Genomic DNA, 230,686 nt, shown 5'->3' with positions numbered 1-230,686 from the left:
CGCAGGGCGGCTTCGGGATGAACTGCGGCATCCAGGACGCGCACAACCTGGGCTGGAAACTCGCCGCCGCGTTGCACGACGCTGCCGGCGCGCGGCTGCTCGACAGCTACCCGGACGAACGCCGGCCGGTCGCCGAATGGACCGTCGACGAGAGCCTGAACAACGCCCTGATCACGGTGGAGATGATGGAAGGGCGGCTGGCCATGCAGGAGGCCGGGCAGCGGCAGGCCGACCGGCGCCGCGCCGAAGGCATGGTCCTGGGTTACCGGTACGACTCGTCCGCCGTCATCCCGGACGGCACCGACCCGCCGGCGCCGGACGACCCGTACCGGACCTATGTGCCGACGGCACGACCGGGACACCGGGCACCCCACGTGTGGCTGTCCACGGCCGGCACCCGGGTGTCCACCCTCGACCTGATCGGTCCGGAGTTCACCCTGATGACCCCGGCCGGCAGCGGCTGGGCACAGTGCGCCAAGGAGGCGAGCGGCCGGGCGGCTGTCGGGATCAGCGCGGTGGAGGTCTCCTCGGACGACTCGACGACGTTGTCGGGCCCCGACTGGGCCGATCGGTACGGACTCTCCCCCCGGGGCGCGGTCCTGATCCGGCCGGACGGGCACGTCGCCTGGCGGTGCGTCGACGCCACGCCGTCGAGCGACGCCGTGGTCGACGCGCTCGACCGGATCCTGGACCGGACATCCACCAGTCGGTGACGGGGCACCGGGCGTGCCGACCCGCCGGTCGGTGACGGACGGCGCAGGGCGCGGTCACCTGCCGGTCAACTGGCGTGCTCACGCACCAGCAGGTCGCCGGGCTGCCCGTACGCCCGGGACCGCAGCCCACGGGCGGCCGGCATCAACGTCGGCGCGTCGCGCAGGATCTGGTCGTGCAGGCGTTTGAGTTCCGGTCCGGGCTCGAGGCCGACCTGCTCGACCAGGTGACGGCGCGCCTCCTGATAGGTCCGCAGCGACTCCGCCCGCCGCCCGGCCCGGTACTGCGCGAGCATCAACTGGGCCCGTGAGCGCTCCCGCAGTGGATGCTCCGCCACCAGCGGGATGAGGTCCATGATGACCCGGTCGTGGTGACCGAGTTCGAGTTCCAGATCGACGTGGGCATGGGCGGCCTCGAGGCGGGCCTCCTCCAGCGCCGCCGCCTCGGCCTGCAGCCCGCACATCCCCTCGAACGGTGTCCCCCGCCACAGGGCCAGCGCGCGGACCAGCAACCCGGCGGCCAGTTCACGGTCCGGGCAGTCGCGGGCCCGGCCGGTCAGCTCGGTGAACCGGTGCAGATCGATCCGCTCGGGTGCCACCCGCAACAGGTACCCCGGGCTCATCGTCACGATCGCCTGTTCGTCGGCGGCGGCGGCACCGATCCGTTCACCCAACGCGGCACGGAGCCGGGACACGCAGATGGCGATCTGCGACCGGGCGCTGCGCGGCGGCGTACCGGCCCAGACCGCCGCGATCAGTCTGCTGACGCTCACGACCCGATTGGCGTCGAGGGCGAGCCGGGCCAGCACCGCCCGTTCCCGCAGGCCACCGATGCGGACCGACTCGTCGCCCTTGCAGACCACCAGCGGCCCCAGGATCCGAAGCTCCAGCGAATCGCTCATGACCGCTGCCGGGCGAGGTAGTTCTCCAACTCGTCCGCGGCGCGCCGGGTGCCGCCGGCGGCGCGGACGTGCTGGCGCATCCGGCGGGTGCCGTCCTGGATCGCCGGGTCCGCGGTCACCTGCCCGATCAGCTCCAGCAGCCGGGGCGCGGTCAGCTCCTGCTGGTCGAGTGGGCGCCCCAGGTCCAGTTCGTCCAGGCGTCGTGCGGTCACCGCGTCGATGGCCGAGGTCGGTACGACGACCATGGGGGTGCCGGTGAGCAGCGCCTCCATGACCGTACCCATGCCGCCGTGGGTGACCACCGCAGACGCGTGCTCGAGCACCGTGACGTGCGGCACCCAGCGGTGCACCTCGACGTTGGACGGCAGCGGGCCCAGCGATTCGGGGTCGATCGCGTCCGCGACCGTCAGCACGGCGTGCCACGGTGCCTGCGTGAAAGCCGAGATACAGGTGCGGAAGAAGTCCGGGTGCCCGTTGAAGACCGCGCCGAGGGAAACCAGGACCACCGGTAGCTCACTGGTCGGCGGCTTCCAGTCGCCGAGGAAGGCCCGCTGCCCGACGCACGGGCCCACGAACACGAACCGGTCGTCGAAGGAGTCCCCCGCGTACTGGAACTGTCGGGGAATGGTGACGAGGTTGAAATCCTGTACGCCCCACCACAGTTCCTGCGGCGCCACCGCCACCTGGTGGGCGGCGCACAACGCACCGATGCGGCCCATGAACTCGGCCAGCCACGGCGGGGGCGTCGGCGGTCCACCGGCGGGCGGTGCACCCTCACCGCCATAGATGGCGGTCAAGTAGGAAAAGGACTCGTTCGAGGCGAACATCGGAATCAGCTGGACGGCGGGCAGTTGCCACTTGCGGGCCAGGATTCGCCCGGCGTAGAGAATCGACGTGTCGTACAGGATCAGGCTCGGCGGATCGACCGCGAGTTCGGCGTCGGCGGTCCGCAGCATCGCGGTGCTCTCGTCGAGCAACAGGTTCAGCAGATACCGGGGATCGTGTGCCACACCGGTGAAGTCGGCCTGTTTGTAGCGCGAGTCGTACTGCACGACGGTCGCCCCCGCCGCCTCGGCGATCGAGGCCGTCCGGGCACCCGTGAGATAGGTGACCCGATGTCCCCGGTCCACCAGCTCGGTCACCACCGCCAGGTTGGGAATGACGTGGCCGTGATCCGGATGGCTCATGACAAGAACGTGTTCAGACATCTGCTGGCGTCCTCAAGCTGTCGACTGCGCGCTCATGCAGCCGGGCCCGACCGGTGCGACTCGGCTGACCGGGCCCGGTCGGTGCAGGTTAGACAGCCCACCAGCCCCTGCGCACCCCCTTACCCACCCCTATCGATTAGGGGTTCTGGCTGCACGGTGCCCTGCGGTACGGTGCCCGAGGGATCGGTTGATCAGGGCGCTGGTCCGGTGTGGTCATACGTTCTCGCGGGTTGATCCGGCTGGTCACGCGCCATCGACCGGGTGCCCACCCCTACGGACCTACGGAGAATCCACGATGGCCACCCTGGTCTGGGACTACCTGCTGGAGTACGAGAGCGAGAAGCACGACATTCTCGACGCCGTCGAGTCGGTGTTCCGGTCCGGCCGGCTGGTACTCGGGGACAGTGTCCGCTCCTTCGAACAGGAATTCGCCGCGTACCACGGACTCGGCCACTGCGTCGGGGTGGACAACGGGACCAACGCGCTCAAGCTCGCGCTACAGGCCCTGGACGTCGGACCGGGCGACGAGGTCGTCACCGTGTCGAACACCGCCGCGCCGACGGTCGTGGCGATCGACGCGGTCGGCGCCACCCCGGTCTTCGTCGACGTCCGGCCGGACACGTACCTGATGGATGTCGACCAGGTCGCGGCCGCGGTCACCACCCGGACCCGGTGCCTGCTCCCGGTCCACCTGTACGGGCAGTGCGTCGACATGGCACCCCTGCGCCGGATCGCCGCGGCACACGACCTGGTGATCCTCGAGGACTGTGCCCAGTCGCACGGTGCCCGCCACCACGGTCAGGTCGCCGGTGCGATGGGCGACGCGGCCGCGTACTCCTTCTACCCGACCAAGGTCCTCGGGGCGTACGGCGACGGTGGCGCCGTCATCACCGACGTCGAGGCCGTGGCAGACCGGCTGCGTCGATTGCGCTACTACGGCATGGCGCAGACGTACTACGTCGTCGAGACGCCCGGACACAACAGCCGGCTCGACGAGGTCCAGGCCGAGATCCTGCGCCGCAAGCTCGGCCGGCTCGACGACTACATCGACCGACGGCGCGCCGTGGCCCAGCGCTACGCCGACGGGCTCGGTGACACCGACCTGGTGCTGCCCACGCTGGCCGACGGCAACGACCACGTCTACTACCTGTACGTGGTCCGGCATCCCCGCCGCGACGACATCATCGAGCGGCTGGCGGCCTTCGACATCCGGCTCAACGTCAGCTACCCGTGGCCGGTGCACACGATGACCGGCTTCGCCCACTTCGGCTACCGCGCCGGTCAGTTGCCGGTCACCGAGCGGCTGGCCGGCGAGATCTTCTCCCTGCCGATGTACCCGTCGCTGCCGACCGGCCTGCAGGACAAGATCATCGAGTCGGTCCGGGACGTGCTGGCGCACCTGTGAGCAGGCTCCGCAGGCAGGCGACCAGGCTGCGGGCCTGGACGTTGAGATAAAAGCTGTGCGCCAGCAGCTCGGTCAACTGCGCCAGGGTCAGCCACCGGTAGTCGTCCCGGTCGCCGGCGGGCACCGCATCGGTCTCCACGATGAGGTAACGGTTGCGGGCGTGGTAGAAACGGCCGCCCTCCTCGGACAGGACGGCGTCGAAGCGCACCTGCTCCGGTCCGGCCGCCAGCACGTCGGCCAGAAACGGTGGCCACTGGTCGGCCGGCAGGTGCCCGTAGTTGCCCGGCAGGCACTGCACGGTCGGCGCGAGTTCGATCACGTCGGCGAAACCCGGTTCCGGGCGGGCGCAGACCAGCATGTGCAGGACACCGTCGATCGGCCGGACGAGGAACGCGATGATGCCGTCGCTGCGGGGCTGGATCATCGGCTGCGTCCACTGACCCACCTCGCGGCCGGCGGCCCGCACCTGGACACCCATCACGTCGAAGTACCGGCCGGACTCGTGCGATATCCGCCCGTCGCGGTGCAGCCAGCCCTCGGCCGCGACGAGTGGGCCAAGTCGGGCCCGGATCTCGGTCCGGGTCCGCATCCCGGTGACCCAGCTCAGGATCTCGGTGAGGGACCACGCCGCGCCGCTTCGCGGATCGCAGGAGTGCGCCAGGGCGGCGCCGAAGTCGTCGTCGAACGGCAGGATCGTGCCCCAGCCGGGTCCGCCGAGCGGCAGGCAGGCCAGGACCGTCCGGGCGTCCATTCCGACCAGATCCGGCACCCGGAGCAACCGGTGGATCTGTCCCATCGTCAACCAGCAGAAACCGTCGAGTACGGGCACGTCGGCGGCGACCTCGACGACCATGTTGCGGTTGCGCTTCTGGTAGAACCACGCGCCCTGCTCGGACTGCCGGACGTCGGTGAGCACCCGGTGCCCGACCGGGTTGAGGAAATAGTCGAGGTACGGCACCGGCCGCCCCTGGTGCACCCGCGTGTAGTTGCTCCGGGTCGCCTGCACGGTCGGGGCGAGTTGGACGCCGTTCTGGTTGCCTGGCTCCCGTTTGGCCTGCATCAGACAGTGCAGTACGCCGTCGATCCGCTTCACCAGGATGCCGAGAATGCCGATCTCAGGCTGGTGGATGATCGGTTGCGTCCAGTTCGTCACCGGGCCGGCGGGGTAATCCACCGCGAGGGACTCGACGGTGAAGAACTTTCCGGTGCGGTGGCGCAGATTGCCGGTGACCGGATCCTGCGTCCAGTCACGCAGGTCCGCCAACGCGACCTGTTCGACGGACATGCTCGTCCTCTCGCGCATACCGGCGAGCCACCGGTCGAAGTCCGCGTCCCCGGCGAAGCGTCCACTCGTGGCCAGCATCGACTCGACGAGGCTGGCTTCGGGCGCCGTACCGGCCCCGGCGCGCAGGGCACCACGCGTTGTCGCCGACACTCCGCTCACCGGGCCCGCGCGGGCTGCTCGACCGCCTGGCAGGCCGCGTACTCGGGCAACAGGCCGGCGGCCCGCGCCTGCGCCAGGGTACGGGCCTGCCGGTCACGCGGGGACAGCAGCGGCGTCAGGCCCGCAGGCAGGTCGAGCGCGATCGCCGGATCCAGGATCGACACCGCCAACTCGTTGGCCGGGTCGTACTCCCGGGACAACAGGTAGGTCATGACCGTGTCGGATTCCACCGCGACGAAGGCATGGCCGACCCCGGGCGGCAGATAGACGGCGCGATGGTGCAGGGGATCCAGCAGTACGCCGTCCCACCGCCCGTAGGTCGGCGAGCCGACCCGCAGATCGACCACGAAATCGTACGCACGACCGGCCGGACAGTGCACGTACTTGGCGGCACCGGGCGGCGTACGGGTGTAGTGGATCCCCCGGGCCACGCCCTGCACGGAACGGCTGTGGCTGACCTGGGCGACGGCGAACAGCGAATGCCCGAGCGCTGCCCGGAAATCCGACTCCTGAAAATGCGAGACGAACACGCCACGCTCGTCCGGGTGAATTTGTGGTGTGAATACGTAGGCACCCGCGACGGCCAAGGGCTGCGCTTTCATGGTTCGCATTCCATCGGTCGCCACCGCCCGTCTGCATTCGACACTTGTCCGTTGCCGCCGATCACACCGCGGCGGGTCGCGCCGTCGCACCGTGCCGACGATGAAGCCACCGGGTGATCGCCGAGTCAGGATGCGACACGGCAACGGAACAGGTCAATGCGATAGGGGGAGCTACCGGCGAGGTTAGGGGTCGGCCCCCTGCGGACAGACACCGGCTCAGCCGGCCGCCGGCGCAGGTGCCAGCGCGTCCAGGGTGCGCCGCAACGCCACGGGCAGCGGCGTACGTGCCCGCCAGCCGGTTACCGCCCGGAACGCCGACGGATCGACCACCAGGCTGTGCAGGTCCATCGCCGAGGCGTTCGCCGGTGGCGGCACCGACTCGACCGTCACCGGCGGCCCACCGGTGTGTTCGGCGGCCAGGGCCGCGATCATCGTGAAGAGTTCGCGCAGCGTGGTGCCCTGCCCGCTGCCGATCGGCCAGTGCCGGCCGGCCAGCGCCGTCGGATGGTGCAGGGCCCCGACGAATGCGTCCGCGACGTCGTCGACGAACAGCAGGTCACGCTGTGCCGTACCGTCGGCCCACACGGTGAGCGGTTGTCCGGCCAACGCCCGCCGCAGCATCGTGCTGACCACTCCCCTGTCGATCACCCCCGGTGCCCGTCCCGGCCCGAAGACGGTCGGCAGGCGCAGGGTCGTTCCACACACGACACCGTCGGCGGTGGCCGCCTCGACCGCCCACTGCGCCACCTGCTTCTGCCGGTCGTACCCGGTGGCGGGCCGGTCCGGCTCGGTACCGTCGACGCGGGTCGGCCCGGGGCCGACCTGCGAGGTCGACCCCGGGAACACCAGCACCGGCGGCGGCCCGACCCGGCGGGGCGGCCGCTCCGCCAGCGCGGCGAGCGCACTGCGTACCACCCCGACGTTGACCGCCCGCGCGGTCGCCTCGTCGTCGGTCAGCCGCCAGGTGCCCCGTCCGGCGTACAGCACCAGTGGGAGCACCGCGTCGGCGTCGGCGACGCATTCGCGGACCTGCCGAGGGTCGGTCAGGTCGCGCACCAGTCGTTGCGCCGGGGCCGGACCGGGCGGGGGCGCCGGCAGGTGCCGGGACACCAGTCGCAACCGGACGTCCCGCCAGCTCAGCCGCGCCGACACCGCCGCGCCGACGAACCCGCTGGCGCCCAGGATCACCACCAGCGGTGGACGCCCGTGGTCACCCCGACCGTGCGGGGCTGGCGCACCGTCAGACAACGTGAACCTCGGGGACGTAGAGCAGCCATCGTCCACCCGCCGCCCGGAAGGCGGTCTCCTTCGCCATGATCTCGTCGGCGTGGTTCCAGGCGAACAGCACCGCGTACGGCGGGTACGCGGCGGTGAACGCTTCCGGCCCCCGTACCGGGATGTGTGAGCCCGGCGTCAGCCGGCCCTGCTTGGCGGGGGTGGTGTCGCAGATGAACTCGATCCGGTCCGGACCGATCCCGCAGAAGTTCAGCACGGTGGCGCTCTTGGCCGTGGCGCCGTAGCCGACCACCCGTTCACCCCGGGCGTGACGCTCGTCGAGGAACGCGGTCAGTCCTCGGCGGATCCGCTCGACCCGGTCGCCGAACCGCCGCAGCGTCTCCGGCTCGGCGATGCCGGCCCGGCGTTCCTGAGCCAGCAGGTCGGCGACCGCCCGTGTCGGCGTCCGGGCGCCGGGCCGCGCCAGGGTGTAGCGGACCTCGCCGCCGTGGACCGGCAGCCGCTGCACGTCCACCAGTTCCAGCCCGTGTCGCGTCGCCATCGCCTGCACCGATCCGCCGGTGAAGAGGAAAAAGTGCTCGTCGTAGATCTGGTCGAACGAGGTTCGCTCGACGATGTCCGCGAAGTAGGGATCCTCGAACACGAAGACCCCGTCCGGGGCGAGCAGCTCCCGCACTCCCTTGAGGATGGAGTCGATGTACGGGATGTGGCACAGGGTGTTGGCCGCGTAGATGACGGTGGCCGGCCCGTCGCTGACGGCGATGTCGGCGGCCACGGAGGCCTCGAAGAAGTCGGTCCGCACCCGTACCCCACGCTGCGCCGCCATGGCGGCCACGCCGCTGGACGGTTCCACCCCGAGATGGCGGACCCCGGCGTCGGCGACGGTGCCGAGCATCGTCCCGTCGTTGCAGCCGATCTCGACGATGAAGGCGTCCGGCCGGTGGAGTTCCTCGGCGAGGAACCGGCGCGCGAGCGCCTCGAAGTGCGCCCGCATGACCGCCGACCCTCGGGAGATGTACGGGTAGTCCGCGTGGAACATCCGCTCCCTCGGCACCTCCTCCATGAGCTGCACCATCGTGCAGGTACGGCAGATTCCCACGGCCAGGCGGTAGAAGAACTCCGGGTCAGTCTGCTCCGGCACCAGGAAGGCGTCGGACAGCGGCTGTCGTCCGAAGTCGAAGAACTCCTCCACCGGCCCGGCACAGACCCGGCAGGTCGACGTCGCAGGCATGTACGGCACTCCTAGTTGTCGATGATGTGCGGGCGGTCGACCATCGCGGTGCCACCGGCGGGAGCGAGCAGGACGCGCAGGTCGGCCTTGCGTTTCACCTTGAGCTTGCGGTAGATCCGGGTCAGATGCTGCTCGACGGTGCTGACCGTGATGAACAGGCGGCAGGCGATCTCCCGGTTCGGGTACCCGAACCGGGCCAGTTCCGCGACCCGGCGTTCGGAGTCGGTCAGCACCGACAACACCGGTACGTCCGAGGTGTCGGCCCGGCGGCCGCCGATCGCTTGACGGGCCCCGGCCCCGGGTACCGGTCCGGTCGGCGGGTCGCTCGCCAGGTCGGTCGGCGGGTCGCTCGGCGGGTCGCTCGCCGGGTCGGTCGGCGGGTCGGTGGAGCCGGCGAGGGTGGCGACCGCAGCGGCCAGCGCCCGGGCCTCGTCGTCGTTGCCGAGCTGCTCGTGCACCCGGTGCAGGTCGGTCAACGCGGCGATCATCCCCAGCCGGTCACCGGCGGTCCGCAGGCAGTCGTTCGACTCCCGCAGCAGCGCGGGCCGCTGCTCGGGTGCGGCGGCGGCCGCGAGCACCCGCAGCGCGAGCCCACGCACCCGAAGGTCACCGTCGCGGCTGGCGAGCTGTTGCTTGAGCAGGTCCCGGGCGATGTCGCAGCGGCCCAGGCGGAACTGCGCCTCGGCCAGGTCGATCCGCCACAGCCCCAGGACCGGACCGTCGACGCCCCACCGGCGCATCAGCCGACCGCAGCTGTGGAAGTCGTGGGCGGCGGCCAGGACCGCGCCGGTGGCCAGTTTCAGTCGTCCGCGCGCGTGGCGGTAGCGCAGGCCCCAGATGGTGTCGTCCGCCGCGTCCGGGATCGGCTGCGCCAGCACCTGAGCCGCGGCCTCGTGCGCGCCGAGGGCGGTGTGCGCCGCGACCAGGGTGGCCAACGGGTACGCGATCAGCACGCCCCACCGCGACGCGGACAGCCGACGCAGGGCCAGTTCGACCAGGGCGACGGCGACCGCCGGCTCGCCCCGCAGCAGGGCGATCTCGGCCCGGACCGCACGCAGCAGGGCCTCCCAGGTGGCCGCACCCCGCCGCTCGGCCTGAGCGATCAGCAGGTCGCAGCGGTGCACCGCCTGGTCACTGTGACCGCCGTGGGCCAGGGCCAGTAGCGCGGTCGCCACGACCTCGACGGCGACCTCGCCGAGGCGGTAGCTCTGCAGCACCTGATGGGCTGCGGCGACCGCGCCGGACCCGCCACCCTGCCACAGGGTCGCCAGGGATCTGGCGAGGTCGAGCCACGGATCATGGGGCTCCTCTGCGGCCCGTGCCGGCCAGCCCCACCGGGAACCGTGGAACCACTGGTACGCGATCCGCAGCTCGGCCTCGGTCTTGGTCTCCAGCAACCGGTGTGTCTGCGTCGTCGGGTGCAGAATCTGCTGCACCCGGTCCTGGGCACCCTGCCAGAGCGCCAGCCGCGCCATCGCCAGCAGGTCACGATCACGCAGTTCGCCCCGTGGCACCGCGGCCCACAGGGGGTCGAGGTGGGCCGCGGTCGCCGACGGGTTCACCTGCTCCAACGCACGGGCCAGGACGCTGGCCACCCCGAGCCGGGCGTCGGCGTCGTCCGCGCAGGCCAACGCCAGTTCCAGGCACCGTACGGCGTGCGCCGGGTCCTCGGTGGCAAGCGCGTGTTCGGCCGCTTCCCGCAGCACCCGTACCGCCCATGCCTCGTGCGTCGCGTCTGCGGACAGCAGATGGCGGGCGACGTCGACGGCGGAAGCGCCGCGTTCGAACAGCGTCTCGGCGACCCGGCGGTGCAGTTCGGCGCGCTGGTGCACCGTCATGTCGTGCAGGATCGCCTCGGTGGCCGCCGGATGGCGGAACCGGCCGTCCGCCACCAGACCGGCAACGGTCATTGTCCGTAGCAGCCCGGCCGCGGTGATCGTCCCGAGGCCGAGCAGCCGGCCGAGCAACGACGGCGGGCAGTGGTCGTCGAGGACGGCGAGCACGCGTGCGGCGCCGAGGAGTTGGAGTTCCCACCGGTGCACGCTCTCGACGACCGCCTGCTGGTAGCGGGGACCGACCACGGTCGGTTCCCGGCTCACGTGAGGCTGGTCCGCCGGATGGCCGGCGGCGGCCCGGCCCGTCAGGTCCCGGTCCCGGTGGTCGTCGAGCAGAGCGCTGACGAGCAGCGGGTTGCCGGCGGTGAGCCGGTGGCACGGCGCGGCGGCCCGTTCGGCGACGTCGGGGTCGAACGCCTTGGCGAACAGGCTCTCCACGCTTCGGACCGACATCGGCGCGAGACCGATCCGCTGACGACCCGGGCGGCTGATTTCCGACGCCAGCAGCGGGGTCGCGGACTGCGCGGGACTACGGGCAGTGAGCACCAGAATGCCGTGCGCATTTCTGAGTCGACGGTCGAGCGAGACGAGCACGCGCATCGACCACTGATCCGTGAATTCCGCATCGTCGACGCAGACGACCACCGGCCGATCCGCGCCGGACCCGCCACCGCCCGAATGCAGGAGCACCTTCGCGAGATCCCTGGACAGTCGCGCGCATTGGCACGAGTCGCCCGTTTCGTGATCCTGCAATTCCCATTGGCATTTCTCGCATGTGCCGATCAACCGTGTCAGCCGGTCAGCGGCCCCACCCAACCGCCCGCTCTGCACCAGTTGCTCCACGACACCCAGCGGAAGCGCGCGCTCGGGCATGGCACCTGACGCCCGCAGGATCCGCGCCCCCTCGACCGTGGCGCGCTGGGAGAACTCCTGCAGCAGGGCACTTTTCCCGCTCGCGAGTCCCCCGACCACGAGGATCGTGCCACCCTGCCCGGCTGAGGCACGGACCAGCCCGTCCCGCAGAACGCCCAGCGCCTCGTGATACTCAATGAACGCCATGCCATCCCCACGTGACCAGTACGAAGCTGATGCCGCCGGACCCGAAACCCACCGTCGATCTGGCCAAATCAGCGGAACGCGTCGATGACACCCGATCCAACCGTGTCTACAAGTGACATCAGGCGATCGAATTGGCCTGTTCCGATGTTAGCGCAGCAGGATCTTCAGTCAAGGACTGAGCGTCATGCATTTATATCGATACGATGAGTATCGATCGCCGCATCATCGGCGGACGAGACGTCCGTGGGCCCGGAATGTCGACATAACTGGCACCACAAACTGGAACCGAACCGACAATTGGCGGCCGCTGTCGCGTCCGGGACAGCATCGACGAACAGTGGACGAACGCTCAGGTCTGGGTCGGGAAGCCGAGGTTCACGCCGCCGTGGCGGGGGTCGAGCCAGCGGCTGGTCACCACCTTGCCCCGGGTGAAGAAGTGCACCCCGTCGCGGCCGTGGGCGTGGCTGTCGCCGAACAGCGACGCCTTCCAGCCGCCGAACGAGTAGTAGGCCATCGGCACCGGGATCGGCACGTTGATGCCGACCATCCCGACCTCCACCTCGTGTTGGAAGCGCCGGGCGGCACCGCCGTCGTTGGTGAAGATCGCCGTACCGTTGCCGTAGGGGTTGGCGTTGACCAGCTCCAACGCCGCGTCGTACGAGTCGACCCGCAGCACCGACAGCACCGGGCCGAAGATCTCGTCGGTGTAGACCGACATCTGCGGGGTCACCTGGTCCAGCAGGGTCGGGCCGAGCCAGAAACCGGCGGCGTCGCCGTCGACCGGCACGCCCCGGCCGTCGACCACGATCTTCGCGCCGTCGGCGGCACCGGCGGCCACGTAACCGGCGACCCGGTCGCGGTGCGCGGCGGTGATCAGCGGACCCATGTCGCAGCCGGGCCGGCGGCCGTCACCCGTACGGATCCTGCCGAGCCGTTCGACGATCCGGGCCACCAGGTCGTCGCCGACCGGCTCCACCGCCACCAGGGCGGAGATCGCCATGCACCGCTCCCCCGCCGAGCCGAAGCCGGCGTTGACCGCCGCGTCGGCGGCCAGGTCGAGGTCGGCGTCGGGCAGCACCACCATGTGGTTCTTCGCCCCGCCGAGGGCCTGGACGCGTTTGCCGGCGGCGGTGCCCCGGGTGTAGACGTGCCGGGCCACCGGGGTCGAGCCGACGAACGACACCGCCCGTACGCCCGGGTGGTCCAGCAGCGCGTCGACGGCTTCGCGGTCGCCGTGCACCACGTTGCAGACCCCGGGTGGCAGGCCGGCCTCGGTGAACCACTGCGCGAGCAGCACCGCCGCCGACGGGTCCTTCTCGGACGGTTTGACCACGACAGCGTTGCCGCAGGCCACGGCGATCGGCACGAACCACAGTGGCACCATCGCCGGGAAGTTGAACGGCGAGATGACCGCTACCACGCCGAGCGGCTGGCGCAGGCTGTACGAGTCGACCTCGGTCGAGACGTTCTCGCTAAAGTTGCCGGTGAGCAGCGTCGGGATGCCGCAGGCGTACTCGACGACCTCCAGGCCGCGTTGCACCTCGCCGGCGGCGTCGGCGAGGACCTTGCCGTGTTCGGCGGTGATCGCGGCGGCGAGTTCGTCGCGCCGGGCGTTGATGATCTCCCGGAAGGCGAACAACACGTTGGCGCGCCGCGACAGCGACACGTCGCGCCAGTCGCGGGCGGCCCGCGCCGCGACCTGCACGACCGCGTCGACCTGCGCGGCCGAGGCGAACCCGACGGTCGCGGCGACCTGCCCGGTCGCCGGGTCGAACACCTCACCGTGGCGACCGTCGCCGCCGGCTTCGATCATCGTGGTACGGGAGCCGTCGACAAAATGCGGGATCCGGTTCACGCCGTCGCCCCTTCCACAATGGCCGGCACGGCAGCGGCCGAGACCGACGCGATCGCGTCGACCAGGATCGCCAGCCCTTCGCGGGCCTCGTCCTCGGTGAGCGTCAACGGTGGCCCCATCCGTAGCACGTTGCCGTACAGGCCGCCCTTGCCGACCAGCAGCCCGCCGGCCCGGCAGGCCTCGAACACGGCGGTGGTCGCGGCCGGGTCCGGCTCGCTGGTGCCGGGGCGGACGAACTCCACGGCCAGCATCAGGCCCTTGCCCCGCACCTCGCCGACGATCGGATGGGCGGCGGCCGCCCCGGTCAGCCCGGTACGCAGCAGCTCGCCGGTGCGCGCGGCGTTGGCCTGTAGGTCGTGGTCGCGCAGGTAGTCGAGGACGGCGACGCCGGCGGCGGTGCTGACCGGGTTGCCGCCGAACGTGGAGAACGAGATCGCCGGTACGGCGTCCATGACGTCGGCGCGGCCGACGACGCCGGCCAGGGCGAAGCCGTTGCCGATGCCCTTGGCGAAGGTCAGCAGGTCCGGCACGACGCCGTGCGCCTGGTAGCCCCAGAAGTGTTCGCCGGTACGCCCCCAGCCGGTCTGCACCTCGTCGGAGATCAGCAGGATGCCGGACTCGTCGAGGACCTTCTTCCATTCGCCGAGCAGCCCGTCGGGGCCGTGTACGAAGCCGCCGACGCCCTGAATCGGTTCGGCGATCAGGCAGGCGACGTCGCCGGCGGTCTGGGTGGCGAGGACTTCGCGCAGGTCTTCGACGGCGGCGTCGAGCTGGGCGTCGGGGCCGAGCCGGGCCAGTAGGCCACGCAGCCGGTCACCGGAGTGCAGCCAGGCGACCTGCAGCGGGTTGAGCCCGCTGGCCGACCAGCTGCGGTGCCCGGTGATGCCCATCGTCGCGTACGAGCGGCCGTGGTAGCTGTTGCGCACGGCGAGGATCTGATGCGACCGGCGGTAGTTGGTGGCGGCCAGCAGCGCCGCCTCGTTGGCTTCGGTGCCGGAGTTGGTGAAGAAGACCCGGGCGTCGGCGATGCCGGACAGCGCGGCGATCCGTTCGGCCAGCTCGACCTGGTGGCGGATCAGGTACAGGGTGGAGGTGTGCACGATGCCGGTGGCGAGCTGGCGCTGCACCGCGTCGCGGATCTCCGGGATGTCGTAGCCGATCATGTTGGTCAGCACGCCGCCGAAGAAGTCCAGGTAGCTGCGGCCGTCGGCGCCGGTGACCCGGCGGCCGGAGCCGGCGACGATCTCCAGGGGTTCGGCGTAGTAGATCGGCATCCAGCTGGGCATGACGGCCCGGTGCCGGGCCAGCAGGTCGTCGGCGGTCATCTGGCGGCGCCACCCTTCCCCGGGTATGTCGGTGGGTGCACCCTCTCACCGTGGGTCGGCGTCGGCAACCGCCATCGTGTAGCGACTGGACCGGCCCGACCTGACACTTCGTCGCCCGGCGTCAGTCGCCCGAGCCGCTCGCCCCCGCGTCTGAGCCCACCTCCGCGGCCCCGTCCGACTCCATCTCCACGTCGTCACCGTCGGAGCGTTGCCGCGACGAGCGCAGCCACAGCCGTACGCCGGTCAGCGCGCTCACCACCGCGACCACGGTGATGGCGATACCCACCACCTCGGGGATGTCACTGAACGGGTAGATCCACTGCATCACCAGCCCGAAGAAGGCGACGGCGAACAGTAGACAGGCGATCATCCGGTCGCGAAGCATGCCGCTGTGTATAGCACCGGAGCCGGACGATCCTGACACGGCACCTCCCGGAACTGCGGTATCGCCCAGGTGGCGGGACCACGGCCGGGGCGGGGGGCCGGGACGGGACGGGGCGGGGGGCGTCCGCGCGGTCGGCGGCCTCCCGACGCCGGGAGGCACATATTCCGAACCGTGGATATTCCTGTGGGGAATAATCATTCCCCACAGGTATATCGACAGGAACGACATCTGTCCGCAGCGGAGTCACCCACAGTCAGGGCCGCAGAGCCGGAAAGTCAGGCGACCCGCGACCCGGGAGCGGTGTCGCGGACGGCGGCGGCGAAGACCTCGGAGCGGTGTTCAAAGTTGCGGAAATGCCCGTAGCTGGGGGCGGCCGGGGACAGCAGCACCACCCCACCGTCCGGGGTGAGCTCGCGGGCCAACCGTACGGCCGCCGTGACGTCGGCGGCCTGCGCGGTGCGCACGCCGGGCAGCCCGGCCAGGGTGTCGAGGATCCGGGGCCCGCTGTCCGGTACGCCGATCACCGTCAACTCCGACTCGGCGAGGTGCTCACGCAGCGGCGTGTAGTCGAGCCCCCGGTCGGTGCCGCCGACGATGACGGTCAACGGGCGGCCGGTGTACGCGTCGATCGCGTGCATCGCCGAATAGGGGCTGGTCGAGATGCTGTCGTCGACGAAGGTCAGCCCCGACGGGTCGGCGATCTCGGCGAGCCGGTGCGGCAGGCCGGCGAAACCGGCGACCGCGTCGGCGATCACGTCGCGCTGCGCGACGCAGTCGACGCCGAGTGCTTCGAGCACCGTCAACGCCACGCAGAGGTTGCCTTCGTTGTGCCGGCCGGCCAGCGGCAGCGCCGCCCGCGCGAACAGCGGCTCGCCACCCCGGTGCAGGTACGGCCGGCCGGCCGGGCCGGAGGTCACGTGGTAGCCGTCGGGCAGTCCGGCGGCGGTCGCCTCGACACCGAGCAGCCGCCGGGCGAGCCGGGGATCCGTACCGTTGTAAATGATCGTTTCCGGACCGTGCGCGATGATGTTGAGCTTGTCGGCGTAGTAGCGTTCCTCGCTGCCGTGCGAGTCCAGGTGCTCCGGGAACAGCGAGGTCAGCACGGCGATCCGGGGCGAATCGGTCAGGTCGCTGCACTGGTACGACGACAGTTCCAGCACGTACAGGTCGGCCTCGGGCATCGCCAGCAGCGGTACGCCGATGTTGCCGCCGAACGCGTTGGGCCGCCCCAGCGCGGTCAGCAGGTGGCTGATCAGGCTGGACGTGGTGGACTTGCCCTTGCTGCCGGTGACACCGACGGTCCGGGCGGCGTGGTCGGCCATCCACAGCGCGGTGCCGCCGGTGATCGGCACCCCGCGTTCGCGCAGCCGCACCACCCAGGGGTGGGTCTGCGGCACGCCCGGTGAGCGGACCACGACGTCGGCGGCGGCCAACCGGGCGAAGCCGTCCTCGCCGGTGTACAGCGGCGCGGTGCCGGTGTCCCAGTCCGCCGGGGCGGCGGTCGCGCTGTCGTCGACGGCGACCAGCCCGGCCGGGGACTGGGCGGCGATCGCGGTCACCGCGGCCCGTCCCTCGCGGCCGGTGCCCCACACCGCGACGGATCGGCCACGCAGGTCAGCCAGGCGCACCGGTCATCTCCTCCACTGCGAAGCATGTCATCAGGCGCCGGATCGGGGGCGCGTACCGGGACTAGTATGTCTGGTCGGTGATCAGTGGAGGAGGTACGGGTGACCCGTGACGAGCTAGGACGTTTCACCGCGTTCACCTTCCCCACGCTGGAGTTCGACCCGGTGACCGGGGTGGCCGAGCTGGGTTACGCGCTCACCGGTGACGACGGCGCGGCGTCGACCTTCGTCGAGCGGATCACCTTCCCGATGCCCGACGGCACCCCGCCGCCGACCGGGTCGGGGTCGACGTTCCGCCGGGTGTTGGAGCTGCTGCACCTGGTCGCCGGGGTCAGCTACTACAAGGCGGCGGCCCCGCCCCGGCTGGTGGCGCCGGCGCCGCTGGGGGCCGAGGCGGTCGCGCTGGTCACCGCCGTCTACACCTCGGGCCTGGCCGAGTACGCGTACCGCAACGAGCTGCCGCACGTGCTCGACCTCGCCCCCGTCGTGCCGGACGGGGTGCCGACCCCGCCGACACCGGTGGACACCGCCGACCGGCGGCCGTTGTCGGCGGTCGGCGGCGGCAAGGACTCGATCGTCACCCTGGAGGCGCTGCGCCGGGCCGGCTTCGAGCCGGTGCCGTTCTCGGTCAACCCGAACCCGGTGATCGTGGCGGTCAACGCGGCCTCCGGGTTGCCGGCGCTGGCCGCCCGCCGGACGTTGGACCCGCGGCTGTTCGACCTCAACGCGTCCGGGGCGTACAACGGGCACATCCCGGTGACCGCGATCAACTCGCTGATCGCGGTCGGTACGGCGGTGCTGCACGGCCTCGGCCCGGTGGTGATGTCCAACGAACGGTCCGCGTCCGACCCGAACCTGATCTGGAACGGTCACGAGATCAACCACCAGTGGTCCAAGGGCGTCGAGGCCGAAGGGCTGCTGCGGGCCGCGCTGCAGGGCCACGCCGGGCTGACCGAGCCGTACTTCTCGCTGCTGCGGACCCTGTCCGAGCTGCACATCGCCAAGCTGTTCGCGGCGTCGACCGGCTACGACCCGGTGGTGACCAGCTGCAACGCGGCGTTCAAGCTGCGCGACCGCAGCGAACGCTGGTGCGGGGCGTGCCCGAAGTGCCGGTTCGTGTTCCTGGCGTTCGCGCCGTTCATGGAACGCGACCGGCTGGTCGGCATCTTCGGTGTCGACCTGCTGGCCGACCCGGCCCAGCTGGCCGGCTTCCGGGAGCTGATCGGCGTCGACGGGCACAAGCCGTTCGAGTGCGTCGGTGAGGTCGAGGAGTCCCTGGTCGCGCTACGGATGCTCGCCTCCTCGCCGCAGTGGCGCGACGCCCCGCTGGTCGGTGAGCTGATGGCGGCGGTGCCGCAGCAGGCGTGGCCGGCGGTCGACGCCTCCGACGTACTGCTGCCGGGCGGTCCGCACCACGTGCCGGCGGCGTACGCGAAGGTCCTCACCGCGCTGCTCTGACCCACCGCGCTGCTCTGACCCACCGCGCTGCGCTGACCCCGCCGGTCAGTCGGTCACGGACGCCCGCTGGGTGCCCGCTCGTCGATCAGGTGCGGCTGCCAGCAGCCGGTGCCGCAGCTTCCGGTGTGCACGGCCAGGATCCGCAGCTCGGGCAGGGCGGCGGCGAGCCGGTCGGCGGCCCGGCGCAGCTGGTCGTGGTGTTCGGCGTCGTCGACCGGGTTGCCGGCGCAGTCGGCGTGCCCGGCCAGCACCAGGGTGCCGCTGCCGTGCGCGGTACGGGAGACGCCGACCGCGTCCAGCAGCCTGGTCAGCTCCGCCGGGTCGGCGGTGGCCAGCACCCGGTCGGCGCCCGGCGCAGTGATCAGGTCGAGATGGTCCACGTCGAGCCGGTCGCGGATCCACTGCCCGAGCGGGCCGTGGATCCGCCCGTCGATGCAGGTCACCACGGTGGCGAACCGGTCCGGCACGGTCAGTACACCTCCTGCGGCAGGCGTGGTGTCCGGTCGCTGCCGTCCGGCGTACCGGCGGCCGCGTCGACGGCGTCGGCCACCTCCGGATGCAGCTGCCCGGCCTCCCGCATCGCCGGCCACAGGCCGGAGCGGGTCAGCAGGTCCCGGACCGGGCCGCGCACGGTGGCCAGGTGCAGTGCCACGCCCCGGCCGGCGAGCCGGTCACGGGCCTGCGCCAGGGTGTGTGCCCCGTCGGTGTCGGCGTCGCTGATCGCGCTGGCGTCGAGCACCACGGCGTGCAGCGACGGGCGGTCCTCGGCAAGTGCCGACAACTGGTCGGCGAGGTACTCGGCGTTGGCGAAGTACAACGGGCCGTCGATACGCAGCACCGCCACCTGCGGGTCGGTGACCAGCCCCTGGTAGCGGGCGACGTTGCGGAACGTCCCGGTGCCGGGGACCCGGCCGAGTTCGGCGGTGTGCGGCCGGGCCGACCGGTGCAGGAACACCACGAGGCTGAACCCGACGCCGACGGCCAGCCCTGCCTCGACCCCGGCGACCAGGGTGACCAGGAACGTCAGGGCGAGGGTGACCCCGTCGGCCCGCCGGGTCCGCCAGGCCGTCCGTGCGCCCCGGTGGTCGACCAGACCGAGTACGGCGACCACGACGATCGCCCCGAGCACCGCCTTGGGCAGGTGGTGGAAGGCCGGGGTGAGCAGCAGCGCGGTGGCCGCCACGACGGCGGCGGTGACCACCGACGCGACCGGGGTACGGGCCCCGGCGGAGAAGTTGACGGCGCTGCGGGAGAATCCGCCGGCCACCGGGAAGGCGTGGAATGCGCCGGCTGCGACGTTCGCCGCGCCCACGGCGACGAGTTCGGCGTTCGGGTCGACGTGCTGGCGGGACCGGGCGGCCAGCGACTTGGCCACCGCGATGCCTTCCATGTAGGCGACCAGGGCGATCGCGACCGCCGCCGGCAGCAGGGCCCGTACGTCGGCCAGGGCGATCGACGGCAGGTCCGGCACCGGCAGCCCGCTCGGCACGTCGGCGAGGATCGGCACGCCACGGTCACCGAGGGCCAGGACGGCGCTGACCGCGGTGACGGCGGCGACGACCAGCAGCGCGCCGGGCAGCTTCGGTACGTACCGGCGCAGCAGGACCAGCCCGGCGATGCTGACCCCGGCGACCGCCACGGTCAGCAGGTGCACCGTCGGCGCGGCCTGCCAGAGGCTGGTCAGGATGCCGGGCAGGTTCTCGGCGCGCTCGGCCCGCAGCCCGAGCAGGTCCTTGACCTGGCTGGCGGCGATGACGAGCGCGGCGGCCGAGGTGAAACCGGACAGCACCGAGTGGGACATGAAGTTGACCAACGCGCCGAGGCGCAGCACCCCCATCAGCACCTGGATGGCACCGACCAGCAGCGCGAGCAGGCCGGCGAGGGCAGCGAACCGGCCGGGGTCGCCGTTGGCCAGGGGCGCCAGGGCGGTGGCGGTCATCAACGCGGTGATCGCGACCGGGCCGACGGCGAGCGAGCCGGAGGTGCCGAGCAGGGCGTAGACCAGGACCGGCACGGTGGCGGCGTAGAGGCCGGTGACCGGTGGCATGCCGGCGAGGGCGGCGTACGCCATGCTCTGCGGCACCAGCATGACGGCGACGGTCAGGCCGGCGATCAGGTCGTGGCGCAGCACCTGCCGGTCGTAGCCGCGCCGCCAGCCGAGGATCGGCAGGGCCCGCGCCGGCCCGGTGCGGGCCTGGCGCGGGTACGCCGCGCCGGTCATCTCGCCGCGCCGGCCCGGCTCAGCCGGGTCAGCGACGCGTCGACGTCACAGCCGGCGCCCCGGTTGTACGGCAGCCGGGCCAGCAGCATGCCCATCGCGCAGGTGTTGGTCAGCGCGGCGACGGTCAGCCCGGCACCGATGGCACCGGCGACGTAGCGGGCCGGCGGATACCAGATGCTGGCCAGCACCGCGACCAGCACGATGGCGCCGGCGACCAGCCGCACCTGACGTTCCAGGCTCCAGCGTTGCCGGCCCCGGTTGACCGGTCCACCGGCGGAGATCCAGGCACCCATCCCGCCGGTCAGCACGGTCGCGGAGTCCAGGCCGGCACCGGCGAGCTTGCCGCAGGCCTGGTGGGCCCGGTTGCCGGACTGGCAGATCAGCAGGATCCGGCCGCCGGCGTCGGCGACGATCCGGTTCAGGTGGGCGTCGACCTGGTCGAGCGGCAGGTTGATCGCCCCGTCGATGTGGGCGGTCTCGAACTCGGCCGGGGTCCGCACGTCGACGACGAGGGTGTCCGGGTTGTCGGCGAGCAGGGCCCGGGCGGCGGGGACGTCGATGGTCGGATTGGTGGGGGGCATGGTGTCTCCAGAAAGGGGTCGGCCAGGATCAGGTGCGGTGCGGGTCTGGTGTGCGGGGTCGGTCTTTTGCGGTCGGTTTCGCGGGTCGCGCGTCAGGCGTCGACGAGGTCGGCGACGCCGGCGCCGTCGAGGACCGCCACGCGGTAGCCGGCGCGGACCAGCAGGCTGGCGGCGATGGCGGCCCGCCGGCCGGTGCCGCAGGCGACCAGGACCGGCCGCTGCGGGTCGAGGGCGGCGGGGATGCCGTCGGTGACCAGGTCGGCGAGGAAGCGTTCGACCGCACCGGACCAGCTGGCCTGCGCACGTTCGTTCGGCATCCGTACGTCGAGCAGTTGGGCGTCGGACACGGTCAGCCGCTGTCGGAAGGTGTCGATGTCGAGCAGCTCGTACCCGGGGCCGAGGTCGGCGTCGGCGGCCGGCCGGTGGACGGCCCGCACGGTGTCGAGCCCGATGCGGGCCAGCTGGACGACGGCCTCGGTGACGTCCTGGTCCGGTGCGGCGATCAGGACCAGCGGGGTGCCGTACGGCAGCAGCCAGCCGGCCCAGCTGCCGAAGTCGTCGGCGAGGGTGATCCCGACCGAGCCGGGGACCAGGCCGGCGGCCTGGGCCGTACGGGGCCGGATGTCCAGCAGCTGGGTGCCGTCGCCGGTCGGCAGCGCGGTGGCGGCGATCTCGGGCACGGTGACCGGCGGCATCGGCTCGCCGCCACGGATGTTGGCCGGCCCCATGTACTGGTAGAACGCCGGGATCGGCATCGGTGCGGCGAGCAGCCGGTCGGCGAAGGCCTCCGGGTCGCCGATGCCGAGCAGCGGGTTGGTGTCGACCTCGTCACCGATGGTGGAGGTGAACCGACCGGCGCCGGTGGTGGTGCAGAACGAGCCTTCGCCGTGGGTCGGCAGCAGTTCGACGGCCCGGGGCAGGCCGGCCAGTCGGTGCAGGGATCCGTGCTGCAGCCGGGCCAGGGTGCGGGCCCGGTCGGCGCCGAGCAGGTCGGGTCGCCCGGCGGCGGCGACGAGCAGGCTGCCGCCGGAGAAGACCGCGACCGGTTCGTCGTCGATCAGGACCACGTAGCTGGTGTGTTCCGGGGTGTGCCCGGGGGTGTGTACGGGGCGCAGGGTGAGGTTGTCGGCCTTGATGTCCTCGAGGTGGAAGGCGGGGGTGTGCCGGTAGATCGGTGCGGCCCCGGCCGGCAGGACCAGCTCGGCGCCGGTGCGCCGGGCCACCTGGGGGCCACCGGAGACATAGTCGTTGTGCAGGTGCGTTTCCAGGACGAACCGGAGGTCGACGTCGCGTTCGGCCGCGGCGTCGAGGAACCGGTCGATGTCACGTTGCGGGTCGACCAGCACCCCTTTGCCCTCGTGGATCAGGAGGTAGGACTGGTCGCCGAGGCCTGGGGTACGGAAAGAAACGAGTTCCACTTGGCGCTCCTCACGCTCTCGACATATACCCCTGGGGGTATCGCTTCTCCAGTATGTTCGGATGACCGGGCCACCGCAAGGCATACCCCCGGGTGTATCTTGGAAACCTGAGTGGGAGGAGCAGCCGATGCAGGTCGAGGAGCAGACGACCGTCGAGGTCGTCAAGCGGCTACGGCGGGCCGAGGGTCAGATCCGGGGCATCATCGCGATGCTGGAGTCCGGTCGCGACTGCGCCGAGGTGGTCACCCAGCTCGCCGCCGTCTCCCGGGCGCTCGACCGGGCGGGGTTCAAGGTCATCGCGAGCGGGCTCGAACAGTGCATGGACCCCGACGCCGACGCGACCGACCGCAAGGCCAACCTCGAACAGATGGAGAAGCTGTTCCTCTCCCTGGCCTGACGGCTCTCTGCCGCCTGGCCGGACGGCTGCGTGCGGCAGGTGTCGAGGTGGGGCGGCACCGGGTGGCTCCGCCGGTCCAGGTTCGGGCCGGCGGAGCCACCCGGTGCGCGGGATCAGGATCCGCCCCGGTCCGGTCGGGTGGCCAGATACCAGTCGGTCAGCTTGACCGTGTCGTCGGCCAACCGGTCGTCCAGGTCGGACTCGGTCCGTGGCGCACCGAGCACCACGTCGTCCCCGGGGCGCCAGTTGGCCGGGCAGGACACACCGTCCCGGTCCGAGGTCTGCAGCGCGTCGATCAGCCGCAGGATCTCCGGGATCATCCGACCCGCGTTCATCGGGTAGTAGAGCACTGCCCGGACCACCTGCTCGGGGTCGATGACGAAGACCGCCCGGACCGCCGCCGTACCGGAGGTGTTCGGGTGCAGCATCCCGTACGCGTGGGACACCGCCATGTCCAGGTCGGCGATGATCGGAAACGGGATCCGCACGCCCAGTTTCTCGTGGATCGACCGGGTCCAGGCGAGGTGGCTGAAGACCGAGTCCACCGAGTTGCCGAGCAGCGCCACGTTCCGGGCGGCGAACTCGTCGGCCAGTTCGGCGAAGCCGACGAACTCGGTGGTGCAGACCGGGGTGAAGTCGGCCGGATGGCTGAACAGCACCAGCCAGCGGCCGGTGTAGTCGGCCAGCCGGACCGGACCGTGGGTGCTCTCCGCCGCGAAGTCCGGCGCCTGGTCGCCGATCAACGGCAGCCGCCGGGTCGGCTCCGGTACGGCGGTGGTCGTGTCCGTGGTCATGATGATCCTTTCAGCGAGTCGGGTGTGGATCGGGTGCTCAGGCGGCGCCGACCGGCTGACGCGACGCCTGCCACGCCTGGTAGCCGCCGAGCAGATCGGAGACGTCCGGGTGACCGGCGGCCCGCAGCACACTGGCCGCCACCGAGGAGCGGTAACCGCCGGCGCAGTGCACCACCACCGGCCGGTCGGTCGGCACCTCGTCGATGCGCCGGGCCAGCTCGGCCAGCGGGATGTGCAGCGCGCCGTCGACGACCCCGGCGGAGCGCTCCCCGGCGTTGCGCACGTCGAGCACCACCGGCGGACGCGCGCCGGCGCGCGCGGCCGCCAGCTGCGCCACGGTCAGCCGGCTCGCCCGGGTCAACTGGTCGATCATCTGCAGGAACGCCTGCTCAGGCTCGCGTAGGTAGCCGGCGACGGTGTCGAAGCCGATCCGGGCCAGCCGGGTGACGATCTCCTCCTCCCGGTCCTGCGGGGCGACCACCAGGATCTGCGTACCGGGGGTGAGCACACTGCCGGCGGTCTCGGCGAACCGGCCGTCGGCGGGGACGTTGAGCGCACCCCGCAGGTGGCCGGCGGCGTACTCCTGCGGGTCGCGGGCGTCGACCACGACGGCGCCGGCGGCCTGGCCGGCGGCGAACTCCGCCGGACTCAGCGGCGTGGGCGCGGCGGTGACGTCGAACAGGGCGTGGTCCTGGCGGTTCAGTACGGCGTCGTAGCCGAAGTACGCTGGCGCGGCGGGCTGCCCGGCGGTGACGATCGCCAGGAACCGCGCGGCGTCCATCGGGGCGCACGCGTAGTTGGTGGCCCGCTGCTCGCCGATGGTCGACGAGCGCTCGGTGGACAGGTTCTTGCCGCAGGCCGACCCCGCGCCGTGGGCCGGGAAGACCCGCACCGGGTCCGGCAGGGCCATCAGCTTGTGCTGAACGCTGTCGTAGAGCATCCGGCCCAGCTCCTCGGCGGTGACGCCGAAGGAGGCGAGCAGGTCCGGGCGACCGACGTCGCCGATGAACAGCGCGTCGCCGGTGAGCACCCCGTACGCGACCGGGTCGGTGGCGTGTTCGTAGACCAGGATGCTGATCGACTCCGGAGTGTGTCCCGGGGTCTCCATGATCTCCAGGGTCACGTCGCCCAGGCTGATCCGTTCGCCGTCGGCCAGCTTGCGGATCGGGTAGTCGGCCTCGGCTCGCTGGCCGTACCCGATCCACGCGCCGGTGCGCGCGGCGAGCTCCAGGTGGCCGGCGATGAAGTCGGCGTGGAAGTGGGTGTTGACGACGCCCTCGATGGTGAACCCGTGCGCCTGCGCGTCGGCCAGGTACTCGCTGACGTCGCGGCGGGGGTCGACCACCACAGCGCGTTTCGTCGACTCGTCGGCGATGAGGTAGGACGCCTGGGACAGGCAGTCCAGGTAGTACTGGGCGAAGAACATCGAGACCTCCTGATCGCGGAAGCGGAGCGGGCTACGCTCCCCACCATATACCCCCGGGGGTATATGTCGACCAGTCGTGGGTCCCGGACGGGTAGGACCTTCGGCCCGGATCAGGCCGACCGGCGGACCAGGGTCAGACCAGCGGGCGCGCCTGGACCGCCTCCCACGCCAGCAACGCCACGTGCAGCGACAGGCACACCTGCACCGACTCCAGGTCGGCGTCGAGAATCCGCCCCAGCCGGGTCAACCGTTCATAGAAGGCCGGCCGGGACAGGTGCACCGCCGCAGCCGCCGCCGACTTGTTGCGGCCATGCTCCAGGTACGCGCGCAACGTCGCCAGCAGCTGCTCCCGAGGATGCCGCGCCTCGTACGCCAGCAGCGCACCCAGCTCCCGCTCGACGAACACCTGCAATCGGGGTTCCTCCCGCAACAGGTGCAGCAGCCCGGCAAGGCCGACGTCCGGCAGCCGCAGCACCTGGTCGGCCCGCCGGTCCCGCCGCCCCGCCTCGGCCACCTGCCGGGCCTCCACCAACGTACGGCGGGCCTCCCGGATGCCGTCGACCCCGCTGCCGGCCGCCACCACCACCGGCGCCGGCTCCGAACGGCGCAACCGGCGCAACGCCCCCAGGAAGTCGTCCAGCGCGGTGTCGGCGAGCGCTGCCGTGCGTACCGCCAGCAGCACGCCGACGGCGTGGTCGTCCAACGGGCTGGTCAGCCCGGCCAGCCCGGCCTCGCGCACCGCGAGGCCGACCGACTCGGCGAGGTCACGCAGCCGGGCCTGGACCGCCTCGGCGGCGGCGACCGACGCCGGTCTGGCGACGAGCCCCGACCCCGACCCGGCGCCCGCGACCGACCCGGCGGCCGGGTCGGGGTCACGGAACCGGACGACCAGCCCGACCAGGTGACGGCGGTCCAGGTCGACGCCGAGCGCCCGGGCCCGTACGGCCACCTCGTCGGCCGGCTGCGAGCCGTCCAGCAGGGCGGTCAGCAACGTACGGTGGATCTGCCGCTCCAGACCGTCGGCGTCGCGGCGGATCAGCCGCCCCAACGCCAACGTCGACGCCGCCCGCTCCAGCAGGATGGACAGCCGCGTCGGCGGCCCACCAGCCCCGGCGGGCCAGCTTGCCCCGTCCGGCCCGCCAGCTGCGTCCGGGCCCGTGCCGGGACAGCGCAGCAGCAGCCGACCCCAGTCCTGACCCCGCGCGCCGACCATGGTCACCAGCCAGCCGGTGTCGGCGTGGTACGCCGTCCGCCCCGCCGGCTGGATCCGCCGCGAATGCTGCTCCCAGCCGTCGAGCAGCAACCGGGCGTTCTCCCCCGCGCTGTGGTACGCCAGCACCCGCCGGGCCAGGTTCTCCAGCACCACCGGGGCACCGGCCAGCTCCGCCGCCTGCCGGACCACCTCGGCGGCCTCCGCGCCCTCGACCGACAGTTCGGTGAACCGCTGGTGGATCTCCTCGGTGGCCCGCAGCTGCGCCAACTGGGCATCCACGATCAGCGCGTGCACCGCCTCGGTGATCAGCACGAACGGCGTCGCCCGGCGCAGCTCGACCAGTGGCAGCCCGTGCCGTGCGGCAGCGGCGACCATCACCTTGGGCACCCCACCGTGGTAGCGGCGCCCCAGCTCGACCACCAGTCCGGCGACGCCGACCTCGGCCAGCTCGGCGACGAAGGCGCGCAGCCCCGCGTCGTCGGCCGGCAACCCGATACCGGTGGTGAGCACCAGCTCACCACCGCGCAACAGGCTGGCGATGTCCGGCACCTCGGTCACGTGCACCCAACGGACCAGCCGGTTCAGGCGTTCCTCGGCCGCCACCACCCGGGGGCCGCCGTGCCGGACCGGTTCCAGAGCCAGCACCTCGCCGACGGTAGGGAACACCCGCACGACGGTACCTGGGGCACCGGGCACAATCTCCGGTGTGCCAGTTGCGGAGATCACCGACGCCGACGACGACCGGATAGCCGACTACCGGGCGCTGACCGACGTCGAGCTGCGGACCCGGTGGGAGCCGCCGAGCGGACTGTTCATCGCCGAAGGCGAACTGGTCCTCGGGCGGGCCCTGCGGGCCGGATACCGACCACGGTCGGTGCTGGTCGACGCCAAGCGCCTCGACCAGCTGGCCGAACTGCCGGAGGAGACGCCGGTCTACGCGGCGACCCCGGCGGTGCTGGAGTCGATCACCGGTTTCCACGTGCACCGGGGGGTGCTGGCCTCGTTCCACCGCCGTCCGCTGCCCACGCTCGACGAGATGCTCGCCGCTGCCCGCCGGCTGGTGGTCTGTGAAGGCATCAACACGCACACCAACCTCGGCGCGTTGTTCCGCAGCGCGGCGGCGCTCGGGATGGACGCGGTGGTGCTCTCCCCGACCTGCGCGGATCCGCTGTACCGGCGGTCGGTTCGGGTCAGCATGGGTGAGGTCTTCGCGGTGCCGTACGCCCGGGCGACAGCCTGGCCGGCGGCTCTGGCCACCATCCGTACCGCCGGGTTCCACCTGCTCGCGATGACGCCGGCACCTGACGCGGTGGCGGTGCAGCGGCTCGACGCCGCCGCGCGGGCCCGCCCGGCCCTGCTGCTCGGCGCGGAAGGGCCGGGGCTGAGTACGGCGGCGATCCAGGCCGCCGACGTACGGGTGGCCGTGCCGATGCGGCGCGGAGTCGACTCGCTCAACGTGGCCACGGCGGCGGCAGTGGCGTTCTGGGAGCTGTGCCGCGACGACCCGCCCTGACCGACCCGCCCTGACCGACTCCTCTGACCGGTCCCCGGGCGGTCAGTCCCGGGCCGGCGCGCTCGGGGCCGCCTGCACGCTCGGCACCATCCGCCCGGCCGACCAGGCCAGACCGATGCCGGCGGTCAACGCGAAGACCGCTCCGACGGTCTGCAGCGGGCCGGAGAACAGCCCGATGAAGCCGAGCAGCGGCGACGCCACGATCAGCAGCCAGCCGTCGAGCCGGTTGAACAGCTCCGACCGCAGTACGGCGGCGCCGGCCAGGAACCAGCCCAGGCTGTAGAGCGCGGCGCCGACCAGGGCCAGCGACCGGGCCGAGGTGCCGTAGACCACGGTGCCGTCGGGCAGTCCGGCGAACGGGACCATCAGCGCCGCGCCGGCCAGCCCGGTCAGCAGCGCGGCCACCGCCGTGCCACGGCTGCGGGCCGCGGCGTGGATGCCGGCGATCGCGACGAGCGCGACCAGGCCGAGCCAGCTCGCCACCACCCAGGCGATCAGGTACGCGGGTCGCCCGTCGACCAGGTCCGGGGCCGGGTTGCCGCCACGTAGGCCGCTGAGGCTGCTCACCGCGAAGGCGACGGCGTACAGCGGCAACGCCCAGATGGCCACCCGGGTGAACCGGCGTACCGACCAGGCCCAGGCGGCGTTGGTGGCCGGCCCGGCGGGCGCGTGCTCCGGTGCGGCGGCCGCGACCACGGCGATCCCGGCGTCGCTGCGGGAGACGACCCGCATCGGTCCCGACCGGTTGGCCGCGGCGGCACTGGTCCGTGGTCGGGTGTTCCTGACGGCGCGCGTCATGGTGTCGTCGTCCTCCCGCGCTGCCGGGGCCCGTGCGGGCCTCGGCATGATCGGCACTGACGGCCTGATCGTGTCAGCCACGCCGGTCATGTATGTGGGAGTTGTTCGGATTTCCACCGGTCGGCGCGCACCAGTTCAGCCGCGTTCGGCCTCCGGCCGGGCGCGGCTGGCGTCGAACTGGTCGAGCAGTTCGGATGCGGGCACCGGCTCCGGCGCGGGCAGCCCGGCCGGTCGGGCGGTACCCCCGCTGCTGACCTGCTCGGCGGCGCGGACCTCGTCGTTGACCCGCTGCGCCTCGGCGGCCGCCGCCTCGGCCGCCTCGGCGGCCTCCCGCTCCACGGCGGAGGAGTCGACCTGCTGCGACGGCGCGTCGCCGACCATCTGACTGAGCCCGCCGAGCGCACCACCGAGGCCTTCGAGCGCCTTGGTCAGCTCGGCCGGCACGATCCACACCTTGTTGGCCTGGCCGTTGGCGATCTGCGGCAACGCCTGCAGGTACTGGTAGGCGAGCACCTTCTGACTCGGGTTCGCCTGGTGGATGGCGTCGAAGACGGTACGGATCGCCTTGGCCTGCCCCTCGGCCTGCAGGATCCGGGCCTGCCGGTCACCGTCGGCGCGCAGCACCGAGGCCTGCTTCTCGCCCTCCGCGGAGAGGATCTGCGACTGCTTGTGTCCCTCGGCGGTGAGAATCGCGGCGCGGCGGTCCCGCTCGGCGCGCATCTGCTTCTCCATCGAGTCGCGGATGCTCGGCGGCGGCTCGATCGCCTTGATCTCCACCCGGGTGACCTTGATGCCCCACCGGCCGGTGGTCTCGTCGAGGACCCCGGACAGATGCCGGTTGATCTCCTCCCGGCTCGTCAGGGCCCGCTCCAGGTCGAGCGAACCGATCACGTTGCGCAACGTGGTGACGGTGAGCTGCTCGATGGCCTGCAGGAAGTTGGCGATCTCGTAGGTGGCGGCGCGCGGCTCGACCACCTTGAAGTACAGGACAGTGTCGATCGACACCACCAGGTTGTCGGAGGTGATCACCGGCTGCGGCGGGAAGCTGACCACCTGCTCGCGCATGTCGACCTTGGCGCGGACCGTGTCGACGAACGGGACCAGCAGGTTCAGACCGGGTGTCATGGTGCGTTGGTAACGCCCGAGGCGTTCGACCACGTCCATCCGCTGTTGTGGCACGATCCGGACGGCCCGGATCAGCGTGACAACTGTGATCAGGGCGATTGCCCCGACCAGTACCGCGATCGCTATGTCCATCGTCGCTCACCCTCTTCGGTGGAGGTGGTTCCGCTACCGCAGGTCACCGCCAGTGACGTCGTCGCCGGTGGCGTCACCGCCGACGACGTCGCCGCTGATGACGTCGTCGCTGATGACGTCGTCGCGCCAGACCAGGGCGGTGACGCCCTTGACCTCGATGACCCGTACCCGTTGTCCGGGAGTGAAGACCCCGATCCCGTCGTAGGACCGGGCGCTCCACAGCTCTCCGTCGATCTTGACCTGGCCGCCGTCGGCGTCGACGCGCTCCAGCACCAGCGCGGTGGCGCCCTCGATCGCCGCGACCCCGAACGGTTCCTCGCCGCTGGTCAGCGCCGCCGTGCGGTGCCGCTGGATGACCGGCCGGACGGCGAGCACGGTCAACGCGGAGACCGCGGCGAAGACCAGGGCCTGTACGGCGACCGGTGCCCCCAGGGCCGCCGCGACCGCCGCCGCGAACGCGCCGGCGGCGAACATGACGAGGAACAGCGTCGCGGTGAACAACTCCGCGATCGCGAGCACGACGCCCAATACGATCCACAGGACGGGTTCCACATACCGATCGTGACATGTATGCGCACCAGCGGCGACCACAGAACCGACATATCGGGCATATTTCGAGCAGGGTCACCCGGGGGCGACGCACCGCTGTCAGGTCACCACGTACAGGAGTGTTGTGAGCGTGTCCGCGTCCCTCTCCCCCGGCACCATCAGCATGATCGACACCGCAGTCGCCGAGCTCCAGTCGTACGGCCGAGCGCCCTCCGTCGCCCTCGGCGTGCTCCGGGACCGGCAACTGGCGCATGTCTCGTCCGCCGGTGAGCACCCCTCACCCCACCCCGACCTGCAGTACCGGATCGGCTCGATCACCAAGACCTTCACCGCCACCCTGGTGCTGCGGCTGCGCGACGCCGGCCGGCTCGACCTCGACGACCGGCTCCGCGACCACCTGCCCGACGCCCCGTTCGAGCGGATCACCCTGCGCCAACTTCTCGGCCACGCCGCCGGCCTGCAACGCGAACCGGACAGCGACGGCTGGTGGGAACGCACCACCGGCACGGATGTCGCCACCCTGCTGGCCGGGCTCGGACCGGACAAGGTGGCCTTTCCGCCGCACCGCACGTACCACTACTCGAACCTGGCGTACGGGCTGCTCGGCGCCGCCCTGCACCGGATCACCGGTACGCCGTGGAGCGAACTGGTCGCCACCGACCTTCTCGGCCCGCTCGGCATGACCCGCACCACCTACCATCCCACCGCCCCGTACGCCGCCGGCTACGTGGTGCACCCGTGGCACGGCACGCTGCGCGAGGAGCCCCGTACCGACACCGGGGCGATGGCCCCCGCCGGCCAACTCTGGTCCACCGTCGCCGACCTGAGCCGGTGGGCGGCGTTCCTCGCCGACCCGGACCCGGCGGTGCTCGACCCCGCCACGATGGCGGAGATGTGCCTGCCGGTCGCGATCAACGACCCGCAGCGGTGGACCGGCGGCCACGGGCTCGGCCCCGAGCTGTACCGGGTCGGGGAGCGGGTCTTCGCCGGCCACGGCGGTTCGATGCCCGGCTACGTGGCGCTGCTCGCTGTGGACCGCGACACCGGCACCGGTGTAATCGCCTTCGCCAACTCGTACGGTTTCGCCCAGGGCACCATCCGTGAGCTGGGGCTGCGGGTGCTGGCCGGGGTGCTCGACCGGGAACCGCCCGCGCCGCGTCCGTGGCGGCCGGGCACCCTGCCGCCGCCGGACATCGACGCGATCTGCGGCCGGTGGTGGTGGATGGGGCGGGAGATGCAGGTCTCCTGGGACGCTGACGCCGCCGAACTCGTCCTCGCCCTGCTCGGGCCGGTGCAGCCGGTGACGTCACGGTTCGCCGCGGCGGGCGTGGACCGCTGGCAGGGCCGCAGCGGTGCCCAGCAGGGCGAGATCCTCACCGTACGGCGTGGACCGACCGGCACCCCGACGGCGCTGGACCTGGCCACCTTCATTCTCACCCGCGACCCGGACGACCTCGGCTGACCGGCCCACGGCGCACTACCGCGACGGGCGGACGGCTCACTGCGGCGGTACGGTCACGAAGTCGATCAGCCGCTCCATCGCGTTGATCAACGGTGTCTCCACGTCCTGGTAGCTGCGCACCGCGCCGAGGATCCGCCGCCACATCTGCGCCGGCTCGGCCACCCCGACCGCCGCGCAGACACCTTCCTTCCACGGCTGGCCGGGCGGGATCTGCGGCCACTGCCGCAACCCGACCCGGTCTGGTCTGACCGCCTGCCAGACGTCCACGTACGGATGCCCGGTCACCAGCACGTACGGCGAGGTGACCGCCGCGACCAGGCGGCTCTCCTTTGAACCGGGCACCAGATGGTCGACCAGGACCCCGAGGCGCCGCTGCGGCCCCGGCGCGAACGCCGCAACCTCGGTGGCGAGGGCGTCGATGCCGTCGAGCGGCTCGACCACCACACCTTCGATCCGCAGGTCGTCGCCCCAGATCCGCTCCACCAGGGCCGCGTCGTGCACCCCTTCGACCCAGATCCGGCTGGCCTTCGCGACCTGGGCCGGCCGGGGACCGACCGCGATCGACCCGGAGGCGGTGCGCTGGCGCTGCCGGGGCGTGGCGGCGGGCCGGTCCGGCCGGCGCAACGTCACCGGCTGGCCGTCGAGCAGGAACGCCGCCGCCTCGAGCGGAAAGTGCCGCCGCCGGCCGTGCCGGTCCTCCAGGGTCACCGCACCGGACTCGAAACCCACCACCGCTCCGCAGAAGCCGGAGTCGACGTCCTCGACCACCAGGTCCAACTCCGCGTCGAGGACGGGAACGGTGCGCCGCCGGCGCCAGTTGCCCGCCAGGACGTCGTCTCCGTACCGCCGGTCGCCACCCATCGCGGCAGGCTAACCCCGCCGGACCGGGCCGGGCACGACGACGCGCCGCAAAGGTCTGCCGCCAGGCACGACGACGCCACACGGGGTGCGGCACCAGCGGAGTCGAGACAACCGGGGCGACGGCACGTACCCTAGCCTGCATGTCCCCCGCAGTAGGCGCGGCCACCCTCGGGGCGCGCCGGTCCAGCCGATTCGTGGCCTGGGTCCGCGCGTGGCGCGCCGGGCTGGTGCCGTACGACGAGATCGCCGACGAGATAGCCGGCGACGAGGAGCATCTGGTCGCCGACGCGCCCGGAGCCTGGACCGACCTGCCGTTGCGTGACGCGCTGCCCTGTTTCGCGAAGCTGGCACCGGACGAGATCCGGTTGGTCCTGCCGGCCCCTGGCGACCCGCGCGGGCTGCCCGGCCCCGGCGCGTTCACCGGCGCGGCGCTGCTGGCCGGTGAAGCCGTGGTGGCCCGGGGCCTGGGTGTCATCCCAGAGGTCCGCAGCCACACCTCCGGGTCGGGGGTGACCTTCGAGACGGTGCTCTGGCGGGTCTACCCGCTGCCCGACGAGTTGCCCGGCGGCGGGCGCACGGAGCCGGGACCGGCCGAGGCGGAGGCCGACCTGTCCGCCACCCTCGCCGAGGCGACCACCGCGTTGACCCGGCTGGACATCGCCCACTGGCGACCCGAGCTGGCCGGCGCGTTGGCCGCGCTGCGCAGGCCCGACGGTGGCATGGACCTGCCACCTGGATTCGACCCTCGGGCCCGCCGATTGTTCGCCCGCGCCAGTGTGCTGGACGGGGTGCTGGCGTTGGCCGAGCACGCGGCTCCCGGCGGCGCGGTCAACGGCTACGAGGCGCAGCAGCGGGATGCCGCGCTGCGACCCCTCACCGCCGCCTGCCGGCGGGCGCTGGTCGCCGCCTGCAACGCCCCGCTACGCCCCTGACCCCCGCGACGCCCCTGACCCCCGCGACGATCTTGCAGTTATCGAGACGATTTGTCCACTTTGTCCGACGATAAGCGCAAGATCGTCGCGATCAGGTGAGGGCGGGTGGTGCTCAGACCTCGTCGATCAGGTCGGCCACCGACGGGACGATCCGCGACGGACGGTACGGGTACCGGTCGATGTCGGCCCGGTTGCTGATACCGGTGAGCACCAGGATCGTCTGCAGACCGGCCTCCAGCCCGCAGAGTACGTCGGTGTCCATCCGGTCACCGATCATCGCGGTGCTCTCCGAGTGCGCGTCGATCGTGTTCAACGCCGACCGCATCATCATCGGGTTCGGCTTGCCGACGAAGTACGGCTCCACCCCGGTCGCCTTCGAGATCATCGCCGCAACCGAACCGGCCGCGGGCAGGGCACCCTCGGTCGACGGCCCGGTCGGATCCGGGTTGGTGCAGATGAACCGGGCCCCGTCGTTGATCAGCCGGACCGCCTTCGTGATCGCCTCGAAGCTGTAGGTCCGGGTCTCCCCGAGTACGACGTAGTCCGGGGCGTAGTCACTCAGGATGTAACCGACCGCGTGCATCGCCGTGGTCAGACCGGCTTCGCCGATCACGTACGCGGTGCCGCCCGGCCGCTGGTCGGCCAGGAACTGCGCGGTCGCCAACGCCGCCGTCCAGATCGCCTGCTCGGGCACGTCGAAACCCATCCGGGTGAGCCGGGCCTGCAGGTCACGCGGGGTGTAGATGGAGTTGTTCGTCAACACCAGGAACGGCTTGCCGGAGGCACGTAGCCGGTTGATGAACTCCGGTGCGCCGGGGACCGGCTGGCCTTCGTGCACCAGCACGCCGTCCATGTCGGTCAGCCAGCTCTCGACGGGTTTGCGGTCGGTCACGACGGTCTCCGGGGGGTGGTCGCGGGAGTGCAGCAGTTCACCGGGCAGGTGTCCCAGACCGGCAGCGTACCCAGCCGCTGCCGGGTCACCGTACCGTCCGGGCTCAGCCGTTCGCGCACCAGATCACGCACCATGGACACGAACGCCGGATGGGTCTCGGGCGTGCCGGCCCGCACGTACGTCAACCCGAGCTCCTTGGCGGTCGCCGCCGCCTCGGTGTCCAGGTCCCAGACCACTTCGAGATGGTCGGAGACGAACCCGACCGGGCTGACCACCACGGCGGTGACACCCTGCCCGGCCAGGTCACGCAGGTGGTCGTTGACGTCCGGCTCCAGCCACGGCACCTGCGGTGGCCCGGATCGGCTCTGCCAGACCAGGTCGTACGGCAGGTCGGGGGCCGCCTCGGCGGCGACCAGCCGGGCGGTCTCGGCCAGCTGGGCCTGGTAGCGCCCACCGTCCGGCCCTGCCGCCGCGGCCATCGAGGTCGGAATCGAGTGGGCGGTGAACACCAGCCGGGCGCGCTCGCGTACCGCCGGGTCGAGGGTGGCCAGCGCGGCCCGGACCGCTTCGGCGTGCGGCAGGACGAACCCGGGGTGGTCGTGGAACTGACGCAGCTTGTCGATCACCGGGGCGTCCGGGCCGACCGCCGCCCGGGCCGCCGCGATGTCCTCCCAGTACTGCCGACACGACGAGTAGCCGCCGTAGGCGCTGGTGGCGAAGGCGAGCGCGTGTCGCACCCCGTCGTCGCGCATCCGGGCCACCGTGTCGGCCAGCATCGGATGCCAGTTCCGGTTGCCCCAGTAGACCGGTAGGTCGATCCCGTGCGCGGCGAAGTCGGCCCGGATCCCGGCGAGCAGGTCCCGGCACTGCTGGTTGATCGGCGACACCCCGCCGAAGTGCTGGTAGTGCTCGGCGACTTCGGCGAGCCGCTCCGGCGGTACGTTGCGCCCCCGGGTGACGTTGTGCAGAAACGGCAACACGTCGTCGGGCCCTTCCGGGCCGCCGAACGACAGCAGGACCAACGCGTCGTACGCCATGACGCCATTGTTCCTGGTCCGAGGCGCGCCGTCGGCGGCGCACCCCGGATCGCTCCGCCGGTCAGCCTCGCCGGTCACGCCCCGACGGCGTGGAAACCTCCGTCGACGTGCACGATCTCGCCGGTGGTCGCCGGGAACCAGTCCGACAGCAGCGCCAGGCAGGCCCGCGCGGCCGGCTCCTGGTCGGTCAACTCCCAGCCCAACGGCGCCCGCTCGGTCCAGGCGTGTTCGAAGGCCTCGAAGCCAGGGATCGACTTGGCCGCCATCGTGCGCAGCGGCCCGGCGGAGACCAGGTTGCTGCGGATGCCCTTCGGCCCCAGGTGCAGCGCCAGGTAGCGGGAGGCGGACTCCAGGCCGGCCTTGGCCACGCCCATCCAGTCGTACACCGGCCAGGCCAGAGTGGCGTCGAAGGTGAGCCCGACGACCGCGCCACCCGGGCGCATCAGCGGCAGCGCCGCCATCGCCAACGACTTGTACGAGTAGGTGGAGACGTGCAGCGCGGTCGCCACGTCCTCCCAGGGCGCGTCGAGGAATCCACCGCCGAGGCAGCTCTGCGGGGCGAACCCGATCGAGTGCACCACCCCGTCGAGACCGTCGACGTGCTCGCGGACCCGGTCGGGCAGGGCGGCGAGATGGTCGGCGCTGGTCACGTCCAGTTCGATCACCGGGGCCTCGGCGGGCAGCCGCTTGGCGATCCGTTCGACCAGGGACATCCGGCCGAACCCGGTCAGCACGACGGTGGCGCCGTTCTCCTGGGCCAGTTTGGCCACCGAGAAGGCGATCGACTGGTCGGTGATGACACCGGTGACGAGCAGCCGCTTACCGGCCAGCAGTGCGGACACAGGGTTCTCCGTTCGATGGTCGATGCTCGATGGAGCCGGAAGGTGAAGCCGATGGAGCCGGAATGCGATGGGCGGAGCCGGCGAGGTTCGGGCTCAGCCCGACGGCGGCGTCAGTGGCCCATGCCGAGGCCACCGTCGACCGGGATGACCGCCCCGGAGATGTAACTGGCACCGTCGCCGGCGAGCCACGTCACCGCCGCGGCCACCTCGTCGGCGGTGGCGAACCGGCCCGCCGGGATCGCCTTGCGGTACTCGGCCTTGCGGTCCTCCGGCAACGCGGCGGTCATGTCGGTCTCCACGTAGCCTGGGGCGACCACGTTGGCGGTGATGTTGCGGGCACCCAGCTCTCGGGTGATCGACCGAGCCATGCCGACCAGTCCGGCCTTGCTGGCCGCGTAGTTGACCTGCCCGGGTGAGCCGAGCAGGCCGACCACCGACGAGATGAAGATCAGCCGGCCCCACCGGGCCCGCAGCATCTTCGTCGAGGCCCGCTTGGCGCACCGGTACGCACCGGTCAGATTGGTGTCCAGCACCGAGGTGAACTGCTCCTCGGACATCCGCAGCAGCAGCGTGTCGTCGGTGACGCCGGCGTTGGCGACCAGCACCTCGACCGGGCCGAGTTCGGCTTCGACCGCACTGAACGCCTGGTCGACGGAGTCGGCGTCGGTGACGTCGCAGCGGACGCCGAACAGGCCGGACTGCTCGTCGAAGCTCGACCGGTAGGTGACCGCGACCCGGTCGCCCTGCTTCGCGAACGCCTGCGCGATGGCCAGGCCGATTCCCCGGTTACCGCCGGTGACCAGTACGGTGCGCGCCACGTTCCCCCCTTGTCATGGATGATCCGGCTTGGAGACTAGGTGCTACCGCCGGGTAAGCAGTAACCCGGGGGTACTAGCCCCACGGTGTCATGACACCTGGTCGGTCCGGTCGTAGCCTCGCGGTGGTGACAGCGGTGAACGGCAGTGCGATCGGGCAGGTCCGGCAGACGTGGCGTCAGCTGATCTCCGGGCCGGACTATCCGCCGGCGCCCGCCACCACCCCACCCGGCCGGTGGCGGGTCGTCGGCCGGCGGCTCGCGTTCGCGCTGTTCCTCCTGCTCGGCGCCATCGCGGCGCTCGACCTGTACGAGGCCGACCACCTGCCCAAACCGCTCGGGCCGATCCTCGGCTTCGTCAGCGTCGCACCGGCAGCGCTCGCCTATCTCCGGCCGTTGCGGGCCTGGCAGATCGCGTTCCTGCTGCTGTTCCCCGGGATGGTCTGGTATCCGTTCGGATTCCCGTGGAGTCCGTTCCAGTTCCTGGCTCTGCTGTGCGTGCTGGCGGTGCTGGGCCTGCGAGCCGAGCTGCGGGTCTCGGCGACGGCCGGGGCGGTGACCGCACTGCCCGTACTCGTGTTCACCGGCTCGGACGGCAGTTATCTGCTGGTCGGACTCATCGCGCTGGTCATCGCGGTCGCCGACCAGGTACGCCGGCGGCGGGTCAGTCAGCACGCGCTGGCCAGCCAGACCGTCGTCACCCAGCAGGAGCGGCAGCGGCGGGCGGTGCTGGAGGAACGGGCCCGGATCGCCCGGGAGATGCACGACGTCGTCGCCCACCACATGTCGATGATCGCCGTGCAGGCGGAGACCGCGCCGTACCGGCTGGCCGGGCTGACCGCGCCGACCCACGACGAGTTCACCGCGATCGCCGGTGCCGCCCGCGCCGCGCTCGCCGACATGCGCCGGCTGCTCGGGGTGCTGCGCAGCGAGACGGAACGGGCCCAGCGCAGCCCACAACCTGGGCTGGCCGACGTCGCCGAGATGGTCGACTCCGCCCGCCGGGCCGGGCTCGACGTCGAGTTGGCGGCGGACCCGCACCTGGCCACGCTCGCCGTGGCCGAACCGGTCGGGTTGGCGGCCTACCGGATCGTGCAGGAGGCGTTGACCAACGCCGGCCGGCACGCACCCGGGGCGAAGGTCCGGGTCGAGCTGCGGACCACGGTCGCGCGTCTGGTGGTACGGGTCAGCAACGGGCCCGCTCAGCTGGCCGCCGGCCAGGAAGGCTCTACCGGGGGGCACGGGCTGATCGGGATGCGGGAACGGGCCGAGCTGCTGGGCGGTAGATTCTCCGCCGGTCCGGACGGCCGGTCCAGCTTCGTGGTCACCGCCTGGTTGCCGTACCGCCCGACCGACACCGCAGCCGGCGACACCACCGTCGACGGCGCCACCGGTGCTGACGCCGATGGCGGAGCCGACCCGGACCGGCCCACCGGGTAGCGTGCTGGCGACGAGCGAAGGACGACATGATCAAAGTGTTGATCGCCGACGACCAGGCGATGGTCCGGCAGGGTTTCGGTGCTCTGCTCGGTGCCCAACCGGACCTGGTGGTGGTCGGTGACGCCGCCAACGGCGCCGACGCGGTCAGCGCGGCCCGCCGCCTCGACCCCGACGTGGTCCTGATGGATGTCCGGATGCCGGTGCTGGACGGGATCGCTGCCACCCGCCAACTGCTCGACGGGCGGTCCCGCGAGGAACCGCCCCGGGTGCTGATCCTCACCACGTTCGACCTCGACGACTACGTCTACGAAGCACTGCGGGCCGGGGCCAGCGGCTTCCTGCTCAAGGACGCGCCGGCGGCCGACCTGGTCAACGCCGTACGGGTGGTGGCCGCCGGCGACGGGCTGTTGTCACCGTCGGTCACCCGCCGGCTGATCGCCGAGTTCGCCACGCGCCCCGGACAGCACCGTCCCCGCCCGGTGTCGCTGACCTCGCTGACCGACCGGGAGACCGAGGTGCTGCGGTTGATCGCCCGGGGCCGGTCCAACGGTGAGATCGCCGCCGACCTGGTCGTGGCCGAGCAGACGGTCAAGACCCACGTTGGACGGATCCTCAGCAAACTCGGTGTCCGGGACCGGGCACAGGCGGTCGTCGTCGCCTACGAGTCGGGTCTGGTCACCGCCGGCGAATAGCCCTCGGGTACGACGCCGAAGCTGGCTCCGTGGCACGACGCGGGTGACCACACCCCGACCGCAGGCTCGTCGGTATGCGTATCCGTCTGATCGCCCTCGCAACGATGTGCGGTGCCGCACTGGCCACCGCCCCGGCCGGGCAGACCGACCTGTGGCCGGACACCACCGGACGGCAGTTCCTCGAGTTCGACATCACCGGTGACGGCACCGCCGTCGAGGCCGTCGGCGACCTGTCGACCGCCCGGCGGATCGCGGTGCTGATCCCCGGAACGGACAACACCCTGGCCACGTTCGACCGGGGCCTCGGCGGCGTCACCCACCGTGCGCCGACGGTGCAGGCCCGGGTGCTGTACGGGGCGGCGCAGCAGCGCGAGACGCGTACCGCCGTCGTCGCCTGGCTCGGTTACGACCCGCCGGAGGGGTTCGGACCGGCGGCGCTGCGCTCCGACCGCGCCGAGGCCGGCGCGGCCGCGCTGGTCGGGTTCGTCGCCGAGTTGTGCCGGCGGCAACCGGAAGCAACCGTCGTGGTGGTCGGACACAGCTACGGCGCGATCGTGGCCGGGTTGGCCGCGCCACGGCTCGACGGCTGCGTCACCGACCTCGTCGCGCTCGGAGCTCCCGGGATGGGCCGGGAGCACGTCGCCGATCTCGGCACCCGCGCCGAGGTCTGGCACGCCACCGCCGTCGACGACTGGATCCGGCGGGTGCCGTCGGTACGGTGGGCCGGATTCGGGCACGGGACGCCTCCGGCGGGCCCGACGTTCGGGGCCCGGTCGTTGCCGACCGACGGCGTCGACGGCCACGACGGCTACCTGCGGCCCGGCAGCGGCACCCTGGACGCCCTCGCCGATCTGCTCGCCGACGACCCGACCCGGTCCGGCACGCGGCTCACGGCGGTGGCCCGATGAGCACGGCGCAGACGATGAAGCTGACGGTACCGCCGGAAGCCACCGCGCCGACGACGGTGCCAGCGGACCCGGCGCGGCCACTGCGGGAGCCGGTCGTCGATCTGGTCCGAGCGCTCGCCATCATCGGGATCGTCGCCGGCCACTGGTGGGTGACCGCCCTGGTGCTCACCGGCGACGGACTGCTGCACGTCGACAGTCCGTTGATCGACATGACCTGGCTGCATCCGCTGTCCTGGCTGCCGCAGACCCTGGGGCTGCTGTTCTTCGCCGCCGGATTCGCCGCCGCCCGCAGCAGCGGACCGCGCCCCGGCGGGGCGGACCGACCCGGCGGGCCCGAAGGGTCGAGCGGGCGCGGCTGGTCGAGCGGCGGATGGCTGCGTACGCTGCGCGGCCCGTTGCTGGGGTTCGCCGCCGGCCTGACACTCGCGCTGGTCGTCGGCTACCTCGCCGGTGCACCCACCGGCAGCCTGGTGACCGTCGCGAAGCTGGCGGTCAGTCCGTTGTGGTTCCTCGTCGTGCTGCTGTTCCTGCGGGCGCTGTGCGGCCCGCTGCTGCGCGGCATACGGCGCAGCCCGGAGCGGGCCTTCGTGACGGTCACGCCAGCCCTGACGGCGGCGGTCACCATCGTCGTCGCCGCCGACGCCGGTCACCTGCCGCCGATGCTGGCCGTCGTCGCCGCCTGGGTCCTGCCGTACCTCGCTGGCGGGCTGATGGCCGGGTACGGTCCGCCGCCGGCCCGGTACGCCGTCGGCCTGCTCGTCGGCGGGGTGGCGGTGCTACTCGCGCTGACCCTGGTCGGCGGGTACCCGACCAGTGCGGTGGGCCTGCCGGGGCAGGTCCGGTCGAACCTTGACCCGCCGTCGCTGGCGACCCTGGCCCTGGTCTGCGCGCAACTCGGGGCGGCGGCGCTGGCCCTGAGGTGCCTGCGGGGCCGGATCGACACCACCGCCCGGTGGTGGACGCCGGTCGCGGCGGTGAACCGGCACGCGATGGGCATCTACCTGTGGCACCAACCGGTGCTGCTGGCGACGACGTTCATCGCACTGTGGATCGCCGGCGGCACCGCCGTCGCCGGTCTGCACACCCCGCCGGACGATCCCGGCTGGCTCGCCGACCGGGCCGTCCACCTGCCGATTCTCGCGGTCGCACTGATCGTGCTGCTGCGGATTGTGCCACGACGCCGGCCTGGGTGTACGCTCTTGCCCGGTTCAACGCCCGGACGACCTGTGGAGGTGATCGCTGTGCGAGATAGCGATCCTCCGAGTCGCCGCCGGGTCACCGGTCGAGCGCGCTGACAGCAGCGCGGCTCCCGGTGCACCCGTGTGGTCCACCAGTGTCGCCCGTCAGCCCGCCTGCCGGTCGCCCCTGTCCGGGGGTGACCGCCCCGTCGCCGGAGCCCGCCCCCGATGAACCGTTACGTCGCCCCGTTGGGATTCACCCTGGCCGCCGTCTGGATCGCCGTCATCTTCGTGCTGGCCAGCAGCGCCAGGTAGGGCGGTAAGGTCCGGCCGGCCGGTGGTGGACCCACCGGCCGGCCGGAACCGACCGGTGAGTCACCGGCAGGCCACCCGAGCCGTCCCGGCCCGTCCGGGCCAGGCGCAATTCACGGCAGCCGCGAAGTCCACACCAGACTCAGCGCCGCCGAGCCCAGCGCCAGCAGCAACGCCAGGGCCGCGTACCACTGGGTGATCTCCCGGGGCACGGTCCGCTGCCCGATCGACGAGCCCATGTCCTCGTACACCTGGCTGAGTTCGGTGGCGGTCGCCGCCTCGTAGAAGTAGCCGCTGGTCGCCTCGGCGAGCTCCGCCAGGGCGAACCGGTCCACCGGCACCCGCTGCACCTGACCGCCGATGCGCACCTGGCCGTCGTCGGTCCCGAACGCGATCGTCGACACCGGCACGTTGGCGGCGGCCGCCGAGGCCGCCGCCTCCTCGACGGAGCGGCCCGAGGTGCGGTAGCCGTCCGAGAGCAGCACGATCCGTGCCGGCGGCGGCCCCTGGGCTCCGTCGGTCGGCACCATCCGGATCGCCTCCAGCGAGGTGAACACCGCCTCGCCGGTGGCCGTCGCCTCGGCCAGCACCAGCCCGTCGATCGCCTGGGTCACCGCCGGCCGGTCCTTGGTCGGAGCGACCAGGACGTTCGCCGACTTCGCGAACGCGACCAACCCGATGTTGTAGCCCTCCGGCAGTTCCGCGACGAACTCCTTGGCCGCCTGCTGCGCCGCCTCGATCCGGCTGGGCGCGACGTCGTCGGCCTCCATCGACAGGGAGACGTCGATGGCGAGGATGACGGTGGCCCGCTCCAGCGACTCCTCGGCGTCGATCGACGGCCGGGCCAGGGCCGAGGCCAGCACCAGCAGGCTGAGCAGGAAGGCACCGGCGGCCAGGTATCGACGCCAGCCGAGGCCCTTGGGGGCGAGGGTACGCAGCAGGTCCACGTTGGTGAACCGCATCGCGTAGGCCTTGCGGCGGAACTGCCGCCAGACGTACAGGCCGGTGACGGCGAGGACCGGCAGGAGGGCGAGCAGCCACCACGGCTGCAGGAAACGGATCATCGAGCTTCGCTTTCCGGGCGCGGGGCGGGGGCCGGGCGGGCGATGCCACGGGTACGGGCGTGCCGCTGCCCGGCGACGAACCGGACGATGTCCAGCAGCCAGTCCGAATCGGTACGCAGCCGCAGGTGCGCGGCACCGGCGCCGCGCAACGTCTGGGCGATCTCGGCCCGCTGCGCGGCGGCGGCCTCGGCGTACCGTCGACGCAGCCGGGGGTCGGCGGTCTGCACCTCGTGCAGCACACCGGTCTCCGGGTCGGTCAACTCCACCACACCGACGTCGGGCAACGCCAACTCGACCGGGTCGAGCACTTCGACGGCGAGCACGTCGTGGCGGACGGCGAGTTTGCGGACCGCCCGGCCCCACTGCTGCGGCGGAGCCATGAAATCGGAGATGACCACCGCGACGCCACGGCGACGCGGTGGCCGGTTGAGCATGTCGATCAGGGCGCCGAGGTCGCTGCGGCCGGGCCGCGACGGTGTGCCCGCGATCGCCCGCAGCAGCCCGTGCGCCTCCTTACGGCCGGTACGCGCGGGCAGCCGACGCGTCGACCCGCCCTGCGCCGGGGCACCGGTGCCGAGCACCGCACCGACCCGGTTGCCGCCCCGGGCGCTCAGGTGCACCATCGCGGCCGCCGCAGCGACCACCAGGTCCCGCTTGAGGCAACGGGCGGTGCCGAAGTCGAGGCTGGCCGACAGGTCGACCGCGATCCAGGCTTCCAACTCCCGGTCGGCGACGGTACGGCGGACGTGCGCCACGGTGGTCCGCGCGGTGACCGGCCAGTCCATCCGCCGTACGTCGTCGCCGGGGCGGTACTCGGTGGACTCGCCGGCTTCGCTGCCCGGCCCGGGCAGCAGACCCACGTAGTCGCCCTGCAACAGCCCGTCCAGCCGCCGGGTGACGGTCAGGTAGAGCCGGGAGAGCACCGCCTCGGACCGGTCGGCGGGTGCGGTCACGGCAGCTGCCCGGGCCACGGGCCGACGCCCTGCGGCGCGGCCGGACCATTCGGCGGCAGCGGCATGCCCGGCTGCCCGGCGACGCCCGGCTGCCCGGGCCCGGGCGGGACGGCCGCGTTCTGCCGGGGGGCGACGGTCGGCAACGGTACCGTGGACATGACCCGTCCGACGATGTGGTCGGCCGGCACGTCGTCGGCGAGCGCGTCGTAGCTGAGCACCAGCCGGTGCCGCAGGATGTCGGGCGCGATGTCCTGCACGTCCTGCGGCAGCGCGTAGTCGCGGCCCCGCAGCATGGCCAGCGCGCGGGTGGCCCGGACGATGCCGAGCGAGGCACGAGGACTTGCGCCGTACTGGATGAGCTGGGCGACGTCGGGCATGCCGTGCTCGGCCGGCGACCGGGTGGCTAGCACCAGCCGTACCGTGTAGTCGACCAGGGCGTTGTGCACGAAGACCTTGTCGGCCTTGCGCTGCAGGTCGATCAGATCGGTCGGAGAGAACACCACACTCGGCCGCGGTGACTCGACGCCCATCCGGTAGACGATCTCACGTTCCTCGGCATCGGTCGGGTAGCCCACGACGATCTTCATCAGGAACCGGTCCCGCTGTGCCTCCGGCAGTGGATAGACGCCTTCCTGTTCGATCGGGTTCTGGGTGGCCATCACCAGGAACGGATCCGGCACCGGGTGGGTCTGTCCGCCCAGGGAGACCTGCCGCTCACTCATGACCTCGAGCAACGCCGACTGCACCTTGGCCGGTGCCCGGTTGATCTCGTCAGCCAACAGGAAGTTGACGAAGACCGGCCCGAGTTCGATGTCGAACTTCTCGCTCGACTGCCGGTAGATGCGGGTGCCGACCAGGTCGGCCGGCACCAGGTCCGGGGTGAACTGCACGCGGGCGAAGGAGCCGCCGACGACGGTCGCGAGGGTCTCCACGGCGAGGGTCTTCGCCACACCGGGAACCCCTTCGAGCAGGCAGTGTCCGCGCGCCAGCAGCGCGACGAACATCCGCTCGACCATCCGGTCCTGCCCGACGATCACTCGTTTGACCTCGAACATCGCCCGTTCGAGCAGGGTCGCGTCGGCCGCCGGGCTCGCGCCGGGCTGTGCCCCGGCACCGGTCGGGGTCGATGATTCGGGCGTGGTCGGCTGGGCCACCGGTCCTCCACAGCGTGGTTCTGGCGTCGTCGGTCGAAAGGGTCGTGCCGCCCTAAGCGTCGCACGCCGGCTCGAACCTATGGGCAGGGGCCGAGAAAGCACCGTCAGGTGGGTAGACACAACTGGGATCGGCGTGTGTACGATTCAGCCGTCGCCGGGCGGCTTCCCCCGTGGCCGCCCGGCGCTTACGCCAATCAGGCTTTCTACACTCGGCGGGTGACCGCAGTTTCCGATTCCGGCGACAGTCCTTCTGGTCCTGCCGGCAACGCGCCCGCCGACCCACTGATCTGCTCGGCCAAAGGCTGTCGCGCGGCGGCGACGTGGGCGCTGCGGTGGAACAATCCCCGGCTGCACACCCCGGACCGGCGCAAGACCTGGCTGGCCTGCGCGCAGCATCAGGACCGCCTCGGCGACTTCCTGCGGGCGCGCGGATTCCTCCGCGAGGTGGCACCGCTTGGCTGATCGCCTACGCTCGTAAGGGTGAGTGAACCCTCCGCTGCTCCGGCAGCCCCGATCAGCCCGCTGGAGCCCTGGCCCGACACGGTGCAGTGGCAGCCGGTCTCCCGCGACCTGATCTGGGTCGAGTTGATCCGGCTGGCGATCGGGATGAGTTTCCTGCTGATCGGTCTCGGGGTCGGTTGGGCGTTGACCGGGTTCTGGTTCATCGGTGTCGGGTTCGCCGCAGCGGTGCTGTTGACGGTGCTGCGGGTGGTGACGACCGTACGGGCGGTGCACGCCTGGGGGTACGCCGAACGCGACGACGACCTGCTGGTGCGCCACGGGCTGCTGGTGCGACGGTTGTCGATCGTGCCGTACGCCCGGATGCAGTTCGTCGACGTCTCCGCCGGCCCGCTGGAACGGGTCTTCGACCTGGCCACGGTGCAGTTGCACACGGCCGCGGCGGCCAGCGACGCCCGGGTGCCGGGGCTGCGCCCGGCGGAGGCGTCCCGGCTACGCGACCGGCTGACCGCACTCGGCGAGGTCCGGGCGGAGGGGCTGTGACCCAGCCGCCGTACCCGCCGCCGGGCCCACCGCCGGCCGGCCAGGTGCCGTTCCCTCCGTCGACCGGCCAGGTGCCGTTCCCTCCGTCGACCGGGCCGGTGCCGTATCCCCTGCCGGGGCAGGTCTTTCCACCGCCGGTGCCGCCGGAGGAGCCACGCCAGCGGCTGCACCCGCTGAGCCCGGTACTCAAGGGCAGCCGTGCCCTGGCGGTGATCATCGCCGGACTCTCCTGGCAGACGCTCGGCCGGGTCGGCTTCGGCCGCTTCGCGCTGCTGGTCGTCCTCTGCCTGCTCGGTTACCTGGCGATAGCGGTGGTCAGCTGGTACAACACCGGTTACCACGTGGTCGGCAGGGAGCTGCGCATCCACGAGGGGCTGCTGTGGCGGCGGACCCGGGCCATCCCGTTGGAGCGGCTGCAGGCCGTCGAGGTGGTCCGGCCGCTGCTCGCCCAGTTGACCGGCCTGGCCGAGCTGCGTCTGGAGGTCGTCGGCGGCGGTCAGACCGAGGCACCGCTGGCGTACCTCACCGTCGCGGACGCCGCCGCGCTGCGGGCCCGGCTGCTCGCGCTCGCCGGTCGCGGCGCCACCGCCGGGTCCGTGCCGGACACGGCCGCCGACGACGGTACGCCGGCCAGCCTGCCCGACCCGTCGGCTCCCCCACCCGGCCGGCTGCTGCACACCGTCACCAACCGGGACCTGCTGATCAGTCAGCTGCTCACCCCGCAGACGATGTTCCTGCCGTTCGGGGTCGCCTTCGTCGTCACCCAGTTCGCGATGGACGTCACCTGGTCGTTCATCGCGGTCGCCAGCACCCTGACCGCCACCGCCGGCATACTGCTGCAGCCGATCCGACGGGTGCTCAACGACTGGAACTTCCGGCTGGCCCGCGACGAGGTCGGGCTGCGGGTCCGCCACGGGTTGACCGAGACCCGGTCGCAGACGGTGCCGTTGCACCGGCTGCAGGCGATCGGGGTGACCTGGCCGCTGTTGTGGCGTAGGAAGAAGTGGCTGCGGATGCGGTTGCACGTCGCCGGGTACGCCGCACCGGACACCCAGGGCGCCAGCAACCAGTCCGACCAGTTGCTGCCGGTCGGTGATCTGGCCACCGCGAACCGCATCCTCGTCGACGTGCTGCCCGGCATCGCGCTCGACACGTTGCCGATGACGCCGCCGCCCCGGCGGGCCCGCTGGCTCAACCCGTTGGCGCAGCCGAAGCTCGGTGCCGGGCTCGCGGACGACGTGTTCAGTGTCCGCAGTGGGCTGTTGACCCGGCAGATGCTGGTCGTGCCGTACGCGCGGATGCAGAGCGTCCGGGTGCTCCGGGGTCCGGTGCAGCGGCTGCTCGGGTTGGCCACGGTCTACGCCGACACCGCCGGCGGGCCGAGCGCCTATGCGAAGGACCGTGACGTGGCCGAGGCCTGGTGGCTGGCAGCGCAGCTCACCGAGCGTGCCCGTGCCGCCCGTACGGCCCTCGCCGAGGGCACCGAGCCGACGTCGTAGTCGCCCGGTCGAACTGCCGGCCGTCAGCGCCGCGTACGCAGCAGATGCGGCATCATCGGATGAGCTGGGTGCCGAACGCGAAGGGTGTGCCGCCGTGGAGAAGAACCCCGGTGTTTCCACGGCGAAGGACGCCGCAGACCACGAACTGATTCTGGCTTTCGGTCGGTTACAGGGGGCGGCCAACCGGCTGGAGTACATCCTCGGGCGGGCACTCGAGCAGGAGTGCGGCATCAGTCACCTGATGTTCGAGGTGCTGCTGATCCTGGGCAGGGCGGGCGACCCCGGGTTGGCCATGGGGGCGATCAGCCGCGAGCAGGTGCTCACCACGGGTGGCGCGACCCGGCTGATCGACCGAATGGAGACCGCCGGTCTGGTGAGACGCAGCGACGCTCCCGGCGACCGGCGCGGCCGGCTGGTGCAGCTGACACCCCTGGGCGAGCAGACGCTCGTGCATGCCTCCCAGGTACACCTCGACAACATCAAGCGGTACTTCCTCGATCCGCTGCCCGCCGCCCATCGGGAGCGATTCATGGCGGACCTGCGGATTCTCAGTCACGCCGCCCGGGACGTCCTGCCCCGACTACGCTGAGTGCTCGGTGACCCAGCTCACCATTCCCTGACTGCACGGCGGAATACCTGACGAGTCAGAGTCTGTTGCGTCAGGGTAAGCTCGCGAATGGCGGGCACCTGACACGAGAGGCCCGCATGAAGCTCGTCTACGTCTTCGACGCCTACTGCGGCTGGTCCCACGGGTTCTCTGGCACCCTCGCCGAGATCGTGGCCAGACATCCGGACCTGCCGGTGGACGTGGTGTCCGGCGGCCTGTTCACCGGCGTCCGCCGGCAACCCATCCGCACCCTTGGATACACGAAGGGCGCCAAGGTCGCCACCGGCGAGATGACCTGGGGCTGAGCCTTGAACGACTTCACGACCGACATCAACGTCCGCGTCGCGCACCACTTCGTCGTCCGCGGCGGCCAGATCGTTCGCTTCGAACAGTTCGTCGACACCGCGAAGGTCCGCGACGCCATGGCGACCTGAGGACCGGCCAGACACCTCGCCCTCAGCTCGGCGCGCCGAGCAGAACAGGCAGCACCGTACCGATCGGTTCGCGCAACACCGCGTCGGCGATCGGGTCGTACGGGGTGGCCGCCGCGTTGACGATCACCACGCGGGCACCGGCGGTGGCGGCGACCTCCACCAGACTGGCGGCCGGCTGCACGGTCAGCGACGTCCCGACGGCGATCAGCAGATCGCAACTCTGGGCGGCGCGCACCGCCCGGCGCAGAGTCGGCTCGTGCAGCGACTGCCCGAACGAGATGGTCGCGGCCTTGAGGATGCCGCCGCACCGACGGCAGTCCGGATCGTCCTCGCCGGCCGCGACCCGGACCAACGCCTCGTCCATGCCGGTACGATCGTCGCAGTTCAGGCACTCGACCTCGGACATCGTGCCGTGGATCTCGATGACCTTGTCCGGACTGTTGCCGGCGCGTTGGTGCAGGCCGTCGATGTTCTGGGTGACGATCGCCGCCAGCCGGCCGGACCGTTCCAGCTCCACCAGGCTCGCGTGGGCGGCGTTCGGCTGCGCCGACCAGGCCGGATGGTCACGGCGGCCGAGCCAGGCCCGCCGCCGGATCGCCGGGTCGGCGACGTACGCGTCGAGGGTGAACAGTTTGGCGGCCTGCGGGTCCCGGGTCCAGACGCCGTTGGGGCCCCGGAAGTCGGGAATGCCGGAGTCGGTGGAGATGCCGGCCCCGGTCAGGACCAGGATGTCCCGGGCGGCGGCCAGCCATCCCGCCACCTCGTCGACAGGTGCCACGCTCGATCGGTCGGACATGTCCCCGACGTTAACCGCCGTTTGCCGCGTCGACCGCTGAGATCCCGCCGGGCGAGCCGCGTCGACCGCGAGTGCCGCTCACCGGGTCACCCGTTGCCGTCGTCCGGCTCGCCGGCCGGCATCAACCCGGACAGATGAAGCACCGCGCGGATGCGCCGGGCAGAGCTCGCGTCCCACCGGTCCAGGATGGCCAGCGCCCGCAGGAATGGTCGGCACGGCGCCGGGACGCCCCCGCACCGGTGGCACTCCCCGGTGGTGCGGTTCGGGATGTGGGTCCGGGCGGTGGAGTTGGCGTCGTGGACTGCTCTGGCCAGCTCCGGGGACCAGGTAGGGTCACCGCCTCTCGCCGAGTCGTCCAGTGCGCCAGCGGGAGCCGGCGGGGCGCCGCGCCCCCCGGCGAGCTGGAAGCGGTCGTCCTGGTCCGGGTCCGTCTCCCCCGGGTTGCGCTTCGGCAGCGGCGGCCGGCCCGGTGTCGGGTCGACTTTCCGTGGTGTGCCGATCGAGGTGTACCGGGCCAGCCTGGGCGTCCCGCCGATCCCATCGTTTCTGACCATCATTGCCCCTCGGTTCGTTTCCGAATGCGGTGTATCTTCTGCTGAGCTCCACCCTGGACCGCTAACCGTGCTCAATGGAAGGGGGCATTAGGCAGATGAGCGATACGCGATGTCCAGGCCAGCAAAAGATCAACAAATTCGAGTGATCTGGGGGACGTGAAGGTCTATGGCTGGAAGCGATTATCTGATATCGGAGCTACGCCGGCTGCGCGAGTCGTTCGGGCTGACTCAGGAAGCCTGGGCCGACCGGATCCACTTCTCGGCGAAGCACGTAGGTGCCATCGAGCGCGGCGAACGGCCAGCACTGCCGGACTACCTGAAGGCCGTCGACAAGGTGTTCGGCACCGCCCTGGTCAGGTTCTACCGGGAGTTCGTCCGAGGCGACTGGACACCCGTGTGGTACCGCCCGTTCGTCGAGTACGAAGGTCGGGCAACTCTGCTGCGGGTCTACCATCCGACGCTGATCCCCGGACTGCTGCAAATCGAGGCGTACGCACGCGCTCTCCTACCGGCGATGAACGTCCCAGCCGAGGATGTCGAGCAGACGCTCGCGGCACGGTTGGACCGGCAGGAGATCATCACCCGGACCACCAGCCCGTGCCGGCTGGTCGTGATACTCGACGAAATGGCGATCCGGCGCACTGTTGGCGGGCCGGAAGTGATGCGCGAGCAACTCAAAGCGCTGGCGGAGGTGGGCGACCGGCCGAACGTGCAGATCCACGTAGTGCCGCTGGCCACCCCGGCGTATGTCGGGATGTACGGCCCGATCGTCCTGGCCTCGGTTGACGGTCGCACAGTCGGATTCCTCGAAGGCCACCAGGAGGGCCGGGTAGTGGAGTCGCCCGACCGCACCGCGAGCCTGGAGAGCGACTGGGAGTCGATCCGGCAGTACGCTCTACCCTGCGCGCAGTCGCTCGAACTGATCACGAAGGCGGGAGAGACATGGACCTGACCAAGCCTCGTTGGCGCAAGAGCACCAAGTCCGACACCGGCGCCTGCGTCGAGGTGGCCGACAACGTCGCCGGGCGCGTCTTAGTGCGGGACACCAAGGACCGCGACGGCGCGATGCTGACCTTCGGACCGACCGCGTGGCAGTCCTTCGTATCGACGGCCGCCACCCTGAAGCCCTGAGCCATCGGACAGCGCGACATCAGCCGTAGCTCGGATCACCCAGCCCCGGTTCTGCTCTCGCGGTTGGAGCCGAGGCTGGGTCGTTTCTGCTGGGCTACGGTTCTATTGGGCTGCGGTGCTCGCGCTCGCCGGCAGGCGGTACGTCGTTCGCAGCGGCGACAGTAGGGCCGGCAGGAAGGCCGCAGTCATACCGGCCGCGCCGATCCACAGCACGACGGATGGCCCGAACAGGCCGCCGAGAGTGCCGCCGAGCAGCGCCGCGACCGGCATGCTGCCCCACTGGACGAAGCGGACCGTGGCGCTCATCCGGCCCAGCAGCCGGTCCGGGGTGACCCGCTGCTGCAGGCCCGCCTGCGCGATCAGTCGGACCACCCCGCCGAAGGACAGCAGGGCCAACCCGGCCACGGCGAGCCAGCGGGGCGCGCCGGCTGCGGTGGCCGGCAGCAGCGCGGCGGCCGGTGCGGTACACAGGGGCGCCAGCCAGATCGCCGGGCCCGGACCGATCCTGGCGATCAGCCGGCGGGCCAGCAGCGCGCCGGTGAACCCGCCGGAGGCCATCACCGACAGCACCAGGCCGATGCCGGGCGTGCTCAGCTCCAGCTGCCGGGCCAGGAAGACCAGCAGCATTGTCTGGTAGACGACCAGGGACAGGCTGAAGAAGCCGTCGGTGATCAGCATCGGCCGCAGCAGCCGGTGGCCGAGGACGAACCGCAGCCCTTCGGAAACCTCCCTCATCAGATGTCGCCGGTCCGCAGCGGGGTTCGCCGTCTCGACGGCGCGAATCCGCTGTACGCCGAGCGCGGACAGCAGCATCCCGACTGCGCTGACGATCAGCGTCAGCGGTGCGCCGAGCCAGCCGACCAGCGGGCCGGCCAGGCCGGGGCCACTGATGCTGACCGCGGAACGCACCGCAGCGATCTTGCTGTTCGCTTCGACCAGGTTGTCCCGGCCAACGAGGGCCGGGATGTAGCTGGTGTAGCCGACCTCGAACAGTACGGTCAGCAGTCCGTGGCCGAGGGCGATCGCGTACAGCAGCCAGATCGTCAGCGTGTCGGCCCACCAGGCCAGCGGTACCGTCAGCAGCAGCGCGGCCCGCAGCAGATCGGTGTTGACCAGCACTGGACGCTTGCGCCACCGGTCGACCCAGGCGCCCGCTGGCAGCCCGATCAGCAGCGACCCGGCCGTGGTCATCGCGGTCAGCACCCCGACCGCGAACTCGTCGGCGTCCAGCCAGAGGATCGCCACCAGCGGCAGCGCGAGGTAGACGAACCGGTCGGCGAGTTGACCGGCGACGGTCGCGCCGAAGAACCGCCGGAAATCCGGCTCGTGAAAGAGACCGAGTCGGACCATCATCGAATCCGGCCCTCGCTGTCCACGAGGACCGAGGATACGCAGGAGGCATCTGATCATGGCTACGCGGCCGTCGTATGTGGTCACCGGAGGTGCCCGGGGAATCGGCCGGGCGATCGCCGAACGCCTCGCCCGCGAGAGTCAGGTCGTCGTCGTTGATGTCACCGGTCCGCTCGGCTGGCAGCACGAACGCGTCACGCTGATCACCGGCGACGCTCGTGACGCCGAGACGACACAGCGGGCGGCGGCCACCGCCGAGTCCGCCGGTCCGCTGCTCGGCTGGGTCAACAACGCCGCGGTCTTCGGCGACGCGGGGATGGGCGACGCGTCGGCGGCCCAGATCCTGGACCTGATCTCCACAAACCTGGCGCTGACGGTCGCCGGCTGCCACACGGCGGTCAACCACTTCCTGGCACACGGGCGTGGCGGGGCAATCGTAAACGTCTCGTCCCACCAGGCACAGCGCCCGGTTCGTGGCGCGCTGCCCTACGCGACGGCGAAGGCTGCCGTCGAGGGCCTCACCCGGGCGCTGGCGGTCGACCACGGGCCGGCCGGCATCCGTACGAACGCTGTCGCGCTCGGCTCCATCGCCACCGACCGGTTCGAGGGCTACCGTGCCCGGCATCCGGAAGTGGACGCCGAGATGGCCACGCTGCATCCGCTCGGCCGGGTGGGCACCCCAGGTGAGGTAGCGGATGCTGTCGCCTTCCTGTTGTCTCCCGCCGCCGGATTCGTCAACGGCGTCGTCCTCGCTGTCGACGGCGGACGAGCAGTCAACGGACCCGACCCCGAGGCCACCGGGGTCGGGGGTCGGTCACGACCCGGCGGCAGCGATCAGCGCGGTGGTTCGTTCGGCGTGACGCCGGGGGTGGAAATGTTTATCGATGACGACTCCGGCTACCTCGCCTGGGTCGACCGGCACCCGGACGGCTTCGTGCTCAACACCTACCGCAATCCGGCCGCCAGCTATCTGATGCTGCACCGCAGCACCTGCCGGACGATCAGCGGCACGCCGGCCGGCGGCAGCCACTGGACCTTGGACTACAGCAAGATCTGTGGCCGCCGCCGTGAACTCGAACAATTGGTGTTGGAGCGGCTGGGCGCGGTGGTCCACCCGTGCAGGTTGTGCCTACCCGGCTGACGGCTGTGACCTGCTTGCGCCCGGCGCGGTCCTCAGCTTCGGTGTCAGCGGGAGGTCACGGAGACCAGGCAGTGCTGACCTGCCAGGTCGAGTCCGCCGCCCAGCTGGTCGGCGAGTTCCAGCCTGCGCCGCCGGCGCCGTCGCTGAGCCAGATCTCCGCCGCGTAGTGCCGCAGGAACGAACCCGGATAGTTGAACGACTCCAGCGACACCCCGGCACCGGTCAGGCCGCGCCGGGCACACCAGGTGGCGTCGGCGCGCAGCAGCGCGGTGCCGTCGTCAGGCGAGTTGCGGACCCGGGAGTTGGCGTGCCGCAGGTACTGGCCGGGGAAGTTCGCCGACTCGAACGAGTAGCAGCCGGCGTCGGCCAGTCCGGGCCGGATCACGTACGTCGCGTCGGCCTTGAGCAGTTGCGGGCTGTCGGCGGTGACCACGTCGGTGTAGGCGAGGCTGTCGCGGTGCCGCAGGTAGCGGTCGGTGAAGCCGGGCGTGGTGACCTGCAGCGACTGGCGGGTGTCCAACGGTAGTGCGACCGTCGCCCGCGACGGCAGGCTCCGGGAGGTGGCGATCAGTGCCAGGTTGGCCGCCCGCACCCGGGCCTCGTCCATCTTGACCACCTGCCGGTCGTACGTGAGGAAGCCGTTCAGCTCGCCCTCGACGTCGGTGATCTCGGTGTAGACGGCGGCGCTCAGCCCTCGGCCGACCATCAGGTTGGTGGTGCCCTGGATCAGGCCCAGGTAGCGGTCGGTCAACGCGGCCGGGGTCGGCTGCCACTCGTACGCCTGGAAGTTGCCGTTGGGGCTGTATTCGTGGCCCGGCACCCGCAGCCCGGGACCGCCGAACTCGCCGAGCACCGAGATCCGCCCACCGGTCGGCACCGGCGCGCCGGGTCCGACGTAGACGTGCCAGTCGTCCATGTCGCCGTTGCCGGGGTTGCCCAACGACTGGCAGCAGTTGTACCCGCTGTGGGTGTTCACCAGCCGGGTCGGGTCGAGGTCCTTGACGGCCTGGCCGACCCGGATGGTGTCGGCGAGGGCCCGCTCCCCCCAGCCTTCGTTGTAGACGACGTAGGCGACCACCGACGGCGAGTTGCGGTGTTCGGCGACGATCTGGTGCGCCTCGGCCTCGAACTGGGCCTGCTGGGCGTCGGTCGGGTCGATCTCCTGGGCGGTCATCGACGGAATGTCCTGCCAGACCAGCAGGCCGAGCCGGTCGGCGTGGTAGAACCAGCGCTGCGGTTCGACCTTGATGTGCTTGCGCACCATGTTGAACCCGAGGTCCTTGTGTTTGCGCAGGTCGAAGGCGAGTGCCTCGTCGGTCGGCGCGGTGTAGACGCCGTCGGGCCAGTAGCCCTGGTCGAGGGTGCCGAGTTGGAAGACGAACTCGCCGTTGAGGGTCGGTCGCGGCACCCCGTCGATGATCCGTACGCCGATCTCCCGCATGCCGAAGTAGTGGGTGGTCCGGTCGACGATCCGGCCGCGCCGGTCGCGCAGGGTGACCCGCAGGTCGTACAGGTACGGGTCGTCCGGGGACCAGCGGCGGGCGTCCGGCACCGGTACGGCGAACTCAGTGAAGCCGCCGGTGGCGGTGCCGACGACCGTGCCGCCGGCGAGGGCTTCGGCGCGGACGGTGTGACCGGCCGCGTTGCCCCGGGTGGCCACCCGTACCCGGATGGTGTCGCTGGCCAGGTCCGGGCGCAGCTCGACGTCGCTGATCGAGGTGGTCGGGGTGGGTTCCAGCCAGACGGTCTGCCAGATGCCGGAGGCCGGGGTGTAGAAGATCCCGCCCGGTGTACGGGTCTGCTTGCCGATCGGTGGCAGGCTGCCGTGCTGGCGGCTGTCGGTCGGATCCCAGACCTTCACGATGAGTTCGTTCGGGCCGCGACGCAATTGCGGGGTGATGTCGAAGCTGAAGGCGTCGTAGCCGCCGGTGTGGCCGCCGACCCGTCTGCCGTTGACCCAGACGGTGGTCTGCCAGTCGACGGCGCCGAAGTGCAGCTGCACCCGCCGACCGGTCCAGTCGGCCGGGACGGTGAAGGTGCGCCGGTAGGTCAGGTGGTGCCGGTCGTCGTCGGCGGCCCGGCCGATGCCGGACAGCGCCGACTCGACCGGGAACGGCACGTTGACCCGTTCGGGCAGGTCGACGCCAAACTGTGGAGGGTCGTCGGTGGTGGACTGCCGCAGCTGCCATTCACCGTTGAGGTTGCGCCAGTCGGGGCGGGTCATCTGCGGCCTGGGGTACTCGGGCAGCGGGGTGCCGTTGAGTGCCTGGGCGGTCCACGGGGTGGTCAGTGGCGCGGGGCGGGCGGGCACCGCGCCGGCGGCCTCGGGTGTGACGAGCAGGCCGGCGGTGGTGGCCGCCGCCGCGACGAGGGCGGTCCAACGGTTACGGGGCGATCTCATGTCGTCTCCATCGGGTGGACGGGCCGGGGACGGGATCGAGCCGAGAGTCGCATCGAGCTACATCGAATCTCTATAACGTTATAGACATCCGGTCCCGATCCCGTCAATCCCCGCTCGTCGATATATGTCAGGATCACTGGATGGGCGTCAGTCTGCGGAGCATCGCCGAACATGCCGGCGTCTCGTTGGCCACCGTCTCCAACGTGGTCAACGGCTACCGACCCGTCGCGGAGGCCACCCGACGTCGGGTGCAGCGGGCCATCGACGAGCTCGGCTACACCCCGAACCTCAGCGCCCGGCACCTGCGGCGCGGCCGCACCGGGCTGATCGCGCTGGCCATTCCCGAGCTGACCAACCCGTACTTCGCCGAACTGGCCGAGATCGCGATCCGGGAGGCCGCCGCGCTCGGCTACACGCTGGTCGCGGAGAGCACCGATGCCGTTCGCGACACGGAGTTGGCGCTGCTCGGCGGTTCTCGCCGCAACGTGGTCGACGGGTTGATCCTCAGCCCGGTCCGCATCGGCCGCGCCGAGGTGCTCGCCAGGCGCAGCGCCCTTCCGCTGGTCCTCATCGGGGAAGGCGTCACCGACGTGCGGCACGACCACATCGCCATCGACAACGTCGCGGCCAGCCGGGAGGCGGTGGCCCACCTGATCGCGCTCGGCCGGCACCGGATCGCCTTCATCGGTGCCCACGGCCACGACGACCGGCAGTCGGCGCAGCTGCGGCTGGACGGCTACCGCCAGGCGCTCGCCGCCGCCGGGCTGGCCGCCCGACCGGAACTGATCGCGGTCACCGACCGGTTCGGCCGGGCCGACGGTCACGCCGCGATGCGGGCACTGCTCGCCCACGCCGAGCCACCGGACGCGGTCTTCGCCTACAACGACCTGATCGCGATCGGCGCGATGCGGGCCGCCCTGGACGCCGGTCGGCGCATCCCGCACGACATCGCGGTGGTCGGCATCGACGACATCGAGGAAGGTCGGTACACCAGTCCCAGCCTGACCAGCATCGCGCCGGACAAGGCGGCGATCGCCCGACTGGCGGTACGCCGGCTGGTCGACCGGATCGAGCAGCGGCCGGTGCGCCCACCGTACGACGTACAGCCGCCGTTCACGATGGTGGTCCGACAGAGCACCGCCGGCGACGACGCGACCGGCCCGACCGTCGACCTGCATGCTCCGGCGCCGGTGGAGGACCTAGGCTGAGGAGTCATGGAACAGACGCCGGAGACCAGGTTCACGTTGGGCGCGACCGCCCGGGTGGAGCTGACCGTGACCGATTCCGACACCGCCCAGGCGGTCGGCTCCGGCGACGTACCGGTCCTCGGCACCCCCCGGCTGCTCGCGCTGGCCGAGGCGGCGACGGTCGCCGCCACCGCCGCCGCGCTGCCGACCGGGATGACGACCGTCGGCACCCGCGTCGAGCTGGACCACCGCGCCCCGACACCGGTCGGCCGGGCGGTAGCCGCGATGGCCCGCCTCGCCGAGGTCGACGGCCGACGGCTCGTCTTCGACGTGGTGGTCACCGAGGGCGGCACGACCGTCGCCCAGGGCCGCATCGAGCGGATGCTGGTGGACCGGCACCGCTTCGTCGAGCGGGCGTTCGACCGGACGCCGGCGCCCCGGTCCGGAGACGACCCGACCGGGGGCCGTGCGCTGTGACCGGCGGCGGTGACCTCGTCGAGGTCGGCGACCGGGTGTACGTGCTCCGCCGGGAACGCCTCGACGTCAACTCGACGCTGATCGTCGGTGGCACCGCCGCCGTGATCGTCGACACCGGCAGTACGCCGGCCGAGGCGGCCGCGCTGGTCACGGCGGCCCGCCGGGTCACCGCCCTGCCGTGGTCGGTGGTGAACACCCACCACCACTTCGACCACTGCTTCGGCAACCAGGTGGTCGCCGGTGACCCGCCCGCCCCGGTGTGGGCCCACCAGGAGGCGGCCCGGTTGCTGCACCGCCCCGTCGAGGTGGTCCGCGACGAGGCGTACCGGGAAATGGCCGACGACGACCCGCAGTTCGCCGCGCGGCTGCGCGACGTCGTGGTCCGTCCCCCGGACCGTACGGTGACCCGCAGCGTGACGCTGGACCTGGGTGACCGGGCGGTCGAGCTGTGGCATCCGGGGCGCGGTCACACCATCGGTGACCTGGTGGTGCTGGTCCCCGATGCGGACCTGCTGGTCGCCGGCGACCTGGTCGAGCAGGGGGCACCGCCGTCGTTCGACGACGGCTACCCGTTGGAGTGGCCGGACACCCTCGCGGCGGTGTCGCGTCGACTCGGGCCGTCGAGCGTGGTGGTGCCCGGGCACGGGGCGTGCGTCGACACGGGGTTCGTCCGGGCCCAGCACGCCGAACTCGTGGCGCTGGAGTGGCTGATCCGCGACGGCCACGCCGACGGCGCCCCGGTCGACCGGGTGGCCACCCAGGCACCGTTCGGCGTGGCGACCGCGACCGTCGCCGTCACCCGGGGCTACGCGGAGCTGGCAAACCGCGTCTGAGCCGGTGACTCCCCGCGATCTTGCACTTATCGTTGGACAAACCGGACAAATGTTCTCGATAACCGCAAGATCGCGGAGAAGGGGGGTCAGCCGAACCGGGCGGTGACGGCGGCCCGGGTCGGCATGGCAACCGCGCCGCCACGGGACTCGCAGACCAGGCCGGCGACCCGCAGGGCGAAGCCGACCCGGTCGGCCCAGCCGGCGGTGTCGGCCGGCAGCCCGGCGTCGAGCAGGTCGGCGATCAGGGCACCCATCACCGAGTCACCGGCTCCGGTGGCGTCGACAGCGGCGACCGTCGGCGCGTCGATGGTCGCCACGTCACCGCCGGCGCTGACCAACGCGCCCGCCGCGCCCCTGGTCACCACCACTGTCGCGGCGCCAAGCTCGTGCAGCAGGGCGGCGGCGGCCACCGGATCCGCCCCGTCGTAGAGCGCCTCGGCATCGGCGGCGCTGAGCTTGACCAGGTCGGCGGTTGCCGCGAAGTCGGCCACGACCTGCCGGTACGCCGCCAGCGACGCGGCGTCGGGCAGCAACCGGGGCCGGACGTTCGGGTCGAAGACCCGCAGCCCGCCGGTGCCGGCCCAGGCCTGCCTGGCGGCGGTCAGGGTCGGCTCGGTCAGCAGCGCGATGGAGCCGCAGTAGAGCACGGTCGCGTCGGCGATCAGGTGCGCGTCGAGATGGGCCGGGTCGAGCAGACCGTACGACGGCGGGTCGCCGTAGAAGCGGAAGTCCGGTTCGGCGCCGGTGAAGGTGGCCACCGCCAGGGTGGTCGGCGCGGCGACGGTGTCCAGGGCACGGTCGCCGACCCCGGCGGTACGCAGGAATCGGCGGATCCGCTCGGCGAGCGCGTCGTCGCCGAGCGCCCCGGCGAACTCGACGGTCCCGCCGAGCCGGGCGACGCCGACCGCCACGTTCAGCGGCGCGCCACCGATGACCTGACGGTAGACGGGCTCGCCGTCGCACTCGCCGTCGAGCAGGTCGATCAGTGCCTCGCCGAGCACCACCGCGTACCGCATGAGTCTCCTCCAGTCGCCGACTGCCGTGAGGGATTGTCCCAGCTCACCGGCGGTGTCCTGCAGCGTGGGCGGACATCGAGGGGCAACTATTGCGCTTCTCGTCGATGTGTGATGGGATATCGATTACCCGAAGCGGCGTGGGGGCTGACGCGCCGCTATTCGGACTCGCCGGGAGCTACGCGAGCGCGCACACGTCCATCGGACGGCATGGGAGTCCTGCCGTGCTCCGGCACGGCCGACCCTGATGCCGCGCACCTCATGTTCGGGCGTTTGGCATACGTCGAACCCCATCACCGTGTCCGCAGGCGTGCACCTTCACCTCGCGGACTGGTTTTACAAAGGAGTTCTCGGTGAAAGCTCTTCGCAGAGTGGCGGTAGTCGCCGCCGCATCCGCGCTCGCCGCCGGTCTACTGACCGTGGTGACCCCCAACGCGGCATCCGCGCACGGTGCCGCCATGACGCCGGGCAGCCGGACCTACCTGTGCTGGGTGGACGGCCTCGACCAGACCGGTCAGATCCGCCCCACCAACCAGGCCTGTTCCGCCGCGGTCAACCAGAGTGGCGCGAACTCGCTGTACAACTGGTTCAGCGTGCTGCGCTCGGACGCGGCCGGCCGCAAGGCCGGGTTCATCCCGGACGGGCAGCTGTGCAGCGGTGGCAACTCCGGCTTCTCGGGGTACAACCTGGCCCGCAACGACTGGCCGCTGACCCACCTGACCGCCGGCGCCACCATGGAGTTCAAGTACAGCAACTGGGCGCACCACCCGGGCACGTTCTACTTCTACATCACCAAGGACAGCTGGAGCCCGAACCGGGCGCTGGCCTGGAGTGACCTGGAGGAGACCCCGTTCCTGACCGTCACCAACCCGCCGCAGCGCGGCGCGGTCGGCACCAACGACGGCCACTACTACTTCAGCGGCCGGCTGCCGAGCAACAAGAGCGGCCAGCACATCATCTACTCGCACTGGGTGCGCTCGGACAGCCAGGAGAACTTCTACGGCTGCTCGGACGTGGTCTTCGACGGTGGCAACGGCCAGGTGACCGGCATCCGGGGCAACCCGGCCACGCCGGGCCCGAACCCCACCACCCCCGGCCCGAACCCCACCACTCCCGGCCCGAACCCGACCACCCCCGGCCCGAACCCGACCACCCCGGCTCCGTCCGGCGGCTGCTCGGCGACCTACCGGACCGTGAGCTCGTGGGGCGGCGGCTTCCAGGGTGAGGTGACCGTCCGCAACACCGGCACCTCCAGCATCGGTGGCTGGAGCGCCAGCTGGAACCTCGGCAGCGGGGTCGCCATCAACAGCGTCTGGAGCGGCACCCACTCCGTCAGCGGGTCGAACATCACCGTCCGCAACGCGGCATGGAACGGCACGCTCGCCCCGAACGCCTCCACCACGTTCGGCTTCACCGCCAGCGGCACGTCCGGCACCCCGGCAGTGACCTGTTCGGCGTCCTGATCCGACACCGCAAGAACCGGGGCCCGGCTGCCCTCCAGCAGCCGGGCCCCGGCGTGTCACCAGCGGCCGTGGTCGGCGCCGCTGTCGGTCAGGCGACCATCGAGCCGACCACCGGCTTGGTCAGCAGGGCGGACTGGTTGCGCTGGATGCCCGGGTCCAGCGACCGCTCCACGAAGATCGCATGCCAGATGCAGAAGATCAGTACGGTCCAGACCTTGCGGGAATGGTCCGCCTCCTCCCGCTTGTGCTCGTCGAGCAGCCGCATCGCGTAGGACAGGTCGAGCAGGTCGCCGGCTCCGGAGGTGGCGAAGATGTGCCGGACCCACTCGTACATCTCGCCGCGCAGCCAGACCCGGGTCGGGGTCGGGAAGCCGAGCTTGCGGCGGTTGACGATGGCCGGGGGCACCACGGTTGCCAACGCCTGACGCATCGCGTACTTGGTGGCGTCCGAGCGCGGTGGCAGCCGCAGCTCCACCGGGATCTTCGCCGCGACGTCGAAGACCTCCTTGTCCAGGAACGGCACCCGCACCTCCAGCGAGTGCGCCATCGAGATCCGGTCCGCCTTGACCAGGATGTCGCCACGCAGCCAGGTGTACAGGTCGACGTACTGCATCTTGGTGACGTCGTCGAGCTCGGCGCATTCGGCGTAGATCGGCGCGGTCACGTCGGTGTAGCGCACCGACGGGTCGTAGCGGCGCAGCAGGTGCTGCTTCTCCTCCTCGGTGAACATCCGGGCGTTGCCGTAGTAGCGCTCCTCGATCGGCGTGGTGCCACGTTCCAGGAAGCTCTTGCCCTTGACCCCCTGCGGGATCACCTTGGAGACCGCCCGCAGGCCCTTCTGCATCGGATCCGGCAGGCCGTGCACCGCGCCCAGCGACAACGGCTCCCGGTAGATGGTGTAGCCACCGAAGAACTCGTCCGCGCCCTCCCCGGACAGCACCACCGTGACGTGCTCAGCGGCCTTCTTCGCGACGAAGTACAGCGGCACCAGCGCCGGGTCGGCCACCGGGTCGTCCAGGTGCCAGACGATGCGCGGCAACGCCTCGATCATGTCCTGCGGCCCGATCTTCGTCGGCATGATGGTCACGCCGAGGTGCTGCGCCGAATCCTGGGCCACATCGATCTCCGAGTAGCCCGGCACGTCGTAGCCGACGGTGAAGGTCAGGATGTTCGGGTTGAACTCCCGCGACAACGCCACCACCGCGGTCGAGTCGATGCCGCTGGACAGGAACGCCCCGACCGGTACGTCGGCCCGCATGTGCATCCGGACGCTCTCCCGCAGGGTTTCGCGGATCTCGTCGTAGAGCCGCTGCGGGTCCGGCGCCGGCGCCGGGCGGAAGATCGGCTGGTACCAGCGGCGGATCTGCACCCCACCGGCCGGGCCCGGCAACGCCCCCGACGGGTCCAGCGCCGGCGCCGACCAGGTCAGGCACTCCCCCGAGCCGATCCGGCTGATCCCCTGATGCAGGGTGCGCGGCTCCGGCACGTACTGCAGGGTCAGGTAGTGCGACAGGTTCGCGGTGTCGACGCCGGCGTCGCCAGCGTTGGCGGCGGGTGAGAACGGCAGCAGCGCCTTCTTCTCCGAAGCCAGGTAGATGCCGTCCGGGGTCTGCAGGTAGTGCAGCGGCTTGATGCCGAAGTAGTCCCGGGCGCCGAAGGCACGACGCTGCTGACGGTCCCAGATGACGAAGGCGAACATGCCGCGCAGCTTGTGCAGCACCTTCTCGCCCCAGTAGTGGTAGCCGGCGACGATCACCTCACCGTCGCCGGCAGTGGCGAACTGGGCGCCGAACTCGCGGATCAGCTGCTCGCGCAGCTCGATGTAGTTGTAGATCTCACCGTTGAAGGTCAGCAGGTAGCGGCCGTCGGCGTAGGCCAGCGGCTCCTGGCTGGACGCGACGTCGATGATGGCCAGCCGCTTGTGTGCGAAGACCGCGTCCGCCCACTGGCCGGTCGGGTCGCCGATCACTTCGACCCCGGTCTCGTCCGGGCCACGGTGGTGCAGGCATTCCAACGCGTGGGCGATCGCGTCGCGGTGCGCGCCGGCGTCACCGCGGGCGCTGAAAAAGGCCAGGAGTCCGCACATGGCAGACATCTTTCCACGCGACGCTCACGCGGTACCGTCGAGTACGCCCAACCGTGGGAGGAGTCAGATGACACAGGACCAGACCGCCGACCCGACGGCGACCCCGGCCGAGGACCCGGCGGCGACCCCGGCCGCCGACGCGGTGATGGGCCCGGTCGAGGGTACGCCGACCGAGATGGCCGCCGAGGTGATCGCCGAACAGCCCCGTACCGAATCGCACGACCCGGACTTTCCCGAGAAGCTGCTGCAGTTCATGCGGACCGGCTGGCGCGACGACGCGTTGTCGCTGACGCCCCGCGCCGAGATCACCCACCATGCCCGTCGCCGCGCGGCGCTGTCGGCGGCGTTCACCGGTGAGACCGTGGTCGTGCCGACCGGGGTGGAGAAGGTCCGGGCCAACGACACCGACTACCCGTTCCGCCCGGGCAGCGACTTCGTGTACCTGACCGGCGACCACGATCCGGACAGTGTGCTGGTGCTGCACCCGACCGGGGGCGGTCACGACGCGGTGCTCTACACCCGGCAGCGTTCGTCGCGGGAGACCGACGAGTTCTTCCGCAGCCGCGACGGTGAACTGTGGGTGGGTCGGCGCCGCACCCTGGCGGAGAAGTCGACCGAACTGGGGCTGACGACGGCTCCGCTGAGTGAGCTGCCGGCGGCGCTGGCCGGCTGCGCCCCGGGCCGTACCCGGGTGCTGCGCGGCTTCGACGCGCGGGTGGACGCGGCGGTGCTGCCGTACGACAGCAGTGACGACGCCGGGGCCCGCGACCGCGAGCTGGCGACGGTGATCTCGGAGTTGAAGCTGGTCAAGGACGAATGGGAGATCGCCCAACTGCAGGCGGCGATCGACGCCACCGTACGCGGCTTCGAGGACGTGGCCAGGGGGCTGCCGGCCGACCGGCCGGTCGCCGAACGGCTGCTGGAGGGAATCTTCGCGCTGCGGGCCCGGCACGACGGCAACGACGTCGGGTACGGCTCGATCGTCGGCGCCGGCGCGCACGCGACGATCCTGCACTGGGTCCGCAACGACGGCGTCACCCGGCCGGGTGAACTGCTGCTGATGGACATGGGCGTCGAGGGCGAGCACCTCTACACCGCCGACGTGACCCGGACGGTGCCGGTGTCGGGGCGGTTCACCGCGCTGCAGCGGCAGGTCTACGACATCGTGTACGCCTCCCAGCAGGCCGGGATGGACTTCATCAAGCCGGGGGTGAAGTTCAGCGACGTGCACCAGACCTGCATGCGGGTGCTCGCCGAGGGTCTGGCGGAGCTGGGCGTGCTGCCGGTGAGCGTGGACGAGGCGATGGACAAGGAGTCGACCGTCTACCGTCGGTGGACGCTGCACGGCTTCGGGCACATGTTGGGGATCGACGTACACGACTGTTCCCGGGCCCGCAAGGAGCGCTACCGTGACGGCGAGCTCGGCGAGGGGTACGTGTTGACCGTCGAGCCGGGCCTGTACTTCCAGCCGGAGGACGATCTGGTGCCCGAGGAGCTGCGCGGCATGGGGATCCGGATCGAGGACGACGTGTTGGTCACCGCCGCCGGTGCGGTGAACCTGTCCGCCGGGCTGCCGCGGCAGGCCGACGAGGTGGAAGCCTGGTTGCTGGCCCAGCGCGACGCCGGCCCCCGCCTCCCCTGACCTCCCGCCCCGCCCCGACCCCGCCCAGCCGCCCATGATCGCCGCGATCTTGCAGTTATCGTTGGACGAATCCGACAAATCTTCGCGATAAGCGCAAGGTCGTCGCGATCATGGGCGGGGCGGGGTCAGCGGGGCGGGGGCGGGGTCAGTCAGCGCGGCTCGACGAAGACCGCGACGGTTCGCGGCGGCACGGTCAAGGTGCCGGTCGAGGAGTCGAAGGCGGCCTGACGGCTCACCGGGTCGGCCGAGTCCCGCAGCACCGGGTGCAGCTCGATGTTGGTCCGACGCAGCTCGGGCAATCGCTGCCGGGCGGTCTGCGGCGTCGCGTTGAAGACCACCGTCACCGACCGCCACCGCTGGTCCAGCCCGGCAGAGCGCAACCGCATCAGGATCACCCCGGGTGTCTCGGCAGGGCCGGCCAGCGGGAAACTGACCCGCTGCTGCACTTCACGCGCGGTTTCCAGGGCGAACACCGGCGACGAGGCACGGATCCGCAGCAGTTCGGCGTACCGGGCAGCGGTCATCTCGATCGCGGCACAGTCCGGAACCAGTGCCGGGTCGGCCAGCAGCGGGCCGGCGTACGGCCACTTGTCGGCGTTGTCGGCCGCTGGCGGCAGCCCGATGCCGAAGCCGTTGCCGTCGGCGCAGTCCCAACGGATCTGGTTGAACCAGTCCCCCGAGTTGTACGAGTTGCGGTCCAGCGACTTGGACCGCAACCGTTCACTGCCGGCGGTGACGAACCCGGCGCCCTGGGCGAGAACGGCCGTGGCAAGGGCGAGCACCTGGGCGCGGGAGCGGTCGGCGGCCGGGGTGCCGGCTGGCAGCTTGAACGCCAGCGCGTCGTAGAGGATCTCGTTGTCGTGGGCGTCGACGTAGGTCACCGCCTCCCCCGGCGCTGCCGTGTACCCGGCCGGCGCGCCGTTGTAGTCGACGTCCGCGCCGGTCACCTGGTCCCCCGACGCGCCGGTGAACCGGTAACCCGCCAGGTTGCCGGTCAGGCCGACCTTGATGACGTCCTGCTGCTGGCGCAGCCGGGCCTCCTGCTCGGCGCGGCTGCCGTTGACCGGATCCCCGTTCGGGTCGGTGAACAGTCCGCTGGCGAAGCCCTGCACCCGGGGGTTGGCGTCGAACGGCCCGCCGCCACGGACCGCGTCGCGCAGCCGGTCGGTGAAGGTGCCGATCCCGGTGCCGGCCATGTTGAGCTGGGTGGCCTGAACGAACCGGGCGTCGCCAGCGACCTCGCCGAAGTCCCAGCCTTCGCCGTAGAGCAGGATGTTGCGACCGTCGACGCCGTCGCGGGCCAGTGTCAGCTTGTCCAGCGCCGCCCGTACCGCCAGGATGTTGGCCTTGGGGTGGTGGCCCATCAGATCGAACCGAAAGCCATCCACTTTGTACGCCTTGGCCCAGGTGACCACCGAGTCGACGACCAGCCGGTCCATCATGGCGTGTTCCGGCGCGGTGTTGGCGCAACAGGTGGAGGTGGCGACGCTGCCGTCGTCGAGCAGCCGGTGGTAGTAGCCGGGCACGATCTGGTCGAGCACCGAGTGCCGGTCCACCCCGGCCGCCGACGTGTGGTTGTAGACCACGTCCAGCACCACCCGCAGCCCGGCGGCGTTGAGCCCGGCGACCATCTGCCGGAACTCGACGCTACGGGCGGCACCGTCCGGGTCGGTGGCGTAGCCGCCTTCGGGCACGGTGTAGTGCAGCGGGTCGTAACCCCAGTTGTAGCCGTCGCGGTCGGCGACCGCGGCGACGCACTCCTGCTGGCGGGGCGAGTCGGGTGGCAGGGCGGCCAGGTCGCAGTCCGGCACGGCCTGGTCGGCCCGACGTTCGGGGATGGTGGCGAAGTCGAACGTCGGCAGCAGGTGCAGGTGGGTGACGCCGGCGTCGGCCAGCGACGTCAGGTGCCGCATCCCGGCGGTACGCGGATCGGTGAACGCCAGGTACGTGCCGCGCCGCTCGGCGGGAACACTGTCGTCGGCGATGGAGAAGTCGCGGACCGACACCTCCTGGATCTGGGTACGGGTGGCCGGCACCGCCGCCGGTTTGCGCAGCCGCGCCCAGCCGGCCGGTGCCAGCGCCGGGTCGGCCAGGTCGACGATCAGCCCGTGGGTGGAGTCGGCGGCCAGCGCCACCGCGTACGGGTCGGTGACCGAGGCGGTGACCATCCGTCCGGCGGCCGGCTGCCAGGCGTCGACCTGGTAGCGGTAGTAGCGGCCGTACCAGGACAGTTCGCCGCGTACCGACCAGACCCCGGTGCGGTCGTCGCGGCGCATCGCCACGGTCCGGGGCGCGGCGGTCGGGGTGTCGTACAGCTGCAGCGCGACGGTACGGGCAGTCGGTGCCCACACCGACAGGGTCGGCCGCCGGCCAGCGAAGGTGACCCCGAGTGGGGTCTTCGTGGCGGCGGCGTACCGGTCGTCGAGCACGCCGGGCAGTTGTACGCCGGTGACCGCCAACAGGTTGCCCTCGTGGTCGCGTTCGGTGACCGCGACCTGGCCGCGCAGCGCGGTGGCGACCGCGCCATGGTGCCGCGCGTCGATGCCGAAGCTGCGGTACGCCCACAGGTGCGGGAACCTGGCCCGCTGCGCCTCGGTGAGCCCGTTGGGTCGCACGGTCAGCGGGATCGACCGGTGGTCGCCGGTGAGCTCGTCGCCGTCGACGGCCAGCCCGCCGTCCGGGGCCCAGACCAGGTCGTAGCGTTTGCCGTCGGTCGGCCCGGTGGCCCAGGCGATGGTGGACCGGTCGATCCAGTGCGCCCGCTGTGTCGTCAGGTCCAGGTCACGTCCGGTGGTGGCGACCGGTGGCAGTAGCCGCTGGGGGTCGCCGGCGAGCAGCCAGACTTCCCGACCGGCGGCGGCGAAGTCGAGCCGCTGGTCGGTGGGGAGGTCCTTGTCGTCGCCCCGGTGGATGATGTAGCTGAGCCCGGTCGCGTCGTCGGCCAGCGGCACCCGGAAGGTGACGCCGAAGTCGTCCCGCGACGCCGGCGGCAGCGGATCGGCCCACTCGGTGGGGGTGGCCGCGCCGTCCCAGACGTGCAGCCCCCAGCCGGTGTAGTCGCCGTCGGCGCGGCGGTAGTGCAGCACCGCGACGCCGTCGTCGACCGGCGGGTCGGCGTCGCCGGTGGCGTCGCGGCGGGTCGGGTAGAGCGCGGGGTCGCCCTGTTTGACCCACACCTCGCCGGTGGCGCCCACGTCGACGGTCCGGTCGACGTCGACGTCCTTCGTGCCGTCGGCGTCGACGACCAGGAAACCGACCGACTTCGCGCCGGGGGCGAGTTTCACCCAGGCGAACCGGCCGTAGCTGTCCTGCCCGACGAACGGGTGGCCGGCCGGCCAGGTGGTCTGCCAGTCCGGGTCGACGTCGCCCCAGGTGTACAGGCCCCAGTCGGCGTAGTCGCCATCGGTGCGCTGGTAGTGCACGACCAGCCAGTCCCGGGCGTCGGCCTGCGGCGGGGTGCCGACCAGCGCGGTGGTCCTGGCGGTGGCGGTCCGGTGTCTGTTGTCGCGCACCACCGCCTTGTACTCGATCCGAGTGCCGGCTGCCAACCCGGCGAGGTCGTGGTGCACCTGGTACGGGGCGTTACGCGCCCGGCCGAGCAGGGTCCACGGGCCGGTGCCGACCCGGGCGGCGACGGTGACCTCGGCGAGCGGGTCGCCGGTCACCTCGGCGGTGACGGCGGCCCGGGTGGCGACGGCGGTGCCGTCGGCGGGCGCGCTGATCGAGATCGTCGGGGCGCCGCCCGGCGCCGGGATCGGGGCGCCGGCCCGGTGCACGATCGCGGACAGCGCCGGTACGGTGACCGTGATCCGCCCGTCGGCGTCGCTGCGTACCGGCCGGTGTCGACCGTGGACGCTGGTGAAGGTGGTGCCGGGTGACCAGGTGTCGACGGTGACCTGCTGAGCGGTGGTGGCGTTGTTGACGGCGACGACGTACTCGACGCGGTCGGCCGGGTCGATGCGGGAGAAGGCGAACACGCCGGGGCCGTCGGCGGCGTACCGGGTGACCTGGATGCCGTCGCGCAGCGCCGGGTGGGCGGCGCGGAGCTTGCCGAGTGCGGCGACGCCCCGGTACAGCGGGTGGCGGCGGTCGAACTGGTCGTCGGCGTGGGTACGGTCGGTGCCGAGCAGGTCGTCGTCGAGGTAGTCGGCGACCTGGGAGGCGAACATGGTCTGCCGGGAGTCCTTGTCGCCGCCGGCGCCGGTGAAGCCCTGCTCGTCGCCGGAGTAGATCACCGGTTGCCCCCGGGTGAGGAACATCAGCTCGTGGGCGAGCAGGTCGCGACGCAGGTGGCTGGCCGGGTCGGTGCCGCCGTCGGCGATGAAGGTGCCGATGCGCCCCATGTCGTGGTTGCCGAGGAAGGTGGGCAGCCGGCCGGCGTCGGTGTCGCGGGCGGCGTACAGCGGGTCGTCGGCGTACAGGTCGGCCAGGGCGGTCGCGGAGCCGCCGTCGGCGACGTACGCACGGGCCGCCTCCTGGAAACCGAAGTCGAGGGTCGCCGGCAGGCCACCCCGACGGACGTAGGTCGAGGTGACGTCGGCGTCGGCGGAGTAGACCTCGCCGAACATGAAGAAGTCGGGTTTGCCGGCGCGGGCGGCGGCGTCGTCGATGCCCCGGCTGAACTGCGGCCAGAAGTCGAGGTTGACGTGCTTGACGGTGTCGAGTCGGTAGCCGTCGACCCCGGTGTCGCGAATCCAGTCGGCGAAGATCTTCGTCATGCCCCGGACGACCTCGGGGCGTTCGGTCCACAGGTCGTCGAGGCCGAAGAAGTCGCCGTACTCGCTGTTCTCGCCGGCGAAGGTGCTGTCACCCCGGTTGTGGTACATCGTCGGGTCGTTGAGCCAGGCGGGGACCTTGACCCGCGCGTCGGCGGGGTCGACCACCGGGGTGTACGGGAACGAGCCGGCATCGACGGTGGGGAACGTGCGGCCGCCGTCGGCGTAGTGGCGGTCCTCGAACGGGCGCCCCTGTGCGTCGCGGTACGGCTCGGTGGCCTTGTCGACGTAGGTGTAGCTGTCCTCGGCGTAGGAGATGACGTCGGCGGTGTGGTTGACGATGACGTCCAGGTAGATCTTGATGCCGCGGCCATGGGCGAGTTCGACCAGGCGCTTGAGGTCGGCGGTGCTGCCGAAGTGCGGGTCGACCCGGGTGAAGTCGGTGATCCAGTAGCCGTGGTAGCCGGCCGAGACGTCGTCGCCGCTGCCCTGCACCGGCCGGTTGGCGAAGACCGGGGCCAGCCAGATCGCGGTGGTGCCCAGGCCCTGGATGTAGTCCAGGTTGTCGATCACGCCCTGCAGGTCACCGCCCTGGTAGAAGCCCTTGTCGGTGGGGTCGTGACCGGTGACGAGCCGGTCGCCGCGCAGGCCGCCGCGGTCGTTGCGCCGGTCGCCGTTGGCGAACCGGTCGGGCAGCAGGAAGTAGAACTGTTCGGCACGGTCCCGGTCGCCGGTGGCTGTGGCGAGGGCCGCCGACGACGGTTCGGTGCTCCATTGTGGCGCGTCGACCGCCGGCGGGGCGGCCTGGCCGGCGGTGGCGGTGGCGGTGGCGGTGGCCGGCGACGGTACGCCGAGCAGGGTTCCAGCGAGGGCGGCGGCGAGGGCGTACGGCGTCAGGCGGGACGCGCGTGGACGACAGGGTGCGGCTTCCATCGACAGCCTTCCGTTGGCGATGAGCGCACGCTAGCCCTTGCTGCAAGATTCTGCAATATCTTGCAAAGCGATGGCAGAGCATCACACCGGTGCGGTGGGTGGAGTGCGGCAGGCCGTTGGTGGGGTCAGCGCAGTCGGCAGGCCGCGCCGTTGACGGCGCACCGCTGCGGCTCTGATCCGTGGCCGCGACGCTCGAAGTGGAACCGCAGCGGCACCGAGGAGTTCCCGGCGACCGGAACACCGCTGGTGAAGATGTAGTCACGGCCGGACTGGCGCAGCGTCGCCTGCGGCGCGCCCTCTACCCAGGCGGCGTAGAGCCGGCCGACGTTGCCCGGGAACCGCAGCGTGACCGTCCAGTCACGATCCCGCCGCGAGGTGTTCACCACCAGCACCTCGGCGATGAAGGCGTCGCCGAACTGCTGCAGCACCCGGTACTGGCCGATCACCTCGGGATTGGCCGGCGGCGCCGGCGGGGTGGTCCGCGCCGGCGCGGTCGTGACGCCGGGTGGCAGCACGGTGGCCATCGCCGGACCGGTGGGCGACGGCATCATGTCCGGTGTGGGCGGCACAGGAGGCGTCGGAGAGGGGGGCGCGGGGGCGAGGATCGCCTCGCCGGACGGCGGCGGCGCGACGGCGACCAACTGGCCACCGGTGTTCACGGCGGGCGGCGAGACGGGCACCCTGGGTTCAGGTTCGGGAGCCGGCCGGTCGTCCACCGGCGGCGGAGCCTCCCCGATCGCCCGCGTCTGCATCGGTACACATCCGGCAGCCACCAGGAAAATGACCATCATGACGGCCAGTCCACTCAGGACAACTACCCACGGTGCCATTGCGATCACGTTCGACGGCGTCCACGCGACTCGAGAGGCGTGCCTGCCGTCCACGTTGACCCCCTTAGCGCGACAGCGTCCCGCGGAAGAGTAGCGATCCTGACCCGGCACGCAAAAGGGCTAGTTACTCATTAGTTAGTCGAGTGGGGTAACAGTACAGATACACACCCCATCGCGACCGACCCGCAACAGGTAGTGGAATCGCCGCCCCGGCACCGACCTACCCTCGGCGTCGAGGTACTCCCACTCGGCCTCGACGGCGATCAGGGCGGCGCTGACCTGCCGAACGTCACGGAAGCGGGCATGCGCGGCAACGATCCGGCGCACCTGGTAGTCGGCGGCCGCGCCGATGAACGACAACGCCACCGCGGCCGGGGACGAGAAGGAGAAGCTGTAGGTGTCGGCGACCACCATCGCCGGCGACGCGAAGCAGGCGGCCAACTCGGGAATGTCGCCAGCGGTCACGGCCGCCCCGTACCGGTCGAAGAAGTCGGTCAGCGCGTCCAGATCGGTCGAGGTGTCCACCCGGCCTCATCTGCCCAGAAACCTCGCGCGGCAAACCCCACCGGCGGCCGGTCGGGCACCGGGGTTGCGCCGCTAGCAAGACGGACGTACGGTTTTAATGCGATCCGCAGTCGGGGTAAGTGTTACCTCACCCGAACGATGCGGTAATCCGTACGAAAGACTGCCAGGACGACCAGGGACCAGCGGTAAGGAGTCCGACGTGGCGAGCCTCGACACCTTCGGTGCGAAGAGCCAGCTGCGCGTCGCCGACGCGAGCTACGAGATTTTCAAGATCAACACCGTGGCGGGTCACGAACACCTGCCGTACAGCCTGAAGATCCTGTTGGAGAACCTGCTCCGCACCGAGGACGGGGCCAACGTCACCGCCGAGCAGATCCGGGCACTCGGGTCCTGGGACCCGGATGCCGAACCGAGCGTGGAGATCCAGTTCACCCCGGCCCGGGTCCTGATGCAGGACTTCACCGGCGTCCCCTGCGTGGTCGACCTCGCCACCATGCGGGAGGCCGTCCGCGACCTCGGCGGCGACCCGACCAAGGTCAACCCGCTCGCCCCGGCCGAGCTGGTCATCGACCACTCGGTCATCGCCGACCTGTTCGGCCGCGAGGACGCGTTCGCCCGCAACGTCGAGCTGGAGTACGGCCGCAACAAGGAGCGTTACCAGTTCCTGCGCTGGGGCCAGACCGCGTTCAACGAGTTCAAGGTCGTACCGCCCGGTACCGGCATCGTGCACCAGGTCAACATCGAGTACCTGGCCCGTACGATCATGGAGCGCAACGGGCAGGCCTACCCGGACACCGTCGTCGGCACCGACTCGCACACCACGATGGTCAACGGCCTCGGGGTGCTCGGCTGGGGCGTCGGCGGCATCGAGGCGGAGGCCGCCATGCTCGGCCAGCCGGTCAGCATGCTGATCCCCCGGGTCGTCGGTTTCAAGCTCTCCGGCGAGGCACCCGCCGGCACCACCGCCACCGACCTGGTGCTCACCATCACCGAGATGCTGCGCCAGCACGGCGTGGTCGGCAAGTTCGTCGAGTTCTACGGCCCCGGTGTGAGCGCCGTCCCGCTGGCCAACCGGGCCACCATCGGCAACATGTCCCCCGAGTACGGCTCCACCGTCGCGATCTTCCCGATCGACGCCGAGACCATCAGCTACCTGCGACTCACCGGGCGTGACGACGCCCAGGTCGCCCTGGTCGAGGCGTACGCCAAGGAGCAGGGCCTGTGGCACGACCCGGCCGCCGAGCCGCACTACTCGGAGCGTCTCGAGCTCGACCTGTCGACGATCGAGCCGTCCCTGGCCGGGCCGAAGCGCCCGCAGGACCGGGTGCCGCTGGGCAGCGCCAAGACGATGTTCCGGTCCGCGCTGACCGACTACGTCTCCACCGACCCGACGCCGGCCGTGGCCGGACCCGCCGACGAGGCCAGCGTCGAGTCGTTCCCGGCCAGTGACCCGCCGGCCGCCGACGGTGCCGACGACCCGGCCGACAAGCCGCACGAGCTGATCAGCGCCTCGCTGGGTGCCGGCGGACGGGCCAGCAGGCCCGTCACGGTCACCGGTGCCGACGGCACCTCGTTCGAGCTCGACCACGGCGCGGTCGTGATCGCCGCGATCACCTCCTGCACCAACACCTCCAACCCGCAGGTGATGCTCGGCGCCGCGCTGCTGGCCCGCAACGCCGTCGACCGCGGCCTGACCCGCAAGCCGTGGGTGAAGACCACCCTGGCGCCGGGCTCCAAGGTCGTCATGGACTACTACGAGCGGGCCGGGCTCACCCCGTACCTGGAGAAGCTCGGCTTCCACCTGGTCGGCTACGGCTGCACCACCTGCATCGGCAACTCCGGCCCGCTGCCCGAGGAGATCTCCGCCGCCGTCAACGAGCACGACCTGACGGTGGTGTCGGTGCTCTCCGGCAACCGCAACTTCGAGGGCCGGATCAACCCGGACGTCAAGATGAACTACCTGGCCTCGCCGCCGCTGGTCGTGGCGTACGCCCTGGCCGGCACGATGGACATCGACCTGGCCAACGAGCCGCTGGGCACCGGGTCCGACGGCCAGCCGGTGTTCCTGCGCGACATCTGGCCCAGCAACGCCGAGATCGAGCAGGTCCGCGCCGGCGCGATCGGCGCGGCCGGCTTCGGTGCCGCGTACGCCGACGTGTTCGCCGGTGACGAACGGTGGCAGTCGCTGCCCACCCCGACCGGGGACACCTTCACCTGGGCCGACGAGTCCACCTACGTCCGTAAGCCCCCGTACTTCGAGGGCATGGCGCCGACGCCGCAGCCGGTGACCGACATCGCCGGCGCGCGGGTGCTGGCCAGGCTCGGCGACTCGGTGACCACCGACCACATCTCGCCGGCCGGGGCGATCAAGCCCGACTCCCCCGCCGGCCGGTACCTCACCGAGCACGGGGTGCCCCGGCACGAGTTCAACTCCTACGGGTCGCGGCGCGGCAACCACGAGGTGATGATCCGTGGCACCTTCGCCAACATCCGGTTGCGCAACCAGTTGGTGCCGGGCGTGGAGGGCGGGTTCACCGTGAACCATCTGACCGGTGAGCAGACCAGCATCTACGACGCCTCGGTGGCGTACGCGCAGGCCGGCATACCGCTGGTGGTGCTGGCCGGCAAGGAGTACGGATCCGGTTCGTCGCGGGACTGGGCGGCCAAGGGCACCATGCTGCTCGGCGTGCGGGCGGTCATCGCCGAGTCCTACGAGCGGATCCACCGCTCCAACCTGATCGGCATGGGGGTGCTGCCGCTGCAGTACCCGGCCGGGCAGGACGCGGCGTCGCTCGGGCTCACCGGGACCGAGACGATCGACATCGTCGGCGTCGACGCCCTCAACGACGGCACCACGCCGCGTACCGTCACGGTGCGGACCGACACCGGGGTCGAGTTCGACGCCGTGGTCCGCATCGACACCCCGGGCGAGGCCGACTACTACCGGCACGGCGGCATCCTGCAGTACGTGCTGCGCAAGATGCTCGCCAGCTGAGCCGACGACGCGGTGACGGTGGGCGGTGACCGGGGTTCCGGTCACCGCCCACCGTCGTGATGTGCCAAGCTCGGGGCATGGACGACAGGACGCTGCTGGACCGGATCCGCCAACTGGTCGACGAAGAGCACGAGCTGCGCACCCGGTACAGCGCCGGGCAGCTGTCCGCCGACGAGGAGCACGCCCGGTTGGGCGCGCTGGAGGAGGCGCTCGACCAGTGCTGGGACCTGTTGCGGCGGCGTCGGGCCGCCCGCGAGTCCGGGGGTGACCCCGACGCGGTCCAGCCCCGCCCGACCGGCGAGGTGGAGAGCTACCTGCAGTGACCGCAGCGGCCGGCCGACCTTCTCAGCCGGCGAGTACGGCGGCGACGGCCGGGATGACGCCGGACGCCTGACGGGTCGGGGCGTACCTGTCGTCGAGCCAGCTGCGGCCCCGGTGCAGCCAGACGCTGGGCAGCCCGGTGGCTGCGGCACCGCCGATGTCAGCCTCGGGGCTGTCGCCGACCATCCAGGCTCCACGCAGCCGCATCCGGACGCTCTGCGCGGCCAGCGCGAAGATCCTCGGGTTCGGCTTGCTGACCCCGGCCGCCTCGGAGATCACCCAGTCCGCCACGTAACGGTCGAGCCCGGTACGGCGGATCTTCGCCTCCTGCTGGCGGACCGCACCGTTGGTGACCACCACCGGGACCCACCCGGCGTCCTTGGCGATGCGCAGCGAGCAGGCGACCAAGGGATCGAGGCGGCTGTGCGCCACCACCCCGTCGTGCAGTTCCTCCACCAGGTCGACCACCGACATCCGCAGCTGGTAACGGTCGCGGATGGCGTCGGCGAGGTCCCAGCGGTCGGTCAACCCGTCGGCGTCGACGGAGATCAGCCAGTCGATGTCGTCGTACGGGGCGCTGACCGAGTTCAGGAACTCCTGACCCCACACGCGGAACGCCCCTGCCCGGTCGAGCAGGGTGTTGTCCAGATCCAGGAGCAGGAGTGGCACGGGCGCACCTTACGCGACAGCGTGTATCGCGGAACAGTCCTGCTGTGTTAAACCGCAGACTTAACAAGCCGTACGTACGGATTGCACCAGGTCGGCCCACCTGACACGATCACATCATGCCCCGGGTGAGCCAGGTCCAACTCGACGCCCGCCGCCAGGAGATCCTCGCAGCGGCGCGGGTCTGCTTCGCCCGACACGGGTACGAAGGCGCGACCGTGCGGCGGCTGGAGGAAGCGACCGGCCTGTCCCGGGGAGCCATCTTCCACCACTTCCGGGACAAGGACTCGCTGTTCCTCGCCGTCGCCGAGGACGACGCCGCCGCCATGGTCGAGACGGTGGCCCGCAACGGCCTCGTCCAGGTCATGCGGGATCTGCTGCACCGCTCCACCGCGCCGGACACCGCCGGCTGGCTGGGCAGCCAGCTGGAGGTGTCCCGACGGTTGCGTACCGACCCCGACTTCGCCCGCCGGTGGACGGCCCGGTCGGCGGCGATCGCCGAGGCCACCCGGGACCGGCTGCGGCGGCAACGCGACGCCGGAGTGCTGCGCGACGACGTACCGATCGACGTGCTGGCCCGGTTCCTGGAGCTGGCCTACGACGGGCTGGTGCTGCAACTGGCGATGGGCCGACCCGCCGGCGACCTGGGTGCCGTGCTGGACCTGGTCGAAGAGGCGGTCCGCCGGCCCCGGCGCTGAGGCGCTCCGGTGACTGGCGCGGCTGCCCCACACTGAATTCACGCGGCCCGACAAGACCCCGGAGGTGCCGCGTGGACACGGACCGCTCGCAAACCTCGGAGGCGTGATGACGTCCGGCGACACCTGGGGCATCCCCGGCCCCACCTTCCTGGCCCTGTTCGGATTCGCGGCAGCGATTCTGCTGGTGGTCAACGTGGCCTACCGGCTGCTCGCGCTGGCCGGCCGGGAGCAGACCCGGCCGGACGAGCTCACCGGCACCGAGGTCGCCTACCTCGCCGGCGGCGTCGCGCGGGCCGTCCAGGCCGCGCTCGGTGCCCTGCGGACCGCCGGAGCGATCGACGTCGCTGCCGGCGGTCGGCTGAGCGCCCCCGGGCCGCTCCCGGCCGGCGCCGACGATCTCACCGCGACCGTCCACCGCTGCGCCCGCGAGCAGCGCCGGGTCCGCGACCTGCCGGACAACATCTGGGTACGGCAGAGCCTGGACCGGCTGCACGACCGGCTGACCGATCGGGATCTGCTGGTCCCACCGGCCCGCCGCACCACCGCCCGTTGGTTGGGTGCCGCAATGCTGGCGCTGACGGGCGTCGGCGTGCTGCGGCTGATCGCCGGAATGTCGACCGGCCGCCCGATCGGCTACCTGATGCTGCTGTTGGCCCTCACCGTCCCGATCGGACTCTTCCTGACCGTCAAGGTCCCCACGGTCACCGCCGCCGGCCGGCGGGCCCTGGCGGAGTTGGCCCGCCGGCACCGGCACCTCGCGCCCAGCAACCGGCCTTCGTACGCCACCTACGGCGCGGCCGATGCCGCGATGGGGGTCGCACTGTTCGGGGCGGTAGCGCTGTGGGCGATGGATCCGGACTTCGCCCAGACCGCCGAGATCGAGCGCAACGCCACCAACTCCGGTGGGGGCGACGGCGGCGGCAGTGGCGACGGTGGTGGGGGCGACGGTGGCGGCTGCGGCGGGTGCGGCGGATGACCGGTCCGTACGGCGTCGGCATCGGCTGGCATACCGAGATCGCTGGCGTCGTGGCGGCGCTGCCCGGGCTGCGGTTCACCGAGGTGATCGCCGAGTCGGTCGACCCGGACCGGCCGCTCGACCCGCAGCTGGCCGCGCTGCGCGCACGTGGCGTGGCGGTCGTCGCGCACGGTGTACGGCTCTCCCTCGGTGGCGCCGAGCCGGTCGAGGCGGCCCGGGTCACCCGGCTGGCCCGGGTCGCGCAGCTGCTGGACGCCCCGCTGGTCAGCGAGCACATCGCGTTCGTCCGGGCCGGCGGCGTCGAGGCCGGTCATCTGCTGCCGTTGCCACGGACCCGGGCCGCCCTCGACGCGGTGGTGGCGAACGTGGCCCGCGCCCGCGCGGACCTGCCGGTGCCGCTGGCCCTCGAACCGATCGCCGCGCTCTTCGACTGGCCCGACGACGAGTTCGACGAGCCGGACTTCGTCACCGAGATCCTCGAGCGCTGTGACGCGCTGCTGCTGCTCGACGTCGCCAACGTGTACGCCAACGCCCGCAACCGGGGGCAGGATCCGGTCGCCGTACTGGAGCGGATGCCGCTGGAGCGGATCGCCTACCTGCACGTGGCCGGCGGTGCCGTCGACCACGACGGGATCTACCACGACACGCACACCGACGCGGTCCCCGCCGAGGTGCTGGGGCTGCTCGCCGACCTGTCCGCCCGCCGCCGCCCCCCGGCGGTGCTGCTGGAACGCGACGGCCACTATCCACCAGCGGCCCAGCTGCATGCCGAGCTGGACGCTATCGCGGTGGCGGCCGGGCTGGAGCCGGTCACGTGAGCCACTCGCTGCCCCCGACCGTCGGCGCCGGCGAGCTGGCCGCTGCCCAGCGGGCACTGGTCGCCGCACTCGTGACGGGCGCGGCCGACCCGGCCGGCTTCGACCGGCACCGGCTCGCGGCGGCCCGCCGGGCATTGCTGCACAAGCGGGCCGGGGAGCTGGCCCGGCACTGGCCGGGCCTGGTCCGTGCGCTCGCCGACCGGTGGCCCGCCGTATTCGTCAGCTGGGCGCGGGCCAGGACGCCGGTCGGCGGCTGGCGCGACGGCTGGGACCTGGCCCGCGAGCTGGCCGAGACCGGACAGCTTCCGGCGACCGCCCGGGCGGAACTCGCCGTCGCCGAGGTCCGCTGGCGCTACGACGGCCGGTCCGGGCCCCGACTGCGGCGGTGGCCGGCGCTGCGCCGCACGCCGGACGGCGTCGTGGTTCAGGTCGCCCGTCGGGTACGGCTGCTGCGTCGGCGACGCGCCGCACGGTAGGGCCGCCGACGGCGATGCCGACGGTGTGTAGCAGGATCGCCGTCATGGATCTGGGCCTCACCGAACGGGTGTACGTGTTGACCGGCGCGTCCCGAGGGCTCGGGTTCGCCACCGCCGCCTGTCTGGTCGCCGACGGTGCCCGGGTGGTCCTCGGGGCACGTGACCCCGACCGGCTGGCGGCTGCGGTGCGGCGGCTCGGCGGCCCGGAGCACGCCGTCGCGGTCCCGTCGGACCTGGCGGCACCCGAGGACGCCCAGCGGCTGGTGGATGCCGCGACCGACCGCTTCGGGCGGCTGGACGGTGCTCTGGTCTCGGTCGGCGGGCCGACGGCCGGCGACGCCGGTACCGTCGACGACCAGCAGTGGCGGGACGCCTTCGAGACCGTCTTCCTCGGCACCGTACGGATGGTGCGGACCGTCGCCGACGCGCTGCCGGCCGGCGGCGCGGTGGCGCTGGTGCTGTCGACCTCGGTCCGGATGCCGGTGCCGGGGCTGGGCGTCTCCAACGGGCTGCGCCCCGGGCTCGCCGCCGTCGGCAAGGAACTCGCCGACCGGTACGCCCGACGCGGCGTACGGGTGGTCAGTCTGCTGCCCGGCCGGATCATGACCGACCGCAACGCGGAGCTCTTCGCCGCCGCCCCGGATCCGCAGCAGGCCCGCGCCGACGCGCAGGCCGCGATCCCCCTCGGCCGGCTCGGCGACCCGGCGGAGTTCGGCCGGGTCGCCGCGTTCGTGCTGTCCCCGGCGGCCAGCTACCTGACCGGGCTGACCATCCCGGTCGACGGTGGCGCGCTGCCGTACCCGTGATCGCGCGGATCGCGGCCGGCGGTGCCGGACGGCTGCTGCCCGACGTCGTCGGCCCGGATCTCGACGTGCTGTTCAGCGGCATCAACCCCAGCCTGTACTCGGCAGCGGTCGGGCACCACTTCGCCCGGCCCGGTAACCGGTTCTGGCCGGCGCTGCACCGGTCCGGGTTCACCGGCCGGCAACTGCACCCGACCGAGGACCGGCTCCTGCCCGCCCTCGGCCTCGGGCTGACCAACGTGGTGCCCCGGGCCACCGCCCGCGCCGACGAGCTGCGCCCCGACGAGTTCGTCGCCGGCGCGCAGCGGCTGGCCCGGCTGGTCGAGCAGCTGCGGCCCCGGTGGATCGCGGTGGTCGGGGTGACCGCGTACCGCGCCGGGTTCGGCCGCACCCGGGCGGTGATCGGCCGGCAGGCCGAGACGGTGGCCGGCGCCCAGCTGTGGGTGCTGCCGAATCCGAGCGGACTCAACGCCCACTATCAACTGGACGACCTGGCGGCCGCGTTCGGCGAGCTGCGGCGCGCGGTCACCGGCGGGTGAGCCACGACCGGCGGCTCACCCGTGGTGTCGCTGCAGGCGTTCCCGGACCAGCTGACCGAACAACCCACCGGGCTGACCACAGTCGAGGCACTGCAGCGCCTCGTCGAGCCGGCGTCCACCGCACTGGTCGCAGCGGCCCCGGTCGCGGGGGTCGTGATAGGCGCGCAGGGCGGCGACCAGTGCCTCGGCGGCGGAGCCGGTCAACCGGACGGGGTCGGCTGCGCCGACCCGCACCTCGACCGGCACCTCGGGCGGAACCCCGTCCGACGGGCCAGGGTCGCAGCGCGCGATCCGGTCGGCGAAGTCACGCAGGGCCGCCGCGAGTGCCTCGGGTTGCATCCCGACAGCCTAGTCAGCCGCCCGGTTCGGCATCGATCGGGAAGCGCCGCGCCCCGGCGAGCGAGACCGGATCCGGGCCGGTGTCGTCGGTGTACGGCGTCGGTGAATCGGCGACGGCGAACTGGGTGCGGTAGAGCTCGGCGTAGAGCCCGCCGGCACCGATCAGCTCGGTGTGCCGGCCCCGCTCCACGATCCGGCCCTCGTCGAGCACCAGGATCTGGTCCGCGTCGCGGACCGTGGAGAGCCGGTGGGCGATCACCAACGCCGTCCGGCCGGTCAACGCCACGGACAGCGCCCGCTGCACGGCCGCCTCGGATTCGGAGTCCAGGTGGGCGGTGGCCTCGTCGAGGATGACGATCGACGGTGCCTTGAGCAGCAGCCTGGCGATCGCGATGCGCTGCTTCTCGCCGCCGGAGAAGCGGTACCCGCGCTCGCCGACGACGGTGTCCAGTCCGTCCGGCAGGGCACGGACCAGCTCGTCGACCTGGGCGCCACGCAACGCCGCCCAGAGTTCGTCGTCGGTGGCCTCCGGTCGGGCGTACCGCAGGTTCTCGGCGATCGTCTCGTGGAACAGGTGGGAGTCCTGGGTGACCACGCCGATGGTGTCCCGCAGCGAGGCGAGGGTCGCGTCCCGTACGTCCACCCCGCCGACCAGGACCTGGCCGTCGGTGACGTCGTAGACCCGGGGCACCAGCATCGCGGTGGTGCTCTTGCCTGCGCCGGAGGGCCCGACCAGCGCGACGAGCTGGCCCGGCTCGGCGGTGAACGACAGCCCGCGCAGCACCGGTTCGGCGTTGGTACGGTCCAGCGTCGCGACGTCCTCCAGCGAGGCGAGCGACACCTCGGCCGCGCTCGGGTAACGGAACCGGACGTCGCGAAACTCCAACCGGCCGGCGCCGGGCGGCACCGCGACGGCGTCGGGGCGTTCGCTGATCGACGGGGCGAGGTCGAGCACCTCGAACACCCGGTCGAAGGAGACCAGCGCGCTCATCACGTCGACCCGGACGTTGGACAGGGCGGTGAGCGGGCCGTACAGCCGGGTCAGCAGCAGGGCGAGGGTCACGACGGTGCCGGCGCTGACCGCCCCGGTGACGGCCAGCCATCCGCCGAGGCCGTAGGTGAGGGCCTGGGCCAGGGAGGCGACGAGGAGCATCGCCACGAAGAAGGTCCGAGAGTACATCGCGGACTGGATACCGATCTGGCGGACCCGGTCGGCCCGCTCTGCGAACCGTCTGGCTTCCACGTCGGGCTGGCCGAAGAGCTTGACCAGCAGCGCCCCGGCGACCCCGAACCGCTCGGTCATCGTGGCGTTCATCTTGGCGTCGAGGTCGTACGACTCGCGGGTGATCTCGGCCAACCGGCGGCCGACCCGGCGGGCCGGCACGATGAAGATCGGCAGCAGCACCAGCGACAGGGCGGTGATCTGCCAGGAGAGGGTGAACATCACGGCGGCGGTGAGCACCAACTGGATGACGTTGCTGACCACACCGGACAGGGTGGAGGTGAAGGCCCGCTGGGCACCGATCACGTCGTTGTTCAGCCGGCTGACCAGGGCGCCGGTCTGGGTGCGGGTGAAGAACTGCACCGGCATCCGCTGGACGTGGTCGTAGACCCGGGTACGCAGGTCGAGGATGATGCCCTCCCCGATACGGGCGGCGTACCAGCGTTGGGCGAGGGAGAGCAGGGCGTCGGCGACGGCGAGCCCGGCGATGAACAACGCCAGGCGCACCACGGTCGTGCCGGCATCGGCCCCGCCGGCGGTGATCGCGTTGACCACGCTGCCGGCCAGGACCGGGGTGGCGACCCCGATGCCGGCGGCCAGCACCACGGTGACCAGGAAGACGACGATGTCCCGGCGGTACGGGCCGGCGAAGGCGACGATGCGTCGGGTGGTGCCCCGGCTGACCCGGTGGGCACGCACCTGGTCACCGTCGCGCATCGCGCGCAGCATGCTCCAACTGACCCCCATGCCGCCCGGACCGCCCATCCCACCGCCACCACCAGCCATCGAAACCGGCCACCCCCACCTTCCGTGTCGCCCCTGTCGCGGACGTGTCCCCGGTCGGGTCGAACCGACTCAAGGACACCAGTGTCCCCGATGCCTCCGACAACGATCGCAGGTAACTACCGTATTCCCCTATTGGACCTTACCGGTCGGACCGGCCACCGCTGGGAGTCGTTGAGTCATTCGCCAGTGCCGGCCAGGTCCTGGAGCCGGCGGACCTGGGCGTCGCGCTCGGCGCGTAGCTGGTCCGCCGGGCTACGGTCGGTCGCCCCGGCGAGCAGTGCCTTGATCTCGACCACGGCGTCACGTGGACCGGCGAGTACGGCGGCCGCCAGGTCCGCCACCGCTGCGGACAGTTCGGCGCCGGGCACCACCAGGTTTGCCAGCCCGAGCCGCCGCGCCTCGGCGGCGTCGACCCACCGGCCGGTCACACAGATCTCCACCGCACGGGCGTAGCCGACCGTTTCGACGAGCCGACGGGTCCCGCCCAGGTCGGGCACCAGCCCGAGGGTCACCTCGGCCATCCGCAGTCGGGCCTCCTCGGTGACGATCCGCAGGTCGCAGGCGAGCGCGAGCTGAAATCCCGCGCCGACCGCCGGGCCGTGCACCGCGGCCACGCTGATCAGGTCGGGTCGCCCCAGCCAGGTGAAGGCCTCCTGGAAGCCGGCGATCTGCTCGGCCGCCCGGTCTGCGGGAAGGTCGACCAGCGCGGTTCGGAGCTGCTCGATCGCTCGCCGGTCGAGGCCGGCGGAGAAGGCCCGGCCCGCGCCACGGACCACCACCACCCGTGTGTCGCCGCGCAACTCCCGGCCGATGTCACGCAGCGCACGCCACATGTGGGGCGTCTGGGCGTTGAGCACGTCGGGCCGGTCCAACGTCACCGTCGCAACCGGCCCGTCGTAGTCGAGGCGTACGCCGTCGGTCACGGTCAACGGGGGCTCTGACCGTCGTGACGGAGGACGCGACACGCAGGTGCGGTCATCCCTTCTTGCGACGCCGAGCGCCGCCACGCTGACGCAGTTGCACGCCGGATTCGGTGAGCACCCGGTGGACGAAGCCGTAGGAACGGCCGGTGGAGGCCGCCAGGGCGCGGATGCTCTCCCCGGAGGTGTAGCGCTTGACGAGATCCTTGGCCAGGGTCTGACGCTCGGCTCCGACGATCCGGCGACCCTTCTCGGTGGTGGCGGCTGTGCCGGTGGCTGCCATGTTGATTCCTCACGTCCCAGACTGTGTGGTTCGATGCGGTCCCACCTATTAGACCGCCTCCAACGATCATGCGCCAGATATCAACTGTTCGCCAACCGACACGCACGACCGTGTCAGTTACCCGATACGGCACCCTGAGAGAATCCCCGCCGGCGGCCCCGGTTGTTCCGGTGGCAGCCGCCACACCAGCCGTGTTCATACAATTCGCGCTATCTGATAATGACGTTCACCGATACAACAGGAGGGCGACGAGAGCCGCCCGTTCATGCAAGTTCCACGAGTTCGAGCAGGTCGTCGCTCCAGGTGTCCTCGTCGCCGTCGGGCAACAGAATCGCCCGGTCAGGCTTGAGCGCCGACACCGCACCCGGGTCGTGGGTGACGAGCACGATGGCACCGGGATACCGGGCGATGGCGTCCAGAACCTGTTCACGGCTGACCGGATCCAGGTTGTTCGTCGGTTCGTCGAGCAGCAATACGTTCGCACCGGAACAGACCAGCGTCGCCAGGGCGAGCCGGGTCTTCTCCCCACCCGAGAGCACTCCAGCCGGCTTGTTCACGTCCTCACCGCTGAACAGGAACGCGCCGAGAATCTTTCGCAGGTCGGTATCGGACTGCTCCACGGCCGCACTGCGCATGTGGTCGAGCACCGACCGGTCGACGTCCAGGGTCTCGTGTTCCTGCGCGTAGTAGCCCAGCCGCAGCCCGTGCCCGGGGTGCACCGCACCGGAATCCGGCTCCAGCAGGCCCCCGAGAATCCGCAGCAGAGTCGTCTTGCCCGCGCCGTTGAGCCCGAGGATCGCCACCCGCGACCCCCGGTCGACCGCCACGTCGACCCCGGAGAAGATCTCCAACGAGCCGTACGACTTCGACAGCCCCGCGGCCGTCAGCGGCGTCTTGCCGCACGGCGCCGGGCTCGGGAAGCGGACCTTGGCCACCTTGTCCGCGACCCGTTCGTCCTCGAGGCCGGCCAGCAGCTTCTCGGCGCGCCGGGCCATGTTCTGCGCGGCCACCGTCTTCGTCGCCTTGGCCCGCATCTTGTCCGCCTGGGCGATCAGCGCCCCGGCCTTCTTCTCCGCGTTGGCGCGCTCCCGGCGGCGGCGCCGTTCGTCGGTCTCCCGCTGCTGCTGGTACGCCGTCCAGCCGACGTTGTACAGATCGACCACCGAGCGGGTGGCGTCGAGGAACCACACCTTGTTGACGACGGCGTCCAGCAGATCCACGTCGTGGCTGATCACCACCAGCCCGCCCTTGTGCCCGCCGAGGAAGCCCCGCAGCCAGCTGATCGAGTCGGCGTCGAGATGGTTGGTCGGCTCGTCGAGCAGCAGAATGCCCCCGCCGTTCTCCGCCGCGTCCCGGAACAGGATCCGGGCCAGCTCGATCCGCCGCCGCTGACCGCCGGAGAGAGTGCCGATCGTCTGCCCGAGGACCCGGTCGGGCAGCCCGAGGTTCGCGCAGATCCGGGCCGCCTCGGCTTCGGCCGCGTACCCGCCGAGCGACGCGAACTGATCCTCGAGGGTGCCGTACCGGCGGACCAGCCGCTCGTCGGTGCCCCCCTCGGCCAGCCGGGCCTCCAGCTCGGCCATCTGCGACATCAGGGTGTCCAACCCCCGGGCCGACAGGACCCGGTCGCGGGCGGTCACGTTCAGGTCGCCGGTACGCGGATCCTGCGGCAGGTAGCCGACGGCGCTGCGCCGCTCGATCTGCCCCGCGTACGGCAGTCCCTCGCCCGCCAGGACCTTGAGCGTGGTGGTCTTGCCCGCGCCGTTGCGGCCGACCAGACCGATCCGGTCGCCGGGCTGCACCCGCAGCGTGGTGTCGGAGAGCAGGATTCGCGACCCCGCGCGGAGTTCCAGGCCGGTTGCGGTGATCATCGGTGACTCGCTCCTGATGTCGAGGGCTGACTCGCGGACATGACAAAGCGCCGACAGGTCGTCGACCGTCGGCGCGGGGCGGTTCAGCCTTCGCAGAGCAGCACGGGCCCATACTACCGGTGCGCCGGCCACGGCTCCCAGCCGATTACCGTCGGCACGCGGTGGCCTGCCCGCCGACCCGGCCGACTCCGACGCGACGCGGTGTCCCGGCCCGGTCCGACCGGTGTCCCGGCCCGGTCACCACGGGCCGGAACAGACCCGCCAGGTGCCCCGCTCGGCCACCACGGTGAACTCCACCACCCGCGCGGTGCCGGACGGCCCGGTCAGCCGGACCCCGCCACCGCCGAGGTCGGGTCCGGGCCCGGTCGTGCCGCACCCACCCAGTGGTCGGCGATCTGCAGTCCCCGGGTCCACCGGGTGAAGTCGGTCCGGGCGAGCCGCGCCCGGACCGGCGCGCAGAGCAGGTCGTAGGCCGCCGCCGGAGCGGCCTGGTCGAGGCGGCTGACGAAGGTCGCGGCGGCGGTCCGCGCGGCCACCTCCGGCGGTTGCCGGTTGCCGAGGAACAGTCCGGCGACCCCTGCGGTCACCGCGGCCCAGAGCACCAGCACCACGCCGACCGTGACACCCTGCCGGGTGAACGGGTGGGACAGGCGGGGCAGCCGGGGGATCATTCCCGGCAGGTTAGCGAAGCGACGCTCGCGACGCCGCCGGGCGAGACCACCGAAACCTGGCCGAACGCCGCACAACTCCGCCGACGGGTTGATGCGACGTGCTGGCCAGGGATGTTAGGCACATCAGGCGCGCGTAACGATCACCTGACTCCCTGGAGACGACACTCATGCTGCCCGGTGGGATGATGCCCATAACCCAGCTCATCGCGATGGTTCGCAGTACCTCACCGCGACAGGCCGTCGGGTTGCTGGCGGCGATGCCCGCCGACCGGATCCCGGTCGCGGTCGCGGAACTGACGACGTCCGACCTGATCCGGCTCCTCCCCGCCGCCAGCGACGACCTGCGGGCCAAGTTGATGAGGCTGCTGAGCACCGAGCAGCTGGGCGACTACGCGCGCAGCCTGCCGACCGCAGAAGCGGTGGCGGTGCTGAGCCGGCTCCCCGCCGAACAGGTCCGCGCGGTCGCCGACCGGTTGCCGCAGCCGACAATGGCCGCACTGCTCACCGCGCTCTCCACCGACCAGCAGAACGAACTGCTGTCGGTCATGCGTCCGCAGCAGGCTCAGGCTGCCTGGGCGGGTACCTACCAGCGGGAGGTCGCCGAGGCGCTGGCCCGGGCGAACGCCGAGGTGAGCATCCCCGCCGACGCTCTTCCCGGCATCGTGCTGGTGCAGTTGTTCGGCTGGCAGATCACGGTGGCGGCGCGCCGCGACGACGACGGGCGGATCGCCGTACGGGACGCCGAGGACGCCGCGTACCGGCTACGCGCCAACGCGGCGCTGGCAGTCACCGACTACCAGCCCGCGTCGGACGTGCTGGACTACTGCGACGAGGCCCGCAAACAGGGGCGGCCGATCAGTGCGGTCGGCTGGGTGGACAACCGGCACGACGGCTACCTCAAGCGGGCCCTGGTCAGTCTGGTCCACTAACGGGACGCCGGTGCCGGGGTCCAGATCATCCCGAGCCGGTCGACCTCGGTGCCGGCGCGGCCGTGGAAGCCGCCGATCTGCCAGCCGGCCGGGGCGACGTAGGTGACCGTGTCGCTGGTCGGCGTACCGGCGGCCAGCACCCGGCCCAGGTTGGTGACGAACCGCGCGGAGAAGACCCGGGTCCGGCCGTCGCGCTGGCCCCGGGTCAGGGTCGCCTGGGTGAGGTACTCCCCCGGGGCCAGGTCCAGGCTGGTCAGGTTCCCGCCGGCACCACCGTGGGTAAGGGTCGGCCCGTCGGACAGGGTCAGCGACACCTGGTCCAGCCTGGCTCCACCGCGTACGGCGATCCGGCCGACCTGGCCGCCGGGGCGGACCTGGTCCACGTCGGTGAACGGGGTGCCGTGCGGGCCGCCCCAGTCGTCGCTCATCCGCAGGTCGGCGGCGAGACTCCAGCGCAGGGTGGCGGCGATCGGGTAGTGGTCCGACAGCGGCCGGCCGGCGGGGTCGAGGAACGCGGCGTTGTCGTTGGCGTAGCTCACCAGGTCCAGATCGATGAGCCGGTTGCCCCGGTAGAGGATCTTGTCGACCACCTCGCAAGCGGAGGTGACCTGCGCCGGGTCGCAGACCAGGGCCGGGCTGCCGGCGGCCGGCGGTACACCGCCACGCTCGGCCTGGACCCAGGCGTCGGTGAGCCCGGCGGCGCTGGCGAGGTCGCGGATGTTGTCCCCGGCCCGGGTCCACCGGGTGTTGGTGTCACCGGCGACGACCACCGCGATGCCCGCTGAGTTGGCCAGGATGTACTCGGTCAGCTGGGTGATGTTGGCCCGGCGGGCGGCCAGGTCGGCGTCGGTGCTGCCGGCGTTGGGGTGGGCGTTGTAGAAGTCGATTCCGACGCCCTCGGCCAGTCGGATCCGGGTGCGGGTGAAGCCCTTCGGGGTGAGGCAGTCCGTGCCGTTGCAGGTGTTCCAGCGCACCCGGGTCAGGTCGGAGTACGGATGGTGCGACAGTGTGTTGAGGCCGTCCCCGAAGGGCACGCCGCCGCTCGTGGGCGTCCGGTGTGGATGGTTGTTGGCCGCGTACAGGTCGGCGTGGTAGTTGAAGTCCTCCTGGACGTGGACCACGTCGTAGGCGTCGATGCGCTGCCCGATCGGTCGGGTGTTGACGGCGGGGTTGCCGCTGGAGAGCCAGGCCGGCAGGCCGGCGACGTTGTAGGTCAGCACCGAGACGGTGCCCGTGACGGCCGGGTCGGCGGTCACGGCGACCGACGCCGGGTCGGCGGGGGTCGCCGTCGGGCCGGTGGCGGTGGCCGACGCGGCGGCGGGCATCGGTCCGGCGGCGAGTCCGCCGGTGATCGCGAGTGTCGCGACGAGGCCGCCGATGGTCCGGCGACGCCCCAGCGGTCGAGGTCTGCGCATCGGTTGTCCCTTCTGTTCAGTCTGGCAGGAAATGCCCGACAATAATCGAGCCAGCTAAATCTTCCGCACCGGCACGGCGCCTGGCTACCATCCAGTAACTGAATTTTTTTCACTTCTGGCCATCGGGGGTCAACCCCCGCCCACCGATGGAGGCGTACATGCCCCTGCGCACCGCAATCACCAGACCCGTGGTCGCCGTCCTGACCGCCGCCGCGCTCGGCGGTGGGACCCTCGCCGTACCGGCCACGGCCGCCGCGCCACCTGACACCCCAGCTCCGGTGACCACCCTCGACCAGTCCCCCGCCACCGCGTCCACCACCGTGGACCACTGCCTTGACGAGTGCGCCGACATCCTGCCGCCCGGGCAGAACGGCAACGCCACCCTCGTCGACATCCTCGGCCACCAGGCCTTCGGCACCTACCCGCCGCACGCCCGCGACCAGCTCGACCGCTACGCCAGACTGGTCTACGGCTACGCCGGCCTGGCCGACGAACAGATCGACACCTTCTTCACCGACGCGTCCTTCGGCGTACCCGTCGGACAGGTCGCCCGCAGCTACCAGCCCCGAGCCGACGTGACCGTCGTACGGGACAGGGCCACCGGCGTACCGCACGTCACCGGGACCACCCGGGCCGGCACCATGTACGGTGCCGGCTACGCCGGAGCCGAGGACCGGCTGTTCACCATGGACCTGCTGCGCCACGTCGGACGCGGCACTCTCACCTCGTTCGCCGGCGGCGCCCCGGGTAACCGGGAGCTGGAGCAGAGCCTGTGGCGCACCGCGCCGTACACCCAGGCCGACCTCGACGCGCAGGTCACCGCGCTGCGTCAGCGCGGCGACCGGGGCGAGCTGCTCTACCAGGACGTCACCGCCTACGTGGCCGGCGTCAACGCCTACATCCGCGACTGCATGGCCGCCCGCAACTGCCCCGGCGAGTACGTCCTCACCGGGCACCTCGACGCGATCACCAACGCCGGCGGGCCGAAGCCGTTCCAGCTGACCGACCTGATCGCCATCGCCGGGGTCATCGGCGGACTCTTCGGCGGCGGAGGCGGCACCGAGATGCAGTCCGCGCTGGTCCGGGTGGCCGCCCAGGCCCGCTACGGACCGGTCGTCGGTGACCAGGTATGGCAGGGGTTCCGCGCCGCCAACGACCCGGAGACGGTGCTGACCCTGCACGACGGGCAGAGCTTCCCGTACGGCGCCAGCCCGGCCGACGCCACCAGTGTGGTGCTGCCCGACGCCGGCACCGCGCGGGTCGAGCCGGTGGTCACCGACCCCACCGGCTCGGCCGTCCCGACGGCGGCAGCGGCCGACGACGGGCCAACCGCCGGTGCCGCCGCCCTCGCCGGGCTCACCATCGGCGCGGCCCCGCGTGGCATGTCCAACGCGGTCGTGATCGGCGCCGAGCACTCCGCCACCGGACACCCGATCGCGGTCTTCGGCCCGCAGACCGGCTACTTCGCCCCGCAACTGCTGATGGTCCAGGAGCTGCAGGGACCGGGGATCAGCGCCCGGGGTGTCGCGTTCGCCGGGCTCAACCTCTACGTCCTGCTCGGTCGGGGAGCCGACTACGCGTGGAGCGCCACCTCGTCCATCCACGACATCACCGACACGTACGCCGTACCGCTGTGCAACCCCGACGGTGCCGCCCCGACGCTGGCCAGCAACCACTACCGGTACCGGGGGCAGTGCCTGGCGATGGAGGAGCTGTCGCACGTCAACCGCTGGTCGCCCACGGTGGCCGACCCCACCCCGGCCGGGTCGTACCGGCTGGTCACCTGGCGGACCCGGCTCGGCCTGGTCGGCTGGCGGGCGCTGGTCGACGGCCAGCCGCACGCCTTCACCCAGCTGCGGTCCACCTACCGGCACGAGGCCGACTCGGCGATCGGGTTCCAGATGTTCAACGACCCGGCCGTGATGGGCACCGCGGCCGACTTCATCGACACCGCCGACAACGTCGAGTTCGCCTTCAACTGGTTCTACGTCAACTCGACCGAGTCCGCGACGTTCACCTCCGGACGCAACCCGGTCCGCGCCCCCGGTGCCGACCCGAACCTGCCGATGCGGGCCGATCCGGCGTACGAATGGCTCGACTACGACCCGGCCACCAACACCGCCCGGTACGCCCCGGCGTCGTCGAAGCCGCAGTCGATCGACCAGGACTACTACATCAGCTGGAACAACAAGCAGGCCAAGGACTTCGGTGCCGCCGACGGCAACTTCAGCTTCGGTGCCGTGCACCGGGGCGACCTGCTCGACGTACCGGTCCGGGCCGCCGTGGCGGCCGGACGCACGCTCGACCGCGCCGACGTGGTCGCCCTGGTGCAGCGGGCCGGACTGACCGACCTGCGCGGCGCCGAGGTGCTCGGCACCATCCTGCGGGTGCTCGACAGCCAGCCGGTCACCGATTCGGCGCTGGCCGACGCCATCGCGGCGCTACGGGCCTGGCACGCCGACGGCGCGCTGCGGGTGGAGACCACCGCCGGCAGCAAGGTCTACCGGCACGCCGAGGCGATCCGGGTGCTCGACGCATGGTGGCCGCTGCTGGTCCGGGCACAGTTCCGGCCCGGACTCGGCGACGGGCTCTACCGGTCGCTGATCGACGCTCTGATGATCAACGAGTCGCCGTCCGGGCAGCAACGCGGCGACGTCTCCCAACTGCCCACGTCGGCCAACTCGGCGCAGACCCACAAGGGCTCGTCGTTCCAGTACGGCTGGTGGGGCTACGTCGACAAGGACCTGCGCGCCGTCCTCGGCGAACCGGTCGCGGCCGGCCTGGGCGACACCTTCTGCGGCGGCGGGTCACCGGCGGCGTGCCGGCAGGTGCTGCTGGACAGCCTGCGGGCGGCGCTGGCCGAACCGGCGACGACCACCTATCCGGGGGACGCGTACTGCGCGGCCGGCGACCAGTGGTGCGCCGACGCGATCGTGCACTCCCCACTGGGTGGCATCAACCAGGCGCTGATCGCCTGGCAGAACCGCCCCACCTACCAGCAGGTGGTGTCCTTCCCGGCCGGCCGGGGCGACGACGTGACCAACCTGGCCGCCGGCCGGCCGGTCAGCGCCAGCAGCAGCCAGCTGGGCAACCCGGTCGGCCGGGCGGTCGACGGCCACCGGGGCACCCGGTGGGCCAGCGACTGGTCCGACGACCAGTGGCTCCGCGTCGACCTGGGCGGTGCCCGCCCGGTCGGCCGGGCGGTGCTGCACTGGGAGGCGGCCTACGGCCGGGCGTACCGGATCGAGGTCTCCGACGACGGCACCGCCTGGCGGACCGTCTGGTCCACCACCGTCGGTGACGGCGGCACCGACGTCGCCGCCTTCCCGGTGACCACGGCCCGGTACCTGCGGCTGGTCGGCGTCACCCGGGGCAGCCAGTACGGCTACTCGCTCTACGAACTCGAGGTGTACGGCAGGTAGCAGACGCGACGGCGGGGTGGGCGGTCCGGCCAGGACCGCCCACCCCGCCGTCGCGTGTCGTCGGGTCAGACGTTGAACCCGAGGGCCCGCAGCTGGTCCCGGCCCTCGTCGGTGATCTTGTCCGGCCCCCACGGCGGCAGCCAGACCCAGTTGATCCGGATGTCGGAGACCAGGCCACCGCCCGGTCCGGTGGTCAACGCCTGGCGGGCCTGATCCTCGATGACGTCGGTCAGCGGGCACGCCGCGCTGGTCAACGTCATGTCGATGGTCGCGACGTTGTCGTCGTCGACGTGCAGGCCGTACACCAGGCCGAGGTCGACGACGTTGATGCCGAGCTCCGGGTCGACGACGTCCTTCATCGCCTCCTCGATGTCGGCCAGTGCCGGCCGACCGGCCGGGGTGGCCCCGGCCGCCGTACCGGCACCGTTGGACGTACCGGCGGCAGCATCGGTCGACTCCGCCACCGGCGTCGCCTCGGTCATGGTCTCTTCGGCACTCATAGCGTCACCTCCGGGCTCGCGCCCACACCGGCGCGTGCCGCGGCGTCCTTGAACGCCATCCACGGCAGCAGCGCACACTTCACCCGGGCCGGGTAGCGCGCCACTCCGGCGAACGCCACCCCGTCACCCAGCACATCCTCGTCCGGCTCGACCTGGCCACGGCCGGACACCAGTTCGACGAAGGCGCCGTGCACCGCGAACGCCTCGTCGGCCGACCGTCCGTCGACCAACTCGTACAGCACGCTGGCCGACGCCTGGCTGATCGAGCAGCCCTGGCCGTCGTGGGACACCCCGAGCCGGTCGTCGTCGCCCAGACTCACCCGTACGGTGATCTCGTCGCCGCAGGTCGGGTTGACGTGGTGCGCCTCCGCCGCGTAGGGCTCCCGCAGGCCACGCCCCTGTGGACGCTTGTAGTGGTCCAGGATGATCTCCTGGTACAGCTGGTCGAGCTCCATCAGTCGAAGACCTTCCGCGCCTGTTCCAGTCCGCGCACCAGCGCGTCCACCTCGCCGGTCGTGGTGTAGAGGTAGAACGACGCCCGGGTGGTCGCCGGGACGCCGTAGCGGACGCAGACCGGACGGGCGCAGTGGTGGCCGACCCGGACCTGCACGCCCTGGGCGTCGAGGATCTGCCCCACGTCGTGCGGGTGGATCCCGTCCAGCGCGAACGACACCGTACCGCCGCGCCCGGCAGGTGTCGGCGGGCCGACGATCCGCAGACCCGGCACGGTGGCCAGGGCATCCAGGGCGTACGCGGTGACCTGCTCCTCGTGCGCGGCGACCGCAGGCATGCCCAGTGCGGTGAGGTAGTCGACAGCGGCGCCGAGGCCGACCGCCTGGGCGATCGGCGGCGTCCCGGCCTCGAACCGGGCCGGCGCCGGGGCGAACGTGGAACCACTCATCGACACCGTCTCGATCATCGAGCCGCCGCCGAGTACCGGTGGCATCACGTCGAGCAGCGCCGCCCGGCCCCACAGCACCCCGATCCCGGTCGGACCGCACATCTTGTGCCCGGTGAAGGCGATGAAGTCGGCGTCCAGCGCCGCCACGTCCACCGGCCGGTGCGGCACCGACTGGGAGCAGTCCAGCAGCAGCAGGGCGCCGACCTCGCGGACCCGGCGGGTGATGGCGGTCAGGTCGTTGACCGTGCCGAGGATGTTCGACATGTGTACCAGGGAGACCAGTTTGGTCCGCTCGGTGATCAGCCCGGTCAGGTCCGACTCGTCGAGTCGGCCGTCGGAGGTGAGCCCGAACCAGCGCAGCGTGGCGCCGGTACGTTCGCACAGCAGCTGCCAGGGGACGATGTTCGAGTGGTGCTCCATCTCGGAGATCACCACCTCGTCACCGGGGCCGAGCCGCAACCGGGGGTCGGCGCCGGCACCAGCGCCGGTCGAGGCGTTGGCGAAGGCGTACGCGACGAGGTTGATCGCCTCGGTGGAGTTCTTGGTGAAGACCACCTCGTCCGGGCTGGCCGCGCCGATGAACGCGGCCAGCTTGGCCCGGGCACCCTCGTACGCCTCGGTCGACTCGGTGCCCAGGGTGTGCACCGACCGGGCGACGTTGGCGTTGTGCTGCTGGTAGTAGTCGGACAGCGCGTCGAGCACCTGGCGGGGTTTCTGGGAGGTGTTGGCGCTGTCCAGATACACCAGCGGGTGGCCGTTGACCTGCCGGCCGAGGATCGGGAAGTCCGCCCGGACCGCATCGACGTCCAACATGGATGGACCGTCGGGGGCCGGCGTGTCCCGGGGGATGGCTATGGTGCTCATCGGCTCGACGCCGCCCTTCTGCACGGATCGTGAGGTGGTCCCGGCGCCCGGTCAGGCCGCAGCCGTGCCGGCACCCGCGACGTACCGCTCGTAGCCTTCGGCTTCCAGCTTCTCCGCCAGCTCCGGGCCGCCCTCCTCGACGATCCGACCGCCGACGAAGACGTGCACGAAGTCCGGCTTGATGTAACGCAGGATCCGGGTGTAGTGGGTGATCAGCAGCAGACCGGTCTGGCCCGCGTCCCGTACCCGGTTGACCCCCTCGCTGACCACCCGCAGCGCGTCGATGTCGAGCCCGGAGTCGGTCTCGTCGAGGATGGCCATCTTCGGCTTGAGCAGCTCCAGCTGCACGATCTCGTGCCGCTTCTTCTCACCGCCGGAGAAGCCCTCGTTGACGTTGCGCTGGGCGAACGCCGGGTCCATCTGCAGCCGCTCCATGGCACCGCGCAGCTCACCGGCCCAGGTGCGCAGCTTCGGCGCCGTGCCGTCGACCGCGGTCTTGGCGGTACGCAGGAAGTTCGCCACCGACACCCCGGGCACCTCGACCGGGTACTGCATGGCGAGGAACAGCCCGACGCGGGCCCGCTCGTCGACCGACATGGCGAGCACGTCTTCGCCGTCGAGCAGCACCTCACCGCCGGTGATCTCGTACTTGGGGTGGCCGGCGATCGAGTACGCCAGCGTCGACTTGCCGGAGCCGTTCGGGCCCATGATGGCGTGCGTCTCCCCCGACCGGATGGTCAACGTCACCCCGGCCAGGATCGGCTTGAGCTCGCCTTCCGGCAGCTTGACCGACACCTGCAGGTCGCGGATCTCCAGAACGCTCATGGTACGGCTACTCCATTGCTCGGCGTCAGACTGACGTAGATGTCGCCGTCGCGGATCTCGACGGGAAAGACGGGGACGGGTTCAGTGGCGGGCAGGCCGGTGGGCTGCCCGGTCCGCAGGTCGAACCGGGAGCCGTGCAGCCAGCACTCCAGGGTGCAGCCGTCGACCTCGCCCTCGGAGAGGGCGACCGCGGCGTGCGAACACTGGTCGTGCACCGCGTGGAAGGCACCCTCGTCGGTGTGCACGACGGCGACCGGTACGCCGTCGATGTCGGCGCTGACCGCCGATCCGGACGGGATCTCGGCGGTGGCGCAGACCCGGATCAGGTCGGACATGGTCAGCGGATCTCCTCGGCGACCACCCCGGGCTGGCCCGGTACGGTCGGTGCCACACCGGCACCGGTCACGGTCGGGGCGCCGGTGGTCTCGGCACCGGCTTCGACGGCCGATTCGGCGCGCACGAGTCGCTGCTCGATGGCGTCGCCGAGCCGGTCACGCAGCTCGGCGACCGGGATCTTGTTGACCAGCTCGGTGAAGAAGCCCCGGACCACCAGTTTGCGGGCCTCGGCCTCCGGGATGCCCCGGGCCATCAGGTAGAACAGCTGCTCGTCGTCGAACCGGCCGGTGGCGCTGGCGTGCCCGGCCCCGGCCACCTCACCGGTCTCGATCTCCAGGTTGGGCACCGAGTCGGCGCGCGCGCCGTCGGTCAGCAGCAGGTTCCGGTTGATCTCGTACGTGTCGGTGCCGGTCGCCTCGGCCCGGATCAACACGTCGCCGACCCAGACGGTGTGTGCGCTGGCGCCCTGCAGCGCCCCCCGGTAGCCGACGTTGCTACGGCAGTCGGGCACCGTGTGGTCCACCAGCTGCCGGTGCTCCAGGTGCTGACCGGCGTCGGCGAAGTAGAGGCCGAACAGTTCGGCGTCGCCACCCCGGCCGGTGTACTCGACGCTGGTGAACTGCCGGACCAGGTCCCCGCCGAGGGTCACCTGGACGTGGACGACCCGGGCGTCGCGGCCGAGCCGGAACTTCACGTGCTGCGCCTGCACCGCGTCGGACGCCCAGTCCGCGACGGTGACCAGGGTCAGCGCGGCACCGTCTCCGACGATCACCTCGACGTTGTCTGCCAGCGTGGTCGCGCCGACCTGCTCGAGGACCAGGGTCGCCTCGGCGAACCGGCCGACGTCGACCAGGGTGTGGCCGTACGCGATCGCGTCCGTGCCGTCGCCGCTGACCGTGATCACCGCGGCCTGTGTCGGGGTGGCCTCGGGGGCCACCTCGACCAGCAGCGCGTCGGCGGCCAGCCCGTAGGCGAGCGCGCTGATCCGGTCGATCGGGGTCAGCACGCTGCCGATCCGGGGATCGGACCGGTCGACGCGGCGCGCCGTCACCCCGGCGGGCAGGTCGGCGTACCGGTGGGTGAGCGACCCGGTGGCCGCCGGGGTCCCGGTGGCGAGCCCGCGCAACCGCTTGAGCGGGGTGAACCGCCACTCCTCCTCCAGGCCGGTGATGGCCGGGAAGTCGGCGACGTCGTGTGAGCGCAGCGCCTGGGACTTGGTCTTCGGCGGCGCGGAGGCCTGAATAGTCATCTCTTCCTGTTCTCGGCGGTTTCTCGACGGCCGGTGCACACCGGCGACGGGTACGGGCAGGGTCGGGCCAGGTCAGCCGACCGCACCCTCCATCTGCAGCTCGATGAGGCGGTTGAGCTCCAGGGCGTACTCCATGGGGAGTTCCTTGGCGATCGGCTCGATGAAGCCACGCACGATCATGGCCATCGCCTCGTCCTCGCTCAGGCCCCGGCTCATCAGGTAGAACAGCTGGTCCTCGCTGACCTTGGAGACGGTCGCCTCGTGCCCCATGGCCACGTCGTCCTCACGGATGTCGACGTACGGGTAGGTGTCCGACCGGGAGATCGCGTCGACCAGCAGGGCGTCGCACTTGACCGTGGACCGGCTGTGCTGCGAACCCTCCAGGACCTGGACCAGGCCACGGTAGGAGGTGCGTCCGCCGCCCCGGGCGATGGACTTGGAGACGATCGTCGAGGAGGTGTGCGGGGCCGCGTGCACCATCTTCGCGCCGGCGTCCTGGTGCTGCCCCTCGCCGGCCATCGCCACCGAGAGCACCTCGCCCTTGGCGTGGGCACCGGTCATGTAGACCGCCGGGTACTTCATGGTGACCTTGGAACCGATGTTGCCGTCGATCCACTCCATGGTGGCGCCTTCGTGGCAGACGGCCCGCTTGGTGACCAGGTTGTAGACGTTGTTGGACCAGTTCTGGATGGTCGTGTAACGGCAGCGGGCGTTCTTCTTCACGATGATCTCGACCACTGCGGAGTGCAGCGAGTCGGAGGAGTAGATCGGCGCGGTGCAGCCCTCGACGTAGTGCACGTAGGCACCCTCGTCGACGATGATCAGCGTCCGCTCGAACTGGCCCATGTTCTCGGTGTTGATCCGGAAGTAGGCCTGCAGCGGGATCTCGACGTGCACGCCCTTCGGCACGTAGATGAACGATCCGCCGGACCAGACCGAGGTGTTCAGCGCGGCGAACTTGTTGTCACCGACCGGGATGACGGTGCCGAAGTACTCCTTGAAGAGGTCCTCGTGCTCCTTGAGGGCGGTGTCGGTGTCGAGGAAGACGACCCCCTGCTCCTCCAGGTCCTCCCGGATCTTGTGGTAGACCACCTCGGACTCGTACTGGGCGGCGACGCCGGCGATCAGCCGCTGCTTCTCGGCCTCCGGGATGCCCAGCTTGTCGTAGGTGTTCTTGATCTCCTCCGGCAGTTCCTCCCAGCTGGTGGCCTGCTTCTCGGTGGAGCGCACGAAGTACTTGATGTTGTCGAAGTCGATGCCGGTCAGGTCGGCGCCCCAGGCCGGCATCGGCTTGCGGCCGAACAGCCGCAGGCCCTTGAGCCGCAGGTCGAGCATCCACTGCGGCTCGCTCTTCTTGGCGGAGATGTCGCGCACGACCGCCTCGTTGAGCCCGCGCGTGGCGGCGGCACCGGCCACGTCGCGGTCGGCCCAGCCGTACTCGTACCGGCCGAGGGCCGCGAGGTGCTCCTCCTGGGAGATGGGCGCGACGGTCTGCTCGGTCATCTATCTGTCCTCACAGTGCTGGTGACGTGGTTGGTCGGTGGATCGGTCGGGTGCGTGCCACGGGTCGCGGCGACACCGGTCGAGGTGGCCTCCGCCCGGCGTGGGTCCGGAATGTGCGTGGTGCACACTCCGTCACCGTGGGCGATGGTGGCCAGGCGCTGCACGTGGGTGCCGATGAGGCGCGAGATCACCGCGGTCTCGGCCTCGCACAGCTGGGGGAACTCGGCAGCCACGTGCGCCACGGGGCAGTGGTGCTGACACAACTGCCCCCCGGACGCGATCGTGGACGCGTTGGCAGCGTAGCCCTCCGCGCTGAGCGCCTCGGCGAGTGCCTCGGCGCGGGCCAGCGGATCGTCACCCGCCTGGTCGATGGCCGCCCGGCAGCGGGCCTCCAGCCCGGCCACCTGGGCGGCGGCGAACTCCTCCACGGCGGCGTCGCCGCCGTGGCCGGCGATCCAGCGCAGTGCGGCGGCGGCCATGCTGTCGTAGCGGTAGCGCCCGTGGCGCGAGCGCGCGGTGTCAGTGAGCCGGAAGACCTTCGCCGGGCGGCCCCGACGTCGGTCGCTGCGGGCCGGAGCGTCGCGGGCCACCACGTCGCCGTCGGCGAGCATGGCGTCCAGGTGCCGGCGGATCGCCGCCGGGCTCAGGCCCAGCTCCGCACCGAGCTGCGCGGCGGTGGCCGCACCTCGCTCCAGCAGCAGGGTGACCAGCCGGTCACGGGTACGCCCGTCCGGGCCGGCGACGACCGCACCGGTCGTCGACCCGCCCACCGGCAGACCCACCCTGTTTTTCACTACGCCAACGTTACGTATTTCCGGGGGCACCCGCAAACAGGCTGCCGGTGATCCACCACACCGCCACCGGAAGTGACCGGACGGCGGATGCCGGCGACCATGCCCGCCCCGGGCGTGTCCCGCTGGCGGCGACGGGCCGCGCGGGTGCCGACCCGGCCGGTCACCGGGCGCGCACCGCACCGCTGTGGCGTCGGCCACATGCGTACGATTGCGTACCGTGACCGACTCCCGCCGGCAGTTCGCCTCACCCGTCCTGGTACGCAGGCTCAGCCTCGCCTCGTTGATCGCCAACGTGGCGATCGTGGTGACCGGCGGTGGGGTGCGGCTCACCGGCTCCGGGCTCGGCTGCCCGACCTGGCCCCGCTGCACCGAGGACTCGTACGTCACCACCCCCGAGATGGGCATCCTCGGCGTCATCGAGTTCGGCAACCGGGTGCTCGGCATCCTGGTCGGCCTGATCGCGCTCGCCACCCTGGTCGCGGTGCTGGTGGGCCGGCCCCGACGGCCGGACCTGCGCGGGCCGGCGCTCGGCGTGCTGGGACTGGTGATCCTGCAGGGCGTGATCGGCGGGATCAGTGTCCGGGTGCAGCTCAACCCGTGGGTCGTCGCACTGCACTTCATGCTGTCGATGGTGGCGCTGGCGGTGGCGTACACCCTCTGGCGACGGGCCCGCGACGGTGGCCGCACCGACGCCGACACCGTGCCCCGGCCACTACGTCACCTCGCCTTCGCGATCGTCACGGTGAGCTTCGCGGTCCTGGTGCTCGGCACCGTGGTGACCGGCAGCGGTCCACACGCCGGCGACGCCGACGCCGGGCGCACCGGGCTGGACCCGCAGGCCATGTCGCAGCTGCACGCCAACTCGGTGGCGCTGCTGGTCGGGCTCTCGATCGCCTGGTGGTTCGCCCTGCGCGCGATCGGCGCCGGCCGCCCGGCGGTACGCGCGGCGGTGGTCCTGATCGTCGTCGAGCTGGCCCAGGGGCTGATCGGTGTGGTGCAGTACCTCACCAACCTGCCGGTGGCGCTGGTCAGCGCCCACATGCTCGGGGCCTGCCTGGTCTGGCTGGCCACCCTGGCGGCGCTCTGGTCGACCCGTGGGCGGGCCGCGCAGGCCGGTGGGGCCGCGGAGACGACGCCGGGAGCTGCCGCAGCCGCCGACCACGACGCCCGCCCGCTGGCCGCAGCGAGGCCGTGACCGACCACCAGGCCGCCATAGGGCCGTGACCGGCCACCACGACGCCGGGCCTGGATCGGTCTGAAGACGGCTGAATACCGCTGACCTCTCCTCATAGCGGAAAGTACCGGTAAGGCTACGCAGGTGCCGGAGCATCGCCGCCGGCACGACGATCCGGGTGCGGCAGCCGAGGTTCCCCCGTGCCGTGGCTGCCGCGCCCCTGGTTCGCGCGAGGGTGGCCGGACCGCGGGACGATCCGCACCCGCCGGTCCGCCCGCTCTGCTCGCGCGGCGAGCCACGGAGCAACCTCCGCCTTCCGCGCGCCCTCCCCGACGCCGATCCTCCCTCGGAGTTCCCGCGTGTCCCAATTACGTTCCCGTCAACCGGGCACCGTCGCCGCCACGCTGGCCCGGTCCCGGCTCGGAGTACCCCAGGTGCTCTTCTTCGTTCTCGCCGCCGCCGCGCCGCTGACCGTGGTCGCCGGCGGCGCCAGCACCGGCTTCGCGGTCACCGGCACCACGGCGGTGCCCATGGCGTACCTGCTCATCGCGGTGGTCATGGCCATCTTCGCGGTGGGCTACGTGGCGATGAGCCGCCACGTGGTCAACGCCGGCGCGATGTACAGCTACGTCGCGCACGGACTCGGCCGCGTCCCCGGCATCGCGGCCGCGTTCGTCGCGCTGGTCGCTTACAACGCGATGCAGATCGGTCTGTACGGAGCGTTCGGCGTGGTCGCCGCCGAGGTGGCCGCCGTCGCCACCGGTGCCGCCGTGCCGTGGTGGGCCGGTGCCCTCGCCGGTTGGCTGCTGGTCGCCGTACTGGGTCTGGCCCGGGTCGACCTCAACGGGCGGCTGCTGGCCGGCCTGCTGCTGGCCGAGCTCGCGGTCATCGTCGGGTACGGCCTGGTGATGGTCGCTCACCCCGCTGACGGCGTGGTCGACACCCAGACACTCGCCCCCGGGCAACTGCTCACGCCCGGAGTGGCGGCGATGCTGGTCGGCGGGATCGCCGGCTTCGTCGGCATCGAGGCGAGCACCGTCTTCGCCGAGGAGACCCGTGACCCACGCCGGACGGTGGCCCGGGCGACGTACCTGGCGGTGGCGATCACCGGTGCCTGCTACGCCGGCTCGGCGTGGGCCATGTCGGTCGCCGCCGGCGCGGACGCGGTCGTCGACCAGGCTCGCCAGCACGGCACCGAGCTGATGTTCGTCCTGGTGGGCCCGCATGTCGGACAGGCTGTCGTCGACGCCGGCCGGTTGCTCTTCCTGACCAGTCTGTTCGCCGCGCTGCTCGCGTTCCACAACACCGTCGCCCGGTACCTGTTCGCGCTCGGCCGCGAGCGGGTGCTGCCGGCCGCCCTCGGTCGGACGAACCGCCGTACCGGTGCCCCCAAACTGGGCTCGCTCACCCAGAGCGGGCTGGCCCTGGTGGTGATCGTCGCCTACCCGCTCGCCGGACTGGATCCGATCACCCACCTGTTCTTCTGGTTGACCGTCACCGGCGGGTTGGGGGTGCTGATCCTGATGACCGCCACCTCGGTGGCGGTGATCGGCTACTTCCTCGGGCACCCGCGCGGCGAGTCGGCCTGGCGACGCTGGTGGGCCCCGGGCACGGCCACCGTGGTCCTGGGGTTGATCCTGATCGGTACGGTGACGAGCTTCGGGGACCTGCTCGGCCTCCCGGACACGTCGCCGCTGCGGTGGTGGTTCCCCGCCGGGTACGCCCTGGCGGCGCTGGCCGGCACCGGGTGGGCGATGTGGCTGCGGGCCCACCGGCCGCAGGCGTTCCAGGCGATCGGCTGGGGTGCCGACAGCGCCACCACGGCCGTCCCGGTGTCGCTGCCGCCGGCCCGGTTGCCGACGAGCGTCTAGCGCCGCCGACACGGCGGGACACGAGCGCGGTCCACCCGCCCGACACGGCGGGACACGAGCGCGGCCCGGGCCGATGGCCCGGGCCGCGCTCTTCTCGTCATTCTCCGGTCGCGTTCGGCGGGTGCTCGCCAGTCACGCTCCCGGTCGTCGGTCGTTGTGCAGGACGGTACGTACGGCCATCAGCCCTCGGCGGCGGTCAGCGGGCGAGGCTGCGCTTGGCCATCGACCGCCACAGGTCGTTGCTCGGGCGCATCTGGTCCATCAGCTCCCGCTCCCACTCGTTCTCCACCTCGACCCCCGCCTTGAGGCAGGCGGCGCGGGCCACGTCGGTGCCGTCGGCGAAGTGGTCACCCCACTCGCCGTCCCCACCTACCAGCACGATCCGTGCGCCACGCTTGCCGACGTACTCGATGACCGCCTTCGCACCGCCGTGGCCGGCGGCGAAGGAGCGGATGCCGGCGACCAGGCCGGAGGGCGCGTCCGTAGGGACGGACTCGGTCGCCAGCGTCGTATCGGAACCATCTGCCATAGCGGAAGCGTAAGCAGAGCGAACCGGTTTCGCCGATCGGATGTCGGCTTTTTGTGACTCCAATTACCCGCATGTTTAGAAACTCGCACCGACAGTTGATGGTGATTTATTCCATCAAACAGGACAAACGGCGAGCAGCAAAGAGGACGAAAAGCGACAAAGGCTCTGGAGGACGCCGCCGGGCCGATCTTGGGCGAGGGCTCGGTCAGACCAGCGCGTCCAACGCCACCGCGACGAACAGGACGGTCAGGTACGTGGTCGACCAGTGGAACAGCCGCATCGGCCGCAGCGGCTCGCCACGTACCGAGCGCCGCTGCAGCCGGTGTGCCTCCAGCAGGAAGATCGCGCCGACCACGGCCGCTGGCACCGCGTAGAGCAGCGACATGCCCAGCGGCCAGATCACCAACGACGAGGCCACCGTCAACCAGGTGAACAGGATGATCTCGGTGTTGACCCGCCGGGCCGAGGCGACCACCGGCAGCATCGGGATACCGGCCCGGGCGTAGTCCGCCTTGTACTTGATGGCCAACGCGTAGAAATGCGGCAGTTGCCAGAAGAAGACCACGGCGAACAGGCCCCACGCCACCGGGGACAGCCCGCCGGTCACGGCGGCCCAGCCGATCAGCACCGGTGCCGCCCCGCAGGCACCACCCCAGAAGGTGTTCTGCGGCGTGCTGCGCTTGAGCCACATGGTGTAGACCAGGTCGTAGTAGACGATCGCGGCCAACGTCAGACCGGCCGCGAGCCAGTTGGTGAAGACCGCCATCAGCGTCACCGACACCACGGCGAGGGCCAGCCCGAACGCCAGCGCGTGCCGAGGGGTGACCACGTGCGTCGGCAACGGCCGACGCTTGGTCCGCCGCATCAACTGGTCGATGTCACGGTCGATGAAGCAGTTCAGCGCGTTCGCCGCGCCGGCGGCCAACGAACCGCCGATCAGCACCACCGCGACGAGCCACAGCGGCGGCATGCCACCGGCGGCGATCATCATCGTCGGCACGGTCGTGACCAGCAGCAGCTCGACGATCCGCGGCTTGGTCAACGAGACGTACGCCCGGAGGACCGCCAACAGGTCCCGGCCACCGGTGACGGGCACCGCGGCGGCTGAAGCGTCCACCCCGGTCGCCGCGTCCACCCCGGCTACCGGCTGGACCCCGCGCACCCGGTCCAGTTCGGCGCTGGTGGTGGACGTGCCCCGCGCCCGGTCGTAGGCGGGGCGCTCGGTGACCATGCTCACGGGCTGCACCTTCCGGCGTCGGCGCGGGTGACCTTCCAACTGGCGCCCGACCTACCGGCCGACGCACGTCCGACAGCCTACGCGCAGGTATTTTCCCTGCCCGGCCGACCCATGACCGGTGCCCGTCGTCACATCGGGCAGCCGTTCTACCGGGCACGACACGTATCCCCCGGCAGTCGACCGACGGCCGCGCCGACGGCCGACGACCCTCGGTGACCATCCGGTTGTCGAGATCGGCGGGCGCACGTTCAACCCTGCTCGATAGGGTCGTGACGAGGGTTCCGCCTACCTGCTGGACGAGGAGCACACCCACCGTGGCTGCAACACCGAACGATGCCCCCCTGAACTGGTCCGACCTCGACCGCCGCGCGGTCGACACCGCCCGGCTGCTGGCCGCCGACGCCGTGGAGAAATCCGGCAACGGCCACCCCGGCACCGCGATGAGCCTCGCCCCTGCGGCGTACCTGCTGTTCAACCGGGTGATGCGGCACGACCCGAGCGACCCGGACTGGGCCGGCCGGGACCGGTTCGTGCTCTCCGCCGGGCACTCCAGCCTGACCCTGTACATCCAGCTCTACTTCTCCGGGTACGGGCTGAGCCTGGACGACCTCAAGGCGTTGCGGCAGTGGGGCTCGCTGACCCCGGGGCACCCGGAGCACGGTCACACCCGAGGCGTCGAGACCACCACCGGGCCACTCGGCCAGGGCCTGGCCAACGGCGTCGGGATGGCGATGGCGGCCCGCCGCGAGCGCGGCCTGCTCGACCCGGACGCCGCTGCCGGCGAGTCGGTCTTCGACCACAACATCTGGGTGATCGCCTCCGACGGTGACATCGAGGAAGGCATCACCCACGAGGCCAGCGCGCTGGCCGGGCACCAGAAGCTCGGCAACCTGACCGTCATCTACGACGACAACCAGATCTCCATCGAGGACGACACCCGCATCGCGCTCAGCGAAGACGTCGCCGCCCGGTACGCCGCGTACGGCTGGCACGTGCAGACCGTCGACTGGCGGGCCGGTACCGCCGGTGACGGCGAGTACCACGAGGACGTCGAGGCGCTGTACGCCGCGCTGACCGCCGCCCGCGCCGAGACCGACCGGCCGTCGTTCATCGCGCTGCGGACCATCATCGGCTGGCCGGCGCCGAAAAAGCGCAACACCGGCAAGATCCACGGCTCCGCGCTCGGCGCCGACGAGGTCGCCGCCACCAAGGAGCTCCTCGGCTTCGACCCGGCCCAGCACTTCGCCGTCGACGACAAGGTGCTCACCCACATCCGCGAGGTCCTCGACCGTGGCCGGCAGGCACACGCGAAGTGGACCGAGGCGTACAACGCCTGGGCGCAGGCCAACCCCGAGCGCAAGACGCTGCACGACCGGCTCGCCACCCGTACCCTGCCCGGCGGCTGGACCGACGCGCTGCCGGACTGGCCGGCGGACCCCAAGGGGGTCGCCACCCGGGCCGCCTCCGGCAAGGTGCTCAGCGCCCTCGCCGCCGAACTGCCCGAGCTGTGGGGCGGCTCGGCCGACCTGGCGGAGAGCAACAACACCACGATGAAAGGCGAGCCGTCGTTCGTCCCGGCCGAGTACGCCACCAAGGAGTTCCCCGGCCACGAGTACGGCCGCACCCTGCACTTCGGCATCCGCGAGCACGCCATGGGCGCGATCCTCAACGGCATCGCGCTGCACGGCGGCACCCGCCCGTACGGCGGCACGTTCCTGGTGTTCAGCGACTACATGCGCCCGGCCGTACGGCTGGCCGCGCTGATGAAGCTGCCGGTGATCTACGTCTGGACGCACGACTCGATCGGTCTCGGCGAGGACGGCCCCACCCACCAGCCGATCGAGCACCTCTCGGCGCTGCGCGCCATCCCCGGCCTGGACGTGGTCCGTCCGGCCGACGCCAACGAGACCGCCTGGGCGTGGCGGGTCGCCCTCGAACACACCGACCGGCCGACCGCACTGGCATTGACCCGCCAGGCGGTGCCGGTGATCGACCGGGACGTCTACGCCTCCGCCGAAGGGGTCCGCAAGGGCGGCTACGTACTGGCCGAGGCCGGCAACGCCCAGCCGCAGGTGATCCTGATGGGCTCCGGCTCGGAGGTGCAGCTGCTGCTCGCCGCCCGGGAGCGGCTCGAAGCCGAGGGGACCGCCACCCGGGTCGTCTCGATGCCCTGCCAGGAGTGGTTCGCCGAGCAGGACGAGGCGTACCGCGAATCGGTGCTGCCGCGCGGGGTCAAGGCCCGGGTCAGCGTCGAGGCCGGCATCGGCATGTCCTGGCGCGGCCTGGTCGGCGACTGTGGCGAATCGGTCAGCATTGAACACTACGGGGCCAGCGCTCCGTACCAGGTGCTGTTCGAGCAGTTCGGCTTCACCGCCGACGCCGTGGTCGCGGCGGCGCACGCGTCGCTGACCCGGGTCGGCGCCATCACCGGCACCACCACCGGAAACTGAGGAGGCTCCAGATGACGGACCGATTGGGCGAGCTCACCGCCGCAGGCGTGGCGGTCTGGCTCGACGACCTGTCCCGGCAACGGCTCAGCACCGGCAACCTGGACCAGCTGCGCCGCGAGAAGCACGTCGCCGGCGTGACCACCAACCCGACCATCTTCGCCGCCGCGCTGGCCAACGCCGACGAGTACAACTGGCAGCTGCGTGACCTGGCCGCCCGGGGCGTCAGCGTCGACGAGGCGGTCCGGATGCTCACCACCTACGACGTGCGCTGGGGCTGCGACGTGATGCGCCCGGCGTACGAGACCAGCGGCGGCGTCGACGGCCGGGTGTCGATCGAGGTCGACCCCCGGCTGGCGTACCGCACCGCCGAGACCGTCGCCGAGGCCAAGGCGCTGTGGTGGCTGGTCGACCGGCCGAACCTGTTCATCAAGATCCCGGCGACCGAGGCCGGGCTGCCGGCGATCACCGCCACCCTGGCCGAGGGGATCAGCGTCAACGTCACGCTGATCTTCTCGCTGGACCGCTACGTCGCGGTGATGGAGGCGTTCCTCGACGGGCTGGAGCAGGCCAAGGCCAACGGCCACGACCTGACCACCATCGGCTCGGTCGCGTCGTTCTTCATCTCCCGGGTGGACTCCGAGGTCGACAAGCGGCTCGACAAGATCGGCAGCGAGCAGGCCAAGGCACTCAAGGGCAAGGCCGCCATCGCCAACGCCCAGCTGGCCTACGAGCGGTACGCCGAGATCTTCTCCTCGCCGCGCTGGCAGGCCCTGGCCGACGCCGGGGCCCACCCGCAGCGCCCGCTGTGGGCCTCCACCTCGACGAAGAACCCCGCCTACCGCGACGTCATCTACGTCGAGGAGCTGATCGCCCCCGGCACGGTCAACACGATGCCGGAGTCGGTGGTGCACGCCTACGCCGACCACGGCGAGACCCGCGGTGACACGGTCACCGGCTCGTACCCGGCGGCCCGGCAGGTCCTCGACGACCTGACCACCGTCGGCGTCGACCTCGACGACGTGGTCAAGGTCCTGGAGTCCGAGGGCGTGCAGAAGTTCGAGGCGAGCTGGCAGGAGCTGCTCGACGGGGTGCGTTCGTCGCTGGACGCGGCGGCCGCCGGTGCCGGGGAGCCCAACGCGGCGGCGAAGGACAACGCGGCCGCCGCCAAGCGGGCCGGAGGCAACGCATGAGCGACTTCTTCGACGGCGGGGTGGAGGCCGCCGCCGGGCTGAGCGTGTACGGCGCCGAGGCGGTCGACGCCTCGGCCGCCTCGTCCACCCGGGGCGCGCTGGTCGCCGACGGCGTACCCGCCTCGCTGGTCGGCAAGGACTCCAGCCTGTGGGGTCCCGACGCCGAAGCCGAAGCGAAGATCCGGCTCGGCTGGCTGGACACCTTCACCCGCAGCCGCGACCTGCTGCCGCAGCTCGCCGAGCTGCGGGCCGAGCTGGGCGACCTGGACCACGTGGTCCTCGCCGGGATGGGTGGTTCATCGCTGGCCCCCGAGGTGATCTCCTGCACCATGGGCAAGCCGGTGACGGTGCTGGACACCACCGACCCGCACCAGGTGCGGGCGGCGCTCGGCGACCGGCTGGACCGTACGGTCGTGGTGGTCGCCAGCAAGTCCGGCGGCACGGTGGAGACCGACAGCCACCGCCGGGCGTACTGGCAGGCGTTCCTCGACGCCGGGCTGAGCGAGGCCGAGGCCGGCCGACGGTTCGTGATCGTCACCGACCCCGGCTCGCCGCTGGCCAGCATCGCCGAGGAGATGGGCGCGTTCGTGGTGCTCGCCGACCCGGAGGTCGGCGGACGCTACTCGGCGCTGACCGCGTTCGGTCTGGTGCCGTCGGCGCTGGCCGGCGTCGACGTGGTCGAACTGCTCGACCAGGCGCAGGAGCTGTCCGCTGCGCTCGGCGGCGACCGCGACAACCCGGGGCTGGCGCTCGGCGCCGCCCTGGGCGCGGCGGCCACCACCGGCCGGGACAAGATCGCGCTGATCTCCGACGGCACCGGCATCGAAGGGCTCGGCGACTGGATCGAGCAGCTGGTCGCCGAGTCGACCGGCAAGGACGGCATCGGCATCCTGCCGGTGGTCGTCGAGGCCCCGGACTCCCCCGGTGCTGCCGGCCCGGACGTGCTGACCGTCACCTACGGCGGGTCGGGCCAGCCCGGCGGAGTGCCCGGCGGCGGGGTCCGGCCCGACCTGGCGGTCAACGGCCCGCTCGGCGCGCAGTTCCTGGTCTGGGAGTACGCCACCGCGATCGCCGGCCGGGTGCTCGGCATCGACCCGTTCAACCAGCCGAACGTGACCGAGTCGAAGGAGAACACCAACCGGATCCTGTCGGCCGGTCCACCGACCGAGGCGCCGTCGTTCGTCGAGGGCGCGATCGAGGTGTACGGGTCCGACGGTGTACCGGGCGAGCTGGCCGGTGCGCTGCGCTGGTTGCTCGACGGCATCGGCACCGACGGCTACCTCGCGGTGATGGCGTACCTGGACCGGTTCGGCGACGCCGACACCGCCGGGGTACGCCCGCTGCTGGCCGCTGCCAGCGGCCGACCGGTCACCTTCGGCTGGGGGCCCCGGTTCCTGCACTCCACCGGGCAGTACCACAAGGGCGGGCCGCAGGTCGGCGCGTTCCTGCAGATCACCGGCGCGGTCACCGACGACCTGCCGGTGCCGGGTCGGCCGTACAGCTTCGGTGAGCTGCAGGCGGCGCAGGCCGCCGGCGACCGTCAGGCCCTGGCCGGCCGGGACCGGCCGCTGCTGCGGCTGCACCTGACCGATCGGGCCGCCGGCGTCGCCCAACTCCTGGACACGATTCGAAACCTGCCCGGCTGACAATTGGTCCGGAGAACGGACTGAGGAGGCGACGTGAACCCCCTGCGCGACCCGCAGGACCGGCGGCTGCCGCGCATCCCGGAGCCCTGCGCTCTGGTGATCTTCGGCGTCACCGGTGATCTGGCCCGCAAGAAACTGCTCCCCGGCATCTACGACCTGGCCAACCGAGGGCTGCTGCCACCCGGTTTCGTGGTGCTCGGGTTCGCCCGGCGGGACTGGACCGACGGCGACTTCGAGTCGTTGGCCCACGACTCGGCCAAGGAGTACGCACGTACCCCCTGGCGCGAGGAGGTCTGGTCCCGACTGGCCGGCAACATCAAGTTCGTTGGCGGCTCGTTCGACGACGACGCCGCGTTCGACAAGCTGTCGGACTGCCTGGACGGGTTGCGCCACTCGCACGGCATCCACGGCAACGCGGCGTTCTACTTCTCCATCCCGCCGTCGGCGTTTCCGCAGGTGCTCAAGCAGTTGGCGCGTACCGGCATGGCCGACAACGAGCGGTGCGGCGGCTGGCGCCGGGTGGTGGTGGAGAAGCCGTTCGGCTACGACCTGCCGTCGGCGAAGGCGCTCAACGACCTGGTCGACGACGTCTTCACCCGCGACGACGTGTTCCGCATCGACCACTACCTGGGCAAGGAGACCGTCCAGAACATCATGGCGCTGCGGTTCGCGAACAACCTGTTCGAGCCGCTGTGGAACTCCAAGTACGTCGACTCGGTGCAGATCACCATGGCCGAGGACGTCGGCATCGGCAGCCGCGCCGGGTTCTACGACGCCACCGGTGCGGCCCGTGACGTGGTGCAGAACCACCTGCTGCAACTGCTCGCCCTGGTCACCATGGAGGAGCCGACCAGCTTCGACGCCGCCGAGATCCGGGCCGAGAAGCTGAAGGTGCTGCGGGCGATCAGCCTGCCCGACGACGTCGCGGCCGGCACCGTCCGGGGGCAGTACCTGCGCGGCTGGGTGGCCGGTCAGCGGGCGGGCGGCTACCTGGAGGAGCCGAACGTGCCGGCCGACTCGACCACCGAGACGTACGTGGCGATGCGGCTGGGCATCCAGAACCGCCGGTGGGCCGGGGTGCCGTTCTACCTGCGTGCCGGAAAGCGGTTGCCCCGACGGGTGACCGAGGTGGCGGTGATGTTCAAGACGGCACCGCACCTGCCGTTCAACCGCACCGACGTGGAGATGCTCAGCAGCAACCAGCTGGTCATCCGGGTGCAGCCGGACGAAGGCGTGGTGCTCAAGTTCGGCGCCAAGGTGCCGGGCACCACAATGGAGGTCCGCGACATCGCCATGGACTTCCAGTACGGCGAGGCGTTCACCGAGGCCAGCCCGGAGGCGTACGAGCGGTTGGTACTCGACGTGCTGATCGGTGACCGCACGCTCTTCCCGGACGCCGCCGAGGTGGAGCAGAGCTGGCGGGTCATCGACCCCCTCGAAGAAGCCTGGCAGGGCACCCGGCCGGAGCAGTACCGGGCCGGCGAGTGGGGCCCCCGGGCCGCCGACGAGATGCTGGCCCGCGAGGGCCGGTCCTGGAGGAGAGCATGATCAGCCTGTGGGACACCACCGGCAACGAGGTGGTCAAGGCCCTGGCCGCCGAACGGCGCAGCGCCGGCGGCGTGGCCAGCGGGATGGCCCTGACACTGATCGTCGTGGTCGACGAGAAGCGGGTACGTGAGGCGGAGGCGGCGGCCACCATCGCCGCCGCCGCCCACCCGTGCCGGCTGCTCGTGGTGGTCCGCGCCGACATCGACCGCAAACGCAGCCGGCTCGACGCCGAAGTGGTCGTCGGTGGCCGGCTCGGCCCCTGCGAGGCAGTCGTCATGCGGACCTCCGGCCGGCTGGCGCTGCACGCCGAGTCGGTGGTGATGCCCCTGCTGGTGCCGGACGTACCGGTGGTCACCTGGTGGCACGGCGAGCCGCCGGAGCAGATCGCCAACGACTACCTCGGGGTGGTCGCCGACCGGCGGATCACCGACTCGGCGCAGGCCCCGAACCCGGTGCAGGCGCTGCTGCAGCGGGCGGTCGACTACGCACCGGGCGACACCGACCTGGCCTGGACCCGGATCACCCCGTGGCGCACCCTGGTCGCCGGGGCGTTCGACACCACCGAGGCGCAGATCACCGGCGCCACGGTGACCGCGCCCCGGGCCGACCCGACCGCCGCGCTGATGATCAGCTGGCTGGCGGCCCGGCTCGGCATCACCCCCCGGTGGGAGGAGACCACGGCGCATCCCCGGATGCGTTCGGTGGAGCTGCGCTGCGCCAACGGCGACGGGCTGAGCATCGTCCGCGAGGACAGTTCGGCGCTGTTCACCCGCACCGGTCAGCCGGAGCGGCACATGCCGCTGGTACGCCGGCCGTTGGGTGAGGAACTCGCCGAGGAGCTGCGGCGACTCGACGCCGACCAGGTCTACTCGGAGGCGCTGGGCACCCTCGCCGGGTTGGCGGATCTGCCGGCCCGGCCCGCCAAGCGGGTGCACATCTGGAAGGACCCGGCGAAGGCCACGGAGTCGGCCGCCGGCGCACCGCCGGCGGATGTCGCGGCCGAACCGGCACGGAGCGGCTCGTGAGTAGCTCCCGACTCGTGGTCCACCCGGACGCCACCGTGCTGGCCAGCGCGGTGGCGTCCCGGCTCGTCGTCGCACTGATCGACGCCCAGGCCGACCGGGGCGAGGCGTCGGTGGTGCTCACCGGCGGGCGGGTCGCGGCGGCCGTGCTGCGCGCCGTCGGCGAACTGCCGGCCCGGCACGCGGTCGACTGGTCCCGGGTGGACCTGTGGTGGGGCGACGAACGGTTCCTGCCGGCCGGCGACCCGGACCGCAACGAGACCCAGGCCCGCGCGGCGCTGCTCGACGTACTGCCGCTGGACCCGCAGCGGGTGCACGCGATGCCGGCGTCGGACGGCCCCGACGGTGACGACCCGGAGGCCGCCGCCGCCCGGTACGCCGCCGTCCTCGACCGGGTCGCCGCCGGCCCGGGTACGGCCCCGCTGCCCCGTTTCGACGTGCTGATGCTCGGCGTCGGTGAGGACGGGCACGTCGCCTCGGTCTTCCCAGACCATCCGGTCACCGGCGAAACCCGCCCGGTGGCGGCGGTCCGCAACAGCCCGAAGCCGCCGCCGACCCGGATCACGTTGACCCTGCCGACGATCAACACCGCCGACGAGGTGTGGCTGGTCGCGGCCGGCGCGGACAAGGCGACGGCGGTCGCCAAGGCGTACGGCGGCGCCGACGCCGTCGCGGTCCCGGCGTCCGGGGTACGCGGCGTGCGGCGCACCTGGTGGCTGCTCGACCAGGCGGCCGCCGCCGAGGTCGCCACGGCAGCGGACCAGGACGGCTGACAGCTCGCGGACGGGTTCCGCAGCGCGGAGCGACGGATTCCGCCGGCGCAGAGCACCGCTTCGACAGGCGTACAGACCCGGGTGTTTCCCGGTCTGTACGCCTGTTGCCTGTCTGGGCTTCACCTGATGGACGTACCCGGCGGCGAACATCGCCCGAGGATCACCCGGGCCAGGTTCCGTACGACAGGACAGCCCTGCGCCATCGCCCGTAGCTGCTCAACCGCACCCATGGCAGGTCGACGCATGCTCAACACGCCCACCGTCAGCGTGGTCATCCCGACCCACGGTCGTCCGGATCTCGTCACCCGCGCCGTCCGCAGTGCGCTGGCACAAACCGTCGAGGACCTCGAAGTGATCGTGGTGGTCGACGGGCCCGACGAGGCGACCGGGGTCGCCCTCGACTCGATCGCCGACCCCCGGATCCGGGTGGTCGGCCTACCCGAACGGGGTGGCGCGCCGGCGGCCCGCAACGCCGGGGTACGGCACGCGTACGCGCCCTGGGTGGCGTTGCTCGACGACGACGACGAGTGGCTGCCCGGCAAGCTCGCCGCCCAACTCGACGTCGCCCGTACGGCGTCCGCGCCGCTGCCGGTCGTCGCGAGCCGGCTGATCAACCGGACCCCCAGGGCCGAGTTCGTCATCCCCCGCCGGCTCCCCGGACCGGACGAGCCGCTCAGTGAGTACTTCACCGTCCGACGGGGGCTGTTCCACGGTGACGGGTTCATCCAGACGTCGACGATCATGGCCCCGACCGAGTTGTTCCGCCGGGTGCCGTTCGATCCGTCGGTGCCCCGGATGCAGGAACTCGACTGGTCGCTGCGGGCGCTGAGCCACGACGACGTCGCACTCGTCTTCGCCGACGAGCCGCTGGTCATCTGGCACCAGGACGAGAACCGGCCGCGGATCAGCCTGCGTTCGCCGTGGCAGGCGCAGTTCGAGTGGCTGCAGCGCAGTCGCCCGCTGATGACCCCCCGCGCGTACGCCGCCCTCACGATGAGCGTGATCAGCTCGATGGCGGCACCGACCCGCAGCGGCAAGGTCTTCACGACGCTGCTGCGCGAGGCGCGGCGGCATGGCCGGCCGGGCCTGCTGGACTACCTCACGTTCGCGCAGATCTGGCTGATCCCGCCGGACCTGCGCCGTACCGTGCGGGACATGGTGCTCAAGCGGGGTCACCGGCCGCCGACCGCGCAACCGGGCGCCGGGCAACCAGCCGCCGCGCAGCCGACCGCCGGGCAACCAGCCGCCGGGCAACCAGCGCAACCAGCCGCCGCGCAGCCGGCGCGCCCGGCCGATCGGTCGGTCGCTTCCTAGCCGATCCTGGTGCCGCTGCGGGCGGGTACGCGCAGCGTCGCCCGTACCCGCCGCCCTGCCATCCACGCCACCACCACGGTGGCCCTGGCCAGCGACCGCACGCCCGCCACCTCGACCGTCGTCGGCACCAGGGCGGGTGCCCGGCCCCGACCGGTGAGCCGGGGCATGCCGCCCGCCAGGTCGGCCGCGTCGAACCGGGTCAGGTCGACGACGCCGACCGCCTCGGCGGTGACGTCGCGGTGCCCGTACACCGATGTCACCACGTCGAACAGCGGCTCGTCGGCGCAGCGCACCCACCGGGCCCGGCCGAGCGCGGCGGTCCGCCACAGCGCGACGCCGGCCTCCGCAACAGCGTCGGCGGTGCCGTCGGGATCGACCCGGACCACCCCGACCTGGTAGCGGTCGGCCACGTCGATCAGGCGCCGCAGCGCGTCCGGCGCCAGGCCGTACGCGGCCGGCAGGTCCAGCCGGTACGGGGTAGGAAAGACACTGGTGGGCGGCTCGGTGGCCAGTCGGACCCGTGGTTCGCCCCGGTAGGTCGCGGCGATCAGCCGCAGGTCTCGCGACGGGTCGGTGAGGACCCTCATGCGCGCGTCGTCGAGCCGGTCCCACGGGCCGACGAGAGTGATCCGGATGTCGTGTTCGGTGCCGCGCAGCACCGAGTCGACCGCCGCCCGTACCCGTTCCAGCGGTTCGTCACCGACGGCCATGACCACCTCGGCGAGCGGCACGGACCAGGACGTCCCGCCCACCTTGCGCCAGGTGCGGGGGTACGGGACCCGGTCGGCGAAGAACGGGCGGTTCCAGCGGGCGACGTCCTGGCGGGCCCGCATGACATGGGTACGCCCGAGATGCCAGCTGCGCGCGGCCGGCTCCGGCACGAACACCGCGCCTGCCTGGGCGAGGCGGTAGCCGAACTCGGTGTCCTCGCCGAGGCGCAGGTCGGCGTCGAAGCCGCCGGCCTGCTCGTACAGGTCGCGGCGCAGCGCGGCGGTCGCCCCGACATGGATCTTGAAGACGTGGTGGTCGGCGATGCGGAGCTGGTCGGTCTGGTTGATGTACCGCTCGACGTAGCTGTGCGGCTCGCTGGCCCGGTCACCGAACAGTTCCGCCGCCGCGCCCCGGTCGAGTGTCGCGGCGACCGTCTCGGCCGACGGCCACCGCCCGTCGCCGTCCGGCTCGACGAAGCGCTTGTAGCCGAGGGTCACCGCGTACGGCAGCACGTGCTGCCAGCGGACCTGGGCCGCGACGTGCTCGGGGTAGACGATCATGTCGGCGTCCAGCCAGTGCAGGATCTCACCGGAGCTGTGCGCGACCCCGCAGCGCAGCGCGGCGGCCCGCCCCCAGCCGGCCATGCCGTCGGCACCGACCCGGACGATCCTCGTCCGCGCCGGCCGGACCGGGGGCAGGGTCAGCGGCGGGTCCGAGCCGTCGTCGGCCACGACGACCTCGAGCAGCTCGGTCGGGTACGTCTGCCGACTCAACGACGCCAGCGTCAGATCGAGGGTCGGCTGGCAGTTGAAGGCCGGAATGACGACGCTCACCGTCAGGGTGGGTCGCCAATCCACCAGATCGGGCGCGGCGACCGACGACCAGTCGTTTCGGACGACACGTGGGACGGTGGGTGATCCGTCTGCCTCACTCACGGGCCGAAACTAGCAGGGTTCGGTGAACTCTCCCCGGCCGAATGGCGGCGTCGACACCCATAGGTCGCCACATCGCCGTACATCTATTGACAAACAGTGTTAACAGTAAGACTCTTCTCGGAGAGCGCTCTCTCACGTCCGACCTCCGACCAGAGGAGTCCCTCGTGGTTGTCCGAAGAAAGCTGCTGGCCGTCGCAGCCGCCCTGCTCACCGCCGTCCCGACCGGCCTCGTCGCCGCCACCCCCGCCCAGGCCGTCGGCCCGGCACTGCTGCCGGTCACCGTCACCAACAGCACCGGCCGGGCCGGGTCCGTCCACCTGTACGTGATCGGCGTACAGCTCTCCTCCGGCCGCCTCGGCTACGTCAACCAGGCTGGCACGTTCATCCCCTGGTCCGGCGGACAGATCCCACCGTCACCCGCACCCGACGCCTCGATCGCCGGACCGGCCAACGGCACCAGCGCGACGATCCGCTTCCCGCGTGGCTTCTCCGGCCGGGTCTACTTCTCCTTCGGGGAGAAACTGAAGTTCTTCCTCACCCCGACCGGCCTGGTCCAGCCCGCCCCCTGGGCCGGCGGCGACCCCAACCGCGACATCCTGTTCGACTGGAGCGAATTCACCTACAACGACGCCGGCCTGTGGCTCAACAGCTCCCAGGTGGACATGTTCGCCGTACCGCACGCGGTCACCGTGACCGGTGCCAACGGCGTCACCAAGCGCACCGGCGACGTCGTCACGGGCGGCCGAAACGCGATCATCAACGGGGTCCGCGCCCAGTCCGGCTGGGCCAACACGGTGCAGACCCGGGGCGACGGCACCGTGCTGCGGGTGCTCGCTCCGGGCAAGGCGGCCGGCGCCGGCCTGTTCAGCCCCACCTACCTGGACTCCTACATCACCTCGGCGTGGAACACGTACACCAGCCGGACACTGACCGTCGTACCGTTCGGCGACCGCCCCGACGTCCGCTACTTCGGCCGGACCTCGGGCCGGGTGATGACCTTCACCAACAGCGCCGGCCAGGTCGTCGCCTCGTTCAACCGGCCCTCGTCGGCGAGCGTGTGGGGCTGCGACGGTGACCTGCCCGCCCCCAACGACCAGGTGGTCGGGCCGATCTCCCGTACGCTGTGCGCCGCGCTGAACCGTGGCACCCTCGGCACCATCCACACCCAACCCAGCACCAACGCCGCCGAGTTCTACCGCAGCAACCCGACCAACCAGTACGCCCGGATCATCCACGCCAACATGCGCGACGGAAAGGCGTACGCGTTCGCGTTCGACGACGTCGGTGCGTTCGAGTCCCTCGTCCACGACGGCGACCCCCGCTCCGCCGGAGTGGTGCTCAGCCCGTTCTGACCGGGCCCTCCCCCGCCTCGGTCCGGGTGCGCCGGCCCGCCACCGGCGCACCCGTCCGGGGCGGTGCCTTCGGCGGGGCGAAGGCCCAGCCTTGATCCACTACGCGCCATCGACCCGACACGCCGACGGCGCGTTCGGCCACGCGCATCCGATCGGCCACCGGCAGGAGCAGCGGGCTACCACCTCACTCGGCTGACCACAGCTGTTCGAGCACCTTGTTGACCGCGTCGGGCTGCTCGCGGTGGGGCTCGTGCGCGGCACCGGGCACTCGCACCAGACGAGCACCGATCCGGTCAGCGACCGTCGCCGCAACCCTCTCCATCACCTGCGCCATGCCGGGCCGGTAGCCGCCAGGGACCGTACCCCAGTCGCCGACGATCACTAGTTTCGCGAAAGCAGCATCCGCGAGCGGCTGGGTCGCCAGGTCCGCGAGCCAGCAAGGACGCTCGTTCAGTGCGGTCCGGGCTGCCCGCTGCAGCCGATCCGCCGGCTCCGGGCGCGGCTGCCCGGCCGGGTAAACCAAGTCGAGATACTGCTGTGCGGTCCACCGGCGGGCACCAGACATGAATTCACGCGCGTCCTGGACCGCTGCGGCGACCACCGGATCGTCCGAGGCGACCTGATGGGCGCACGGCTCGATGAGCGTCAACGACCGGACCAGGTTGGGCCGCGCCGCTGCGGCGATCATCGCAACCGTCCCGCCGTAGGAATGCCCGACCAGATGGACGCCGCCGGTCATCAGAGCGACCACGTCCCGCGCGTCAACGGCGTAGTCACTGGTTACCTGACCGTCGTCGAGGTCCGGACTGCGGCCGTAACCCCGTCGGTCCGGCAGCAGCACCCGCCGACGCCGGGCCAACGGCCGTTGCCGCTCGAACGCCGACACCGCCCAGCTGAGTGTGCCGTGGATCAGGATCGCGGGTGCCGGTCCGGCCGGACCATCCCAGATCGTCACGTTCACCGGCGCACGCACGGTGGAACCGTACAACGACGGTGAGGATGCATCCACGACCAGCATGGAGGGCAATCGTCTCGGCAAACCGGTCATGCCTCTGGGGGCCGTGCACGATGTACCGATGAGGCCACGAACCCGCGTCGCCGGATACGTCATCCGTACCACCGGCAGCGGTGCGCAACTCCTCGTCTTCGACCAGATCGACCACCCCGACGCTGGCACTCAGGTGCCGGCTGGTGGCGTGCAACCCGACGAGGAGTTGCACGACGCGGTACTACGCGAAGTCGCCGAGGAGACCGGCCTGACCGACGTCACCGTGGTCTGCGGGATCGGGGCGGAAGACAAGCCACACCCCGGGACCGGTCAGCCCCGCCGCACCACATACTTCCACCTGCGGGCTCCATCCGAGGCACCCGATACCTGGCAGCACACTGTGACGGGTTCCGGGTTGGACAGCGAGCTACGGGTTGCCTGCCGATTCGTCCCGCTGCCGCTTCGTTCTCATCTGGCCGACGACCAAGACGCACTACTCGGCAGCATCGACCATCGGTGGAGTACCCTATCGAGCCCGCCCGGCGGGCCCAGCCTCAGGCCGGCTGACCAGCTCCGTTGCAGACACCTGGAGGATCTGGAAACACATCGACGTCCACCACGGCTTGATTGACGTCAAGCAGCAACGCGATCGCTTCTCGAGCCGCCGCAGCGACCTGGTCGAGTCGCCGGGCCTGCGTATGTACGCCGTTGAGTTCAGGCACACTGATCGCCCACCAGTCGCCGACCCGCCGGCAGACCACCAAGTAGGTCGTCACCTCCACGAATTCTCCCTCCAGGCCTGCGCCGATTCCTGGGCTCTAGCGTCAAGCTACGGCTACTGTTGCTCGCCGTGGACCACGTCGAGGTCGAGGTCACCGCAGAGCTGGTCCAGGGACTGCTCCGCGACCAGTGTCCCGACCTCGCCGATCGGCCGGTCCGGCTGGCCGCGCGCGGCTGGGACAACCAGATGTGGCGCCTCGGTGAGGATCTCGCTGTCCGGTTGCCCTGGGCGACCGTCACCGCCGACATGTCGATGTACAAGGAGTACGCCTGGCTGCCCGCGTTGGCACCGCATCTGCCGTTGCCGGTCCCCGTACCGCAGCGGCTCGGCGAGCCGTCCGAGCGGTTCCCTCGGCCTTGGCTCGTCACCACCTGGATCCCGGGTACCCCCGCCGACCGGGCCCCGGTCACCCGAGCCCACACGGCTGCTGAATCCCTGGCGACGTTCCTGACCGCGCTGCATCGGCCCGCTCCCGACAGCGCGACCATGGGCAGCGGCAGCGGCCGGGGCGGGCCGTTGGCCTACCACACCGACCAGTTCACCCACGGACTCGCCGAGGTCACCGAGCGCGGGCTGATCGACGACCCAGACGCCGTCCAGGCTGTCTGGCGGGACGCGGTCGACGCACCCGGATGGTCAGGCCCGGCGCTGTGGCTGCACGCGGACCTGCACCCGGCGAACGTTCTGACCGCTGACGGCACCATCTGCGGCGTCATCGACTTCGGCGATCTCTGCGTGGGCGACCCGGCGTACGACCTCGCTGCCGGCTGGATCCTGCTCCCGGACGACATGATCGACCACTTTTACTCGGCGTACCAGCCGACGCCGGACGCCGCCACCATGCACCGCGCCCGTGGCTGGGCGATGGCCCGCGCCCTCGGCGGCATCCTCATCGGCGACGCCGGGGTCCACGGTCGCCCCGGCGGCAAGCCGACCTGGGGTCCACCGGCTCACGCCGCGCTACGACGCCTCATCGCCACGATCGACTGATCAGCCGGTCACCGGCGGCGAAACACTCCGGTCAACCGTCGCGCAGCAGGGCGTGCGTGATAGCCCGGTCCGGCGCACTGTGCCACACCGGGCCGCCGGCCTCGGACTCCCAGAGCAGGTTCTGCAGTACGCGGCCGAGCGTCCAACCGATGGCCCGCTCCCGGTCGACGCCCAGCACCTCGGTCATCAGGTCGAAGCGCAACCGAACCGCACGCGGCACGTCGCCGGTGGCGGCCACTTCGTCCCAGCGGTTGTGCAGGGCGGGAAGCAGCTCGAAGCAGGGGTCGCCGGCGAGTGGTTTCGGGTCGATCGCCAGCCACGGCTCCCGACTGTCGGACGCGGCCGAGCCGAACCCGGACGAGTCGGTCCGGGACGCGAGGACGTTGTCGTAGTGCAGATCCCAGTGCAGCAGCCGGTCCCCGGCCTCCGGCAGCAACTCCTCGACGGCCGCCGCGCACCGCCGGATCAGCGGATAGTCGGCTGCGGGTAGCCGTACCAGCGCCTGCGGCACCCGGTCGAGCATCCCGGCGGCGACATCGGCGAGGCGCCGTACGTCGGGCGGTGCGGCCACCGAGGTCAGCCGGGCGAGCAGCTGGCTGAGGATCCGCAGCGCGGTCAGATCATCGGGTACGGCGGCGAGGGTACGGCCGGCATCGAGGCGTTCCAGCAGCATCGTGCCGGAGCGTGCGTCGTGCCGTAGGAGTCGGACAGCGCCGTCGCCGTCCCACGTCCGCAGCGCCACCGGCTCGCCGACGGTCTCCTCGTCGATCGGCTGCAGCTTCAGCATGGCCGGGGACCCGTCGGCCTGTACGACGGGCAGCACGAGGGCGATCGCACCGCAGCTCGCCGGCCCGTCAGGGCGCAGCCCCCACCCGTCCATGGTGGCTGCCGCCAGGTGCGGCAACGCCGCGATCCAGGCCCGCCCGGCGTCGCCGAAGTAGGTGCCGTGGGATGCGGCCAGCTCCGCCGGGACCACGAAGGCCGATCCGCCGGCATCGCCTGTGCTGTCCGAAGTCATGAACCGAGCTCGCGCGAAGTCACATTCAGCCATGTCGCCTCCTGACCGAGACGATTGTCTCCCGACGGGTCTATCCTGCCAGGGTCAACGTGCCTACTGTGGCCGGTCCGACAGCCCGGCCTGGTTCGGCGCGAATCCAGGGAGCCAGTATTTGCTCTGCCAATCCTCGGACCTGTGATTGCGAGTCGCCAGGTGACGATCGTGCTCGATGCGCTGACCCAGGGCTATTAGGGCAGCCGTACTTCGTGACCTGACCGGTGCGGTGGGGTGTGGACGGACAGGGTGTGCGGCGACGGAGACGGCCACCGCATGATCGTCCGGTGTTGTGTGGACAACGAAGGATCACGAGGTGGCCGCAGCGGCCATGGTAGAGGCCGGTCGGGTCGAGGAGAACCTCGCCACGCTGATGGGAGACCTCGGCGCGTGTTTCGCCCGGGTCGAACCACTACGGCAGGCCGGCAAGTACGTCCGTGGCCTGATCGCCGACCTGCCACGCAAGAACTGCTGGACCCTCGCCGAACACGCCGGGGACACCACCCCCGACCGGATGCAACGACTCCTCGAACGCGCGGTCTGGGACACCGACAAGGCGATGGGCGTGGTCCGTGACTTCGCCGTGGCACGCCTGGCCGACCCGGACGGCGACAACACGCTGATCTTCGACGAGAGCGGCGTGGAGAAGACCGGCACCGGCACGTGCGGCGTGACCCGCCAGTACGTGGGCTGCGCGGGAAAGGTCACCAACGCCGTCAACCTGGTCAACGCCACCTACGCCACCCGCGCCGGCCACGCCCTGGTCGGCTCCCGCCTGTGGATCCCCGCCGCCCACCTCGACGACGACGCCCGCCGCGCCGCCACCGGCGTCCCCGCCGACACCGAGTTCGCGACCAAACCCCGACTCGCCACCGACCTGCTCACCGAGACACTCGACGCCGGCGTACCCGTGCGGTGGTGCACCGCCGACGCCGTCTACGGCCGGGACCGGCGACTACGCGACACCTGCGAGACCCGGGGAATCGGCTACAGCCTCGGCGTGCCGTGCTCGTTCCGGATCACCCTGCCCGGCTGGAAGACGAAGATCCGCGCCGACACCGCTGCCACCACCCTGACCACCGACACCGCCTGGCAGACCATGTCCTGCGGGGCGGGTTCCAAAGGCGACCGCTGGTACGCGTGGGCGTGGATCGCCACCGCCAGCCCCCGCCACTACCTGCTCGTACGCCGGAGCCTGGCTGACCCCGACGACCTGGCCTACTTCTACTGCTGGATACCGGAGCGCCTTCCGGCGACCCTGACCGCGTTGGTGAGGGTGACCGGCCGGCGGTGGACGATCGAGGAGGACCACGGCTTCGGCAAGGACCACTTCGGGTTCGACCAGTTCCAGAACCGCCTCCACACCCCGATCATGCGGCACATAGTGCTGGTCATGGCCGCGCTCGCCGTCTGCGCGGTCACCGCCGCCGACGCCGCGGCCGGGACCACGCCACCACCCCGACCCACCCACCCCAGCGAACCACCACCGGCCGACCTCGGACTCGCCCGGCTGACCGTGGTCGAGATCAAACGGCTGTACAACCTCGCGACCAGAGCCTGGCACAGCCTCGAACACCATCTCCGCTGGTCCTGGTGGCGCCGCCGCCATCAAGCCCGCGCCCGCTGGTACCACTACCGATCCAGACTCACATGATCAAGTCACGAAGTACGGCTGCCCTACTATGGGAAGTCGACCATCATCGACAACCTCAGCGTCACACTGCAGCCCGGGATCACCGCGCTGTTGGGCCCCAACGGCGCGGGGAAGACAACCTTGCTGCGGACGCTGGCAACCGTCATGCCACCACGCAACGGCCGAATCCACATCGACGACGTCGAGATCGACGACGAGCGGTCGGCCCGCAAGATCAGGGACCGCATCGGCTATCTACCGCAGGACTTCGGGTTCGACCCGCTGATGAAGGTCGTCGACTTTGTGACCTACGCGGCCTGGATGCGTGGGGTGCCGGCGGGCCAGTGGCGGCAAGCGGTCGACGAGACGTTGAAGATGGTCGACCTGGCTGACCGACGCCGCTCGAGGATGCGCAGTCTCTCCGGCGGCATGCGCCAGCGCGCCGGCATCGCCTGGGCGATCGTCGGACGTCCGCGGGTGGTGCTGCTCGACGAGCCCACCGTCGGCCTGGACCCACGCCAACGACTCCAGTTCCGCAAGATCATCGCAGAGTTACGGGACACGGTGGTGGTGCTCAGCACCCACCTCATCGACGATGTCGCGGCGGTCTGCGACCGGGTGATCGTGATGCACGGTGGATCGGCACAGTTCGACGGTTCGGTGGCCGAGTTGTCGGCGCTGGGCCACGACGGGCTCCCGGGGCACTCCCCGCTGGAGCGGGCCTACATGCATCTACTGCCCGAAGGAGAGCGAAGCCTGTGAGCGGGCTGTGGTTGCACGTCCGGAACTCTCCGGTCCGGTGGGCGTTGCCAGTGTTCGTCGCCATCGAACTGGCGGTGCTGTTCCTCCGCAACCGCCACTGGATCGGCGTCTGGCCGGAGACCGGCGCGGCAGCGCTGGCTCCCGCGTACCTGCTCGGTGTGGTCGGTGCCGGTGCGGCGGCGTGGGCAGCGAGCGCGCCGAAGCGACACCGGATCGTGGAGCAGCTGACGGCCTCGCGCTTTCATCCGGCCCGGCTGGAGGCGAACCGGCTGGGCGCTACTGTCGTCGTCCTGTTGGTTCCGTACCTGGTCGGTCAGGCCGTCGCCTTCATGATCACGGCTCGGACGTTTCCACCCGGCGTGCATCTTTGGTTGGGCTACGCCCTCCTGGGAATCTTCGTGATTCTGGCCTCGACCGCACTGGGCTGGGCGTGCGGGAAGTTGCTCGGCTCGATGTTCGCCGCGCTGACGGCGGCACTGGGATTCCTGTTTCTGACCGCGTTTCTCGACCGGTTCGGATTCGTCGTCATCTCCGGCCGGCCGGAGATGACGGTCGACCCGGGAGCACTCACCCTACGGCTGGCGTCGGTCATCGTCCTGCTGCTGATGCTGCTCTGCCTACCGGCTTCCCATGCGCTGCGACGGCGGAGGACCCTGCTGCTGGTCCCTGCGGTGTTACCGCTCGTCGTGGCCCTGGTCGCCACAGATGCGGTGACCGACCGGAAGCAACCAGGAGAAGACGTGGCGTGCGTCGAAGGCACGACCACCTTGTGCATCTGGCCGGAGCACGAGAAGTACCTTCCCCAGCTGCGGGAGGTAAGCGCGCGGATCGATCTGCTGCCGGAAAGCTTCGTCCGCCCGCCACGCATCAATCAGGCCGGTATACAGAAAGCCTGGATTCGCTTGCCCGACGGGCAGTGGCACCTCAGCTACAATGGAGCACCGCCGATTTTCTACATTTTCGAGGGAAGTTCGTGGTCCTTCTCAGGCGACATCGGTACGGCGATAGTTTCCTCGACTTTCAAGTTTGATTCCTGCGACTGGAACGATCTGAGCCCGCCCGACCGGAGGCAATTCGAGGCGCTTGGAGCCTGGCTGGAGGCGTATCTGGCCGGGGAGAGCAGCCCGGACTACCAGACCAACGCACCTGCGGACAGGCAGGAAGCCTGGTCGGATGGACGCGAGATCGCCAACGGCGACTCCCTGTCCGATCAGTTTCGATGGGCGGACGAAGAGGTGAAGTACATTCATGGGCACTACTGCCAGCCGGGACGTTGAGGTACCCACAGTCGCCGTACCGGTCAGGCTGTTTCTTTCGGTTCGGCCGGCACGTACCGTCCTCGCCGGCATGGTCCTGCTGGGTGCGCTCGTGACCTGGTTCGGCATGGTCGAGGCACCGCTACCTCAGGCGGCCGAACACGACACGGCGTTCGTCCCAATGTGGCGGCTGCTCGTCATGGGTGCCGCTGTCCTGCCGGTCATCGGGCTGGCTAGTCCCCTCGCGGGCCTGGAGCTGGCAGCCACCCGACGGCTACGGTCCATGCAGCGGTTCTACCTCGCCGGGTTGGGCACCGGATCCGCAGTGATTTTCCTGGGCATCTCCGCACTGACCACGCCGCCGGCCGTCGTTGCGGTCATGGCGCGGGGGTGGATCGCCTGGTTCGGCCTGGCGCTGCTCGCCGGAGCGGTCCTCGGCTGGCGGCTGGCCTGGACGCTGCCCTCGGTCGTCGCCGTCGTCCTGTGGTACTGGGGGTTCGGCGGCAACGATCAGTACCGGTGGTGGGAGTTCAGCGCCCGGCCGTACGACGATGTGCCCAGCCTCGTGCTCAGCGCCGCGCTGTTGGGTGCCGGGCTGGCCGCCTACACCGCGACTCCGTGGCGCAGGCGGCGGTTGATGTTCTGGCGATAGCCGCAGACGCTACGAGCCCGGCGCGGCGGTCTTGAGGGTGGTGAGGAAGCCGGTCCAGGCGGCCGGGTCGAAGGCGAGCGCCGGGCCGCTGACGTCCTTGGAGTCGCGTACGCCGATGGTGTCGGCACCGAGGCGGACCTCGACGCAGGCGGCGTTGTCGGAGCTGCGGGAGGACTTGAACCAGCCGTCTGCCGGGGCGTGCTCGGTCATTCCATCTCCTGGGCGACCTGGCGGATCAGGGCGAGGGACTCCTCGGAGTTTAGCGCCCGTTCCAGCGTCTCACCGAAGGTGATTGTGTAGTCGGCGACCCGGCTCGACTGGTCGATGATGTCGCTGGAGGTCAGCACCTCCTGCCAGACCAGGTCCGGCACCCGGGCCGACGGGAACGACAGGATCTGGAACGGCCCGCCGAGCGCCGGGTAGGCACCGGCCGAGAACGGGACGATGTGCACCCGGATCTGCTCCGGGTGCCGGGTCATCAGGTCGGCCAGGTGGTCGAGCTGGGCACGCATCACTTCGGGGCCGCCGACCTGCTGGCGGATGGTGCTCTCGCCGAAGATCGCGGTGACGCGCAGCGGTGGGTCCTCAGTGAGCCGGCGTTGCCGGGCCATCCGCACCTCGACACGCTGCTCGGTCTCGGTGAGCCGGACGTAGGTGTTGCCACCGCGCAGGATCGCGCGGGCGTACGCCTCGGTCTGCAACAGGCCGTGGACGATCTCGTTCTGGTAGGTGCGGACGTGGTCGGCACCGGCCTCGTAGCCGAGGAAGCGCAGGAACTCGGCCGGGAAGAGCTGCTTGTACGTGTGCCACCAGGCGCGGGCCATCGCGCCGACCCGCAGCGCTTCCAGCTCGGTCGCCTCCTGGTCGTCGATCTCGTAGATCTTGACGAGCTGGGCGAGCCGGTCAGCCGGGAGTTTGACCTTGCCGATCTCCACTCCGGAGACGTACGCCTGGGTGATGCCGCTGCTGCGGCCGACGCCGACGGCGGTCATGCCCAGCTCCTCGCGGCGCTCGCGTAGCCGGATGCCGAGCTCCATGGCCTGCACGGTGGGCGACATGGCGGGGTTGGCGGGTGCCTTGCGGGTCCTCGGTGCACGTGCCATCGGTGGCCTCCCTCGCGATTGGATGGTGACCACGACATCACACCAGGCGATCATGAACAACACAAGGGGTTGATATAAGCAAGTTTTAGCGCGATGCTTCGTTCACCGCAGCATCCGAACAATGATCATGGAGGACACAGTGGCCGGACAACTGGCGTGGGTGGACGGTGAGCAGCGCGAACGGTACGGATTCTCGCTGTGCCGGGTGGTCGACCCCGGTGGCGCCGACGAACGTTACGACCTGCTCGGCGTCATCGAGGTGCCGTACGACGAGCGCCACCCCGACCGCGTCGCCGACCAGCTCCACCCGTGGGCGGTCGCCACCCTGCGGGCCGGCGGGTACGGCTTCGGCCACTACCTCGCCGAGCTGACCGGCCTCGACAGCAACGGCGAACCGTGGCACCACATCCGCAACGCGCCCATCAGCTGGTCCGGCACGACCGTACTGGTGCCGGCCGCCGACTGACCGCCGTCGACCCGGCGACGGCCAGCAGCGGCTGTCAACCTGCGGCTGTCACTGCGACGCGTCGAGCGCGCGGAGCGACTCCTCCCGGCTCGGGTAGCCACAGCGTGCGACGAGGTCGCCGGTGGCCGCTACGAAGGCGTCGTGGATGTCGTCGTCGAAGTGGTTGAGCCAGTCCCCCGCTTTGCCCTTGCGGTAGTGGGCGGTCGGGCCGGCCTCGCGGCGCTTCTTCCGCATCCGGGAGAAGCCGTGCCGGTCGAGCAGCGCGGTCAGCTCGGCCGGGGGGATGGTGATGCCGCAGTGCCGCAGCAGCTGATCGAACTCGTCCGCCTGCCGCTCGCCGACGAGGTCCTCGTAGCGGAACAGCGCAACGGTCTCCGCGCTCGGCGCGACCACCCACGAATGCATGGCGGAGAAGAGGTTCACCTTCGTCAGGTGGTCGATGACGTACAGCAGGCCTTCCTTGGCGGGCAGCTCCTGCAGGACCTTGCGGTGCAGCAGGACGTCGCCCATCGGGGTGTGGGAGCTGCGCAGCGAGAAGTAGCTCGACACGACGACGTCACGCGGGTCCCGCAGGATGAAGAACGCCCGGTACTTCTCGGGCTTGGGCAGGTCGTCGAACCCGTAGCGGGAGATGAACAGCGAGGAAACGATCCGGCCGGTGGGAACGGCGTTCGGGTAGCGCCGTCGGCTGATTCGCTGGTCGAACGGCAACAACCCCGAATAGCGGTAGACCACTGGGTCGCTGAGTAGCGACTTCACCCACTGGCTGGCAGTCTTGCGCACCGTGCAGTGGTACACGTTGTCGTATTCGCAGCGGGCGGCCACCGGGACCGTGAGACGACTTTTCGCGTTCTGCGTCTCCAGCATGGCCCACCGCGCGGCCACCCGCACCGAATCGGGCGTGTGATGCTTGGCGTACGTCAAGGTCTGGTTGATCAACGTGGTGTCCCCTGGTCCGCGCCGAGGCAGGAAAACTCAGCAGGAGCGTACCGTGATCAGCGTTCGCCCCGGCGGGCGCGGACCGCCGCGAGTGCCTCGGCGAGGATGGCCTCACCGTCGGCCTCGCTGCGGCGCTCCTTGACGTACGCCAGGTGCGACTTGTACGGCTCGGTTCGCGGCCGGGCCGGCGGGTTCTGCTGGTCCTGCCCGGCGGGCAGGCCGCAGCGCGGGCACTCCCAGGTCTCCGGGGTGGCCGCGTCCACCGCAAGGCTGATCTGCACCGCGTGGTCGTTGGCGCACCAGTAGGTCGTCTGCCGCCGGGGTGCGGGCTGGGCCCGCTCGGTCGGCCGGGCCGGGCTGGCACCGATCCGGCTGCCCCGGATCGTGTGGGCACTCGCCATGAGGTCGCTCCTGTCGTCGGAAGGGGGGTGGAGCGGATGCGACAAAGAAAGCGCGACCCGTATCAACGGGCCGCGCGAAATCTTACGACGGGCAGCGACGAATCACACACCCGTGGCCATCGCGACCTTGAGCCACAGGCCCAGGCCGACGATGCAGGCGAACCACACGATGCCGGCCAGTACGGTGTACCGGTCGAGGTTCTTCTCGGCCACCGACGACCCGGCGAGGCTGGTACTCACGCCACCGCCGAACATGCTCGACATGCCGCCGCCCTTGCCCTTGTGCAGCAGGATCAGCATGGTGAGCATCACGCTCGTGATCACCAGCAACACGATCAATACGTAGGCGAACTCGATCGGCATGGTAGCGGTCAGTCCTCTCATGACGGTCGCCGTGGTCCCGGGGGACGAACCAGGCGAGCCCGTGCGGCGGCGGAGCACGGGCTCACCAAGGATAGCGGGCCGCGTACCCGGGTGCCGACCGGCTCCGGGGCCGACATGCCCCGGAGCCGACCGGTCAACGCTTCACGTGCTCCGGAAACCGGACGATCTGGGCGAACTCCTCGGCGTCCAGGCTGGCTCCGCCGATCAGTGCGCCGTCGACGTCGACCTCGGCCATGATCGCGGCGATGTTCGCCGCCTTGACCGAGCCGCCGTACAGGATCCGGGTCTGGTCGGCGGTGGCCTGGTCGTACGACTCGGCCAGCCGGGCCCGGATCGCGCCGCAGACCTCCTGGGCGTCCGCCGGGGTGGCGGTCTTGCCGGTGCCGATGGCCCAGACCGGCTCGTACGCGATGACGACCTTGACCACCTGCTCGGCGGTCAACCCGGCCAGCGCGGCGTCGACCTGGTCGCGGCAGTGCGCGACGTGGCCGCCGGCCTCCCGCACGTCCAGTCCTTCGCCGACGCACAGGATCGGGGTGATCCCGTTGGCCAGCGCGGCGGCCACCTTGGCCTTGACCACCGCGTCGTCCTCGTTGTGGTAGGCCCGCCGCTCCGAGTGGCCGACGGTGACGTACTGGCAGCCCAGCTTCGCCAGCATCGCCCCGGAGATGTCACCGGTGTAGGCACCACCGGCGTACGGCGACAGGTCCTGGGCGCCGTAGCCGATCACCAGCTTGTCGCCGTCGATCAGCGTCTGCACGCTGCGCAGCGCGGTGAACGGCGGCAGCACCGCCACCTCGACGTCGGTCAGCTGCTGCTCGTTCAGGCTGAACGCCAGCTTCTGGACCAGCGCGATGGCTTCCAGGTGGTTGAGGTTCATCTTCCAGTTGCCGGCCATCAGCGGCCGGCGGGCAACGGTCTCAGGCACTGCTCTCACTTCTCCAGGGCGGCGATGCCGGGAAGGGTCTTGCCCTCCAGGTACTCCAGCGAGGCGCCCCCGCCGGTCGAGATGTGCCCGAAGGCGGACTCGTCGAGGCCGAGGGTGCGCACCGCGGCCGCCGAGTCGCCGCCGCCGACGACGGTGAAGCCGTCGACCTTGGTGATCGCCTCGGCGACACCCCGGGTACCGGCGGCGAACGGTGCCAGCTCGAACACGCCCATCGGGCCGTTCCAGAAGACCGTGTGCGCCCCGGCCAGGGCTTCGGCGAAGGCGGCGACGCTGCGCGGGCCGATGTCCAGGCCGAGCCGGTCGGCCGGGATCGCGGCGGCGTCGACCACGTCGTGGTCGGCGGCGGCGGCGAACGCGGTGGCGGCCACCACGTCGACCGGCAGCACGATCTTGCCGGCGGCCCGCTCCAGCAGGTCACGGCAGGTGTCGACCATCTCGGTCTCCAGCAGCGACCTACCGACCTCGTGGCCCTGGGCCTTGAGGAAGGTGAAGCACATGCCACCGCCGACCAGCAGCTTGTCGACGGTCGGCAGCAGCGCCTCGATCACGGCGAGCTTGTCGGAGACCTTCGAGCCGCCGAGCACCACCACGTACGGCCGCTCCGGCGCGCCGGTCAGCTTGCCGAGCACCTCGACCTCACGGTGCACCAGCAGGCCGGCGACGTGCGGCAGCCGCGCCGGTACGTCGTACACGCTGGCGTGCTTGCGGTGCACGGCGCCGAACGCGTCGTCGACGTACGCGTCGGCGAACGCCGCCAACTGGTCGGCGAAGGCACCCCGCTCGTCGGCGTCCTTGCTGGTCTCCCCCGGGTTGAACCGCAGGTTCTCCAGCAGCGCGACCTGGCCGCCGGTCAAACCGGCGACGGTGGCCTGCGCCGAGTCGCCGACGGTGTCGGTGGCGAACGCGACCGGCGTTCCGAGCAGCTCGCCGAGGCGGGCGGCGACCGGCGCCAGGGTGTACTTCGGGTCCGGGGCGCCCTTGGGCCGGCCCAGGTGGGAACAGACCACCACAGCCGCGCCGGCGTCGCGCAGCGCGGTCAGGGTGGGCAGCACCGCCCGGATCCGGCCGTCGTCGGCGATGACCCCCGGGTTGTCCTTCTCGAAGGGGACGTTCAGGTCGGCGCGCAGCAGCACGCGCCGACCCGACACACCCTCGGCGAGAAGATCGTCGAGAGTGGCTACCTGGCTCACAGGGACGCGCCCACCAGCTTGACCAGGTCCACCAGCCGGTTGGAGTAGCCCCACTCGTTGTCGTACCAGCCGACGACCTTGACCTGGTCGCCGATCACCTTGGTCAGGCCGGAGTCGAAGATGCACGACGCCGGGTCGGTGACGATGTCGGCCGACACGATCGGGTCCTCGGTGTAGGTGAGGATGCCGGCGAGGGGGCCCTGCGCGGCGGCCTTGACCGCGGCGTTGACCTCTTCGACGGTGGTCTCCCGGCCGACGGTGACGGTCAGGTCGGTGGCCGAGCCGGTCGGGATCGGCACCCGCAGCGCGTAGCCGTCCAGCTTGCCCTTGAGCTCCGGCAGCACCAGGCCGATCGCCTTGGCCGCACCGGTCGAGGTCGGCACGATGTTCAGCGCGGCGGCGCGGGCCCGACGCAGGTCGGAGTGCGGGCCGTCCTGCAGGTTCTGGTCCTGGGTGTACGCGTGGATCGTGGTCATCAGACCACGCTCGATGCCGAACGTGTCCTGCAGCACCTTGGCCATCGGGGCGAGGCAGTTGGTGGTGCAGGAGGCGTTCGAGATGATCGTGTGCTTGGCCGGGTCGTACTGGTCGTCGTTGACGCCGAGCACGACGGTGAAGTCCTCGTTCTTGGCCGGAGCCGAGATGATGACCTTCTTGGCGCCGCCGTCGACGTGCGCCTTGGCCTTGGTGGCGTCGGTGAAGAAGCCGGTGGACTCGATCACCACGTCGGCGCCGAGGTCGCCCCAGGGCAGCTTGGCCGGGTCCCGCTCGGCGAGCGCCTTGATGGTGTGGCCGCCGACGGTGATCTCGTCACCGCTGGCCTTCACCTCGTACGGCAGCCGGCCCAGGATGCTGTCGTACTTGAGCAGGTGCGCGGTGGTCGCGGTGTCGCCCAGGTCGTTGAAGGCGACGATCTGGATGTCCGCGCCGGAGGCGAGGACCGCCCGCGTGAAGTTACGGCCGATACGGCCGAAGCCGTTGATGCCAACCCGGATGGTCACAGGTCCCATCTCCTTGCTTCTCGCCCGCCCGGGCAGGAGCCGGACGGATTGGTGTGCGCCGACCGCGTGGCGGGCCGGGCGCCGATCAGATGATCCGGCCGGTCACGCCGCAGCCGTACGCGGCTCGGGCGGGACACCCGAGGCGGTGGTCGCGGCGGGAGAGCCGGGTGCCGGCCCCGTCGCCGTACACTGCGACCCTATCCGAGAAGCCCGTGCCGCGTTGCGCCGGGGCGTCCCGTCACCCGGTTTCACAACAGGTGTTCACCCGACGAGCATCTCCGCCGTCACCGCATCCTCGGTGTCCGGAATGCCCAGGTCGCGGGCCCGCTTGTCGGCCAGGGCGAGCAGCCGCCGGATCCGCCCGGCGATCGCGTCCTTGGTCAGCGGCGGATCGGCCAGCGCCCCCAGCTCCTCCAGCGACGCCTGGCGGTGCTCCAGACGCAGCCGCCCGGCCGAGGTCAGGTGCCGGGGCGCGTCGTCGGCGAGGATCTCCAACGCCCGGGTGACCCGGGCGGCGGCGGCGACCGCCGCCCGCGCCGAGCGGCGCAGGTTGGCGTCGTCGAAGTTGGCCAGCCGGTTCGCGGTGGCCCGCACCTCCCGGCGTACCCGCCGCTCCTCCCAGGCCAGCACGCTGGCGTGCGCGCCGACCCGGGTGAGCAGCGCGGCGATCGCGTCACCGTCCTTGACCACGACCCGGTCGACCCCGCGCACCTCGCGGGCCTTGGCGGTGATGCCGAGCCGGCGGGCCGCGCCGACCAGCGCCAACGCCGACTCCGGACCCGGGCAGGTGATCTCCAAGGCGCTGGAGCGGCCCGGCTCGGTCAGCGAGCCGTGCGACATGAACGCCCCCCGCCAGGCCGACACCGCACAGCAGACGTTGGCCGAGACCAGGTGCGGCGGCAGGCCACGGACCGGGCGGCCCCGCACGTCGAGCAGCCCGGTCTGGCGGGCCAACGCCTCACCGTCCTTGACCACCCGGATGATGTAGTGGTTGCCCTTGCGCAGCCCACTGGGGCTCAGGACGTGGATCTCACTCGGGTAGCCGTACACGTCGGCCACCTCGCGCCGCAGCCGGCGGGCGACGGAGTTGGTGTCCAGCTCGGCTTCGACGACGACCCGGCCGGCGACGATGTGCAGCCCGCCGGAGAACCGCAGCAGCGCCGCCATCTCGGCGCGGCGGCAACACGGCTTGGGTACGTCGACCCGGCTGAGCTCGTCCTTGACGGCAGCGGTCATCGCCATAGTCATTCACCTCACGGGGGCCGGGTTGACGGCGGGTACCGATACGTACGTGCTTAACGAGCGGAGCCCAGGACAGGCACCAGGGCGGCACCCAACGCGACCGGATCGTGCCGGGGGCTGCCGTCGGCGACCGCCAGCGGGGCGAGCGTCAAACGCGCACCCAGCGATTCTGCCGCACGGGCCACCGGGTCGGGATCGCCCACCGCCACGCCGTCGGCGAGGACGGTGTCGACCCGCAGCTGTGGCAGGTACCAGCTGAGCGCCGCCAGGTGGTCGGCGACCGACAACCCGAGGGTCTCCTTCTCGGCGGCCAGGTTCAGGGTGACCAGGCGACGGGCCGGGCTGGCCACGATCGCCGCCGCCAGATCCGGCACCAGCAGGTGCGGAATGACGCTGGTGTACCAGCTGCCCGGACCGAAGATCAGCCAGTCGGCGGCCTCGACCGCCGCGATCGCCGGCCGGCAGGCGGTCGGCGTCTTGGGCAGCAGCCGCACCGATTCCACCCGGCCCCGGGTCACCGCCACCGCGTGCTGGCCCCGGACGGTGACCACCTCGGTGGGTCGGCGGGGATCACCGCCGCGCACGTCGGCCTCGATCGCCACCGGGTCGCAGGACATCGGCAGCACCCGCCCGGTGGCACCGAGCAGCCGGCCGACGTGGTCGAGGGCCGCAACCGGGTCGCCGAGCAGCTCCATCAGGCCGCAGAGCACCAGGTTGCCGACGGCGTGCCCGGTGAGCGGATCGACGCGCTCACCCGGCGCCTCGCCCGGCACCGGCACGAACTCGCCCGGCACCGGCACGAACCGGTGCTGGAACAGCTCGGCGGTCAACTGTTCGGCGGGGTCCGGCCCCGCCAGGGCGGCCAGCGCCTGCCGCAGGTCGCCGGGGGGCAGGGCCCCCCGGTCGGCCCGGAGCCGGCCACTGGATCCGCCGTCGTCACCGACGGTCACCACAGCGGTCACGGCCAGGTCCAGGCCGGCGGCGGCGTGCCGCAGGCCACGCAGCGAGGCGGCCAGCCCGTGCCCGCCGCCGAAGGCCACCACCCGCAGTGCGGTCACTCGCGCCCCAGGTCGCGGTGTTGCGCGTTGACCGACAGCCGGGCCTGACGCAGCCGTACGGCGAGTTCCTCGGCGATCGCCACGCTGCGGTGCTTGCCGCCGGTGCAGCCGACGGCGACGGTCAGGTACCGCTTGCCCTCGCGTTCGAACCCGGCGGTGGTGGCGTTGATCAGCTCGGCGTAGTTGCGGACGAAGTCGTCGGCACCGGCCTGGCTGAGCACGTACCCGCTGACCGAGGCCTCCCGGCCGGTGTACTCGCGCAGCTCCGGCACCCAGTACGGGTTGGGCAGGAACCGCGCGTCGATGACGAAGTCGGCGTCCGGCGGCAGGCCGTACTTGAACCCGAAGGACAGCACGGTGACCCGCAGCCGGCGGGCGTCCTCGCCGGCGAACAGCTCCTCGACCCGCCGGCGCAGCTGGTTCTCGTTGAGGTGCGAGGTGTCGATGATCACGTCGGCCTGGTCGCGTGCCTCGGCGAGCAGCTCCCGCTCGGCGGCGATCCCGTCGGCCAGCCGCCCGTCGCCCTGCAACGGATGGGACCGCCGGACGCTTTCGAACCGGCGGATCAGCACGTCGGCGGCTGCGTCGACGAAGACCACCCGGGGCTGGTAGCCGCGCTCCTTCAGGGCCCGGATCGCCCCGGCGAGGTCGGTGGAGAACGCCCGGCTGCGCACGTCGAGCACCATGGCGGTCCGCCGGGCCGCGCCACCGGCGCGCATCGCCAGCTCGGCCATGTCCAGCAGCAGAGCCTGTGGCAGGTTGTCCACCACGTAGTAGCCGACGTTCTCCAGCGCACGGGCGACGGTGGACCGGCCGCCGCCGGACACCCCGGTCACCACCACCAGCCGGGCCTCGTTCTGCTCGGCGCCCGGTGCGGCCGGCTCGCCGTCGTGCACGGCGCTGCCGGCCAGGTCGTCGCCCGGGCTCAGGCTGTTCTGCCTCACGGTCCTCCTGCCTGCGGGTGCGCCGCGCGCCAGCTGCGCGGCGGTCGACACCACGGATAGGGATTCTACGGGCGATCCGCGCCGCTATCCGGCGACCCGGCGAGCGCAGCGATGATCGTCTCCGCGGTCCGCCGGCCGATCCCGGGGACTTCGGTGATCTCCTCGACGGTCGCGGCCGCGAGTCGCCGTACCGACCCGAAGTGGCGCAGCAGCGCCTTGCGGCGCACCTCGCCGAGCCCGGGGACCTGGTCCAGGCCGGAGGCGACCATCCGCTTGGACCGCCGCTGCCGGTGGTAGCTGATCGCGAACCGGTGCGCCTCGTCGCGGATGCGTTGCAGCAGGTAGAGCCCTTCGGAGGTACGGGGCAGGATCACCGGGTAGTCGTCGCCGGGCAGCCACACCTCCTCGAGGCGTTTGGCCAGCCCGCACAGCGCCACGTCGTCGATGCCGAGGTCGGCCAGGACCGTCGCGGCGGCCTGCACCTGTGGGGCGCCGCCGTCGACCACGATCAACTGCGGGGGGTACGCGAACCGGCGCGGCCGGCCGGTCTGCGGATCCACCGCCGGGGCGGTCGCCTCCAGCGCGGTCTCCGCCGGGTCCGGCGTACCGTCCGCCTGTTCCTGCCCGGCGGCCGCCTGTTCCGTTGGGGCGCGGTGGCGGGCGAACCGGCGCCGCAGCACCTCGCTCATCGCCGACAGGTCGTCGGTCGCGCCCCGGACCGCGAACCGGCGGTACTCCGCCTTGCGCGGCAGGCCGTCCTCGAAGACCACCAGGCTGGCGACGACGTCGGTGCCCTGGATCTGCGACACGTCGAAACACTCGATGCGCAGCGGCGCGGCGGCCAGCCCGAGCGCCTCGGCGATCTCCTCCAACGCCTGGCCCCGGGTGGTCAGGTCGCTGGCCCGACGCAGCTTGTGCCGGGTCAGCGACTCCCCCGCGTTACGGGCGACGGTCTCCATCAGCGCCCGCTTGTCGCCGCGTTGCGGCACCCGCAGGGTGACCCGGCTGCCCCGGCGCGCGGTCAACCAGTCGGCGAGCGCCGGGGCGTCCGCCGGCAGCTCGGGCACCAGCAGCTCCCGGGGTACGTCGGTCTCACCCTGCTCCGGGCCGTACACCTGGGTGCAGAAGTGGTGCACCAGGTCGGCGGTGGTCAGCTCCTCGACCTTCTCCACCACCCAGCCACGCTGACCGCGCACCCGGCCGCCCCGGACGTGGAACACCTGAACGGCGGCTTCGAGCGGATCCTCGGCGAAGGCCACCACGTCGGCGTCGGTGCCGTCACCGAGCACCACGGTCTGTTTCTCCATGGCCTTGCGCAGCGCGGCGACGTCGTCGCGCAGCCGGGCGGCCCGCTCGAACTCCAGGGCGTCGGAGGCGTCACGCATCTCGCGTTCCAGCCGGCGCACCATCGTGTCGGTCCGGCCCGCCATGAAGTCGCAGAAATCCTCGACGATCGCCCGGTGCCCGGCGGCGTCGATCCGCCCGACGCACGGGGCCGCGCACTTGCCGATGTCACCCAGCAGGCAGGGCCGCCCGACGTGGCCGGCCTGTTTGAAGACCCCGGCCGAGCAGGTCCGGGCGGGAAAGACCCGCAGCAGCAGGTCGAGGGTCTCGCGGATCGCCCAGGCGTGCGAGTACGGGCCGAAGTAGCGCACCCCTTTGCGCTTGGCGCCGCGCATCACCTGCAGCCGGGGGAACTCCTCGTCGAGCGTCACCGCCAGGTAGGGGTAGGACTTGTCGTCGCGGTAGCGGACGTTGAACCGGGGGTCGTACTCCTTGATCCAGAGGTACTCCAGTTGGAGTGCCTCGACCTCGCTGCCGACGGTGACCCAGTCGACCGACGCCGCGGTGGTGACCATCTGCTGAGTGCGCTGATGCAGCTGCCACAGGTCGCCGAAGTAGGAGTTGAGCCGGCTGCGCAGGCTCTTGGCCTTGCCGACGTAGATCACCCGGCCGGTCGGGTCGCGGAACCGGTAGACCCCGGGGGCGTCCGGGATCGTGCCCGGGGCGGGACGGTAGCTGGACGGATCTGGCATCGCCGTGAAGGGTAGTCCAGACCTGTGACAGTACGGAGCGCCCACGACCGCCCGGTGCCGCACGCACCGGGCGACCGTGGGCCGTCTGGGTTGGTCGCGGCGACCACCCGGGCCTGCCCCGGTGGTCGCCGCGCGGGCGGGTGCGTCAGGCCACGGTGAGGCTGTCGCCGTCGACGGTGACCGTCTTCTCCTCCAGCGGAGAGGGGGCCGGGCCGGAGACGACGGATCCGTCCTCGATGGAGAAGCTGCTGAAGTGGCAGGTGCAGTTGATGGTGCCGCCGTCGAGGTTGGCCACCGGGCAGCCCTGGTGGGTGCAGATGTTGCTGAACGCCTTGAACTCGCCCTCGGCGGGCTGGGTCACCACGGCGCCCTGATCGGCCAGGATCACGCCGCCACCGACCGGGACCTCGCTGGTGCTCAGGCCCGCGCCGCCGGAACCGGTGTCCGTGCCGCCGGTCTCCGTACCGCCGGTCTCCGTGCCGCTGGTGGAGTCGCCGCCGGCCGGAGCGTTGGTGGCGCCGTTACCCAGGGTGTCGTCGTCGCCGGTGCCACATGCGGCCAGTGCGACGGTCGCGCCGACCCCACCGGCGCCGATCAGCAGCGCGCGACGGCTGGTCGGGGCGGCGGCGGTCGTCGTCTGGTGCTCAGTCATGCGGATAGCCCTCCTCATTGGTTGCCACGGCTGGTCGTCCGCGGCCACGCCAGTAGACACGGTGACGCGTCACGAACGGTTCATCCCGATATGACGGTAGGGCCATGATTCAGGAAAAGACGTCGACACCGCTGTACGGACGCTGTGTCAATGCTGTACACCCGCTTCGACCGCACGCCGCGCCCCGGCGCCACGCTTCGCCCTGGTCGACGTGCCGGCCGCGCGACCGGTCGCACCGTTGGCCTTGGCGGCGCGGGCGGCGGCGACGGCCGACCCGCCGGCGGCACCGGTGAGCCCGAGGACCGGGCGCAGGAACGCCCCGGTGTGACTCTCCGCCACCTCGGCGACTTCCTCCGGCCGGCCGGTGGCCACCACGGTGCCGCCCCGGTGCCCGCCCTCCGGCCCCATGTCGATCAGCCAGTCCGCGGTCTTGATCACATCGAGGTTGTGCTCGATGACGACCACGGTGTTGCCCTTGTCGACCAGGCCGGCCAGCACCGTCAGCAGCTTGCGGATGTCCTCGAAGTGCAGCCCGGTGGTCGGCTCGTCGAGGACGTAGACCGTCCGCCCGGTCGACCGCTTCTGCAGCTCGGAGGCGAGCTTGACCCGCTGGGCCTCACCGCCGGACAGCGTCGGCGCCGGCTGGCCGAGTCGCACGTAGCCCAGCCCGACGTCGACCAGGGTCTTCAGGTGTCGGTGGATCGCCGGGATGGCCTCGAAGAACTCTGCGGCCTCCTCGATCGGCATCTGCAGGATCTCGGCGATGGTGCGGCCCTTGTAGTGCACCTCGAGGGTCTCCCGGTTGTACCGGTCGCCCTTGCAGACCTCGCACGGCACGTAGACGTCCGGCAGGAAGTTCATCTCGATCTTGATGGTGCCGTCGCCGGAGCAGGACTCGCACCGGCCACCCTTGACGTTGAACGAGAACCGCCCCGGCCCGTAGCCGCGCACCTTCGCCTCGGTGGTCTCGGCGAACAGTCGGCGGATGTGGTCGAACACCCCGGTGTACGTCGCCGGGTTCGACCGGGGGGTGCGCCCGATCGGCGACTGGTCGACCCCGACGACCTTGTCCACGTGCTCGAGCCCGCTGATCCGGGTGTGCCGGCCCGGCACCAGCCGGGCGTTGTTGATCTGGTTGGCCAGCACGGTGTAGAGGATGTCGTTGACCAGGGTCGACTTGCCCGAGCCGCTGACCCCGGTCACCGCGATGAGCTGGCCGAGCGGGAACGGCACGGTCAGGTTGCGCAGGTTGTGCTCCCGCGCGCCGTGCACCACCAGCTCCCGTCCGGCGGTGACCGGCCGCCGGCTGGCCGGCACCGGGATGGCCCTACGACCGGACAGGTACGCCCCGGTCAGCGACTCGTCGCTGGTCAGCAGCTCGTCGACCGGGCCGCTGTGCACGATCCGACCGCCGTGCTCACCGGCGCCGGGCCCGATGTCGACGATCCAGTCGGCGGTGCGGATGGTGTCCTCGTCGTGCTCGACGACGATCAGCGTGTTGCCCAGGCCCCGCAGCCGGACCAGGGTCTCGATCAGCCGGTGGTTGTCCCGCTGGTGCAGGCCGATCGACGGCTCGTCGAGCACGTACAGCACTCCGACCAGGCCGGAGCCGATCTGAGTGGCGAGCCGGATCCGCTGCGCCTCGCCGCCGGAGAGGGTGCCGGCGGCCCGGTCCAGCGACAGGTAGTCCAGGCCGACGTCGACCAGGAACCGCAGCCGGGCGTTGATCTCCTTGAGGACCCGCTCGGCGATCAGCTTCTGCCGGTCGGTCAGGGTCAGCCCGGCCAGCAGGTCGGCGCAGTCACCGACCGACAGCGCGGTCACCTCGGCGATGTTGCGCCCGGCGACGGTGACGGCCAGCACCTCGGGCTTGAGCCGGGCCCCGCCGCAGGAACCGCAGGGCACGTCGCGCATGTAGCCCTCGTACTTGTCCCGGGACCACTCCGACTCGGTGTCGGTGTGCCGGCGCTCGATCCACTGCACCACGCCCTCGAAGCCGGTGTAGTAGGAGCGCTCCCGTCCGTACTTGTTGCGGTAGCGCACGTGCACCTGGTCCTCGGAGCCGTACAGGATGGTCTTCTGCACCCTGCTGGGCAGCTTGCGCCACGGGGTGTCCAGGTCGAAGTGCTCGGCCTCGCCGAGGGCGGCGAGCAACCGGGCGAAGTACTCCTGGGTCTGCCCGCCGGCCCACGGCGCGATCGCGCCGTCGCGCAGGGTGCGCTCCTCGTCCGGGACGACCAGCTCGGCGTCGACCTCCTTCTTGGTGCCCAGCCCGACGCACTCCGGGCAGGCACCGTACGGGGCGTTGAAGGAGAAGACCCGTGGCTCCAGGTCCTCGATCGCCAACGGGTGGTCGTTGGGGCAGGCCAGGTGCTCCGAGTAGCGGCGTTCCCGGCCCGGGTCGCCCTCGGCGAGGTCGACGAAGTCGAGCAGCACGATCCCGCCGGCCAGGCCCAGCGCCGACTCCACCGAGTCGGTCAGCCGGCGGCGGGCACCCGGCTTGACGGTCAGCCGGTCGACGACCACCTCGATGGTGTGCTTCTCCTGCTTCTTCAACTTCGGCGGCTCGGTCAGCGGGTGCACCACACCGTCGACCCGGGCCCGGGCGTACCCCTTGGCCTGCAGGTCGGCGAAGAGGTCGACGTACTCGCCCTTGCGGCCGCGCACCACCGGCGCGAGCACCATGAACCGGGTGCCCTCGGGCATGGCCAGGACCCGGTCGACGATCTGCTGCGGGGTCTGCCGGGAGATCCGCTCGCCACAGACCGGGCAGTGCGGCTCGCCGACCCGGGCGAAGAGCAACCGCAGGTAGTCGTAGACCTCGGTGATCGTGCCGACGGTCGACCGGGGGTTGCGGGAGGTCGACTTCTGGTCGATCGAGACCGCCGGCGACAACCCTTCGATGAAGTCGACGTCCGGTTTGTCCATCTGACCGAGGAACTGCCGGGCGTACGACGACAGCGACTCCACGTACCGCCGCTGCCCTTCGGCGAAGATGGTGTCGAAGGCGAGGCTGGACTTTCCCGAGCCGGACAGGCCGGTGAACACGATCAGCGCGTCACGGGGCAGGTCGAGACTGACGTCGCGAAGGTTGTGCTCGCGCGCGCCACGGATGATCAATCGGTCGGCCACGGTCCGCCTGCTCCTGTGAAGAGGTATGCGTGTCAGGTCCGGCCGGCTGTGCCGTGCGGTGCACGGCAGCACGACCGAGGGTGTGCTGAGCGGTTCTACTTGAGCGGGTGGTGCGCGGATCGCCGGGGCTCCAGGGGCGCCGGGGCCCGGTCGACACGTCGCACGCCAGCGGCAACTGTAGCCCCGGGGTCCGACAAGTTCGTCCGACGCGCCTGGTCCCCCGATCGGGGGACGGCCCGGTTGGTCGGCGGAATCCCGCCCCACCGGCCGCAACAACCGGCATACTCCACATATTGGTCAAGTCACCTTTGACCTCGCGTGGAGTCGGGGGTTCCTCCACGCGTCAGCGGGCCGGCCCGTCCGATCGGGGGGTGGGACGGGTCGGCCCCTCCCCCGTACCGGGCCGGACCAGCAAGGATCAGCCGAGCCGACAGTGTCGACGGGACCGATCGCGACGTACCGTCTGATTCCATGCCGTCACCGGTCGCGAACAGCGACGACCCGCCCGCCGTGCCGCCCACGGCCGCCGATGCACCGGCCCCGGACGCCGCACCGGCCCCGCCGCCGCGACCCCGGCGCGGGCTGCGCTGGCTGCGCCTGACCGCGCTGATCCTCGGGCTGTCGCTGCTGCTGGTGATCGGCGGTACGGCGACCGCCGGCTGGCTCTACGCCCGCTCGGTCGAGTCACGGGTCGACAAGGTGGAGATCTTCGACACGCTGCCCGAGGCGCAGCGGCCGGTGAAGGCCGTGGAGCAGGCCCGCAACTTCCTGATCGTCGGCAGTGACTCCCGTGACCCGGAGACGGTCGGCTCCCGCACCGACACCATCATCCTGGCCCACCTGCCGGCGCAGCGCGACAGCGTGCAGCTGGTCTCGATCCCCCGGGACACCTGGGTCACCGTGCCGGACCCCGACGGCACCGGCGACGGCCGGGAAGACAAGATCAATTCCGCGTACGCCACCGGCGGCACGCCGCTGCTGGTGCAGACCGTGGAGGCGTTCACCGGTGTCCGCATCGACCACGTCGTGCTGATCGACTTCGGCGGCTTCGCCGAGATCATCGACGCGGTCGGCGGCATCGACCTCGCCGTCGACGAGCCGTTCACCTCGGTCCACCCGCCGTACCGGCAGTTCACCCCCGGTCTGCAGCACATGGACGGGCAGACGGCCCTGGACTACGCCCGCCAGCGCAAGCAGTTCGCCGACGGCGACTTCACCCGGATGCGCCACCAGCAGGAGATCATCGCGGCGGTACTGGACCAGGCACGCGGCAGTGGCCTGCTCACCGACCCCGGCCGACTGAACGACTTCCTGCGGGCCACCGCCGACGCGGTCAGCGTGGACGAGGCCACCTCGGTGTTCGACACGATCTGGGCGCTACGCCAGCTGCGCAGCGCCGACCTGACCATGCTCACGTCGCCGTCGTCGGGCACCGGGCAGCGGGCCGGGCAGAGCGTCGTGTTCCCCGACGACGAGGTGGCCGCATCCCTGTACGCAGCGGTCCGTGCCGACACCGTCGACGACTGGCTGCGCGAACACCCGACCGGCGGCTGACCGCCGGGCCGGCAGCTCACCAGGTGGTGAACTGCCGGCCCGGCGACCCGGGCCGGCCGGGTGGCTCAGGCCGGCCGGTGTCGTCCCCGGTGCTCCTTGGTGATCCGCTTCCACTTGGCCCGTTCGGCGGCGGCCAACCGGGCGTCCCGGCGACGCATCTCGTAGGCCACCTCCCGCTGCAGCCGCTGCCAGCTCTCCCAGCGACGTACCGGCAGCTCGCCGGAGTCCAACGCGGCCCGTACCGCGCAGCCCGGCTCGGTGCCGTGCCCGCAGTCGGCGAACCGGCACGCCGTGGCCAGCTGCGCGACGTCGGCGAAGGCCTCGTCCAGGCCGTCGGCGGCGTCCAGCAGGCCCACCGCACGCACCCCCGGGGTGTCCAGCACCGCGCCACCGCCAGGAATCGGAATCAACGCCCGGTACGTGGTGGTGTGCCGGCCCTTGCCGTCGACCCGACGAATCTGCTGGGTGCCCATCACCTCGGCCCCGGCGAGCGCGTTGACCAGGGTCGACTTGCCGGCACCGGACGGGCCGAGCAGGCCGAGGGTGCGCCCGGCGGCCACGTACGGACGGACCTGCGCCAGCCCGTCGCCGCGTTGCGCGCTCACCGCGATCACCGGCACCCCCGGTGCCACGGCGGCCAGCGACCCGGCCACCGCCGCCGGGTCGGCGGCGGCGTCGCACTTGGTGAGCAGCACCACCGGTGCGGCGCCGGACTCCCAGGCAAGGGCGAGAAACCGTTCGACCCGGCCCACGTCGGGGGCCGGATGCATCGGTTCGACGACCGCCGCGGTGTCGATGTTGGCGGCCAGGACCTGGCCGGAGGAGTCCTTCCCGGCGGTACGCCGGACCAGCGTGGTCCGCCGGGGCAGCACCCGTTGCGCGGTGATCCGCTGGTCCGGCCACCGCCGCACGGTCACCCAGTCCCCGGCGCAGGGCAGCGCCACCGGATCGGCGGCCGCCGCGGTCAGGACGGCACCGGCGATGCTCGCGCGCACCGGGCCGTCAGCGGTCAGTACGGTGCACACGCCCCGGTCCACCCGGGTGACCCGGCCCGGGCGGTCACCGGCGTCGACAGTGGTCAGGGCACGGTCGTAGGAGGCGTCCCAACCGAGGGACGCGAGGTCGAACGTCATGGGGAACCCTTGTCAGGTCGAGGGGCACCGGCCGGCCGGGACGGCCGGTCGGCACCGGAGGAAAGGACGGGCGGGCGTACCGCAGCGCACGGGCACGGTCGCCATCACCTCCTTCCCACGAGTTCTGCCTGACGCGTCGGAGCAACGGTAACCTTCACCCGGCAGCCCGGGAAACCCAATTCCGCCGGGCCACGACCAGCAGGAGGTTGCGGTGTCCTACTCGGGAGACGTCACCGTCGGCGGACCGCCGGACACCCGGGAGCTGAGCACCCTGACCATCACCAAGGTCGCGGTCGGCCCGATGGACAACAACGCGTACCTGCTGCGCTGCCGGCGGACCGGCGAGCAGCTGCTGATCGACGCGGCCAACGAGGCACCCCGGCTGCTGGAGCTGGCCGGCGCGGCGGGCCTCGCCACCGTGGTCACCACGCACCAGCACATGGACCACTGGGTGGCCCTGGAGGAAGTGGTCACCGCGACCGGCGCTGCCTCGCTGGCCCACCCGGCCGACGCCGACGGCCTGCCGCTGGTCACCGCCACCGTCGCCGACGGCGACCGGATCACCGTCGGCGACGGCGAGTTGGAGGTCGTCCACCTGGTCGGGCACACCCCCGGCTCGATCGCCCTGCTGCACCGCGATCCCGATGGTGTCCCGCACCTTTTCACCGGTGATGCCTTGTTCCCTGGCGGGGTCGGCAACACCCGTGGCGACCAGCGCGACTTCGCCGCCCTGCTCGACGACGTCGAGCACAAGCTGTTCGACCGGCTGCCCGACGACACCTGGTTCTACCCCGGGCACGGCAAGGATTCCACTCTCGGTGCCGAACGCCCGGCGCTGCCGACCTGGCGGGCCCGCGGCTGGTGAGTGCCCCGCCCGGCGGCCGGACCGTCGGGCGGGACGTCAGTCGGCCACGGCCGTCGCCGTGATCCGTACCGCCTCGAACGTGTAGTTGCCCTGGCTGCTGGCGACGAGCAGGCGCCCAGCGGTGCAGCGGTACTCCTGTGGTTCCAGGAAGAACGGTGCGTCCTGGCTGTCGATCACGGTGCCGTTGCGGCGCAGCTCGCCGGTCGACCTGTCGCTCACCATCGACAGCAGCATCACCGTGCCGTCGGCGTCGTAGCGCAGGGTGGCGGTCCCCCGGGTCTGGCTGGCGTAGGTGTCACCGCCGTAGGTGGCGACGACCGGTTTCGTCTCGGCGTAGTCGAAGGTGTAGGTGTTGTCCGCCGCATAGGTGAGGAGGGTGTCGGCACCTCCGACGTACGGAACCCGTTCGCCGTCGATGAGACCGTGCGTGGTGTTGTAGACGATGCGCCAGGCGCCCAGCAGGCACGGGTCGACGCCGGGCGGGTAGCTGGGCGACGGACTCGGCGTCGGCGAGGAGTCGAGGTCGGGAGTGGGAGTCGGCTCGGCCGTACCTGACGTGTTGTCGTCGCGGGCGGACAGCGCGGTGGCCCCGACGGCGAGGACCCCGAGGGCGACCACGGTGGCCAGGCCGATCAGCCCGATCCGCCGGACCCGGGTGCGGTCCGGCCGGGCCGGTGACCCGACCTGCCCGGCCGGCGCCTGGGCTGATGCCGGTGCCTGGGCTGGTGGCGGCTGTGGTGCGACCGCCGACGCAGGGCGGTCGACCGGCACCCGCAGGCTGCCCTCGGCCACGGCAAGTTCCGGTTGGTCGACGGTGCTGGCGACGATGCCGAACGCCCGGTGCAGTGCGGTGGACACCACCGGCATCCGGCTGGCACCGCCGGCCAGCAGGATCGCTGCGAGGTCGGTGACGTCCACCCCGGCGTCACGCAGTAGCCGGCCGACCGTTTCGACGGTCCGGCCGATGACCGGCGCGGCCAACTCGTCGAGCGTCTCCCGCCCCAGCGGTACGTCGAGTTCGAGCAGCGGCAGGTGAATCTGGGTGGTCACGGTCCGCGACAGCATCTCCTTGCCGGCCCGGACGTTCTCCCACAACTGTCGACGGGCCCGGCGGTCCGTCGCGGTCGCCGGCCGGTCCAGCCGCTGCCAGACGTCGCTGTCGCCGACCGCCGCCGTCAGGTGCCGCACGATGGCCGCGTCGATGTCCAGCCCGCCGCAGTCGGCGACCCCCTCGGCGGCCACCACGTCGAACCCGGTGGCGGTACGGCGTACCAGCGCCGCGTCGAAGGTGCCGGCCCCGAGGTCGTAGACGACCGCGGTCCGGCCCTCGGTGATGTCGACGCCGGCCAGCTCACCGAAGTGGTGTGCGGCGGCCACCGGTTCGTCGACGAGCCGGGCACCGGCCGGCGCGGCGGCCAGCAGGGTGGCCCGGCGATGCTGCCCCCAGGCGACGGGGCAGGTCAACACGACCTCCATCGGCCCGCCCGCCGCCTGCCCGACGGCGTGCCGGGCCTCGGCGACCACCCGTTCCAGCACCGCCCGGTACAGCCGCGACACCGCGACCTCCGTGCCGCCGAGCAGGACCGACTCGTCGTCGACCCGCTGCTTCGGGTACGGCTCGAAGGCTTCCGGCATCGACATCGCCGTGTGGTACGCGTCCCGGCCGACCAGGACGCGCCCGGTGGGGTCGAGGCAGACCGCCGACGGCAGCAGCGGTGACCCGTCGAACAGCAGCGGACGCGGCTCCCGGTGCGGCGACGCGAGGACCGCCACCGTGCTGGAGGTGCCGAAGTCGATGCCCACCCGGGCGATGCCGGCCTGACGCGCTGCGGTCACCGGCTCACGGTATCGAACGCCGGCACACCCGTACGGTCACCGACGCGCGACGATGTCACACGGTACGGCGGCCACCTGTCACGGCGAGCACCTCGCCAGTGGTGTAACTGGACTCGGCCGAGGCGAAGAAGACGAACGACGGAGCGAGCTCCGCCGGCTGCGCCGGCCGGCCGATCGGCGTCTGGGTGCCGAACTTCTCCACCGCCTCCGGCGGCATGGTCGCCGGGATCAGTGGGGTCCAGACCGGACCGGGCGCCACCGAGTTGACCCGGATCCCCTGGTCGACCAGGTTCGCCGCCAGTCCCTTGGTGAAGTTGACGATGCCCGCCTTGGTGGTGGCGTAGTCCAGCAGCGGCGGCGAGGGGTCGAACGCCTGGATCGAGGAGGTGTTGATGATGCTGGAGCCCGGTGGCATGTGCGGGACCGCCGCCCTGCAGATCCAGAACATCGCGTACAAGTTGGTCTTGAGCACCCGGTCGAACTGTTCGGTGGTGATCTCGGCGATGCCCTTCTCCTGCGCCATCTGGTAGGCGGCGTTGTTGACCAGGATGTCGATGCCGCCGAGTTCCTCGACGGCCCGGCGTACCAGATCCACGCACTGCTGTTCCTCGGTGATGTCGCCGGGCACCGGCACCGCCCGCCGGCCGGCCTGTTCGATCAGCCGGACGGTTTCCCGGGCGTCGCGTTCCTCCTGGGGCAGGTAGGAGATGACGACGTCGGCGCCTTCCCGGGCGAACGCCAGCGCCACCGCCCGGCCGATGCCCGAGTCCCCGCCGGTGATCACCGCCCGCCGGTCGGTCAGCTTGCCGGTGCCCTGGTAGGTCTGCTCGCCGTGGTCCGGTGGCGGGTCCATCTGCGCCCCGGTGCCGGGCGGGCGCTGCTGCTGCACCGGCTGGCCCTGCTGTTGCCCGTACCGCTCGGTGGGGTCCTGGCGGGTGTGCTGGCTGTCGCCCATGGTCGCGCTCCTCGGGTCGGCGACGGGAAGCTGTGCGCTCCGCAGGCCCTACCCGGGGCGACCGGAACGGAAACCAACCGGGCGGTGCCGGGGCGCGGGCGCCGTCGTCGGGCCCGGCGCAGGTTTGGAACCGGTCGTGACGGGCATCCGCCGCCCACGCGGGTCCACGTGGGCAACGGGGTCCGCGAGGGTGGGGAACGGCGAACCGGCACGGGACGGGCACCTGGTCGGGCGGTCCGGCCCGGTCGTGGGTCGGACCGCCCGGACCGCACCGGTCAGTTCTGCAGGAACCCCTGGGACACCCGCGCCTCGGCGAGCAGTCGGGCGCAGGCGCTCGGCTCGGACTCGGTGATGGTGGGTACGGCGTCGTCGCCGGTGAGGCTGCGCAGGAAGGCGAGCTCGGCGGGACCGATGTGCCGCACCTTGCCGCTGTCGTGGACGACGAAGATCGGGTTCGGGGTCTGGGTGGTGCACTGCACGAGATACATGACGTTGTCTCCCGGGTCGTCGAGGTCGTCGATAATCCACCGTGGACGCGGTGGCGTCGGTGGACGGGTCGCGGTGATGATCTGCGCCGCCCGGGCGACGATCGCCGGCTTCTGGGCCACGATCGCCGGGCCGGGGCACTGCGAGTGCCCCCAGTCGAATCCGTGCTCGGCGCCCATGCTGTGGTGGCCGAGTCCGCGCTCGCGCGGGCTGTTCGCGTTGCGGACCGGGATGCCGTGTTCCCGGTGCGAACGGGCGAGCAACTGGGCGTTGGCCTCCAGTTGTTGTGGGGTCAGCCGGTCCGGTAGGAACCCTTCGTTCTCGATGCTGAGCCAGGTGCGGTTGCCGGCCCGCTGGGTCCACGCCCGGATCTCGGTGTCCACCATCTGGGCGACCCGCCCGTCCTTGGCCACCACGAAGTGTGACGACACCCGCGACGCCGGATTGCGTTGCCACGCGATCGTGCCCTCGAAGTAGCCGGCGGCGATGTGCACGACGATGCCATGGTGTTCGTCGAGCCGGTCCTGCGGCTCGTCGAGCGCGCCGGTGCCGTTGCCGCTGTTGACGGTGGGACCCCGCCAGGTCGCGAGATCGGTCCAGATTCCCATGTGGCAGGCCTCCTTTCCCAGCCGGTGGTACGTCGGTGGAGTCGCAGGTCCCGGCTCCCCGGCTGTCTGGACAGGGCCGGACACGACCGGTCGACCGGTCCGGCGCGGATGGGATCGTCTGGTGCCGGATCGACGCTCCGGTCGACACCGGCGGGAAGGTGGGACCGACTCGCACCCGCCAGCCGGGTGGATCCTGGGCGCTCCGCCGGGTTACCGGCACCCGCAGCCTGATCCACTGTGACCACCGGCCGGCCGGGTCGGTGGCTCACCTCGCACCGGGCCCCGTCCGGCGGTCGGTCCACCTGATCCCCCAGCGCCGTCGGCCCGGCGACGGGGACCGTTGTACGGTGCCCTGCTCCGAGAATAGCGTGATCGACAAGCTTCTGACCAGCGTAAATAACTCAGAGTATGCAAATCAAAGCAACACGTGGCGAGGAGTCCGCCCAGTCGTGGAAGTTGCGCGTCAGTCCACTGTGATTGCAAGCCGGACCGCCGACGGACGCTGCGGATCATGGAAGATCCACCGCTGGCCGGCCCGCAGCCGGGTGGCGCGGCCGAGCGGCTCACCGGTACCGGGGTTGCGCGCCCACCGGGGATGCGCCCCACCGCTGACCTGCAGCCGCAGCCGCTCACCAGGAGCGAACCGGCAGGCGGTCGGCCACAGCGTCACGACGACCGGCCGCTCGTCGAGGTCAGGACCGACGACATCCGGGTCGACCCTGGACAGTCCGTCACAGACATTGAACGACCGACCCCACCGGTCGACCCGGCACAACCGCACGAAGACGTCGAAGTACGGCACCGAACTGCGCACGTACACCTCGGCGGTGACCGGACCGATCACCTCGACCGGCCGGTCGAGCACCGCACTGGTGTAGGTCAGCACGTCGGCCCGGGCCTCCAGCACCCGGTTGTCCCGTACGCCGGCACGCTGGGCGACCAGCAGGGCACCGCCGAGCGACGGCGTCGGATCGGCCGGGTCGTACCGGTGCTGGTCCGGCTCGCAAGCCGGTGGCACCGCCCGGTCCAGCCGGCCGCCCGGCCACAGGTACCACCGGGTCGGGGTGGCCGGCGGCGGCCAGTCGTCGAGTTCGCGCCAGCCGGCACCGGCGACGTGCACCCGGACCGGGAGGCCCGCCACCGGCGGCGACCCGCCTGCCGGCAGCTCGTCGTCCGGCAGCCCGGGGTCCGGCGGCGGCCCGTCGTCCGGCAGCTCAGGGTCCGGCAGCTCATCGCCCGGCGGCCCGGCGTCCAGGTGAGCGCCGAAGAACCGCACCGCCTCGCGCGCGGCGGTGACGAACAGGCCGGGGCTACCGTGCGTCCACGGGCCGACCACCAGCCGGGGCCGACGGCCTGCGGCGCGCAACGCGGCGTAGTCAGCCAACTGGGCGGGCAGGAAGATGTCGTGCCAGCCGGTGACCATCGACACCGGCGCGACGACCCGGTCGATCTCCCGGTCGAACATCCGGGGCAGCCAGTACGGCGCGGCCGGCCGATGCTCGGCCAGCCACTGCTGAAAGAACGGCACGGTGGCACCGGTGGCGACCCGGTCCGCCTCGGCCAGCGGCAGGTGCGCCAGACCGGCGACCAGTCGGGGCTGACCCCGGCGCAACTCCCGCTGGCGGGTCAGCCACGGCACCTGCTGGGCAGCCAGCAGCTCGGCCCAGGTCAGCACGGTGTCCAGCGAGAACGCACCGCCGGCGTAGGTGGAGTCCCGGGTCTGCGCGGCGGTGACGACGGCGACCATGGCCCGCAGGTCCCCGCCGCAGTGGGCAGCCGTGGCCCACTGCCCGAAGCCCTGGTAGCTGATCCCGAAGGTGCCCAGCCGCCCGTCGTACCAGGGCTGGCAGCGCAGCCAGGCCAGGGTGTCGAGCCCGTCGGCGCGCTCGTGCAGCAACGGCTCGAACACCCCGTCGGAGCCGAACGTGCCCCGGCACGACTGCACCACGCAGTGCCAGCCCCGGCGGGCGAAGAGCAGACCGAGCAGCCGGATCGGCCCGCCCCGGCCGTACGGGGTGCGGATCAGGACGGTGGCCGCCGCGCCGCCGCCGGGTGGCACGTAGTGGTCGGTCCGCAGCCGCAACCCGTCCCGGGTCCGCACCGACAGGTCACGGCGCACCCGGACCCGGCCGGGCCATCGCCGGTCAGCGGGCACCGTCGCCGCCGTCGGTCTGCCGGTCACCGGCCCGGGCGGCGGCACGGACCTCGTCGCGGTGCGCCCGGGTCGACTCGCCCATCGCGGCCAGGAACCGGCGGACCGTCTCCAGCTCGTCGTCGGTGAACTCGGCCATCACCGCGTCGGTACGCCGGCCCAGCGGCGCGAAGAACTCCCGGGCCAGCCGGGCGCCGTCGGGGGCGTACCGGAGCCGGACCTTGCGCCGGTCGCCGGGGTCCCGGTCGCGGTGCAGGTGCCCGGCCCGTTCCAGCCGGTCGACCAGGGCGGTGACCGAACTGGAGGTGAGATTCAACTGGGTCGCCAGCCCGCCCGGGGTGATCGGCTCGCCGGACTGCTCGGCGTCCATCACGGCGATCAGCGCCTGCAGATCGGTGGCGTGCAGGTGGTGCAGGGCCGCGAAGGCGTGACCGACGTGACCCGCCTCGACCGTGTACCCCCGCAGCCGGCGGACGATCTCCGCGACCACCGCCTGCCGGCCACTCGGCCGGGGTCCCCATACGCCGGCGTCCAACCGTCGTCCTCCGTTCCGCTGTTGTCGAAACCCTATCCCAGACCCGCTATAGTCTCGACCAACGAGATATTCGATGATCGAGCTTTACGCCGGGCGGGTGACGTCACCCACCCGGCGGAGCCGACCACCCGGCGAGCGACGAGGACACCGATGGGCACCACAGTTGGCACCAGGCTCACCGCGATCATCTGCGGCAGATGGAGCGCATGGCTGGTCCTGCTCACCATGGCGGCCTTCTCCGCCCTGGTGATCGGCTTCGCCGGCGACCCCCGTACCGGCAACGACCCCACCGGGGCGCTCCCCGACACCGCCGAGTCGGCCCAGGTCGCCGAACTGCGCAGGCAGTTGCCCGGCGGACAGGTAAACCCCGCCCTCGTCGTCTACTCCCGCGACGGCCAACCACTGACCGCCGCCGACGACGTGGCGATCGCCGCCGACCGCGAGGCCTTCGCCCGCGAGGCCGTCGGCGAGGTCAGCCCACCGGTGTACGCCCCGGACCGCACCGCCGCCCTGGTCGCCGTCCCACTCCCGGCCGAGATCGACCCCGTGGCGCTCGGCGACATCGTCGACCGGCTCCGCGCGCAGGCCCGCGCCGACCTGCCCGCCGGGGCCACCGCCCAACTCACCGGCGGGGCCGGCTTCACCGCCGACGTCGCCGCCGCCTTCGACGGCGCCAACTTCACCCTGCTCGCCGCCACCGTCGCCGTCGTCGCCGCGCTGCTGCTGGTCACCTACCGCAGCCCCTGGCTCTGGCTGGTCCCGCTCGCCGTGGTCGGCACCGCCGACGTGGTCAGCAACGGACTCATCGCCATCGTCAGCCGCGCCATCGACCTACGGATCGACGCCTCCACCACCGGCATCGTCGACGTGCTCGTCTTCGGCGCCGGCACCAACTACGCCCTCCTGCTCATCGCCCGCTACCGCGAGGAACTACGCCGCGTACCCGACCGCCGGCAGGCGCTGCGCCGGGCGCTGAGCTCCGCCGGACCGGCTATCACCGCCAGCGCCATGACCGTCGTGCTCAGCCTGCTCACCCTGCTCGCCGCCGTACTGGCCAACGACCGCGCCATCGGCGTCGCCGGCGCCGTCGGCATCACCACCGCCATGGTGTACGGCCTGGTCGTACTACCCGCCGCGCTGTCGGTCTGCGGCCGGGGCCTGTTCTGGCCGTTCATCCCCCGCCCCGGCCAGCCCGACCCCACCCGCACCGGGCTGTGGGCCCGCGCCGGCAACCTGGTCAGCCGTCGCCCCCGCACCGTGCTCGCCGGCTCCCTGCTGCTGCTCGCCGTCCTCGCCACCGGCCTGCTCGACGCCCGGCTCGGGCTGAGCAAGACCGAACAGTTCCGGGTCAGCGCCGAATCCATCGACGGGCTGGCCACCCTGTCCCGGTCGTTCCCGTCCGGCACCGCCGACCCGGTGATCGTCGTCGCCGACGCCGCCCGCACCCCTGCGGTGCTGGCCGCCGTCGAATCGGTCGACGGGGTCGCCAGTGCCCGACCCGCTGGCGGCGACGACGACCTCGCCGTCATCGAGGTGGTGCTGGAGGCAGAACCGGACAGCACCGAGAGCTACCAGGCGATCACCGAACTGCGGACCGCGCTCGACGCCGTACCGGAGGCCGACGCCCTCGTCGGCGGCTCCGTCGCCACGAACCTCGACACCCGCGACGCCGCCCTGCGCGACCTGCGGGTCGTCGTACCCCTGGTGCTGGTGGTGGTCCTGGCGGTGCTGATCCTGCTGCTGCGCTCCATCGTCGCGCCGCTGATCCTGGTCGGTACGGTGGTCGCCACCTTCTTCGCCGCCCTCGGCGCCGCCACCACCCTGTTCACCCAGGTCCTCGGCTACCCGGCGCTGGACACCAGCGTCCCGCTGCTGTCCTTCCTGTTCCTGGTCGCCCTCGGCGTCGACTACAACATCTTCCTGACCACCCGGGCCCGCGAGGAGGCCCCCGTCGAGGGCACCCGGCAGGGCATGCGGACCGCCCTGGCCGTCACCGGCGGCGTCATCACCAGCGCCGGCATCCTGCTCGCGGCGGTCTTCGCGGTCCTCGGCGTCCTGCCGCTGGTCACCCTCACCGAGATCGGCATCATCGTCGGGTTCGGCGTGCTGCTCGACACCCTGCTGGTCCGGACCCTGCTGGTGCCCGCGATCGCGATGGTGCTCGGCCGACGCTTCTGGTGGCCCAGCGCGCTGGCCCGCCGACCCGACCCGGAGCCCGCTGCGGCGGGCGGCGGAGCCGGCCCCGAGCCGGCGTCGACGAGCGTCGGAGCCGGCGCGCAGCCCGCTGCGGCGAGCGTCTCTGCCGACCCGATGCCGGGCCGGCACGCCGATACCGGAGGATAGGGTCATGCAGACCCGCTCCGATCTCCGCAACGTGGCCATCATCGCGCATGTCGACCACGGTAAGACCACGCTGGTTGACGCGATGCTGCGCCAAGGCGGCCAGCTGCACAGCCGGGCCGAGCTGGCCGACCGGGCCATGGACTCGATGGACCTGGAACGGGAGAAGGGCATCACGATCCTGGCCAAGAACACCGCGATCACCTACGTGTCGGACCAGGGCGAACCCGTGGTCATCAACATCATCGACACCCCCGGCCACGCCGACTTCGGCGGCGAGGTAGAACGCGGCCTGACCATGGTCGACGGCGTGGTCCTGCTGGTCGACGCCAGCGAGGGCCCGCTGCCGCAGACCCGGTTCGTGCTGCGCAAGGCGCTGCGCGCCCGGCTGCCGATCATCCTGGTGATCAACAAGGTCGACCGGCCGGACGCCCGGATCAAGGAGGTCGTCGACGACACGTACGAACTCTTCCTCGACCTGGACGCCGACGAGGAGCAGATCGACTTCCCGATCGTCTACGCCTGCGCCCGCGACGGCATCGCCTCCCTCACCCAGCCCGCCGACGGGTCGGTGCCCGACGACAGCGACAACCTGGAGCCGCTGTTCCGGACCCTGCTCGGCACGATCCCGGCACCGGCCTTCGACCCGGACGCGCCGCTGCAGGCGCACGTGACGAACCTCGACGCCTCGCCGTTCCTCGGCCGGCTCGCGCTGTGCCGGGTCCGGCAGGGCACCATCCGCAAGGGCCAGACGGTCGCCTGGTGCCGCACCGACGGCAGCGTGCAGAAGGTCCGCATCTCCGAACTGCTGATGACCGAAGGGCTGGAACGCAAGCCGGCCGAGGCCGCCGGACCAGGCGACATCATGGCGGTCGCCGGCATCCCCGACATCATGATCGGCGAGACCCTCACCGACGCCGACGACCCCCGTCCGCTGCCGCTGATCACCGTCGACGAGCCGGCGATCTCGATGACGATCGGCACCAACAACTCGCCGCTGGCCGGCAAGGTCAAGGGGTCGAAGGTGACCGCCCGGCTGGTCAAGGACCGACTGGACCGGGAGCTGATCGGCAACGTGTCGCTGCGGGTGCTGCCCACCGAACGCCCGGACGCCTGGGAGGTGCAGGGTCGTGGTGAACTCGCCCTGGCGATCCTGGTCGAGCAGATGCGCCGCGAGCAGTACGAGCTGACCGTCGGCAAGCCGCAGGTGGTGACCCGGGAGATCGACGGACGGGTCTGTGAGCCGGTCGAGCGGCTGACCATCGACGCCCCCGACGAGTACCTCGGCGCCATCACCCAGCTGCTGGCCACCCGCAAGGGCCGGATGGAGCAGCTGGTCAACCACGGCACCGGCTGGATCCGGATGGAGTGGCTGGTGCCCGCCCGCGGGCTGATCGGGTTCCGGACCGAGTTCCTCACCGAAACCCGCGGCACCGGCATCCTGCACCACGTCTTCGAGTCCTACGAGCCGTGGTTCGGCGAGCTGCGGACCCGGCCCACCGGGTCGCTGGTCGCCGACCGCACCGGGGTGGCGACCAGCTTCGCCATGTTCAACCTGCAGGAGCGCGGCTCGCTGTTCGTCGAGCCGGGCACCCCGGTCTACGAGGGCATGCTGGTCGGCGAGAACTCCCGCGCCGACGACATGGACGTCAACATCACCAAGGAGAAGAAGCTCACCAACATGCGGTCGTCGACCGCCGACGAGCTGGAGCGTCTGGTCCCGCCGCGCAAGCTGTCGCTGGAGCAGGCTCTGGAGTTCTGCCGCGAGGACGAGTGCGTCGAGGTGACCCCGGAGGCGGTCCGGCTGCGCAAGGTCGTCCTGGACCAGACCGCCCGGGCCCGCTCGGCCGCGCGGCGTAAGCACCAGAGCTGACATACCCCCCCACCGTACGGAAGAAGCGGGGGCCGGCCACCTGGCCGGCCCCCGCTTTCCGCGTCGGTCGGCGACTACTTCACGATGTCGGCGAGCTCCCGCTTGCGGTCGCGGGCCGACTTCGCCAGCGACGCCACGGTGGTCACGGTCAGCGTCACGAAGATGAAGCTCAACGACAGCCAGATCGGGATGTGCGGTGCCCAGCCGACCGGCTCGCCGCCGTTGAGGAGGAACAGCGAGTTGTCCGCCAACGCCTCGAGCACCAGCTTGACGCCGATGAAGCCGAGCACCGCCGCCAGGCCGAAGCTGAGGTAGACCAGCCGGTCCAGCAGCCCGCCGAGCAGGAAGTAGAGCTGCCGCAGCCCCATCAGGGCGAACACGTTGGCGGTGAAGACCAGGTACGGCTCCTGGGTGATGCCGAAGATCGCCGGGATCGAGTCCAACGCGAAGATCAGGTCGGTCACGCCGATCGCGATCATCACGATCAGCATCGGCGTGAACATCCGCCGCCCCGCCTCGGTGACCGTGGTCAACCGGCCGCCGTCGTAGGCGCCGGAGACCGGCAGCACCCGCCGGCTCCACTTGATCAGCGCGTTCTCGGAGAACTCCTCGGCCGGACTGTTGTGCCGCAGCTGGCCGATGGCGGTATAGATCAGGAAAGCGCCGAAGATGTAGAACACCCAGGAGAACTGCGAGATCAGTACGGCACCGGCGGCGATGAAGCCGCCGCGCAGCACCAGCGCCAGCACGACCCCGACCAGCAGGACCTTCTGCTGATACTTCCGGGGTACCACGAAGCGGCTCATGATGATCACGAAGACGAAGAGGTTGTCGACCGACAGACTCTTCTCCGTGACGTACCCGGCGAAGAACTCACCGGCGTAGCGCCCGCCGGCGGTGGCCCAGACGCCCAGACCGAAGATGACCGCGAGCACGATGTAGAAGGTCGTCCAGATCGCCGATTCCCGCATGCTCGGTTCATGCGGACGGCGGACGATGATCAGCAGATCGGCGATGAGTACGGCGGTCAGCACGACCAGGCTCACCAGCCATACCCAGGCAGGGATGTTCACTCGGACCTCCGGCAGACACACGGCACCACCATGGCCGGCCCGACGATGGGTGCCCGGACCGGTGGAGATGCACGCAGCGGTGACTGACGGAGGTCTCTTCCGCCACCGCGTACCGGCCTGATCGACCGAGGACGCGACGACCGCTGGCACCGGGTCGCACCGGCGGACCGGGTCGACCGTGCTGACGACGCCAGCGCGAAGGAGTACTCCCCTCCTTTTGCGCCATTGTTGCCTACCGGGGGGCGAATGAACACACCGGGCCGGGGTCGGAGTGAGCGTAAGCACGTCGTCTGAGCGCGTCCTAGGAGGCTAGCTGTTTGATGGCCCGGCGGCCGTCACCGGCACCGGACCACCACGGAGGACCTGCGATGCGGTGTGCCACGCTGACGCCATGGTGCTAGAGATCGCGCTCATCGACGTCCAGCCCGGCCAGGAGGACGCCTTCGCCACGGCGTACGCCGCCGGACACGAACTGCTGGCCACCACCGCCGGCTGCCGCTCGGTCCGGATGACCCGGGGCATCGAGACCCCGACCCGGTTCGTCCTGCTCGTCGAGTGGGACTCGGTGGCCGCGCACGAGGAGAACTTCCGCGCCAGCGACCGGTTCCCCCGCTGGCGGGACCTGATCGGCCCCTACTTCGCCTCGGCGCCGGTGGTCGAACACTTCGTCGACGTACCCGCCTGAGCACGGCGGCTCCGATGCGGGTGGAGATCATCACCGCCGGCAGCCGCGGTGACGTCGCCCCGTACACCGGTCTGGGTCGGACGCTGCACGCCGCCGGCCACCAGGTCACCGTGACCACCCACCGCAACTTCACCGGCCTGGTCACCGACGCCGGTCTGACCTTCCGGGAACTGCCCGGCGACCCGCACGCCGCCCAGCTCACCCCCGGCGGGCGACGCCTGCACCGGCTCGGCGGCGGGCTGCGCGGCACCGCCGAGTTCGTCCGCCAGGGTCGGCGCTACCTCGACGACCTCGGTGCCGGCCTGGTCGACGCCGGCACCGACGCCGACGTGCTGCTGCTGGCCACCACGACCGCCCCGCTGGGATACTCGCTGGCGCAGCGGCGCGGCATCCCCAGCGTCGGGGTCTTCCTGCAGCCGGTGGCGGCCACCGGTGACTTCCCACCGGTCCTGCTCGGCGACCGCTCCTTCGGCCGGGCCGGCAACCGGGCGCTCGGCCGGGCCGCCGGCGCGGTCAGCGCCCGCGTCTACGACGGCGCCTCCCGGCGGTTGCGCCGCCGACTCGGCCTGCCGCCGGTGCCGCTCGCGGCGCTGCTGGCACAGGCCGAAGCGGAACATTGGCCGGTGCTGGTCGGCGTCAGCCCCAGTGTGCTGCCCCGCCCCACCGACTGGCGTCGCGGGCTGGAGATGGCCGGCTACTGGTGGCCGGCGACCGACCCGCACTGGACTGCCCCGCCGCAGCTGACCGCGTTCCTGCGCGACGGTCCCCCGCCGGTGCTGGTCACCTTCGGCAGCATGGCGGCACTGCACCCGCAGGCCGGCACCGTCATCGGCGCGGCGCTGCGCCGGGCCGGCGTCCGGGCGATCGTCCAGGCCGGCTGGGGCGACCTGCGCATCGACGGCGACGACGTGCTCGGCATCGGCGAGGTGCCCCACGACTGGCTGCTGCCGCAGGTGGCCGCCGTCGTACACCACGCCGGTGCCGGCACCACCGCCGCCGGGCTGCGCGCCGGCGTACCGGCGGTCACCGTACCGCTCATCGCCGACCAGCCGTTCTGGGCCGCGCGGCTGGCCCGGCTCGGCGTCGGCGCCGCGCCGCTACCCGGCCGGCGACTGACCGCCGGCGCGCTGGCTGCCGCCGTGCGGACCGTGCTCGACCAGCCGGAGTACGCCGAGCGTGCCCGGCGGCTCGCCGAGCGGATCGCCGCCGAGGACGGCAGCGCCAGAGTGCTCGCCGCACTCCCCTGACACCTCTCCCAAGATCGCCGCGATCTTGCACTCATCGACGGACAAATCGTGCATACCATGTCGATAACTGCAAGATCGTCGTGATCATGAGCGGGTGGACGGGAGGTCAGTGGGGGCGGGGATGCGTTCGAGGACACCACCGGCGAAGACGTCGTACAGCGGGAGGGTCCGCAGATGCACGTAGCCGATGTGGCAGTCGCAGGTCGCCAACGGGCACGGACGCGGACCAAGCGCCGCCCGGTAACTGCCGTCGTAGAGGTTGCCCAGCGGCGCGGCGACGAAGTGACAGCGGCGCACCGTACCGTCGCCGTCCACCGAGACCACCGACTCGCCGGTGCGGCACGACCGGCCGGCCGAGTCGTGCGGCCGGACGCTGTAACCGAACAGCGGGTCGATCCCGGTCCACGCCTGCTCCTGCGCCGCGTCGTAGCGGTGCCCGTCGGCGGCGTTGACCCACAGGTAGACGTCCTCTGGCAGCGCGGCCCGCAGCGCCCGCGCCGGGCCCAGGTGCGCCGGCAGGCCGACGACCCCGACCGAGAAGCGCACCCCGAGGGTACGCAGCACACCGCAGCGGCGCAGGAAGACCTCCTGGTCCACCTCACCCGGATGGTAGGTGGCCCAGAACGCCAGCCGACGGCGCTGGTCGGCGTCGACGTCGGCGTCGGCCAAGAAGTCCAGCCGGGCGGCCAGGTTGGTCTGGATCGCCACCCGGCCCACCTGCGGCAGCCCGGCCAGCCGCAGCAGCGCCCGCCGGTACCAGGACCGGGTCAGCGCCTCGCCCCACGGAGTGAACAGCACCGAGATCCGGTCGCCGTGCGGGTTGCGCACCACCCAGTCGACGAACCGCTCCAGCGCCGCCCGGTCCGCCCGCAACGCCGCCGGGTCGTCGCAGCGCTTGGCGAACGGGCAGTACGGGCAGTCGTAGTTGCAGCTGGCCAGCGGCCCCCGGTAGAGAATGCTCAACTCCCGTGGCCCGGCCACCGGACCGCTGGGCCTGAGCACCAGGTCGGCAGGCCTGATCACCGGGTCGGGCAGGCTGGTCATCGGGCCGGCCGGGCGGTCATCGCGGACCGGACCGCCGTCGACACCAGCCACGGCCCGACCGCGTCCGAGTAGGCCAGGCCGGCGGCGGTCAGCGCCAACCGGTCCGCCGTCACGATCAACCAGTCCCGGTCGGCGAGCACCGCCAACTGTGGGAAGTCGTCGACGGCGCGGCTGCCGAACCGGTCGCCGTACGCTGCCTGGTCACAGCCGTCGGCCCGCAGCAGCGACGTGATCAACCAGCGTCGCCGCTGCTCGTCGGTGTCGAGCCGGTACCCGACCTCGGCGTGGTCGAAATCGGACTCCGGGCGGCTCAGGTAGTCGTCGATGATCGCCCGGACCTGGCCGACTCCTACCGCGTAGTCGAACGAGTAGTGCAGGTCGGCGGTGTAGGACCGGGCCCCGCAGCCGAGACCGACCATGCCGTCGGACTGGCAGGCGTACTCCGGGGTGGCGTCGACCGGCAGGTCGGCCCGGCGGAAATGCCGCATGGACAGCTGCCGGTAGCCGGCGGCCCGTAGCCGGTCGACGCCCTGCCGGTACAGCGCCTGCCGCTGGTCGTCCCACTGTGGATCAGGCAGGTCTGCCGGGGCGCGGCGGGACAGGCCGGTGAGCGGACGGACGTACAGCGGATAGAGGAACAGCTCCTCCGGCGTCCAGCGCAGTGCCGCCGCCAGGGACTGCTCCCAGGTGTGCCGGGTCTGGCCGGGGATGCCGTAGATCAGGTCGATGTTGAGTTCGTCGAACGGCTGGTCGCGGATCGCGGCCAGGGCCCGCTCCACCTCGGTACGCCGCTGCGGCCGACCGGCGGCCCGCGCCTCGACGTCGAGGAAGCTCTGCACGCCGATGCTGATCCGGGTGGTGCCCCGGCCACGCAGCACCGCCAGCCTTTCCGGGGTGGCGGTCGCCGGTGAGGTCTCCACGGCGGTCGGCGTACCGGCCGGGCGGAACCGGTCGATCAGGTCGAACATCGACGACAGCTCGTCGGCGTCCAGGTAGGTGGGGGTGCCGCCGCCGACGGCCACCCGGGTGAACCGGGCGTCGTCGCCGAGCGCGGCGGCCACCCGGGCCGCCTGGCGGTGCACCTGGTCGAGGTAGGCGCGGACCTGGTCGGCGGGCGGATTCGATCGGGTGAACAGGTTGCAGAAGCCGCAGCGCATCTCGCAGAACGGCAGGTGCAGGTAGAGCATGAGCGCGTCGCGTCGCTGCCGGGACCAGACGTCACGCAACGCCGGGCGGGGGCGCAGCGGGCGGTACGCGGTCTTGTGCGGGTAGCCGTACAGGTAGTCCTGGTACGGCGAACCGTCGAGCCCGCCGGCACCGTCCGCACGGATCCCGTGCCCGGTCACGGCGAGTCGGCCGCGTCGGACCACGCGCCGGGGGCGAGCACGAAGTCGGCGTACGGGACGGTCCACACCACCTCGTGCCCGATCCGATGTCCACTGTGACCGTCTTCACCGTACGCGGTGCCGTGGTCGGCGCAGATGATCGTCAGGCAGGGCCGGCCCCGCGAGCTGGCCAGTGCGAACAGCCGGCCGATGTGCCGGTCGACGTACTCCAGGGCGGCGGCGTGGCTGTCCCGGTTGTCGCGTTCGGTGCCCGGCAGGTAGTGCCGGTTCGGTTGGTGCATCGCGGCCACGTTGACGAACAGGAACAGCGGCTGATCGGCCGGCACCGCCGGCACGATCTCGGCGATCCGGTCCAGCTGCGCCTCGAAGCAGCCCGGCGCGGTCACCCCGAAGCTCGACTCCCAGTGCGCCTCGGCGAACAACCCGGGCAGCGTCGCGCCGAGCGGCGACGCCCGGTTGAAGAAGCCGACCCCGCCGACGCAGACCGTGTGGTAGCCCTCCTTGCGCAGCGCGGTCACCAGGTCCGGGGCGTCGAACACCCAGGTCTGTTCGTCGGTGGTGGTCGCGCCCGGGAAGGTGGCGGCGTACAGCCGGGGGTGGCTGCCGGGCTGCGCCGGTGTCGGCAGGAATCCGGCGAAGAACGCCTGGTGCGCGGCGTAGGTGAAGCTGGCCGGGCTGTGCCGGCGCTGCCACTGCCCGTCGGGCAGCGCGCGGGCCAGCTGCGGTGTCCGCCCGGCGGCCAGCAACTCGGCCGCCACGTCGTAGCGCAACGTGTCGAGCGTGACGAACAGCAGGTCATGGCTGCCGATCAGATCCTTCATGCCGCCCTCCCCAGCCCGGCGCTGGCCCGCCAGTGCGCGGCCCGGCCGGTACGCATCGCGTGCAGTTGGGCAGCGTAGCTGTCGCGCCCGGCGGTGTCGTACACCCCGGGAAGCAGGTCCCCGAAGGCGTTCACCTCCGCCACGGCGTACCGTCGCCAGTCGCTGCCGATCATCAGGTCGACGCCGACGTGCGGGCTGCCGGTGAAGCAGCGGGCCGCCCGTACGCACTCGGCGAGCGCCGCCGACCAGCGCTGCGGGCCGAGCACCGCCCGGACCGCCGCCGGGTCGCCGCGCCGGTTACCCAGGTGCAGGTTGGTCAGCGGCCCGTCGCTGCTGCGCACCACCACGTGCCCCGGTTCGCCGGCGATCACCAGCACCCGCAGGTCGAAGACCCGCCCGTGCAGCCCGGCCTTGGGGAACCAGCGCTGCACCAGCAACCCGTCCGGCGCCAAGCGGTCCACGATGGATGCCACTTCGCGTTCGGTGCGGTAGGTCCGTACCCGCAGCGAGTTGTACAGCCGTCCGTCGTCGGCCGCCTCGACCGAGGTGACCGCCTGCGCCCGGTCACCGGCCAGGTGCAGGGCCAGCACGCCGGAGGCCGACGAGCCGTGTACCGGTTTGACGAAAGCCCGCGCCCAGCCGGCGTCGGCCAGCGCCGCCCGCAGCGCCGCCCAGTCGGCCGGCACGGCGTCCAGCGCGGCCGGCTGCGCCACCCTGGCGGCGGTCAGCCGCCGCTGGCAGGCCCGTTTGTCGAACATCGTGGCGATGTCCGTCGGATCGTTGAGCAGTGTCGCGCCGGCCCGCTGCGCGGCGGCGGTCAGCCGGGCGAGCGCGGCGCGCAGCCCGGCGTACCAGGCGGCACCGCCACTGATCTCCCCGTGGGCCAGCGGCCGGTCCGCGCCGCGCAGCAGCCGGTCGACCTCGGCGTCCTCACCGGGCGAGTCGACCCGCACCTGAGCCCCGTCAGGCAGGCTGACGTCGCCGGCGGCCAGCTGGTGCCAGGGGAGCACCCGTACGGGCAGGCCAGCGGCGTGCGCGGCGGCCCGGAACGCCCCGACCCGCCGGCTGTCCGGGTTGCCGACCACCACCATGGGCGCGGTGTGGCTCATCCGGGGAGGTTAACAACCGGTCATTCGCCGACGGATACGTACCGGCCCCGGTGCCTGTCCTCGGTCTGCTGATCGGTGACGTCGACGTCGACGCCGGGCAACGCGGCCGGCAGCCGGGCCATCATCTCGTCGGACAGGTAGTGCCGGTGCAGGTCGAGCCGGCGCAGATGGGTCAGCGGCTGGCCGGCGAGCAGCGCGGTGGCACCATCGTCGCCGAGGGTGCCCAACGACAGGTCGACAGTGTCCAGTCTGGGCACGACCGCCGCGCTGGCCAGGGCCGCCGCGACCGCGTCGGCGATCTCGGCGTTGCGCAACCCGAGGGTACGCAGCGTGGGCAGCCGGGTGCCGTCGAGGATCGGCGCAAGGTCGTCCACTGAGGTGTCACCCTCGTAGTCGGGGGTGCCCAGCCACAGTTCCAGATGGGCGCAGTTCGGCAGGTCGCTGGCGGCGACGGCGCGGGTGAGGGCGGCTGGTGTCCCGCCGGACTCGATGGCGAACTCCCGCAACCCGGTGTGCTGGACGGCCTGCAACTCCAGCGACATGGCGCCGCGTACCCGCAGCACTTCCAGCGCCGGGTAGGCGGCCAGCAGCGGGGTGACGTCGGGCTGCAGGATCCAGGAGATCTCGCACTCGTCGAAGGTCATCTCACCGAGGAAGACGGCCCGCAGGCCGGTCAGCCGGGGCGCGGCGTCGACCAGCAGCTCCAACGGAAACGCGACGTCCCACGGTTCGCCCCAGTCGCCGACGACCAGCGCGTCGACGCTCGCCGGGTCGACGGTGTCCAGCCAGGTGGTGAAGAGTTGCGCGAATTCGACCTCGTCCTCCTCCGACGCACTGAGCCGCCAGGCGACCGGGGTGCCGGTGTGCTCCGCCGCCGTCTGTGGGTCGAAGTCGACGACCGGTAGGCCGGAGAAGTGGGTGATGTGTTCGTTGATCGTCATCGGCGGCGCTCCGTGGTACGGCATGGGCTGCGGACCCGGCACGATAACAATCCGGTACGACGTCGCGCTGCCCGTCGCCGCGTCGTTGCGCCCTGGTGCACCCGCTCAGACCGCGCCCAGCGGCGGCGCCATCGGGCCGGCCGTCCGCTGCCGGAGCAGACGCCCGGCCTCGATCAGCAGGTCGACGAGGCTCACGGCGACGATGACGGCGACCCAGAACTTGGCGGTACGGTCGGCTTCCGGGCTCAGGTAGACCGGCCCGGCGAACAGCACCCAGGTCAGCACGGCGCAGATGGCCGCTCCGAGGAGCATCCCGACGGTACGGGTGACCGGACGCCACCGGCCGTGGACGGTGACCACGAGATGATGCACCAGGGTGGCAATCAGCAGGGCGAGCACGAGCGGGCCGCGGAACTGGGCGAACTCGTCGTTGAAGGTGAGTGCCTGCACGGCCTGCGGCGCGGCCCCGAGCTGATCCAGCAGCCAGGCCGCGTTGACCAGCACGACCGTACCGGCGACGTAGAAGACGAAGGCGGCGATCCGGCCGGACCGGACGACCCGGCCGGCGGCCGATCGGCGCGGACGCCAGGCGAAGCGGTCCGGCCACCGACGCCGCGCCCAGCCGGCGAGGCCGAACGCCACGACGAGGAACCCGGGCCACCAGAACGCCGGTAGCCCGTACGTCCAGTACCAGTCGACGACGTCGGTCGCGGCGGCCACGCCGAGCAGCCAGATCACCAGCACACCGGCGACACCGAGCCGGACGAATCGGCGAGTGTCGGCCGGGTCGACGGCGATCGGCGGCTGCCCGTACCGGGCGGCCACCTCGGCGGGGCGGCCGAAGGCCCGCAGCCGGGCCACCGGATCGTCGCTGTCGGCCAGTTCGTCGCGCAGCAGCGTCGTCAGTTCAAGCGCCACGTCCCTACGCTGCCGGCGGGGCAGCAACCGCGCCACGTCGGCGACGTACGCGTCGATCAGTTCCTCGGTGGTCAGCATCTACCTGTCGCCCTTCAGCATCTGGCCCATGGCCTCGTTCATCCCGTGCCACGAGTCCCGGAGCCGGACGTACAGCTCTTCCCCGGCGGGGCTGCGGCGGTAGTAGCGGCGTGGCTGCCCTTCGGTACGCCACTGGCTGACCAGGACGCCCTGGGTCTCCAGCCGCCGCAGCAGCGGGTAGAGCGTCCCCTCCTCGATCGGCAGGCCGTTGTCGGACAGCGACTGGCGCAGCTCGTAGCCGTAGCGGAACTCGCCCAGCTGTGACAGCACCGCCAGGACGACCACGCCCCGGCGCAGCTCAAGCTCCAGCCTGTCGCCGACCATGTGCCACACAGTACTGTGCAGTGCACAGTCCCGTCCAGCGCCAGGGGTGCGGTTCGACTGCCCGGTCGACACCCCAGGCCCGGGTAGCGCCGGCCCTGACCCGCGGTTCCCCGGAGACCTACTGTCGAAGGTCGGTCGTCGCGGGACCCGCTGGGACGGCGGGGATTCGAGGCCATGTCCAGGCGGAGCGCAGGATGAAGGCCAGAAGCAGCACCTCGAGTGCGATGGAGAGGCCGTAGAAGAAGGCCCAGTCCCCGGACTCCCCTGCCGCGTTGAACACCGTGAGGGGGATGTAGAGCGATGCGATGACGAGGTTCGTGGCGCGGTTCGCCCGGGCGGGCAGCGTCATGGAGAGAATCACCATCAGGGCCGGGATCGCCACGGACGTGAAGAAAATGGTCAACAACGTCGGGCTGATATCGAACTCAAAGATGACGCCACCCCGGATTTCGTCGATAGCGCCGGGCTTGTAGAGGTGGAAGTAGTCGACGTAGATGTAGAGGAACATGCAGCTGGTCCATGCGGCGGCGAGCTTGGCCTGCACCGGGATCGGCGGGTTGTCGAGCTGGTTCGGGGTTTTCGTTCGGATGGTCATCGGTTCTTCTTTCGAGAGGAGCGGTCCCTCCGCCGCAGTGGCGGCAGGTTTGGGCGTGCGTACGCACGGGTGGTCGAGTTCGAGGCGGTGGCTGCCATCCCCGGGCGGCCCTCCACGGGGTCCTCGCCCGCGTGCGTGACCTCGGCACAGCCCTCATCTCAGTCACGACCGGACGAGGCGCACGCCGGTCGCGAGCAGCCAGACGAGCCAGGCGACGAACCCTAGAAGCCCGACGAAGATCAGCGGCGAGCCGTCGGCGATCGCGAGGTTGCCCAGCCCCGCAGCGAGCAGCAGGGTCCCGCCCACCATGCCCAGCAGGCGCTGCCAAGCCGGAGTCAGCCCGCTCGCGTGCGCGGCGAGGGCCGAGCCGATGCAGGTGGTGCCGAGCATCGGCAGCGCCAGCGCGAACGCCGCCGCGTGAATCTGCCAGACGAGCCCGAACGCGGGCGTCGGCTCGGCGAGCCCGCTGGCGGAGAGCACGAGCCCGATCTGCAGGACGTTGACGAGCACGAAGATGGCCGACAGCGTCGCGCCAGCGGCCACGGCGAGGCGCGCCCAGTCGGTGCCCGCTCCGCCCCGCCGCTCCACCAGGCCGTGCAGGCCCGTCACGAACACGAGCAGCAGCGGCAGATAGACGGCTACAAGACCGGACACGATCGCGACCGCGTCACGGTTGGCCGCGTAGTAGGTCAGCACGTCCTCGATCGGAGCGCCGTAGGGCAGCGCGCCCGTTACCGCAAACAACACGTTCTCGATCACCACCAACACCGCGAACACGATCGCCGCGGCACCGACGAGCCGGCCTCGAACGAACAAACTGCGGGCTGGCGTGGTGGCGGTGTCCTTCGGGGACCTCATCTCTTACTCCTTCATCACGGTCGGATGACCGGCGGGTCGTCGAGCGCGTTCGAGGTTTCACTGGCTCGTACACCGTACGTCGTACACCGTACTAGGATTCGTACACTGTACTATCGCCGTACGCTGTACGATAGTCAAGCTGTTCAAGGAAGCGAGGAGACCCGGGTCTGTGAGGAAGCAACGCCAGGTCGCGTCAGACGCGGGGCTGAGCAAGCAGCGGGTGGTGGCCGAGGCGATCCGGATCGCCGACCGCGAGGGGGTCAACGGGCTGAGCATGCGCCGGCTGGCTAGCGCGCTCGACGCGGGCGCGATGTCGCTCTACTACTACGTGGCGAGCAAGGACGAGTTACTGGACGCCATGATCGATGTCGTGTTCGAGGAGATCGAGCTCCCGCCCGAGGGGACGGACTGGCAGTCGGCGATGCGACGGCGGTCGGCGTCCGCCCGCCAGGTTCTGGCACGCCACCCGTGGGCGATCGGCCTGATGGAGTCACGGACATCGCCGGGGCCCGCGCACCTGCGCCACCGCGAGGCGGTCACCGCCTGCCTGCGGAAAGCCGGCTTCTCGGTTCTGATGGCGACGCACGCCAACTGGTTGCTCGACGTCTACGTCTACGGGTTCGCCCTGCAGGAAGCCAGCCTGCCGTTCGACACCGCCGATGAGTTCGCGGACATGGCCGAGGACGTCTACCTGCCCCAGCTTCCTCCTGACGAGTTCCCCTATCTCAACGAGTCCGCCGCAGCGCTCCTCGCTGCCGGCTACGACCCGGCAGAGGAGTTCATCTTCGGCCTCGACCTCGTCCTGGCCGCCCTCGATCCCCTGAGAGCCTCCACGTAGCACCGCTCACAGATCGTCGCGCAGCCCTTTGCGCAGGTCCGTCGAGACATGCTGTTCCAGGCTCTGCACTGGGCGATCGCTAGGCCCCGAAGCTGTTCGGTCAGCCGCGCAGGCCGTCCACGAAGGATCGCCAGGCGGTGGCGGGGAAGGCCAGCCGTGGCCCAGTCGGGTCGGTGGAGTCGCGGACCGCAACCACCCCGCCGGCCGGGGCGACCTCGACACAGTCCCCGTTCGCGTTGCTGCGGCTGGACTTGCGCCACACCGCTCCGCTCAGGTCATACATCTGGGGTAGCTCTTCACCTGCCTGGTGAACAACGCCTCTGAAGGCATGTTGATCGAAAGCACTGTCGCTACGGTCGCACGGTGCCGCAGCCATTCGGTCAGCCGCGCAGGCCGTCCACGAAGGATCGCCAGGCGGTGGCGGGGAAGGCCAGCCGTGGCCCAGTCGGGTCGGTGGAGTCGCGGACCGCGACCAACCCGCCGGCCGGGGCGACCTCGACACAGTCCCCGTTGGCGTTACTGCGGCTGCTCTTACGCCAATGCAGCTCGACCTGAGTCCGCTCCACGGTGCGATTCCTTCCTGCAGACGGTTCGCTCAGCCCTCTGTCACCAGCTTAGCCAGCAGATCCCGGCTTTCATCGACCGGCAGCGCGGCTTGCTGCAACCAGCGGCCGATCCGGGCGTAGAGGACCACGTCTTCGTCGTCGGTGAGGTGGATGTCGCTGGTCAGCGTCTCCAGCACCACCGTGCGCGGGTCAGCCGGATCGGGGAACGAGTAGAGCGAAAAGCTGGTGTGCGGCACGAACGAGTCGTGCACGACCGCATCGAGCGGCAGCACCTGAATAGTGACGTTATCCAGCTCGCCGAGCGCGCTCAGGTGGCGCAGCTGGCCGCACCGGGCCTCAGGCGGCACGCTGGCCCGCAGCAGCGCGCTCTCGTCGATGACCGCCTCGTAGTGCGGCGGGTGCTCGCGGCGCAGCACTTCCTGCCGGGCTGCGCGGGCCAGAGTGTCGGCGCTGATGTCGAGGTCTCCGTAGACGTCGCGGCCGGAGCGCACCCGCAGCCGGGCGTACTCCGGGGTCTGCAGCAGCCCAGGCACCAAGAGTTGCTGATATTGGAAGATCGTGGCGGCGCTGGCTTCGAGCTCGGTGTAGCCGCGCTGGCGTTGACCCATCGACCCGAGCGCCTTCCACCAGCCTCGGGTGGCGGCGGCGTCGCGGGCGATGATGACCAGCTTCTCCCGTTCGGCCGGCACGACGTGGTAGACGTCGAGCAGGTCCAGGATGTCCGCCAGGTCGGGTCGGCTCTGGCCGAGCTCCAGCCGGGACAGCTTCGACGTTGACGCCCAGCCGAGCTGGTCGCAGACCTGCTCCAGCGTCATTCCGGCCGCGCGGCGAAGCCGCCGCAGCTCGCCGCCGAGCCGTTGGCGTCTGATCGTGGGACTTGCAGGCAACGCCACTTCCGTCCACCCCCATCCGCGACAGAGGGTAAGCGAGACATCGCCAAACTTCAAGGGCTTGAACATCTGGCTCACCGACATCAATATGGGAATCCCATGAGATACAACTTGGAGGAACAGTGAGCGATACTTCAGTTCCTGTACAGTTCCTACTGATCGAGCCGGTCGACCCGGCGGACGGAGCGCCGGAGTTTCCGGCCATCGGCTGGGGTCTGGAGTACGCCGACGAGGCGCTGGTCTACTTCCGGCATCCGCAACGGGAGATCCGTGAGGTCGGCGTCTTCCGTACCGTCGAGGACGCCTGGGACTTCTACCTGCAATGGGGCGAGCTGGAGCTGATCCGCCCCGGTGAGCCGGGCTGGCCTGCGCAGCCGTCAACACCGCTCGGGCAGGCAGCTCCCAACGACGATCCCGCCGAGGAGCAGCGCCACGACGGGACAGGACTCGACGACACGTGGGGGCTGCTGTGGCGGGCCAGTCAGCGCCCCGGCGCCGAGCTGGCCCAGCTCTACCCCGGCGACCGGCTCAGCTGACGCCGGCGACGTCCATCGCCCGTAGCTCCTTCTTCAGCTCGGAGATCTCGTCGCGGATCCGGGCGGCCAGCTCGAACTGCAGCTCGCGGGCGGCGCCCAGCATCTGGTCGTTGAGCTCCTGAATCAGTTGGGCCAGGTCGGCGCGGGCCATCCCGGCGCTGGACGGGGTGGTGGCGCCTCGGCCCCTGCTGCGGGTCTCCGGCACCGGGCCCTTGCCGCGCGACATCTGCCGGCCGGAGCCGCCGACCGACCGGCCGGCGAGGGTGCCGTCGGTGTCGTCGGCCTCCCGGTAGATGTCGTCGAGGATGTCGTGGATCTTCTTGCGCAGCGGCTCCGGCGAGATGCCGTTGGCCTCGTTGTACGCCACCTGCTTGGCCCGCCGCCGGTTGGTCTCGTCGATCGCGTCCGCCATCGACGGGGTCATCTTGTCGGCGTACATGTGGACCTCGCCGGAGACGTTTCGGGCGGCCCGGCCGATGGTCTGGATCAGCGACCGGCCGCTACGCAGGAAGCCCTCCTTGTCGGCGTCGAGGATCGCCACCAGGGACACCTCGGGCAGGTCCAGGCCCTCGCGGAGCAGGTTGATGCCGACCAGTACGTCGTAGTCGCCCTTGCGCAGCTCGCGCAGCAGCTCGACCCGGCGCAGCGTGTCGACCTCGGAGTGCAGATAGCGCACCCGGATGCCGTGCTCCAGCAGGTAATCGGTGAGGTCCTCGGCCATCTTCTTGGTCAACGTGGTGACCAGCACCCGCTCGTCGCGGTCGGTACGCAGCCGGATCTCGTGCATCAGGTCGTCGATCTGGCCCTTGGTCGGCTTGACCTTGACCTGCGGGTCGACCAGGCCGGTGGGGCGGATCACCTGCTCGACGAACTCGCCGGCCGACTGCTCCATCTCCCAGGTGCCGGGGGTGGCCGACAGGAACACCATCTGGCCGACCCGTTCGAGGAACTCGTCGAAGCGCAGCGGCCGGTTGTCGGCGGCGCTGGGCAGTCGGAACCCGTGGTCGATCAGCATCCGCTTGCGGGAGGCGTCGCCCTCGAACATGCCGCCGATCTGCGGGATCGTCACGTGCGACTCGTCGATGACGGTGACGAAGTCGTCCGGGAAGTAGTCGAGCAGGGTGTGCGGCGGGCTGCCGTAGTCGCGCCCGTCGATGTGCATCGAGTAGTTCTCGATGCCGGAGCAGAAGCCGACCTGGCGCATCATCTCGATGTCGTAGGTGGTGCGCATCCGCAGCCGCTGCGCTTCGAGGAGCTTGCCCTGGCGATCCAGCTCGGCGAGCCGGTCGGTCAGCTCGGCCTCGATGTCGCGGATCGCCCGCTCCATCCTGGCCGGCCCGGCGGCGTAGTGCGTCGCCGGGAAGATCAGCAGCTGGTCGACCTCGCGGACCACGTCACCGGTCAACGGGTGCAGGTAGTAGAGGCGCTCGATCTCGTCACCGAAGAACTCGATCCGGACCGCCAGCTCCTCGTACGCCGGAATGATCTCCAGCGTGTCGCCGCGGACCCGGAAGGTGCCCCGGTTGAAGGCCAGGTCGTTGCGGGCGTACTGGATCTCGACGAGTTGGCGCAGCAGCGAGTCGCGGTCCTGCTCGGCGCCGGTGGCGACCTTGACCGCGCGTTCCAGGTACTCCTGCGGGGTGCCCAGGCCGTAGATCGCCGACACGGTCGCCACCACGATCACGTCGCGGCGGGTCAGCAGCGACATGGTCGCCGAGTGCCGCAGCCGCTCCACCTCCTCGTTGATCGAGGAGTCCTTCTCGATGTAGGTGTCGGTCTGCGGGATGTACGCCTCTGGCTGGTAGTAGTCGTAGTAGGAGACGAAGTACTCCACCGCGTTGTGCGGCATCAGCTCACGGAACTCCTTGGCCAACTGGGCGCAGAGCGTCTTGTTGGGGGCCATCACCAGGGTGGGCCGCTGCAGCCGCTCGACCAGCCAGGCGGTGGTGGCGCTCTTGCCGGTGCCGGTCGCCCCGAGCAGCACGGTGTGGCGGTCGCCGCGACGCACCCGACGCTCAAGCTCGTCGATGGCTGCCGGCTGGTCGCCGGCCGGGGAGTAGTCGCTGACGACCTGGAAACGGCCGTCGAGTCGCGGGATGTCGAGCGCCATGCCCACCAACGTACGCCGTGGGTCCGACATCTCGCGGTCGGTCGCCGACCGGCTTCGATATTGTCATTGTGTGGGTCGCCTCACCCGCGATACCGTGACGGGGTAGGCCGCTCGCGGCGGCCGCGCGGACCATCGGCAGCGCCCACACCGGCGCGCCGGAAGTCCGGACGTTCGGATAGCTGCCCCGGCGCGCGTCGGCGAGCGCATCCGTAGTCGTCACGCCACGCGTGACCCGGCCGCCGCGAGCGCCCCACGTCCCAGCAGTTGCTTCCGGTCACGGCTGCCAGCCGGTCTCCTCGATCCACCGGCGCAGACGTGGCCAGGCCGCCTCGAACCAGGGCTCCTTGGCTGCGGCGTACTCCCGGGTCGTCGGCGCGGTCGCGGCGATCCGCTGCTTGACGGCGAGGTAGTCGGCGCGCTCCCGCTCGTCGGCCCGCAGGTGGTCACGGAACGCGAGGGCGTACCGCCAGCCGGGTGAGCCGGCGACCCGTACGTGCAGGTTGACCGCCCGGCCCGGGTCGGCGTTGGCGTGCAGCCGCTTGGGCCAACGCCGCGCGGACACCACCCCGCCCGGGTCCGGCTTCGGGCTGTCCGACCAGTCACCGGGCCGCCGGGGGAACCCGGCGGCGGCCAGCGCCGGGGCGTAGCCGTCGGCGTCGTCGAGGGAGTCGACGGTGAGCTGGACGTCGATGATGTCCTTGGCCGGCAGGCCGGGGACCGAGGTGGAGCCGACGTGGTCGATCCGCCGGTCGGCACCGAGCGCGTGCCGCAGCCGGGCGGCGATCCGCTCGTACTGGGCCGGCCAGGTCGGATCCGGTGACGCGAGGACCGCCACCGGGTCGCGGTCGGCCGGTCGGCCGGCGTGCAGGTTCGCCGCGTACGGCACCAGGCGGTCGTGCCAGAGCCGGTCGACGGCGGCGGCGAGGTCGTCGCGGCTGCCGTCGTTGGAGAGCAGGACGTCGGCGGCGGCGGCCCGGCGCGCGTCGTCGGCCTGGGCCCGGATCCGCGACAGCGCGGCGTCGCGGGACATGCCCCGGTCGCGGGTCAGCCGCTCGACGCGGACCTGTTCGGCCGCGGACACCACGACCACCAGGTGGTACGTGGCCGCCAGCCCGGTCTCCACCAGCAGCGGTACGTCGTTGACCACGATCGCGTCGGCCGGCGCGGCGGCGGTCGCCTCGGCGGTACGCCGGCGGACCCTGGGGTGCACGATGCCTTCGAGCCGGGACCGGGCGGCCGGGTCGGCGAAGACCAGGGCGCCGAGCGCCGGCCGGTCCAGGGATCCGTCTGCGGCGAGTACGTCGTGGCCGAAGGCGGCGACCACCTCGGCCAGCCCGTCGGTGCCGACGGCGACGACGTCGCGGGCCAGCTGGTCGGCGTCGATGACGACCGCACCGTGGTCGGTCAGCCGGCTGGCGACCGCGCTCTTGCCGGCACCGATCCCGCCGGTCAGGCCCACTGTCAGCATGGGAGTCAGTGAACCGGATCCGGTGCGACGTCTCCGCACCGGGCCGCGCACCTGCCGGTCGGGTGCGACTTCACCGGGGCGCGACGACCGGGGCGCGACGACGCCGAAAACGCGGATGGTCCCGGTGGGAACTCCCACCGGGACCATCCGGGTGTCGCGCTGGAGCCGATCAGGCCGACGGGTGCCAGCCCGGTCAGCTCAGCACCTGCTGGCGGTCAGCTCAGCTCTTGCCGCCGGCCAGCTTCTCGCGCAGGGCGGCGAGCGCCTCGTCGGTGGCGAGGGTGCCCGAGGGCTCCTCGCTGGACCGCGACGGGGTGGAGCTGGACGACGAGGAGGACGACGAGGTGGCACCACCACCGCTGCCGCCGGCCGAGGCCACCGGGGCCGGGGTCGGGTTGGCGGCGGCGTCCGCGTCGGCCGCACGGGCCGTCTGGACCTGCTTGGTGTGCGCCTCCCAGCGGGTACGGGCCTCGGCGTACTGGGTCTCCCAGGTCTCCCGCTGCTTGTCGTAGCCCTCGAGCCACTCCCCGGTCTCCGGGTCGAAGCCCTCCGGGTAGATGTAGTTGCCCTCGTTGTCGTACGTGGCGGCCATGCCGTAGAGGGTCGGGTCGAAGTGCTCCTCGCCCTCGACGAAGCCCTCGTTGGCCTGCTTGAGCGACAGCGAGATCCGACGACGCTCCAGGTCGATGTCGATGACCTTGACCATGACGTCGGAGCCGACCTGCACGACCTGCTCGGGGATCTCCACGTGCCGCTCGGCCAGCTCGGAGATGTGCACCAGGCCCTCGATGCCGTCGTCAACGCGGACGAACGCACCGAACGGCACCAGCTTGGTCACCTTGCCGGGCACGATCTGCTGGATCGCGTGGGTCCGGGCGAACTGGCGCCACGGGTCTTCCTGGGTCGCCTTGAGCGACAGCGAGACCCGCTCGCGGTCCAGGTCGACGTCGAGCACCTCGACCTCGACCTCCTGGCCGACCTCGACGACCTCGGACGGGTGGTCGATGTGCTTCCAGGACAGCTCGGAGACGTGCACCAGGCCGTCCACCCCGCCAAGGTCGACGAATGCGCCGAAGTTGACGATCGAGGAGACGACGCCCTTGCGGACCTGGCCCTTCTGCAGCTTGTTGAGGAACTCGGTGCGCACCTCGGACTGCGTCTGCTCCAGCCACGCCCGGCGGGACAGGACCACGTTGTTGCGGTTCTTGTCCAGCTCGATGATCTTGGCTTCGAGTTCGCGGCCGACGTACGGCTGCAGGTCCCGGACCCGGCGCATCTCGACCAGGGAGGCCGGCAGGAAGCCACGCAGCCCGATGTCGAGGATGAGACCACCCTTGACGACCTCGATGACCGAGCCGCGGACGACCCCGTCCTCGTCCTTGATCTTCTCGATCGTGCCCCACGCGCGCTCGTACTGCGCACGCTTCTTCGACAGGATCAGCCGGCCTTCCTTGTCCTCCTTCTGCAGGACAAGGGCTTCGATGTGATCGCCCACCGAGACAACGTCGGCAGGGTCCACGTCGTGCTTGATCGACAACTCGCGCGAGGGGATGACACCCTCGGTCTTGTAGCCGATGTCGAGCAGGACCTCGTCCCGGTCGACCTTGACGACGGTACCTTCCACGATGTCGCCGTCGTTGAAGTACTTGATGGTCTCGTCGATGGCGGCGAGGAAGGCTTCCTCGCTGCCGAGGTCGTCGACAGTGACCTTGGGGGCGCTCGAGGTGGCCTCGATGCTGCTCGTCATGTGGGCGGTTGCTCCGGATCGGATGGGTGTCACAGCTGGCGTGTCGTCGCAGTGACCTGGCGTGGCTCACGGATCCGCCGGCGGGCACACCGCGACGATGACATCTTCGTCACCGACCGTGACCGAGGGGATCATCGACCGCCGCTGCCATCATCGGATGTAACCGCCGACCGCGGACCTGCTCCCTGCCGAGGCACACGATCCGCGAGCGCATCGTCTAGCCTACCGGTTCCATTACCACAGCGTGCAAGCCCTCCCGGGAGCTATCCGATCGCCGCATTCGGGGCTTGGGAAAAATCGGACCCACAGGCGGAGATTCGCGCCACTTCCGACTCCCGCTGTGATCGAGATCACAGACCACGGGAGGGCCGTCAAGATTAGCACGCCGGCCCGGTACCGCTCCCAACTGCGGCGGGCCGTACCGTCTGCGGGGTGAACGCCGCAGCCCCGACGGACCTGCCCGGGACCGACCCCGACCACTCTGACACCGCCCCGGACGAACCCAGAGTGACCAGACGGCCGGTCACCGACGCACAGGCCCGCCAGGCCAACCGCCGCTGGTGGGACGCCGACGCCGACGCCTACCAGGCCGAGCACGGCGAGTTCCTCGGCGACGCCGACCTGCGCTGGTGCCCGGAAGGGCTGCGGGAGGCCGAGGCCGGGCTGCTCGGCGCCGTCGCCGGGCGGCGGGTGCTCGAACTGGGCTGCGGCGCCGCCGGCGGCAGCCGCTGGCTCGCCGGCCAGGGGGCGCACGCCGTCGGGCTCGACCTGTCGGCCGGCATGCTGCGCCAGGCCGTCGCCGCCGCCGACCGGACCGGTGTCGCCGTGCCGCTGGTCCAGGCCGACGCGCTGACCCTGCCCTTCGTCGACGCCGCCTTCGACACCGTCTGGACCGCGTTCGGCGCGGTGCCGTTCGTCGCCGACTCGGCCGCCGTGATGCGCGAGGTGCACCGGGTGCTGCGCCCCGGCGGGCGCTGGGTCTTCGCCGTCACCCACCCGATGCGCTGGATCTTCCTCGACGACCCGGGCGAGCGCGGCCTGGTCGCGGTGCACTCCTACTTCGACCGACGGCCGTACGTGGAGACCGACGACGACGGCACCCCCAGCTACGTCGAGCAGCACCGTACGGTCGGCGACCGGGTCCGCGAACTCGTCGCCGCCGGCTTCGCCCTGCGCGACATCGTCGAACCACCCTGGCCGGACGGGCACGAGCAGATCTGGGGGCAGTGGAGTCCGCTGCGCGGGCGGCTCTTCCCGGGCACCGCGATCTTCGTCGCGGACAAACCCGCCACCGCCGGCTGAGCCAGCGACCGCCGGCTGGGCCACCGCGCCGGCGGCCCTCGCCACCACCGCCACGGCGGTACGCTGACCGGGTGAGCGCCGAGCCGATCCATCCTGCCGCAGCGTCCGGCGGGGCGTGGACCGCACCGTGGCAGCCGGACCCGGTCCGGCAGCAGCTGGCTGACTACAGCATCGAAGACGTCCTCGCCCTACCCGCCGACGCCCCCCGCGTCGAACTCCTCGACGGAGTCCTCACCGTGGTTCCCTCCCCCACTCTCGGTCACCAGAGCATCACGAGCCTTCTGTGGTTGTGGCTGCGCCGGCACGCGCCGGACGGCTACCGGGCCACCCAGGCGGTCGGGGTCGCGGTCGGGCCACGCAACACCTACGAACCCGACGTGCTGCTGCACCGGGCCGAGGGCAGCCGCGACCGGCACTACCTGACCCCCGACGAGGTGCTGCTGGTCGTCGAGGTCGTCTCCCCCGCGACCCGTCGCCGGGACCGGTTCGACAAACCCGCCGGCTACGCCGCCGTCGGCATCGGCCACTACTGGCGGGTCGAGCAGGACCCGGTGCGGATCTACGCCTACCGGCTCGGCGACCGGCCCGGTGCCAGCGGCGAGCGGGAGTACGCCCTCGTCGCCGAGGCCGACGACCTGCTCGAACTCGACGCCCCGTTCCCGGTGAAGCTGCCGATCGCCGAGATCACCCCGTAGACCCGGTTCGGGACGGATTGCCCGCCCGGTCGGTGGGTACCCGGCCGCCATGGCGAGGAACAAACGCCCCCGCGAGGGCGACCGTCCCGAGCAGCGGCCCGGCCGCCCGGTCGAGCACCCCCGGCCCGGTGACCGGGTCAACTGGCGCAGCCACGGGGTGACCGTGCCGGGCACCGTCGAGGAGGAGATCACCTCCCGTCGGGAGGCCGCCGGCCGTACGGTGGTCGCCGACCCGGAGCACCCGCAGTACCGGGTCCGCAGCGACAAGTCCGGCCGCGACGCGGTGCACAAGCCCGAGGCGTTGCGCCGTGCCGAGTGACCGCACCCGTACCGCCGGACCCGGTACCGCCGGACCCCGGCCGGCCCGCCCAGGTTCGGCTGACGGCGCGGCGGCGTACCGGGCGTTCGTCGAGGCGGTCAACATGAGCCCCGGCGAGCTGGAGCGGTGGCTGCGTACCCCGGAGTCGAAGGACGCCGGTCAGCATTCGGCCGCCGGTGGCGAGTCGGTCGGGCATGCCTCCGGCCGCCGGATCGTCGACCTGCTGCGGTCCAAACGTGAGGCGCTGTCCGACGACGACTACGCGCACATGCGCAAGGTCGTCGGGTACGTGCACCGCCACCTGGCCCAACGCCCCACCGGTGACGTGACCGACACCCGCTGGCGGTACTCGCTGATGAACTGGGGCCACGACCCGCTCAAGGGGTGACCGCAGGCCGCGACCGGGACCCGATCGGGCAGCGTCGGCCCCCGGTCAGGCGCGGGTCGCCAGGTAGACGGTGTTGGCCGAGGTGCCGCCCTGTAGCGGGTTGGCGAACGTGACCACCTCGGCGCGGGCGGTGGCGTACACCTCGGCGAGCCGGGCGGTGAACGCGTCGTCCGGTGGATCGTTGGACCACAACGCGAAGACCCCGCCCGGGTGCAGGTGGTCGGCCAGCCGACGCAGCCCGTCCGGCTGGTAGAAGTCCGCGTGGCCGGGGTGCAGCAGGTGCGTCGGCGAATGGTCGATGTCGACGACGACCGCGTGCCAGCGTCGCCCCGGCGCGTCCGGGTCGAACCCGGTCGACCCGCCAGCCAGGGCGAAGAAGTCGCCGTGGTGCAGCTGGCAGCGGGGGTCGGCGGCGAGCCGCAGACCGTGCGGCACCAGACCACGCCGGTGCCAGTCGATGACCGCGTCCAACGCGTCGACCACGACCAGTGACCGCACCGTCGGATCCTCGAGTACGGTGACCGCGGTGTAGCCCAGACCGAGCCCGCCGACGACGACGTCGAGTCCGGTGCCACTGTCGGCACCGCCGTCAGGGCCGCCGTGGGTGCCGCTGCCCGCCGCGTCGAGCGCGAGCCGGGCCAGTTCCACTTCGGCGACGGTGAACAGGCTCGACATCAGAAACTCGTCGCCGAGCTTCACCTCGTACACGTCCTGGTCGACGGTCGGATCCCGGCGGCGCCGCAGGCTGATCTCCCCCATCGGGGTCTCGCGCCAGTCCAGTTCCGCGAAACGTGCCGGCATCCGCGCCTCCCGGTCGGTGTGGGCAGGGGTCACTGGGCGTCGGCAAGCAGCGGTTCGAGCACCAGCTCCGGGTCGCGGTTGCGGACGGTGGACAGTCGCCACTTGTCGGGGAAGAGGGCGAGCAGTTCGCCGTCGCGGACCCGGGTCATCACCTCGACGCCGGGCGCGGCGTTGAGTGCGGCCGCGCTGGCCGCGTCGGTGCGCCGGGCCAGGGTGTACGGCAGGTGGTCGATCGCGGTCGGTACCCCGAACTCGGCGGCCAGCCGATGGGTGGCAACCTCGAACTGCATCGGCCCGACCGCCGCGAGCACCGGGGTCTGCTCGCCCCGGCGGTCCGAGCGCAGCACCTGGACCACGCCCTCGCCGTCGAGCTGTTCGATACCCCGGCGGAACCGTTTGAACTTCGACGAGTCGGTGGCCCGGATCGCCACGAAGTGTTCCGGGGCGAACGACGGCAACGGCGGGAACGTCACCGCCGGGCCGGCGTACAGGCTGTCGCCGATGCCGAGCGCGGTGGCGTTGACCAGGCCGACCACATCACCGGGGAAGGCCTCGTCGATGGTGTCCCGGTCGCGGCCGAAGACCTGCTGGGCGTACTTGGTGGCAAACGGTCGGCCGGTGCCGGCGTGGGTGACCACCATGCCGCGTTCGAACCGACCGGAGCAGACCCGGACGAACGCGACCTGGTCGCGGTGCGCCGGGTTCATGTTGGCCTGGGTCTTGAACACGAATCCGGAGAACGGTGCGTCCAGCGCGCGGTGGCTGCCGCCGGTGTCCGGCCGGGCCGCCGGGGCCGGGGCGTTGTCCACCAGTACGTCGAGCAGCTGGCGCACCCCGGCGTTGGTGACCGCCGCGCCGAACAGCACCGGGGTGGTGGTCGCGGCGACGAACGCGGCCTGGTCGTGGTCGGCGCCGGTGGCGGCGAGCAGGTCCAGTTCCTCGATCGCCCGGGTCCAGTCGGCGCCGTAGCGGCGGGCGGCCTCGTCGGCGGGCAACTGCTCCTCCATCACGGCGGTCGCCCCGCCCGGGGTCCGGGTGAATGCGACCATGTCGCCGGTACGCCGGTCGGCGACCCCGTGGAACTGCCCGGCGACGCCGACCGGCCAGGTCAGCGGGGTGCAGCGCAGGCCGATCCGCTGTTCGATCTCGTCGAGCAGTTCGAGGGGCTCCAGACCTGGGCGGTCCCACTTGTTGATGAAGGTGATCACCGGCACCCGGCGGTGCCGGCACACCTCGAACAGCTTCAACGTCTGCGGTTCCAGGCCCTTGGCGGCGTCGAGCAGCATCACCGCGCAGTCGACCGCCGTCAGCACCCGGTAGGTGTCCTCGGAGAAGTCGGCGTGCCCGGGGGTGTCGAGCAGGTTGACCACCACGTCGCGGTAGGTGAACTGCAGCGCCGCCGAGGTGATCGAGATCCCGCGCTGCTGCTCCAGGGCCATCCAGTCGGACACCACGCCGCGCCGGTCGCCCTTACCGTGCACCGCGCCGGCCGAGGTGATCGCCCGGGCGTGCAGGGCGAGAGCCTCGGTGATAGTCGACTTGCCGGCGTCCGGATGGGAGATCACCGCGAAGGTACGCCGCCGGGCCGCCTGCGCGGTGACGTCGCTGGCGGTGCCGGTGCTCGTCGTCGGGGCCGCAGACACCTGGGAACCCTAGCGCAGCGCCGCACGACGCCGGATGAGCGACCCTTCGGTCAGCGGCGCAGCGGGGCGGGCCGGTCGAGTGCGGCCAGGTGTGCGGTCAGTTCGGTGGCGAACTCCCGGGCGGTACGCAACTGGCTCTCCAACGTCGCGGCCCGGGCCTGCACCCCGTCGTGGAAGTCCCGCAGCGCACCGATCAGCCGCTGCCGCTGCTCGGGATCCAGGCCGGGCTCGTCGGCGGCCAGCCGGTCGAGTACGTCGAGCAGGTCCCTGGTCTGTTCCAGGCTGAACTCCAGTGGCTTCATCCGCTTCACCACCAGCAGCCGGGCCACGTCCGCCTCGGTGTACAGCCGGAAGCCGCCCTGGCTGCGGGCGGACGGCACGACGATGCCGACTTCCTCGTAGTAGCGGATGGTCCGCAGGCTGAGGCCGGTGCGCTCGGCCACCTCGCCGATCTGCATGAGTCCGCTCGGGGGCATGTCGCGTTCCCGCCTCCCCGGTCGTCGCCGACCTGCCTCCGACAGCACCGCGCCCGGAGTCGCCGCCCGTCCCATCGCCGCGAACCGGCGCTGATCAGCTCAGGATATCCCAGAACGTGCCCGTGATGATCATCACCAGGTGGCGCACTCGACTCTAACGAGACAGTAGAGTTCGGGCGTCGCCGGGCCAGTCTGCCCGGTCCCCACCGGCACCATTCTCACGCGCCTCCGCCCGCGTCTGATCCGAAAAAGGCTGCATGTCCGCTTCTGCGCCCGCCGCTGTCCGATCCCGGTTCACCCGCCCGTCGTGGATCTCACCGAAGGTCCTGCGGACCGAGGTCCTCGCCGGCCTGGTCGTCGCCCTCGCGCTGATCCCGGAGGCGATCTCCTTCTCGATCATCGCCGGGGTCGACCCCCGGGTCGGACTGTTCGCCTCGTTCACCATGGCGGTCACCATCGCCATCTGCGGTGGCCGGCCGGCGATGATCTCCGCCGCGACCGGCGCGATCGCGCTCGTCGTCGCCCCCCTCGCACGCGACCACGGCCTCGGCTACCTGCTGGCGGCGGTGATCCTCGGCGGGGTCCTGCAGGTGCTGCTCGCCGTGCTCGGCGTCGCCCGGCTGATGCGGTTCATCCCCCGCAGCGTCATGGTCGGCTTCGTCAACGCCCTCGCGATCCTGATCTTCGCTGCCCAGGTGCCCTACCTGATCGGGGTGCCGTGGCTGGTCTACCCGATGGTCGCCGTCGCACTGGCGATCATGGTCGGCCTGCCCCGGCTGACGAAGGCGGTGCCGGCGCCGCTGGTCGCGATCGTCGTGCTGACCGTGGTCACCGTCGCCGCCGGGTTCGCCGTACCGACCGTCGGCGATCAGGGCGCGCTGCCCGACAGCCTGCCGTTCCTCGCCCTTCCCGAGATCCCGTACACCTGGGCCACCCTGCAGTTGATCGCCCCGTACGCTCTGGGGATCGCCCTGGTCGGGCTGATGGAGTCGTTGATGACCGCCAAGCTGGTCGACGACATCACCGACACCCGGTCGAACAAGACCCGCGAGTCGTGGGGTCAGGGTGTGGCGAACATCGTCACCGGCTTCTTCGGTGGCATGGGCGGCTGCGCGATGATCGGCCAGACCATGATCAACGTCAAGGTCTCCGGTGCCCGGACCCGGCTGTCGACCTTCCTGTCCGGGGTGTTCCTGCTGATCCTGGTCGTCTCCCTCGGCGACGTCGTCGCCCGGATCCCGATGGCCGCTCTCGTCGCCGTCATGATCGTGGTGGCCGTCTCCACCTTCGACTGGCACAGCGTCGCTCCGGCGACGGTCAGGCGGATGCCGTGGGGCGAACTGATCGTGATGACCACGACCGTCGCGGCCGTGCTCGTCACCCACAACCTCGCCATCGGCGTCATCATCGGCGTCCTCACCGCGATGGTGATCTTCGCCCGTCGGGTTGCCCACCTGGTCGAGGTCACCAGCGTGCTCGACCCCGACGGCAGCACCCGGATCTACTCGGTGCACGGCGAGCTCTTCTTCGCCTCCAGCAACGACCTCGTGCACCAGTTCGACTACACCGGCGACCCCGACCGGGTGATCATCGACATGGCCCACGCCCACGTCTGGGACGCCTCGTCGGTCGCCGCCCTCGACGCCATCACCACCAAATACGCCAGCCGCGGCAAGACCGTCGAGATCATCGAACTCAACCAGCCCAGCGCCCGCATCCACGACACCCTCGCCGGGCGCCTCAAGGTCGGCCACTGACCGGATCACCCGGCTGACCCGGTACCCGCACCGGGTCAGCCGTGCGCGGCACCGGCCGGTTCAGTGGTCGGCGCTGTGCCAGTCGGTGCCGACGCCGACGGAGACCTCCAGCGGCACCGACAACGGGTACGCCCCGCCCATCTCGCGACGGACCAGCTCCTCCAGGTCTGCCCGCTCCCCCGGTGCCACCTCGAACACCAGCTCGTCGTGCACCTGCAGCAGCATCCGCGACCGCAGCGGCGAGGCCCGCAGCGCGGTGTCGACGTGCAGCATCGCCACCTTGATCAGGTCGGCGGCGGAGCCCTGGATGGGCGCGTTGAGGGCCATCCGTTCGGCCATCTCCCGGCGCTGCCGGTTGTCGCTGACCAGGTCGGGGAGGTACCGGCGCCGGCCCAGGATCGTCGAGGTGTAACCGTCCTGGCGGGCCTGGGCGACCAGCGCCTGCAGGTAGTCGCGGACTCCGCCGAACCGGCGGAAGTACTCCTCCATCAGGGCGCGGGCCTCGTCGGTGGCGATCCCGAGCTGCTGGGACAGGCCGAAGGCGCTCAGCCCGTACGCCAGGCCGTAGTTCATCGCCTTGATCCGGCGGCGCTGCTCGGCGCTGACCGACTCCAGCGGCACCTGGAACACCGACGACGCGGTCACCGCGTGGAAGTCCTCCCCGGAGTTGAACGCCTCGATCAGCGCCTCGTCCGCGGACAGGTGCGCCATGATCCGCATCTCGATCTGGCTGTAGTCGGCGGTCAGCAGCGACTCGAACCCGGCGCCGACCACGAAGGCTCGCCGGATCCGACGGCCCTCCTCGGTGCGGATCGGAATGTTCTGCAGATTCGGGTCGGTCGAGGAGAGCCGGCCGGTGGCGGCCACCGTCTGGTGGAAGGTGGTGTGGATCCGCCCGTCGTCGGAGATCGACTTGAGCAGCCCGTCGACGGTCGACTTGAGCCGGGCCACGTCGCGGTGGCGCAGCAGGTGCGCCAGCAGCGGATGCTCCGTCTGCGCGAACAGCCACTGCAGGGCGTCGGCGTCGGTGGTGTACCCGGTCTTGATCTTCTTGGTCTTGGGCAGCCCCAGGTCGGTGAAGAGGATTTCCTGCAGCTGCTTGGGCGAGCCGAGGTTGAACTCCCGGCCGATCACCCCGTACGCCGCCTGCGCGGCCGCCTTGACCTCGGCGGCGAAGACCGCCTCCAGCTCGGTCAGGTACTCGGTGTCGGCGGCGATGCCGGCCTGCTCCATCGCGGCGAGGACCTCGACCAGCGGCAGCTCGACGTCGGCGAGCAACCGGGTCGAGGCGTCCCCGTCGCGGGCCAGCTCGGCGTCGATCGCCACCGCCAGATCCAGGGTGGCCCGCGCCCGCAGCATCAGGTTCTGCTCGACCTCGCCCTGCGGCCCGAGGCCGTCGAGGGTGAGCTGCCCGTCGTCGGGGGCGTCGACCCGCAGCTCCCGGTGCAGGTAGCGCAGGGCCAGGTCGATCAGGTCGTAGGAACGCTGGTCGGGCCGGGCCAGGTAGGCGGCGAGCGCGGTGTCCCGGTCGATGCCGGCCAGCGACCAGCCGTGGGCGGCGAACGCCAACCGGGCCGGCTTGCTGTCGTGCAGGACCTTGCGACGCCGCTCGTCGGCGAGCCAGTCGGCGACGGCCGCCTCGTCGGTGGCGTCCAACGCGGCCGGGTCGAACCAGGCGGCGGCACCGTCGGCGGTCGCCACCGCGACCGCCGTCACCGTGCCGGTGCCCCGGCCGAAGCTGCCGGCGACCGCGACGCCGACGCTGACGCCGACCGGTGCGTGCGCGGTCAGCCAGGGGGCGACCGCGCCGGCACCGAGGACCTGCCCGGCCAGGTCGAACCCGGCCTCGGCCTCCGGCTCGACCGCGTCGAGGTACTGGTAGAGCCGGTCCCGCAGGATCCGGAACTGCAGGGCGTCGAACACCTGGTGGACGGCCTCCCGGTCCCAGCCGGTCCACTTGGCGTCCGCCACGGTGACCGGCAGCTCCAGATCCGCCACCAGACAGTTCAGCTCGTAGTTGCGGATCACGTCGGCGAGCCGCTCCCGCAGGCTCTCCCCCGCCTTGCCCTTGATCTGGTCGGCCTGGGCGACCACCCCGTCCAGTCCGCCGTACTGGCTGATCCACTTGGCGGCGGTCTTCGGGCCGACACCGGGCACCCCGGGCAGGTTGTCGCTGGCCTCACCGACCAGGGCGGCCAGGTCCCGGTAGTGCTGCGGCCCGACACCGTAGCGGGCGGTGACCGCCGCCGGGTCCATCCGGGCCAGGTCGGAGACGCCCTTACGCGGGTAGAGCACGGTGATCCGGTCGTCGACCAACTGGAAGGCGTCCCGGTCACCGGTGCAGATCAGCACGTCCATCCCGGCGTCCCGGCCGGCGCAGGCCAGGGTGGCGATGATGTCGTCGGCCTCGAAGTTGTCCTTGGTGACGAACGGGATGCGCAGCGCGTCGAGGACCTCCTGCACCAGGCTCACCTGCCCGGCGAAGTCGGCCGGGCTCTCCGACCGGCCGGCCTTGTACTCGGCGTACCGCTCGGTCCGGAACGACCGGCGGGAGATGTCGAAGGCGACCACGATGTGCGTCGGCCGCTCGTCGCGCAGCACGTTGATCAACATCGAGGTGAAGCCGTAGACCGCGTTGGTCGGCTGCCCGGTGCTGGTGGAGAAGTTCTCCACCGGCAGGGCGAAGAACGCCCGGTAGGCCAGCGAATGGCCGTCGAGAAGCAGCAGTCGGGGCGCGTCGTCGGTCACGTCAAGCGACTCTAGTCGTGGGGTGTGACAGCGCCCCCGGCGGCTCGCGGCCGGGGGCGCCCCCGCCAGTTCAGAGGACCTTGCTCAGGAACGCCCGAGTTCGTTCGTGCCGTGGGTCGGCGAGCACCTCGCGGGGCACGCCGGCCTCGACCACCACCCCGCCGTCCATGAACACCAGCGAGTCGCCGACCTCCCGGGCGAAGCCGATCTCGTGGGTCACCACGATCATCGTCATCCCGTCGCGGGCCAGGTCCCGCATCACGTCCAGGACCTCACCGACGAGTTCCGGATCCAACGCGCTGGTCGGCTCGTCGAAGAGCATCACCTTCGGCCGCATCGCCAACGCGCGGGCGATCGCCACCCGCTGCTGCTGACCACCGGAGAGCTGACCCGGGTACGCGTGCGCCCGGTCGGCAAGGCCGACCCGGTCCAGCAGCGCCACCGCGCGCTCACGGACCGCCGCCTTCGGCTCCCCACGGACCCGCAGCGGCGCCTCCATCACGTTCGCCAGGGCGCTCATGTGCGGGAAAAGGTTGAACCGTTGGAACACCATGCCGATGCTGCGCCGCTGCGCGGCCACCTCCCGGGCCGGCAACTCGTGCAGCTTGCCGCCCCGCTGCCGGTAGCCGACCAGCGCCCCGTCCACCCAGATCCGCCCGGCGTCGATCTTCTCCAGGTGGTTGATGCAACGCAGGAAGGTCGACTTGCCCGAGCCGGACGGCCCGATCACACAGCACACCTCACCGGGGCGTACCGCCAGGTCCACGCCGTTGAGCACGTCGAGCGACCCGAACGACTTGTGCACGTTCTCGGCGTACACCATCAGGGTGTCCGGCCCGGCGGCGGCCGACGCGGTCATCAGGTCCCCTTCGCAGCGGCGGCGCCGACACCGCGGGAGAACCGCCGTTCGACGAAGGACTGGCCGACCATCAGCACGCTGGTCAGCGCCAGGTACCACAGGCAGGCGGCGACCAGCATCGGAAAGACCTGAAAGGTCCGGGATCCGACCGCCGACAGCTGGAAGAACAGTTCGTTGGTCACCGGTACGAAGGCCAGCAGCGAGGTGTCCTTGAGCATCGCTATCGTCTCGTTGCCCGTCGGCGGCACGATCACCCGCATCGCCTGCGGCAGCACCACCCGGCGCAGGGTCAGGCCCTGGCTCATGCCGAGCGCGGCGCACGCCTCGGCCTGACCGGGGTCGACCGAGCCGATCCCGGCCCGGACGATCTCCGCCATGTAGGCCGCCTCGGACAGCGCCAGCCCGAGCAGACCCGCCACGAACCCGCTGATCGCGGTCCGGGCGTCGAAGCCCCAGATCCGGGCCTCGAAGTCGGTCACGCCGAACAGCGCACCGAGCTGCCGGTCGAACGGCAGGCCGAACTCCAGCCGCTCCCACAGGATGCCGAGGTTGCCGAAGAGCACCAGCAGCACCACCCGGGGCACCGCCCGGAAGAACCAGGTGTAGAGCCAGGCGACCCCGGCCAGGATCGGATTGCCGGACAGCCGCATCACCGCGACCAGGACCCCGACGGCGACACCGATCAGCATCGCGAGCAGCGTCATCGTGATGGTGGTCCGGACGCCTTCGATGATCGGCGGCCGGAACATGTTGTCGACCATGAACGCCCACTGGAAGCGGTCGTTGGTGACCAGCAGGTGGACGAACATCGCGGCGAGTACGGCGAGCACGCCGATCGCCACCCAGCGGCCCGGACGCCGTACCGGCACCGCTCTGATCGGATCCGGGCGGACCCGGACTGGCCCGGACGGCACCTCGCCTGCCGGGTCCGGCCCGGACGGCGGGGTGCCGTCCGGGCCGGTCGAGGGGTTCATCGACATCGCCGGTCGACGCGGCTCAGGGGTTGACTGCCGGGTCGGTGATCCCGCCCGCCTCGACGCCCCAGTTGCTCAGCGCCTGCTCGTAGCTGCCGTCGGCGATGACCGCCGCCAGCGCCTGCGCCAACGCCTCGGCGAACTCGGACTGCTCCTGGGCCACGACGTAGCCGTACGGGGCCGAGTCGTAGATGTCGCCGGACAGCTCCAGCTCACCGTTGGTCTGCTGGACCGCGTACGCGCAGACCGGCGAGTCGGCCAGCATCGCGTCGTTCTTGCCGGAGACCACCGAGGCGGTGGCCTGGTCCTGACCTTGGAACTGCTCGATGGTGATCTCGGGGTTGCCGGCGGCGGTACAGGCCGCCGACCGGGCCTCGATGTCCTCGACCTGGACGGTGCCGGCCTGCACCGCCACCCGCTTGCCGCAGGCGTCGTCCGGGTCGACCGGCTCACCGGCGCGCGCCGCCCACTGGGTGCCCGCCGAGAAGTACGACACCATGTCGACCTGGGTCTTGCGCTCGTCGTTGATGGTGAACGACGACACCCCGATCTCGTACTTGCCCGACATCACCCCGGGGATGATGTCGTCGAACTGGCTGGGCACGTACTCGGTGGTCAGGCCGAGCTTGCCGGCGACGGTGTTGAACAGGTCGACGTCGAAGCCGAGGACCGTGGCACCGTCGGTGTCGAGGAACTCCGCCGGGGCGTACGTCGCGTCGATCCCGACCAGGATCTTGCCGTCGGCCTTGATCTCGTCCGGGACCAGCGCCGCCAGGTCGTCGTCGGCCGAGGCGCTCGGCGCGCCGGCACCGGGCTGTTCGACGCTGTCCTGTTCGCCGCAGGCGGCCATGGTCAACATCAGGGCGACCGCGCCGACGACGCCGACGGCGGCCCGCCGGGTCCGGTGATATCTGGTGGTCACGCTTCCTCCGAGGGGTCGGGCGTACCGGGGGGACGGCTCAGGCGACACCGAGGTACGCCTCCTTGACGGCCGGGTCGTGCAGCAGGTCGGTGCCGGTGCCGGACTTGACGATGCTGCCGGTCTCCAGCACGTACGCCCGGTGGGCGCGCGACAGCGCCTGCTGGGCGTTCTGCTCCACCAGCAGGACCGTGGTGCCCTGCTGGTTGATCTCCACGATGATGTCGAAGATCTGCTGGATCAGCATCGGCGCGAGCCCCATCGACGGCTCGTCGAGCAGCAGCAGCTTCGGCCGGCTCATCAGCGCCCGGCCGACGGCGAGCATCTGCTGCTCACCGCCGGAGAGGGTGCCACCGGCCTGCTTGCGCCGCTCGGCGAGCCGGGGGAACAACCCCAGCACCCGGTCCAGGTCGGCGGCGATGCCGGCCCGGTCCCGACGGGTGTACGCCCCCATGTCTAGGTTCTCCAGCACCGTCATCCCGGGGAAGATGCCCCGGCCCTCCGGTGCCTGGCAGAGCCCGCGCCGCACCCGCAGGTCGGCACGGAGCTTGGAGATGTCCTCGCCGTCGAAGGTGATCTTGCCGGAGGCGATCGGCCGGATACCCGAGATGGCCCGCATGGTGGTCGACTTGCCGGCACCGTTGGCGCCGATCAGGGCCACGATCTCGCCCTCGTCGACCGTCAGGCTGATGCCGTGCAGCGCCTGGATCCGCCCGTAGAGCAGGCTGACGTCCTCGATCTCAAGCAGCATCGTCGGGCACTCCCAGGTAGGCGGCGATCACCCGGTGGTCCTCCCGCACCTCGGCGGGGAGTCCGTCGGCGATCTTCTTTCCGAACTCCAGCACGACGATCCGGTCGGTGACCCCCATGACCAGGCGCATGTCGTGCTCGATCAGCAGCACGGTGACGCCCCGGTCGCGGATCTGGCGGATCAGCTGGAGCAGCTCCTCCTTCTCCGCCGGGTTGAAGCCGGCCGCCGGTTCGTCGAGGCAGAGCAGCACCGGGTCGGTCGCCAACGCGCGGGCGATCTCCAGGCGCCGCTGTTCGCCGTACGACAGGTTGCGGGCCATCTCGTTGATCCGCTTGCCGATTCCGACGAAGTCCAGCAGCTCGCGGGCCTTCTCCCGGCCGTCGCGCTCCTCCCGCCAGTGCCGGGGCAGCCGCAGCATCGCCGAGATCACGCTGGTCTTGTGGTGGGCGTCCGCGCCGACCTGGACGTTCTCCAGGGCGGTCATCTCCGGGAAGAGCCGGATGTTCTGGAAGGTACGCGCCATCCCCATCTTGGTGATCTGGTGACGCTTCTTTCCGGTGATCCGCTCGCCACGGAACCGGATCTCGCCCTCGCTGGGCCGGTAGATACCGGTCATCGCGTTGAAGCAGGTCGTCTTGCCGGCCCCGTTCGGACCGATCAGCCCGAGGATCTCCCCCTTGTAGAGAGTGAAGTCCACGTCGTTGAGCGCGACCACGCCGCCGAAGCGCAGCGTGACATGGTCGACCTCGAGCAGGGGTTCGCGGGTCGCGGCGGTGGCACCGGCCCCGGTCGTCGCGGTGTCAGCCACCGACGGTCACCTCCTTACGCCGGTCCTTGAACTCGGCTGCCCGGCGTTTGCTGGAGATCAGGCCCTGCGGCCGGAAGATCATCATGACGACGAGGGTGAGCCCGAAGACCAGGAACCGGTACTCGTACAGCTCCACCCCGAACAGCTCGATGCCCCGGAAGCGTTCGATCAGGTACGCCACCAGGCCACCGCCGACGATCGCGCCGACGATGTTGCCGGAGCCGCCGAGGATCACCGCCGCCAGGATGATGATCGAGTTGAGCAGCTCGAAGTTCTGCGAGCTGACGAAGTTCTGCTTGCCGGCGAAGAGCGCGCCGGCGAGCCCGCCGATCGCCGCGCCCATGGCGAACGCCCACAGCTTGAACTTGAACGTCGGCACGCCCATCAGCTGGGCGGCGTCCTCGTCCTCGCGGATGGAGACCCAGGCCCGGCCGACCCGACTGTTGCTGAGGTTGGTAACCAGGATGACCACCACGATGATCACGGTGAGCACCAGCCAGTAGTACGGGCGGGCGTCCAGCACACCGAAGACCGGCTTGCCGTCGGCGTACTCGCCGGGCGGGTGCGGGATCTGGTTGAGACCCCGCTGACCCTTGAGGAACTCGGAGCTGACCGCCGCGATTCGGATCATCTCGGCGAAGCCGAGGGTGACGATCGCCAGGTAGTCACCGCGCAGTCGCAGGGTCGGGGTGCCGAGCATCAGGCCGGAGATCATTGTGATGCCGATCGCCAACGGCAGCGCCGCCAGCCACGGCCAGAGGGTCTTGAGGTCGCTGCTGGGCGAGGTCAGCACCGCGACCGTGTAGGCCCCGACGGCGAAGAAGCCGAAGTAGCCCAGGTCGAGCAGGCCGGCGAAGCCGACCACGATGTTGAGGCCGACGGCCAGCAGAACGTAGATCGAGACGGTGAACAGCACCTGGGCGAAGTTCGACTCGGTGGTCGGGATCGGCCCGAGGTACTGGTAGAACTCCTTGTTCGGCAACGCGTAGAAGAAGACGACCACCGCGGCGATCAACGCCCAGCGGGCCCACTTCGGCATGTGGTGCCAGCGATCGGAGATCTGACCGCGCACGTCGTGCAGCTTGCCTCGCACGCTTGTCATACCCGTGCCCTCCCCAACGACTCGCCGAGCAGACCGGTCGGGCGGAACATCAGCAGCACGACCAGGACGGCGAAGGCCACGAAGTCCTTCCACTGCGTACCGAACAGGCCGGAGGCGTAGTTCTCCACCACGCCGAGCAGGAAGCCGCCGAGCAGGGCGCCACGCAGGTTGCCGATCCCGCCGAGGACCGCGGCGGTGAACGCCTTGAGGCCGAGCAGGAAGCCGACGCTGTAGGTGAGCACACCGATGCGGATGTTGTAGAGGACGCCGGCGACACCGGCCATCAGACCACCCAGGATGAAGATGGTCATGATGATGCGGTCCTTGTTCACCCCCATCAGCGCGGCGGTGTTCGGGTCCTGGGCGACGGCCCGCACGCCCCGGCCGATCCGGCTGCGGTTGATGAAGAAGTCCAGGCCGACCATCATCACCAGGGCGGAGATGACGGTGAGCAGCTGCACCGTGGTGATCGGCACCCCGGCGACCTCGAACAGCGGGCTGTTGCTGACGATCGTCGGCAGCCCCTGCGGCAGACGTCGGGTGTAGATGCCGAAGGCCTCGGCCATCACGATCGACGCGCCGATCGCGGTGATCAGAAAAGCCAGCGGGGGTGCGTTACGCTTACGCAACGGTCGGTAGGCCACCCGTTCCACCACGGTGGCGGTGGCCGCCGAGGCTAGCGCGGCGACGAGCAGCGCGATCAGCAGGTAGAAGATGATCGACCCGGTTCCGGTGACCACCGAGTTCTGGGTGAGTCCGAGGGCACCCCAGGTCCAGAGCGCGGCGAACGCTCCGGCGATGAACACCTCGGAGTGGGCGAAGTTGATGAGACGCAGCACGCCGTAGACCAGCGTGTAGCCCAGCGCGACCAGGGCATAGATGGCGCCCTGCGTCAAGCCGGTCGTGGTGAGCTCTCCGAAGTTAGAGAGCAGTCCATTGACGTTCAAGGAGGGTGCTCCATTGAGGGCTGGGGAAAAAAATCGGGTGCGGCCGGGAGCGAGCTCCCGGCCGCACCCGCTGAAAAGCTGACCTGCCGATGGGGACGGATCAGGACTTGGGGATCTCCTGGTCCGGCACGACCTCACCGTTGACGACCTTGAACGCCCAGACGACGACCTGCGAGGCCTCCATCTCGCCCTTGTCGTCGAACTTGTAGCTGGCGGCGACGCCTTCACCCTCGTAGTTCTTCACCCACTCGAGCAGCGCCTCGCGGGTGGTGTTGCCCTCCTTGATGCCCTCGAGCAGGATGTTCGCCGCGTCGTAGGCGGTGTCGCTGTAGGTGCCCGGCGGGGAGCCGTGCAGCGCCTCGTAGTCGGCGGCGAAGCTGCCCCGGGCCTCGGTGGCCGGCTGGCACGGGCAGGTGAGGATGGTGCCCTCGGCGGCGGCGGCACCGGCGGAGGTGACGTACGCCGGGTCGTTGACGCCGTCACCGGCGACCATCGTGGCGGCGATGCCCGCGTCGGTCAGCTGCTTCCGGATCAGGCCGGCCTCCTGGTAGTACCCACCGTAGAAGACCGCGTCGACGTTGGCCGAGCGGACCTTGGTGACGGTGGCGGAGAAGTCGACCTGCTTGCCCTCGCCCTGGACCTTGTCGGAGTCGACGACCAGGTCACCGAGGACCTTCTTGACCTCGTCGGCCAGACCCGCGCCGTACGCCGACTGGTCGTCGATCACGAAGACCCGCTGCGCGCCCAGCACGTCGCGGATGTAGACGCCGGCGGCCGGGCCCTGGCTCAGGTCGTTGCCGACGCCCCGGAAGAAGGTCGGCCAGCCCTGGTCGGCCAGGCTCGGCCGGGTCGCCGACGGGGTGATGGTGACCAGTCCGGCCTCGGCGAACAGCGGGCCGGCCGCCTCGGACTCACCGGAGTACGCCGGGCCGACGATGCCGAGCATCTTCTCGTCGTCGATGGCCCGCTGCGCCAGACCGGGCGCCTGGTCCGGGCTGCCCTGCGAGTCGAGACCGACGTGCTCGACCGTGCAGTCCGGGTTCGCCTCGTTGTACTGCTCGACCGCGAGCGCGACACCGTTGTTCTCGTTGATGCCCAGCGCCGCCGACGGGCCAGTCAACGCCCCAAAAAAGGCGATCTTGTTGCCGCACGCCTCGCCGCCAGCTTCCGTGCTGTCGCCGTCCCCGCTGCTGCAGGCGGCACCGCCGGCGACGAGCGCCATCATGGCGACGCCGCCGAGCACGCGTACAAGATTACGCTTCAAGGCTCGAAACCCCTCCTCGATACCAATTGGCCCGAACCACCCACTGCCGATTGGCTCTTGCGGGAAGCACGCACCCGGCCGCTATCCCGGCCTTGGGGCGGGACGTTATCCCACCTGCCGGGCACGCCGTAAGGTCCAGGAAGGGCCGTTGACAAAAACGTTACGTAGCGTGGCCTGATGGCCCGACCAGCTGTAACACGCCCCGCGTGCACCTGGCCGGCCGGGGCCCGCGACGGTCACTCACTGCTGCGTAGGGGTGGTCTCACCGGCGGTCTCGCCCGGAGTCTCGGCCAGGATCCGCTCCGCGACGTCGCGCATGGTCATCCGGTGGTCCATCGCCATCCGCTGGATCCACTTGAAGGCCTGGGGCTCGGTCATCCCGTACGAGGTCATCAGCATGCCCTTGGCCCGCTCGACGACCTTGCGGGTCTCCAACCGGTCGGCCAACCCGGCGACCTCGGACTCGAGGGTGGCCAGCTCGCTGTAGCGCGACAGCGCGATCTCGATCGCCGGCACCAGGTCACTCTTCTGGAACGGCTTGACCAGGTACGCCATCGCACCAGCGGCACGGGCCCGCTCCACCAGGTCGCGCTGGCTGAACGCGGTGAGGATCACCACCGGGGCGATCCGGCCCGCGGCGATCCGCTCGGCCGCCGCCAGCCCGTCCATGATCGGCATCTTGATGTCGAGGATCACCAGATCGGGCTTGAGCTCCTCGGCGAGGCGCACCGCGGTCTCCCCGTCGCCGGCCTCACCGACGACGTCGTAGCCCTCCTCGACGAGCATCTCCGCCAGATCGAGTCGGATCAGCGCCTCGTCCTCTGCGATCAGTACCCGCCTGCGCTCGGCACCCGCCTGCGTGTCGGCCACGAACCCCTACCCCCAACACTTGCGACCCGACACCCACCGGGTTGGGTGTCGCCGCCTTCAGCGTAGTGGGTAGGCTTGACGAAGCCGGGCCCCAGACCCGACAAACGTCCCCGTACTCCAACCGGTAGAGAGACGGAGCTCAAACCTCCGACAGTGTGGGTTCGAATCCCACCGGGGGCACCGCGACACGGTGCACGACCAGACCGGGCGACCAGATCGCCCGGTCTGTCCATTTCCCTGGCGGACTTCCGCCGACGCGCCCGCTGCCGTCGCACACTCTGGCCGCGACCGGGGGGGTGCCCCGCCGTCCCGCCGCTGGCCGCAGGCTCCAGCCGGACCCGAGCGGAACCGGCCATCGTCGATGCGCACAGCGCGCGACGAAAGGAATCTGATGACGGTCTCGGTAGGGATACCCACCAGGGGCGACGACCCCGCCGCGCTCGTCCGGACCGTCCGGGCGGCGCTGCGGGCCGCCCGGACCGCCGGGGAGACCGCAGAGGTCCTGGTGGTCGTCAACGGCCGGTCACGACTGCCGGAACTGGACCGGATCGCCGGTGGCCGGCTACGGGTGCACTACCGCGAACGGCGCAACGTGGCGGCGGCCCGCAACGTCGTACTGGACGCGGCGGTCCACGACACCGTCCTGTACGTCGACGACGACTGTCTGGTGCCGCCGTCCTGGTGCGTGGACATGTCGCGGGCGCTCGCCCGCCCGGACCGGACGGCGCTCTGCGCACCGATCCGTACCGTGGTGTCCGGACCGGTCAGCGCCTTCGTCGACTATCTGCGGCTGTTCGACGCGATCCCGGTCGACGAGACCGAAGCCGACACGCTCACCACCGGCAACTGCGGGGTACGGCGCGACCGGCTCGGCCCGGACCTGCGCTTCTGCGAGGACCTGCACACCTCGGGCGAGGACTCGGACTTCGGTGCCGCGTTGCACGAGGCCGGCCACCGCATCGGCTGGTTGTCCGGCGCGCCGCCGGTGATGCACGGCTGCGCCGAGCAGATCGGCGAGATCACCGACCGCTACCTGCGCTACGGCGCCAGCGCACCCGAACTGCTGCTGCGGCGCAACCGCGCCCGGGTCGTCACCCACCGCGCGCTGGACTGGTACCGGGAGCGGACCCGGGACGAGTTCCGCACCTACCGGCGGTTCGCCGAGTTCGCCGACCCCCGGGTGCGCGCCGCGTTCGCCGTCTACGAGTATCTGATGATCAGTTCGGCGTTGCTCGGCTACCTGGTACGCCTCGGCGAACTGACCGGATGCCTGCTGGTGGAGCTGGACCGCACGGCACTGAGCCGGGCCTGGCGCGACCTGGCCGCCCGGATCGAGGCGGCGACCCGGGACGTCGACTGGACGGCGTTGCCGGTCGACTACCGACGGATCGCCACCGGCGCGTCGGAACGCCAGCCGGCGCTGGCCGAGGTGCGACAGGCACTGCGTACCCATGCCCGCCCGGTGCCGGTGGTGCCGGACGGACCCGCCGCGGAGATCCTGGCCCGCGGCGGCGAGCAGCCCGGCGAGTACCTGGCGCTGTTGGAGCGGGTCCGCCGGGTGTGGCACCCGATCCGCGACGCCGACCCGGACCAGCCGGCGGTGCCGCCGTCGGAGTTCGACCGACGGATGCGGGCCGTCGGGGTCTCGTTCGCGGTGGCCGGTGCCGCCGCCGAGTACTGCGCCCTGGTGGACCGGATCGCCGCCAACGGCACCGACGCCCGCTCGCCGCAGCGGACCTCCGCCGTCGACGTCCGACAGGGCGCGCAGCGGTGACCGGGGCGCGCAGGGGTGTCTATTTCCTGGCCAACGACGGCGTGCTGGAGCAGGCGCTGGCATTTCTGAACAGCTTCCGGACCTATCATCCCTGGACCCCGCTGTGCCTGGTCCCCTTCGCCGGCGACATCGACGCGCTCCGCGCACTCCGCCATCAATATGAATTTGAGATCTTCGATGATTATGCGGTGTTGGACCGGTGCGACGAGATCGGGTACGCCTTCCATGGCGCAGCCAGCGGCCAGTACCGCAAGCTCGCGATCTGGCATGGACCGTACGACGAGTTCGTCTACATCGACTGCGACACGGTGGTCCTGCACAACGTCCACTTCGTCTACCGCTACCTCGACGACTACTCGTTCGTCACGTCACACTCACACCAACCGGAGATCCGCAGATGGGTGTGGCGCGACAGCATCCACGACGTCGGCGTGCTGACCGACGAACAGGTCGCCTTCGCCGCCAACACCGGCTTCATCGCCTCCCGCCGGGGCAACCTGTCCCTGGCGCACGCCACCGCCCGCCTGCCCGAGGCGCTCGCGCTGGCCGCCCACATGGAGCTCACCTGCGCCGAGCAGCCCTTCCTCAACTATCTGATCGTCACCTCCGGTGCCCCCTACACCAGCCTCTACACGATCGCCGCGACCACCGGCGCCTGGGACCTGCCGGCCGAGCGGTGGGCCGGCGACCCGGCCTTCGTCGTGCACAACGGACGGATCATCGAGCCGGCGGCACCCACCCTGATGCTGCACTGGGCCGGCGAATGGGCGCGGGCCCGCCGGGAGGGCACCACGATCCCGTACCACGACCTGTGGAGCTACTACCGCCACCAGTGAACGACCAGAAGGGACACCGATGCGTGCCGACGACCACGACCAGCCGGCGGCGACCGACGGCGCCAGGTACCGGCAGACCCTGCAGGCCCTGCAGCGGGTGCTGGCCCGGATCCTGGTGGACGCCGGCGAACCGGACCCCGGACCGATCCCACCGGAGCGCCGGATCACCGACGTCGCCGCCAACTCGGTGCAGCTGTTGCAGGTACACGCCGGTCTGGAGGAGGAACTCGGCATCGAGATCGCCGCCGCCGCGTTGTTCGAGCACGACAGCCTGGCCGACCTCGCCCGGCACCTCTGCCCGACCGGCTGAACCCGCCCCGCCGTGCAGCCACGCCGATTCGGGGCCACCGGCCTGGTCGCCACGCCCATCGCCCTGAACGCGATGAGTTTCACCGCGGGCTGCGGTGGCCCGGTCGACCGGGCCGTCGCCGACGGGATGATCGGCCAGCTACGGGAGTTCGGCACCAGCCTGGTCGACGCCACCGACCTGACCACCGGCGGGGACGTCGAGACCGTCGTCGGCCGGGCGCTGCGCGGCCGCCGTACGGCGGTCCTGCTGGCCAGCCGCAGCGGCGGCCGCTACACCCGGAGCGGGCGGCTGGTCGACGTCGACGCCCGCCCCGAGACGGTGACCCGGTCCTGCCACACGACCCTGCGCCGGCTCGGCACCGACTACCTGGACCTGTACCTCCTCGACCGCGCCGACCCCCGGGTGCCGGTCGAGGAGAGCGTGCAGGCGATGGCCGCGCTGGTGGCCGCCGGCAAGGTACGCCACCTCGGCGTCGCCCACGTCGGCGTCGGTCAGCTCCGGCGTGCCCACGCGGTGCACCCGTTGGCGCTGGTAGCCGCCGAGTACTCGCTGCTCGGCCGCTGCGCCGAGACGGAACTGCTACCCGCCGCCCGGGCCCTGGGGATCGGGTTCGCGGCGTACCGCCCGCTCGGTGCCGGTCTGCTCACCGGGCGGCTGGACTCCCCCGACCAGCTGGCCCCCGACGCATACCAGCACGCCGACCCCCGGTTCCGGCCGGACAACTTCGCCCGTACGCGGCGGATGGTCGGCGCCGCGCAGCGGGTGGCCACCCGCCGGCACGTCGGGGTGAGTCGGCTCGCCCTGGCCTGGCTGCTGGCGCAGGGCCCCGACGTGTTGCCGGTGGCCGGCACCCGGGACCCGACCCACCTGGAGATGAACCTGGCCGCCGCAGCGGTCCGGCTCGACGCGGCCGAGCGGGCCCGCCTGGCCACGGTGTCCGACCCGCGCGACGCGGTCTGCCCGCAGCCGGTCGGGACCGACTGCCGCTGCCGGCCCGACAGCGCAGACGCTGGACCCGACAGCGCAGACGCTGGATCCGACACCAGAGACGCTGGACCCGACAGCCAGGACCGGGCCGGAGACTGACGACCATGGACCGCCTGCCGCACCCCGCCGACGGCGTACCGTCGGTCGACGACACCACCACGCCGGTGTCCCCCGGCCCGCTCGCCCGGCTGCTGCCGCTGCTTGGCCACCTGCACCTGGTCGTGCCCGGTCCCCCGGCGGACTGGGACGGCGCCCTGTCCGCCGGGGCCGATGGCACCGACCCCGCGCCCGCCGGGGAACGGCCGACGCCGGGCACCCGGATCGGGTCAGCTGCCGGCGGTGGGCCTGCGGGCGACCAACAGAGTGTCGCTGCTCCCGAGTGACCGGCGCTGCTGTACGGCGAACCCGGCCTCGCGCAGCCACTGTTCGCCGTCCGCCGCCCGGTACTCCGCACCGTCGGAGGTGACCAGGAGCATGTTGAGGCTGACCAGCAGCCGGGCCAGGTCGGCCGGCTCGTCGTCGAGCATCGCGTCGTAGACCAGCAGCAGGCCACCGGGGGGCAGCGCGGCGTACGCCCGGGCGATCAGGGTCTGCCGTTGCGGCGGCGACCAGTTGTGCAGGACATGGCCGATGATCAGCACGTCGGCGGTCGGTAGCGGGTCGACGAAGAAATCACCACCGACGAACCGGACCTCGGTCGGCGGACGCAGCGACCGCATGTGGTCCGCGAACGACGGCGCCATCGCCGGCAGGTCGAACACGGTCGCCGACAGGTGCGGATGCGCCGTCACCAACGCCGCGGCCAGGTTGCCCCGGGCACCGCCGACGTCTACCACGCTGGAGACCGCCGACCAGTCGACGGCAGCGGCCAGGTGGGGCGCGAGTTGACCGCTGGCCCCGTCCATCATGCCCAGGTACCGCTCACGCTGGACCGGGTCGGCGAGCATCTGCGCGAACGCGCCCGCGCCCGCCGACGGGGTCTGCGGTCGCCCGGTCCGCAACGCGGTGGCCAGCTTGCCCCAGGCCGGGTAGAGCACCTGGTTGGCCCGGTCGAGGAAGCCGCCGAGGAAGGCCGGTCCGCCGGGGACCAGGTGCCGGCGTGCCGCGTCGGCCAGGTCGTAGCCGGCGGCGGTCCGATCGAGCAGGCCGAGCACGGTGAGCGCGTCGAGAAAGTCGCCCGCGCCACGGCCGGCCAGGTGCAGCCGGGCGGCGATCTCGTCGGCGGTCGACCGGCCGTTGCTCGACAGGTCGGCGAAAAGTCCGAGCTCGGTGGCGGTGAGCAGCAGCTTCGCGTGGCAGAAGGCGTTGCCCAGACGTTTGATGTCAGCGGGGTCGAGGGTCGGCGTCGAGGTCGACGGCACGGCTTCTCCTTTCGGTCACCAGGACGGATGAGACACGGCGGCGGCGTTGGCGACCAGGCCCAGCACCGCGAAACCCGTCCTGAGCAGATTGAACGCGCGCCAGTGGGCACGCGGGTCGGGCCAGTGCGGCGGCAGCGCCCCGGCCGGCAGCGCCTTCACCCGGCGGTTGATCGGCACGTTGCCCAGCTGCGACACCACCGCCACCGCGCAGCCGGCCGCAGCGGCGACGAGCAGCAGCAGCCGTACCACGGGGTGCCCGGTGAGCACGGCGGCGACCACGTCGCCCACCGTCCAGGTGAGCACCGTGGGCGGCATCACCAGGTCGAACCGACGGCCGATCAGCTTGTGGGTCTCGACGTAGCGCTGCGGGGAAAGGGCCCGGAACGCCGGGACCACGCTGAGCGCGACGGCGTACAGCACCCCGGCGGTGAGGCCACTGCCGGTCAGTACGACGACGCCGAGCCACGTCTGGGCGGTCACGAGTCGCCGCCCAGGTAGCGCCTACCCACGGCGGTCAGGCCGCCGAGAGCACACTGCGGTACAGCCAGGTGCTGCTCATCGCGGGTTCGCCGTGGCTGAGCAGCTCACGGTGCAGCCGCTGCAGCTCGGGCTGCGGGGTGAGGCCGAGCTGGTGGTCGAGCACGCGGCGCAGATCCTGGTACGTCTGCAGCGCCTCACCCCGGCGGCCGGTCCGGGCCAGCGCCACCATCAGCTGGCCGTACAGCCACTCGTTGAGCGGATTGGTGGCCACCAGGGACCGGATCTCCCCGATCAGCTGCCGGTGCAGGCCGAGTTCGGCGTCGGCCTGAATCCGCAGTTCCAGGGTGCGCATCCGGTCCTCCTCGAGGCGGATGGCGTGTGCCTGCAGTAGTCCGCCCCGGCGCAGGTTCGCCAGGCTCTGCCCCTGCCACAGCTCGAGCGCGCGACGCAACAGTGGCGCGGCCTGCTCCGGTTGGCCCCGCTCCAGCATCTGCCGACCCTGGCGGGACAGGGCTTCGAAGGTGGTCGCGTCCAGCTGGCTGGGTGCGATCCGCATCAGATAGCCGGGCGGCTTGGTGAGCAGCCACTCCCCGCCGGTACGGATCCGGGGGTCCAGGCACTTGCGCAGCTGGTAGATGTAGGTCTGGGCGGTACCGACCGCGCTGGGCGGCGGATCCTCGCCCCACAACTCGTCGATGATCGCGTCGGTCGACACCACCTGGTTGGCGCGCAGCAGAAGCAGGGCGAGGACCCGGCCGACCTTCGGTGGGGTCGGGGTGACGACGGTGCCGTCGTCGTCGAACACCTCGAGTGGGCCGAGTACCTGGAAATGCAGCATCGCGTTCCTCTCGATCGGTTGTGCAGCGCAATCCGACGGAAACTTCGCCGGGATCTGGAAAGTAGGCTGCCTACAACTCGAACAACAAGAGCCGGCGTCGAGTTTGCACCTGGGGACCCGCCCACCCCGATCCGATACACCCAGCACCGACAGCAGGGTGCAGAATTGGATACGACCTTCGATGTACACCTCTGATGCGGGCCAATCAGGGCACCATATCCTCGACCCATGACCACGACGTCTGTCGAAGTGTCCAGGCAAAGCTGGCGAATGACGGGCCGCTACCTGGGCTGGTGTGTCATCGAGGCCAGGCCCGCCGTACTGGCGATCTACACGATGCGCTTCCTGGTCGCCGGCGCGCTGGCCACCGTCGCCGCGCCGGAGACCACCGCCGCGTGGTGGCGGATGCCGGTGGCGCTCGCCGCCTGGCTCTGCGTCGCCGCCAGCGTCTACCTGTTCGACGGGGTGACCGATGTGGTCGGCGACCGGGTCAACGGCTCCCGCCGGCCGATCGCCCGCGGCGTACTGCCGGTGCCGGTGGCGGCGGGGGTGGCCACGGCCTGGGCGGGTCTTGCGGTGGCCGGGGCCGCTGTCCTCGGTGTGGCCTGGCTCGGCCTGGTCGGCCTGGCGCTGCTGCTCGGCTGGGCCTACTCCGCGCCGCCGCTTCGCCTGAAGCGGTGGAGCGTGGCCGCCGGGGCCACCGTGGTACTGGCCGGACTGGTGACGTTCACCGCCGGGGCGGTAGCGGCCGGTGGCGGCGGCGTGCCGCCCGCGCTGCTGGTGTTCGCCGTCGCGATGTCGTGTTGGATGGGTCTCGTCGGCGCGCTGGCCAAGGACCTGTCCGACGTCGCCGGTGACGCGGCGACCGGGCGACGGACCTCGGCGGTGCTGCGTGGTGTGCCGGCCGCTGGGCGACGGGTGTCGGTCAACGCGCTCCTGGTGGCCGTCGCGTTCGGCGCGGCGGCGGTCGGGGTGGATCCGGTGCTGCGCTGGCCGGCGGCGGCCCTGGCCGGCGGGGCCGTGGCGATCGCGGTGACCTGCCGGCGGCGCCGACCGGCCGGGCCGACGCGGCAGCCGTACCGGATCTTCATGACCACCCAGTACGTCGCTCACGGGGCGGTACCGGTCGGGATCGCGTTCGCCTGACGGCGTCCGGTCCGCGTACTGCGCCGTTTCTGCGCTGATCCATCAACTGATGACCAGTAATGCGGCGAACCTCATTACCAGCGCGTTTCACGCCGACACCGATGATCGACAAAACGGGCGTACCACTCGATGACGGATCGGTCCGGGTCCGGTTCCCGATCCGGCCAGCCACTGTGGACCAGGTCCGTAAAGCGGAAAATGCGTGGCCGACGGATAGACGGACGGCACGTTCTACGGATACCCTCGATCCCCAGTGAGGATGCCGGAGGAACACTGTGAGCGAGCCACTCCAGGAGCCGTCGCAGACCACCCTGAGTGACCAAATAACGGCCCTCTCGCCCACGATCCTGCGCGATTTCGAGGTGGCATTAGAAAGGGCGGGTAGCGCATTACTGCTGGACGACCTGTCCCGTAAGCAGGTGCTGACCCATGCCCGGGACATCCTGGCGCGCACCGCGGCCCAGGTCGGCGGCCACCCGACGCCCGTCGTCCAGCCGGGGCTGGCCCGGGAGATCGGCGCCGACCGGGCCGCCACCAACACCTCGCCCACCGAGTCGCTGCGGGCCGCGAACCTGCTGTTCGCCACAGTGGTACGACGGGTCGCCGCGACGGTGGACGGCCCAGACGCCACCGACCGTCTCATCCTGACCGCGCTCACCCTGCACGAGATCCTCACCCACACCCTGCGGGTGGCCGCGGACGCCTACGTCGGCGTGCTGCTCAACCGGATCCACCGCGCCCAGATCGAGGAACGTCGCCACATCAGCCGCGAACTGCACGACCGGATCGGACACGGCATCGGCGTCGCGCAACGCCAACTCGAACTGTCCGAGATCTACTGGGCCGCTGACCAGGACCGGGCACTGAGCCGGCTACGAGCCGCCCAGCACGGGCTGACCGGCACCCTGGAGGCCGTCCGGCACACGATCGCCGGGCTCCGACTGGTCGAGCCGGTGCACGGGTTGGAGAAGGCGCTGCGGCTGTTCCTGGACAGCACGGCGACGCCCGAGCTGATCCACGACATCCAGGTCAACGGCGACGAGAGCTGGGTGCCGGCCACGCTGATCGAGGAGACCTTCCTGATCGTCCGTGAGGCACTGCGCAACACCGTGACCCACGCGCGGGCGCAGCTCGTCATGGTCCGCATCGACCTCGCACCCGACCGGTTGCAGGCCAGCGTGGTCGACGACGGGGAAGGTTTCGACCCGGCCGCCGGACACCGGGGCACCGGGCTGCTGTCGATGAAGGAACGGGCCAGCCTGCTGGGCGGCTCGCTGTCGCTGATCAGCCGGATCGGCGGCGGGACGCACATCGAGCTACGGCTGCCAGTGGAGGGAGACACCGGGTGACTCCAGAGCCGATCACGGTGGTCCTGGTGGACGATCACGCGCTGATGAGGGAAGGGCTCCGCGAGATCCTGGAGAGCCAGCCGGGGCTGGTGGTGGTCGGTGAGGCCGGCAACAGCGCCGACGCGATCGCCCTGGTGGCCCAGCAACGGCCCCGGGTGGTCCTGCTCGACGTGGAGATCCCCGGTGGCGACGTCACCGACACGGTGATCGCGTTGCGTGAACTCGTCCCGGAAACCGAGATCATCATCCTGAGCATGTACGACGGACCCCGGTTGCTGCAGCGGCTGCTCTCCCTCGGCATCCGGGGCTACCTGCTCAAGAGCGTCAGTCGTCGGGAGCTCGTCTCCGCGATCCACAACGCCTGCATCCAGGACAACCACGTCACCCTCGCGGTGTCCCGCAGCAGCCTGGCCCAGCTGCCGACATCGACCGCGATGCTCTCCCCCCGGGAGATCGACGTGCTGTCGCTGACCGCGCAGGCACTCAGCAACGCCCAGATCGCCGCCCGGTTGTATCTGACGGAGGCGACCGTCAAACGCCACCTGAGCAACATCTTCGCCAAACTGGGTGCCGTGTCGCGCATCGACGCGGTCAACAAGGCGATCGCCGCCGCGCTGCTGCCACCGTACGACGGGACACAGCGGCCCGCCGTGCAGTAGTTGCGCCAGGCCGCCCGACCATCCGTCGCGACGGCTCGACGACGGTTCGACGGCCCCTCGATCCGTACCCGCCATCATCGCCGGTGCCGGTCATCATCGCCGGTACCGGCGTCGCGCCCGTGGCGCGGCGGCGTCCGGTCGTTGCCGACCCGCACCGCGACGGTACGGGGCGTCCCGGCCCGAGCAGACAGGAGCACACCGCTGTGGCCCATCCGTCGGTACTGGCTGTCTTCGCCCACCCCGACGACGCCGAACTCGGCTGCTTCGGCACCCTCGCCGGGCTCGGCGCCGCCGGCTTCGACGTCCACATCCTCGCGCTCACCGACGGCTCGGCGAGTTCCTCACCGGCCGCGGCGGCCCGCCCCGACGAGGCGAAGCAGTCCGCCGGGGTGATCGGGGCCAACCTCGTCATCGAGAATCTCGTCGACGGCGCGCTCGCCGCCGACCGGCAGACGTACTCCTGCGTCGCCGACCACCTGCACCGGGTCCGCCCGGCGCTGGTGATCACCCACCTGGTGGGCGCCGGTGACCACCAGGACCACGAGACCGCCGGTCGGGCGGCGACCACGATGGCCGGCCGCAGTCCGTTCGTCCGCACCATTCTGCAGGCCGAACCACCCTTGATGAACAACCTGTTCACTCCGGACGTCTACGTCGACGTCACCGCCCGGATGCCGGACAAGCTCGCGGCGGTGGCCAAGTACCAGTCCGAACGCGACAAGCCGTACGTCGCCGAGCAGGCGATCCGGGACCGGGCGACGTGGTGGGCCCGCCAGGCCGCCACCCACGACCTCACCGAGGTCCGCTACTGCGAGGCGTTCCGGCTGGTCAAGGCCGCCCTCGACGTCACCGGTCTCGGCGCGGCGTGCGGCGGCGGACCGCAGTCGGCACCGGCGGGTCACCGGTGAGCGGCCGGCACCGGCCGGTCGCGGTGCTCGTCGGCGCGCCTAGCCAGGCAATGCCGGACGGACCGGAGCAGGCGGTGCCGGACGGACCGGAGCAGGCGGTGCCGGACGGACCGGAGCAGGCGGTGCCGGACGGACCGGAGCAGGCGGTGCTGGCCGGGCGGCCGGCGGGCCACTGGCTGCTGGACACCCTCGCCCGTCTCGACGCCGAGGTGGTCACGAAACCGCCGCGCCCCGGCGACCGGCCGGTACTGCTGATCGGCACGGCGACGCCGCTGATCGGGGCCGGCACCCTGGCCTGGGCGGTGGACCGGGTCACCGACGACACCGGCGGCACCGGCGGCGGCCGCGTGGTGCTGCTGCGGGCGCGACGCCCCGCACCGTGGTGGGATCCGACCCCGCCGGCCACGCCCGACGCACCGGCCGGCCTGGTCCTCGCCGGGCCCGTCCCTCTCTCTGTCGCCCGGCTCGCCGGCCACCTCGCCGCCGAGACACCCTGCGCCGCCGTACGCCACCAGCTGGTCGCCGCCGGGGTGCGGGTCGACGACGTGACCCTGCACCCGACCGAGTCGTTACGCACCACCGACCCGGTGGAGCTGGCCGAGGCCCACCGGGCCGTCCAGGCCCGGATCGTGGCCGGCTGGCTACGACGCGGCGTGTACGTGGAGGACCCGGCGACCACCTCCATCGACGCCACGGTCCAGCTCGCGCCCGGCGTCACCGTACTGGCCGGCACCCGACTGACCGGCCACACCACGGTCGACGCCGGCAGCCGGATCGGCCCCGGGGTGTCGCTGCACGACTGCCGGGTCGGTGCCGACTGCGAGATCCGGTACGCGGTCTGTCAGGACGTCGACCTCGGTGACCGGGTCAACGTCGGGCCGTACGCCTGGCTGCGCTCCCGCGCCAGCCTCGGCGACGACTGCCGCGCCGGGGCGTTCGTGGAGATCGCCGACTCGACGGTCGGCGCCGGCACCAGCGTCCCGCACCTGGCCGGACTGTTCAGCGCCGACGTCGGACGCGGCTGCAACCTGGCGAGCATGTCCGGGCCGGCGAACTTCAACGGTGGCGTCAAGAGCCGGGTCCGCATCGGTGACGGCGTCTCCATCGGCGCCGGCACGATCCTGGTGGCACCGGTCGAGGTCGGCGACGGCGCGGAGACCGCCGCCGGCTCGGTGATCACCGACGACGTGCCCGCCGGTGCGCTGGGCATGGCCCGCACCATGCAACGCAACGTCACCGGCTGGGTCCGGCTGCGCCGGTCGGCGGCGTCAGCCGCCGGCGAGGCGCAGCGCGGCGGCGGCCACCCGTAGCGCCTCGATCTGTCCGGCGGCGGTGGCGGCCAGCGGGGTGAGCCCCAGGGTGGTCACCCCGGCGGCCGCGTACGCGGCGAGTCGGGGCGCGATCCGCTGCGCCGGGCCGATCAGCGACGTGTCGTCCATCAACGCCATCGGTACGGCGGCCGCCGCGCCGGCCCGGTCACCCGAGCGCTGACGGTCCCGGATCTCGTCCGCCGCCGCGCCGTGGCCGAGTTCGGTCACCAACCGGTGGTAGATGCTGCGGTGGCGGCTGCCGAGGCCGATGAAGTTCGCGAAGTAGCCGCGGACCGCTTCGGCGGCGGCCACCGGGTCCGGGCCCACGCTGATCGGCACCGACGGCAGCACCTCGAACCCGTCCAGCCGGTGGCCGGCCTGCTGGCGGCCGGCCCGCACCCGGTGCAGCGAGTCGGCCAGCCGCTGCGGCGAGCAGAACACCCCGATCCACCCGTCGGCGACCCGGCCGGCCAGCTCCAGGTTCGCCGGTCCGACCGCCGCCAGGTAGATCGGCAGCTGCGGGCGGGGCGGCCCGGCCCGCAGCTGCGCCGCCTCGGTGGTGCCCTCCGGCGGCAACTGGTAGAACCGGCCCTGGTGGCGTACCGGCGCTCCGGACAGCGCCATCCGGACCACCGCGAGGTACTCCTCGGTGCGGGCCAACGGTCGGTCGTACGGCACGCCGTACCAGCCGAGTGACACGTCCGGGTTGGACACCCCGAGCCCCAGGGCGAACCGGCCGCCACTGAGAGCGTCCAGGGTCGACGCGGTGAGCGCGGTCAGCACCGGCGTACGGGCCGGGATCTGCATCACACCGGACGCCAGCCGGATCCGCCGGGTACGGGCGGCCACCGCGCCGAGCAGGCTCGGCGCGTCCTGTTTGAACCCCTCCGGAACCAGGGCCGTCTCGTATCCGAGCCGCTCGGCCTCCTCGGCCACCTGTGGCCCGCTGTCGCGGGACAGGAAGACTCCCAACCGCATGGTCACTCCCCTCTTGCCGGTGGCGCCACCATGACGGGTCGGATTCGCATCCCGGGCGAGGCCGGCACGAGACGCCGACGGTCCTCCAGCCGGGCCACACCACGACTGGAACCAGATCACAGTGCCGGCGCGCAGACTCGCGACGTCAGCGACGTCAGCGACGGATCGGAGGCTGGTCGTGCGGGTGCTGTTCGCGTCGTGGGCGGGTGGCGGTCATTTCGCCCCACTCGTTCCGACCGGCTGGGCGCTGCGCGCCGCCGGTCACGAGGTGCTGGTCGCGTGCCATCCCACCGAGACCGGTCCGGTGGTGCGGGCCGGGTTGCCGGCACTGCCGATCGGGCCGCCGGTCGACATGTTCGCGCTGCTGCGTCAGCAGCGGCGGGAACGGCTGCGCCGCCCCCGGCCGGCCCCGGTCGCCGGCCGACTCGATTTCACCGGAATGGTCGCCACCGCCGAGGTCGTCGCCGGTCTGCTCGCCGACGAGCTGCTGCGGTTCTGCCGTGGCTGGCGCCCGGACCTGGTGGTCTACGAGCCGGCCGCGCTGGTCGGCCCGCTGGTCGCCACCGTGCTGGGGATCCCGGCGGTACGCCAGCTGTGGTGCTGCGACTTCACCTCGCCGGTCAACGGCTTCCCCCGACGGATCACCGGCCCACTGGCGCAGCGGTACGGAATCGACGGTGTCGACCCCGCCGGTGACCGCACCCTGGACCCGTGTCCACCCGAGCTGCAGATCAGTGACGACCTGCCCCGGATGCCGGTGCGGTACCTGCCGTTCAACGGACCGGCCCGGATGCCCGACTGGCTCACCGCACCGGCCCGCCGACCCCGGGTCTGTCTGACCTGGGGTACGTCGCTGCACGCACTGGATCCGGACCGGATGCGGCACGTGCCCGCGATCCTGCGGGCGCTCGGTGCCCTCGACGCCGAGCTGGTCGTGGCGGTGCCGGACAGTCAGCGGGACCTGTTCGCCCCGGTGCCGGCGACCGTGCGGATGATCGGGCGGATTCCGCTGGACCTGCTGCTGCCCAGCTGTGACCTGCTGGTGCACCAGGGCGGTGGGGGCACGATGATGACCGCCGCCGCGCACGGGGTGCCGCAGGTAGCCGTACCGAGCCTGCCGGACCAGACGTTCAACGCCGAGCGGCTGGCCGGCACCGGTGCCGGGCGGTGGGTCGGCGGCGGCGAGCAGGTCGACGCGACCGAGGTGGCGGCGCTCGCCGCCGAGGTCCTGGCTGATCCGTCGTACGCGCGGGCCGCCACCGGGCTGGCCGCCCGGATCGCCGTACGGCCCGCGCCGGCGGCCGTGGTGGCTGACCTGGAGCAGTGGGTCACCCGCCGCTGACCGGCCGGAGCCGACGACACCCCGCCGGGTCGGACCGGACCCGACGCATCCCGGCCGGAGCCGCCGCGCCCTGACCCGCCCGGTCAGACCGGCGCGGATGCCGCTGACGCGTCCACCGGGGCACTGGGCAGCGCCGCCGCCGTCCACAGTTGGTGGTATCGGCCGCCGGCCGTCACCAGCTGGGCGTGGGTGCCGAACTCGACGATCCGGCCGTCGGCGACGACGGCGATCCGATCGGCCATCCGGGCGGTCTGCAGCCGGTGGGCGATCATCACGGTGGTCCGGCCCTCGGCGACGGCACGGACCGCCGCCAGCACCCGGGCCTCGGTCGACAGGTCGAGCTTGGCGGTCGCCTCGTCCAGCAGCACCACCGCCGGATCGACCAGGTAGGCACGGGCCAGGCAGACCAGCTGCCGCAGACCGGCGGAGAGCAGGTCGCCACGTTCGCCCACCGCCGACCCGTACCCCTCTGGCAGCCCGGTGACGCCCTGGTGGGCACCGACCGCGCGGGCGGCCGCCTCGATCTCGGCGTCGGTGGCCTCGGGCCGGCCGTAGCCGATGTTGTCCCGGATGGTGCCGGCGAACAGGTACGGCTCCTGCGGCAGGTAGCCGACGGTGCGCCGCAGCGTGGCGGGGTCGAGGTCGGCCAGCGGTACGCCGTCGAGGAGCACCTGTCCGGCATCCGGGTCGTAGAACCGGGCCAGCAGCTTGACGATTGTCGACTTGCCGGCGCCGGTCGGCCCGACCAGGGCCAGTGTCGTCCCCGCCGGGACCGTCAGGTCCACGTCGTGCAGCACCTCGCTGCGGGTGCCCGGGTAGCGGAACCGGACGCCGGTCAGCCGCAGTTCACCGCGGATCCGCGCGGGCCGTACGGGGGACGTCGGCGGCGGTGGGCCGGGCTTCTCGTCGAACAGCTCCCGGATCCGGCCGGTGGAGACGCCGACCCGCTGCACGTCGGAGGTCACGAACGTGCCCAGCTCCACGATCGGGGGGAAGAACAGACCCACCCACAGGACGAAGGCGATCAGCTCGCCGGCGGTGAGCGCGCCACGGGCCAGGAGCACGGCACCCAGCCCGAACACCATGGTCAGCGCCATGCCGCTGAGGAAGGTGACCACCGGATAGCTGGCGGCGATCAGCTTCTCGGCGGCGAGTCGGTGGTCCAGGTAGATCCGGATCAGTCGACGGTACTCGGCGTGCTGGCGCTCCTGCTGGCCGAAGGCCTGGGCCTCGCGTACACCGGCGAGGTTCTCCTGCAGCGCCGCGTTGGCGTCGGCCATCTGTTCGCGGGCGGCCAGGAACGCCGCGCCGAGCCGGGCGTTGAACCAGCGCAGCAGCAGGATGAAGGGCACCACCGACACGGCGACCAGCGTCGCCAGCACCACGTCGACGACCAGCATCGCCACCAGGACGCCGACGACGGTGAGGGCGGCGACGACCGCCCCGACCAGGCCGGTGGTGGCGAACTGGGCGAAGCCCTGTACGTCGTGGATCAGCCGGGTGAGCAGCCGGCCGGCCGGCTGCCGTTCGTAGTAGGAGACCGGCAGCCGGATCATCCGGGTCCAGACGATCATCCGGAGGATGGCGACGACCCGTTGCCCGGCCCGGCCGGCGACGATCGCGGTGACCGGGGCGAGCAGCAGGCCGACCAGGCTGGTCACCAGGATCGCCGCCGCCGCGGTGAGCACCCCGTCCATCGACTGGGCGAGCATGCCGTCGTCGACGGCCGAGCGGGTGAACAGCGGGCCGAGGACACCGGCGACCGTCTGCACCGCCAGCAGCGCCAGGACGACGGCGAACCCGGCGCGGTGCGGCCGCAGCAGCGCACCGACGGAGAACGGCCCGGCCAGGTCGATCGCGCCGACCGGGTAGGAGTCGCGTGGCGGGGCAAGCCGGGCCGCGGCGGCGCGCAGCCGCTCGTCGCCGCCGCCGGATCGGATGCCGCGCCGTCCGCCCCGGCGGGCCGAGGACGCCGCCGGCCGGGCCGGGTCGGCCTCCGCCGTCAGGTCGGCGTCCATTGTGGGGCCGTCCTGCGCCGTGGCATCGGGGCCCGCGGCGGCCTGCGGGTCCACCAACCGCCGGTACGCCGGACAGCGCTCCAGCAGCTCCGCGTGCCGGCCCTGGTCGACGATCCGACCCGCGTCGAGCACGACGATCCGGTCGGCGGCGGCGATGGTGGCGGCCCGGTAGCCGACGTAGATCACGGTCCGACCGACCGCCCAGTCACGCAGCCGCCGGTGGATCTCCCACTCCAGGCTGGCGTCGACCCCGGCGGTCGGGTCGTCGAGCAGCAGCACCCGGGGCCCGGTCAGCAGGGTACGGGCCAGGGCGATCCGCTGCCGCTGGCCGCCGGACAGGGTGGATCCCCGGTCGCCGACGACCGTCGCGTACCCGTCGGGCAGGTCGGCGACGAAGTCGTGGGCGCCGGCGACCCGGGCCACCGCCTCGACCTCGTCGTCGGTCGCGTCGGGTCGGCCGTACCGGATGTTGTCCCCGATGGTGCCGGTGAACAGCAACGGTTCGTCGAACACCGACCCGACCTGCCGACGCAGCGACCGCAGGGTCACCGTACGCAGGTCGGTCCCGTCGAGCCGGACCGCGCCGGACTGCGGGTCGTGGAACCGGGCCAGCAGCTTCAGCAGGGTCGACTTGCCGGAGCCGGCGACCCCGACCAGGGCGACCGACTCGCCGGCGGCCACCCGCAGGGACAGTCCGTCCACCACCGGCGCGCCGCCGGGATAGCCGAACCGGACCCGGTCCATCGACACGTCTCCGCGCAGCGGCGGCAGCGGACCGGCCGCCGGGTCCTCGACCACCGCCGGCGGCAGGTCCAGCAGGTCCAGCACCCGCTCGGCGCAGACGCCGGCCTCCTGCAGGTCCACCACGGAGTCGGCCAGCCACCGTACGCTGCCGATCAGTTGCCCGGCGAAGATGCTCAGCGCGAGGAACGTCCCCAGGCTGATCTCACCGCGCAGGGTCAGCCAGCCGCCAAGGACGACCACCGCCACCTGGGTCAGCAGCGGCACCAGGTCCAGCAGCGGCTGGTGGGTGGCCTGCAACCGGACGCTGCGCATCCGGGAGCCGAACAGCTGGTCGGCCGCCGCCGCCAACCGTGCGGTCTCGCGGGACTCCTGACCGAACGCCTTGACCACCCGTACGCCGTGGATGGCCAGACTCGCCGTCTGCGCGACGTCCGCCTCCCGCTGCTGCGCGTCCCAGACCGCCGGGCGGACCCGGCGTCGGATCCACCAGGCGACGGCGAGCAGCAGCGGCACGCTCAGCAGCGCCGTCACGCCGACCGCCGGGTGCAGCAGCAGCATCAGGACCCCGGCGGTCGCCACGACGACGACCGCACCGAGCAGCCGGGGCAGCGAGGCGACGGCCCGCGACATCCGGTCGATGTCCAGGTTGAGCCGGGCGGCGAGCTGCCCTGGCGGCAGCGGCTGACTGTCCGGGTCGATGCGCTGCATCCGCTGATGCACCGCGTCGTAGACCAGGAACTGGGCGTCGTTGGCACCCTTGAGTTCCCGGTAGGCGGCGATCCGCTGCGCGACGTACGCCACCGCGCCGAGCGCCACCAGCGACGCCAACGGCCACGGCAGCGCGCCGGTGTCGCCGGCCACCGCCAGGTCGAGCACCTGGCGTTGGACCAGCAGCAGGGCCGCCGCGGCGACACCCGCGCCGATGGTGGCGGCGAAGGCGATCAGCAGGTTGCCCGGCCGCAGCCGCACGATCGGCAGCAGCCGCCGGACCCAGCCGGGCCGAGCGCCGGGCCGGTCGGCGGCGGGGTCGGCGCCCGACCCGCCGCCCGGCCGGCGCGGTGCGGATACGGTACGGCTACGCGGCATGGGTCACCCTCCGGGTCAAAGTCCACCGTCGACGTTGATGGTGCTGCCGGTGATCGCACCGGCGCATCGGGCGTCACCGAGGAAGCACACGACCTCGGCGACGTCGGTGGCGGTGACGAACCGGCGCAGCGGGATCGCCGCCAGCAGCGCGGCACGTACCGGGGGTGGCAGGTCGAGACCCCGTTCGGTGACGACGACGCCGGGGGCGACGGTGTTCACCCGGATCGACCTGGGGGCCAGCTCCTTGGCCAGGGCCCGGGTGAAGCCGGCGAGCCCGGCCTTGGCCGCGGTGAACACCACGTGCCCGGGTCGGCCACGGTCGGCCATCCCGGCACCGACGTTGACCACCGCGCCGCCGTCGGTGAGCAACCCGAGCAGCGCGCGGGTGACGAGCAGCTGCGCGGTGAGGTTGGTGTGCAGCCCGTCGCTGATCTCCTGCTCGTCGCTGGCCGCCAACGGAGCCGGCCGGTAGCTGCCGAAGTTGTTCACCAGCAGGTCGACCCCGCCCGGCTGGTCGCGGACGGCGGCGGAGAGCACCTCGCGCCCGGCCGGGGTGGTCAGGTCGGCGCGGACCGTACGGCAGCGGCGGGCGTCCCAGCCCGGTGCGGCGGCGAGCCGCTCGGCGGCGTCGTCGTCGCCCCGGTAGACGGCGACGACGGCGACGCCGGCACCGGCCAACGCCAGGCTGGTGGCGCGCCCGACCCCCCGGGTGCCGCCGGTGACGACCGCACAGCGAACGGCGGTCGGCGGCGTCACGGCGTACCGCCGAGCCGCAGGGTCTGCCCGGTGACGCCGGCGGCCCGGTCGCTGGCCAGGAAGAGCACGGCGGCGGTGACCTGGTCGGGACGGTCGGCGCAGCCCGGACCGGCGACCTGGTTGACCCGGACACCGGTCGGGCCGAACTCGGTGGCGAGGGTACGGGCCAGCGCGGTCAGCCCGGCCTCGGTGACGGCGTCGGGCCCCGCCCCGGCCGGCGGCACCGCGACGAACACCACGCCGCCACCGCCACCGCCACCACCACCGCCGCAGCCGGCTGCGGCGGCCGCGACCTGCCGGCCGACCCGTCGGGCGGTGGCGAGCACCCGGTCGTCCGCCGTGCCGGTGCCGGCGGTTGGTACCTCGACGAGGTGGACAAGCAGGTACGGAAAGCGATCGTCGACTCGACAGTGGGCGACCGCGTCGGCGAGGCCACTGACCGGATGCGGATCGACGGCCCGCACCTGGGCGCCGGCGGCGGTCAGGCCCGCCGCGACGGCCCCGCCAAGGGTGGTCCGCGCCCCGGTGAGCAGCGTGACGCGCCCTGACAACGGACCATCGCCGGCGAGGGCGGCTGCCACGCCCGCCGTGGCCGACCCGGTCACCGGGGTCCGACCGGCAGACTCGGCCCGACCTGCAGGGTCGGTCCGACGCCCGGCTGCGGTTCGGTGTCGACATGGCCGAGTTCGGGTCGGGGCGCGAGCGGACAGAGCTGGAAGGTCGCGACCGCCGGGGCGTCGCTGGAGTTGGTGACCCGGTGCGGTACGCCGATCGGGACGAACACCGCCTGCCCGGCGTCGACCGGCACGTCGGTGCCGTCGAGGCGGACCACCACCGACCCGGAGACGACGTACAGGAACTCCTCCGAGTACGGGTGGTAGTGCTCGGAGACGTACTCGCCGGGGGCCAGGGTGACCACACCGAGGAACCCGGCGGTGGCGCCGACGGTCGCCGGACCGAGCAGTACCCGCAGGTCACCGCCGCGCCGGCGGTTCGCCGTGACGTCGGCGGCACCGACCGGCCGGTGCACGACAGGGGGTGACGGTGGACTGGCTGGTGGTTCGACGGTGGACATCGAGGGCCTCCCCGCTGGGCTGGGCACGTCGACGACACGATCGCCTCCGCCGGTCGCGGCCGGCTCCAGCCCGGCTCCACCCGCAGGTCCGCACACCGGCTTCCAGCCCACTTCGACCGGTTCACCACCGGCACCGCCGACGATCACGCCGAGGCGCCACCGAGAACCCACCGAGGAGCCACCGATGCGTGTGTTGTTCACCACCTGGGCCTGGCCGTCGCACTACTTCCCCATGGTGCCGCTGGCCTGGGCGTTGCGGGCCGCCGGTCACGACGTTCGGATGACCAGTCAGCCCGAACTGTTGCCGTCGATGGACCGGTCCGGTCTGCCCACCAGCGGGGTCGGCCGGGATCTGGACATCGCGGGGGTGTTCCACCGGGCGACCGAACGGATCCGCCTCGACGGGGCGCCGGCCGGCCGGCCGGCGAGCCAACGGGCCCGGACCGACCGGATCACCGACCGGCTCGCGCCCGAGGGCGACCCCGCGCGGCTCGGCCCGGAGTTCCGGCTGCTGCGTGCCCTGGAGGACGAGATGCACGCGGTGTTCCGGGCGATCTGGGTGGAGCGGGCGCAGACCGCGCCGGCCCGGACCTCCCTGTACGGCGAGGTCGCCGACCGGATGGTCGACGACCTGCTGGCGCTCGCCCGGTCGTGGCGGCCCGACCTGATCGTGTTCGACCCGCTGACCCACGCCGGCCCGGTCGTCGCCGCGCTGACCGGTGTGCCGGCGGTGCGCACCCTGTTCGGCCCGGACGCCACCTACTTCATCAACGTGACCGGCCTGGATCCGCTGCTGGCCCGCTTCGGCCTGGACTCGGTCGACCTGCTCGGCGCGGCCACCATCGACCCCTGCCCGCCCGGCCTGCAACTGTCCGAGGCGATCGCGCCGGCCCGGCGCATCCGGACCCGCTACATCGCGCACAACGGACTGTCCGAGGTGCCGGGCTGGGTGCACCGCCGCCCCGACCGGGCGCGCATCTGCCTGACCTGGGGTACGTCGATCCACCGGCTGCTCGGCGAACGCGGTTTCCTGCCCGGCGAGGTGCTGGCGGGTTGCGCGAAGCTCGCCGCCGACCGGGGTGCCGACCTGATGCTGGCGATCACCGCCAACCAGCGGAAGATGCTGCCGCCGCTGCCGTCGAACGTCACGGTGGTCGAGTCGGTCCCGCTGGACGCGTTGCTGCCGAGCTGCGACGCACTGATCCACCAGGGCGGGGCCGGCACCATGCTGACCGCGCTGCGGCACGGCCTGCCGCAGATCGTGCTGCCGCAGATCCTCGACGAGGGCGTCAACGGTTACCTGCTGGCCCAGGCCGGTGCCGGGGTGCTGCGCCGGGCGACCGAGGTGAGCGCCGCGCAGTTGCTCACCGACGGCCACCTGCTGCTGGACGACCCGGGGTACCGGCAGGCGGCCCAGCGGCTGCGGGCCGAGATGCTCGCCCAGCCGGCACCGAACGAGATCATCGACGACCTGGTCGCCCTGGCCGGAGCCACCTCGGCCGGTCGACGTCCGGACGTCGCCGCCACGCACTGACCAGCACACGGTGAATCCCCGAGGAGCGCGACACATGGCAGCTGACGTCGTATCACCGGACCCGCAGCCCCACCCCGACACCCCCGGCACCGGCGACGTGTCCCGGCGCGGGTTCCTGCGCGGCGCCGGCGCGGTCGGCCTGGGCGCGGCCGCCGCCGGCCCGCTGACCGCAGGTCAGGCGCTGACGGCGGCACCGGCCGCCGCCGGCACCGGCGCGGCCGGACGGGACCGGCCGCCCCGGGCCGGCTACCACTGGCTCGCCGGCGACCACCACGTCCATTCCCAGTTCAGCGTGGACGGGATCTACCGGGTACGGGACCTGGTCCGGCAGGCCCGCGCGTACGGGTTGGACTGGCTCGTGCTGGCCGATCACGGCCGGGACGTCCACGCCAGCGCCGGCGCGCAACTGGCCGCCGCCGACATCGCCGCCGTGCGCCGTGCGGTCGGCGACATGCTGGTGTTCCAGGGGCTGGAGTGGAACATCCCGGCAGCCGAACACGGCACCGTGTTCGTCCACCCCGGGCCGGACGACCTGGCGGTGCTGCGGGAATTCGAGTCCCGGTTCGACGCCGACGTGCTGGACGCCACCGGCGCGGCGACACCCGACGAGGATCTCGCCCTGGCCGGGCTGCGGTTCCTCGGCGAGGCGGTGGACCGCCGGCGGGTACGCGACGCCCTGTTCATCGGCAACCATCCGGCCCGGCGCGGCCTGAACACCCCGCACGAGCTGCGACGGTGGCGCGACACCCGGCCGGACGTGGCCATCGGCTTCGAGGGGGCGCCGGGTCACCAGGCGGCGGGCATCGCCGCGCCGTTCGGCCTGGGCATGGCCCGGGGGCTGTACTACCTGTCGGCGACCGACGAGTCGTTCGCCGGCTACCCGCGGGAGAGCTACCGCACCTGGGGCGGGTTCGACTGGATGACCGCCACCGTCGGCGGGGTGTGGGACAGCCTGCTGGCCGAGGGCCGACCGTGGTGGATCACGGCGAGTTCGGACGCGCATTCGATCTACGCCGATCCGGCGATCACCGGCCCGGACAGCGACTTCCACGGCACCGGCCGGCACGCCGACCCGGTGTACGGCGGCGCGATCAACCCGTGGACGTTCGACTTCTGGCCCGGCTACTACAGCCGCACCCACGTCGGTGCGGACCGCAGGTCGTACGCGGCGGTGATGGCCGGGCTGCGGGCCGGCCGGATCTGGGTCGACCACGGCGGTCTGATCGACTCCCTCGACGTACGGGCCGTCGCCGGCCGACGGTGGGCGACCCTCGGTGACACCCTCACCGTCCGGTCCGGCAGCCGGGTCGAGTTGACCATCTCGGTCGATCTGGCGCAGGAGGCGAACTGGGCGCAGTTCGTCCCCCGGCTGGCCCGGGTGGACGTGATCCGGGGCGCGGTGACCGGCCCGGCCGCCGACCTGGACACCCGTACCGCCCCGCAGACGTCGGTGGTGGAGTCGTTCGAGGTCACCGCGTCGACCGGCACGGTGACCTTCCGGTACGACCTGGGGCACGTCACCGAACCCTGCTATCTGCGGGTGCGCGGCACCGACGGCAACCGCAGCGCACCCGGCTACCTGGGCGCGGCGGTCGACCCGGCCGGCCCGGCGATGGACCTGGAGGGCTCCGCCGATCCGTGGACGGACCTGTGGTTCTACAGCAACCCGATCTGGGTGCGCCCGGGGCGGTGAACCCGCCCCGGCACCGTCGACCCGCCCGGCCTGCGTGCAGAGCCGGGCGGGTCGACGATCGGGGCCGGCGGCCCGGTCAGCTGGCGGACGCCGTCGCCCGACCGGCCCGCCACATCGCGGCCCGTTCGATGACCGCGCACGCCTCCCGCAGCACCAGGCCCTCGGTGCGCAGCCGCGCGTCCAGGGTGTCCAGGTCGGTGGGGCCGCCGTCGGCCCGTACCGCCCGCCAGACGGCGAGCACCCGGTGCAGGTCCGCCTGGCCGGCCGTACCGGACACCGGACCAGACACCGACGCGGCCGACGCGGCCGGGGCGGGCAGCACGGCGGACACCGGCGCGGCCGGGCCGGTGCCCGGCCGGACGTGGTCGGCCAGCGCCTGCCGGGCGGCCTCGACCAGTGGCAGGTCGACTGTGGTGCCGACGTCGAGCCGGGTCAGGTCCAGCCCGACCGCCGCCGTGGCGGGCGACACGACGGCAGCAGCCGCCCGGTCGGCGACCGACCGCCACGCCGAGGTCAGCCCGGCGAGGTCGACGTCGGCCACCGGTGCACCGCCGGCGTCGAGCGCCTCGGCCAGGTAGCCGGCGACGAACGCGGCCTCGAACAGGTAGCCGTACAGCGCGAACGCGGCGCGCAGCCCATCGGAGCGCACCTCCGGGAAGCGGCGGTACCGGCGGTAGCCGGCCGAGGCGAGCAACCGGAACTGCGCGAGCATCCCGGCCGGATCGGCCCCGGTGCCGTCGCCGCGCCAGACCAGCGCGGCACCCCGACCGTAGCGCCGGGCCCGTTCGGTGATCTCGTCGACGTGCTCCGGCAACAGGTGCAGACCCGGTGCCGTGCCGGCCAGCCACCGGATCGGCAGCCCGGCGGCCCGTACCGCATGACCGAACGCGACGTCCTCGCCGACCAGCGGCAGCTTCTCGTCGAAGCGCAACCAGCCGGGCAGCAGGTCACGCCGTACCCCGCAGTTGCCGGTGACGGTGCGGGCCGAGCGGGCGTCGACCGGTGGCGCGTCGAACAGCCGCTGATGGTTGCAGAAGGCGGTCACCGGCCCCCGCTGCGGCACCCGGACCGGGGCGGTCACCACCGGGCAGTCGGTGCCGGCCAGCGCCGCCGCCAGGTCGCGTCCCCAGCTCGGCGGATAGCCGGCACCGTCGTCGCCGAACAGCACGATGTCGTTGCAGGCCGCCGCCAGCCCGGCGTTGCGGGCCCGCGCCACGTTGGCCCGCTCCAGGCGCAGCACCCGCACCAGCGACGAGCGGGGCAGGGCCGGCAGCCGTCGCGCGCCGTTGACGACGACCAGCACCTCGGCGTCGGGGCCGGTGGCGGACGCCGCCCGGACCGCACCCTCCACCGAGGACCACAGTGACGTACGGGTGCCGAGGGTCGGGATGACCACGCTCACCGACATGCGTCCTCCGCCGGGGTACGGCCCCGCATCGGCGCCACCGCGAACGCCGCCATGCCGTCGGCGAACCCGACCGTCGGCGTCCAGCCGAGCTCGGTCATGATCCGCCGAGGGGAGGCGACGATCTCCCGGACGTCGCCCACCCGGTACTCGCCGGTCACCACCGGTGCCGGGCCGCCACCGGCGGCCGCCAGCACCGTCGCCACCTCCAGGATCGTCCGGGGGTCGCCGGAGGCGACGTTGTACGTCCGTAGGCCCGCGTCGGTGCGGCGCAGCGCGGCGACGTTGGCCGACACGATGTCGTCGACGTGGACGAAGTCCCGGCGGGGGGCGCCGTCCTCGTACACCCGGGGTGCGACCCCGGCGACGACCGCACTGCGGAAGGTGGCCGCCACCCCGGAGTACGGGCTGGCGTAGGGCATGTCGGGGCCGTACACGTTGTGGTAGCGCAACGAGATCGCGCTGCCGCCGGTCTGCACCGCCCAGGCGTCGACCAGCAGCTCCTGGGCGAGCTTGGTGACGGCGTACATGTTGCGCGGTGGGTCCGGCACGTCGTCCTCGGTGACCGGCTCGGCGTCGACGACGCCGCGGCACTGCCCGCAGACCGGCGCGAACCGGCCGGCCGCCAGATCGTGCGGTTCGCGCCCGGCCGGGCGGGTCAGCCCGTGCTCCGGGCAGCGGTAGCGGCTGGCGCCGTAGATCACCACGCTGCCGGCGAGGACCAGCCGACCGATGTCGGCCTCGGCCATCGCCGCCAGCAGCGTGGCGGTGCCGAGGTCGTTGCAGCCGACGTGCCGGCGGGCGTCGAGGATCTCCCGACCCCGACCGACCACCGCCGCCTGGTGACTGACCAGGTCGACGCCGCGCAGCACCGTCTCCACCGTCGCGGGATCGCGCAGATCGCCGGGAACGAACTCGACGCCGTCGGGCATCGGCGGCGGCGTGCCGTCGGGGTGGGCCTCGGGCAGCAGCGCGTCGACGACGCGTACCTCGTGACCGGCGTCGACCAGGGCGGTGACCACCCGCCGGCCGATGAACCCGGCACCTCCGGTGACCAGAATCCGCATCGTCGTCTCCCTTCCGCCCCGGTTCCTCAGCGGGGTCCGGCGGAGGGGGCCGGCCCCGTGGCGGCGTCCGGCCCGGCGGAGGCGTCCGGTGCGACCCGGCAGGCGAAGGCCATGAAGTAGTCCTCGACCCGGACCTCGACGACCTCGTCGAACACGTCCCGCAGGATGCGGGTGGCGGCGTCGCTGTGCAGCAGCTGGGTGCGGTACGCCCCGGTGCGCAGTCGACCGCCGCTGGTGCGGATCATCAGCGCCGTGCCGAGGAAACCGGCGGTACGCCGCAGATGCGCGACCCGGCCGTAACGCAGCCGCTGGAACTGGTGGAAGTTGTCGACCGTCCACAGGTTGCCGATGAACGTCCCGCCAGGGGCGACGAAGCCCCGCAGCCGGGTGAGCACCTGCCGGACGTCGCCGAGATGGTGGATGGCGTCCAGGCACATCACCAGCTCGGAGGTGCCCACGCCGTGGTCGGCCCAGAAGTCGCCCTGGATCAGCTCCAGGTTGTCGTGGTCGACCCGGGCGCGGGCCCGACGCAGTCCTTCGGCCGAGATGTCGACCGCGGTGATCTGGCGGGCCCTGGTCCGTTCGGCGGCCAACCGGGTGAACTCGCCGGTGCCGCAGGCGAACTCCAGCACCCGGCCGGTGTCGGCGGCGTGCCGGCTGATCAGCTCGGCCACGGTCGCCTTCTGCTGCAGGAACGCCTCGCCGAGCACCGGGTGCTGCTCGTGGGTGTCGCGGTCCCAGAACCGGGCGGCCCAGTAGGCGCGGCCGTCCGGCGGGATGTTGCGGATCACGCTGTTGCCGGTACGGGCCATGAACTCAGCGAGCATCGGTCTGCCTTTCGTCGTCGTGGGAGGCACGGGGCGGGGGTACGGCGGTGCGGCCGGTCACGGTGCCGGGGTCCGGCGGCGGGCGGCGGTTCGGGGTGGCCCGCCACATCGCGGTGATCCCGTCGGCCAACGTGGTCCGCGACCGCCAGCCGAGCAGCCGGCGGGCCCGGCCGACGTCGAGGAGCACGTCGCGGCGGTCCACCGGGCGTGGCGGCAGCCGGCGTACCGGCAGGTCGCCGCCGACGACCGTGCGGACCGCGGTCAGCAGGTCCGCCAGCGGGGTGCTGACCCCGGAGCCGACGTTGAGGATCACCGGCGGCGTTCCGGCGGTGGTGCCGAGCCGGGCGGGCAGCCGCAGCATGCAGTCGACGACGTCGTCGACGTACACGTAGTCCCGGGTGGTGTCCGGGTCGCCGATCAACGTCAGCGGCTCCCCGGCGGCGGCGGCGCGCAGCCAGTAGGCCAGCACGCCCTGGCTGCGGTCTACCCGCTGCCCCGGCCCGTAGACGTTGGACAGTCGCAGGATGACGGTGGGGATGCTGTCGCAGTGGTCGAGCAGCAGCTGTTCCAGCGCGAGCTTCGCCGCGCCGTAGCGGGAGGTGGCCCGGGTCGGCAGGTCCTCCCGGTACGGTCCGGGCAGGTCGGGGTCGTAGACGGTGCCGGCGGAGCTGGTCAGCACGACCATCGGTGGGTCCGGGGTCCGGGCCAGCATCCGCACCAGCGCGGCGAACCGGGCGTGGTCGGCGGTGACCAGCTCCGGATGCTGCTCCGCCAGCGCCGGGGTGACGCTGGTGGCCAGGTAGAAGATGACCGCCGGGCCGCCGGTGGCCGCCTGCTGGTGCAGTCCGCGCTGGCGGGTGTAGCCGTGCACCACGGTGCCCCGGGCGATCAGTGAGCCGCTGAGTCGCCGGCCGATGAAGCCGTCCGAGCCGACCACCGCGACGGCGGGTGCCGACGTGTCCGGCCGGGCGGCGCGCACCGGCGCCACGGTGTCCATCGTCGCCGCCCCTACCCGTAGGAGGCCGCGACGCGGTAGACGCCGAACGGCGGACTCATCCGGGTGTCCTGGTACGGCCGCAGCGGCGCGGTGATCTGCCGGTGTGCCGCACCCTGCTCCCAGGCGTGGAACGCCGCCATGCTGGCCCACTCGCTGAGCACCACCATCGACCCCGGCGGGTCGACCAGTTCCAGCAGGGCGTTGCGGACCAGTCCCGGGGTGCCGTCGAGTTCCCGGCTCACCTGGTGGTAGGCGTCGACGACGCTGGCCGGCCCGTCCGGCGGGGCCACGGCGAACAGCAGTACGCAGACCCGTGGGCCGCTCACCGGTCGGCTCCGTCGGCGGCCGGCGGACCGGCTCCGTCGCCAGCGCGCGGGCCGGCCGCGTCAGCGGGGCGGACCGCGACCACGGTCATCGTCGACATCGACCCCGACTCACGGTACGGGTGCAGCCGGGCCCGGTGTTCCTGGTGCCGGTCGCTTTGCTCGTAGTCGCGGAAGCTGGCCTCGTCGGTCCAGTCGCTGACGATGTAGTACACGCCGGGTTCGGTGTCGCTGCGGCTCAGCGACTGGCCGAGCTGCGCGGCCTCGGCGGCGATGGTGGCCGCGCCGGAGCACCAGGCCCGGACGAACTGGTCGTCCTGCCCGGCCTTGACCTGCATCCGCAGCAGCACCCGGTACGCGGTGGCCGACTCCGGCCACTGATCGGTCTGCGATGCCTCGGGCGCCTCGGGCGCCCGGGCCGTCTGGGGGGCCGCCATGTCAGATCCCACCGTCGACGTCGACGGTGGCGCCGGTCAGGTAGCCGGCCGCTTCGCTGGCGAGGAAGCAGACCACGGCGGCGACCTCCTGCGGGGTGCCGAGGCGGCGCAGCGCGGTCAGCTGCTCGTAACGGGCCAGGACCTCGGCGGGCAGCTCCTTCTCGGTGGCGATCACGCCGGGTGCCACCAGGTTGACCCGGATTCCCCGGGGCCCGAGTTCCTTGGCCAACGACCGGGTGAGCCCGATCAGGCCGGCCTTCGCGGCGGTGTAGTGGGCACGCAGCGGGATGCCGACGGTGGCGACCCGGGAGCCGACGTTGACGATCGACGCCCCGGCGCCGAGCAGGGGCAGGACCTCCCGCACGACCAGGAACGCGCCGGTGAGGTTGGTGTCCAGCACCCGCCGCCACTCGTCGACGGCCAACTGGTCGATCGGCTGGTGGCTGATCACGCCGGCGTTGTTGACCACGACGTCGAGCCGGCCGTACCGCAGCCGGCACTCGTCGGCCAGGGCCGTGAGCTGCCCGGGGTCGCCGATGTCGGCGCGGACCAGGTGGTGGTCGCCGGGGATCTCCTTGAGCGTACGGGCGAGGTCGTCGACGTGCGGGCCGTCGGCGCGGTAGCAGGCGACGACGTCGGCACCGGCGTGGGCCAGGGCCGTGACGATGCCCCGGCCGATTCCCCGGGTGCCCCCGGTGACCAGGGCCGCCCGGCCGGACAGTGAGGTGGGCATGGATGCCTCCAACAGACGATTCGGGTTCGGTGTCACCGGGGTCAGGTCAGCAGCCCGGTGGCGGCGACGTTCGCGATGAAGGCGAGCACGGCCGCGGCGGTACGGATCCGGTTCCAGCGCTGCCAGCGCAGGCGGGGGTCGAGCCGGGCCCAGTCGTCGGGTTGCCGGCCGGGGTCGAGCCGGCTGACGTACCGGTTGACCGGGACGTTCTTGACGATCGAGATGGCCATCACGGTGGCCAGCAGCGCGGCGGCGACGACCAGGACAGTGCGCGCCGACGCGGTGGGCGCGGCGATCGCGGCGACCACCGCCAGCGCCAGGGCCGTACCGTTGAGGATCGGCATCAGCGGGTCGTAGCGCGGCCAGAGAAACTGGACGGTCCGGACGTACCCCCGGTACGGCTGGGCGACCATCATCGGCACGATGCCGACCACGGTGGAGACCATGATCCCGGCGGCGACGCCGTTGCAGACGGCGGCGAGTCCGGCGGCGGTCTGCGCGAGGGCGCTCACGGCGCCCGCTCCAGCGACGGCGACGACTCCTGCTCCGGTGCCCGCTCCAGCGACGGCGACGACTCCTGCTCCGGTGTCGGCGACGGGCCGCCGCTTTCCAGGATCTGCTTGATCCGGGCCAGCTGGATCGGGGAGTTTCGGTTGATCCGTTCGGTCATCGCGGCGTCGTCGACCGGGGCGTCCGGACGCATCTGGAACTCCTGCTGCCAGCGCAGTTCGACCTCGTCGCCGACCTGGCGGTACTCCCACCGCAGCCGCATGTACTCGAACGGGCCGGGTTCGACCCGCCGGGCGGTCACCACCCGGTTGACCGGGTCGAGTTCCCGCTCGGAGACCCAGCTCCAGCTGCGCCCGTCCTCGGGGTGGGTGGTGAGCCGGAACCGTACGTAGTTCGGCGCGGTGTGCAGGATCTCTGCGGCGGCGTACTCACTGAACAGCTGTGGCCAGCCGGCGACGTCGTTGGTGACCGACCAGACCAGCTCCATCGGCGCGGCGATCCTGATCGCGTTGTCGGTACGCCCGCTCATGCCGTGCTCACCGGCGGGTTGGCGAGGATCTCGTTGATCTGGGCGACCGTCTGCGCCGGGGTGGCGGTGACCGCGACGGCGTCCTCCGGCACCTCGACGCCGAGCGTCTGACGGACCCGGACGCTGACCTCCAGCAGCGCCAGCGAGTCGTAGCCGAGGTCGGCGTAGCTGGTGTCGGCGGCGGCCGGGCCGGGTCCGGCGCCCTCCCCCGCCACCTCACCGAGCAGCGCACCAAGGTCGTCCACTGTGAACGTGGGCATCTGGTCGTCCCTTCCGTCTGCCCTCCGCCGGCCGGCGGAGGGTCGTCACACCGCCCTGACCACCAGCGCGGCGTTGAACCCGCCGTAGCCACGGGCCAGCACCACCGCCACCCGCACCCGCGCCGGGCGGGGCACCTCCAGGACCAGGTCGAGCGGACAGTCCGGGGCCGGCGCGCCGATCCCCACCGCCGGCGGCAGGACCGAGTCCCGGATTGCCAGCACCGCCGCCACCACGTCGAGGGCGGCCCCACCGGCGTACATCCGGCCGGTCATCGTCTTCGGCACCGCCACCGGCACCCGGCCGGGACCGAACACGGCGGCGATCGCCGCGGCCTCCTGCCGGTCGGCCTCGCGGACCCCGGCGCCGTCGGCGAAGACCACGTCGACGTCGGCCGGTCGCTGGCCGGCGTCGGCCAGCGCCGCTTCGATCGCCCGGCGCAGGCCCGGCTCGCCGGTGCCGGGCCGGGGGTCGAACGTGGCGGCGCAGCCGGCGATCTCGGCGTACCCACGGGCACCGCGCGAACGCGCCGAGTCCTCCCGTTCGACCAGCAGGATCGCCCCGCCCTCGCCGGGCACGTAGCCGGCCGCGTCGGCGGCGAACGGCAGGTAGCTGCGGTGCGGGTCGTCGCCGGTGGCCAGCCGGCCGCTGGCCAGCTGGCAGACGATGGCGTACGGCGACAGCGGCGCCTCGGCCCCGCCGGAGACCACGAGTCGGCTGCCGGCGCGCAGCAGCCGCCGGGCGTCGGCGAGGGCGTCCAGCCCGGCGGCCTGTTCGCTGACCAGTACCCCGCACGGGCCCCGGGCGCCGTAGCGGATGGACAACTGCCCGGTGGTCGCCGCGTAGAACCAGGCGATCGACTGGTAGGCGCCGACGAACTGCGGCCCCTGCGACCAGAGCCGGGCGATCTCCCGCTGGCCGAACTCGTTGCCGCCGGACGAGCTGCCGGTGACCACACCGAACTCGTACTCGGGCAGGGTCGTCGGGTCGATGCCGGCGTCGGCGAACGCCTCGGTCGCGGCGGCCAGCCCGAACGCGGTCCACCGGTCGGTCTGCGCGGTCAGCCGGGGCGGCAGGTGCGCGCCGGCGACGAAGTCCTCGGCGACGCCGCCGACCCGCAGCGGATAGTCGGCACCCACCGACGGCAGCGGCCGGATGCCGCTCTTGCCGGCCAGGGTGGCCGACCAGTACGCCGGCACCCCGGTGCCGTTGGGGGCGACGACGCCGATCCCGGTCACCAGTGCCCGCCCGCCGGCGGTGCCGGATGTCAGGGCGCCGGGCGTCGGGGCGCTCACCGGTGCGCCGCCGTCCGGTCGAGCACCACGGCGGTCTGGAAACCGCCGAATCCGCTGCCGACGCTGAGCACCGCGTCGAGGTGGGCGTCGCGTGCGGTGACCGGCACGTAGTCCAGGTCGCAGTCCGGGTCGGGCTCGGTCAGGTTGGCCGTCGGCGGCACCACCTGGTGGCGCAGGGCCAGGGCACAGGCCGCGACCTCGATCGAGCCGATCGCGCCGAGGGAGTGGCCCACCATCGACTTGATGGAGCTGACCGGCACCTGGTAGGCCCGCTGGCCGAGACTGTGTTTGAAGGCCGCCGTCTCGTGCACGTCGTTCTGCCGCGTACCGGAGCCGTGGGCGTTGACGTAGTCGATGTCGGTCGGGTCGAGCCGGGCCCCGGCCAGCGCGACGCGGATCGCGTCGGCCATCTCGCGGCCGTCGGGGCGCAGACCGGTCATGTGGTACGCGTTGGCCCGGCGGGCGAACCCGGCGACCCGGCAGTAGCCGGCGGCGCCGCGTCGGCGGGCGTGGCCGGCCTCCTCGATGACGAACACGGCCGCGCCTTCACCGAGGACGAACCCGTCGCGTCGCCGGTCGAAGGGGCGGCTGGCGTGCCCGGGGTCGGCGTTGTTGGCCGAGGTGGCCCGGATGGTGTCGAAGCAGGCCACGGTGATCGGCGAGATCGGCGCGTCGGACGCGCCGGCCACCACCACGTCGGCGCTGCCCTCGACGATCAGCGCGGCGGCGTGCCCGACGGCGTCCAGACCGGAGGTGCAGCCGGTGGAGATCAGCGAAACCGGCCCCTGCGCGCCGCACTGCCAGGCGACCTCGGCGGCGATGGAGCTGGGGACCAGGTAGTCGTACAGGTCCGCGCCGGCCGCCGTGTGGTCGACCAGCCAGTCCCGGCCGTGGTTGCTGACCGCCTTGTACTGCTCCTCCAGCCGGATCGTGCAGCCGACCGCCCCGCCGATGACGGTGCCGAGCCGGTACGGGTCGGTGGCGGCGAAGTCGAGTCCGCTGTCACGCATCGCCTCGGCCGCCGCGACCAGCGCGAACTGGGTGGTGCGGTCCAGCCTCCGGGCCTGTTCGGGGCTCAGCCCGGCGGCGACCGGGTCGAACTCGCACTCGGCGGCGATGCGGGACCGGAATCCCTGCGGGTCGAACAGGGTGATCGGGCCGGTGGCGCTGCGGCCGGCGGTGAGCAGATCCCAGAAGGCCGGTACGCCGATGCCGCCCGGCGCCACCACCCCGATCCCGGTGACGACCGCGGTCCGGTGCGCGTCGCCGGTCCCCGCCGAGGTCCGGGCCGCGTCGGCGGTCACCGCCGCCACCGGTAGAACTCGGTGGCCATCGCGTCCGCCGGGCCGCGCCAGCCCGGGTCGTACGCGCTGACGTGCGCCGCCAGCCGGTCACTGACCTCGGTGAACAGTGGATGGTCACGGTGCCGGGCCAGCCCCGGACCCAGGTCCTGATCGGAGTCGATCAGGTGGAAGTACAGGTCGTGGAAGGTGAACAGGCTGCGCGAGCGGACCCCGAGCAGGTGCGGCAGTTCGGTGCGGTCCGACTCGCCGAACACCTCGGCGACCCGGTCGGCGTGCCCCGGCTGCAGCCGCGCGACGATCAAGGTCCGGTGCATGGTCCCTCCGTCTCCCACCGGTGATTGCTGCGGGCCATCGTCGGGCGGCCCGGTCCAGCGGCGCTGAAGAACCGATCGACCGAGGTCGTCGAGCCGGAATGGACTCAGGGTCGAGCCCGACCGGGCAGGCTCTGCTCCCGATCCGCCCAGGCCGCAGCAGGCAAGGAGATGCCGATGTCCGGCGGTTGCCCGCACTACCCGTTCCCGTGGCCGTCGCAGACCGACCAGCCGCGGGAGTTCGCCGACCTGCACCGTCAGCCGGTGCTGCCGGTCCGGCTGCCCAGCGGCGACCGGGCGTTGCTCGTCACCGGCTACCACGAGGTACGGGCGCTGCTGACCGACCCGAGGATCAGCAAGAACCGGCAACGGCCCGACATGGCCCGGATGACCCCACCGGCCGACGGACCGCCGAAGCACTTCGGCCGTCAGGTGCAGATGGACCCGCCCGGCCACACCCGGATGCGCCGGCTGATCGCCAAGGCGTTCAGCGGCGCCCAGATGGCCCGGTTACGTCCCCGGGTCGCCCAGCGGGTCGACGACCTGCTCGACGCCATGACCGGCGGGCAACGCCCGGTCGACCTGGGTACGGCGTTCGCCCACCCGCTGAGCCTGCACGTGATCTGTGACCTGCTCGGCGTACCGGAGGGTGACCGGGCGGCGCTGGCCGGTATGCACGCCCCGCCGTGGGACTACCTCGGCGAACTGATCGAACGTCGCCGCAGCGACCCCGACGACGGGCTGATCAGCGCCCTGATCGAGGTCAGCGACGCCGACGACGGACGACTCAGCCCCACCGAGCTGCACTGGTGGTGCACGGTGCTGCTGCTGGCCGGCTACGAGACCACCGCCCACCAGCTGCTCTCGGCGGTGGTGCTGCTGCTGGAGCATCCCGACCAGCTGGCGACACTGCGCGCCGATCCGACCGCGATGCCGACGGCCGTGGAGGAACTGCTGCGCCACCAGGTGGTCGGCACCTCGCTGTCGATGCTGCGCTACGTCACCGACGACATCGACCTCGGCGGTACGACGCTGCCGAGAGGGTCCAGTGTGGTGCCCTCCCTGGAGTGCGCCAACCACGACCCGGCCGTCTTCACCGACCCGCTCACGTTGGACCTTCGCCGCGCCGGCCCGGCCCAGCTGACGTTCAGCTTCGGCCGGCACTTCTGCGTCGGCGCGTCGCTGGCCCGGGTCGAGCTGGAACTCGGCCTGGCCGGGCTGCTGACCCGACTGCCCACGCTGCGCCTGGCGGTGCCGGTGGACCGGCTGCGCCGCCGCGAGGACCCGTTCACCCAGGGCTTCACCGCCGTACCGGTGACCTGGTGAACCACCGGCGGCCCGGCGCCGCCGGCGCCACCTGGACCGTCACCGACTTCGAGGAGGGGCCACCCATGCCGGACATCCCCGACGGCTGCCCGTACCCGTTCCCCCGCCCGTCGGCGCTGGGCGTGCCCGAGGCGTTGGCCGACGCCCGCCGCCGGCCGGCGGTGCCGGTCACCCTGCCCAGCGGGGATCCGGCGACGCTGGTGACCCGCTACCGCGACGTGCGGGCGCTGCTGGTCGACCCCCGGCTCAGCCGCAACCTGAACCGGCCGGACGCCGCCCGGATCAGCCGGCACAACCGGATGTTCCAGGACGACCGGATCGACCCCGACCCGCCGGAGCACACCCGGGTACGGCGGCTGGTGACGAAGGCGTTCACCCCGGCCCGGGTCGCCGACCTGGAACCGTTCATCCACCGGGTGGTCGACGAACTGCTCGACGCGATGGCCGCCCGGGGCGGCCCGGTGGACCTCAACGAGGCGTTCGCGTTCCCGCTGCCGATCCGGGTCATCTGCCACCTGCTGGGAGTACCGGAGCAGGACATGGCCCGGTTCCGGGGCTGGACCGACGCGTTCCTGTCGGTCAGTGGGATGACCGGCCCACAGATCGGCGCGGCGATGCGCGAACTGACCGACTACATGGACGAGCTGATCGCCGCCAAGCGGCGCGCGCCGGGCACCGACCTGATCAGTGCGATGATCCGGGTCCGCGACGAGGTCGACGGTGCGTTGACCGAGTACGAGCTGCGCTGGTGGTGCCGGCTGCTGCTGCTGGTCGGCTACGAGACCACCGCCACCCAGCTCGGCGGGGGCGTGGCGATGCTGCTGAGCCACCCGGACCAGCTGGCGAAGCTGCGTGCCGACCCGACGCTGCTGCCGGGTGCGGTGGAGGAGCTGCTGCGCTGGAAACTGGTCGGCTCGTCGGTGTCGATGCTGCGCTACGCCACCGCCGACATCGCCCTCGACGGGTTCACCATCCCGGCCGGCACCAGCGTCGTCCCGGCGGCGGACTCGGCCAACCAGGACGAGACGGTCTTCGCCGACCCGGGCACGTTCGACATCACCCGACGCAACGCCGGTGAGCACCTCACGTTCAGCCTCGGGGTGCACCACTGCATCGGCGCCGGGCTGGCCCGTACGCAGCTGCGGATCGCCACCGGGGCGCTGCTGGACCGGTTTCCCGGGCTGCGGCTCGCGGTGCCCGTCGACGAGCTCGCCCGCCAGCCCGGTGCCCTGCTGGAAGGCTTCGTCGCGATCCCGGTGACCTGGTGAGCGGCCACCACATCCCGGACCGGCCGCTGCGGGTCCTGATGACCTCGTGGGCCTGGTCCTCGCACTACCTGCCGCTGGTGCCGCTGGGCTGGGCGCTGCGGGCCGCCGGGCACGACGTACGGGTGGCCAGCCAGCCGGCGCTCGCCCCGGTGATCACCGACTCGGGCCAGGTCGCGGTCGCCGTCGGCCCGGACCTGGACCACACCGAGGTGCACCGGCGGGTGATGGCCGGGCTGACCCTGACCGGCGTGCCGGCGGCACCGGCGGCCGGTGAGTCGATGCGCCACTGGGCACCGGCCCGGCAGGACCGGGTGCGCCGGGTGTTTGGCGTGTTCAACGCGTACGCCGAGGCGATGCTCGACGACCTGCTCGCGTACGCCCGGTGGTGGCGGCCGGACCTGGTCGTCTTCGACCCCACCACGTACGCCGGTCCGGTGGTCGCGGCGGCGCTGGGGGTGCCGGCGGTCCGGCACATCCACGGGGTCGACGTCACCTACCAGGCGCGGGACGTGATCGGCGGGTACGTCGCCGCGCTGGCCGACCGGCTCGGTCTGGTCGACGTCGACCCGCTCGGTACGGTGACCGTCGATCCCTGCCCGCCCCGGATGCAGATCCCGGATCCGCTGCGCCGGCTGCCGGTGCGCTACCTGCCGTACAACGGCCCGGCGGTGCTGCCGGACTGGCTGCACGCGCCGGCCCACCGCCGCCGGATCTGCCTGACCTGGGGCACCTCCACCACCCGGTTGACCGGCCCGGACACGGTCACCCTGCCGACCGTGCTGGCGGCGGCCGCCGGGCTGGACGTCGAGGTCGTGGTGGCGGTGACCCGCCGCGACGCCGAGGCGCTCGGCGACGTCGCCGACAACGTACGGGTGGCACCCGACCTGCCGCTGCATCTGGTGCTGCCGAGCTGCGCGGCGCTGGTGCACCAGGGCGGCAACGGCACGCTGCTGACCGGTGTCTGGCACGGGGTGCCGCAGCTGGTCCTGCCCCGCCTGCCGGACCAGCGGTTCCACACCGACCGGTTCGTCGCCACCGGGGCCGGGCTGGCCCTGCCGGCGGAGGCGGTCACCGTCGCGGCGGTGCGGGCCGCGCTGGTCGAGCTGCTCGACGGTACGGCGTACCGGGCGCGGGCCGGGCAGCTGCGCGACGAGTCGTGGGCGATGCCGACGCCGGCCGCGATCGTCGCCGACCTCGCCGCGCTCGCCACCCCGACACCTGTCCACAGTTGACTGAGGAGTGCTGCCGTGACCAGGTACGTCGTTGCGTTGGAGGAGATCGGGCCGGCCGACGCCGGGCGGGTCGGCCGCAAGGCCGCCACGCTGGGCGGGCTGCTGGCCGACGGGTTCGCCGTCCCGGCCGGGTTCGCGGTGACCGCCGACGCCGCGCCGACGGCGGCGACAGCGACGACAGCGGCGGCGACCGGCCGTGCCGGTGCCGGTGTCCGCGACGGCGACGGCCTGCCGGACGGGTTCGTCGACGAGCTGGTCGGGGCGTTGCGGCGCCTCGGTGACCAGCCGGTGGCGGTGCGCTCGTCCGGGCTGGCCGAGGACGGCCCGGACCTGTCCTACGCCGGCCAGTACACCTCGGTGCTGGGTGTGCGGGGCCTCGACGCGGTGCTGTCGGCGATCCGCGACTGCTGGGCGTCGGCCCGGTCGGCCCGGGTCCGCGCCTATCAGGACGGCCGGGCCGGTACCGCCGGCGACGCCGGTCGGCCGGCCGACCGGATCGGGGTCCTGGTGCAGACGATGGTGGAGGCGACAGCGGCCGGAGTGGCGTTCAGCCGCGACCCGGTCGCCGACGACGACGGCACCGCGCTGGTCAGCGCGGTACGCGGCCTGGGCGACCGGCTGGCCGCCGGGCAGGTCGACGCCGAGGAGTGGCGGGTCGTCGGCCCGGCGGCCAGCCTCGCGACCCGGCCCGGTCCCGGCACCGGCGGTGGCGCCGGCGCGACCGACGGTGGTGCCGCCGTGCTGCGGCCGGAGCAGGCCCACGCCGTGGCCGAGTTGGCCCGGCGGGCCGCGCGGCGGCTCGGCACCGCGCAGGACATCGAGTGGGCGTTCGCCGGCGACACCCTGTGGCTGCTGCAGTCCCGGCCGGTCAGCACCGGGTCGGTGGTGCCCCTGGTGCCGGTCCCCGTCGAGGTGCCGCCCGGTTTCTCGACCCGCAACCGCAGCATGGACCGGCCGTGGACCCCGGTCGAACGCGACGTGTTCCTGCCGGTCTTCCGTACCGGGGTCGGTGACCTCTTCCGCTACACCACCGGCAGCACCCCGCAGGTGCACGTGATCGGTGGCTGGACCTACCTGACCGGCCCGGCCGAGGACGCCGCCGCCACGGCGCGGCGATGGGAGCGGGTCGCCGCCGACGTCGCCGCCGGTCGACCGGTGGCGCTGATCCGGGCCTGGGCGCGGCACTGGCGCGACGAGTTCGCCGCGCGCACCGCCACGCTGCGCGACGTCGACCCGGCGACGCTCGACGACGACGCGCTGACCGCCCACCTCGACGCCGTCCACGCGCTCTTCACCCAGCTGCACGAACGCTACTTCCAGCTCACCGGTGCGGCGATCGCCGTCGCCGCCGAACTCGGCACGGTCTGCGCCGACCTGCTCGGCTGGTCGCCGTTGCAGACCGCGCGGCTGCGGGCCGGGCTCACCGGCGACCACA

The 230,686-nt window shown here is 71.8% G+C and carries 211 protein-coding genes, 1 tRNA gene and 2 pseudogenes (2 of these 214 only partly in view); 84 read left to right on the top strand and 130 right to left on the bottom strand.

What is annotated here, in order from left to right; genetic code table 11:
* On the top strand, positions 1–713 hold the final stretch of the coding sequence (locus O7608_RS18095; RefSeq protein WP_289205704.1) for an FAD-dependent monooxygenase. Its footprint begins 913 nt before the window's first position; 713 of the gene's 1,626 nt are visible here — the last part of the coding sequence; the start codon falls outside the window, past its left edge; it ends in the stop codon at positions 711–713.
* Between the two features lie 65 nt (positions 714–778).
* On the opposite strand, the gene O7608_RS18090 is transcribed toward O7608_RS18095, so the two are convergent.
* Positions 779–1,612 (bottom strand): AfsR/SARP family transcriptional regulator, encoded by an 834-nt coding sequence (locus O7608_RS18090; RefSeq protein WP_289205703.1) that lies wholly within the window; start codon positions 1,610–1,612, stop codon positions 779–781.
* Positions 1,609–2,799: a macrolide family glycosyltransferase gene (locus tag O7608_RS18085; protein WP_289205702.1), complete on the bottom strand. Its 1,191-nt coding sequence runs from the start codon at positions 2,797–2,799 to the stop codon at positions 1,609–1,611. Before O7608_RS18085 ends, O7608_RS18090 begins: the two co-directional genes overlap by 4 nt.
* Positions 2,800–3,115: 316 nt before the next feature.
* Here O7608_RS18085 and O7608_RS18080 point away from each other — a divergent pair, with 316 nt between their 5' ends.
* On the top strand, positions 3,116–4,225 hold the full coding sequence (locus O7608_RS18080; protein ID WP_289205701.1) for a DegT/DnrJ/EryC1/StrS family aminotransferase: 1,110 nt from the start codon (positions 3,116–3,118) through the stop codon (positions 4,223–4,225).
* Here O7608_RS18080 and O7608_RS18075 read toward each other — a convergent pair.
* The 5 genes from O7608_RS18075 to O7608_RS18055 all read right to left on the bottom strand — a co-directional run bounded on the left by O7608_RS18075 (position 4,188) and on the right by O7608_RS18055 (position 11,026).
* Positions 4,188–5,669, bottom strand: a complete 1,482-nt coding sequence (locus O7608_RS18075) for an NDP-hexose 2,3-dehydratase family protein (RefSeq protein ID WP_421360752.1) — start codon at positions 5,667–5,669, stop codon at positions 4,188–4,190. The genes O7608_RS18080 and O7608_RS18075 overlap by 38 nt on opposite strands.
* The gene (locus O7608_RS18070; RefSeq protein ID WP_289205699.1) at positions 5,666–6,271 is read right to left on the bottom strand and encodes a dTDP-4-dehydrorhamnose 3,5-epimerase family protein; all 606 of its coding nucleotides are present in this window, start codon (positions 6,269–6,271) and stop codon (positions 5,666–5,668) included. The genes O7608_RS18075 and O7608_RS18070 overlap by 4 nt, the downstream gene beginning before the upstream one ends.
* A 216-nt stretch (positions 6,272–6,487) precedes the next feature.
* Positions 6,488–7,519: an NAD-dependent epimerase/dehydratase family protein gene (locus O7608_RS18065; protein ID WP_289205698.1), complete on the bottom strand. Its 1,032-nt coding sequence runs from the start codon at positions 7,517–7,519 to the stop codon at positions 6,488–6,490.
* Positions 7,512–8,738, bottom strand: a complete 1,227-nt coding sequence (locus O7608_RS18060; RefSeq protein WP_289205697.1) for a class I SAM-dependent methyltransferase — start codon at positions 8,736–8,738, stop codon at positions 7,512–7,514. The genes O7608_RS18065 and O7608_RS18060 overlap by 8 nt, the downstream gene beginning before the upstream one ends.
* A gap of 11 nt (positions 8,739–8,749) precedes the next feature.
* Complete coding sequence (locus tag O7608_RS18055; RefSeq protein ID WP_289205696.1) at positions 8,750–11,026, bottom strand: helix-turn-helix domain-containing protein; 2,277 nt, start codon at positions 11,024–11,026, stop codon at positions 8,750–8,752.
* Between the two features lie 102 nt (positions 11,027–11,128).
* Between O7608_RS18055 and O7608_RS18050 the strand changes: the two genes are divergently transcribed.
* A complete protein-coding gene (locus O7608_RS18050) occupies positions 11,129–11,455 on the top strand; it encodes a hypothetical protein (protein ID WP_289205695.1) in 327 nt (108 codons plus the stop codon).
* 526 nt (positions 11,456–11,981) lie between these two features.
* On the opposite strand, the gene O7608_RS18045 is transcribed toward O7608_RS18050, so the two are convergent.
* The 4 genes from O7608_RS18045 to murD form a co-directional block, all read right to left on the bottom strand.
* The gene (locus tag O7608_RS18045) at positions 11,982–13,487 is read right to left on the bottom strand and encodes a CoA-acylating methylmalonate-semialdehyde dehydrogenase (protein WP_502959131.1); all 1,506 of its coding nucleotides are present in this window, start codon (positions 13,485–13,487) and stop codon (positions 11,982–11,984) included.
* A complete protein-coding gene (locus O7608_RS18040; protein WP_289205694.1) occupies positions 13,484–14,812 on the bottom strand; it encodes an aspartate aminotransferase family protein in 1,329 nt (442 codons plus the stop codon). The genes O7608_RS18045 and O7608_RS18040 overlap by 4 nt, the downstream gene beginning before the upstream one ends.
* Positions 14,813–14,933: 121 nt before the next feature.
* Positions 14,934–15,197, bottom strand: a complete 264-nt coding sequence (locus O7608_RS18035; protein WP_289205693.1) for a hypothetical protein — start codon at positions 15,195–15,197, stop codon at positions 14,934–14,936.
* Between the two features lie 275 nt (positions 15,198–15,472).
* Positions 15,473–16,825 (bottom strand): UDP-N-acetylmuramoyl-L-alanine--D-glutamate ligase, encoded by a 1,353-nt coding sequence (gene murD, locus O7608_RS18030; RefSeq protein ID WP_289205692.1) that lies wholly within the window; start codon positions 16,823–16,825, stop codon positions 15,473–15,475.
* A gap of 99 nt (positions 16,826–16,924) precedes the next feature.
* Here murD and O7608_RS18025 point away from each other — a divergent pair, with 99 nt between their 5' ends.
* Positions 16,925–18,280 carry a MurL-like N-terminal domain-containing gene (locus O7608_RS18025; protein WP_289205691.1) on the top strand — a complete coding sequence of 452 codons (1,356 nt, stop codon included), beginning with the start codon at positions 16,925–16,927 and terminating at the stop codon, positions 18,278–18,280.
* A 53-nt stretch (positions 18,281–18,333) separates the two neighbouring features.
* Here O7608_RS18025 and O7608_RS18020 read toward each other — a convergent pair whose 3' ends face one another.
* The 4 genes from O7608_RS18020 to O7608_RS18005 all read right to left on the bottom strand — a co-directional run bounded on the left by O7608_RS18020 (position 18,334) and on the right by O7608_RS18005 (position 22,500).
* Positions 18,334–18,747 (bottom strand): carbonic anhydrase, encoded by a 414-nt coding sequence (locus tag O7608_RS18020; protein WP_289205690.1) that lies wholly within the window; start codon positions 18,745–18,747, stop codon positions 18,334–18,336.
* Positions 18,748–18,749: 2 nt separating this feature from the next.
* Entirely contained in the window at positions 18,750–20,501 is a 1,752-nt protein-coding gene (locus O7608_RS18015) for a SulP family inorganic anion transporter (RefSeq protein WP_289205689.1), read from the bottom strand.
* A complete protein-coding gene (locus O7608_RS18010; protein ID WP_289205688.1) occupies positions 20,498–21,082 on the bottom strand; it encodes a rhodanese-like domain-containing protein in 585 nt (194 codons plus the stop codon). Before O7608_RS18010 ends, O7608_RS18015 begins: the two co-directional genes overlap by 4 nt.
* A 92-nt stretch (positions 21,083–21,174) precedes the next feature.
* Complete coding sequence (locus O7608_RS18005; protein WP_289205687.1) at positions 21,175–22,500, bottom strand: MBL fold metallo-hydrolase; 1,326 nt, start codon at positions 22,498–22,500, stop codon at positions 21,175–21,177.
* Positions 22,501–22,627: 127 nt separating this feature from the next.
* Between O7608_RS18005 and O7608_RS18000 the strand changes: the two genes are divergently transcribed.
* The gene (locus tag O7608_RS18000) at positions 22,628–22,897 is read left to right on the top strand and encodes a metal-sensitive transcriptional regulator (protein WP_289205686.1); all 270 of its coding nucleotides are present in this window, start codon (positions 22,628–22,630) and stop codon (positions 22,895–22,897) included.
* A 113-nt stretch (positions 22,898–23,010) separates the two neighbouring features.
* On the opposite strand, the gene O7608_RS17995 is transcribed toward O7608_RS18000, so the two are convergent.
* The 3 genes from O7608_RS17995 to O7608_RS17985 all read right to left on the bottom strand — a co-directional run bounded on the left by O7608_RS17995 (position 23,011) and on the right by O7608_RS17985 (position 26,996).
* Positions 23,011–23,691, bottom strand: a complete 681-nt coding sequence (locus tag O7608_RS17995; RefSeq protein ID WP_289205685.1) for a peroxiredoxin — start codon at positions 23,689–23,691, stop codon at positions 23,011–23,013.
* Between the two features lie 37 nt (positions 23,692–23,728).
* Positions 23,729–25,117: an MBL fold metallo-hydrolase gene (locus O7608_RS17990; protein ID WP_289205684.1), complete on the bottom strand. Its 1,389-nt coding sequence runs from the start codon at positions 25,115–25,117 to the stop codon at positions 23,729–23,731.
* Between the two features lie 133 nt (positions 25,118–25,250).
* Entirely contained in the window at positions 25,251–26,996 is a 1,746-nt protein-coding gene (locus O7608_RS17985) for a PucR family transcriptional regulator (protein ID WP_289205683.1), read from the bottom strand.
* 40 nt (positions 26,997–27,036) lie between these two features.
* On the opposite strand from O7608_RS17985, the gene O7608_RS17980 reads away from it, so the two are divergent.
* Positions 27,037–27,843: a TrmH family RNA methyltransferase gene (locus tag O7608_RS17980; RefSeq protein WP_289205682.1), complete on the top strand. Its 807-nt coding sequence runs from the start codon at positions 27,037–27,039 to the stop codon at positions 27,841–27,843.
* Positions 27,844–27,885: 42 nt separating this feature from the next.
* Here the strand turns inward: O7608_RS17980 and O7608_RS17975 are convergent, their stop codons facing one another.
* From O7608_RS17975 to O7608_RS17965, 3 genes are all read right to left on the bottom strand, one after another.
* On the bottom strand, positions 27,886–28,641 hold the full coding sequence (locus O7608_RS17975; RefSeq protein ID WP_289205681.1) for a hypothetical protein: 756 nt from the start codon (positions 28,639–28,641) through the stop codon (positions 27,886–27,888).
* A 135-nt stretch (positions 28,642–28,776) separates the two neighbouring features.
* Positions 28,777–29,898, bottom strand: coding sequence for an SPFH domain-containing protein (locus O7608_RS17970; RefSeq protein ID WP_289205680.1), 1,122 nt, complete (start codon positions 29,896–29,898; stop codon positions 28,777–28,779).
* 33 nt (positions 29,899–29,931) lie between these two features.
* The gene (locus O7608_RS17965) at positions 29,932–30,450 is read right to left on the bottom strand and encodes an NfeD family protein (protein WP_289205679.1); all 519 of its coding nucleotides are present in this window, start codon (positions 30,448–30,450) and stop codon (positions 29,932–29,934) included.
* Between the two features lie 160 nt (positions 30,451–30,610).
* Here O7608_RS17965 and O7608_RS17960 point away from each other — a divergent pair, with 160 nt between their 5' ends.
* A complete protein-coding gene (locus O7608_RS17960) occupies positions 30,611–31,909 on the top strand; it encodes a serine hydrolase domain-containing protein (protein ID WP_289210941.1) in 1,299 nt (432 codons plus the stop codon).
* Positions 31,910–31,945: 36 nt separating this feature from the next.
* On the opposite strand, the gene O7608_RS17955 is transcribed toward O7608_RS17960, so the two are convergent.
* Positions 31,946–32,770 (bottom strand): DUF3097 domain-containing protein, encoded by an 825-nt coding sequence (locus tag O7608_RS17955; protein WP_289205678.1) that lies wholly within the window; start codon positions 32,768–32,770, stop codon positions 31,946–31,948.
* A 140-nt stretch (positions 32,771–32,910) separates the two neighbouring features.
* Here O7608_RS17955 and O7608_RS17950 point away from each other — a divergent pair, with 140 nt between their 5' ends.
* Positions 32,911–33,702, top strand: coding sequence for an Rv1486c family protein (locus tag O7608_RS17950; RefSeq protein WP_289205677.1), 792 nt, complete (start codon positions 32,911–32,913; stop codon positions 33,700–33,702).
* 112 nt (positions 33,703–33,814) lie between these two features.
* Here the strand turns inward: O7608_RS17950 and O7608_RS17945 are convergent, their stop codons facing one another.
* The 4 genes from O7608_RS17945 to O7608_RS17930 form a co-directional block, all read right to left on the bottom strand.
* Positions 33,815–34,651 (bottom strand): HAD-IIA family hydrolase, encoded by an 837-nt coding sequence (locus O7608_RS17945; RefSeq protein ID WP_421361565.1) that lies wholly within the window; start codon positions 34,649–34,651, stop codon positions 33,815–33,817.
* Positions 34,591–35,631 (bottom strand): ferrochelatase, encoded by a 1,041-nt coding sequence (locus O7608_RS17940; RefSeq protein WP_289205676.1) that lies wholly within the window; start codon positions 35,629–35,631, stop codon positions 34,591–34,593. Before O7608_RS17940 ends, O7608_RS17945 begins: the two co-directional genes overlap by 61 nt.
* 74 nt (positions 35,632–35,705) lie before the next feature.
* Entirely contained in the window at positions 35,706–36,473 is a 768-nt protein-coding gene (gene fabI / locus O7608_RS17935; protein WP_289205675.1) for an enoyl-ACP reductase FabI, read from the bottom strand.
* Positions 36,474–36,583: 110 nt separating this feature from the next.
* Complete coding sequence (locus O7608_RS17930) at positions 36,584–37,291, bottom strand: beta-ketoacyl-ACP reductase (RefSeq protein WP_289205674.1); 708 nt, start codon at positions 37,289–37,291, stop codon at positions 36,584–36,586.
* Between the two features lie 125 nt (positions 37,292–37,416).
* On the opposite strand from O7608_RS17930, the gene O7608_RS17925 reads away from it, so the two are divergent.
* The 4 genes from O7608_RS17925 to O7608_RS17910 all read left to right on the top strand — a co-directional run bounded on the left by O7608_RS17925 (position 37,417) and on the right by O7608_RS17910 (position 41,622).
* On the top strand, positions 37,417–38,727 hold the full coding sequence (locus O7608_RS17925) for a sensor histidine kinase (protein ID WP_289205673.1): 1,311 nt from the start codon (positions 37,417–37,419) through the stop codon (positions 38,725–38,727).
* A 26-nt stretch (positions 38,728–38,753) separates the two neighbouring features.
* Positions 38,754–39,419, top strand: coding sequence for a response regulator (locus O7608_RS17920; protein WP_289205672.1), 666 nt, complete (start codon positions 38,754–38,756; stop codon positions 39,417–39,419).
* A 74-nt stretch (positions 39,420–39,493) separates the two neighbouring features.
* Positions 39,494–40,327, top strand: a complete 834-nt coding sequence (locus O7608_RS17915; protein ID WP_289205671.1) for an alpha/beta hydrolase — start codon at positions 39,494–39,496, stop codon at positions 40,325–40,327.
* Entirely contained in the window at positions 40,324–41,622 is a 1,299-nt protein-coding gene (locus tag O7608_RS17910) for an acyltransferase family protein (protein WP_289205670.1), read from the top strand. The genes O7608_RS17915 and O7608_RS17910 overlap by 4 nt, the downstream gene beginning before the upstream one ends.
* Positions 41,623–41,930: 308 nt before the next feature.
* Here O7608_RS17910 and O7608_RS17905 read toward each other — a convergent pair whose 3' ends face one another.
* From O7608_RS17905 to O7608_RS17895, 3 genes are read right to left on the bottom strand one after another with little or no spacing between them, the layout of a single operon-like run.
* Positions 41,931–42,881 carry a VWA domain-containing protein gene (locus tag O7608_RS17905; protein WP_289205669.1) on the bottom strand — a complete coding sequence of 317 codons (951 nt, stop codon included), beginning with the start codon at positions 42,879–42,881 and terminating at the stop codon, positions 41,931–41,933.
* Positions 42,878–43,852 (bottom strand): DUF58 domain-containing protein, encoded by a 975-nt coding sequence (locus tag O7608_RS17900; protein WP_289205668.1) that lies wholly within the window; start codon positions 43,850–43,852, stop codon positions 42,878–42,880. The genes O7608_RS17905 and O7608_RS17900 overlap by 4 nt, the downstream gene beginning before the upstream one ends.
* Entirely contained in the window at positions 43,831–44,988 is a 1,158-nt protein-coding gene (locus O7608_RS17895) for an AAA family ATPase (RefSeq protein WP_289205667.1), read from the bottom strand. The genes O7608_RS17900 and O7608_RS17895 overlap by 22 nt, the downstream gene beginning before the upstream one ends.
* Positions 44,989–45,204: 216 nt before the next feature.
* Here O7608_RS17895 and O7608_RS17890 point away from each other — a divergent pair, with 216 nt between their 5' ends.
* The 6 genes from O7608_RS17890 to O7608_RS17865 all read left to right on the top strand — a co-directional run bounded on the left by O7608_RS17890 (position 45,205) and on the right by O7608_RS17865 (position 48,530).
* Positions 45,205–45,450, top strand: coding sequence for a hypothetical protein (locus tag O7608_RS17890; RefSeq protein ID WP_289205666.1), 246 nt, complete (start codon positions 45,205–45,207; stop codon positions 45,448–45,450).
* 18 nt (positions 45,451–45,468) lie between these two features.
* Entirely contained in the window at positions 45,469–45,990 is a 522-nt protein-coding gene (locus O7608_RS17885) for a PH domain-containing protein (protein WP_289205665.1), read from the top strand.
* Positions 45,987–47,489 carry a PH domain-containing protein gene (locus O7608_RS17880; protein WP_502959130.1) on the top strand — a complete coding sequence of 501 codons (1,503 nt, stop codon included), beginning with the start codon at positions 45,987–45,989 and terminating at the stop codon, positions 47,487–47,489. Before O7608_RS17885 ends, O7608_RS17880 begins: the two co-directional genes overlap by 4 nt.
* 94 nt (positions 47,490–47,583) lie before the next feature.
* A complete protein-coding gene (locus O7608_RS17875) occupies positions 47,584–48,078 on the top strand; it encodes a MarR family winged helix-turn-helix transcriptional regulator (RefSeq protein WP_289205664.1) in 495 nt (164 codons plus the stop codon).
* 116 nt (positions 48,079–48,194) lie between these two features.
* The gene (locus O7608_RS17870; protein WP_289205663.1) at positions 48,195–48,401 is read left to right on the top strand and encodes a hypothetical protein; all 207 of its coding nucleotides are present in this window, start codon (positions 48,195–48,197) and stop codon (positions 48,399–48,401) included.
* A 3-nt stretch (positions 48,402–48,404) separates the two neighbouring features.
* A complete protein-coding gene (locus O7608_RS17865; RefSeq protein ID WP_289205662.1) occupies positions 48,405–48,530 on the top strand; it encodes a nuclear transport factor 2-like protein in 126 nt (41 codons plus the stop codon).
* Positions 48,531–48,552: 22 nt separating this feature from the next.
* On the opposite strand, the gene O7608_RS17860 is transcribed toward O7608_RS17865, so the two are convergent.
* A complete protein-coding gene (locus O7608_RS17860; RefSeq protein WP_289205661.1) occupies positions 48,553–49,326 on the bottom strand; it encodes an SIR2 family NAD-dependent protein deacylase in 774 nt (257 codons plus the stop codon).
* Positions 49,327–49,412: 86 nt separating this feature from the next.
* Entirely contained in the window at positions 49,413–49,880 is a 468-nt protein-coding gene (locus O7608_RS17855; protein ID WP_289205660.1) for a hypothetical protein, read from the bottom strand.
* Between the two features lie 166 nt (positions 49,881–50,046).
* Here O7608_RS17855 and O7608_RS17850 point away from each other — a divergent pair, with 166 nt between their 5' ends.
* Complete coding sequence (locus O7608_RS17850; RefSeq protein ID WP_289205659.1) at positions 50,047–50,832, top strand: helix-turn-helix domain-containing protein; 786 nt, start codon at positions 50,047–50,049, stop codon at positions 50,830–50,832.
* On the top strand, positions 50,823–51,011 hold the full coding sequence (locus O7608_RS17845; RefSeq protein WP_123602376.1) for a DUF397 domain-containing protein: 189 nt from the start codon (positions 50,823–50,825) through the stop codon (positions 51,009–51,011). The genes O7608_RS17850 and O7608_RS17845 overlap by 10 nt, the downstream gene beginning before the upstream one ends.
* 102 nt (positions 51,012–51,113) lie before the next feature.
* On the opposite strand, the gene O7608_RS17840 is transcribed toward O7608_RS17845, so the two are convergent.
* Positions 51,114–52,364 carry an MFS transporter gene (locus O7608_RS17840; RefSeq protein ID WP_289205658.1) on the bottom strand — a complete coding sequence of 417 codons (1,251 nt, stop codon included), beginning with the start codon at positions 52,362–52,364 and terminating at the stop codon, positions 51,114–51,116.
* Between the two features lie 55 nt (positions 52,365–52,419).
* On the opposite strand from O7608_RS17840, the pseudogene O7608_RS17835 reads away from it, so the two are divergent.
* A pseudogene (locus O7608_RS17835) lies at positions 52,420–53,154 on the top strand (SDR family NAD(P)-dependent oxidoreductase); the annotation flags it as partial.
* A gap of 403 nt (positions 53,155–53,557) precedes the next feature.
* Here O7608_RS17835 and O7608_RS17830 read toward each other — a convergent pair.
* Entirely contained in the window at positions 53,558–55,903 is a 2,346-nt protein-coding gene (locus O7608_RS17830; protein WP_289205656.1) for an AbfB domain-containing protein, read from the bottom strand.
* Positions 55,904–56,043: 140 nt separating this feature from the next.
* Here O7608_RS17830 and O7608_RS17825 point away from each other — a divergent pair, with 140 nt between their 5' ends.
* Genes O7608_RS17825 through O7608_RS17815 form a run of 3 tightly spaced genes read left to right on the top strand, consistent with a single transcriptional unit; the run spans position 56,044 to position 58,400 of the window.
* A complete protein-coding gene (locus tag O7608_RS17825; protein ID WP_289205655.1) occupies positions 56,044–57,111 on the top strand; it encodes a LacI family DNA-binding transcriptional regulator in 1,068 nt (355 codons plus the stop codon).
* 6 nt (positions 57,112–57,117) lie between these two features.
* Positions 57,118–57,567 carry a thioesterase family protein gene (locus tag O7608_RS17820; protein ID WP_289205654.1) on the top strand — a complete coding sequence of 150 codons (450 nt, stop codon included), beginning with the start codon at positions 57,118–57,120 and terminating at the stop codon, positions 57,565–57,567.
* A complete protein-coding gene (locus O7608_RS17815; protein ID WP_289205653.1) occupies positions 57,564–58,400 on the top strand; it encodes an MBL fold metallo-hydrolase in 837 nt (278 codons plus the stop codon). The genes O7608_RS17820 and O7608_RS17815 overlap by 4 nt, the downstream gene beginning before the upstream one ends.
* 86 nt (positions 58,401–58,486) lie before the next feature.
* Here the strand turns inward: O7608_RS17815 and O7608_RS17810 are convergent, their stop codons facing one another.
* The gene (locus O7608_RS17810) at positions 58,487–59,416 is read right to left on the bottom strand and encodes a carbohydrate kinase family protein (RefSeq protein ID WP_289205652.1); all 930 of its coding nucleotides are present in this window, start codon (positions 59,414–59,416) and stop codon (positions 58,487–58,489) included.
* Positions 59,417–59,766: 350 nt separating this feature from the next.
* Between O7608_RS17810 and O7608_RS17805 the strand changes: the two genes are divergently transcribed.
* The gene (locus O7608_RS17805; protein WP_421360696.1) at positions 59,767–60,876 is read left to right on the top strand and encodes a lytic polysaccharide monooxygenase auxiliary activity family 9 protein; all 1,110 of its coding nucleotides are present in this window, start codon (positions 59,767–59,769) and stop codon (positions 60,874–60,876) included.
* An 88-nt stretch (positions 60,877–60,964) separates the two neighbouring features.
* Here the strand turns inward: O7608_RS17805 and asnB are convergent, their stop codons facing one another.
* Positions 60,965–62,962 carry an asparagine synthase (glutamine-hydrolyzing) gene (asnB, locus tag O7608_RS17800; protein ID WP_289205651.1) on the bottom strand — a complete coding sequence of 666 codons (1,998 nt, stop codon included), beginning with the start codon at positions 62,960–62,962 and terminating at the stop codon, positions 60,965–60,967.
* A gap of 175 nt (positions 62,963–63,137) precedes the next feature.
* On the opposite strand from asnB, the gene O7608_RS17795 reads away from it, so the two are divergent.
* On the top strand, positions 63,138–64,604 hold the full coding sequence (locus O7608_RS17795; protein WP_289210938.1) for an aminopeptidase P family protein: 1,467 nt from the start codon (positions 63,138–63,140) through the stop codon (positions 64,602–64,604).
* A gap of 149 nt (positions 64,605–64,753) precedes the next feature.
* On the opposite strand, the gene pulA is transcribed toward O7608_RS17795, so the two are convergent.
* The 3 genes from pulA to O7608_RS17780 all read right to left on the bottom strand — a co-directional run bounded on the left by pulA (position 64,754) and on the right by O7608_RS17780 (position 71,607).
* A complete protein-coding gene (gene pulA / locus O7608_RS17790; RefSeq protein WP_289205650.1) occupies positions 64,754–70,252 on the bottom strand; it encodes a pullulanase-type alpha-1,6-glucosidase in 5,499 nt (1,832 codons plus the stop codon).
* A gap of 125 nt (positions 70,253–70,377) precedes the next feature.
* Entirely contained in the window at positions 70,378–71,004 is a 627-nt protein-coding gene (locus O7608_RS17785; protein WP_289205649.1) for a cellulose binding domain-containing protein, read from the bottom strand.
* A 213-nt stretch (positions 71,005–71,217) separates the two neighbouring features.
* Positions 71,218–71,607 (bottom strand): DUF6841 family protein, encoded by a 390-nt coding sequence (locus tag O7608_RS17780; RefSeq protein ID WP_289205648.1) that lies wholly within the window; start codon positions 71,605–71,607, stop codon positions 71,218–71,220.
* A gap of 199 nt (positions 71,608–71,806) precedes the next feature.
* Here O7608_RS17780 and O7608_RS17775 point away from each other — a divergent pair, with 199 nt between their 5' ends.
* Positions 71,807–74,602: an aconitate hydratase gene (locus O7608_RS17775; RefSeq protein WP_289205647.1), complete on the top strand. Its 2,796-nt coding sequence runs from the start codon at positions 71,807–71,809 to the stop codon at positions 74,600–74,602.
* A 77-nt stretch (positions 74,603–74,679) separates the two neighbouring features.
* Positions 74,680–74,925, top strand: coding sequence for a DUF2630 family protein (locus tag O7608_RS17770; RefSeq protein WP_289205646.1), 246 nt, complete (start codon positions 74,680–74,682; stop codon positions 74,923–74,925).
* Positions 74,926–74,947: 22 nt separating this feature from the next.
* Here O7608_RS17770 and O7608_RS17765 read toward each other — a convergent pair whose 3' ends face one another.
* Positions 74,948–75,592 (bottom strand): HAD family hydrolase, encoded by a 645-nt coding sequence (locus tag O7608_RS17765; protein ID WP_289205645.1) that lies wholly within the window; start codon positions 75,590–75,592, stop codon positions 74,948–74,950.
* Positions 75,593–75,708: 116 nt separating this feature from the next.
* Here O7608_RS17765 and O7608_RS17760 point away from each other — a divergent pair, with 116 nt between their 5' ends.
* The 6 genes from O7608_RS17760 (at position 75,709) to mug (ending at position 79,899) form a co-directional block, all read left to right on the top strand.
* Positions 75,709–76,287, top strand: a complete 579-nt coding sequence (locus O7608_RS17760; RefSeq protein ID WP_289205644.1) for a TetR/AcrR family transcriptional regulator — start codon at positions 75,709–75,711, stop codon at positions 76,285–76,287.
* 106 nt (positions 76,288–76,393) lie between these two features.
* Positions 76,394–77,263, top strand: coding sequence for a TIGR04222 domain-containing membrane protein (locus O7608_RS17755; protein WP_289205643.1), 870 nt, complete (start codon positions 76,394–76,396; stop codon positions 77,261–77,263).
* Entirely contained in the window at positions 77,260–78,081 is an 822-nt protein-coding gene (locus O7608_RS17750) for an MbnB/TglH/ChrH family RiPP precursor modification enzyme (protein WP_289205642.1), read from the top strand. Before O7608_RS17755 ends, O7608_RS17750 begins: the two co-directional genes overlap by 4 nt.
* Positions 78,078–78,557, top strand: a complete 480-nt coding sequence (locus O7608_RS17745) for an SCO6045 C-terminal-like domain-containing protein (RefSeq protein WP_289205641.1) — start codon at positions 78,078–78,080, stop codon at positions 78,555–78,557. Before O7608_RS17750 ends, O7608_RS17745 begins: the two co-directional genes overlap by 4 nt.
* A 44-nt stretch (positions 78,558–78,601) precedes the next feature.
* A complete protein-coding gene (locus tag O7608_RS17740; RefSeq protein ID WP_289205640.1) occupies positions 78,602–79,363 on the top strand; it encodes an SDR family oxidoreductase in 762 nt (253 codons plus the stop codon).
* Positions 79,360–79,899, top strand: coding sequence for a G/U mismatch-specific DNA glycosylase (gene mug, locus O7608_RS17735; protein WP_289205639.1), 540 nt, complete (start codon positions 79,360–79,362; stop codon positions 79,897–79,899). The genes O7608_RS17740 and mug overlap by 4 nt, the downstream gene beginning before the upstream one ends.
* Before the next feature lie 15 nt (positions 79,900–79,914).
* On the opposite strand, the gene O7608_RS17730 is transcribed toward mug, so the two are convergent.
* The 6 genes from O7608_RS17730 to O7608_RS17705 form a co-directional block, all read right to left on the bottom strand.
* Positions 79,915–80,238 carry a hypothetical protein gene (locus O7608_RS17730; protein ID WP_289205638.1) on the bottom strand — a complete coding sequence of 108 codons (324 nt, stop codon included), beginning with the start codon at positions 80,236–80,238 and terminating at the stop codon, positions 79,915–79,917.
* A 13-nt stretch (positions 80,239–80,251) separates the two neighbouring features.
* Positions 80,252–82,246 (bottom strand): ABC transporter ATP-binding protein, encoded by a 1,995-nt coding sequence (locus O7608_RS17725; protein ID WP_421360688.1) that lies wholly within the window; start codon positions 82,244–82,246, stop codon positions 80,252–80,254.
* Between the two features lie 176 nt (positions 82,247–82,422).
* The gene (locus O7608_RS17720; RefSeq protein WP_289205637.1) at positions 82,423–83,175 is read right to left on the bottom strand and encodes an enoyl-CoA hydratase/isomerase family protein; all 753 of its coding nucleotides are present in this window, start codon (positions 83,173–83,175) and stop codon (positions 82,423–82,425) included.
* 46 nt (positions 83,176–83,221) lie between these two features.
* Positions 83,222–83,449 carry a helix-turn-helix domain-containing protein gene (locus O7608_RS17715; RefSeq protein WP_123602399.1) on the bottom strand — a complete coding sequence of 76 codons (228 nt, stop codon included), beginning with the start codon at positions 83,447–83,449 and terminating at the stop codon, positions 83,222–83,224.
* Positions 83,450–83,712: 263 nt separating this feature from the next.
* The gene (locus tag O7608_RS17710) at positions 83,713–85,320 is read right to left on the bottom strand and encodes an ABC-F family ATP-binding cassette domain-containing protein (RefSeq protein WP_289205636.1); all 1,608 of its coding nucleotides are present in this window, start codon (positions 85,318–85,320) and stop codon (positions 83,713–83,715) included.
* A gap of 323 nt (positions 85,321–85,643) precedes the next feature.
* Positions 85,644–85,991, bottom strand: coding sequence for a hypothetical protein (locus O7608_RS17705; protein ID WP_289205635.1), 348 nt, complete (start codon positions 85,989–85,991; stop codon positions 85,644–85,646).
* A 209-nt stretch (positions 85,992–86,200) separates the two neighbouring features.
* Between O7608_RS17705 and O7608_RS17700 the strand changes: the two genes are divergently transcribed.
* A complete protein-coding gene (locus tag O7608_RS17700) occupies positions 86,201–86,920 on the top strand; it encodes a magnesium transporter MgtE N-terminal domain-containing protein (RefSeq protein ID WP_289205634.1) in 720 nt (239 codons plus the stop codon).
* Here O7608_RS17700 and O7608_RS17695 read toward each other — a convergent pair.
* Entirely contained in the window at positions 86,917–88,335 is a 1,419-nt protein-coding gene (locus O7608_RS17695; protein WP_289205633.1) for a jacalin-like lectin, read from the bottom strand. The genes O7608_RS17700 and O7608_RS17695 overlap by 4 nt on opposite strands.
* 158 nt (positions 88,336–88,493) lie before the next feature.
* On the opposite strand from O7608_RS17695, the gene O7608_RS17690 reads away from it, so the two are divergent.
* Positions 88,494–91,757, top strand: coding sequence for a penicillin acylase family protein (locus tag O7608_RS17690; RefSeq protein WP_289205632.1), 3,264 nt, complete (start codon positions 88,494–88,496; stop codon positions 91,755–91,757).
* A 65-nt stretch (positions 91,758–91,822) separates the two neighbouring features.
* Here O7608_RS17690 and O7608_RS17685 read toward each other — a convergent pair whose 3' ends face one another.
* From O7608_RS17685 to O7608_RS17650, 8 genes are all read right to left on the bottom strand, one after another.
* A complete protein-coding gene (locus tag O7608_RS17685; RefSeq protein WP_421361557.1) occupies positions 91,823–92,239 on the bottom strand; it encodes a metal-sulfur cluster assembly factor in 417 nt (138 codons plus the stop codon).
* 14 nt (positions 92,240–92,253) lie between these two features.
* Entirely contained in the window at positions 92,254–92,712 is a 459-nt protein-coding gene (gene sufU / locus O7608_RS17680) for a Fe-S cluster assembly sulfur transfer protein SufU (RefSeq protein WP_289205630.1), read from the bottom strand.
* The gene (locus O7608_RS17675) at positions 92,712–94,022 is read right to left on the bottom strand and encodes a cysteine desulfurase (protein WP_289205629.1); all 1,311 of its coding nucleotides are present in this window, start codon (positions 94,020–94,022) and stop codon (positions 92,712–92,714) included. The genes sufU and O7608_RS17675 overlap by 1 nt, the downstream gene beginning before the upstream one ends.
* Positions 94,023–94,073: 51 nt before the next feature.
* Complete coding sequence (gene sufC, locus O7608_RS17670; protein ID WP_289205628.1) at positions 94,074–94,847, bottom strand: Fe-S cluster assembly ATPase SufC; 774 nt, start codon at positions 94,845–94,847, stop codon at positions 94,074–94,076.
* Positions 94,844–95,173, bottom strand: coding sequence for a non-heme iron oxygenase ferredoxin subunit (locus O7608_RS17665; RefSeq protein ID WP_282229693.1), 330 nt, complete (start codon positions 95,171–95,173; stop codon positions 94,844–94,846). Before O7608_RS17665 ends, sufC begins: the two co-directional genes overlap by 4 nt.
* An 11-nt stretch (positions 95,174–95,184) precedes the next feature.
* Positions 95,185–96,432 (bottom strand): Fe-S cluster assembly protein SufD, encoded by a 1,248-nt coding sequence (sufD, locus tag O7608_RS17660; RefSeq protein ID WP_289205627.1) that lies wholly within the window; start codon positions 96,430–96,432, stop codon positions 95,185–95,187.
* A 72-nt stretch (positions 96,433–96,504) separates the two neighbouring features.
* A complete protein-coding gene (sufB, locus tag O7608_RS17655; protein WP_282226752.1) occupies positions 96,505–97,935 on the bottom strand; it encodes a Fe-S cluster assembly protein SufB in 1,431 nt (476 codons plus the stop codon).
* On the bottom strand, positions 97,932–98,729 hold the full coding sequence (locus O7608_RS17650; protein WP_421360681.1) for a helix-turn-helix transcriptional regulator: 798 nt from the start codon (positions 98,727–98,729) through the stop codon (positions 97,932–97,934). Before O7608_RS17650 ends, sufB begins: the two co-directional genes overlap by 4 nt.
* A gap of 217 nt (positions 98,730–98,946) precedes the next feature.
* Between O7608_RS17650 and O7608_RS17645 the strand changes: the two genes are divergently transcribed.
* Both O7608_RS17645 and O7608_RS17640 read left to right on the top strand, forming a co-directional pair.
* Positions 98,947–99,924: a COX15/CtaA family protein gene (locus tag O7608_RS17645; protein ID WP_289205626.1), complete on the top strand. Its 978-nt coding sequence runs from the start codon at positions 98,947–98,949 to the stop codon at positions 99,922–99,924.
* 338 nt (positions 99,925–100,262) lie between these two features.
* Positions 100,263–101,774 carry an APC family permease gene (locus O7608_RS17640; RefSeq protein ID WP_289205625.1) on the top strand — a complete coding sequence of 504 codons (1,512 nt, stop codon included), beginning with the start codon at positions 100,263–100,265 and terminating at the stop codon, positions 101,772–101,774.
* A 196-nt stretch (positions 101,775–101,970) separates the two neighbouring features.
* On the opposite strand, the gene O7608_RS17635 is transcribed toward O7608_RS17640, so the two are convergent.
* Entirely contained in the window at positions 101,971–102,303 is a 333-nt protein-coding gene (locus O7608_RS17635) for a hypothetical protein (protein WP_282226749.1), read from the bottom strand.
* 205 nt (positions 102,304–102,508) lie between these two features.
* Positions 102,509–103,540 (bottom strand): heme o synthase, encoded by a 1,032-nt coding sequence (locus O7608_RS17630; protein WP_421360678.1) that lies wholly within the window; start codon positions 103,538–103,540, stop codon positions 102,509–102,511.
* A 314-nt stretch (positions 103,541–103,854) separates the two neighbouring features.
* Between O7608_RS17630 and tkt the strand changes: the two genes are divergently transcribed.
* From tkt to O7608_RS17595, 7 genes are all read left to right on the top strand, one after another.
* A complete protein-coding gene (gene tkt, locus O7608_RS17625) occupies positions 103,855–105,990 on the top strand; it encodes a transketolase (protein WP_289205624.1) in 2,136 nt (711 codons plus the stop codon).
* 11 nt (positions 105,991–106,001) lie between these two features.
* Positions 106,002–107,180: a transaldolase gene (gene tal / locus O7608_RS17620; RefSeq protein WP_289205623.1), complete on the top strand. Its 1,179-nt coding sequence runs from the start codon at positions 106,002–106,004 to the stop codon at positions 107,178–107,180.
* Entirely contained in the window at positions 107,177–108,826 is a 1,650-nt protein-coding gene (locus O7608_RS17615) for a phosphoglucose isomerase-related protein (protein WP_289205622.1), read from the top strand. Before tal ends, O7608_RS17615 begins: the two co-directional genes overlap by 4 nt.
* Before the next feature lie 33 nt (positions 108,827–108,859).
* Positions 108,860–110,374: a glucose-6-phosphate dehydrogenase gene (gene zwf, locus O7608_RS17610; protein WP_289205621.1), complete on the top strand. Its 1,515-nt coding sequence runs from the start codon at positions 108,860–108,862 to the stop codon at positions 110,372–110,374.
* On the top strand, positions 110,371–111,399 hold the full coding sequence (locus tag O7608_RS17605) for a glucose-6-phosphate dehydrogenase assembly protein OpcA (RefSeq protein WP_289205620.1): 1,029 nt from the start codon (positions 110,371–110,373) through the stop codon (positions 111,397–111,399). The genes zwf and O7608_RS17605 overlap by 4 nt, the downstream gene beginning before the upstream one ends.
* Complete coding sequence (pgl, locus tag O7608_RS17600) at positions 111,396–112,169, top strand: 6-phosphogluconolactonase (protein ID WP_289205619.1); 774 nt, start codon at positions 111,396–111,398, stop codon at positions 112,167–112,169. The genes O7608_RS17605 and pgl overlap by 4 nt, the downstream gene beginning before the upstream one ends.
* 243 nt (positions 112,170–112,412) lie before the next feature.
* Positions 112,413–113,483 (top strand): glycosyltransferase family 2 protein, encoded by a 1,071-nt coding sequence (locus tag O7608_RS17595; protein WP_289205618.1) that lies wholly within the window; start codon positions 112,413–112,415, stop codon positions 113,481–113,483.
* Here O7608_RS17595 and O7608_RS17590 read toward each other — a convergent pair.
* Positions 113,480–115,129 carry a glycosyltransferase family 2 protein gene (locus O7608_RS17590; RefSeq protein WP_289205617.1) on the bottom strand — a complete coding sequence of 550 codons (1,650 nt, stop codon included), beginning with the start codon at positions 115,127–115,129 and terminating at the stop codon, positions 113,480–113,482. The two genes, O7608_RS17595 and O7608_RS17590, sit on opposite strands and share 4 nt — an antisense overlap.
* A gap of 164 nt (positions 115,130–115,293) precedes the next feature.
* Between O7608_RS17590 and O7608_RS17585 the strand changes: the two genes are divergently transcribed.
* Positions 115,294–116,481 (top strand): beta-1,3-glucanase family protein, encoded by a 1,188-nt coding sequence (locus O7608_RS17585; protein WP_289205616.1) that lies wholly within the window; start codon positions 115,294–115,296, stop codon positions 116,479–116,481.
* 184 nt (positions 116,482–116,665) lie between these two features.
* Here O7608_RS17585 and O7608_RS17580 read toward each other — a convergent pair whose 3' ends face one another.
* Positions 116,666–117,454, bottom strand: coding sequence for an alpha/beta fold hydrolase (locus O7608_RS17580; RefSeq protein ID WP_289205615.1), 789 nt, complete (start codon positions 117,452–117,454; stop codon positions 116,666–116,668).
* Positions 117,455–117,497: 43 nt separating this feature from the next.
* Between O7608_RS17580 and O7608_RS17575 the strand changes: the two genes are divergently transcribed.
* Positions 117,498–118,100: an NUDIX hydrolase gene (locus O7608_RS17575; protein ID WP_353850575.1), complete on the top strand. Its 603-nt coding sequence runs from the start codon at positions 117,498–117,500 to the stop codon at positions 118,098–118,100.
* Here O7608_RS17575 and O7608_RS17570 read toward each other — a convergent pair.
* On the bottom strand, positions 118,024–118,251 hold the full coding sequence (locus O7608_RS17570) for a hypothetical protein (protein WP_289211148.1): 228 nt from the start codon (positions 118,249–118,251) through the stop codon (positions 118,024–118,026). The two genes, O7608_RS17575 and O7608_RS17570, sit on opposite strands and share 77 nt — an antisense overlap.
* Positions 118,252–118,319: 68 nt before the next feature.
* Between O7608_RS17570 and O7608_RS17565 the strand changes: the two genes are divergently transcribed.
* Positions 118,320–119,240: an aminoglycoside phosphotransferase family protein gene (locus O7608_RS17565; RefSeq protein ID WP_289205614.1), complete on the top strand. Its 921-nt coding sequence runs from the start codon at positions 118,320–118,322 to the stop codon at positions 119,238–119,240.
* A gap of 31 nt (positions 119,241–119,271) precedes the next feature.
* Here the strand turns inward: O7608_RS17565 and O7608_RS17560 are convergent, their stop codons facing one another.
* Positions 119,272–120,216, bottom strand: coding sequence for an aminoglycoside phosphotransferase family protein (locus tag O7608_RS17560; protein ID WP_289205613.1), 945 nt, complete (start codon positions 120,214–120,216; stop codon positions 119,272–119,274).
* A gap of 391 nt (positions 120,217–120,607) precedes the next feature.
* On the opposite strand from O7608_RS17560, the gene O7608_RS17555 reads away from it, so the two are divergent.
* From O7608_RS17555 to O7608_RS17540, 4 genes are all read left to right on the top strand, one after another.
* A complete protein-coding gene (locus O7608_RS17555) occupies positions 120,608–121,945 on the top strand; it encodes an IS701 family transposase (protein WP_289205612.1) in 1,338 nt (445 codons plus the stop codon).
* Between the two features lie 18 nt (positions 121,946–121,963).
* Positions 121,964–122,686 (top strand): ATP-binding cassette domain-containing protein, encoded by a 723-nt coding sequence (locus O7608_RS17550; protein ID WP_289210933.1) that lies wholly within the window; start codon positions 121,964–121,966, stop codon positions 122,684–122,686.
* Positions 122,683–123,963: a hypothetical protein gene (locus tag O7608_RS17545; RefSeq protein ID WP_289205611.1), complete on the top strand. Its 1,281-nt coding sequence runs from the start codon at positions 122,683–122,685 to the stop codon at positions 123,961–123,963. Before O7608_RS17550 ends, O7608_RS17545 begins: the two co-directional genes overlap by 4 nt.
* Positions 123,964–124,033: 70 nt before the next feature.
* A complete protein-coding gene (locus tag O7608_RS17540) occupies positions 124,034–124,594 on the top strand; it encodes a hypothetical protein (RefSeq protein ID WP_289205610.1) in 561 nt (186 codons plus the stop codon).
* 9 nt (positions 124,595–124,603) lie between these two features.
* On the opposite strand, the gene O7608_RS17535 is transcribed toward O7608_RS17540, so the two are convergent.
* Both O7608_RS17535 and O7608_RS17530 read right to left on the bottom strand, forming a co-directional pair.
* Positions 124,604–124,804, bottom strand: a complete 201-nt coding sequence (locus O7608_RS17535; RefSeq protein ID WP_289205609.1) for a DUF397 domain-containing protein — start codon at positions 124,802–124,804, stop codon at positions 124,604–124,606.
* Entirely contained in the window at positions 124,801–125,697 is an 897-nt protein-coding gene (locus tag O7608_RS17530) for a helix-turn-helix domain-containing protein (RefSeq protein WP_289205608.1), read from the bottom strand. The genes O7608_RS17535 and O7608_RS17530 overlap by 4 nt, the downstream gene beginning before the upstream one ends.
* Positions 125,698–125,818: 121 nt before the next feature.
* Between O7608_RS17530 and O7608_RS17525 the strand changes: the two genes are divergently transcribed.
* On the top strand, positions 125,819–126,163 hold the full coding sequence (locus tag O7608_RS17525) for a hypothetical protein (protein ID WP_289205607.1): 345 nt from the start codon (positions 125,819–125,821) through the stop codon (positions 126,161–126,163).
* 48 nt (positions 126,164–126,211) lie between these two features.
* Here the strand turns inward: O7608_RS17525 and O7608_RS17520 are convergent, their stop codons facing one another.
* The 12 genes from O7608_RS17520 to uvrA form a co-directional block, all read right to left on the bottom strand.
* A complete protein-coding gene (locus O7608_RS17520; RefSeq protein ID WP_289205606.1) occupies positions 126,212–127,102 on the bottom strand; it encodes a sulfotransferase domain-containing protein in 891 nt (296 codons plus the stop codon).
* A gap of 56 nt (positions 127,103–127,158) precedes the next feature.
* Positions 127,159–127,503 carry an RNA polymerase-binding protein RbpA gene (locus O7608_RS17515; RefSeq protein ID WP_289205605.1) on the bottom strand — a complete coding sequence of 115 codons (345 nt, stop codon included), beginning with the start codon at positions 127,501–127,503 and terminating at the stop codon, positions 127,159–127,161.
* A 102-nt stretch (positions 127,504–127,605) separates the two neighbouring features.
* Positions 127,606–127,866, bottom strand: coding sequence for a preprotein translocase subunit SecG (gene secG / locus O7608_RS17510; protein WP_289210932.1), 261 nt, complete (start codon positions 127,864–127,866; stop codon positions 127,606–127,608).
* Positions 127,867–128,020: 154 nt separating this feature from the next.
* The gene (gene tpiA / locus O7608_RS17505; protein ID WP_289210931.1) at positions 128,021–128,785 is read right to left on the bottom strand and encodes a triose-phosphate isomerase; all 765 of its coding nucleotides are present in this window, start codon (positions 128,783–128,785) and stop codon (positions 128,021–128,023) included.
* A 35-nt stretch (positions 128,786–128,820) separates the two neighbouring features.
* Positions 128,821–130,026, bottom strand: coding sequence for a phosphoglycerate kinase (locus tag O7608_RS17500; RefSeq protein WP_289205604.1), 1,206 nt, complete (start codon positions 130,024–130,026; stop codon positions 128,821–128,823).
* Entirely contained in the window at positions 130,023–131,027 is a 1,005-nt protein-coding gene (gap, locus tag O7608_RS17495; RefSeq protein WP_289205603.1) for a type I glyceraldehyde-3-phosphate dehydrogenase, read from the bottom strand. The genes O7608_RS17500 and gap overlap by 4 nt, the downstream gene beginning before the upstream one ends.
* A gap of 261 nt (positions 131,028–131,288) precedes the next feature.
* Positions 131,289–132,269: a DNA-binding protein WhiA gene (whiA, locus tag O7608_RS17490; RefSeq protein ID WP_289205602.1), complete on the bottom strand. Its 981-nt coding sequence runs from the start codon at positions 132,267–132,269 to the stop codon at positions 131,289–131,291.
* 53 nt (positions 132,270–132,322) lie between these two features.
* Complete coding sequence (locus tag O7608_RS17485) at positions 132,323–133,327, bottom strand: gluconeogenesis factor YvcK family protein (protein WP_289205601.1); 1,005 nt, start codon at positions 133,325–133,327, stop codon at positions 132,323–132,325.
* Positions 133,324–134,223 carry an RNase adapter RapZ gene (gene rapZ, locus O7608_RS17480; protein ID WP_289210930.1) on the bottom strand — a complete coding sequence of 300 codons (900 nt, stop codon included), beginning with the start codon at positions 134,221–134,223 and terminating at the stop codon, positions 133,324–133,326. The genes O7608_RS17485 and rapZ overlap by 4 nt, the downstream gene beginning before the upstream one ends.
* A 113-nt stretch (positions 134,224–134,336) precedes the next feature.
* Positions 134,337–136,307: an excinuclease ABC subunit UvrC gene (gene uvrC / locus O7608_RS17475; RefSeq protein WP_289205600.1), complete on the bottom strand. Its 1,971-nt coding sequence runs from the start codon at positions 136,305–136,307 to the stop codon at positions 134,337–134,339.
* 145 nt (positions 136,308–136,452) lie between these two features.
* Positions 136,453–136,959 (bottom strand): Rieske (2Fe-2S) protein, encoded by a 507-nt coding sequence (locus tag O7608_RS17470; protein WP_289205599.1) that lies wholly within the window; start codon positions 136,957–136,959, stop codon positions 136,453–136,455.
* A 147-nt stretch (positions 136,960–137,106) separates the two neighbouring features.
* Positions 137,107–140,091: an excinuclease ABC subunit UvrA gene (gene uvrA, locus O7608_RS17465; protein WP_289205598.1), complete on the bottom strand. Its 2,985-nt coding sequence runs from the start codon at positions 140,089–140,091 to the stop codon at positions 137,107–137,109.
* Positions 140,092–140,562: 471 nt separating this feature from the next.
* Between uvrA and O7608_RS17460 the strand changes: the two genes are divergently transcribed.
* Positions 140,563–141,645: an LCP family protein gene (locus O7608_RS17460; RefSeq protein ID WP_289205597.1), complete on the top strand. Its 1,083-nt coding sequence runs from the start codon at positions 140,563–140,565 to the stop codon at positions 141,643–141,645.
* Between the two features lie 65 nt (positions 141,646–141,710).
* On the opposite strand, the gene rsgA is transcribed toward O7608_RS17460, so the two are convergent.
* On the bottom strand, positions 141,711–142,778 hold the full coding sequence (rsgA, locus tag O7608_RS17455) for a ribosome small subunit-dependent GTPase A (RefSeq protein ID WP_289205596.1): 1,068 nt from the start codon (positions 142,776–142,778) through the stop codon (positions 141,711–141,713).
* Between the two features lie 211 nt (positions 142,779–142,989).
* Here rsgA and O7608_RS17450 point away from each other — a divergent pair, with 211 nt between their 5' ends.
* On the top strand, positions 142,990–143,643 hold the full coding sequence (locus O7608_RS17450; protein WP_289205595.1) for an MBL fold metallo-hydrolase: 654 nt from the start codon (positions 142,990–142,992) through the stop codon (positions 143,641–143,643).
* A 36-nt stretch (positions 143,644–143,679) separates the two neighbouring features.
* Here O7608_RS17450 and O7608_RS17445 read toward each other — a convergent pair whose 3' ends face one another.
* From O7608_RS17445 to O7608_RS17425, 5 genes are all read right to left on the bottom strand, one after another.
* Positions 143,680–145,479 (bottom strand): Hsp70 family protein, encoded by a 1,800-nt coding sequence (locus O7608_RS17445; protein WP_289205594.1) that lies wholly within the window; start codon positions 145,477–145,479, stop codon positions 143,680–143,682.
* Between the two features lie 55 nt (positions 145,480–145,534).
* A complete protein-coding gene (locus O7608_RS17440) occupies positions 145,535–146,434 on the bottom strand; it encodes an SDR family oxidoreductase (protein WP_289205593.1) in 900 nt (299 codons plus the stop codon).
* Positions 146,435–146,709: 275 nt separating this feature from the next.
* Positions 146,710–147,528 carry a peptidoglycan recognition protein family protein gene (locus O7608_RS17435; protein ID WP_289205592.1) on the bottom strand — a complete coding sequence of 273 codons (819 nt, stop codon included), beginning with the start codon at positions 147,526–147,528 and terminating at the stop codon, positions 146,710–146,712.
* A 463-nt stretch (positions 147,529–147,991) separates the two neighbouring features.
* Positions 147,992–149,683, bottom strand: coding sequence for a CocE/NonD family hydrolase (locus O7608_RS17430; RefSeq protein WP_289205591.1), 1,692 nt, complete (start codon positions 149,681–149,683; stop codon positions 147,992–147,994).
* Entirely contained in the window at positions 149,673–150,215 is a 543-nt protein-coding gene (locus O7608_RS17425; protein ID WP_289205590.1) for a MarR family winged helix-turn-helix transcriptional regulator, read from the bottom strand. The genes O7608_RS17430 and O7608_RS17425 overlap by 11 nt, the downstream gene beginning before the upstream one ends.
* Before the next feature lie 150 nt (positions 150,216–150,365).
* Here O7608_RS17425 and O7608_RS17420 point away from each other — a divergent pair, with 150 nt between their 5' ends.
* Both O7608_RS17420 and typA read left to right on the top strand, forming a co-directional pair.
* On the top strand, positions 150,366–152,558 hold the full coding sequence (locus O7608_RS17420; protein ID WP_289205589.1) for an MMPL family transporter: 2,193 nt from the start codon (positions 150,366–150,368) through the stop codon (positions 152,556–152,558).
* Between the two features lie 4 nt (positions 152,559–152,562).
* Positions 152,563–154,428: a translational GTPase TypA gene (gene typA / locus O7608_RS17415; protein WP_289205588.1), complete on the top strand. Its 1,866-nt coding sequence runs from the start codon at positions 152,563–152,565 to the stop codon at positions 154,426–154,428.
* 74 nt (positions 154,429–154,502) lie between these two features.
* On the opposite strand, the gene O7608_RS17410 is transcribed toward typA, so the two are convergent.
* Entirely contained in the window at positions 154,503–155,501 is a 999-nt protein-coding gene (locus tag O7608_RS17410; protein WP_289205587.1) for a TerC family protein, read from the bottom strand.
* 391 nt (positions 155,502–155,892) lie between these two features.
* On the opposite strand from O7608_RS17410, the gene O7608_RS17405 reads away from it, so the two are divergent.
* Both O7608_RS17405 and O7608_RS17400 read left to right on the top strand, forming a co-directional pair.
* On the top strand, positions 155,893–156,186 hold the full coding sequence (locus O7608_RS17405; protein WP_289205586.1) for an antibiotic biosynthesis monooxygenase family protein: 294 nt from the start codon (positions 155,893–155,895) through the stop codon (positions 156,184–156,186).
* Positions 156,187–156,200: 14 nt separating this feature from the next.
* A complete protein-coding gene (locus tag O7608_RS17400; RefSeq protein WP_289205585.1) occupies positions 156,201–157,433 on the top strand; it encodes a glycosyltransferase in 1,233 nt (410 codons plus the stop codon).
* 84 nt (positions 157,434–157,517) lie between these two features.
* Here O7608_RS17400 and O7608_RS17395 read toward each other — a convergent pair whose 3' ends face one another.
* From O7608_RS17395 to O7608_RS17355, 9 genes are all read right to left on the bottom strand, one after another.
* Positions 157,518–158,477 carry an STM4011 family radical SAM protein gene (locus O7608_RS17395; RefSeq protein ID WP_289205584.1) on the bottom strand — a complete coding sequence of 320 codons (960 nt, stop codon included), beginning with the start codon at positions 158,475–158,477 and terminating at the stop codon, positions 157,518–157,520.
* Complete coding sequence (locus O7608_RS17390) at positions 158,474–159,823, bottom strand: STM4012 family radical SAM protein (RefSeq protein WP_289205583.1); 1,350 nt, start codon at positions 159,821–159,823, stop codon at positions 158,474–158,476. Before O7608_RS17390 ends, O7608_RS17395 begins: the two co-directional genes overlap by 4 nt.
* Entirely contained in the window at positions 159,820–160,644 is an 825-nt protein-coding gene (locus tag O7608_RS17385; protein ID WP_289205582.1) for an STM4013/SEN3800 family hydrolase, read from the bottom strand. The genes O7608_RS17390 and O7608_RS17385 overlap by 4 nt, the downstream gene beginning before the upstream one ends.
* On the bottom strand, positions 160,641–161,753 hold the full coding sequence (locus O7608_RS17380) for an STM4014 family protein (RefSeq protein WP_289205581.1): 1,113 nt from the start codon (positions 161,751–161,753) through the stop codon (positions 160,641–160,643). The genes O7608_RS17385 and O7608_RS17380 overlap by 4 nt, the downstream gene beginning before the upstream one ends.
* 20 nt (positions 161,754–161,773) lie before the next feature.
* On the bottom strand, positions 161,774–162,694 hold the full coding sequence (locus tag O7608_RS17375) for an STM4015 family protein (RefSeq protein ID WP_289205580.1): 921 nt from the start codon (positions 162,692–162,694) through the stop codon (positions 161,774–161,776).
* Between the two features lie 105 nt (positions 162,695–162,799).
* The gene (locus tag O7608_RS17370; RefSeq protein ID WP_289205579.1) at positions 162,800–163,690 is read right to left on the bottom strand and encodes a hypothetical protein; all 891 of its coding nucleotides are present in this window, start codon (positions 163,688–163,690) and stop codon (positions 162,800–162,802) included.
* On the bottom strand, positions 163,691–164,014 hold the full coding sequence (locus O7608_RS17365) for a PadR family transcriptional regulator (protein ID WP_289205578.1): 324 nt from the start codon (positions 164,012–164,014) through the stop codon (positions 163,691–163,693). It abuts the gene before it with no gap.
* Between the two features lie 118 nt (positions 164,015–164,132).
* On the bottom strand, positions 164,133–164,609 hold the full coding sequence (locus O7608_RS17360) for a DUF6326 family protein (protein ID WP_289205577.1): 477 nt from the start codon (positions 164,607–164,609) through the stop codon (positions 164,133–164,135).
* A 162-nt stretch (positions 164,610–164,771) separates the two neighbouring features.
* Positions 164,772–165,467 (bottom strand): hypothetical protein, encoded by a 696-nt coding sequence (locus O7608_RS17355; RefSeq protein WP_289205576.1) that lies wholly within the window; start codon positions 165,465–165,467, stop codon positions 164,772–164,774.
* Between the two features lie 169 nt (positions 165,468–165,636).
* On the opposite strand from O7608_RS17355, the gene O7608_RS17350 reads away from it, so the two are divergent.
* Positions 165,637–166,305, top strand: coding sequence for a TetR/AcrR family transcriptional regulator C-terminal domain-containing protein (locus tag O7608_RS17350; RefSeq protein WP_289205575.1), 669 nt, complete (start codon positions 165,637–165,639; stop codon positions 166,303–166,305).
* A 100-nt stretch (positions 166,306–166,405) separates the two neighbouring features.
* Here O7608_RS17350 and O7608_RS17345 read toward each other — a convergent pair whose 3' ends face one another.
* From O7608_RS17345 to O7608_RS17335, 3 genes are all read right to left on the bottom strand, one after another.
* On the bottom strand, positions 166,406–166,588 hold the full coding sequence (locus tag O7608_RS17345) for a DUF397 domain-containing protein (protein WP_289205574.1): 183 nt from the start codon (positions 166,586–166,588) through the stop codon (positions 166,406–166,408).
* Positions 166,589–166,685: 97 nt separating this feature from the next.
* On the bottom strand, positions 166,686–166,871 hold the full coding sequence (locus O7608_RS17340) for a DUF397 domain-containing protein (RefSeq protein WP_289205573.1): 186 nt from the start codon (positions 166,869–166,871) through the stop codon (positions 166,686–166,688).
* A 29-nt stretch (positions 166,872–166,900) separates the two neighbouring features.
* Positions 166,901–167,764, bottom strand: coding sequence for a helix-turn-helix domain-containing protein (locus tag O7608_RS17335; RefSeq protein ID WP_502959217.1), 864 nt, complete (start codon positions 167,762–167,764; stop codon positions 166,901–166,903).
* Between the two features lie 119 nt (positions 167,765–167,883).
* Between O7608_RS17335 and O7608_RS17330 the strand changes: the two genes are divergently transcribed.
* Positions 167,884–168,297: a hypothetical protein gene (locus O7608_RS17330; protein WP_289205572.1), complete on the top strand. Its 414-nt coding sequence runs from the start codon at positions 167,884–167,886 to the stop codon at positions 168,295–168,297.
* Here O7608_RS17330 and uvrB read toward each other — a convergent pair.
* The 3 genes from uvrB to rpsA form a co-directional block, all read right to left on the bottom strand.
* On the bottom strand, positions 168,290–170,407 hold the full coding sequence (gene uvrB, locus O7608_RS17325) for an excinuclease ABC subunit UvrB (protein WP_289205571.1): 2,118 nt from the start codon (positions 170,405–170,407) through the stop codon (positions 168,290–168,292). The two genes, O7608_RS17330 and uvrB, sit on opposite strands and share 8 nt — an antisense overlap.
* A 274-nt stretch (positions 170,408–170,681) precedes the next feature.
* Positions 170,682–171,875, bottom strand: a complete 1,194-nt coding sequence (gene coaE / locus O7608_RS17320) for a dephospho-CoA kinase (protein WP_289205570.1) — start codon at positions 171,873–171,875, stop codon at positions 170,682–170,684.
* A gap of 220 nt (positions 171,876–172,095) precedes the next feature.
* A complete protein-coding gene (gene rpsA, locus O7608_RS17315; protein WP_289205569.1) occupies positions 172,096–173,622 on the bottom strand; it encodes a 30S ribosomal protein S1 in 1,527 nt (508 codons plus the stop codon).
* 456 nt (positions 173,623–174,078) lie between these two features.
* Between rpsA and O7608_RS17310 the strand changes: the two genes are divergently transcribed.
* From O7608_RS17310 to O7608_RS17295, 4 genes and pseudogenes are all read left to right on the top strand, one after another.
* Positions 174,079–174,924, top strand: a complete 846-nt coding sequence (locus tag O7608_RS17310) for a class I SAM-dependent methyltransferase (protein WP_289210928.1) — start codon at positions 174,079–174,081, stop codon at positions 174,922–174,924.
* A 71-nt stretch (positions 174,925–174,995) separates the two neighbouring features.
* Positions 174,996–175,619, top strand: a complete 624-nt coding sequence (locus tag O7608_RS17305) for a Uma2 family endonuclease (RefSeq protein WP_289205568.1) — start codon at positions 174,996–174,998, stop codon at positions 175,617–175,619.
* Between the two features lie 49 nt (positions 175,620–175,668).
* Positions 175,669–175,938, top strand: coding sequence for a hypervirulence associated TUDOR domain-containing protein (locus O7608_RS17300; RefSeq protein ID WP_282228029.1), 270 nt, complete (start codon positions 175,669–175,671; stop codon positions 175,936–175,938).
* A 103-nt stretch (positions 175,939–176,041) separates the two neighbouring features.
* Positions 176,042–176,323 (top strand): annotated as a pseudogene (locus O7608_RS17295) (DUF3140 domain-containing protein); the annotation flags it as partial.
* 48 nt (positions 176,324–176,371) lie between these two features.
* On the opposite strand, the gene O7608_RS17290 reads toward O7608_RS17295, so the two are convergent.
* From O7608_RS17290 to O7608_RS17280, 3 genes are read right to left on the bottom strand one after another with little or no spacing between them, the layout of a single operon-like run.
* The gene (locus tag O7608_RS17290) at positions 176,372–177,127 is read right to left on the bottom strand and encodes a spermidine synthase family protein (protein WP_289205566.1); all 756 of its coding nucleotides are present in this window, start codon (positions 177,125–177,127) and stop codon (positions 176,372–176,374) included.
* A 29-nt stretch (positions 177,128–177,156) separates the two neighbouring features.
* A complete protein-coding gene (locus tag O7608_RS17285; protein ID WP_289205565.1) occupies positions 177,157–178,770 on the bottom strand; it encodes a peptide chain release factor 3 in 1,614 nt (537 codons plus the stop codon).
* 50 nt (positions 178,771–178,820) lie between these two features.
* The gene (locus tag O7608_RS17280) at positions 178,821–179,246 is read right to left on the bottom strand and encodes a MerR family transcriptional regulator (protein WP_289205564.1); all 426 of its coding nucleotides are present in this window, start codon (positions 179,244–179,246) and stop codon (positions 178,821–178,823) included.
* Between the two features lie 257 nt (positions 179,247–179,503).
* On the opposite strand from O7608_RS17280, the gene O7608_RS17275 reads away from it, so the two are divergent.
* Positions 179,504–181,003, top strand: a complete 1,500-nt coding sequence (locus tag O7608_RS17275) for a SulP family inorganic anion transporter (RefSeq protein WP_289205563.1) — start codon at positions 179,504–179,506, stop codon at positions 181,001–181,003.
* 60 nt (positions 181,004–181,063) lie between these two features.
* Here O7608_RS17275 and polA read toward each other — a convergent pair whose 3' ends face one another.
* The 10 genes from polA to O7608_RS17225 all read right to left on the bottom strand — a co-directional run bounded on the left by polA (position 181,064) and on the right by O7608_RS17225 (position 192,245).
* Positions 181,064–183,751, bottom strand: a complete 2,688-nt coding sequence (gene polA / locus O7608_RS17270; RefSeq protein WP_289205562.1) for a DNA polymerase I — start codon at positions 183,749–183,751, stop codon at positions 181,064–181,066.
* 70 nt (positions 183,752–183,821) lie between these two features.
* Entirely contained in the window at positions 183,822–184,610 is a 789-nt protein-coding gene (locus tag O7608_RS17265; protein ID WP_289205561.1) for an amino acid ABC transporter ATP-binding protein, read from the bottom strand.
* The gene (locus tag O7608_RS17260) at positions 184,610–185,584 is read right to left on the bottom strand and encodes an amino acid ABC transporter permease (RefSeq protein ID WP_289205560.1); all 975 of its coding nucleotides are present in this window, start codon (positions 185,582–185,584) and stop codon (positions 184,610–184,612) included. The genes O7608_RS17265 and O7608_RS17260 overlap by 1 nt, the downstream gene beginning before the upstream one ends.
* A gap of 22 nt (positions 185,585–185,606) precedes the next feature.
* Positions 185,607–186,443: an ABC transporter substrate-binding protein gene (locus O7608_RS17255; protein WP_289210927.1), complete on the bottom strand. Its 837-nt coding sequence runs from the start codon at positions 186,441–186,443 to the stop codon at positions 185,607–185,609.
* A 100-nt stretch (positions 186,444–186,543) separates the two neighbouring features.
* The gene (locus O7608_RS17250; RefSeq protein ID WP_289205559.1) at positions 186,544–187,254 is read right to left on the bottom strand and encodes an ABC transporter ATP-binding protein; all 711 of its coding nucleotides are present in this window, start codon (positions 187,252–187,254) and stop codon (positions 186,544–186,546) included.
* Positions 187,244–188,062: an ABC transporter ATP-binding protein gene (locus O7608_RS17245; RefSeq protein WP_289205558.1), complete on the bottom strand. Its 819-nt coding sequence runs from the start codon at positions 188,060–188,062 to the stop codon at positions 187,244–187,246. The genes O7608_RS17250 and O7608_RS17245 overlap by 11 nt, the downstream gene beginning before the upstream one ends.
* The gene (locus tag O7608_RS17240) at positions 188,055–189,164 is read right to left on the bottom strand and encodes a branched-chain amino acid ABC transporter permease (protein WP_289205557.1); all 1,110 of its coding nucleotides are present in this window, start codon (positions 189,162–189,164) and stop codon (positions 188,055–188,057) included. Before O7608_RS17240 ends, O7608_RS17245 begins: the two co-directional genes overlap by 8 nt.
* Positions 189,161–190,111 carry a branched-chain amino acid ABC transporter permease gene (locus O7608_RS17235; RefSeq protein WP_289205556.1) on the bottom strand — a complete coding sequence of 317 codons (951 nt, stop codon included), beginning with the start codon at positions 190,109–190,111 and terminating at the stop codon, positions 189,161–189,163. The genes O7608_RS17240 and O7608_RS17235 overlap by 4 nt, the downstream gene beginning before the upstream one ends.
* 100 nt (positions 190,112–190,211) lie before the next feature.
* A complete protein-coding gene (locus tag O7608_RS17230; protein WP_421361550.1) occupies positions 190,212–191,336 on the bottom strand; it encodes a branched-chain amino acid ABC transporter substrate-binding protein in 1,125 nt (374 codons plus the stop codon).
* Positions 191,337–191,615: 279 nt separating this feature from the next.
* Positions 191,616–192,245, bottom strand: a complete 630-nt coding sequence (locus O7608_RS17225; RefSeq protein ID WP_289205554.1) for an ANTAR domain-containing response regulator — start codon at positions 192,243–192,245, stop codon at positions 191,616–191,618.
* Between the two features lie 106 nt (positions 192,246–192,351).
* On the opposite strand from O7608_RS17225, the gene O7608_RS17220 reads away from it, so the two are divergent.
* From O7608_RS17220 to O7608_RS17195, 6 genes are all read left to right on the top strand, one after another.
* Positions 192,352–192,425 (top strand) — tRNA-Leu (locus O7608_RS17220).
* A 211-nt stretch (positions 192,426–192,636) separates the two neighbouring features.
* Positions 192,637–194,019 carry a glycosyltransferase family 2 protein gene (locus O7608_RS17215; RefSeq protein WP_289205553.1) on the top strand — a complete coding sequence of 461 codons (1,383 nt, stop codon included), beginning with the start codon at positions 192,637–192,639 and terminating at the stop codon, positions 194,017–194,019.
* Positions 194,016–194,855, top strand: a complete 840-nt coding sequence (locus tag O7608_RS17210) for a hypothetical protein (RefSeq protein ID WP_289205552.1) — start codon at positions 194,016–194,018, stop codon at positions 194,853–194,855. Before O7608_RS17215 ends, O7608_RS17210 begins: the two co-directional genes overlap by 4 nt.
* Positions 194,856–194,874: 19 nt before the next feature.
* Positions 194,875–195,165, top strand: a complete 291-nt coding sequence (locus O7608_RS17205; protein WP_289205551.1) for an acyl carrier protein — start codon at positions 194,875–194,877, stop codon at positions 195,163–195,165.
* A gap of 72 nt (positions 195,166–195,237) precedes the next feature.
* Positions 195,238–196,251, top strand: a complete 1,014-nt coding sequence (locus tag O7608_RS17200) for an aldo/keto reductase (RefSeq protein ID WP_289205550.1) — start codon at positions 195,238–195,240, stop codon at positions 196,249–196,251.
* A 5-nt stretch (positions 196,252–196,256) separates the two neighbouring features.
* Positions 196,257–196,535 (top strand): hypothetical protein, encoded by a 279-nt coding sequence (locus tag O7608_RS17195; protein ID WP_289205549.1) that lies wholly within the window; start codon positions 196,257–196,259, stop codon positions 196,533–196,535.
* Here the strand turns inward: O7608_RS17195 and O7608_RS17190 are convergent.
* Genes O7608_RS17190 through O7608_RS17180 form a run of 3 tightly spaced genes read right to left on the bottom strand, consistent with a single transcriptional unit; the run spans position 196,479 to position 198,831 of the window.
* Positions 196,479–197,513, bottom strand: a complete 1,035-nt coding sequence (locus O7608_RS17190; protein WP_289205548.1) for a methyltransferase — start codon at positions 197,511–197,513, stop codon at positions 196,479–196,481. The two genes, O7608_RS17195 and O7608_RS17190, sit on opposite strands and share 57 nt — an antisense overlap.
* 15 nt (positions 197,514–197,528) lie before the next feature.
* Entirely contained in the window at positions 197,529–197,993 is a 465-nt protein-coding gene (locus O7608_RS17185; RefSeq protein ID WP_289205547.1) for an anthrone oxygenase family protein, read from the bottom strand.
* A gap of 34 nt (positions 197,994–198,027) precedes the next feature.
* Positions 198,028–198,831 (bottom strand): AfsR/SARP family transcriptional regulator, encoded by an 804-nt coding sequence (locus tag O7608_RS17180; protein WP_289205546.1) that lies wholly within the window; start codon positions 198,829–198,831, stop codon positions 198,028–198,030.
* 228 nt (positions 198,832–199,059) lie between these two features.
* On the opposite strand from O7608_RS17180, the gene O7608_RS17175 reads away from it, so the two are divergent.
* The 5 genes from O7608_RS17175 to O7608_RS17155 all read left to right on the top strand — a co-directional run bounded on the left by O7608_RS17175 (position 199,060) and on the right by O7608_RS17155 (position 204,203).
* The gene (locus O7608_RS17175; RefSeq protein WP_289205545.1) at positions 199,060–199,977 is read left to right on the top strand and encodes a UbiA family prenyltransferase; all 918 of its coding nucleotides are present in this window, start codon (positions 199,060–199,062) and stop codon (positions 199,975–199,977) included.
* Between the two features lie 275 nt (positions 199,978–200,252).
* A complete protein-coding gene (locus O7608_RS17170; protein ID WP_289205544.1) occupies positions 200,253–201,326 on the top strand; it encodes a sensor histidine kinase in 1,074 nt (357 codons plus the stop codon).
* A complete protein-coding gene (locus O7608_RS17165) occupies positions 201,323–201,985 on the top strand; it encodes a response regulator (RefSeq protein WP_289205543.1) in 663 nt (220 codons plus the stop codon). Before O7608_RS17170 ends, O7608_RS17165 begins: the two co-directional genes overlap by 4 nt.
* Before the next feature lie 203 nt (positions 201,986–202,188).
* A complete protein-coding gene (locus tag O7608_RS17160; protein ID WP_289205542.1) occupies positions 202,189–202,893 on the top strand; it encodes a PIG-L deacetylase family protein in 705 nt (234 codons plus the stop codon).
* The gene (locus O7608_RS17155) at positions 202,890–204,203 is read left to right on the top strand and encodes a hypothetical protein (RefSeq protein WP_289205541.1); all 1,314 of its coding nucleotides are present in this window, start codon (positions 202,890–202,892) and stop codon (positions 204,201–204,203) included. Before O7608_RS17160 ends, O7608_RS17155 begins: the two co-directional genes overlap by 4 nt.
* Here the strand turns inward: O7608_RS17155 and O7608_RS17150 are convergent.
* Positions 204,162–205,181 carry an LLM class flavin-dependent oxidoreductase gene (locus O7608_RS17150; RefSeq protein WP_289205540.1) on the bottom strand — a complete coding sequence of 340 codons (1,020 nt, stop codon included), beginning with the start codon at positions 205,179–205,181 and terminating at the stop codon, positions 204,162–204,164. The two genes, O7608_RS17155 and O7608_RS17150, sit on opposite strands and share 42 nt — an antisense overlap.
* 178 nt (positions 205,182–205,359) lie before the next feature.
* Between O7608_RS17150 and O7608_RS17145 the strand changes: the two genes are divergently transcribed.
* Entirely contained in the window at positions 205,360–206,523 is a 1,164-nt protein-coding gene (locus tag O7608_RS17145; protein WP_289205539.1) for a nucleotide disphospho-sugar-binding domain-containing protein, read from the top strand.
* 83 nt (positions 206,524–206,606) lie between these two features.
* On the opposite strand, the gene O7608_RS17140 is transcribed toward O7608_RS17145, so the two are convergent.
* From O7608_RS17140 to O7608_RS17125, 4 genes are read right to left on the bottom strand one after another with little or no spacing between them, the layout of a single operon-like run.
* Positions 206,607–210,371, bottom strand: a complete 3,765-nt coding sequence (locus O7608_RS17140; RefSeq protein ID WP_289205538.1) for an ABC transporter ATP-binding protein — start codon at positions 210,369–210,371, stop codon at positions 206,607–206,609.
* A gap of 15 nt (positions 210,372–210,386) precedes the next feature.
* The gene (locus tag O7608_RS17135) at positions 210,387–211,127 is read right to left on the bottom strand and encodes an SDR family NAD(P)-dependent oxidoreductase (RefSeq protein WP_289205537.1); all 741 of its coding nucleotides are present in this window, start codon (positions 211,125–211,127) and stop codon (positions 210,387–210,389) included.
* Positions 211,124–211,678 (bottom strand): Rossmann fold domain-containing protein, encoded by a 555-nt coding sequence (locus O7608_RS17130; RefSeq protein WP_289205536.1) that lies wholly within the window; start codon positions 211,676–211,678, stop codon positions 211,124–211,126. Before O7608_RS17130 ends, O7608_RS17135 begins: the two co-directional genes overlap by 4 nt.
* A 50-nt stretch (positions 211,679–211,728) precedes the next feature.
* Positions 211,729–212,202, bottom strand: coding sequence for a cupin domain-containing protein (locus tag O7608_RS17125; RefSeq protein ID WP_289205535.1), 474 nt, complete (start codon positions 212,200–212,202; stop codon positions 211,729–211,731).
* 184 nt (positions 212,203–212,386) lie between these two features.
* Between O7608_RS17125 and O7608_RS17120 the strand changes: the two genes are divergently transcribed.
* Positions 212,387–213,736, top strand: a complete 1,350-nt coding sequence (locus O7608_RS17120; protein ID WP_289205534.1) for a nucleotide disphospho-sugar-binding domain-containing protein — start codon at positions 212,387–212,389, stop codon at positions 213,734–213,736.
* Positions 213,737–213,770: 34 nt separating this feature from the next.
* Positions 213,771–215,429: a PHP domain-containing protein gene (locus tag O7608_RS17115; protein WP_289205533.1), complete on the top strand. Its 1,659-nt coding sequence runs from the start codon at positions 213,771–213,773 to the stop codon at positions 215,427–215,429.
* Positions 215,430–215,505: 76 nt separating this feature from the next.
* Here the strand turns inward: O7608_RS17115 and O7608_RS17110 are convergent, their stop codons facing one another.
* The 13 genes from O7608_RS17110 to O7608_RS17050 are packed head-to-tail and all read right to left on the bottom strand — an operon-like array spanning position 215,506 to position 225,428.
* Positions 215,506–216,831, bottom strand: coding sequence for a glycosyltransferase (locus tag O7608_RS17110; protein ID WP_289205532.1), 1,326 nt, complete (start codon positions 216,829–216,831; stop codon positions 215,506–215,508).
* Positions 216,828–217,901 (bottom strand): NAD-dependent epimerase/dehydratase family protein, encoded by a 1,074-nt coding sequence (locus tag O7608_RS17105; protein ID WP_289205531.1) that lies wholly within the window; start codon positions 217,899–217,901, stop codon positions 216,828–216,830. The genes O7608_RS17110 and O7608_RS17105 overlap by 4 nt, the downstream gene beginning before the upstream one ends.
* 26 nt (positions 217,902–217,927) lie before the next feature.
* Positions 217,928–218,728 (bottom strand): class I SAM-dependent methyltransferase, encoded by an 801-nt coding sequence (locus O7608_RS17100; RefSeq protein WP_289205530.1) that lies wholly within the window; start codon positions 218,726–218,728, stop codon positions 217,928–217,930.
* Entirely contained in the window at positions 218,718–219,725 is a 1,008-nt protein-coding gene (locus O7608_RS17095) for an NAD-dependent epimerase/dehydratase family protein (RefSeq protein ID WP_289205529.1), read from the bottom strand. The genes O7608_RS17100 and O7608_RS17095 overlap by 11 nt, the downstream gene beginning before the upstream one ends.
* Before the next feature lie 11 nt (positions 219,726–219,736).
* Complete coding sequence (locus O7608_RS17090; RefSeq protein WP_289205528.1) at positions 219,737–220,051, bottom strand: antibiotic biosynthesis monooxygenase family protein; 315 nt, start codon at positions 220,049–220,051, stop codon at positions 219,737–219,739.
* The gene (locus O7608_RS17085; protein ID WP_289205527.1) at positions 220,048–220,485 is read right to left on the bottom strand and encodes an antibiotic biosynthesis monooxygenase family protein; all 438 of its coding nucleotides are present in this window, start codon (positions 220,483–220,485) and stop codon (positions 220,048–220,050) included. Before O7608_RS17085 ends, O7608_RS17090 begins: the two co-directional genes overlap by 4 nt.
* A 1-nt stretch (position 220,486) precedes the next feature.
* Positions 220,487–221,218: an SDR family NAD(P)-dependent oxidoreductase gene (locus tag O7608_RS17080; RefSeq protein ID WP_289205526.1), complete on the bottom strand. Its 732-nt coding sequence runs from the start codon at positions 221,216–221,218 to the stop codon at positions 220,487–220,489.
* 41 nt (positions 221,219–221,259) lie between these two features.
* The gene (locus tag O7608_RS17075; protein WP_289205525.1) at positions 221,260–221,730 is read right to left on the bottom strand and encodes an anthrone oxygenase family protein; all 471 of its coding nucleotides are present in this window, start codon (positions 221,728–221,730) and stop codon (positions 221,260–221,262) included.
* A complete protein-coding gene (locus tag O7608_RS17070; RefSeq protein ID WP_289205524.1) occupies positions 221,727–222,257 on the bottom strand; it encodes an SRPBCC family protein in 531 nt (176 codons plus the stop codon). Before O7608_RS17070 ends, O7608_RS17075 begins: the two co-directional genes overlap by 4 nt.
* Positions 222,254–222,517: an acyl carrier protein gene (locus O7608_RS17065; RefSeq protein WP_289205523.1), complete on the bottom strand. Its 264-nt coding sequence runs from the start codon at positions 222,515–222,517 to the stop codon at positions 222,254–222,256. The genes O7608_RS17070 and O7608_RS17065 overlap by 4 nt, the downstream gene beginning before the upstream one ends.
* A gap of 45 nt (positions 222,518–222,562) precedes the next feature.
* Positions 222,563–223,810, bottom strand: a complete 1,248-nt coding sequence (locus tag O7608_RS17060; RefSeq protein WP_289205522.1) for a ketosynthase chain-length factor — start codon at positions 223,808–223,810, stop codon at positions 222,563–222,565.
* Entirely contained in the window at positions 223,807–225,114 is a 1,308-nt protein-coding gene (locus tag O7608_RS17055) for a beta-ketoacyl-[acyl-carrier-protein] synthase family protein (protein WP_289205521.1), read from the bottom strand. The genes O7608_RS17060 and O7608_RS17055 overlap by 4 nt, the downstream gene beginning before the upstream one ends.
* Positions 225,111–225,428, bottom strand: a complete 318-nt coding sequence (locus O7608_RS17050) for a TcmI family type II polyketide cyclase (RefSeq protein WP_289205520.1) — start codon at positions 225,426–225,428, stop codon at positions 225,111–225,113. The genes O7608_RS17055 and O7608_RS17050 overlap by 4 nt, the downstream gene beginning before the upstream one ends.
* Before the next feature lie 174 nt (positions 225,429–225,602).
* Between O7608_RS17050 and O7608_RS17045 the strand changes: the two genes are divergently transcribed.
* The 4 genes in view from O7608_RS17045 to O7608_RS17030 are tightly spaced (at most 15 nt apart) and all read left to right on the top strand, a layout consistent with a single transcriptional unit that may run on beyond the window.
* Positions 225,603–226,751 carry a cytochrome P450 gene (locus O7608_RS17045; protein ID WP_289205519.1) on the top strand — a complete coding sequence of 383 codons (1,149 nt, stop codon included), beginning with the start codon at positions 225,603–225,605 and terminating at the stop codon, positions 226,749–226,751.
* Entirely contained in the window at positions 226,748–228,019 is a 1,272-nt protein-coding gene (locus O7608_RS17040; protein WP_289205518.1) for a cytochrome P450, read from the top strand. The genes O7608_RS17045 and O7608_RS17040 overlap by 4 nt, the downstream gene beginning before the upstream one ends.
* Positions 228,016–229,251: a nucleotide disphospho-sugar-binding domain-containing protein gene (locus O7608_RS17035; protein ID WP_289205517.1), complete on the top strand. Its 1,236-nt coding sequence runs from the start codon at positions 228,016–228,018 to the stop codon at positions 229,249–229,251. The genes O7608_RS17040 and O7608_RS17035 overlap by 4 nt, the downstream gene beginning before the upstream one ends.
* Before the next feature lie 15 nt (positions 229,252–229,266).
* Positions 229,267–230,686, top strand: partial view of a PEP/pyruvate-binding domain-containing protein gene (locus O7608_RS17030; protein WP_289205516.1) — the 5' portion only. The gene runs 1,229 nt beyond the window's last position; only the first 1,420 of its 2,649 coding nucleotides appear in the window; its start codon is at positions 229,267–229,269; its stop codon lies off the right edge, out of view.

This window comes from Solwaraspora sp. WMMA2056 (genome assembly GCF_030345095.1).
Taxonomy (GTDB): domain Bacteria; phylum Actinomycetota; class Actinomycetes; order Mycobacteriales; family Micromonosporaceae; genus Micromonospora_E.
This window is presented reverse-complemented; position numbering and strand designations above follow the sequence as displayed.

What these genes read in the sequence shown, in the direction of transcription:
- O7608_RS18090 (WP_289205703.1), bottom strand. Translation starts at nt 1,612, where the DNA reads ATGAGCGATTCGCTGGAGCTTCGGATCCTGGGGCCGCTGGTGGTCTGC.
- O7608_RS18085 (WP_289205702.1), bottom strand. Translation starts at nt 2,799, where the DNA reads ATGAGCCATCCGGATCACGGCCACGTCATTCCCAACCTGGCGGTGGTG.
- O7608_RS18080 (WP_289205701.1), top strand. Translation starts at nt 3,116, where the DNA reads ATGGCCACCCTGGTCTGGGACTACCTGCTGGAGTACGAGAGCGAGAAG.
- O7608_RS18070 (WP_289205699.1), bottom strand. Translation starts at nt 6,271, where the DNA reads ATGAAAGCGCAGCCCTTGGCCGTCGCGGGTGCCTACGTATTCACACCA.
- O7608_RS18060 (WP_289205697.1), bottom strand. Translation starts at nt 8,738, where the DNA reads ATGCCTGCGACGTCGACCTGCCGGGTCTGTGCCGGGCCGGTGGAGGAG.
- O7608_RS18055 (WP_289205696.1), bottom strand. Translation starts at nt 11,026, where the DNA reads ATGTCGGTCCGAAGCGTGGAGAGCCTGTTCGCCAAGGCGTTCGACCCC.
- O7608_RS18040 (WP_289205694.1), bottom strand. Translation starts at nt 14,812, where the DNA reads ATGACCGCCGACGACCTGCTGGCCCGGCACCGGGCCGTCATGCCCAGC.
- O7608_RS18035 (WP_289205693.1), bottom strand. Translation starts at nt 15,197, where the DNA reads ATGCTTCGCGACCGGATGATCGCCTGTCTACTGTTCGCCGTCGCCTTC.
- O7608_RS18015 (WP_289205689.1), bottom strand. Translation starts at nt 20,501, where the DNA reads ATGACCGGCGCGGCGTACCCGCGCCAGGCCCGCACCGGGCCGGCGCGG.
- O7608_RS18010 (WP_289205688.1), bottom strand. Translation starts at nt 21,082, where the DNA reads ATGCCCCCCACCAATCCGACCATCGACGTCCCCGCCGCCCGGGCCCTG.
- O7608_RS18000 (WP_289205686.1), top strand. Translation starts at nt 22,628, where the DNA reads ATGCAGGTCGAGGAGCAGACGACCGTCGAGGTCGTCAAGCGGCTACGG.
- O7608_RS17995 (WP_289205685.1), bottom strand. Translation starts at nt 23,691, where the DNA reads ATGACCACGGACACGACCACCGCCGTACCGGAGCCGACCCGGCGGCTG.
- O7608_RS17990 (WP_289205684.1), bottom strand. Translation starts at nt 25,117, where the DNA reads ATGTTCTTCGCCCAGTACTACCTGGACTGCCTGTCCCAGGCGTCCTAC.
- O7608_RS17975 (WP_289205681.1), bottom strand. Translation starts at nt 28,641, where the DNA reads ATGACGCGCGCCGTCAGGAACACCCGACCACGGACCAGTGCCGCCGCG.
- O7608_RS17970 (WP_289205680.1), bottom strand. Translation starts at nt 29,898, where the DNA reads ATGGACATAGCGATCGCGGTACTGGTCGGGGCAATCGCCCTGATCACA.
- O7608_RS17960 (WP_289210941.1), top strand. Translation starts at nt 30,611, where the DNA reads ATGATCGACACCGCAGTCGCCGAGCTCCAGTCGTACGGCCGAGCGCCC.
- O7608_RS17955 (WP_289205678.1), bottom strand. Translation starts at nt 32,770, where the DNA reads ATGGGTGGCGACCGGCGGTACGGAGACGACGTCCTGGCGGGCAACTGG.
- O7608_RS17950 (WP_289205677.1), top strand. Translation starts at nt 32,911, where the DNA reads ATGTCCCCCGCAGTAGGCGCGGCCACCCTCGGGGCGCGCCGGTCCAGC.
- O7608_RS17940 (WP_289205676.1), bottom strand. Translation starts at nt 35,631, where the DNA reads ATGGCGTACGACGCGTTGGTCCTGCTGTCGTTCGGCGGCCCGGAAGGG.
- O7608_RS17920 (WP_289205672.1), top strand. Translation starts at nt 38,754, where the DNA reads ATGATCAAAGTGTTGATCGCCGACGACCAGGCGATGGTCCGGCAGGGT.
- O7608_RS17915 (WP_289205671.1), top strand. Translation starts at nt 39,494, where the DNA reads ATGCGTATCCGTCTGATCGCCCTCGCAACGATGTGCGGTGCCGCACTG.
- O7608_RS17910 (WP_289205670.1), top strand. Translation starts at nt 40,324, where the DNA reads ATGAGCACGGCGCAGACGATGAAGCTGACGGTACCGCCGGAAGCCACC.
- O7608_RS17905 (WP_289205669.1), bottom strand. Translation starts at nt 42,881, where the DNA reads ATGATCCGTTTCCTGCAGCCGTGGTGGCTGCTCGCCCTCCTGCCGGTC.
- O7608_RS17870 (WP_289205663.1), top strand. Translation starts at nt 48,195, where the DNA reads ATGAAGCTCGTCTACGTCTTCGACGCCTACTGCGGCTGGTCCCACGGG.
- O7608_RS17860 (WP_289205661.1), bottom strand. Translation starts at nt 49,326, where the DNA reads ATGTCCGACCGATCGAGCGTGGCACCTGTCGACGAGGTGGCGGGATGG.
- O7608_RS17855 (WP_289205660.1), bottom strand. Translation starts at nt 49,880, where the DNA reads ATGGTCAGAAACGATGGGATCGGCGGGACGCCCAGGCTGGCCCGGTAC.
- O7608_RS17850 (WP_289205659.1), top strand. Translation starts at nt 50,047, where the DNA reads ATGGCTGGAAGCGATTATCTGATATCGGAGCTACGCCGGCTGCGCGAG.
- O7608_RS17845 (WP_123602376.1), top strand. Translation starts at nt 50,823, where the DNA reads ATGGACCTGACCAAGCCTCGTTGGCGCAAGAGCACCAAGTCCGACACC.
- O7608_RS17840 (WP_289205658.1), bottom strand. Translation starts at nt 52,364, where the DNA reads ATGATGGTCCGACTCGGTCTCTTTCACGAGCCGGATTTCCGGCGGTTC.
- O7608_RS17830 (WP_289205656.1), bottom strand. Translation starts at nt 55,903, where the DNA reads ATGAGATCGCCCCGTAACCGTTGGACCGCCCTCGTCGCGGCGGCGGCC.
- O7608_RS17825 (WP_289205655.1), top strand. Translation starts at nt 56,044, where the DNA reads ATGGGCGTCAGTCTGCGGAGCATCGCCGAACATGCCGGCGTCTCGTTG.
- O7608_RS17820 (WP_289205654.1), top strand. Translation starts at nt 57,118, where the DNA reads ATGGAACAGACGCCGGAGACCAGGTTCACGTTGGGCGCGACCGCCCGG.
- O7608_RS17810 (WP_289205652.1), bottom strand. Translation starts at nt 59,416, where the DNA reads ATGCGGTACGCGGTGGTGCTCGGCGAGGCACTGATCGACCTGCTCGAC.
- asnB (WP_289205651.1), bottom strand. Translation starts at nt 62,962, where the DNA reads ATGTGCGGACTCCTGGCCTTTTTCAGCGCCCGCGGTGACGCCGGCGCG.
- O7608_RS17795 (WP_289210938.1), top strand. Translation starts at nt 63,138, where the DNA reads ATGGCCGCCGAGGTGATCGCCGAACAGCCCCGTACCGAATCGCACGAC.
- pulA (WP_289205650.1), bottom strand. Translation starts at nt 70,252, where the DNA reads ATGGAAGCCGCACCCTGTCGTCCACGCGCGTCCCGCCTGACGCCGTAC.
- O7608_RS17785 (WP_289205649.1), bottom strand. Translation starts at nt 71,004, where the DNA reads ATGCAGACGCGGGCGATCGGGGAGGCTCCGCCGCCGGTGGACGACCGG.
- O7608_RS17770 (WP_289205646.1), top strand. Translation starts at nt 74,680, where the DNA reads ATGGACGACAGGACGCTGCTGGACCGGATCCGCCAACTGGTCGACGAA.
- O7608_RS17760 (WP_289205644.1), top strand. Translation starts at nt 75,709, where the DNA reads ATGCCCCGGGTGAGCCAGGTCCAACTCGACGCCCGCCGCCAGGAGATC.
- O7608_RS17755 (WP_289205643.1), top strand. Translation starts at nt 76,394, where the DNA reads ATGACGTCCGGCGACACCTGGGGCATCCCCGGCCCCACCTTCCTGGCC.
- O7608_RS17750 (WP_289205642.1), top strand. Translation starts at nt 77,260, where the DNA reads ATGACCGGTCCGTACGGCGTCGGCATCGGCTGGCATACCGAGATCGCT.
- O7608_RS17740 (WP_289205640.1), top strand. Translation starts at nt 78,602, where the DNA reads ATGGATCTGGGCCTCACCGAACGGGTGTACGTGTTGACCGGCGCGTCC.
- O7608_RS17730 (WP_289205638.1), bottom strand. Translation starts at nt 80,238, where the DNA reads ATGCAACCCGAGGCACTCGCGGCGGCCCTGCGTGACTTCGCCGACCGG.
- O7608_RS17725 (WP_421360688.1), bottom strand. Translation starts at nt 82,246, where the DNA reads ATGGCTGGTGGTGGCGGTGGGATGGGCGGTCCGGGCGGCATGGGGGTC.
- O7608_RS17715 (WP_123602399.1), bottom strand. Translation starts at nt 83,449, where the DNA reads ATGGCAGCCACCGGCACAGCCGCCACCACCGAGAAGGGTCGCCGGATC.
- O7608_RS17710 (WP_289205636.1), bottom strand. Translation starts at nt 85,320, where the DNA reads ATGATCACCGCAACCGGCCTGGAACTCCGCGCGGGGTCGCGAATCCTG.
- O7608_RS17705 (WP_289205635.1), bottom strand. Translation starts at nt 85,991, where the DNA reads ATGATCCCCCGGCTGCCCCGCCTGTCCCACCCGTTCACCCGGCAGGGT.
- O7608_RS17700 (WP_289205634.1), top strand. Translation starts at nt 86,201, where the DNA reads ATGGTTCGCAGTACCTCACCGCGACAGGCCGTCGGGTTGCTGGCGGCG.
- O7608_RS17695 (WP_289205633.1), bottom strand. Translation starts at nt 88,335, where the DNA reads ATGCGCAGACCTCGACCGCTGGGGCGTCGCCGGACCATCGGCGGCCTC.
- O7608_RS17690 (WP_289205632.1), top strand. Translation starts at nt 88,494, where the DNA reads ATGCCCCTGCGCACCGCAATCACCAGACCCGTGGTCGCCGTCCTGACC.
- O7608_RS17685 (WP_421361557.1), bottom strand. Translation starts at nt 92,239, where the DNA reads ATGACCGAGGCGACGCCGGTGGCGGAGTCGACCGATGCTGCCGCCGGT.
- sufU (WP_289205630.1), bottom strand. Translation starts at nt 92,712, where the DNA reads ATGGAGCTCGACCAGCTGTACCAGGAGATCATCCTGGACCACTACAAG.
- O7608_RS17675 (WP_289205629.1), bottom strand. Translation starts at nt 94,022, where the DNA reads ATGAGCACCATAGCCATCCCCCGGGACACGCCGGCCCCCGACGGTCCA.
- sufC (WP_289205628.1), bottom strand. Translation starts at nt 94,847, where the DNA reads ATGAGCGTTCTGGAGATCCGCGACCTGCAGGTGTCGGTCAAGCTGCCG.
- sufD (WP_289205627.1), bottom strand. Translation starts at nt 96,432, where the DNA reads ATGACTATTCAGGCCTCCGCGCCGCCGAAGACCAAGTCCCAGGCGCTG.
- sufB (WP_282226752.1), bottom strand. Translation starts at nt 97,935, where the DNA reads ATGACCGAGCAGACCGTCGCGCCCATCTCCCAGGAGGAGCACCTCGCG.
- O7608_RS17635 (WP_282226749.1), bottom strand. Translation starts at nt 102,303, where the DNA reads ATGGCAGATGGTTCCGATACGACGCTGGCGACCGAGTCCGTCCCTACG.
- tal (WP_289205623.1), top strand. Translation starts at nt 106,002, where the DNA reads ATGACGGACCGATTGGGCGAGCTCACCGCCGCAGGCGTGGCGGTCTGG.
- O7608_RS17615 (WP_289205622.1), top strand. Translation starts at nt 107,177, where the DNA reads ATGAGCGACTTCTTCGACGGCGGGGTGGAGGCCGCCGCCGGGCTGAGC.
- O7608_RS17605 (WP_289205620.1), top strand. Translation starts at nt 110,371, where the DNA reads ATGATCAGCCTGTGGGACACCACCGGCAACGAGGTGGTCAAGGCCCTG.
- O7608_RS17595 (WP_289205618.1), top strand. Translation starts at nt 112,413, where the DNA reads ATGCTCAACACGCCCACCGTCAGCGTGGTCATCCCGACCCACGGTCGT.
- O7608_RS17575 (WP_353850575.1), top strand. Translation starts at nt 117,498, where the DNA reads ATGGAGGGCAATCGTCTCGGCAAACCGGTCATGCCTCTGGGGGCCGTG.
- O7608_RS17540 (WP_289205610.1), top strand. Translation starts at nt 124,034, where the DNA reads ATGGTCCTGCTGGGTGCGCTCGTGACCTGGTTCGGCATGGTCGAGGCA.
- O7608_RS17535 (WP_289205609.1), bottom strand. Translation starts at nt 124,804, where the DNA reads ATGACCGAGCACGCCCCGGCAGACGGCTGGTTCAAGTCCTCCCGCAGC.
- O7608_RS17530 (WP_289205608.1), bottom strand. Translation starts at nt 125,697, where the DNA reads ATGGCACGTGCACCGAGGACCCGCAAGGCACCCGCCAACCCCGCCATG.
- O7608_RS17525 (WP_289205607.1), top strand. Translation starts at nt 125,819, where the DNA reads ATGATCATGGAGGACACAGTGGCCGGACAACTGGCGTGGGTGGACGGT.
- O7608_RS17515 (WP_289205605.1), bottom strand. Translation starts at nt 127,503, where the DNA reads ATGGCGAGTGCCCACACGATCCGGGGCAGCCGGATCGGTGCCAGCCCG.
- secG (WP_289210932.1), bottom strand. Translation starts at nt 127,866, where the DNA reads ATGCCGATCGAGTTCGCCTACGTATTGATCGTGTTGCTGGTGATCACG.
- tpiA (WP_289210931.1), bottom strand. Translation starts at nt 128,785, where the DNA reads ATGGCCGGCAACTGGAAGATGAACCTCAACCACCTGGAAGCCATCGCG.
- whiA (WP_289205602.1), bottom strand. Translation starts at nt 132,269, where the DNA reads ATGGCGATGACCGCTGCCGTCAAGGACGAGCTCAGCCGGGTCGACGTA.
- uvrC (WP_289205600.1), bottom strand. Translation starts at nt 136,307, where the DNA reads ATGCCAGATCCGTCCAGCTACCGTCCCGCCCCGGGCACGATCCCGGAC.
- O7608_RS17470 (WP_289205599.1), bottom strand. Translation starts at nt 136,959, where the DNA reads ATGACTGAGCACCAGACGACGACCGCCGCCGCCCCGACCAGCCGTCGC.
- O7608_RS17460 (WP_289205597.1), top strand. Translation starts at nt 140,563, where the DNA reads ATGCCGTCACCGGTCGCGAACAGCGACGACCCGCCCGCCGTGCCGCCC.
- rsgA (WP_289205596.1), bottom strand. Translation starts at nt 142,778, where the DNA reads ATGACGTTCGACCTCGCGTCCCTCGGTTGGGACGCCTCCTACGACCGT.
- O7608_RS17440 (WP_289205593.1), bottom strand. Translation starts at nt 146,434, where the DNA reads ATGGGCGACAGCCAGCACACCCGCCAGGACCCCACCGAGCGGTACGGG.
- O7608_RS17435 (WP_289205592.1), bottom strand. Translation starts at nt 147,528, where the DNA reads ATGGGAATCTGGACCGATCTCGCGACCTGGCGGGGTCCCACCGTCAAC.
- O7608_RS17420 (WP_289205589.1), top strand. Translation starts at nt 150,366, where the DNA reads ATGGGCACCACAGTTGGCACCAGGCTCACCGCGATCATCTGCGGCAGA.
- typA (WP_289205588.1), top strand. Translation starts at nt 152,563, where the DNA reads ATGCAGACCCGCTCCGATCTCCGCAACGTGGCCATCATCGCGCATGTC.
- O7608_RS17405 (WP_289205586.1), top strand. Translation starts at nt 155,893, where the DNA reads ATGGTGCTAGAGATCGCGCTCATCGACGTCCAGCCCGGCCAGGAGGAC.
- O7608_RS17400 (WP_289205585.1), top strand. Translation starts at nt 156,201, where the DNA reads ATGCGGGTGGAGATCATCACCGCCGGCAGCCGCGGTGACGTCGCCCCG.
- O7608_RS17395 (WP_289205584.1), bottom strand. Translation starts at nt 158,477, where the DNA reads ATGACCAGCCTGCCCGACCCGGTGATCAGGCCTGCCGACCTGGTGCTC.
- O7608_RS17385 (WP_289205582.1), bottom strand. Translation starts at nt 160,644, where the DNA reads ATGAAGGATCTGATCGGCAGCCATGACCTGCTGTTCGTCACGCTCGAC.
- O7608_RS17380 (WP_289205581.1), bottom strand. Translation starts at nt 161,753, where the DNA reads ATGAGCCACACCGCGCCCATGGTGGTGGTCGGCAACCCGGACAGCCGG.
- O7608_RS17375 (WP_289205580.1), bottom strand. Translation starts at nt 162,694, where the DNA reads ATGACGATCAACGAACACATCACCCACTTCTCCGGCCTACCGGTCGTC.
- O7608_RS17370 (WP_289205579.1), bottom strand. Translation starts at nt 163,690, where the DNA reads ATGCTGACCACCGAGGAACTGATCGACGCGTACGTCGCCGACGTGGCG.
- O7608_RS17365 (WP_289205578.1), bottom strand. Translation starts at nt 164,014, where the DNA reads ATGGTCGGCGACAGGCTGGAGCTTGAGCTGCGCCGGGGCGTGGTCGTC.
- O7608_RS17360 (WP_289205577.1), bottom strand. Translation starts at nt 164,609, where the DNA reads ATGACCATCCGAACGAAAACCCCGAACCAGCTCGACAACCCGCCGATC.
- O7608_RS17355 (WP_289205576.1), bottom strand. Translation starts at nt 165,467, where the DNA reads ATGAGGTCCCCGAAGGACACCGCCACCACGCCAGCCCGCAGTTTGTTC.
- O7608_RS17345 (WP_289205574.1), bottom strand. Translation starts at nt 166,588, where the DNA reads ATGTATGACCTGAGCGGAGCGGTGTGGCGCAAGTCCAGCCGCAGCAAC.
- uvrB (WP_289205571.1), bottom strand. Translation starts at nt 170,407, where the DNA reads ATGGCGCTCGACATCCCGCGACTCGACGGCCGTTTCCAGGTCGTCAGC.
- coaE (WP_289205570.1), bottom strand. Translation starts at nt 171,875, where the DNA reads ATGCTGACAGTGGGCCTGACCGGCGGGATCGGTGCCGGCAAGAGCGCG.
- rpsA (WP_289205569.1), bottom strand. Translation starts at nt 173,622, where the DNA reads ATGACGAGCAGCATCGAGGCCACCTCGAGCGCCCCCAAGGTCACTGTC.
- O7608_RS17300 (WP_282228029.1), top strand. Translation starts at nt 175,669, where the DNA reads ATGGCGAGGAACAAACGCCCCCGCGAGGGCGACCGTCCCGAGCAGCGG.
- O7608_RS17290 (WP_289205566.1), bottom strand. Translation starts at nt 177,127, where the DNA reads ATGCCGGCACGTTTCGCGGAACTGGACTGGCGCGAGACCCCGATGGGG.
- O7608_RS17280 (WP_289205564.1), bottom strand. Translation starts at nt 179,246, where the DNA reads ATGCCCCCGAGCGGACTCATGCAGATCGGCGAGGTGGCCGAGCGCACC.
- O7608_RS17275 (WP_289205563.1), top strand. Translation starts at nt 179,504, where the DNA reads ATGTCCGCTTCTGCGCCCGCCGCTGTCCGATCCCGGTTCACCCGCCCG.
- O7608_RS17265 (WP_289205561.1), bottom strand. Translation starts at nt 184,610, where the DNA reads ATGACCGCGTCGGCCGCCGCCGGGCCGGACACCCTGATGGTGTACGCC.
- O7608_RS17260 (WP_289205560.1), bottom strand. Translation starts at nt 185,584, where the DNA reads ATGAACCCCTCGACCGGCCCGGACGGCACCCCGCCGTCCGGGCCGGAC.
- O7608_RS17255 (WP_289210927.1), bottom strand. Translation starts at nt 186,443, where the DNA reads ATGTTGACCATGGCCGCCTGCGGCGAACAGGACAGCGTCGAACAGCCC.
- O7608_RS17250 (WP_289205559.1), bottom strand. Translation starts at nt 187,254, where the DNA reads ATGCTGCTTGAGATCGAGGACGTCAGCCTGCTCTACGGGCGGATCCAG.
- O7608_RS17240 (WP_289205557.1), bottom strand. Translation starts at nt 189,164, where the DNA reads ATGACAAGCGTGCGAGGCAAGCTGCACGACGTGCGCGGTCAGATCTCC.
- O7608_RS17230 (WP_421361550.1), bottom strand. Translation starts at nt 191,336, where the DNA reads ATGATGGCGCTCGTCGCCGGCGGTGCCGCCTGCAGCAGCGGGGACGGC.
- O7608_RS17215 (WP_289205553.1), top strand. Translation starts at nt 192,637, where the DNA reads ATGACGGTCTCGGTAGGGATACCCACCAGGGGCGACGACCCCGCCGCG.
- O7608_RS17205 (WP_289205551.1), top strand. Translation starts at nt 194,875, where the DNA reads ATGCGTGCCGACGACCACGACCAGCCGGCGGCGACCGACGGCGCCAGG.
- O7608_RS17200 (WP_289205550.1), top strand. Translation starts at nt 195,238, where the DNA reads ATGAGTTTCACCGCGGGCTGCGGTGGCCCGGTCGACCGGGCCGTCGCC.
- O7608_RS17195 (WP_289205549.1), top strand. Translation starts at nt 196,257, where the DNA reads ATGGACCGCCTGCCGCACCCCGCCGACGGCGTACCGTCGGTCGACGAC.
- O7608_RS17180 (WP_289205546.1), bottom strand. Translation starts at nt 198,831, where the DNA reads ATGCTGCATTTCCAGGTACTCGGCCCACTCGAGGTGTTCGACGACGAC.
- O7608_RS17175 (WP_289205545.1), top strand. Translation starts at nt 199,060, where the DNA reads ATGACCACGACGTCTGTCGAAGTGTCCAGGCAAAGCTGGCGAATGACG.
- O7608_RS17150 (WP_289205540.1), bottom strand. Translation starts at nt 205,181, where the DNA reads ATGCGGTTGGGAGTCTTCCTGTCCCGCGACAGCGGGCCACAGGTGGCC.
- O7608_RS17140 (WP_289205538.1), bottom strand. Translation starts at nt 210,371, where the DNA reads ATGCCGCGTAGCCGTACCGTATCCGCACCGCGCCGGCCGGGCGGCGGG.
- O7608_RS17125 (WP_289205535.1), bottom strand. Translation starts at nt 212,202, where the DNA reads ATGTCCACCGTCGAACCACCAGCCAGTCCACCGTCACCCCCTGTCGTG.
- O7608_RS17120 (WP_289205534.1), top strand. Translation starts at nt 212,387, where the DNA reads ATGCGTGTGTTGTTCACCACCTGGGCCTGGCCGTCGCACTACTTCCCC.
- O7608_RS17115 (WP_289205533.1), top strand. Translation starts at nt 213,771, where the DNA reads ATGGCAGCTGACGTCGTATCACCGGACCCGCAGCCCCACCCCGACACC.
- O7608_RS17105 (WP_289205531.1), bottom strand. Translation starts at nt 217,901, where the DNA reads ATGCGGATTCTGGTCACCGGAGGTGCCGGGTTCATCGGCCGGCGGGTG.
- O7608_RS17100 (WP_289205530.1), bottom strand. Translation starts at nt 218,728, where the DNA reads ATGCTCGCTGAGTTCATGGCCCGTACCGGCAACAGCGTGATCCGCAAC.
- O7608_RS17095 (WP_289205529.1), bottom strand. Translation starts at nt 219,725, where the DNA reads ATGGACACCGTGGCGCCGGTGCGCGCCGCCCGGCCGGACACGTCGGCA.
- O7608_RS17085 (WP_289205527.1), bottom strand. Translation starts at nt 220,485, where the DNA reads ATGGCGGCCCCCCAGACGGCCCGGGCGCCCGAGGCGCCCGAGGCATCG.
- O7608_RS17080 (WP_289205526.1), bottom strand. Translation starts at nt 221,218, where the DNA reads ATGCCCACCTCACTGTCCGGCCGGGCGGCCCTGGTCACCGGGGGCACC.
- O7608_RS17070 (WP_289205524.1), bottom strand. Translation starts at nt 222,257, where the DNA reads ATGAGCGGGCGTACCGACAACGCGATCAGGATCGCCGCGCCGATGGAG.
- O7608_RS17065 (WP_289205523.1), bottom strand. Translation starts at nt 222,517, where the DNA reads ATGCCCACGTTCACAGTGGACGACCTTGGTGCGCTGCTCGGTGAGGTG.
- O7608_RS17050 (WP_289205520.1), bottom strand. Translation starts at nt 225,428, where the DNA reads ATGCACCGGACCTTGATCGTCGCGCGGCTGCAGCCGGGGCACGCCGAC.
- O7608_RS17045 (WP_289205519.1), top strand. Translation starts at nt 225,603, where the DNA reads ATGTCCGGCGGTTGCCCGCACTACCCGTTCCCGTGGCCGTCGCAGACC.